Below are 226,849 nucleotides of genomic sequence, written 5' to 3' on the forward strand. Positions count from 1 at the left end.
GCTGCCCGGGTCGACGCGGATGCCGGAGGCGGGATCCGCGGACTTGCGGAGCTCGAAGCCAGGCTCGTTCACGGGGTGCTCCGTCGTCGCGGGCGGCGTCTCGATCGGAGGCACTCCCCCCGGCGGAGTCGCAGAGCCGGAGGCCGAGTTCTCGAGGACGGTGCCACCCGCATCCGCCCCCACGGTCACGGAGTACGTGATCGTGACGGTCTCGCCGACCTGCAGCACACCCGTCCACGACAGGCGGTCCTCGGCCACCGTCGGCGCGGTCGTCGCCGTGCCGCCGATCGTCGCGGTCGCGTCGTCGTTGTAGTCCGCGTGCGCCAGGACGCCGGAGAGGTCGTCGGCGATGGTGACGGGGTCGAGCACCGTCTCGCCCGTGTTCACGCCGGTCACCGTGTAGGTGAGGACGCTGCCGGGATCGACCGCCGTGCCCGCGACCGGATCGGCGCTCTTCGAGACGGAGAACCCTGGTTCGTTGACGGGGTTGATGGTGGTGCCGGGCGGCGGCGTGATGGTCGATCCTCCGGGCGGCGTGGCCGTGGCGGTCGCCGCGTTCTCGATCACGGTGCCGACACCCTCCGCGGTCACGGTCACGGAGTAGGTGACGGTCACGGTCTGGCCGACCGCGAGGGCTCCCGTCCACGACAGCTCCGCGCCGTCCAGGGTCGCCGCGCCGGCGGAGACGCCCGCGATGCTAGCCACCGCGTCCGCGTTGAAGGTCGCGGACGGCAGCACGCCGGACAGGTCGTCGGTGATCGTCACCGGGTCGAGCGCCGTCTGGCCCGTGTTGGCGGCCGTCAGCGTGTACGTGAGCACGTCACCGGCGTCCACCGCGGTGCCCGCAGCCGGGTCGACCGTCTTGGCGAACGTGAAGCCGGGCTCGTTCACGGGGTGCTCCGTGCTCGACGGCGGCGGCGTGATCGGCGTACCCGGGGTCGTGGGACTCTCGGGGTCGCTCGGGTCGGCGGGGATCAGCGGGGTCGCCTCTCCGGTCGCCGTGTTCGCGATGGTCTCGCCGCCGGCGGTGGCGTCGACGGTGACCGAGTAGGTGATCACGACGTCCTGGCCGGGCTGCAGCGCGCCGCTCCACGAGAGGGAGCCGTCGGCCACCCGGACATCGCCGCGGGTCGCGGACACATCGTCGTTGTAGGACGCGTGGGCCAGTGCCGCGCGCAGGTCGTCACCGATCGCGACCGGGTCGAGGACGGTGTCGCCCGTGTTGCGGCCGGTCACGGTGTACGCGATCACGCTGCCGGGGTCGACGCGGGTACCCGTGGTGGGGTCGGCCGTCTTGGTGACGGTGAACCCGGGGGTCGCGACAGGGTGCTCCGTCGTCGCGGGCGGCGGCGTCACCGGAGTGCCGGGCGTGGTCGGGCTGTCCGGGTCGGTCGGATCCGCCGGGATGAGCGGCGTCGCCTCGCCCGTCGCCGTGTTGCGCAGCAGAACGCCGGTCGCGTCCTCGTGCACCGTCACGGTGTAGGTGATGTCGACGCGATCGCCCGGGGCGAGGGTGCCGGTCCAGGCGAGCGTGGTGCCGGAGAGCACGACGGAACCGGTGGAGGCCTCGACGTCGCCGCCGTACTCCGCGTTCGCGAGGACGGCCGAGAGGTCGTCGACGATCGTCGCGGGGTCGAGGACAGTGTTGCCGGTGTTGAGGCCCGAGACCGTGTAGGTCAGGGTGTCGCCCGCGCGGACGGCGGTGCCGGAGGCCGGATCGGCCGTCTTGCTCACTTCGAAGCCCGTGTCGACGACGGGGTGCTCCGTCTCCGCCGCCGGCGGGACGATCGGCGTCCCCGGCGTCTTCGCACCGGAGGGGTCGGACGGATCGACCGGGATCTGCGGAGTCGCCGTTCCGGTGACGACGTTGTGCAGCAGGGCCTTCTCGATACCCGCGTCCACCGTCACCGTGTAGCGGATGGTGACGGACTCGCCGCGGGGGATGCCGCCGGTCCAGGTCAGCGTGCTTCCGGAGACCCGAACCGTGCCGCGGTCGGCCGTGACGTCGTCGTTGTACGCCGCGGAGTCGAGCACGCCGGACAGGTCGTCGACGATCTCGGCCGGGTCGAGGTCGGTGTCACCCGTGTTGGTGCCGGTGATCGTGTAGGTGATCGTGTCGCCCGCGGACACGGCGGTGCCGGAGGCGGGGTCGGCCGACTTCGAGATCGTGAAGCCGGAGCCGATCACGGGGTGCTCGGTGGTGACCGTCGGCGGGACGATCGGCTCGCCCGGAACCTGCGGTCCGGTCGGGTCCCCCGGGTTCGGGGTGGTCGGCGTGCCGGATCCGGAGACGCTGTTGCGCAGGATCTCCCCCGAGGCGTCGTCGCCCACCGTGACGGAGTACGTGATGGTCACGGTCTGGCCGGGCTGGAGGGTGCCTGTCCAGGCGAGGTCGTCGCCGTTCACGGTGGCGCCGCCCGCGGTGAGGGTGGTGCCGTCGATCGTCGTGAGGATGTCATCGTCGTATGCGGCGTGCGCGAGCACCCCGGAGAGATCGTCGGTGATGGAGGCCGGGTTCAGGACGGTCGCGCCGGTGTTGCGGCCGGTGACCGTGTATTCGATGGTCTGGCCGGGCTCCACGACGCTGCCTGCGGCGGGGACGGAGGTCTTCGCGACCTCGAAGCCGGCGACAGGGTGCTCGGTCGTGACGGCCGGCGGGACGATCGGGTCGAGCCCGGGCGGGGTGCCCGAGGCCGTGACGCGGTTGGCGATGCGCTCGCCCTCGACATCGGCATCCACGACGACGGAGTACGTGATCGTGAGCACCTGCCCGGGCTCGAGGGCGCCGGTCCACGCGAGGTCGTCGCCCGTGACGGTGGCGGCGCCGGACGACACCGGGTCGCCGTCGATCGCCGTCGCCACGTCGCCCTGGTACTCGGCGAACGCGCGCACGCCGGACAGGTCGTCGGTCACGGTGACCGGGTTGAGGCGGGTGTTGCCGGTGTTCTCGGCCTGCACCGTGTAGGTGAGGCGCTGACCGGCCTGCACGGCGGTGCCGTTCGCGGGGTCCGACGTCTTGCGCAGCGCGAGGTCCGGCGCGAGCCGGACGTTCGTGAACGTGCAGGTCACGTCGGTGCCGAGCGGGCCGGAGGGCTGGGTCACCTGACCGTCCGCGGTGACGGTCACCGGAGTGGTCGATCCATCCGGGTTCACCTGCACGCAGAGGAGCGACTCGTCATAGCGGGTGGGATCGCTCGTGCCGGTGGCCGTCTCGGAGAGCCGGAAGGTGTCGCCCTGGTTCGTGAAGACCGGTCCCGCGTAGTCGGGCTGCACGCCTGGACGCTCGCCACGCGTGGTCGCGTCGGTCTGCGCGACCTGGTAGCCGGACGGCGACTGCACACGCAGCGCGAACTGGTCGGTCGCGGCGTGGCGGCCCTCCGGGAGGTCCTTCTTCAGCGTCAGCGTGTTCGGGAACGTGCAGCTGGCCATGTCGGTGGGCGCGAAGTTTCCCAGAGAGGTCGTGTTGACCGTCTGACCGCGCGGGAGGTCCACCTCGATGATGCGGTTGCCCCCGCCGGAGACGGAGACGAAGATGTGGCCCAGGTTTCCGAACGCGATGCCGTTCCCCTGCACGCCCGCACCCATGTCGTGCACCTGCTTGGCGTCGATCGTCGCCGTGCTCGGCTCGAGCGCGGTGGGGAGGTCGGCGGAGTAGATGATGTTGTCGGCGACCAGCACGAGCTGTCCCGAGGCGCTGAACGCCATGTCGCCGTTGGCGCCGAACGCGCTGCTCCCGGTCGTCGGGCGGAGTGCTCCCACCTGCACGTAGGTCTGCGGCGTGACGTTCTCGTTCCAGGCGTAGAGGTTGATCGCGCCGCTCGTCGTGCCGCTGGCGAAGTAGTACACGCCCGTGACGGGATGCACGGCGCCACGCAGCACGGACGAGTTCAGCGAGAACGTCGTGCGCGACGTGACGTCGGTCACGCGGTCGTGCTTGGCGAGGGTCTTCGTTCCCGCGGCGTTCGTCACCGTGTAGGCGTAACGCCCGCTGGACGACACACCGAGCGCGTTGTTGGAGTGGTCCGCGCCGAGGTTGATGGAGCTGAGACTGCCTCCGTCGCCCTCCGCTCCGCCCTGCACGTTCACGGCGAACTCGCGCACCTCGGTGGCGCTCTGCACGTAGACGGCTCCCGGCGTGCAGAGGAACGGGTCGGCCGCGGCCGCCGGAGCAGCGGTCAGCGTGCCGCCGATGACGATCATCGACGAGGCGACGAGCGCCGTGCTGACCGCGCCGCCGACCACCTTCCTCGCTCGCTTCCGCCAGCGGTCGCGCCGCTCGAGCGGAGCCGTTTCCTGCACCTGGTGCTTGCGGGCAACACGGAATCCCATGACTGCTCTCCCCATTCATCGCGTCCCGGTGCGCACACGCGCACACGGAAGCCCCGCCCCCTCAGGCGACCGCCGAGCACCCCTCGGGCAGGGTGGACTCGGTCCGGGCCTCCGTCAGCCTGCCGGTCCGAGCCCGAGCGTCCCGGTCGAACCGGGAGAATTCACCCCGCCTTTTCACCCCCCCGCCCCGTCGGCGGGAACTATTCGCGGGAGCCGATCTCCTCGATCGGGCGGCGGCGCAGGGTGGCACCGGTCGCGAGCCGGAGCGCGATCAGGGCCAGCGCGCCCATCCCGCCGATGATCGCGAGCGAGCCCAGCACGGGCATCGCGGGGATCGGCTGCCCGGAGATGCCGTAGCTCATGCCCATGAGGGGAGGGATCGCGACCAGCACGCCGAACACCATCGAGATCGCCGCGATGAGGATCGCCTCGGTGCGCATCGTGGCGCGCACCTGCCCGCGCGAGGCGCCGATCAGCTGCAGCAGGGCGAACTCCCGTGACCGTTCCCCTGTCGCCATCACGAGAGTGTTCACGACCGCGATCGCGATGTACCCGAGGATCACCAGCAGGGCGACGAGGTTCACCCAGCCCTGCTGCGACACCGCATCGGCCCCGGCCGCCTTCTGGCCGGAGGCGGGCGTGACGACGAGTCCCTGCGCCTCCAGGGCGGCCACGGTCGCGGCGACGTCCGGTTCGGTCGACACGAGCGCGAACGAATCGAGTCCGGACGTGGTGTGGGCGCGGACCTGCGCCTCGTCCATGGTGAGCGCGCCGAAGCCGAGGCCGCGCTCGTAGACGGCGACCACGGTGGCGTCGAGCGCGGCGCCGTCGCCGAACACGCCGGTGACCGTGTCGCCCATCCTGATCCCGAGGCTCTGCGCGGCATCCGTGGAGACGGCGACCGTGGCATCGCCGTCGAGGGCGCCCAGCGCCCCTTCCCGGACCTTCAGATCGAGCGGCCCGTCGACGGTGCCGGGATCGATGCCCTGCAGCGCGTATTCCGCGCGCACGGTCTTGCCCTCGATGTCTCGGGAATCGACCACCGCAGCGCTCACGACCACGCCGGAGGCGGCGTCGACACCCGAGACGTCCCGGATTCCCTCGACCACCTCCGGCGAGAGTCCGCTGGGTCCGGAGACCCGCAGCTGCGCCGTGACGCCCGCCCTGGCTTGATCAGCGGCCTCAGCGGAGACGATGGCCGGACCGCCGATCTGCACGAGACCGAGGCCGATGCCGAGCGCGATCGGAAGGATGGCCGCCGCCAGACGACGGCTGCCGACGGCGGTGTTCGCGGCGGCGAGGAACCCCGCGGCGGACAGTCGACGCAACGCGGGACCGACCGCCCGGACACACAGGGAGACGAGCCACGGTCCGAGCACTGCGAGCGCCACGATGAGCATCAGAGCGGCACCGGCCGAAGCACCGACTGCCGCGTCACCCCGCACCACCAGCGGTACCGTCGACACGGAGAGCCCGGCTGCGGCGAAGACGATGCCGGTGATGACGCGGGGCAGACCGATCGGTCCCGGTCCCGTCGACGACTCCCGCAGCGCCTCGATGGGGTCGAGGCGAGCAGGGCGTCGCGCGGCGATCCGTGCCGCACCCCACGCGGCCCCGAGCACCAGCAGCAGAGCACCGGCCGCGGGAAGGGGGCTGACGGCCAGCGCGAAGTCGCCCGGGATCACGCCGCCCGCCACGAAGGCCGACTGCAGGACGGAGGAGAGCAGGTATCCGGGTGCGAGGCCCAGGATCGCGGCGAGCGCCGCGACGGCGAGCACCTCTCGAGCGATCAGCGCATGCACCTGCTGGGGCGTGGCGCCGACCGCACGCAGCAGCGCGTATTCACGGCGGCGCGACTGCACCGACAGGGAGAGCGTGCCGGAGACGATGAACAGGGCCACGAGGATGCAGGTGCCGACGAAGGCGCTGCCGATCGCGATGAGCAGGGTGCGGGCAGCTCCGGAATCGAGGAACTCCACGTCGCCGCGGGCGTCCCCGGTGCGCGCCACCAGTGCGGGGAAGGACTCGCGGATCGCGGTCGCCGCCTGCTCCGGGTCGCCGTCGACGAAGACGCCGAGCGCGTGCGGGATGCCGCCGCGGGGGTCGAGGTCGGCGATGCGATCCTCGGTGAGGAACACCGGGATGCTGCGGTCGGGGGCCACGGGCGCGGCCACCACCCCGACCACGCGGTACGTCGCCGGGGAGCCACCGTGGGCGAGGGTGACGGCCTCACCCACGCCGTGGGCCGAGCCGACCGTGACGGCGATCTCGTCGGCTGCGGCGGGCTCACGCCCTTCCGCCAGCGTGAACCCGGTGAGCGCCGTGGCAGGCCAGGGATGAGCCTCGACGACCGCATCCGGCGCCGCTCCGCCGGGTACGGCGAGCGGGACCGTGACGTCGGCCACGACGGCCTCCACCCCGGGCAGCGCGGCGATCTCGCGCGCAGCGTCGGCGGGGACGAGCGCGCGCTCGCGCAGCGGAACGGGCAGGTCCTCCGGCACGTCGACCTGCTGCGCCGCGCCCACGACGAGGTCGGCGGCGGTGTAGCGCTCCGGGGCGAGACCGCCGCGGATGCCCGACTCGACGAGCACCCCGAGCCCGGTGACGAGCGCACCCGCGACGAAGATGGCGACGAAGACCCCGGCCAGACTGCGGCGATGATGACGGAGGTCGGCGCGGACGATCCGTCCGAGCTCGAGGGCCGCGGCCGACATCACCACTCCCCCAGCGTGCTCATGCGATCGGTGATCTGCTGCGGTGTGCCGCCGTCGAGATGTCCGGCGAACGCCCCGTCGGCGAGGAAGATCACCCGGTCGGCGTGCGAGGCCACCACCGGGTCATGCGTGACGACCACCACGGTCTGGTGCAACTCCTTCGCCGTGTGGGCGAGGAGGTCGAGCACCTGCTTCCCGGTACGGGAGTCCAGGGCTCCGGTGGGCTCGTCGCCGAACACGACGTGCGGCCGCGTGATGAGGGCTCGGGCGATGGCGACGCGCTGCTGCTGTCCGCCGGAGAGTTCGGCGGGGCGGCGGTGCCGGTGGTCGTTCAGCCCCACCGCCTCGAGCAGGGTCTCGAGCCAGCGGTGGTCGAGGGGCTGCCGACCGAGACGCAGCGGGAGGGTGATGTTGTCCTCCACGGTCAAGGCGGGCAGCAGGTTGTACGCCTGGAACACGAAGCCGACATGGTCGCGGCGGAAGGCCGTGAGCTGTCGGGGCTTGAGCGCGGAGATCTCGGTGCCGCCGAGGTGCACGGCCCCGCTGGTCGGGCGATCGAGCCCCGCGGCGCTGTGCAGCAGCGTGCTCTTGCCCGAGCCGGACGGCCCCATGATCGCCGTGAACGAGCCGCGGGCGATGGCGAGGTCGATGCCACGGAGCGCGGTCACCCTGGTGCTGCCGGAACCGTAGGTCTTGACGAGGCCGCTGAGGCGCAGAGCCTCGACGGGGGCCGCTTCGACGAGCGGCGTGGAGGAGAGGGAGGTCATGCTTCGACGTTAGGAACACCGCGCAGCCGCCCCCATCCCGCCCGGTCCCGCATCGATGGTGGAGCTGGCTATACCGCGCGGTGCTCGCCGCTCCGGCAGACTTGCAGGGTGACGGACGGATGGATGCGCGGGTGGCTGCGCGATGCGCGGTTCCTCGGGATCGAACTCGGCGCCTCCGTCGTCTCGCTCGCGCTGTTCTGCGTGATCCTCGTCCTTCTGCCGCTCATGCTCATCACGGGCGGAGTGCTGCTGCTTCCCCAGGTCGTGCAGGTCCTGCATGCCTGGAGCGATCGGGCTCGACGGCGGATCGGACGCCGGCGCGGGGACGACCTGCCTCCGCTGTCGCGCAGGCTGCCCCGCGGAGCCACGATCGACGAACGACTCCGCTTCGCCTTCTCCCGTCCGACCGGCCGTGACGCACTGTGGCTCACGGCGCATGCCTTCCCCGTGATGTGGGCGGCGCTGCTGACCCTGGCCCTGCCGCTCGCGGCGATCAACTCCCTCGCCGTCACCTGGTACTGGCAGTTCGCACCGGCCGATGACCCGGTGGGATCGCCGTATCCGGTCACCTCGTGGGAACTGGCGTGGACCATGCCGCTCGTCGCCCTCGCGTACGCGGTCGCGGCGGTGTTCCTCGTGCCGGCCGTCGCGCGCCTCGTGGCGTTCGTCTGCGCCAAGCTGCTCGCGACGCCGCAGAAGTCCCGCCTCGCCGCCCGGGTCGACGCGCTGACCCTCAGCCGGGCGGCCGCCCTCGACGCGCACGCCGCCGAGCTGCGCCGCATCGAACGCGATCTGCACGACGGCGCGCAGAACCGGCTGGTGAACGTCGTGATGATGCTGGGGATCGCGGAGCGCGCCCAGGAGACCGGGGGCGATGTGCTCGAACCTCTGCGGCGAGCGCAGGACGCCGCCTCCGACGCGCTCGCGGGACTCCGACGCACGGTGCACGACATCTATCCGCCGATCCTCGACGAACTCGGGCTCGAGGGCGCGCTTGCTTCCCTCGCCGGGCGCAGCGTCGTCCCGTGCACGCTCGAAGCCACGGCCATCGGCCGAGTGCCGGCGGCGGTCGAGTCCGCCAGCTACTTCGTGGTCGCGGAGGCCCTGACCAACGTGAACAAGTACAGCGAGGCGACGACCGCGACGGTCCGGGTCGAGCGGGAGGGCGAACTGCTGCTCATCGCGGTGGAGGACGACGGGGTCGGCGGCGCGGTCGAGCGTCTCGGCGGAGGTTTCGCGGGGATCCGGCGCCGGATCGAGGCGTTCGAGGGCACGATGGAGCTGACGAGTCCCGCCGGGGGACCGACCATCCTGCGGACGGAGCTGCCATGCGGATCGTGATCGCGGAGGACGACACCCTGCTGCGGGAGGGGCTGGCTCTGCTGCTGCGCAGCGAGGGCTTCGACGTGATCGGCGCCGTGCCCGACGCCGAGGGCTTCCTCGCCCTCCTCGACGAGGCCGATGCGGCGGTGGTCGACGTGCGGATGCCGCCGACGTTCACCAGCGAGGGACTCAAGGCCGCGGCCGAAGCGCGCGCCCGGCGCCCCGGCTTTCCGGTGCTCGTGCTCTCGGCGTACGTGGAGGATCGCTACGCCGGGGAGCTCCTCGCGGCCGGGGCGAACGGCCTCGGCTACCTGTTGAAGGAGCGCGTGGGCAAGGTCGCCGCGTTCGTCGATGCTCTGCGCCGCGTGGCCGCCGGCGGCACGGTCATGGATCCCGAGGTCATCTCGCAGCTCATGAGCCGGCGTCGCGCCGACGACCCCGTGCAGACCCTCACCCCGCGCGAGCGGGAGGTGCTCGGCCTCATGGCCGAAGGACTCGACAACACCACGATCGCCGAGCGCCTGTTCGTGACGGAGACCGCCGTGAGCAAGCACATCGGCAACATCTTCGCCAAGCTCGGCCTCGCCTCCAGCGACAGCGGCCACCGTCGCGTCCTCGCCGTCCTCGCCTACCTCCGCACCTGACCTCCTCCCTCTCCCCTCCCCTCCCTCCCTCCTCTCCCTCCCCTCCCTCACCTCCCTCCTCCCCGCTGAGACCCCTGGGTGTCGTCGAGACCCCGGGGTCTTTGCGTCGCTACCCGGGGGTCTCGCCGCGTACCCGGGGTCTCGGCGGAAGAAGGAGGAGGAAAAAACTCAGTATTCGGTGTTGCTAAGTACCGGTACTCAGTGTTACTTTGTACCGGTACCCAGCAACACTGAGTACCGAACAACAGACACAGACAACGAGAGGAGGGGACGATGGGCAAGCAGATGACCGAGATGCTCAAGGGCACCCTGGAGGGCATCGTGCTGGCCCTCCTCGCCGAGCAGCCGGCCTACGGATACGAGATCACGACACGGCTGCGCGAGCACGGCTTCACCGACACCGCCGAGGGCACCGTCTACGCCCTGCTGGTCAGGATCGAGCAGAAGAAGCTCGTCGACGTCGAGAAGGTGCCGAGCGAGAAGGGCCCGCCCCGCAAGGTGTACACCCTCAATGCTCAGGGCCGCCAGGAGTTGGAGGAGTTCTGGACCACCTGGAGCTTCCTCCGCACGCACATCGAACGACTGCACACCACGAACACCAGCGACACCACGAACAAGGAGAACTGACATGGCCGCGAAGTGGATCGAAGCGATCACCGGATCACTCGAAGAGAAGAAGCAGTACAAGCAGGCTCAGGCCCGCATCAACGCCCTGCCCGAGCCGTACCGCGAGATGGCGAAGGCCCAGCAGCGCTACAACATGTACTACGGCGGCGTCACCGACGGCGACACCATCGTGAAGATGTTCCTCGACATCGCCGACATCTGGGAGCGTGCCGCACTCGACGGAACCCCGGTGAGCGCCATCGTCGGCGACGACCCGGTCGAGTTCGCTGAGAACTACGCCGCGGCGTACGGCGGTCGCCAGTGGATCGACAAGGAGCGCGCCCGTCTCATCAAGGCGTTCGACGACGCGAAGAAGAAGGAGGAATCATGACGAACTCCGCCATCTCGGTGCGCGGCATCGAGAAGTCGTACAAAGATCTGCACGTGCTGCGCGGCGTCGACTTCGAGGTCGAGAAGGGCAGCATCTTCGCCCTCCTCGGCTCGAACGGCGCCGGCAAGACCACCATGGTGCGCATCCTCTCCACCCTGCTGAAGGCGGATGCCGGCACCGCGACCGTGCAGGGCGCGGACGTCGCCACCGACCCGGTCGGAGTGCGCGAGCGCATCAGCCTCACCGGGCAGTTCGCCGCCGTCGACGAGATCCTCACCGGACGCGAGAACCTGGTGCTGGTCGCGAAGCTGCGGCATCTGCCCGACGCGGGGAAGGTCGCCGACGAGCTCCTGGCCACGTTCCGTCTGACGGATGCGGGCGGGCGCAAGGTCGGCACCTACTCGGGCGGCATGCGTCGCCGGCTGGACATCGCGATGAGCCTGGTCGGCGACCCCGAGGTCATCTACCTCGACGAGCCCACCACCGGCCTCGACCCCGAAGCCCGCATCGAGGTGTGGGGCGTGGTCAAGGAGCTCGCGAACACCGGCACGACCGTGCTGCTCACCACGCAGTACCTCGATGAGGCGGAGCAGCTGGCCGACCGCATCGCGATCCTCCACGAGGGCCGCATCATCGCGAATGACACCCTCGCCGGACTCAAGCGCCTGCTTCCGGCCGCGAAGGTCGAGTACGTCGAGAAGCAGCCCACCCTCGAGGAGATCTTCCTCACCCTCATCGGCCCTTCGACAGGCTCAGGGACCCACCCTTCGACAGGCTCAGAGACCCAGGCAGGGTCAGGGACCCAGGTACAGAAAGGAGATGCAGCATGACCACGCACTTCGCCGCCGACACGGCGACGCTCACCGGCCGCTCCATGCGGCACATCTTCCGCAGCCCCGACACGATCATCACCACGGCGGTCACCCCGATCGCGCTGATGCTCCTGTTCGTGTACGTCTTCGGCGGCGCCCTCCAGCAGAGCACCGGCGTCGACAACTACGTGAACTACCTGCTGCCGGGCATCCTGCTCATCGCGATCGCGTCGGGCATCGCCTACACGGCGTTCCGGCTGTTCACCGACATGCAGAGCGGCATCTTCGAGCGGTTCCACTCCATGCCGATCGCCCGGTCGAGCGTGCTGTGGGCCCACGTGCTCACGTCCCTCACGGCGAACGCCATCACCCTCGCGATCATCTTCGGGGTCGGATTCCTCATGGGCTTCCGCACCGGGGCGAGCTTCTGGGCCTGGCTCGGAGTGATCGGCATCCTGATGCTGTTCACCCTGGCACTCACGTGGCTGGCGATCATCGCGGGCCTGAACGCCAAGACCGTCGACGGCGCGAGTGCCTTCTCGTACCCGCTGATCTTCCTGCCGTTCATCAGTTCGGCGTTCGTGCCGACCGACACCATGCCGGCACCGGTGCAGTGGTTCGCCGACAACCAGCCCGTCACCTCGATCGTGAACACCATCCAGGCGCTGTTCGCGGAGCAGCCCGTGGGCAACGACATCTGGATCGCTCTCGCCTGGTGCGTCGGCATCCTCGTGGTCGCCTACGTCTTCGCGATCATCTCGTACCGGAAGAAGGTCAGCTGATCGACGCCAAGCGAGACGGAACGCTTCGACCGGGGACTCTCCCCGGCCGGGGCGTTTCGCCGCGCTCGGCGCGTGTCCTCCCGGCCGTGTTCCGTCGCGTCGGGTCGCTTCAGGTCGCAGATTCTCTCTGAGGTCGCAGCTTCGCCCGGATTCCGTGCGACCTCGTGCGGATCTCCGACCTCAGCGCAGCCCCACCGGACCGACCTCAGCGTAGCCCCACCGGACCGAGCACGACGCGGCGCCCCGTCCGCACCCACACGGCGCCGTCGACACGGTGCTCGGCGCGGGTCGCGAAGCGGTAGCGGTACGACACGGCGCGCACCCACCGCGGCCGCTCGCCGTGGAAGGGGTCGACGCGCAGCATCCGCAGTGTCGGGGCATCCGCCTCCAGCAGCCGCACGAGGAACACCGAGAACCAGTCGTCCAGGGAGTGCCCGAGCGGCAGGAACCACATCAGCCAGTCCAGCCGCAGGTGATACGGGGCGAACTGCCGCGGGATCCGCCGCACGTCGCCGGGCTTCCCGCGGAACTCGTACTCGCGCCACTGCAACCCCTCCTCATCGTCGGACCCCTCCACGACGATCTCTACCCGCCTCCGTGTCACCGTGCCGAACGCTCCGTACGCGTTGGCGAGCTGCCAGCGGTTGAAGCTCGCGTTCATGAGCTGTCGCCGCGCGAAGAGGTTTCGCGTCGCGGGCACGCTCAGCACGACGAACAGCGCCCCGACCGCCGAGGTCACCACGACCCACCACAGGGGCATCCCCGACACCGTCCACGGCAGCGAGGTCTCCGGTGGCGAGGCCGGCGCACCGATGCCGGGCAGACCGATCGTGGAGAACGCGATCACGATCGTCGCCCCGTTCAGCCAGGCGAAGTTCCCGGTGAGGACGAGCCAGAGCTGCGTCGCGATCACGATGCCGGCAGCGACCGCCCCGACCCATGCGACCCCTTCGACGAGCTCGGGGACCCAGCCGTCGCGATCGGGGATCCACAGCGAGAGGATCGGCGCGAAGAGGAAGAACGGCACGACGAGCTGCGCGACGTGGTTCCCGACGACCTCGAGCTTGTGGAACCACCGCGGCAGCAGGTGCGCCTGCCTGCTCAGCGGGCCCGGCATCGGCTGCGTCTCGTGGTGGAAGGTCATCGCGGTGAGATCGCGCCATTCGCGTCCGCCACGGATCTTGATCATCCCGGCCCCGAACTCCAGCCGGAACAGCAGCCACCAGAACAGCACGATCACGACCGTCGGCGGCGGCTGATCGTTCGAGCCGAGGAACGCTGCGAGGAATCCGGCCTCCAGCAGCAGCATCTCCCACCCGAAGGAGTAGAACGTCTGCCCGATGCTGACGACCGACATGTAGCCGAGCCAGAGGGCGAGGAAGGCCAGCATCGGCACCCACGCCGGCCCGAGCTGCGGCACCCCCGCCACGAGCAGGGCCGCGACCGCGATCCCGGCGCCGGACAACGCGACGAGACGGCGGTCGGTGTAGCGGACGCGGGTGAAGAGCGTGGGGTGCAGCAGCTTCCGTCGCTCCGGCTTCTGTGCCACCCAGTCGAGCAGTGCCGGAGCGGGCAGCAGCCCGTGCTCGCCGAGCAGGGGGCGGAACTGGTTGAGGGTCGAGACGAACGCGACGAGGTACAGCGCCGCGATGCCCCGCTGCAGGACCTCGCGGGCGAACCCGAAGTCGACCGCTGCGAACCCGTCCACGCCCACAGGCTACGCCCGCCCCTACAGGAAAGCTCCCGTCGCACTTTCGGTCGGGATGGCGGAGCCAGAGCGACGGAAAGTGCGACGGGAGCGGAATGGGTCCGCGAGGCGGGTCGGGTCAGCTGGTGACGGTCCAGTCGAACTGGTCGCCGTACTGCTCGAGCCATGCGTCGACCGCGTCGGCTTCCTTGCCCTCGCCGTACTCGTTGACGACGAGGTCTTCGAGCGCGCCGTACTGCTCGTCGTCGAGCTTGATCTTCTTGATCAGCTCGGCCGCCTCAGGGAACTCGTCCGCGAAGCCATCGGTGCCCAGGAAGTGCAGACCCTCGGCCTCACCCATGGCGCCCTTGGGGTCTTCGAGGTCCTTCACCGGGAAGGCGTCGTTGGCCCAGAACGGACGCCACAGCGTCACGACGATGTCCTCCTGCTTGTCGGTCGCGGTCTTCAGCTCGGTGAGCATCGCCGCGGTCGACGAGGTGACGAGCTCGTACTCGCCGTCCAGGCCGTACTCGGGCATCATCTTCTGCGTCTGGGCGGTGAGGCCCGCACCCGGCTCGATGCCGTAGATCTTGCCGTCGAAGTCGCCGCCCTTGCCCGCGAGATCCTCGATCGAGGTCAGGTCGGAGTACTCCGGCACCGCGAGGGTGAGCTTGGCGTTCTCGTAGTATGCGCCGAGGTCCTCGATGTCGTCGCCGTACTTCTTCATGTACTCGGCGTGGGTGAGCTCCGGCCACGCCGACGGGTACATGTCGACATCGCCCTGCGCGAGGCCGGTGTACAGCGGTCCCGCCTCGGTGAGCGTCTTCATCTCGACCGTGTAGCCGATCTTCTCGAGCTGGTCCTGCAGCAGGTAGGCCGTGCTCAGACCGTCGGTCCACGACGGCAGGAAGCCCAGCGTGATCGTGCCCTTGTCGTCGGAGCTGCCGTCGCCGCCGCCCGTTCCGCCCGCGCCGTCGCTGCTGCATCCGGCGAGGGTGAGTGCGCCGGCCACGCCGATCGCTGTGAGTGCGAGGATCTTCTTCTTCATGTGATTTCTCTCTCTTGCGTTCCGTATGGGTGTTGTTCCGTAGGGATGGAACTCAGTGCACGAGTTCCGGTTCCGCGGCGTCCTGCTTCGCGGAGGTCTCAGGGGCAGGGGCGGATGCTGTTCCGCCACCGCCCTTCGGGGTGCGGCGCCGCGCGATCATGCCGAGCAGCGACGAACGGTTCTCGCCGGGTGCTCCCAGCGCTGCGGTGACGCGGTCGAGGAAGACCGCGATCAGCACCACGCCGAGCCCGGCCTCGACGCCCTTGGGGATGTTGATGGTCGAGATCGCCTCGACGACCATCTTCCCGAGGCCGTCCGCTCCCGCCATTCCGGCGATGACCGCCATCGACAAGGCGAGCATAATGACCTGGTTGACGCCGGCCATGATGGTCGGCATCGCGAGCGGGAGCTGGATGCCGCGCAGGATCTGCCCGGGCTTGGCGCCGAAGGCCTGACCTGCTTCGACGGTCTCGGAGTCGACACCGCGGATGCCGAGCTCGGTCAGACGCACGCCAGGCGGCAGCGCGAAGATCACCGTGGCGACGAGGCCGGGCACCACACCGATGCCGAAGAACACGATCGCCGGGATCAGGTACACGAAGGCCGGCATGGTCTGCATGAAGTCGAGCACGGGCTTGAGCACGGCGCGGACGGTGGCGTTGCGCGCCGACCAGATGCCCAGCGGGACCGCGATGAGCACCGCGATGATCGCGGCGACGAGCACGAGCGCCAGGGTCTGCATCGCGGGGACCCACAGGTCCATCCCGACGATCAGTCCGAACGACACGACGGTGCCGATCGCGAGCTGCCACGAGCGCACGACCCAGGCGATGAGCGCGGCGATCACGATGACGACCGCGAAGTGCGGGGCGAGCAGGATGCTCGTGAGGCCGTCGACGAGGAAGCTCATCACGAACGAGATCACGTCGAGCAGACCGTCGAGGTTGTCCTTGACCCAGTCGACGACCGACTCGATCCAGGTTCCTACGGGGATGCGGAAGCCATCCATCAGCGCACCTCCTCCGTCTCGACCCGGGTCCCTGAGCTCGTCGAAGGGGCAGGCTCGGCGGTCCACCCGTCATCCAGCACGGCATCGATCTCGGCCTGCGGCATCGGCATGAGCGGGAGCGTGATCTCCTCGGTCGCACCGGGACCGGGGCCGAGGGCGGCGAGCAGCGTCACGCGCGGGATCACCCCGACCAGGCGGCCGTCGGCATCCGTCACCGCGAGCGGCAGGGGCGACTCGACGGCGGGGACGAACAGGTTCATCAGCACCTCGTCCTCGCGCACGCTCTGCAGCACGGGCTTGATGATCGAGTCGAGGGTGGTCGCGCCGTTGCGCACGAGCTTGACCGCGTCGCGGTCGGTCACGACGCCGACGAGCTGCCGGTCCTTGCCGACGACGTAGGTGGCCGACATGTAGGCGTCGCGCATCTGGCGCAGTGCGGTGCGCGGGCCGGCGGTGTGCGGCACCACGGGGCGCGGACGCTCCATCACGTTCGCGGCGGTGAGCACGCGGGCGCGGTCGACGTCCTGCACGAACTGCTCGACGTAGTCGTTCGCCGGGTCCATCAGGATGTCCTCGGGCGTGCCGATCTGCACGATGCGGCCGTCGCGCATCACGGCGATGCGGTCGCCGAGGAACATGGCCTCGTTCAGGTCGTGCGTGATGAACACGATGGTCTTGTGCAGCTTCTGCTGGAGCTCGAGCAGCTGCTCCTGCATCTCTCGGCGGATCAGCGGATCGAGGGCGCTGAAGGCCTCATCCATCAGCAGGATGTCGCTGTCCGCGGCGAGGGCGCGAGCGATGCCGACGCGCTGCTGCATTCCTCCGGAGAGCTCGGACGGAAGCTTCTCGCCCTGGCCCTCGAGTCCCACCAGCGCGAGGATCTCCTCGGCCTTCGCCAGGCGCTCGGCCTTCGCGACGCCCTTGAGCTCGAGCGGGTAGGCGACGTTCGCGGCGACCGTGCGGTGCGGCAGCAGGGCGAAGTGCTGGAACACCATCGAGATGCGGTCGCGACGGATCTCGCGGAGCCGCGACGACGGGACGCCGGTGATCGGATCGCCGTTCACCGTGACGGTGCCGGAACTCGCATCGTGCAGGCCGTTGAGCATGCGGATGATGGTGGACTTGCCCGATCCGGACAGCCCCATGATGACGAAGATCTCACCGCGGTTGACGGTGAAGCTGGCGTCGATGACCGCGGCCGTGCCGACATCCGCGACCGCGGTGCGACCCTCTCCGGCCTTCAATCGGCGGACGGCGGCGCTCGGATTCTTCCCGAACACCTTGAACAGATTGCGCGCTTCTAGAACGGTTTCGGACACGTTTCCCCTGCGGCTCGCCTTCGGGTGGCTGAGCCTGCTTCGGTTACGCCCGGGTGACGCTCTCGAGGCCGTTCGACATGTCTGCTGTGGCGGCGCGGACGGCGGATTTCGGATCCGCCGCGATAGAGCATCGACCGTACGCCCACGCCTCTTCGCAGCACAGCTCATCGAAAGAAGGACGTGGTCGCGGACTGGTCTTCGGGCCGTCAGGCCCACAGACCAACGTAACGAAATGGCCGATCAGGGGCAAATCCCGGCCGACTGAGCTGAGGGCGTTTCGGCGGCTGACCGGGGGATTGCGCGGGCATTCAACAATCTCCCGCGCGACCGTGAACCGGTCAGGAATCGGTCGATCCGGAGCGGCGGATGCTGCGCGTCACGGTGAACTTCGGGGTGCGGTGCAGCTGGGCGGTCGGGCCGATCAGACGCTCGAGCTGGGCACGATATCCGAGGCTCGAGTTGTAGACGGTGAACAGCTCGCCGCCGGGGCGGAGCACCCGTGCCGCGGCCTCGAACAGGCGGGTCGCCGCGCCGGTGTGCACGCTGGAGCCGAGGTGGAAGGGCGGGTTCAACAGCACCACGTCGACGCTCGCGTCCGCGACTCCCGATGCCGCGTCGTCGTGCGTGACCGTGACCCGGTCGATGACACCGTTCGCCGCGACCGTCGCCCGCGCGGATGCCACCGCGGCGGCCGAGCGATCCGTCGCGGTCACCTGCGCCTCGGGGTGCGCGAGGGCGTACGAGACGGCGAGCGCGCCGGTGCCGCAGCCGAGGTCGAGCACGCGGGGCGGCGCTTCGACTTCAGTGGGTCCCTGAGCCTGCCGAAGGGCCGGAGAACTGGGTCCCTGAGCCTGTCGAAGGGCCGGCGACAGAGCGAGGGCGTCGAGGAGCACCCGGGTGCCGATGTCGAGGCGCGCGCCGGCGAAGGCTCCGCCGTGGGCAACGAGGGTCAGACCGTCGTGCCGGGCGGTGACCGGGAACGGCGGATCGACCGGTGCCTCCCTGGGCTCGGACACCACGATCAGCCGGGACTTCCGCTCGGCGCGCTGCGGCTGCACCTGGGCGAAGCTCCGTGCGAGCACGTCGTTCTGCGTGGGGGTCATGTGCTTCACACGGCCTCCCGCGATGAGCACCACGTCCGGAGCGGACCAGCGGGCGACGGCGTCTGCGATCTCCTCGAGCTCGGCGAGAGACTTCGGCAGCTGCAACAGGACGAGCCGCGCGCCGGCGAGCAGCCCGGCATCCAGCTCGTGCGACGTGAAGCCGTCGACCCCGAGCTCCTCGGCGTTGCGCACGAGAGCCCGCCGACCGGTCGCGAGGTCCTGGTGCACGCGGATGCCCTGCATCCCGGAATCGACCAGCGGCAGGGTGATCGCGCCGTACTCGTCGCCGATCACGACCGTCTCCGCACCCGATGCGTCGAGCGCGAGAGCCCGCTCGACCAGCAGCAGGTCGGTCGCGTCATGCGCCTGCAGATTGTCCGCCTCGACGTCGGGCCAGCGGCGCAGGCGACTGTAGGGGAACTCCGGCACCAGCCCACTGTACGCGGGGGTCGTAAGGATTTCGCATGCGTTGCCTTCACCCGATTCACACTTTTGTGAATCGGGCGTACGCTCCCGCGCATGACCACCGTCATCGCCACCCGAGACCTCACGAAGCACTATGGCCGCGTGCACGCGCTGGACGGCCTGGACCTCACGGTCGAGCACGGTCAGGTGCACGGCTTCCTCGGCCCGAACGGTGCAGGCAAGTCGACGACGATCCGCATCCTGCTCGGCCTCGCCCGCCGCACCGCCGGCGAGGCGACCGTCTTCGGCGAGGACCCCTGGGAGCGTGCGGTCGACCTGCATCGGCGCATCGCATACGTGCCCGGCGATGTGAGCGTGTGGCCGAACCTGTCCGGCGGTGAGGCCGTGGATCTGCTGGCCCGGCTGCGCGGCGCCCGCTCGAAGGACGAGGCGTACCAGCACGAGAAGAAGCGGCTGATGGACGCCTTCCAGTTCGACCCGCGGAAGAAGGGCCGAGCGTATTCGAAGGGCAATCGGCAGAAGGTCGCGCTGATCGCGGCGTTCGCCGTGCCCGCCGATCTCTACATCCTCGACGAACCGACGAGCGGCCTCGATCCGCTCATGGCCGTGATCTTCCAGCGCGAGGTCGCCCGCGCCCACGCGAACGGCGCGACCGTGCTGCTGTCGAGTCACATCATGAGCGAGGTCGAGCAGCTGTGCGATCGGGTGTCGATCATCCGCGCCGGCCGGGTGGTCGAGACCGGGACGCTCACGGAGCTGCGCCACCTCACCCGCAGCGACGTGTCGTTCACGCCCTCCGGCGCGACCCTCGATCAGGTCGCGCGGATCCCCGACGTGCACGATCCGGTGCAGCAGGGCGATCGCATCCGCCTCGCCGTCGACAGCGACCGCACGGCGTCCGTGCTTCCGGCCCTCGCGACGCTCGGCATCAGCGACCTGCGCGTGTCCCCTCCGTCGTTGGAAGAGCTCTTCCTCCGGCACTACGGCGACGACCTCGCGAGCCTCGAAGCCGCCGAGGACGGCGAAGACATCACGTCGCCTGCCGGTCCCGACTCCCGACGCACGCGCCGGGCCCGGAACGGTCGGGCGTGATGACCGCGCTCGGGGTGCTGCTGGGCCAGCGGATCCGGCGCGACCGCGTGCAGGTGCCGCTGTGGATCGTCGGCACCGGCCTGATGGCCTTCGCGGGATACGCGGGCGTGAGCCAGTCCTATGCGACGATCGCCGACCGGCAGAACATCCTGGCCGCAGCCCTCGCGAACCCGGTCATCCTGATGTTCCGCGGCCTGCCCTCGGGCACGTCCGAAGGGGCGTTCCTCGCCTTCGAGGTGCTGCCGTGGCTGGCGCTGCTCGCCGCGCTCATGAGCACCTTCCTGGCGGTGCGGCACACGCGCGGCGATGAGGAGGCCGGCCGCGCCGAACTGGTGTGGGCGACCCCGGCCGGACGCCGGCTGCCCACCGTCGCCACCATCGTCCACGGCGTACTGGCGGACCTCGTGCTGGCCGCGGTCACAGCGGCGGCCCTCATCGCCGCGGGGATGCCCACCGCGGGCTCGCTGCTCTCCGGTGCGGCTGCGGGCTCGTGCGGTATCGCGTTCCTCGGCATCGGTCTGCTCGCCGCGCAGCTCCTGCGCACCTCGCGCGGAGCGAACTCGCTGACGGTGTGGGTTCTCGTGGCGGCGTTCCTGATCCGCGGCATCGGCAACGCGGCCGGCACGCCCAGCGACGACCTCACCGCCATGACGAGCGCCTGGCCGTCGTGGCTCTCGCCGTTCGGCTGGGCCGAGCAGGTGCGCCCCTACGACGCCGACCTCGTCTGGCCGGCACTGCTCGGACCGGGCCTGGGGATCGTGCTCGCCGCCACGTCCCTCGCCCTCCAGTCGCTGCGCGACATCGATGCCGGTTTCGTGGCCGAGCGGCCCGGTCGCGTCTCCGCCCGCCCGGCCCTCGCCTCGCCGCATGCGCTGGTCTGGCGGCTCACCGCGGGCTCGATCATCGGGTGGGCGGTCGGCGGAGCGATCACGGGCATCCTCGCCACGACCCTGAGCGGGCTGGTCGACCGGATCTCGGGCGAGAACCCCGCCGTGGCCGAGATCCTCACCAAGATCGGCGGCGCGACGGGCGGTCTCGACGAGGTCGTGGTGACCGTGTTCTTCACTCTGCTCGGCATCCTCGCCGCGTGCTGCGCGGTGCAGACGGTGGTGCGCGCCCGGCAGGAGGAGGTGCGGGGTACGGCGGAGGCGATACTGGCCGCCCCGGTGGGTCGCGTGCGCTGGCTGGCGGATTTCGTGATCGTCGGCGTCGCCGCGGTGGTGATCGTGGTGGCCGCCGCCGTCGTCGCCGCGTGGGTCGGGGTGTGGACCCGCGCCGGCGATCCGGAGCTCTTCCGCATCGTCGCGGTCGCCGGAGCCGGCCAGGCGGTCGCTGCAGCCGTCTTCGCCGTGCTCACCGCACTGGTGTTCGTCCTGCTCCCCCGCGCGACCGCTGCGGCGGCGTGGGGACTGGTGCTGCTGGCGGCGCTGCTCGGCATGTTCGGGCCGCTGTTCGGACTGCCGGAGTGGACCGCGGATCTCTCGCCGTTCGCCGTGACGCCCGTGGTCGACGGCGGTGGGGTGGATGCGCGGGGCCTGTGGTGGCTGGCGCTCATCCTCGCCGCGGGAGGAGCCGCAGCACTGACCCTGATGCGGCGACGCGAGCTCGCCCCCGGCGCCTAGGAGGAGCGCGATGCCCGACGACGAAGACCTGGACCCCGCCATCGAGCCGGGCGCGTCGCACCGAGGGATGGAGCCCGCCGAACAGGCTGCGGCGATGATGACCGCTGCGGGGATGCCGCGGATGCCCGCCCGGGTGATGATGGCGCTGGTCGCCGCGCCCGAGGGTGGCTACACGGCTGCCCAGCTCGGCGAGCGCCTCGGGGTCTCGGCTGCGGCGGTCTCCGGCGCCGTGCGCTACCTGCAGCAGTTGCACTTCATCCAGCGCCGCTCACGACCCGGTGACCGTCGCGATCGCTACGAGTTCGTGCACGACCCGTTCTATCGCTCGATCGTAGGGAACATGCCGGTGTACTCCCGACTCTCGGAGTACATCGACGACATCGCCGCCGCACACGACGACGACCGGGGCGCCCAGGCCAGGGCCGTCGAGCTCGCCGAGTTCCTCCGCTTCCTCTCCACGCGGATGCTCCAGATCGTCGAGGACTGGCGAGAGCTGCGCCGCACCCCGGACTGATCCACCCACCCCGCCCCGCCCTGCCGCCCCGTCCCTCCCGCCCGCCGCCACTCCCGCCAGCCGCCACTCCCGTCAGCCGGCACAACTTCGGAGACCGCGGATGACACGCCGGGGATGAGCGCCGGGACGCGGCGTGTCGCTTCGGATCTCCGAAGTTGTGCATGGAGGAGGAGTGGACGAGGAGAAGGAGTGGACGAGGGGGACGAGGGGGACGGGAGGAGTGACGGCCCTTGACACGGGGTCGGGTTCCGTGGTTACTTAGTCAAGTAAGTAACCCACCAACCAGTGCGGAGGACCCGTGATCGAAGAAGGAAAGCCCCTCTTCCTCCAGATCGCCGAGCAGATCGAGGACTCGATCCTCGACGGCTCGTTGGCCGAGGAGGCTCAGGCGCCTTCGACGAACGAGCTCGCCGCGTTCTATCGCATCAACCCCGCCACCGCCGCGAAGGGAGTCGCCATGCTCACCGACAAGGGAGTGCTCTACAAGCGCCGCGGCATCGGCATGTTCGTCGCGGGCGGCGCCAGGAACCTGCTCCTGGGCGAACGCCGCGCGGCCTTCGCCGACCGCTACATCGATCCGCTCCTCGCCGAGGCCCGCACGCTCGGGCTCGGCGCGGAAGACCTCGCGGACCTGCTCCGGCAGCGCGCCGCACAGACCCCCACTCCAGAAGGGAAGAACCCCGCATGACCGCTGTCATCGAGGTGCAGAACCTCACCAAGCGCTACAAGGAGAAGAGAGCGCTCGACAACATCTCCCTCGCCGTCGAAGGAGGCGCGATCTACGGCCTGCTGGGCCGCAACGGCGCCGGCAAGACGACGCTCATGTCGATCCTCACGGCGCAGAACTTCGAGTCCTCCGGCTCCGTGAAGGTGTTCGGCGAGCACCCCTACGAGAACGCGCATGTGCTCAGCCGCATCTGCTTCGTCCGGGAGAGCCAGAAGTACCCGGACGACGCCTACCCCAAGCACGCGTTCAAGGCCGCGAGCATGTTCTTCCCGAACTGGGACCAGGCCTTCGCAGATGAGCTGATCGCCGAGTTCCAGCTGCCGATGAAGCAGACGATCAAGAAGCTGTCCCGCGGTCAGCTCTCGGCCGTCGGCGTCATCATCGGACTCGCCTCGCGTGCCGAGATCACCTTCTTCGACGAGCCGTACCTCGGGCTCGACGCGGTCGCCCGGCAGATCTTCTACGACCGCCTCGTGGAGGACTACTCGGAGCACCCGCGCACCGTCATCCTGTCGTCGCATCTGATCGACGAGGTCTCCAACCTCATCGAGAAGGTCATCGTGATCGACGACGGCCGGATCCTCCTGAACGAGGACACCGATGCCGTGCGCGACCGCGCCGTGACGATCGTGGGCGACGCCGCGAAGGTCGAGGCCTGGGCCTCCGGACGCGAGATCCTGCACCGCGAGGCACTGGGTCGCGTCGCATCCATCACGGTCTTCGGCACGCTGTCGGCCGCGGAGCGCGCCGACGTCACCGCCGCGGGCCTCGACCTCACCCCGGTCTCGCTGCAGCAGCTCATCGTCCGGCTCACCCAGAAGGCGGAGGCGCGTTCCGCCGACAGAGCAGACACCCCGAATGAGGAGGTCCGCTGATGCGCACGTTCAACGTCATCCGCCTGCAGCTGATCAACAAGGGCACCTTCGTCTGGTACCCGCTCATCATCCTCGCCGGCGCCGTCGTGGTCTCTGTCCTGATCTACGCCATGATCCCCGTCGACACCCCCAAGTACGGCGGCGGCGGGCAGGCACCGCTGTGGTACTTCTTCGCTGTGGGGATGTCGGCGATGACCCTGACGTTCCCGTTCTCCCAGGCGATGAGCATCACCCGACGGGAGTTCTTCTTCGGCACGATGCTCACCGCGATCCTGGCCAGCGCGCTCATGGGCGTGCTGTTCCTGATCGGCGGCGGCATCGAGGTCGCCACGAACGGGTACGGCGTCAACGGGTACGTCTTCTACCTGCCGTGGCTGTGGGATGCCGGTCCGCTCGGCGCCTTCGTGGTGTACTTCACGCTCGCGCTGTTCTTCTTCGTGCTGGGCTTCACCGGCGCGACGATCTACAAGAGCTGGGGCCAGCTGGTGCTCCTCATCGTGAGCATCGGACTCTCCCTCGTGCTCATCGGACTGCTGTTCGTGGCGGCGCGGATGGATCTGTGGAACGAGATCGGCGCTGCGATCATGGACCTCGGAGCCGTCGGGCTCGCGCTCTGGGGCCTCCTGCTCACGGCGGTCTTCACCGGGGTATCGTTCCTCGCGTTCCGCCGGACCATCCCCTGATCGGCCCCGTCCGCCGGCGGATGCCGCGGCTGCACACCTCGTGCGGTCGCGGCATCCGTCGTGTAGGGCGGGCCTCGACCGCAGGCTCCTAGTCCCGACGCGTCGCGGAATCAACCCGATGCCGGTCACCGGGCGCGACGACTAGGCTCACTGCGCGTGAAGGTCCCCTCTCGTCTCAAGGTGCGCCCGTCGGGTGTCGCCCGCGCGGTGCACGACGCCGTCCGCCCGGCGCGCCTGCTGCTCGTCGTGAAGACGATGCTCGCGGTCGGGCTCGCCTGGGCGATCGCGCCGCACATGCCCGGGGTCACCGACGAGTACCCGTACTACGCCCCGCTCGGCGCTCTGGTGAGCATGTATCCGACGCTCATGGGTTCGGCGAAGTCGAGTCTGCAGACACTGCTCGGCCTCGCGACCGGTATCGCCCTGGCGACACTGATCGTCGTCACCGTCGGCCCGACGTGGTGGTCGATCCCGCTCGTGGTGGGCCTGGGCGTGCTGGTGTCCGGCACCGGATGGTTCGGGGTGGGCCGCGAGTACGTCCCGATGGCGGCGCTGTTCGTCCTGATCATCGGCGGCCAGAACGCCGACGACTACTCCCTCGGCTATCTCACGCAGATGGCGGTCGGCGTGGTGGTCGGACTTCTCGTGAACATGCTGATCGCTCCGGCTCCGCTGACGGCGGCAGCGGCAGCGAGGGTCGACGCGTTCCGCGCACAGCTGGGCGAGCACCTACACGACATCGGCTCGGCCGTCTCGGAGTCCTGGCCACCGGAGCACGAGCAGTGGGCGGACGACGCGGCCTCGCTCGCCGAGACCACCGCTTCGCTGCGGACGGCGCTGGCGGAAGCCGACGAGAGCCGACGGGGCAATCCGCGCGCCCGGGGCCGTCGCGCCGAGACGGGGCATATCCACGAGGATCTCGCGAGCCTCGACCGCATCGCTCACCTCATCCGCGACATCTCCGACGCCACCGCCGACACCATCTGGGACCGGCCCGGCGGCTTGGCGCTGGACCCCGCACTGCCGGAACCGCTGTCCGAGGCCTGCCATGCGGTGGCCGACGTGATCGCCCTGAAGGACCCGTCGGCCCCGGAGTCCCGTCGCCTGCGCGGGGAGGCGACCCGCGCGGTGCGCCTGCTGCTGGAGCGCGTCGACGATCGGACGATCGATGCGCGCCGTTCGATGGGCCCCGGCGTCCTGATCGCCATGCATCTGCGCCGCATCCTCATCCTGAGCGCGCCCCCCTCCAACGCGGAGGAGGACCCGGAGGACTAGTCGCCGGTCAGACGGTGTCGTCCGCGGCGACCAGGTCGATCTGCCAGTAGCGGCCGTCGGGATCGGCGTCGTCGTGCGCGTCGTCGGCGGCGGAGAGGGCGTCGTTGATCGTCCCCATCACGGCTTCGAACTCGGCTTCGGTGAGGCGGATCGTGCGCTGGGTGAAGGCCGCGTGCACCTCGGCCGTGCGGCCGGAGACGTACTCCGGGGTCCAGGCGACCACGCGACGCACGAGGTCCTGATGGTCCTCGACGAGCGCCGACACCACCGCGACGCCGAGCGCCTCGTCGGCGACGGGGTTCTCCGGCCCGCCGAGGTTGAGCGCGCCCTTCCGCCCTGTCCAGACCCGATCCCGCCGATCGCGGGCCTTGTCGGGCGCCTCCTCGATCAGGCCGGCCTCGGCGAGCGCGCGCAGGTGGAAGCTGGCGCTGTTGGCCGGCACGTCGAGCTCGGTCGCGATGTCCGCCGCGCGGAGGAACTCGTGGCGGGAGATCAGGCGCAGGATCCGCCGCCGCAGAGGGTGCGAATAGGCCTTGAGCATGGCCGAGGTCATCCACACCGGATCGTCGCTCGAGTTCCGCTCGGTGTCCTCCGTCATGTGCCGATCCTACTCGCAGCCGCAATTGCGCAATATAACTTGCGCAATTGTTCTTGCGCATTTACTCTCGTCGCATGACCACCGTGACCGAGACCCATCGCCTGTGGCGCAACGCCCGTTACCTCACCTGGCTGGTGAGCGACACGAGCAAGGGCCTCGCGGCCGCCCTGTTCGGCTTCGCGATCCCGCTGCTCGCCCTCATCGTCACGAACGATCCCGCCCAGGCCGGCATCATCGGCGGCGCCGGGATGGTCGCGCGACTGCTGATGACCCTCGCCGGGGGCGTGCTCGCCGACCGTCACCGCCGCATCGCGCTGATGCTTCTCGGCTCGTTGATCGGGATCGTGCTCGCCGGAGGGTTCACGCTGTTGGCGCTCGGCGACGCGCTGACCTTCGCTTCGCTCCTCGTGATCGACGTGCTGCTCGCGGCACGCAGCGGCCTCTTCGACGTCGCCGGCGAGAGCGCGATCAAGGAGATCGTCCCCGACGAGGCGATGGGTCGCGCGCAGGCCGCGAACCAGGGGCGCGACGCGGTGCTTCAGCTCGCGGGCGGCCCCCTGGGCGGCCTGCTGCTCGGCGTCGGCGGATGGCTGGTCGGCGCGGTGATGACGCTCTGCCACGTGATCGCGGCCCTGACCGCGTGGATGCTGGGGCGTCAGGCGTGTCGCACCGGAATGGTCGATGCGGGCGAAAACCCAGACCACCTGCGTGCTGCGCGACGCGTCGAGCCCGAACACGCCGCAGGCACGGCGGATGGTCTGGGTTTCGGCACCTCGACGACCCCGCCCGCGGCGAAGCCCGACGCGTGGAAGGAGCTGCGCGAGGGGTTCGGGTGGCTGCTCTCCCGTCCCGACCTCGGCGGGGTGCTGCTCATCACGACGGTCATCAACCTCGGCTTCAACGCCACGATCACCACCATCATGTACGCCCTCCAGCAGGACGGACATTCGGAGCTTCTGATCGGCACCCTGAGCGCGTCGATCGGCGCCGTGATGCTCGCGGGAGCCGTGGTGGCCCCTCTGCTCATCCCGCGCATCAAGGCCGGAATCCTGGCGATCGCGGGGCTCTCCGTGATCTCGGCAGGTGCCATCGTGCTGTCGATGGTCACCGACCCGCTGATCATCGCCGTGGTGCTCGGCGTCTCGGTGTTGCTGGTCCCGGCGCTCAATGCCGGCATGATGGGCTACTTCATGGTCGCGACCCCGAGCCACCTGCTGGGGCGTGCCAACAGTGCTGCCGGCGTTCTCGGCATGGGCGCGATGCCGCTGGCACCACTCATCGCCGGCTTCGGCCTCGCCTGGATCGGCCGAGAGTGGACCATCCTGGTGTGCGCAGCGCTCTGCCTCGTCGCCGTAGTGATGGCTGTCAGCAATCGGGCGTTGCGCGCTCTGCCCGTCGAGTCCCGCTGGGCCGAGCACGCGAAGCAGTACGAGAAGGGCTGAGCTCCCAGGGGAGTGCGATCGGGCTAGAGCGCTCCGGTCAGTGCGGCGATTCCCGCCAGCAGGGACACGAGGGCGAGCACGAGCGCGACCGCGATGAGGACGGCATGCACCTTGAGGAACGCCGTGGCCTTACCGTTCTCATCCCGCGCCCGCGGGTCCTTGGACACACGCTTGTAGAACTGCGGCCAGACCAGGGCGTTGAAGGCGGCGTTGAGGAACAGCACGACGGGGAAGAGAAGAGGTAGTTTGGAGCAGTAACACTTTAGATGTTAAATGCTCACGAAGGAGTGGCTGTGTCAACATTGGGTTACGCACTGTCAGCGCTCGTCGGGCTCATTCTCGTCTTCACTGGCGTCCTCAAGCTTCGAGAAGGACGCAAGTGTTCTCTGTGCGCTTCGCAGAACTGTCGGAGGTGGACCTATGCGTGCTGCGGATTCTGACCTGGAGAACACTGTGTCGGACGATGACGACGGCCGGACTCAGCGGGCGAAACGGTGGGCACTTCTGTCGTTGACGTTCGCGTTCAACGCTTTCGCGACGTACTACTACCTCGCCAATGCGGAGATAACGCACCCCGCCGTGCTGACCACAGGCCTCGTGGTTCTCTGGGCCGTTTGGGTGGCCTTGCTGGTCGACACTCTGATCGCACGCGGAGCGAAGCGGATGCACCGCGCCGTCGCCAACGTCGCCCCGGTGTGCGTCGTCATCGGTGTGGCTCTGTACTTCCTGGTCTAGCGGGACGCTGCACGAAGCTCGGCCCCCCGCTTCAGCATCGACATACCGAACGCGCGCAATCATCCGCGCGAATTCTTGGACGGCGACATGTATCAGGAAGCTCTTGCCGTGCTCCTGGTAGGTGTGATCACAATGGGCTTCATGATCGACGGTGCCCCCGGCGCCGCTCTCGATCCTGCTTCGGATGACGGGCGCGCACGCTGGGAGCGCGCCGCTGACCTGTTCGGTGCATGGCGAGAGGGCGACAGCCGCGCGATGGACGAGCTCGTCCGCCTGATGACACCCGTGCTGTGGCACGTGGTGCGCGCGTACGGACTCGAGCGCACCCTCGCGGAGGACGTCGTGCAGACCACCTGGCTCCGGCTCGTGCGCGGTCACGGATCCATCAGCGATCCACGGGCCGTGTCGGCCTGGCTCACCACGACCGCGCGCCGAGAGGCCTGGAAGATCGCGAAGGCGCACGGCCGCGTCGACACCACGGACACGGACGACCTCGACACCCTGCTCCCCGAGCAGGCTTCCGCCGAGGAGCACGCGACCCTCGGCGACGAGAACCGACGCCTGTGGGCCGCCGTGCGCCGGCTCACGGACCGCTGCCAGCGGCTCCTGCGCGTGATCGCTTTCGACGACCGCCCCGACTACGCCCGACTCGCCGTGGAGCTGGCGATGCCCGTCGGAAGCATCGGTCCCACGCGGAACCGCTGTCTCGCCAAGCTCCGCACGCTGCTGGAAGCGCCGCAGACACCGCAGACAGGGGGGCTGGCATGACCGAGCAGGAGGATGCCCGGATGTTCGCGCGGCTCCGGTCGCTCTGGAACGACGTCGATCCGGTTCCGGCGGGACTCATCGACCGCATGGTCGCCACGGTCGCCGCCGATGGACTGAACCGCGAGTACGCGCTGCTCACCCTCGTCGAAGGGCAGCTCGGGGCGGTGCGCGGCGAGGCCGATGCGCTCACCCTGCAGTTCAGCGACGGCTCGACCAGCATCCTGCTCCATGTGACGACCACCGCGTCGGGGCGGCGCCGGGTGGACGGCTGGGTCGACACCGCCGCGGCGGAGATCGTGCTGACGCAGGGGGAGCGATCGCGGTCGACCTCGCCGGAGGAGACCGGCCGCTTCGTGTTCGACGATGTGCCGCCCGGCCTCACGCGCGTGCGCCTGACGACCGTGATCGGAGACGAGTCCCGTACTCTCTCAACCCCGCAGTTCGAGCTGTGACCCGCGGGCTCCGCCCGTCGAAGATGATGCCGCGGGGCGACCCGCACGGAGAGGATGACGCATGGACCAGCCCAGGGGATGGACCTGGCAGGACAGAGCCGAAGGCTCGATCCGTCGGGGCACGGCCCTCGACCCGAGCACCGAGCCGGTGGACGGCATCCGCGCTTTCCCGACCGCCTATCTGCCCGAGCGTCTGCTCATCACCAGATCCCTCGCGGACCAGGAGGCCTATGACCGGGAGGTGCGGACCCTTCGCGATGCCGCCGACACCTTCGGATGGCAGCTCGAGATCGAGGACGGCGCCAGAGAGACCGGTGACGGCGAGCTCGTTCCTGGCGTGCCCGGCTTCCTGAGGGCACGGCTGCGCACGCCCGACGAGCCGGTCCGCGGCGAGTCCCCCGTCGCTCCCGATGCCTGGCGTGTGCTGCAGCGCGCCCGGCGCATGTCGCGCTCGCCCATGCCGCGCACGAGCCTCGACCACGTGCTGTCCATCGATCCGGTCGGCCTCAACCCGTTCACGCGGACGAACCCGTTCACCCGCACCAACCCCTTCACCCGCACGAACCCGGTGCGCGGCGAAGGCGGTGCCGGCGGCAGCGACGACTACCTCGAGCCCGGGCGCGGGGCGCGCCAGCCCGTCACCTGGCTGGGTCCGGCCCCGGCGCGCGGCCCCGATCCCGAGCGCGGACGACGGCCCGTGGTCGCGGTGCTCGACACCGGCTGCGGCGAGCACTCCTGGCTGCCGGACGACATCGTCACGCGGAGGATCGACCTCGACGGCGTGCCGGTCGGACTCACGGATGACGCCGATCCGGAGCGGTACCCCGACCTGTACGGGCAGCTGGACGGCGAGATCGATGCGGTGGCAGGACACGGCACCTTCATCGCGGGAGTCGTGCGGCAGGCGGCTCCGGACGCGGACATCCTCTCGATCCGGGTCGCCGGAGCTCTCGGCGTGATCGACGAGAGCACGCTGCTGGAGACCGTGGCCCAGGTGGTGACGCTGTTGAGCCGGCACCGCGAGGACCCGACGACAGGCTTCCCGATCGACGTGCTGAACCTGTCGCTCAGCTACTACCACGAGACCCCGACCGACGGCCTGTTCAGCCTGACGCTGTACCGGCTGCTCGCCAGGGCGCGAGAGCTCGGCTGCGTGGTCGTCTGCTCCGCCGGCAACGACGCGATCGACCGGCCCGCCTTCCCCGCATCCCTGTGGCCGTGGCCGGGCTCGGACAACGGTCTCCCCGCAGACACGGATGCACCGCTCGTATCGGTCGGCGCGCTGAACCCGTCTGCGCAGTCCGTCGCCCTGTTCTCGAACATCGGCCCGTGGGTGCAGACCTTCGCCCCGGGTGCGGCCGTGGTGAGCACGTCCCCTGCGTTCGTGGGCGGCACCCAGGCGATGACCCGGGCGGACGTGGACGGCCTCCGCCGCGAGACGATCGACCCCGACGACTACCGCGGCGGCTTCGCGGTGTGGAGCGGCACCTCGTTCGCGGCGCCGTACGTCGCCGCGCGCATCGCCGCGGAGCTCGGCACCGTGCCGGACGAGGGCGTCGACCCCGCGGCCGCCGCGAAGGCCGTCGCCGCGGTCCTGAAGTCGCTGCCGACCCCGGTCGATCCGACCTGACAAGCCCCCGGGGCGGGCCGTCCGTACCGATGCGGGCGGCCCGCCCTGGGAAACCTCCCTGGCGCGCGGGTGGACGCCTGTCGGACGAATGCTCGGACGTCGGGGCTGCGGCTCGGCCTGGCAGCGGGCGCAGCAACATATTGCCGTGTCGTTTCAAAGGTATTATGTTACATGACGTACGCGACAGACAGAGCAAACAGAGAGAGCTGATCGGCCAAAACGCAAACGTCACGTCAGGCCGGCGGATAGGCAGAATCATGGAAGCAAAGAAGCTGTTCCTCACGTTCACTGGTGTGACGGTCCTCGCCCTAACCGCATTGATGCCCACCGCCTCGTTCGCTTCGGCGACCGACGACTGGTCCAGCGTCAGTCAAACGGAAGTTCTCGAACTTGCCGCGGCACTGAAGGTGCCGGCGAAAACCGAATCTGCGATCGGCCAGGCGTATCTGTCTTTGAGCGATTCAGAGCAGGTTGCAGTGCTCCAGACCCTTCGGGCCGACCCGGGCGCATTGATCGAGTGGGAGGAGTCGACTCCGATCGCTGCGAAAGCGGCCGTCGGCGAACACGCACCCGGGTTGTCCACCCGCGCGGCCCGGGGCACAGCTCTGGTGGCCACAGACAGCAAGACGGCGTATCTGCTCGGTATCCCGATCGGCACGTGGGTCATCGAGTACAAGTACTATGCGACTTCAACGGCTGTCACAGGGAACATTGATTGCCAAGGTTGGTTCAGTGGGATCGGTGTCTCGGACACGGTGAAAGAGTCTTCCTACGTTGTCAACGGGCGAGGGACCTGTAGCGCTCGCCACACGATGAGCTTCGTTTTCAAGGGATCCCCAATCCAGTGGAACAAGCTCCATACCTTCACCACGAACTCCGGGAATCCCCGCTCCCTCAGCGGGTCTATCAAGAGCGTCTAGCATCGGCACATGCCCCAGACGAAGACGCGACCGACGGCAGCATGGATCCTCGGGCTTTCGCTCGCTTCGATCGCACTGGCCGTTGCGACCCCCTGGGCGATCCTCTTCCAGGTGGCGCTGTTCGCGATCGCGGTCTCCCACCTGACACAGAAGCCTGCAAGGAGGGACAGGACACTACTTCTCCTCGCGTGCGGGGCGATCACCGTCTCCCTCATCTGGGTCATTGCGACAGGACTCATGATCTACGCGTTCAGAGGTGACGTGGATGTCACGTCAGTGCCGCTGCCGTCCTGACCGGCATCCATACCGGCTGGGCCCGGCACCGCGCTCTTCCCTGAGACGCCCACGCACGGCATCCTGGACGGATGCCCCTGTCCGCGATCGAGCTGCACCGGCGCGGCGTCGAAGCGGCGAACGCGAGACGGTTCGCGCAGGCTCGGCGCGCCCTCGATGCGGCGGCCTCCCGCACCGATGACCCGGACCTGCGGGCGCGCATCGATGGGACCATCGCATACGTCCTCTCCCAACGTGGGGAACCCGGAGCGGCCGAGCAGCTGTGCCGGGAGGCGCTCGCCCGGAACGGCCTCCGCGACGAGACCATCGCCGTGCTCAGCGGACAGCTCGGCGCCCTTCTGCTCCACGGCGGGCGGCTGAGCGAAGCGGAGATCCTGCTCACGCGCGCGATCGACACCCTCACCGCGATCGGCGAGGAGAGCACCGAGCTCGCGAACTGCCTGATGAACAGGTCGGTCGTGCGGATGCAGCAGCGGGAACTGGAGACCTGCGTCGCGGATCTGCGGCGCGCGGTGGCCGTGTACGAGGTGAACGAAGACGAGGGCTCACTCGCCGAAGCCCGACACAACCTCGGATACGCAGCGCTCCTCGGGGGCGATCTGGTGACCGCGCTCACGCTGATGACCCGCTCCCGCCCGGCCCTCGCCGCGACGAGCGACCTCGCCGCCGCCATCAGCGATCTCGACCGTGCCGAGGTGCTCCGAGACGCCGGCCTCACGACCGAGGCGGAGGCTCTGCTGGGTCGCGTCGCCACGCAGTTCGGCGCCCAGCGCATGCGACAGGCCAGAGGAGAGGCCGAGTTCCACCGGGCGCGCTCCCTCCTGCGACACGATCCGGAGGCCGCCGAGCGCGCCGCACGCACTGCTTCCCGCGTCTTCACGGCTCTCGGGAACCACGGATGGGCGGCGCGCGCCGACGCCGTCCGACTGGAGGCGCAGCAGCGCGCGCGCCCCCACCGGCCGATCGACTCCCTCGCCTTCGCCCGCACCGTGAAAGCCCTGGATCGCGGTGGCTTCCACACCGAGGCATCCGGATTGCGCCTGAGCGCCCGCCGCGACGGCAGCGGGCGGCTGCCGAAGATCGACGACTCCGCACCGACCCCGCTGCGCCTCCGCGCCCAGGAGGTGCGGGCTGCGCGGGCCGCTGCCGCCGGTCGCGACCGGGCGGCCCTGCATGCGGCGGCCGATGGACTCGACCTCCTGACCGCGTGGCAGCAGTCCTTCGGCGCGCTCGACCTGCAGGCGTCCGTGGCGATGCACGGCAGCGACCTGATGTTCACCGGACTCGCCTCCGCCGCCCGGCTGAGGGATCCCGCCGTGCTGTTCGAGTGGTCGGAGCGAGCGCGGCACCTCAGTCAGCAGGTCGCGCCGGTGCGTCCCCCGCACGATGACGCTCTCGCGGAGGATCTGGCCGAGCTCCGGATGCTGCGCGCCGAGCTGGCCGGAGCGGACTGGACCACCGACGCCCGAGTGCGGACGCTGCGTGACCGGGTGCGCGAACGGCAGTGGTCGACGACCGGAGCCGGGAGCACCAGGGAACGTCTCGGACTCGCGGAGGCGATGGCGCTGCTGGATCCCGGCACCGCGGTGCTGTCGTACGTGTTCACCGGTGCCGCGCTGCACGCCGTCGTGGTGACGGAGTCGGGCGCGTCGATCGTCGATCTCTCCTGGGCGCGCGTGCGGAGCGCCCTCGACGGGCTCCGGGCCGACCTCGACATGGCCGCCCTGACGCGGGGTGGCGTGATGGGGGAGGTCACCGCGCGGGCCCTCGGTGCACGGCTCGCCGTCCTCGACTCCGAGCTCCTCGCCCCGGCGTTGCGGGCGGCCCCCTCGATGACACGCCTGGCGCTCACAGTCCCCGGGGCCCTCGGTGGCGTGCCGTGGGCGATGCTGCCCGGCATGAGCGGCATCCCCTTCACGCTCGCCACCTCGGCGTCCCGGCTGCTCGGGGGCGCCCCGCGCTCGCCGGCGGGTCCGCTGCGCATCGGCTTCGCGGCCGGGCCCCGCGTCCCCCGCGCAGCGGACGAGGTCGAGGGCGGCGCGAGCGCCTGGCGCGCAGCGGACCGGACGCCCCGCAGCCTCCTGTCCGCGGACGCGACGGTCGCCGCCGTCACCGCACTCGCCGCCGAGACGGATCTGCTGCACATCGCCGCGCACGGCAGGCACGCGGTGGACAACCCGCTGTTCTCCGGATTCGAGCTCGCCGACGGCATCCTCTTCGGCTACGACGTCGACCTCATCCCGCGCGTTCCGGCGACGGTGATCCTGTCGGCCTGCGAGCTCGGGCGCTCCTCCGTGCGCTGGGGCGAGGAAGCGCTGGGGATGACGCGCGTCTGGCTGCATGCGGGGGCGGAGTGCGTGATCGCCGCGCCCGTCGTGGTTCCCGACGACGTCGCCGGGGAGCTCCTCGCCGCCGTGCACACCGGCCTCGCCGAGGGCGCGGCACCGGCAGCCGCCCTCGCGAAGGCCGCCGCGGACACGGGCCTCAGCGCGCCCTTCCAATGCCACGGCGACGGGCTGTGAACTTTTTCTCCATTCGGTGTATCAGGGAGGATGCCCGGCGCTCCTGTTCTTCGGAAGGTGCCATGCGAAGGGCCTCGAAGGGAGAGGCGCGAGGGAGGCGCAGTCGAAGCTGGGGACGATCGCGTGCTGGGGAGCGCGGATCACGACACGGACACCATCTGCTCGGGGCGGTCGCGGCATGCGCGCGCGACACCCTCACAGGGCCTCGACGATCTGGGGACGTCGGGGCCCTTCGGGGTGTCCGCGTTCAGGCGACGAGCACCTGGTAGCCCGCGCTGCGCAATGCCGTGAGGGCCGTCGGATCGGCGCCGGCGTCCGTGATCACGGTCGGGAAGAGCTCGACGCCGCCGACGGTGGAGAAGGCCTCGACGCCGAGCTTGCTGCCGTCGGTGACGACGACGGCGCGTCGGGCGCGTTCGGCCATCATGCGGTTCACCGCGGCCTCGCGCTCATCCTGGGTGCTGGCACCGGCTGCGGCATCCATCCCGTTCACCCCGATGAACGCGATGTCGAGGCGCACGCCTCGCAGCAGCTGCTCGACGAAGGGGCCCACCAGCTCGTAGCTGCGTGAATGGATGACACCGCCGGTGACGACGACCTTGATGTCGGGGCGCGTGGCGAGCTGTGCGGCGATGTTGACGGCGTTCGTGACGACGGTGATGCCGCCGTTCGCCGCCAGGTCCTCCCGCGCGGCGAGGGCGGCCGCGATGGCCGTGGTGGTGGTGCCGCCGGAGAGCCCGACCACCATCCCTGGCGCCACGAGACCGGCCGCGGTCTGCGCGATGGTGGCCTTCTCGTGGGTGCGGAGGTGGCTCTTGTAGCGGATGGGCAGCTCGTAGGCGACGGTCTGCGCCACCGCTCCGCCGTGCGTGCGTGTGAGGAGGCGCTGTTCGGCGAGGCTGTCGAGGTCACGGCGCGTGGTCGCGGGGGAGGCGCCGAACTGCTCGACCAGCTCCTCGACCGAGACCTCGCCGTTCGCCGCCAGCAGGTCGAGGATGGCGTTGAGTCGTGCCGCGCGCTTCATCGGCGATCTCCTCCGCTGCCGTCGCAGTTTCGCCGCGAGGTCGCAGCCGTGGTCGGGATCCCTGCGACCCGGGTGAGGATCTGCGCGGTCATGAGGCGAGGGCGAAGAGTCGGAGCAGGCGGGCGGCCTCCTGCGCGAGCGCCTCGCGCGCGGGGGCGAGGTACTTGCGCGAATCGACCAGCCCCTCGTCCGCCGCCAGCTTCTCGCGGACGGCGCGTGTGAAGAACCCGTTCAGGTGCGTGGAGACGTTGATCTTCGTCATGCCTGCCCGCACCGCATCCGCAATGACCTCGTCCGCGACGCCGGAGGATCCGTGCAGCACGAGCGGGACGGGCAGGGTCTGGTGCAGCCGCCGGATCAGGTCGAGATCCAGGGAGGCCGTGCGATCGGTCATCGCGTGCGAGGAGCCGACCGCGACGGCCAGCGCGTCGACGCCGGTGGCCGCGACGAACTGCCGCGCCTCGCCGGGGTCCGTGCGCACTCCGGGCGCGTGCGCTCCGTCCTTGCCGCCCACCTCGCCGAGCTCCCCCTCGACATACACCCCTGCCGCATGGGCGCGCTCGACCACCGCAGCCGTCAGGGCGACGTTCTCGTCATAGGGAAGCGCCCCGCCGTCGAACATGACCGACCCGAAGCCCAGCGCGACGGCCTCGTCCACCAGCTCAGGCCGCTCCGCATGATCGAGGTGCACCGCGACGGGGGTCTCCGCACGACGCGCGACGGCCATCGTGGCCAGAGCGATCGGCTCGAGCCCCCCGTGATAGTCGGCGCAGTTCTGCGAGATCTGCAGGATGACCGGCAGCTGCGCGAGGGCCGCAGCGCGCACCAGCCCCTCCGCGGTCTCGAGATGGATCACGTTGAACGCGCCGATCCCGGTGCCGGCGGCGGATGCCGCGGAGACGAGGTCGCGAGCGGAGACGAGGGTCACGAGGGGTCCTTCCGGAATGAAGAGGGATCGGGATGCGAGACGCGGAGCTGCTGCTCGAGCTCGGTCCAGCGGGAGGAGATGTCGCCGGCGAGGGGGGTGAGCACCGCGGCGGCAGACCAGGCGGTGGCCAGGCGAAGGATCGACGCGGGGTCGCGGTCTCCCGCGGCGTACCGCACCGCGCAGGCCGCGACCCCCGCGTCGCCGGCACCGGTGGGGTTGCCGGCGAGCGGCTGATCGAGCCGTGCGTGCACGAGGTCGGCGGCGGTGACGGCGAGCATTCCGTCCGCTCCGAGCGAGAGCAGCACCAGTTCGGCGCCGCGGCCGATCAGGGAGCGGGCGCCCTCGACCGGATCCGCGATGCCGGTCGCCTCGACGAGCTCGGCCATGTTCGGCTTGAGGACCGTCGCTCCGGCATCCGCCGCGCGGAGGAGAGCGGGACCGGAGGTATCCACGATGACGGGGACGCCCGCGTCGCGCCCGACCCTGATCAGCAGGGGCAGCAGCGTCTCCGGCGCCCCGGGCGGGAGGCTGCCGGAGACGACGAGCACGCTCGCCGCGGCCAGCCGTTCCACGACCTCACCGATCAGCGCCGCCCACTCGAGATCGGTCGGGTTCGCCCCGCGCTCGTTGATGATGGTGGTGTCGCCGAGCGTCCGGTCGACGATCGCCACGCTCCGTCGGGTGTCGGCGGCGACCGGCACCAGCGCGTGCGGCACTCCGCTCGCGGCGAGTTCGGCGGCGAACTCCTCGCCCGCCCGACCGCCGGCGGTGGTGACGGCGAGGACGGCGGACCCCTGCGCGTGCGCCACGCGGGCGACGTTGAGGCCCTTGCCGCCGGCTCGGGCCGCTCCGGCATCCGCTCGGTGCGTGCCGCCTTCGATGAGACGGTCGACGTGCCAGGTGAGGTCGAGGGCGGGGTTCGGTGTCACGGTGAGGATCATGTGAGCTCCCTCGCGCGCAGGGCCGCACCGAGCAGGCCCGCGTTGCCGGAGAGCTGCGCCGGGACGAGCACCGGGATGCGGTGGAAGCTGAGCCGGGCGGCGAGCCGTGAGCGCAGCTCGTCGAACAGCGCGCCTCCGGCACGGGACAGTCCCCCGCCGATGACGACGGCCTGCGGCGCCACCACCGCCGTGAGCTGGGCCAGGGACATCGTGAGGGCGTCGAGCGCGGAGTTCCAGATCTCCGCGGCGACCTCGTCACCGGCCGCCGCCCTGGCGATCACGTCCTTCGCCCCTTCCGGGGTGATGCCGGTGGCCTCGCGGTAGCGACGCGCGATGGCTCCGGCCGATGCGACCGCCTCCAGGCAGCCGCGGGCGCCGCACGCGCAGACGGGGCCGTCCGCGATGGGCGAGTGCCCGATCTCACCGGCGTAGCCGCCGGCCGTGTAGGGCACGCCGCCGACGAGGAGGGCGCCGGCGATACCGGTGCCGATCACGAGCACGACCGCGTCCGCGTAATCACGGGCGCCGCCGAGCCGGCGCTCGGCCCAGCTCGCGGCCCGCACGTCGTGGTCGAACGCCACGGGGAGGCCGAGGCGTGCGGACGCGAGGTCGCGGAGCGGAGCGTCGTGCCAGCCGAGGTTGCTCGCGAAGATCCCGATCCCCGCGTCCGCATCCACGATTCCCGGCACGACGAGGCCGACCGCCTGCGGCACGACCTCCGGATGCGTCGTCCGCAGTTCCGCAGCGAGCACGTCGAGGCGCTCGAGCAGCGCCTGCGTGCGATCGCCCTCCACGATCGGGGTGGGTGTGCGGCGCAGACCGAGCGCCGTGCCGTCCGCGTCGAACAGCGCGGACTTGATGTCGGTGCCGCCCACGTCGAAGGCCAGCACGGGGGCACCGGGCCCGAGGGCGCGCACAGCGGCGAGCCGCTCCCCCGCGGCGTCGCGCTCGACGTCGGGGACGCTGCCCGTCCCGTCAGCTCCGGTCATGATCGGCTCCGGCGGGGGTTCGTGTCATGCATCCAGGATGACGGATCGCGTGAGGTTGCGCGGCTGGTCGGGGTCGAGGCCCCGGGCGACGGCGCGGTCGAGGGCCGTGCGGTGCAGGCGCACGAGGTCGGCGAGCGGGTCGATGGCGCGCTGCTCGAACCGGGCGCCGGTGGCCTCGACCTGCGCCGAGAGTCCCTCCGGAGCTTCGCCGAACTGCCAGGTCACCCGACCGGGAGCGGCGATCGCGATCGGGCCGTGGCGGTAGTCCATCGAGGGGTAGGCCTCCGTCCACGACTGCGACGACTCGCGCAGCTTGAGGGCGGCCTCGTGGGCGAGTCCGATCGTCCAGCCGCGACCGAGGAAGGTGTACTGGTCGGCATCGCGCAGCTCCTCGTCACCGGGCTCGACCAGCACGGCCTCGGCGTCGGCGATCGCGGCGTCCAGGTTCTCGCCGAGGGAGGCGCGGAACAGGGCGAGCGCCGTGGTGGCGAAGCGAGTCTGCACCACGGACTTCTCGTCGGCGAAGGGCAGCAGCACGGCTTCGTCCACGAGCGAGACGAGCGGGGACTCGGGGTCGCCGATCACGCCGACGGTCGGGATGCGTCCCTTGATGCGCTCGACGAGCTCGAGGACCTCGGTGGTCGTGCCGGAGCGGGTGAGCGCGACGACGGCGTCGTAGCCGCGATCGATGAAGGCCTCGGATGCGGCGAAAGCGTCGGTCTCGCCCTGACCGGAGGTCTCTCGCAGCGCCGCATACGACTGGGCCATGAACCACGAGGTGCCGCAGCCGACGACCGCGATGCGCGCGCCGGACGCGGGAAGCCGCTTCTGCTCAGCCGTCAGATCGGCGGCCCTGGCCCACATGGCGGGCTGGGAGTGGAGTTCTTCGCGCATGTGCGCGCCGGGCAGCGATTCGGTCATGGAACGGCCTTTCGAGCGATATGTTGCATACTTGTGATCGTTTGATGCCGGTTTCGATCATACTATGGCGCATAAGAACGGCAACCTCAGGATCTTCTTGATTTTGTTTGTTCTCCTGACAAATAATCGGACAAGTTCCACCGCCTCGACGCCGGTCCTGATCGTCGCCGAGAACCCGAGCCTCGGCTTGAACGATCGCGGCTGCCACCCGGCGAAGCGATCACCACGCACCGTCGCGTGATGTGCTTGCGACTGTGCACCACACCCCCCTCCGAAGCGGCCCCGCCGCCGCGGAGTGGTCACTCACAGTGAGGAATGCAATACACATGAAGAAGTCACTGCGGTTCGGTGCCGCCGCCATCGCGGCCGTCGCCACGCTCTCGCTCGCTTCGTGCGGGTTCGGCGGATCGTCCGGCGACAGCGGAGGCGAGGAGGGATCCACCACCCTCGACCTGCTCGTCCCCAGCTACTCCGACGGCACCAAGGCCAACTGGGAGACCGTCATCGACGGGTTCGAGAAGGCCAACCCCGACATCAAGGTCGAGCTCGAGGTGCAGTCCTGGGACAACCTCGAGAAGGTCGTCTCCACCAAGATCCAGGCGAACGAGGCACCGGACATCTACAACGGCGGCCCGTTCGCCGGCTTCGTGGGCGACGAGCTCCTGTACCCGACGAAGGACGTCGTCTCCGAAGACACCTACTCCGACTTCCAGGAGTCGTTTCTGAAGAACGCCGAGGTCGACGGCACCGCCTATGCGCTGCCCCTCATCGCCTCTGCGCGCGCCCTGTTCGTCAACAACGCCCTGCTCAACCAGGCGGGTGTCGAGGCGCCGACCGACTGGGACTCGCTGCTCGACGCCGCGACCAAGGTGTCGGCGCTCGGCGGTGGCGTCGCGGGTTACGGCATGCCGCTCGGCTCCGAAGAGGCGCAGGCCGAGGCAGCCGTCTGGCTGTGGGGCGGGGGCGGCTCCTTCGGCGACGCGTCGGAGATCACGATCGACACCCCGGAGAACCTCGTCGGCGCCGAGCAGATCAAGAAGATGATCGACGCCGGTGCGACGCAGGCAGACCCCGGCTCGACGCAGCGCTCCCCGCTGATGGACATCTTCATCCAGGGCAAGATCGGCATGCAGGTCGGCCTGCCGCCGACGGTCGGACAGATCGCCGACAACAACCCCGACCTGGACTACTCCATCGTCCCGATCCCCACGAAGGACGGCTCGCCCTTCACGCTCGGCGTCATGGACCAGCTGATGGCGTTCCAGAACGACGACGACAAGAAGGAGGCGATCACGAAGTTCTTCGACTACTACTACTCGCCCGACGTGTACGTCCCGTGGGTGCAGGCCGAGGGCTTCCTCCCGGTCACCAAGTCCGGTGCCGAGCAGCTCTCCGGCGAGGAGGCTCTCAAGCCGTTCCTCGACGTGCTGCCCGACGCCCAGTTCTACCCGTCGACGAACCCGAAGTGGTCGGCCGCAGACGGTGCGTTCAAGTCCCTGTTCGGACAGCTGCAGTCGAAGCCGGCACAGGATGTGCTGACCGAGATCCAGTCGCAGGTCGACGCGGGCTGAGCCCGCTGATCGGAGAGGTTCGGGTACCCGAATGAGCCAGAAGACAGAGTCCTCGAACCTCGCGGGGGCGGCGGACAGCCGCCCCCGCACCCCGAAGACCCCGGATGCCACGCGCGGCAGGCCCGGGGGAAAGGATCTGCTCCAGGCGCTGCCCTGGATCGCACCGGCCCTGCTGCTCATCATCGGCGTCGTGCTGTTCCCCGCCGGCGTGATGTTCTTCAACTCGACGCGCGACATCTCGCTGTCGGGCCTCGACAAGGGCTCGGTCGGCTTCGACAACTTCGCCACCGTGTTCGCCTTCGCCGAGTTCTGGCCGATCTTCTTCCGCACGATCGTTTGGGTGGTCTCGGTCGTCGCGCTCACCGTCGTCATCTCGCTCGGGCTGGCGCAGATCCTGAACAAGGCCTTCCCGGGCAGGCAGCTCGTCCGCATGGCCGTGATCGTGCCGTGGGCCGCGTCCGTCGTGATGACGACCATGGTGTTCTACTACAGCCTCGAGCCCTACTTCGGGATCTTCAACAAGTTCCTCTACGACATCGGACTGTCGGATGACGCCGTCGGCTACGGATGGACCAAGAACCCCACCACGGCGTTCATCTGGTCGATCGTGATCGCGATCTTCGTCTCACTTCCGTTCACGACGTACACGATCCTCGCCGGGCTCCAGTCGGTTCCGGCCGACGCGATCGAGGCCGCGAAGATGGATGGCGCCGGCCCCGCCCGCACCTACTGGTCCATCGTGCTGCCGCAGCTGCGGAGCGCCCTGGCGGTGGCGATCCTCATCAACATCATCAACGTCTTCAACTCGCTGCCGATCCTGAAGGTGATGACCGGATCGATCCCCGGCTACGGCGCCGACACGATCATGACCCTGATCTTCAAGTACATCGAGCTGCAGAAGAAGGTGGATGTCGCCAGCGCCCTCTCCGTGGTGGCGTTCCTCATCGTCATCGTGATCGTCGCGGCATACGTGAAGATCGTCAAGCCCATGAAGGAGGTCTGATCATGACCGTGACCGAGACCGAGCTCGTGACCACCACGGGAGGCCGCGGCCGCCGCGCCACACCTCCGGCTCCCGGACGCAAGCGCCGCTACACGGAAGACCAGGTGACGCTGCCTCGCGTGATCCTGCGCACCGTCGCCGGGTTCCTCGTGCTCGCCATCTTCGTGCTGCCGTACCTCATCATGTTCTTCGGCTCCGTGAAGACGAAGTCGCAGATCCGCTCGGTCGACCCGACGTACCTCCCGATCGAGTGGCACTGGGAGAACTACCTCTCGATGTGGTCGACGCCCGAGACGCCGCTGCCGTACAACCTCATCTCGACGATCATCATCGCCGTGTTCGCGACGCTGCTCGTGCTGCTCGTGTCGCTGCCGGCGGCGTACTACACGGCGAGATTCACCTTCCCCGGCCGCATGGTGTTCCTGTTCCTCGTGATCGTCACGCAGATGCTGCAGCCGGCGGTGCTGACGTCCGGCCTGTTCCGACAGTTCACGACGCTCGGCCTCGGCGACACGTGGGCCGCGATGATCTTCATCAACGCCGCGTTCAACCTGTCGTTCGCGGTCTGGATCATGCACTCCTTCTTCGCCGGCATTCCGAAGGAGATCGACGAAGCGGCGCAGATCGACGGCGCCGGACGCTTCACCGTGCTGTTCAAGATCAACCTTCCGCTCGTGTGGCCCGGCATCGTCACCGCGATCGTGTTCACGTTCGTGGCCTGCTGGAACGAGTTCGCAGCCTCGCTCGTGATCCTGTCGACCGACAAGAATCAGCCGCTGTCGGTCGCCCTGACCAAGTTCGTCGGGCAGTACGAGACGAGCTGGCAGTACGTGTTCGGCGTGTCGATCGTCGCGATCCTGCCCGTCGTCATCCTGTTCATGCTCATCGAGAAGCGCCTCGTCGGCGGACTCACGGCAGGCAGCGTCAAGTAGGTTCGGCGCCCGCCGCCGGGGTCCCGCCCGGGTCCCGCCCGTCGGGACACCTGCCGTCGGGACACCTGTCGGACGGATGCACGGATGCCGGGACACCTGTCGGACGGATGGACGGATGCCGGAGGGAAACCCGGCATCCGGCCCGACATCCGTCCGCCCGCCCGACATCCGTCCGCGGACCCGTCCACGGACCCGTCCACGGACCCGTCCGCTGCCGGGACACCTGTCGGACGGATGGACGGATGCCGGAGGGAAACCCGGCATCCCGCCCGACATCCGTCCGCCGGCCCGACATCCGCCCGCCCGACATCCGTCCGCCGGCCCGACATCCGTCCGCGGACCTGCGCGGGCACGCGACGCTCGGGCCTCAGGACGGGGGTGCGGCGCGCAGCTGCTGCGGATTCCAGCGCACACCGAGGGTCGCGGTGAGCGCGGCCTGGGCGGCGCCGGCGGAGAGCGAGACCCGGGGGTCGGCGTAGCGGACGGGGACCTGCGCCGTCCCCCGCGCCGGGTACTCGGTCTCGCGGCGCACCCTCTCGAGGAACCGCGGACCGAGCTGGGCGGCCGGACCGCCGATGACCACCTCGGTGGGATCGAGCAGGGCCGCGATGAGCTTGATGGCACGGGCCAGGGCGCGCGCCCCCTCGTCGATCTGCGCCTGATCCGCCCGCGCGACGAGTTCCGCGATCGCCGCGGGGTCGAGCGCATCGGAGAACTCCTCCCCGAGCATGGCGCCCATCGCGGCGGCGGATTCCAGGCAGCCGCGTTGTCCGCAGCGGCAGGCGCGAGCGGCCTCACCGAAGACGACCTGGACGTGTCCGATCTCGCCGGCGCGGTCCCGCGGACCGGGGGCGAGTTCGCCGTCGAGCGTGACGGCCGCCCCGACGCCCCCGCCCAGGTGGATGAAGAGGCGGTATCCGGACGGCGACTCGTCCATCCCGGCCTCCGCGATGGCCTCCGCGTCGACGTCGTTCACGAGCAGCACCGGGGCGTCGACGATCTGCTCGAGCCGCTCGGCGAGAGGCACGTCCTGCCACCGCAGCTGCACGCTCTCGAGCACCGACCGCCCGTCGGTGGTTCCCGGCAGCTGCACTCCGACCGCGAGCAGGCGTCCGCGGAACTCGGCGGCCACCTCCGCGACGGCCTCGTCGAGGAGGCGGTCGCGCTCCGCAGGGCTGTAGCTCACCTCGCGGGTCTCCACCTCGGAGCCGTCCAGCGCCACCAGGGCGATGTCCGCGTGCAGAGGCTGGATCACCAGCACGAGGATCAGATGGTGACTCGCATCGATGCTGAGTGTCGTGGCCCGTTTCCCTCCGGTGCTCGCGGCCTGCTCTCCCTCGACGACCAGGCGGGTGTCGATCAGCTCCGCGACGAGGGAGGATGCCGTCGCAGCGGTCAGCCCGGTCGAGCGCGCGATGCCGGCCCTGGTCTGTGTGCCGGGGTTTCGGAACACGAGCTGCAGCGCCCGCCGCAGGTTCGCACGCCGAACCGACGCCTGCGTGTCGAGGCCGTCATCCGTGTTGATCATGCGTTCCCGTTCCAGAGCCATCCGTCGCGAGTTGTTGACAGATCGTCAGACGATCCGTAGTCTCTCCCTAAGTTTATTCATTGAACTTAGTTGGCCTTCTCGGCCTCTCACAGCTCCGGACGGGCGAGTGCTGCACACACCGTCGCCCGTCCGGCACCTCTTTCAGCGGCTCTCGGCCGCCTCCGTGTGGTGGCGGATCACCTCAGCCACCACGAAGTTGAACCACTTCTCCGCGAACTCCGGGTCGAGATGCGCCTCCTCAGCGAGTGCGCGGAGCCGCGCGACCTGCTGCTCCTCCCGATTCGGATCGGATGCCGGCATCTGGTGCTCGGCCTTCAGGTGCCCGACCTGCTGGGTCGCGCGGAAGCGCTCGGCCAGCATGAAGATCAGTGCGGCGTCGATGTTGTCGATGGTGGCGCGAAGTCGGAGCAGTTCGGCCTTCGGGTCCTCGGCGGCGGTCATGCCCCCTACTCTAGAGCCGCATCAGACCCTGGTTTCGCTCCGCTTCCCCGCTATCGTGAGCACATGAGCAACGACGAGTCGCCCTCTCCCGCGTCCCACGACGACGCTGCCGCGGAGCCGCACCTCGAGCAGACGCCCGCACCGGGTGGAGAGGCCCCGACGCTCACTGAGACCGTCCCCGCGGCCGCCGAGCCCGTCGATCCGCCGACACCGAGCCGGTCGATCTGGACGCGCATCGACCGTCCCTTCGTGTTCGGCTTCCTCCTGACGCTGGGCGGTCTGGGCGCCATCGTCATCGGCCTCGCGATCTCGAGCCTGTCGACCGTCCTGATCTACATCGCCCTCGCCCTCTTCGGCGCGCTCGGCCTCGACCCCGCCGTGCGGTTCCTGGAGCGCCGCGGCCTGTCCCGGGCGATCGCGGTCGTCATCACGATCCTCGCGCTGATCGTCGTGTTCGCGCTCGTGCTGTGGATGGTCATCCCCATCGTGATCGACCAGATCACCAGCTTCGTGAAGTCGGTTCCCGGCATGATCCAGGACTTCACGAGAACCGATCTCTATGCGACGCTGAACGCCCAGTTCGGCGATCAGTTCCAGGATCTCGTCGGCGAGGTGCAGAAGTTCCTCTCCGACTTCGGCAATCTCGCCACGATCGGAGGCGGCGCCCTCGCTGTCGGCGCCTCGATCGCCACCGGCATCTCGGGCGCGATCGTCGTCCTCGTCCTCACCCTGTACTTCCTCGCGACCCTGCCCGCCATGAAGCAGGGCCTGCTCCGCCTGGCCCCTGCGCGCGACCGGGCTCGGGCCGCCGACATCTCGGAGCAGATCACCGACTCGGTCGGCGGCTACGTGATGGGCATGGTGATCCTGGCGTTCTGCAACGCGACGCTCGCACTCATCCTGTACACGGTCCTCGGGCTGCCGTTCCCGCCCCTCATGGCGACCATCGCGTTCTGCGTGACGCTGATCCCGCTCGTCGGATCCGTGCTGTTCTGGATCATCGGCACCGGCCTCGCCCTGTTCACGGATCCGATCGCGGCCCTCATCTTCGCGGCGATCTACCTGGTGTACATGCAGGTGGAGGCGTACGTGCTGACCCCGCGCGTGATGAACCGTGCGGTGGCGGTGCCCGGATCCCTCGTGGTCATCGGCGCCCTCGCCGGCGGTACCCTGCTCGGACTCCTCGGCGCCCTCGTCGCGGTGCCCGTGACCGCGTCCATCCTGATCATCATCAAGCAGGTCGTCGTTCCCAAGCAGGACGCCCGCCTCTGACGCACGAGCGCCCGGACCCTGAGGGGCCCGGGCGCTCGTGAGGGCGGAAGTCAGCTGAGGTCGTTGTCGGCCAGCCACTGCTCGGCGATGTCGCTCGCCGACTTCTGATCGACCGTGCTCTGCACGTTCAGGGCGACGAGCTCCTCGGCGGTCAGCTTGGCGCTGATCGCGTTGATCACGTCGGACACCTCGTCGGCCACGTCGCTCGAGACGATCGGCACGACGTTGGAGGCGAGGATGATGTTCTCCGGGTCCTCGAGCGCGACGATGTCCTCGGTCTGGAACGCCGGGTCGGCCGAGTAGATGTCGGCGACCTGGATCTCACCGGCCAGCAGCGACTCGAGCGTGGTCGGACCCGTCGCCGAGAAGCCGAGGTCGACGCCGTAGACCTCCTTCGCCTTGGCGGGGCCGTACGGACGCTGCTCGAACTCCGGCGCCGCACCGATCGTGACCGGGGTGGTGACCTTCGAGAGGTCTCCGATCGAGGTGAGGTCGTTCTCCTCGGCGAAGCTCTTCAGCACGGTGTACGTGTCCTGGTCGGAGGCCTCGGCGTAGTCGAGTGCGGTGAGCCCCTCGGGCAGCGCTTCCTTCAGCGCGGCGTAGACATCCTCGGGGCTCGTAGCGGTCGCGTCCTTGTCGAGGTACTCGAGCAGGTTGCCCGTGTACTCCGGGAACACGTCGATCGCGCCCGATTCGACATCCGGCATGTACGCGTCGCGCTGGCCGATGCTGAACTGCTCGTCGACGTCGAAGCCGGCGGCCTCGAGTGCCTGCGAGTAGATCTCGGCGATGATCTCGTTCGAGTAGTACGCCTGCGAGCCGATGACGATCGTGTCGCCGCCGCCGGAGCCCGAGTCCTCGGAGGGAGCGTCGAGCGGGTTGCTGCTGGCGCAGCCGCCGAGCGTGAGCGCCGCGACGAGCGAGACGCCGCCGGCGAGGGCGAGCCGTGACTTGCGTGCTGTGAACATGTGACTTCCTCTTCTCTGGGACAACGGGAGATGCTGTGGGTCGGTGGTCAGGCGGTGGCGGGAGCCGCCGCCTTGAGGGCGGATCGCGATCGACGCTTCTGCGGAGCGCTGCGGACTCCGGCGGAGACCACGGCATGCTGGACGATCGCGAGGAGCAGATCGACGATCAGGGCGAGGACGGCCACCAGGATGGCCCCGCCCAGCACCTGGTCGAACTTGCGCAGCGGAATGCCCTGGATGATCGGCTGGCCGAGACCGCCGAGGTTGATGTAGGCGGCGATGGTGACCGTGGCGATCACCTGGAGGAGCGCCGCACGGATGCCGCCGACGAGCAGCGGGAGCCCCAGCGGCACCTCGACCTTCCAGAACACCTGCCATTCGGTCATCCCCATGGCCCGGGCCGAGTCGAGGATGCGGCGGTCGATCGCCTCGAGTCCGGTGTACGCCCCGGCGAGGAGCGACGGGATGGCCAGGAGCACGAACGTGATGATCGCGGCCTCCGGGATGCGGAGCACGCCGAGCAGCAGCACGAGCAGCACCATGAGTCCGAACGAGGGGATCGCCCTGGCGGCGCCGGCGACCGCGACCGCGACTTCGCGCCCCTTGCCCGTGTGGCCGATGAGCCAGCCCAGCGGCACGGCGATCACCGCGGCGATCACGACCGAGACCAGGGTGAAGTACATGTGCTGGCCGAACAGGATGGGCAGCGCATAGGGCCCCACCCAGCGGTCCGGCGAGAAGAGCCACGCGAGGGCTTCGGTGAACACGTTCATGCGGCAGCCCTCACCGTCGCGGTCTGGCGGGCGGCCGCCGGGACCTTCGCCGCCCTGGTCCACGGCATCAGGGCGCGGCCGAGCAGCAGGAGCAGCAGATCGATCACGAGCGCGATGACCACCACCGCGACGACACCGGAGAAGACCTCTGCCAGGATGCGGCGCTGCAGACCGTTCGTGAACAGGTAGCCGAGGTTGTTGACCCCGACGAGGATTCCGACCGTAGCGAGGGAGATCGTACTGACCGCCGCCACGCGGAGGCCGGCGAGCACGACCGGACCCGCGAGCGGGAAGTCGACCGTCCAGAACCGGCGGAAACCGCCGTAGCCCATGGCGGTCGCCGACTGCCGGATGGCCGGGTCGACGGAGTCCAGCCCATCGGACACGGCCCGCACCAGGATCGCGATCGCGTAGATCGTGAGACCGATGATGAGGTTCGCCGGGCTGCGGGCGGGATAGCCCGCGATGGAGGGCAGCAGGATCAGCAGCGCCAGGGACGGGATCGTGTAGAGCAGACCGGTCAGGACGATGACCGGTCCCTTCACGAGCTGATACCGCCAGGCCACCCAGCCCAGCGGCAGCGAGAGGACGAAGCCGAGGACGATCGCGATCGCGCTCTGCTGCAGGTGGATCGCGGTCAGCTCGAGGATGAGCCCGAGGTTGTCGACGACCCAGTTCACGGAGCGCCCTTCGTCGCGCTCTCCTCGCTCAGGAGCGCGTCGGTCACGGAATCGGGCACGTCGACGATCGCACCCTGAGTGCGCCCCTCGGAGTCGACGACGACGGTTCCGCGCGGCGTCTGCTTCAGGTGCAGGGCACGGCGTCCGCGGTCGGCGCCGATGAACGCCGCCACGAAGTCGTCAGCCGGGTTCTCGATGATCTCGCTCGGGCTGCCCACCTGCACCACGCGGGCGCCCTTGTCGAGGATCACGACCTGGTCGCCGAGCAGGAACGCCTCGTCGATGTCGTGGGTGACGAAGACGACCGTCTTGTCGAGTTCGCGCTGGAGTCGCAGCGTCTCCTGCTGCAGGTCGGCCCGCACGATCGGGTCGACCGCGCCGAACGGCTCGTCCATCAGCAGGATGTTGGGATCCGCGGCGAGCCCGCGGGCCACGCCCACGCGCTGCTGCTGTCCGCCCGACAGCTGACTCGGGTAGCGCTCGGCGAGCGACTGGTCGAGCCCGACCGTGTCGAGCAGCGTGCGGGCGCGCTTGTGGGCCTCTGCCTTCTTCACACCGGTCAGCCGCAGCACCGTCGCGACGTTGTCGAGCACGGTGAAATGCGGCATCAGTCCGGAGTTCTGCATCACGTAGCCGATCCGACGACGCAAGGCGACCGGGTCTCCGCCGAGCACGCTCTCGCCGTCGATCTCGACCTCTCCCGAGGTGGGTTCGACCATGCGGTTGATCATGCGCAGCAGGGTCGTCTTGCCGCAGCCGGACGAGCCGACGAACACGGTGGTCTTGCGCGACGGCAGCACGAGGCTGAAGTCGTCGACGGCGAGGGTGCCGTCCGGGAACCGCTTCGTCACGTTGCGGAACTCGATCATGGGCTGGTCTCCAGTCGGTCGATCGATGCGAGGCGGGGGGTGGCTAGGGGCCGACCTCGACGCGCGGATCGAAGGCCACGTAGCCCGAGAAGTCCTTGCCCACGCGATCGAACGCGGAGGGATACGGATGCGGGTACGACCACGCGTAGTCCTCATGCAGTCCGCTGTCGGTCTGCACGGAGAAGTACTGCGCCTCGCCTTTCCACGGACAGGTGTACGGCGTGGGGCTCTCGACGAGCGTGTCCGGCGCGATGGACGCGGGCGGGAAGTACCAGTTCCCCTCGATGCGGACGAGGTCGCTCTCGTCGGCCTCGGCGATGACGGTTCCTGCGAGTACAGCCTTCATGGTCCTGCCTCCTCGGATGTGGGTAAGAGCGTATAAGACGGGTGCGACATCGGGGTGCGGGTTGCGCGAGAGGTCGTCAATGTGAGAAACAATCCCGATCCTGTTCGGCGCCGCCGCGCGAACGGATTGCCTCGATGATCACGCCGAGTCGCGGCCGTAGCCCTCCAGCAGCCGCAGCCAGATCTCGCTGATGGTCGGGTACGACGGCACCGCGTGCCACAGCCGGGCGATCGGCACCTCGCCGACGATCGCGATGGTCGCGGCCTGGACGAGCTCCGCGACCTCCGGTCCGACGAACGTGGCGCCGATCACGACGTCGCGGTCGGTGTCGACGACCAGGCGCGCCTGTCCGGCGAAGCCGTCCTCGTACAGGCTCGCGCCCGCGACCCAGCCCAGGTCGTAGTCGACCGCCCGCACGGCGGTGCCGGCCCCCCGCGCGGCTGCCTCGGTGAGCCCGACGGATCCGACCTCGGGGATCGAGAACGTGACCTGCGGGACGGCGGCGTGGTCGGCTGTCGCGACGTGACGGCCCCACGGGGCGTCGTCGACGTCCTCGCCCTTCGCGCGTGCCGCGATGACGTCGCCCGCGGCCCGGCCCTGGTACTTGCCCTGGTGCGTCAGCAGCACGCGTCCGTTCACGTCGCCCACCGCGTAGAGCCACTCGGAACCGGGGACGCGGAGGGTGTCATCCGTCTCGATCCAGCGCCCGGGCTCCAGGCCGACGATCTCCAGGCCGATGTCGCCGCTGCGCGGAGAGCGCCCCGTCGCGACCAGCACCTCCGCCGCGACGATCTCGTCTCCGCCGTCGAGGGTGATCGTCACGCCGCTGTCGTCCCGCCGCACGGATGTCGTGCCCGTCGAGGTGCGCACGTCCACGCCGAGCTCCTTCAGCCCCGCGGCGACGCGCTCCCCCGCGAAGGGCTCCATCCCGCCGAGCAGACCGCTGCGGGCGATCACCGTGACCGTCGAGCCGAGGGCGGCGTACGCGGTCGCCATCTCCACGGCCACCACGCCCCCGCCGATCACCGCCAGGCTCTCCGGGAGCTCCTCGGCGCTGGTGGCCTCGCGGCTCGTCCACGGCGCTGCCTCGCGCAGGCCGTCGATGGGCGGGATGACCGCGTCCGACCCGGTGCTGATCGCCACGGCGTGCCGCGCCCGGAGCACGCGCTCCCCGCCGTCGGTATCCGTCACGGTCACCTCGCGCTCGCCCGTGAGCCGACCGTGTCCGCGCGCCAGGTCGATGCCGGCCGAGTCGAGCCACTGCACCTGGCCGTCGTCGGACCAGTTGCTGGTGAAGGAGTCACGACGGTCGAACACCGCTCGCACGTCGAGCTTCCCTGTCACCGCCTGCGATGCTCCGGCGACGTGCTGTGCGGCCCGCAGTGCCTGCGCGGAGCGGAGCAACGCCTTCGAGGGCATGCACGCCCAGTACGAGCATTCCCCTCCGACGAGCTCGCTCTCCACGATGATCGCCGTGAGTCCGCCCTGCACGGCGCGGTCGGCCACGTTCTCCCCGACCGGTCCTCCGCCCAGCACGATCAGGTCGTATTCGTCGGTCTTCTCCGCAGTCATCCGTCGCACCTCTCCGTCGGCCGGTTCCGTCAGCCGGTTCCGTGGCCAGTCTCGCTCATCAGCAACACCGAGTCACGGCCCACTTGTTCCCCGGACACCGAATCCCGTTCCGGCGCACGCCTGTCGGGCGGTTGTACGGATGTCGGGCCGGAGGGCATGATCCGGTCCGACATCCGTAAATCGGTCCGACAAGTGCCCGCACGGAGGGGCGACGGGACGGGGTCAGGCGGGGACGGGGGTCGTCGGGATGCGGCGGTCGGGGAACGCGCGCGGGTAGGCGCGGCGGAGGGCGACGGCGACCAGGGTGGCCGCGGTGACCTTGATGAGGTCTCCGGGCAGGAAGGCGAGGCTCGACAGCGCGGTGAGGTCGATCGGCACGCCCGTCACGAGTGCCTGCACCGGGATGCCGAAGGCGTAGACGACCGCCACCCCGCCGACGAGCGCCGCGAGGGCCGTCCGCCACCAGGTGAAGCGGCCCGTGCGCATGAGGAGTCCGATGACGACGACCCCGACGATCCACCCGATCATGTACCCCACGGTCGGTCCCACGAAGACGCCGAGGCCGCCGCGACCGCCGGCGAGCACCGGAAGCCCCAGCGCCGCCAGGGCCAGCACGAGCGCGATCGACAGCGGCGCGATCCGCGGACCGAGGATCAGACCCGCCAGCATCACGCCGAGCGTCTGACCGGTGATCGGCACTCCCCCGGGGAGCGGGACGACGACGGTCCCGAGCACGATGATGAGGGCGGCGAACACGGCCACCCGGCCGAGTGTCGCAGAGGTGTCTCGGGGCGCAGCGGTCATGAGGATCCTTCCTGAACGATGTTCACCTGAACACCGTTCATCAGCGTAGGGACCGGTTGCCGACCGCGCAAATCCCGCTCAGCGGCCCGCGCCCACGCCGACCCTCGGGGCGAGGACCGCCGCGGCGAGCGCGAGCACCGCCGCGAGGACGAACACACCGAGGAACGGGTCGGCTGCCGCCAGGGCGGTGAACAGCACTCCGGTGACGGCGAGAGCCATCGCGCTGCCGAAGGAGTCGGCGACGGTCATGGCCGCGCTGTTGAAGCCCTGGGTCTCCGGCGTCGAGAGCGCCAGCGTGAGCGCACTGCTGCGCGGGCTCATCAGCCCCATGCCGGCTCCCGCCACGACCCACGCGGCCGCCGCCGTCCACGCCTCCCAGCCGAAGCCCGCGGTCGCGACCGTCAGCGCGATGCCGGCCAGCACGAGGATCGTGCCCCAGCGCACGGCCGCCACGCTCGACAGGCGCGCGCCCATCCGCCCCTGCACCGTCGCCGCGATGGACCAGGCGAGGGCGCCGCCGGTGAGGGACAGCCCGGCGAGGGTGGGCGAGAGGTCGTAGCGATCCGTCAGCAGATACGGCAGGTACACCTGCGCGCCGAAGAACGCGGCAGCACCGAGCCCGCGGACGAGGATGACCGCAGGCAGCCCTCGCCGGGCGCGAAGCGTGCCTCGGGGGACGAGCGGTCGCACCGCGATGAGCGCGACGACCACGGCGACGACGGCCAGCCAGGGGCCGACTCCGGGGATGTCGCCGACCAGGTTCAGCGCGAGCACGGCGACAGCGGCGAGGACCGACCACCCGAGTCGACCGAGCGACCAGGGCGTCGTCGCATCCCCTCCGCCCGCCAATCCGCGGAGGGCCGGGATGACCATCAGCAGCGCCAGCAGCACCAGGACCACCACGCCGAGGAACACCCAGTGCCAACTCCACAGCTCCGTCACCGCTCCGGCGACCGTCGGCCCGATCAGCGAGGGGATGACCCACGCCGCAGCGAAGCCCGCGAAGATCGCCGGATGCAGTTCCTGCGGGTAGACGCGGGCGACGACAACGTAGAGTGCGACCATCAACCCACCGCTGCCGAGGCCCTGCGCGAACCGTCCGGCGACGAGGATCTCCATGCTCGGAGCGAGACCTGCGATCAGCAACCCGACGACGAAGATGCCGACCGCCGTGTACAGCGGAGCGACCGGACCGCGACGATCGGCCCAGTTCCCCGTGACGACCATGCCGATGACCCCGGTCGCGAGCGGTCCGGCGAACGCGAGCGCGTACAGCCGCTCGCCCCCGAGGTCGGCGCTCACGGTCGGCATCACCGTGGTCACCGCGAGGGACTCGAACGCGCCGAGGAACACGAGCGCGCACGCGCCGATGGTGATCCAGACGTACTCGCTGCTGAGGATGCGCGGTGCGGCCGCGCCCGGCATCGATCCCTGCTCGGTCTCCGTGGTCATGGAGACGACGCTAGAACCTCAAGCGAGGTTGAGGTCAAGCGCGGTTCAGCGCACCGGCAGGAAGTGGGTCGGCGTCGGGACCTGCGCCTCGTGCCGGATGCCGAGAGGGGCGCCGGTCCGCTCGTCGAGGTCGAGCAGCGTGATGGTGTCCGAGCGCTGGCCCGCGACCAGCATCTTGCCCTCGTGGACGAGGTGGTGACGCGGCCAGTCGACGCCCGAGTCGGCGAGTGCCACGGATTCCAGGGACTCGCCTCCCCCGCGCACGCGCAGCGCCGCGATCGTGTTGCTCCCGCGCAGGGCCGTGTAGAGGAACTGCCCGTCACGCGAGCGGGCGAGCTCGGCCGGGAAGTCGGTGCCGACCTGGGCGATCGGGCTCGACAGGGTCGACGCCACGACGCTCCAGGTGCCGTCGGCCGCCGCCGCGAGCGTGAAGACCTCGCACGAGTATTCGGTGACCACGTGGAGGTGTCCGCTGGGATGCATGACCATATGCCGCGGACCGGTGCCGAGCGGAAGCACGACCTCGTGATCGAGCGTCAAGCCCGCGGACCCCTGGGTTGCTGAGCCTGTCGAAGCACGCCAGATGCGGACCAGGTCGAACCCGAGGTCGGTCGTGGCGATGCGTCCGTCCGTGAGGAACACCGCGGCATGGGCGTGCGAGGTGCGATCCCCGCCGACCGCATACGGGTCCACTGCCGCCACCCCGTCACCGGGGGGCGTCGCGGGCGGAGCGTCCGGATCCAGGTCGTCGCCGAAGAGAGCAGCGCGCAGTGCCGCAGCGGCATCCGGTCTCGGCGGCAGGATGCGTCCTTCCCCGTCGAGCGCGAACCGCACGACGCGGCCGTCGCCGTAGCAGCTCGCCACCAGGGAAGAGCCGTTCGGGGCGACCGCGACATGGCACACACCGTCTCCGACCGGAACAGGCGCGCCCAGGGGTGCGAGCACCGACTCCCCCGTCCGGGCGAAGGCCTGCACGGCGGCATCCCCCTCCAGCGCGGCGTAGACGACGTCGAGGGAGGGATGCCGGGCCAGCCACGAGGGCGACGGCGCCTGCACCACCGCACCCCGATAGGCGAGCGTCGTCGCCTCACGACCTTCGTCGCCCGCGAGCAGTCCGATCCCGTCGGCCGCACCGTCCATGCCGGGGCCGTAGTCGCCGAGCCAGAATCGCGTCATGGAGCGCCCGGTCAGTCGAGCAGGTCGTGCCGGACGATGACCTGGTCGCGCTCGGGGCCGACGCCGATCACCGAGATGCGCGTGTTGCTCATCCGCTCCAGTGCCAGCACGTAGTCCTGTGCGGTCTGCGGCAGGTCCTCGAAGGTGCGCGCGGTCGAGATGTCCTCGCTCCAGCCGGGGAAGTACTCCAGGATCGGCTTCGCGTGGTGGAAGTCGGTCTGGTTCACCGGCACCTCGTCGAAGCGCTCGCCGTCCACGTCGTACGCCACGCACACCGGGATCTGCTCGAGACCGGTGAGGATGTCGAGCTTGGTGAGCACGAGGTCGGTGATCCCGTTGATGCGGGTGGCGTACCGGGTGATGGGGGCGTCGTACCAGCCGACCCGGCGCGGACGCCCGGTGGTGGTGCCGAACTCGAAGCCCTGCTTGCGCAGCCACTCGCCCTGCTCGTCGAACAGCTCGGTCGGGAAGGGGCCGGACCCGACGCGCGTCGTGTACGCCTTGACGATGCCGACGATGCGATCGAGCGCACCGGGACCGACACCGGAGCCCGTGGCTGCGCCGCCGGCCGTGGCGGACGAGGACGTGACGAAAGGGTACGTGCCGTGGTCGATGTCGAGCATGGTCGCCTGGCCGCCCTCGAACACGACGACCTCGTCGCGATCCAGCGCTTCGGCGATCAGGTAGCCGGTGTCGGCGACCATCGGACGCAGCCGGTCGGCGTACGACAGCAGGTCCTCCACGATCTCGTCGCAGGTGACGGCACGGCGGTTGAAGACCTTCACGAGGAGGTGGTTCTTCTGGTCGAGGGCGCCCTCGACCTTCTGGCGCAGGATGTTCTCGTCGAACAGGTCCTGCACGCGGATGCCGACGCGGTTGATCTTGTCGGCGTAGGCCGGGCCGATGCCGCGGCCCGTGGTGCCGATGTTGCGCTTGCCGAGGAACCGCTCCGTCACCTTGTCGAGCGTGCGGTGATACTGCGTGATGATGTGCGCGTTGGCGCTGACCTTGAGCCGCGAGACGTCGATGCCGCGGGCGGACAGGGCCTCCAGCTCGGAGAAGAGCACTTCGAGGTCGATGACGACGCCGTTGCCGATGACGGGCGTCACCCCGGGCGAGAGGATGCCGGAGGGCAGCAGGTGCAGCGCGTACTTCTCGTCGCCCACGACGACGGTGTGCCCGGCGTTGTTGCCGCCGTTGAACTTCACCACCCAGTCGGTGCGCTCACCGAGAAGATCGGTGGCCTTGCCCTTTCCTTCGTCGCCCCACTGCACGCCGACGATAACGATTCCTGGCATGGGTAACCCCCTGGCTTTCGCCGGGTTTGCACCGGCCGATGAGCTGGCCCTCTGCGGGCGATCCCATCCTATCGGGCGCCCTCCGACACCCCAGGGCCCGCACTCCGTGGCCCCCCGGGGTGCGCTCCCGTCGCGAGAACCGTCGGTCTGGGCGGGGGAAGGCGACAGAAAGTGCGACGGGAGCGGGGTGGGGATCGCTACAGTGTGCGGCGGAGGCGAAATGAAGACCTGGTGGCCCTACGTACGACTCGCGGCATCCGCGCTCGCGGTCGCGGCGATCGTCGCCCAACTGGTGCGGACGCTCGAGATCGCAGCCGCCGCGGACACGGCGTGGGGTGCGCATCTGCCGACCGTCTTCGTGAACTTCTTCAGCTTCTTCACGATCCTGTCGAACGTGCTCGCCGCGGTGGCGCTGGCGACCGGCGGGATCTGGGCGCTCACGCACCGGGACGCACGGCCGGAACCCCGGTGGCTGGCTGTCCTGCTGATGTGCGCGAGCACCTACATGATCGTCACCGGCATCGTGTACAACACCCTGCTGCGGGGCATCGAGCTGCCTCAGGGTGCCACGGTGGCCTGGTCGAACGAGGTGCTGCACGTGGTGATCCCGCTCCTTCTGCTCGCCGACCTGCTCTTCGCGCCGCGCCGCCGCGCGCTCGGGTGGGGTGCGATCGGGATCGCCGCGATCTTCCCGATCGGCTGGGTCGTGTACACGCTCATCCGGGCGAACCTCGTGATCGCCCCCGCCACCGGCAGGGCGGGGTGGTATCCGTACCCGTTCCTCGACCCGCGCCTGAACGGCGGCTACGGCGGCGTCGCCCTCTGGGTGCTGCTGATCGCCGCGATCATCATCGCGACCGCGGCCTTCGCGGTCTGGGTGGGCCGCCGCCGGGGCGACCGCTCCGCCTCCTGACGCTCGACGCCTGGCGGAAAACCGTCGGCGGCTGTCGCTCCGGCCCGTCGCCCCGTGTCGGAGGCCCCTGCCAGGATCGAAGCATGCCGCAGACCACCGGGGGCACCGGCCCCTCCGCCGAGACGAAGCCCCGCGCTCAGGGGCCGCTCGTCCTCGTCGCCGCGCTCGTCACCGTCGTGCTGTGGGCCTCGGCGTTCATCGGCATCCGCGGCGCCGGACCGCACTTCGACCCCGGCGCGCTCGCCCTGCTGCGGATGGCGGTGGGCGCGGTCGTGCTCACCCTCATCGCCCTGCGCCACGGCATCCGCCTGCCCGCGCGGCGCCACTGGCTCCTCGTGGTGGTGTGGGGCGTGGGGTGGTTCTGCGTCTACAACCTCGCCCTGAACAGCGCGGAGCGCACGCTCGATGCCGGCACCGCGGCGATGGTGGTGAATCTCGCTCCGCTGATGGTGGTCGTCTTCAGCGGGCTGTTCCTGCGCGAGGGCTTTCCCCGCCCGCTGATCATCGGCGCGCCGATCGCGTTCCTCGGAGTCGTGCTGATCGGCATGAACTCCTCGACCAGCGCGGGCCCCGACATCACCGGCCTGCTGCTCGCGCTCCTGGCCGCCGTCATGTACGCGGGCTGCACACTGCTGCAGAAGCACCTGCTCACCGCCGGCGCCGACCCGACCACGCTGACCTGGCTCGGCGCGGTCGTCGGCGCGATCGCCCTGCTCCCCTGGATCGGCGCTCTCATCGGCGACCTGCAGTCGGCGCCGCTGGATGCGACCCTGTGGGTCGTCTACCTCGGGGTCTTCCCCACGGCGATCGCTTTCACGACCTGGGCCTACGTCCTGCAGCGCAGCACGGCGGGGCAGACGTCGGCGACCACCTACGTCGTCCCCGCCCTGGCGATCCTGATGTCCTGGGCGATCCTGGGCGAAGTGCCGACGCCGCTGATGTTCGTCGGCGGCGCCCTGTGCCTGCTCGGCGTGCTGATCACGAGGATGCGCTGGCAGCGCGCGCGAGATCGGTCGTAGGAGCCGTCCATCCGCGCGGCGGCGGAGCGGTTGCGATTACGCTGGTCCGCGGAGGGACGGGCGCGACTGCGGTCCCTCGTGCGACACGAGGGAGACCTGAAGAGCGATGACCGAGCCTCACCCGCAGAACCCGCCGACGATCTCCGCGCCGCCGCCCCCGCCCGCACCCTCGGCGGCCGCTTCCGCCACGGCAGCCCCGCCCGCCGCAGCACCCGCGTCCACCGCAGCACCCGCGTCCAGCGCAGCCGCGTCCGCCCCGACGTCCGCGACGCGCGCCCCCTCCGACGCCGAGCTGTCGCGCGCCTCCGAAGTGCTCCGCGTCATCTCCGCCGCGTACTCGGCGAAGATGGTCGGCCAGGAGCGGTTGCGCACCAGCCTGCTCGTCGCGCTCATCGCGGGCGGGCACATCCTGCTCGAGAGCGTGCCGGGACTGGCGAAGACCACCGCGGCCAGCACCCTCGCCGACACGGTGCAGGCGCAGTTCAAGCGCATCCAGTGCACGCCCGACCTGCTGCCGAGCGACATCACCGGCAACCAGATCTACGACGCCGCGACCGGCTCCTTCCGCACGGTGCTCGGTCCCGTGCACGCGAACTTCGTGCTGCTCGACGAGATCAACCGCTCCAGCGCGAAGACCCAGAGCGCCATGCTCGAGGCGATGCAGGAGCACCAGACGACGATCGGCGGCGAGATCCACCACCTGCCCAAGCCGTTCCTCGTGATCGCCACGCAGAACCCGATCGAGCAGGAGGGCACGTACGAGCTGCCCGAGGCGCAGATGGACCGCTTCCTGCTCAAGGAGATCGTGGAGTACCCGAGCCCGGCCGAGGAGCTCGAGGTCCTCAGCCGCATCGACTCCGGCGTCCTCGACCCCGATCGGCACGTGGCCAGCGCCGTCAGCCTCGACGACGTGCACCTGCTGCAGGACGTCGCGAGCCGCATCTACGTCGACCCGGCGATCCGCAACTACATCGTGTCGATCGCCTACGTCACCCGGAATCCCGCGCCCTACATCGGCGAGGACCGCGCGCGCTTCATCAAGTACGGGGCGAGTCCGCGTGCGAGCATCGCGTTCCTGCAGGCGTCCAGAGCACTCGCGCTGCTGAAGGGCCGCTCGCACGTGCTCCCTGAGGACATCCGCGAGCTGCGCCACCTCGTGCTCCGCCACCGCGTGCTCCTGACCTTCGAGGCCGACGCGGAAGGCATCCGCAGCGAGGAGATCATCGACCAGATCTTCGCCTCCGTGCCCACGCCCTGACCTTCGACACCCTTCGACACGCTCAGGGACCCTCAGCCAGATGCCCAGCCTGATCACGCAGGTGAAGAGCAAGCTCTTCATCCACTCGACGCGCAAGTCGCTGCATGCGCTCGACGGCGCCTACGCGTCGCTCCTGCACGGGCGAAGCCTCGACTTCGAAGACCTGCGCAAGTACGAGTACGGCGATCAGGTGCGTGACATCGACTGGCGCGCGACCGCCCGGCTGGGCACCCCGCTGGTCAAGCGCTCCCGCGCGACACGCATGCACACGGTGCTGTTCGTCGTCGACACCGGTCGGTCGATGAACGCCCTCGCCGCCGACGAACGCTCGAAGAAAGAGCTGGCGATCCTGGCGACGGGTGTGCTCGGCGTGCTCACCCTGCGCCACGGCGACGACTTCACGACCGTCTACGGCGACGCCGCGCGCGTCCGCCGCCTCGCCCCCGGACGCAGCGAGGGAGCGCTCGAGCACGCGCTGCGGACGATCGACCGCGCGATCGACGAGAGCGCCGCGCCGAGCGACCGCGACGCCCTGCTCTCCTTCGTGACCCGCACCATCTCGCGGCGCATGATCGTCGTGGTGGTCACCGATGAGGCCCCTGTGACGGAGCAGACGGAGAAGATGCTGCGGCGACTGCGCGTGCAGCACGACGTGCTCTGGCTCACTTTGCGCGACGCCGACCCGGTGCTCGACCACCGCACGGGACGGATGCGCGCCGACGCGGACAGCCGCTGGCAGGTGCCGGACTTCGTGCAGGGCGACCGCGGCATCGTGCAGGAGCTGACGGCACAGCGCGAAGCGGATGCCGCCCGCCTCGCCGAGCTGCTCACCCGCATGGAGATCAGCCACTCCTCCCTCGACGGGCAGGACGACGCCGTCGCGCAGCTGCTGCAGCTGCTGAATCGGAGGTCGAATGCCCGGCTCTGACGAGCTCTATCCCCCGGCGCAGTACAGCTGGGGATGGATGCTGCTCGCGATCGGCATCCTGATTCTCCTCGTGCTCGGGGCGTGGCTGCTGATCGCGCTCACGCGCCCCCGCCGTGTGCTCTCCGTGCCGGACGCGAACGCCGGGCACTCACGGCTCATCATCGATGTGCTCTCCCAGCTGCGGACGGAGTATCTGGGGAGGATCCAGCAGATCGAGACCGACTACCGGGAGCGCCGGCTGTCCGCTCGACAGGCGAACCTCGACCTGAGCCGGGTCGTGCGCACCTTCGTCAACGAGTACAGCGGCCTGGAGGCGCCGGTCCTCGCGCTGGACGACCTCGTCGCCCGCGGTGTCCATCCCGCCCTGATCGACGCGATGAGTCGGCACTACTACCCGAGCATCTTCCGCCAGGGCCCCGCGATCGATCCGATCGCCGGCGCCGAAGCCGCACGGACGGTGGTGCGGGCATGGCACTAGCGAACACCTGGATGCTGATCGTCGCCGGCGCCGTCGTCCTGATCGCCGTCGCGGTCGGGCTGGCCCTCGGCCTCCGGCGCGGCGGGCGATCCTCCGGCGGCGACGCGGCCCGTGTCGCGCGTGCCGAGCGTGTGCGCACTCTGCCGACCTTCCGCCGGGCACTCGCTCAGCGGGCGGTCGCCCTCTCCGGCATCCTCGCGCTGGCCGTGGTGGCGTCGGTCGTCGCCGGGGTGGTGGCGGCCCGCCCGATGTCCGCGCAGACGATCCAGCCTGTCAACACCAGCCGCGACATCATGCTGTGCCTCGACGTGTCGGGATCGATGTCCGAGGTCGACGTCGAGGTGCTCACCGTCTTCGACGAGCTGCTCGACGACTTCGAGGGCGAGCGCATCGGCCTGACCATCTTCAACAGCTCACCCGTGCAGATCTTCCCGCTGACCGACGACTACGACTTCATCCGGGAGCACCTGGAGAGCATGACCCGGAGCTTCGACTTCACCGACCGCGTCCCCGAGCACTGGGTGGGAACGCTGAACGGCGACGGAGCCTCCCTGATCGGCGACGGTCTCGCCTCGTGCGCGATGGGCTTCGACCACCCCGACGACGACCGGTCGCGGTCGGTCATCTTCGCCACGGACAACGAGGTCAACGGCGCCTCGATCGTGACCCTCGAGGAAGCGGCGGCCTATGCCGCATCCCGGAACGTGCGCGTGTTCGCGCTGAATCCGGTGCAGGGCAAGGATGCGGCCGTGAGCGCCGAACTCGCCAGGGCGGCCGAAGCCACCGGGGGCGCCGCCTTCGGGCTGCGGGATACGACGACCGTCTCGGACATCGTCTCCCAGGTGCAGGAGCAGGAGGCGACCGAGCTGCGTGGGGAGGCGCAGGTCGTCTGGACGGACACCCCGAACCTGTGGATCGTCCTGCTGTCGGTGTGCCTCCTGGGGTTCGTCGTCGTGCTGTGGAGGGTGCGCCTGTGATCCTCCAGCCCGTTCTGAATCCGCTGCTCATCGCCCTGCTGTGCGTCCCGGTCGTCGCGCTCGCGATCTGGGTCCTCGTGCGTACGCCGCAGCGCGCCGGTGGGCGCGTGACCGACACGCGGACGCTCGCTGGGCATCGGGCTCTCTGGGCGCTGCGCGTCCTGCTGGTGCTCGCATGCGCCCTGCTGCTGCTGCGTCCCGGCATCCCCGGTGGTGCCACCCAGACGCTCGCCACCGATACCGACATCGTGCTCGTGGTCGACACGACCGCCAGCATCGTCGCCGAGGACTGGGGCGACGGCGAACCGCGGCTCGACGGCATCCGAGAGGACGTGCGGGCCCTCGTCGCGGAGTACCCCGGCGCGCGGTTCGCCCTGATCACGGCCGATGCAGCGGCCGAGCTGCGGATGCCGCTGACCACCGACACCACGGCGCTGATGGGGTCGCTCGAGGTGCTGCGCCCGGAGGTCACGAGTCAGTCCCGCGGCAGTTCCATCGGGGTGGCCGCTCCTCTGCTGGAGGAGACCCTCGCCTCTGCCGCCGAGTCCTCGGGCGACCGCTCGCGAATGGTGTTCTACTTCGGCGACGGGGAGCAGACCGACGGCTCGGCGCCGGCCGCGTTCGGTGCGAGCGAGAGATACACCGACGCCGGGGCGGTGTTCGGCTACGGCACGGCCGAGGGCGGGCGGATGCGCATCACGACCGGCGGCGTCGCCGAGGGCGGCTCCGAGTACATCCAGTACCAGGGTGCTGATGCGCTGTCGGTGATCGACGAGGGGAATCTGAAGATCATCGCCGACCAGCTCGGCATCGTCTACGAGCACCGGACGGCCGACACCGCGCCCACCCTTCCCGAGGCGCCATCGACCACCACCGGCTATGCCGAGGCCGGCGAGGTCGGAAACGTGATGGAGCTCTCCTGGCTCGTGGCTCTCGTGATCCTGGCGATCCTCGGATTCGAGCTCGCGCGCGCCACGCTGCTGATCGCGCGCCTGCGCGGGCTCCGTGCCCCGGTCCGGAGCGACGGCTTCCCGGACGACCGGACGAGGGAGCGAACGTGACCGACCTCTCCACCCGGGCCGACGCGAGCACCGCCGCACCCCTGTCGTCCGAAGCGGCCGCCCAGCTGCTCCGGTCGAACCGCCGCCGACGCCGCATCCGCCGATGGGTCGCGATCGGGACGCTCCCCCTGACGCTCGCCGCCCTGTTCTTCGTCGGGAAGCTGCTCAGCATGTACGCCTTCGCCCATCAGTCGATCACCGCGTATGTGATCGACGACTTCGCCGGTTCCGAGGGCGCGGCCCGCGGCCAGGAGTTCCTGAACTGGTTCGAGCCGTACAAGGCCCCCTTCAACATCGGCACCGCACTCGGGGCGGCGGAGCAGCTCCCTCAGGCGCGCGCGAAGCTCGAGGAGTCCTTGGACCTCGCCACCGGGCTGGAGGTCTGCGGCGTGCGGATCAACCTCGCCCTCGTCGTGGAGCGGATGGGTGACGCCGCGCGCGCCGACGGGGACGGCGCGACGGCAGCACAGCTGTACGGAGAGGCGTTGACCATCACCGTCGAGACTCCCGAGGAGTGCCGCAGCGACGAGGCGCAGCAGCAGTCCTCCGATCCGCAGCGCGACATGTCCGACACCCTCGATGGCAACGAGGACCGCCTGAAGCAGAAGCAGCAGGAACAGGAGCAGCAGCAGCAGCCGGAGGAGCAGCCCACCCCGCCGGAGCAGGAGCAGCCCTCCGAGGACAAGCTGCGCGACCTGCAGGACAAGCTCGAGCAGGGCACGCAGGAGCGCGACCAGCAGCGGGGCGACGAGCCCGGCGGCACGGGGACGGACAAGCCATGGTGATGGATCACGAGAAGCAGCGGTCCCGATACATCGCCGGGACCGAAGGCGCCCCGCCGGTTCCCCCGCCCGGCGGGTATCGCGGTGCACGGAGGCAGACCACCCCTGCTCCCGCTGCTCCCGCTGCCCCCGCGGTCGCGACGGCAGCACTCGCGGAGGGCCCTCGAAAGCCGGCGAACGTCCTCGGCTGGGTGGCCCTCGCTGCCGCCGTCCTGTTCGCCCTGGTGCTGTTCGGCGTGTTCTTCGCCGGCGGCACGGACACCCTGTACGGCATCACCATGCTCGCGCTGCAGCTGGTCGTCGTCGCGACGGTCATCGCGGCCCTCCTCTCTCCGCGCGGCCGCAGGCTCGGCGCGATCGCGCTGATCGTGACGATCCTGTTCAACGTGGCCACGGTCGGCGGGATGAGCGCCCTGCAGACCTCCGCATCGGGCAACTACGAAGGGGCGAAGACCGCCGAGCAGAAGCACGCCGAGGCGTACCCCGGGATCAAGGGCGAGGACCCGCAGGAGGCTCTCTCCCAGCAGTCGTTGGAAGAGGTGCGTGCGCAGTCCGACGCCTTGTTCGCCGACATCCGTGCGCGTCTCACCGCCGAGTTCGGCTACACGTGGACAGAGGTCGGAGACGAGGACCTGCGCCCGGAGCGGAACGGCTACGGCGGGGAGTCGATGCTCATCGAGTACACGTCCACGGCGTGGGCGACGAACGAGCCGGTTCAGGGCTACGACCGCAAGCTCGAGGTGATGGCCGCGATCAGCGAGGAGGTCGTCGCGCACGGGCTCTGGGACCTTTATTCCTTCAACGACCCGACGAACTCCGGCATCGACCCCTCCATGATCGCGAAGCTCTACGGCAGCGACGACCCGCGCACGCAGACGACGTGGGAGTACTACACCGAGAACTTCCCCGATCCGATGCGCTTCTACGCCAACATCTACGACCTGTCGAACGACAGGGACGGCGGCTTCCGGACAGCGCGCGAGGCGCAGAGCGCCCGCACCGGGGAGCCGATCGAGGGGCTGCAGCTGGTGGCCGTCGCCAGCGGCGTGCTCAGCGAGGCCGACCGCGCGGAGTTCGAGGAGAGGCTGCAGGACTACCCCGGGTTCGAGTAGGCCGCGGCGGATCAGGGCGTCAGGATCCGAGGCTCCGCAGCATCCGGGCCAGCACGTACCGGGCATGCCCACGGGATGTCCGGGGGTCGTAGCCGAGGGTCTCCGCGAGCACGGTGAGCCGCTCCTGCACGCTGGAGTGATGTCGTCCGAGTCGCGCGGCCGCCGCCCGAACGCTCCGTTCCTCGGCGACCGCGTCGAGAAGCTCGCGACTGCGATCATCGAGGGCGCCCAGAATCACAGCATCCGGGTGGGTCGGTCCGGATTCCGCGATCTCCGCGACGAGCAGAAGGGCGCCGAGGTCGGCGGCGTCGACGACCGGCTCCGTCGGGCTGGTCAGCCGCACGGCCACCAGGGCCGCAGACCACGATCCCGGGAGCTGTTCGCCCGGGCCGAGCGGCCCGATCCCGAGGCGCAGGTGCTGCTGCTCCGGCTCCGGCCACGCCTGCAGCGCGTCCGTTCCCGCGTCCAGGATCGTCGCCCGCGTCAGCCCGTGGCGGGTGGCGACGACCGCAGACGGGTACTGAGGCAGGGGCGCGGGATCCGGCGGTGACGCGACCACCCGCAGCGGGCCGGTGGAGAGCCGCAGACGAGGGAGAGCTGCCGCGCGCTCATCCGCTCCGGCGTATGAGCTGATGGCGAGTTCCACCGCGCTCTCCGGGCCGATCGAGCGGCGGGCGCGGATGATGCCCAGCGCCAGGCTGAGCCGCTCGAGGATCATGGCGTCGTTCGTGTGGGGCGTGCCCTCCCGTTCGATCCAGACGACCGCCGCCGGACCGCTGTCCCGCATCGGCCACGTCACGGAGGGCTCGGCCGGATCGATGCGCACGCCGTCCGCGCGCACCCGCATGACCTGACCACCGTCGCGCTGGCCGACGGTCGCCCCGCTGAGGACGGCCGCTCCCCGCAGCATGCTCTCGACGCCGACGGATCGGGCGACGAGGGCGTCGAAGTACGTGACGACTTTGAGCGTCTCGCTGGCATCCGGGTCGAGGGCGGTCAGACGCCCCAGCAGATCTTGCATGTCGGGCTCCATCGCACGGGGATTCCACCCTACGGGGTCGCCGCCCACTCCACCCGTCGATGGGACGGGTGGAGTGGAGCGAGGGGCGCGTCAGGAGAGCAGGCGGTTCATCCAGTTGTCGCGGGCCGCGAGCATGGCCTGGGCGACGGCGGTGTGCGGGGCGAACATGTCGAAGCCGTGGAAACCGCCGGCCCACACGTGCAGCTCCGCCTGCACCCCGGCCTCCCAGAGTCTCGAGGCATAGGCGACGTCCTCGTCGCGGAACACCTCGGCGCTGCCGCAGTCGATGAACGCGGGAGGCAGTCCGGGCAGGTCCGTGGCCCGGGCGGGAGCGGCGTAGATCGAGACGTTCTCCGTCCCCCGGCGCTCGCCCAGCAGCGCCGTCCACCCGGTGATGTTCGAGCCTCGGTCCCATACCCCGATCCCGTCAATCTGGCGGGTGGACACCGACTCGTCCCGGTCATCGAGCATCGGATAGATGAGCAGCTGCCCGACGAGCTCCGGGCCACGACGATCGCGAGCCAGCAGGGCGGTGCCCGCCGCGAGCCCGCCCCCGGCACTCGCGCCGCCGATCAGCAGGCGGGAGAGGTCGATGCCCAGCTCATGCGCGTGCTCCGCGGTCCAGACGAGGCCGGCGTAGCAGTCCTCCACCGGGTACGGATCGGGGAACTCCGGTGCGAGCCGGTACTCCACCGTGACGATCACGCCGTTGAAACGCTCAGCCCAGTCCAGGAAGCCGACCACGCCGAGCCAGCGGTTGCCGATGATCATGCCGCCGCCGTGCGTGTGGAAGAACCCCGGGCCCGTCCCCGTGCGCCCTTCTTTCTCGATCACGGTGACGACGATCTCATCGCCGTCGTGGCCGGGGATCGACACGTCGCGGTAGGAGAACCCGCGCTCCTCGAGCGCCGCGAAGATCTCATCCTCTCCCCCGACCGGCGATTGCCGCAGCAGGGGGATCATCTCCGCCGTCAGAGTGGAAGGCATCTGGTCTCCCACGAGGGCCAGGGCGGCCTCCAGCTCGGGGTCGAAGGGCGGGCGGGCCAGGGTCGTGTCAGTCATCGGAACTCCTTTGTCCACGGGTGTCTGGGCCGCCAGCACGGCGGCTTCCCGCCAGCATCCTGCACGCCGCTACCGAGGATAACCCGCCAGTCGCGCCCGATTCCGCGCCTCCCGTCCGCCGAGTGGCGGGCGGTGAGAGGATGACGGGATGCGGCAAGGGGCGGTCGGTCAGGTGCGGTCGGTCGTCCGCGACGGCAGGCGGCTCGTGGAGAAGCGCCTGTCGGATCCGGCGCGGCACGACAACGAGGTGCGGGCGCTGCAGGCGCTGGTCGGCTCCGGTCTTCCGGTGCCCGAACTGGTCGAAGAGCATCCGGGCACCATCCTGATGACGGAGCTTCCGGGGGCGCGCCTCGACGACCAGGATCCGGTCGCTCGGCGCGAGGCTCTGCGGGCCTCGGCGCAGCTGCTCCGCGGCCTGCACGAGGCGGAGCCGCCATCCGGACTGCTGCCGCCACCCGACGACGCGGCGATCATCCGCCGATACCGCGCCGCCGACGCCCCGCCCCTGCCGCTGGTCATCCCGTCCGCTTCGGGACTCGCCTTCTGCCACGGCGACTGGACAGACGGGAACCTGCTGTCGGTGAAGGGTCGCATCACCGGAGTCGTGGACTGGGAGGCCGCGCATGTCGGAGATCCTCTGCGCGAGCTGTCCAGAGCCGCGTGGGGCGCCGGCCGGAAGGACCCGCTCTCCGCCGACGCGCTCATCGACGCCTACGGTGCGGACCCCGTACGGGTTCGCGCCTGGTACCCGATCCATGCGGCCGAGTTGTGGCTCTGGTTCGCGGAAGCCGGACCTCCCGCCTATCTCGCCGAGCTCACGGCCGACCTGCGGGCCGGGCGGATCTGACGACGCACTCCGCGGCGGCGACCCCATCGCCGGACGCCGGTGCGCTGGGTACACTGGCGCCAGAGGGAAGGAGCGCGCGAATGATCCGAGTGCTCGATGAACAGCAGTCCTACGATCTGCTGGCCACGACGACGGTGGGCCGTGTCGGATTCGTCGATGACGGGCGTGTGCAGATCTATCCCGTGAACTTCGCCGTCTCCGGGCACGATCTGCTGTTCCGCACGTCGCACGACGGGCTGCTGGCCACCCTGACGCTCGAACCGATCGACGTCTCGTTCGAGGTGGACTATCACGACCCGCTCGGGAACACGGCGTGGAGCGTGCTCATGCACGGCACCCTGTCGCGCGTCCCCGACGAGTACGCCGGCGATGTCGCGGCCCGCGTGAACCCGTGGGCTGGCGGGGACCGGAACCTGGCCCTGTCGTTCTCGATCCAGAGCATCGAGGGCCGGGCCGTGCGCCGCGAGCCGTTCCGAGGGAAGACCGCCGACCCCGAGGGGTGACCTCGCCCGGCTGAGGTCACGGGGGCTCCGGAGCCGTGTGCTCAGGAGGAGAGCGCCAGTCCCGCGGCGAGCGCGAACCCGAGCACGGTCGCGAGTCCGGTCGACTCCTTCGCCTTCGACTGCGCCTCCGGCACCATCGAGTCGACGAGCATGACCAGCAGCGCCCCGGCCGCGAACCCGCTCGACGCCGAGCGGAAGTCATCTCCGGTCACGCTCGCGAGCGCGAACCCGGCCACAGTGGCCGCCGCGCACAGCACCGCGACCCCGGCCCACAGCATCAACACCCGCGACTTCGCCATGCCGCCGTCGAGCAGGTCGGCCGCCGAGCCGATCGACTCGGGCAGGTTCGACACCAGGATCGCCACCACGAGCGCGATGCTGACGGGTTCGCCGGAGGCGAGGCCGATGCCGAGCACCAGCTGCTCGGGGATGCCGTCGAGCAGCGCGCCCACGGCGAGCTGACCTCCGCCGGCCTGCTCCTTCTCCTTCGCGGCGCGCGCGTCCAGGATCCGGTCGGCGATGTAATAGCTGATCGCTCCGGCGGCGACACCCAGCACGAGCGGGATGGGACCGGCGAGATCCAGCCCCTCCTCCCACAGCTCGAAGGCGATCGAGGCCATGAGCGCGCCCGCGCCGAAGCCCAGGACGATGCCGAGCCACTTCGGCGGCCACTTCCGCAGCAGGGCGAGCACGGCACCGACGAACAGCGGTGCTGCTGCCACCGCGCCCCACAGGATCGCACCGCCCATGTCAGACCTCCGTGCGCCTACTCTCCCACCTCTCACGCCGTTCTCCCGTCGCGACCCCGGCGACGGAGTCGTGTCGTGCATCCCTCGGCGCGTCGCACGTCGACCCGAGCGCGGCCATCGATACGTGCTATACCGTGCCTACCATTCGAATGGTAGGCTCGTGGCATGCGCGCAACCATGGACAAGGCAGGGCGAATCGTCATCCCTGCTTCGCTCCGGGAGCGCGTCGGTCTCATCCCCGGCCCGGTCGACCTGATCCTGGACGGCAACGGCATCCGGATCGAGATCGACGCACCGGACAACCTCATCGAGAAGGATGGGCGCCTCGTCATCGCGTCCTCCGGCGCCGCGCTCACCCCCGACGACATCCGCGAGCTGCGCCTTGCCGACCAGCGCTGACCTCGTCCTGGACACGAGCGCAGCCGTCGCTCTGCTCGTCGAAGACAGCACGGCCCATCTCGCGGTTCGTCGCGCCTGCGCGGGTGCCGTCCTCGGTCTCTCCGGACACGCCTCCGCGGAGACCTACTCGGTGCTGACGCGCCTTCCCGGCGACAATCGCCTGACCCCTTCGGCCGCGGCGCGCGCGATACGAACGGCGTTCCCCCGGTCGATCGCCCTCTCGGACGAAGCGGCACGCGGCGCTGTCGATGTCCTCGCCGAAGCGGGGATCTCCGGCGGCGCTGTCTACGACGGCCTCGTCGCGCTGTGCGCTCGATCCGCTGGAGCGTCCCTCGTCACGTGCGACCGTCGTGCCCTGGGCACGTACGCGGCGCTCGGCGTCGACGTCGTCCTGGTCTGATCCGGCAGAAAGCGACACGCCGCCCGCGGATAGACTGGGAGTCATGTCCAAGGTCCTCCAGTCCCTGCCCGTCGGCGAGCGCGTCGGCATCGCCTTCTCCGGAGGACTCGACACCTCCGTCGCCGTCGCGTGGATGCGCGAGAAGGGCGCCGTGCCCTTCACCTACACCGGCGACCTCGGCCAGTACGACGAAGACGACATCGCCTCGATCCCCGGCCGCGCGCTGGAGTACGGCGCCGAGGCGTCGCGCCTGATCGACTGCAAGACCGCCCTGGTCGAGGAGGGCTTCGTCGCCCTCTCCTGCGGCGCGTTCCACATCCGCTCCGGCGGCAAGACCTACTTCAACACGACGCCCCTCGGCCGCGCGGTCACCGGCACCATGCTCGTGCGCGCCATGAAGGAGGACGGCGTCGACATCTGGGGCGACGGCTCCACCTACAAGGGCAACGACATCGAGCGGTTCTACCGCTACGGTCTGCTCGCCAACCCCCGCCTGCGGATCTACAAGCCGTGGCTCGACGCCGAGTTCGTCACCGAGCTGGGCGGCCGCAAGGAGATGAGCGACTGGCTCGTCGCCCGCGACTTCCCGTACCGCGACTCCGCCGAGAAGGCGTACTCGACCGACGCGAACATCTGGGGCGCGACGCACGAGGCGAAGACGCTCGAGCACCTCGACGTCTCGCTCGAGACCGTCGACCCGATCATGGGCGTCAAGTTCTGGGACCCCTCGGTCGCGATCGAGACCGAAGACGTCAGCGTCACGTTCGAGGGCGGACGCCCGGTCGCGATCAACGGCGTCGAGTACTCCGACCCGGTCGCGCTGGTCATGGAGGCCAACACGATCGGCGGGCGCCACGGCCTGGGCATGAGCGACCAGATCGAGAACCGCATCATCGAGGCGAAGTCGCGCGGCATCTACGAGGCTCCGGCCATGTCGCTGCTGTTCATCGCCTACGAGCGCCTGGTCAACGGCATCCTGAACGAAGACACCCTCGCGACGTACCACGAGCAGGGTCGCCGCCTCGGTCGCCTCATGTACGAGGGACGCTGGCTCGAGCCGCAGTCGCTCATGCTGCGCGAGTCGATCCAGCGCTGGGTCGGCCTCACGATCTCCGGAACCGTCACGATCCGCCTGCGCCGCGGCGATGACTGGACCATCCTCGACACCGTGTCCCCCAACCTGTCGTACGGGCCGGAGAAGCTCTCGATGGAGCGCGTCGGGGATGCCGCCTTCGGTCCGGTCGACCGGATCGGCCAGCTCACGATGCGCAACCTCGACATCGCCGACTCCCGTGCGCGCCTGGAGCAGTACGCGGGCCTCGGCCTCGTCGGCGGCGCGACGGGTGAGCTCGTCGGTCGCGTGACGGCGGGCGAGGCCGCCGAGATCACCGAATCGGTGCACGGCTCGATCTCCGAAGCGGATGAGACCCTCGCGGATGCCGTGGACACGGCCTCCGAGGGCGCGGCGTTCGACTCCGGCACCGACTGATCGGTCGTCCCCCTGGCGACCAGCGGCCGCCTGGGGAGCCGGCTCAGTCGGCGTGATCGATGACCCGGGGAAGCACGTCGTCGACGAGCGTCACGATGGCCGCGCAGGTCAGCGTCTCGTCGCGCTCGCGCACGGCGTCGCCGATGGCATCCGCGCATCTCCGACTGTCGTCCCAGTCGCGGGCGTCGCGTGTGTGCTGCGCGATGCGGCCGATCTGCGGTCCCAGGATGTCGATCACGGCGACGCGCATGACGTTGCCTTCGATGCGCGCGAAGCCCGCCGCGAGCGCGCGCAACGCGAAACAGAAGGCGGAGGCGTCGCGGTCGGCGGCCACGTCGGACAGATCCTCGGCGAGATCGACGAGATACGTGACGTCGTCCGCGGCGAGGAGCGGCATCGCGTGGCGCACCGATCCGATCCACACGTCGCCGAAGAGAGCGACCGCATCCCGGACGCGGTCCAGGTCAGGCGGCCCGCCGGCGAGCTTCGGATGCCGTCCGGGCACGGCGTTGAGACGAGCCAGTTCATACCATTCGACCAAGGCGGTCCCCCCACCACTCCATTCGGTCGACGCTCCCTGACCCCGCCGCTTCTGTCGGCGGATCCGACGTGACCTCGCTGTTGCGCCGTGCGCAACGCGTAACATTACAGCTCGCCTGCTCAAGGAATCCTGTGAGCCCGACGGTTATCTTGCACACACCTGTGCATGATAGGTATCATCGGGACATGACCACTCGCGCACCCCGCCGCGACGCCGTGGAGAACCGCGCCGGCATCCTGTCCGCCGCTCGCGCGACGCTGGCACTCGACCCCTACGCCTCGATCGATGTCATCGCCCGCAGTGCCGGCCTCTCCCGCCGCACCCTCTACGGCCACTTCGATGACCGCGAGGCCCTGATCCGCGAACTCATCTCGAGCGGCGCGCAGCGCTTCAACGCCATCGCCGCCTCGATCGACGACGCCGACTCCCGGCTCGCCCTCGCCCGTCTGGCCGCCCTCCTCTGGCAGGAGGCCGCTCACGTGCAGCTCGCCGCCGCGCTCGCGCTCGACGAGGCACACCTCGAGCACACGGCGACCGCCCTCGCCCCGCTGCGCCGGACGGTGGCGGGGCTTGTCCGACGCGGGCAGGACGACGGCAGCTTCCGCACCGACCTCACCGCACCGACTCTCGCGCGCCTGATCGAGGAGATCGCCCGAACGGTCATCTCCCGGACGGATGCCGCCAGCAGCGGCGCGGCGAACCTCGCCGTGCGCGCGGTACTGAGCATCGCCGGGCTGTCCTGGCGTGAGGCAGACACGCTCCTCGCGGCGCACCCCGATCTCGGCGCGGTCACCGAGACACCCGAACCCACACCGGAGGATCGCGCATGAAGATCGCCCTGCAGGAGGTGAGCAAAGGCCGCAACGGCCAGGCGCTCCCGCTGACATCGCTGGAGTTCCACACCGGATCCGTTCGGTTCGCCCTCGCCGAGACCGAACAGCGACCCACGGTGCTCGGCCTGATCGCCAGTGGTCGGATGCGCCCCGACTCCGGTCGCGTCAGCATCGACGGCAGCACCGACACCAAAGCTCTGCGGCGCCGAGTGGCGCTGGTCGATGCCCCCGACGTGAGCGACCCGCACCCGGACATCGCTCTCGCCGGCGTCGTCGGCGAGGAGCTGATGTTCGCCGGGGTCGGAGCCACTCCGCTGCACGCCCGCCGCTGGCTGGCCCAGCTGGGCTACGCGGAGCTCGCGTCCGTGCCGATCGGCAGCATCGACCCCGCCGCGCGCGTCCGCATCCTGTGCGAGCTCGCCATCCTGCGCGAAGGGGTCGACGGCGTCGTCCTGGTCTCCCCCGACCGCCACGGAGGCAGCCCAGACGGCTGGTGGCGCATCGCCGGCGAGTTCGCCGACCGCGGCTACGCGATGCTCGTGATCGTCGGCGGCTCCGCTGCCGTCGCCCTGGAGCGGATGCACGAGTTCGACGCCGTCAACGCCTCCGGACCCGTGGAGCCGCTGGCCCTCGAGCCCCTTCGACAGGCTCAGGGACCCACCGAGGACTGGGTCGCTGAGCCTGCCGAAGCGCCCGAACCCACCGAGGACTGGGTCGCTGAGCCTGCCGAAGCGCCCGAACCCACCGCCCTTCGACAAGCTCAGGGACCCACCGAAACGGCGGAACCCGAGAACTGGGTCGCTGAGCCTGTCGAAGCGCCGGGACCCACCGACACCAGGGTCGCTGAGCCTGTCGAAGCGCCCCGCACGGACGAGAACAGAGAGGCGCGATGAAGGTTCCCGCCATGATCGCCGCGGAACTGCGGCGCCTCACCGCGAGCAAGATGGGCATCCTCGCGCTCGTCGCGCTGATCTGCGTGCCGATCCTCTACGGCGGTCTCTACCTCTGGGCCAACCAGGACCCGTATGCCAAGTTCCCCGACGTGCCGGTGGCGCTCGTGGTCGACGACGAAGGTGCCCCCGCCCCGACCACGGGCACCGAGCCGGCCAACGGCGACACCGTCAACTACGGCGAGGACGTCGCCGAGAACCTCATCGAGGGCAACGCGTTCGACTGGCAGCGGATGTCGGAGAAGGAAGCCGCCGAGGCCCTGCGCACGGGCTCGGTCGACTTCACCGTGACGATCCCGACCGATTTCTCCGCCGCCCTGACCTCCGCCGCCGGGGACGATCCCCACCAGGCCCGCATCGAGCTGGAGACCAACGACGCGAACAACTACCTCGCCTCCTCGATGGGAACGCAGGCGGTCGAGAAGATCCGCAGCTCCGTGGCCGAGATGGTCGGCAGCGAGGCGGCCGAGCGCCTGCTCACGGGTCTCAGCGACGTGCGCGACAAGCTCATCACCGCGACGGACGGGGCTTCGCAGCTCGCCGACGGCGCCGGATCCGCCGCGTCCGGCAGCTCGACGCTCGCCGACGGCACCGCCCAGCTCGCCGACGGCACCGCGCAGCTCGCCGCCGGTGCGCAGACGCTCGCATCCGGCGCCCAGCAGGTGAGCGCCGGGAACCGGCAGCTCGCGGATGTGGCCGACCGCGCCGGCTCCGCGGTCCAGCAGGCGACGGACGCGCTGCCGCAGGTGCGCACCGACATCGCGAACGCGCTGACCGAACAGGGGCTGACCCCGGAGGAGATCGATCAGGTCCTCGCGAAGCTCGACCCCCTCGGCACCCGTCTGCAGGAAGGCAACGCGCAGGTGCAGGGCACCGTCGGGAAGGTCGATCAGCTGGCCGACGGCGCGGCCTCCCTCGCCGCCGGCGCCTCCGACCTCGCGACCGGCGCGGGAACGGTCGCTTCGGGCGCCTCCGCCGCGAACGACGGCGCCGCGCAGCTGCGGGACGGATTGGCGACCCTCGCCTCCGGCACAGCCGAGCTGCGAGACGGTCTCTCGAACGGCGTCGACGCGATCCCGGCGTCCACGCCCGAGCTGCGCTCGCTGCAGGCCGACACGATCTCCGACCCGGTGAAGGTGTCGAGCGACAAGGTCGCGTCCGCTGAGGACTACGGCGCCGGACTCGCCCCCTTCTTCGCGGCCCTGTCCGCATGGATCGGCATCTACGCGCTGTTCCTCATCGTGAAGCCGATCTCCCGCCGTGCGATCACCGCGCTGCACTCCCCGATCCGGATCACGCTGGCCGGCTGGCTGACGCCCGCGATGCTCGGCGCCGTGCAGATGCTCGGGCTGATGGGCATCCTCGCGATCACCCTCGGCTTCACGTTCGACCACCCGCTCGGCACGCTGGGCGTCATGATGTTCGCCTCGGCCACGTTCGCCGCGATCATCCTCGCCCTCAACGTCTGGCTCGGCTCGGTCGGACAGTTCCTCGGGCTGGTGCTCATGGTGCTGCAGCTGGTCACGGCGGGCGGCACCTTCCCGTGGCAGACGCTGCCCGCACCGCTCGCCGCCCTGCATCACGTGCTCCCCCTCGGATACGTCGTCGACGCGATGCGGCAGCTCATGTACGGCGGAGACTACGCGCGTGCCGGCTGGGACCTCGCGGTGCTCGGAGCCTGGCTCGCGGGCGCACTGCTGCTCGCGATGATCGGGGTGACCAGGATGACCCACCGCCGGACGCTGCGCGACCTGCAGCCGAGCCTGATCGGGTGACGATCCGAGCGCTCGTCGAGGATGAACCCGCGGCGAGCGCTCGGACGGATATGATGCGAGGGCGCGACCCTGAAACGCGCACTGGGGCTCGGTGGGACTGAGTCCCACCTGCTACCCGAAAGAGTTCTCGACGATGATGACCGATTCACCGGAGTCCGCCGCACCCTCGCGCCCCTCACTGGGCGTCCGCATCGGACGCATCGCCTTCCTCGTGGTCGCCGGCCTCGTCGTGATCGCGGTGGCCGCGGCGTTCTTCGTGACCTGGACGATCCAGCGGTCGTTCCCGCAGACGGCGGGCTCCCTGGAACTCGACGGTCTGCAGGCCGCCGTGACGGTGCAGCGCGACGACCGCGGCATCCCGACCATCACCGCCGACTCCACCGACGATCTCTTCTACGCCGAGGGCTTCGTGCACGCGCAGGACCGGTTCTTCGAGATGGACTTCCGTCGTCACGTCACGGCGGGCCGGGTGGCGGAGATGTTCGGCGAGTCGCAGGCCGGGACCGACGCCTTCCTCCGCACGCTCGGCTGGCGCAAGGTCGCCGAGGCCGAGGTCGAGGCGATGGACGAGACGACGCTCAGCTACTACGAGGCCTACGCGGCGGGCGTCAACGCGTACCTCGCGTCGCGATCGGGCGCAGAGCTCTCACTCGAGTACGCCGTGCTCGGTGTGCAGAACCCCGACTACGCCCCCGAGCCCTGGGAACCCGCGGATTCCGTCGCCTGGTTGAAGGCGATGGCATGGGACCTCCGCGGGAACATCGAGAACGAGACCGAGCGGTCGCTCCTGGCCGCCGAGCTGAGCGGGAGCGAGGACTCGGCCGCGACCGCCGACCTGCTCCGCAAGCTCTACCCCGACTACCCGTTCGACGAGAATCCGGTGATCGTGCCGAAGATCTCGACCGTGCCCGCGCTCGGCACGGACGTCGAGCCCGCCGCGTACACTCCCACCGACGCAGAGGGCGAGGTGCAGCAGGCGTCGACCACGATCGAGTGGCAGGAGACCTCGAACGTGATCGAGGCCGCCAGCGCACTCGTGGGAGACGTCGGTGAGGGCATCGGCTCGAACTCGTGGGTCGTCTCGGGAGCCCTGACCGAATCCGGGATGCCCCTGCTGGCGAACGACCCCCACCTGGGCGCCTCCCTCCCCTCCGTCTGGTACCAGGTGCAGCTGAAGTGCTCGACGGTCGACGAGGACTGCCCGTTCGACGTGGGCGGCTTCTCGTTCTCCGGCCTCCCGGGGATCGTGATCGGCCACAACCAGAAGATCGCCTGGGGGTTCACGAACCTCACGACCGACGTCACCGACCTGTATCTCGAGCGGGTCGAGGGCGACTCTTACTGGCGCGACGGCCAGCTGCTCCCCCTCGTGGAGACCACCGAGACGATCAAGGTCGCCGGCGCCGATGACATCGACCTCACCATCCGCTCCACCGTGCACGGGCCCATCATCTCCGGCCTCACCGACGACTTCACGGCGATCGCCGATGATCCGGATCCCGCACTCTCCGCCGAAGACGGGACCCCCGCGCCGACACCGCCGGGGGACGACGACACCGAGTACGCGGTCAGCCTCCGGTGGACGGCGCTCGACCCCGGCACGGCCGCGACGGCGATCTTCGCCCTGTCGACAGCACAGGACTTCGACGACTTCCGCCTCGCTGCGTCGCTCTTCGACGTCCCGGCGCAGAACCTGATCTACGCCGACACCGAGGGCAACATCGGCTACCAGACCCCCGGTCGCCTGCCGATCCGCGGGGCCGGCGACGGGTGGATGCCCCAGCCAGGGTGGGACAGCAGCTACGACTGGACCGGCTTCATCCCGTTCGAGGAGCTCCCGGTGGCGTACAACCCGAGCTCCGGCTACATCGTCACCGCGAACAACGCGATCGTGACCGACGACTACGACCACTTCCTCTCGCGCGACTGGGACTACGGCTACCGCGCGGCGCGCATCGCCGATCTGCTCGAGCGTCGTTCGGCGGCGGCACCGCTCACCGCCCAGGACATGCGCGACATCCAGATGGACGACGAGATGTGGATCGGCAAGCAGCTCGCTTCCGCGATGGCCGACGTCGACGTCTCGGGTGCGGGCCCGAAGGAGGCCGTGGACCTGCTGCTCGCCTGGGATGCGCAGAACACCGCCTCGTCGCCTGCCGCCGCCTACGCGAACGTGCTGTGGTCGAACCTCGTGCAGAATCTGTTCGCCGAACGGGATCAGCCGCTCCCCATCGACGGCCAGGGGCGGTTGTTCACCGTCGTCGGCGACCTGCTGGACGACCCCGCCGATCCGCTGTGGACCAACGCCCAGCTCGATGTCTCCGGCATGGAGGAGGTGCTCGCGCTGTCAGCCGAGGAGGCGTACGACGAGCTCGCCGCGGTGCAGGGCACGACGACGGCCCGGTGGAACTGGGGCGACCTGCACGCGATCACCCTGACCAGTGACACGCTCGGGTCCTCGGGGATCGCCCCGATCGAAGCGCTCTTCAACCGCGGCCCCTTCCCCGTGGGCGGGGGCGCCTCCGTGGTGAACGCCACGGGCTGGCAGCTCGGCACCTCCTACGCCACGACCACGGTCCCGTCGATGCGGATGGTCGTGGACCTCGCCGACCTCGACGCCTCGACCTGGAATCACCTCACCGGAGCCTCCGGACACGCCTTCCACGAGCACTACACCGACCAGACCGCGGACTGGCTGGTCGGCGACCAGAAGTCCTGGGCCTTCTCCGACAAGGCGGTGAAGGCCGCGACCGTCGACACGCTCACGCTGACGCCGGCGGGCTGAACGCAGGTAGGGCTCGCTGAGAGAACGCCGCAGGATGCTCGGCTAGCGTGGAGGCGTGCCATCCAGCTATCTCGCCCCGAAGGGCACCCCGGTCACCCTGTTGGAGTTCGAGCACGGCGGCGCCACGCTGATCGCCGAGACGTTCGGGGACGGCCCGCACACGTACCTGCTGCTGCACGGGATCGGCATGGGACGGAGCGTCTACCTCGACATCGTGCAGCGACTCGAAGGACGGGTGATCGCCCTGGACCTTCCCGGGTTCGGCGAGGCTCCGGAGCCGACGCGCACCCTGACGATGGAGCGGCACGCCGACCTGGTCGCGGCCTACCTGAGGCACGTGGACTCCGGCCCCGTCGTGGTGATCGGCCACTCGATGGGCAGTCAGATCGCGGCTGAGCTCGCCGCCCGGCAACCGTCCCTCGTCGAAGGGGTCGTCCTGGCCGGGCCGACCGTCAACAAGGCCGCCCGCAACATCGGGGCCCAGGCACGGTATCTGCTGATCGACCTCATCGGCGAACGTCCCCTCGTCATCTGGCGCGGTGCACGGGAGTACCTCCGCGGCGGCCCGCATCTGTTCCGCAAGATGCGGGCGACCATCGTGCACGAGCCGGAGGACGCGTTCGTGCGCATCGACTGCCCCGTGCTGGTGCTGCGCGGAGAGGACGACCCGCTCGCCCCCATGAGCTGGTGCCAGGAGATCCTCGATGCGATCCCCGGAGCCGATCTCGAGGTCATCCCCGACCACGGACACGGCACGCTCATCAGCGACTCCGAGCCCGCGGCGCGCCTCATCCACGAGTTCGCCGCCCGGCTCTGATCCGCTCCCGCACCGCGCCAGGTCAGGCAAGCGTGTCGAATCAGGCGCTTCCTTCACAGGATGGCCTGATGCCGCGGGAGCGCCTGATCTCGGCGGGCGGGAGGAGGGGTCAGCCGGCGGCGGGCGGGGTCTGCTTCGACTCGGCCAGCTCGTCGACGACGAGTCCACGCTGCTCGATCGTGCCGTTGCGATACGCCTGACGCCCGACCATGTGCGCGGAGAGCGGCGCGGTCGCGAACTGCATCAGCACCACGGGCGTGACCAGCGCCAGCCCGAACAGGATGCCGCCGACCGAGCGCTGCGACAGTGCGATCGCGATGCAGATGAGCAGCAGGCCGAGGACCTGGGGCTTGGTCGCCGCGTGCAGGCGGGTCGGCACGTCACGGAAGTGCAGCAGACCGACCGACGCCGACAGGCACAGCACCGCCCCGAACAGGATGAGGATGAGCACCGCCGCGTCGATGACGGGGTCGGGGATCATGAGACCGAACACGTTCATGGTGTCGTGTTGTCCCTTCTCGCGACGAAGCGGGCGACGCCGATCGAGCCGAACACCCCGACCGCGGCGATGATGAGCAGCACCGGGATGTTGCGGGTGTGTCCGTTGATCGCCATCTCCGCGCCGAGGACGCACATGACCTCGGTGAGCAGCACGTCGGAGGCGACGGCGCGGTCGAGGATCGACGGGCCGCGCACGATGCGGATCAGGGCGAGGATCGCGGCGATGCCGAACACCACGAGGATCACCAGGAGCAGGATGTTCATCGGGCACCGCCCTTCGTCGCGTGATCGGACCCGGCGCGCTGGTCGGCCTTGAGGGCACGGTACTGCGCCGGGTCGCCGAGCGCACGCACGACGCGGCGCTCCCAGCGCAGGATGCCCTGGCGCTGCTTCTCGACGTCGTCGCGGTTGCGGACGCCGATCACATGCAGGTACAGGATGCGACGGTCGCGGTCCGTCTCGACCACCAGCGATCCCGGGATCAACGACGACACCACGGCGACGTGCGTCATGACCAGGTCGTCGGCGTAGCGGAGGGGGACGGCGATGATCGCGGTACCGGGCTGGCGACGGAAGTCGAACACCTGTCGGGTCACGGCGAGCGCGCCGACCACCATGGCTCCGAGGAACTGGACGACGAAGAGCGCGGCGTACCAGAGGTTGATCCGTCCGGACAGGGCCACGGTCGGCAGCCGGAAGACGCGGGTCACGAAGATCGCCACGACGAGACCGGTGAGGAAGGACAGCACGGTGAACTGCGCCCACAGCAGCATCCACAGCACCACGAGCCAGGCCAGGAAGGGCAGCTGCACCCGGATGTCACGCCACAGGTGGCGACGGGTCTCGCGTCTCATCCGCTCACCTCGTCTTCCAGCTGTACGAGGCTCACCGGCTGCAGAAGACCGGCGCCGATGCGGTCGCAGAGGGCGTAGAGCGGACCCGCGAACACGGTCAGGGCGAGGGTCACCGCGACCATCCCTCCGGTCGCGACGGTCATGATGCGCGGGATGCGTCGCCGCTCCTGCTGCTCGTCCGCTGCCGGTGCGTTGCCGAGGTACGAGATGCGGCCTTCCGTCTCGGCGGAGTCCTCCTCCTCGCGCCAGAACGCCAGGTTCCAGGCGCGCATCAGGGCGTAGAGCGTGAGGAGCGAGGTGATGATGCCGCCGAAGATCAGCACGATCATGAGCGGCGTTCCGACGGAGGCCGCCGCCTCGAACAGAGCGAACTTGCCGATGAAACCGGAGAACGGCGGCAGTCCGCCGAGGTTGATCGCCGGCACGAAGTAGAGGATCGCGATCAGCGGCGCGACCTTCAGCAGCCCCTTCACCCGCAGGATCGAGGTGCTGCCCGCTCGACGTTCGACCAGGCCCACCGCGAGGAAGAGAGTCGTCTGCACGACGATGTGGTGGACGATGTAGTAGACCGTGGCGCCGATCGCCGCAGGAGTCGCGATCGCCAGGCCGAAGATCATGTAGCCGACGTGGCTCACGAGTGTGAACGACAGGATGCGCTTCAGCTCGGCTTGCGCGACGGCGCCGAGGACGCCGACGACCATGGTCGCGAGCGCGATGATGAGCAGCAGCGTGTCGATGCTGTTCGAGGCGAAGAGCTGCGTCTCGGTGCGGATCAGGGCGTACACGCCGACCTTCGTCAGCAGGCCGGCGAACACCGCCGTGACCGGCGCCGGGGCCGTCGGGTAGGAGTCCGGCAGCCAGAACGACACCGGGAAGATGGCGGCCTTGATGCCGAAGGCCACCACGAGCATCAGGTGCAGCACCAGCTGCGTCTCCTGCGGCAGCTCCGACATCCGCTCCGCGATCTGGGCCATGTTGACCGTGCCGAGCGCGCCGTAGATCATCGCGATCGAGGCGAGGAACAGGATCGACGAGACGAGCGAGACGACGATGTAGACGGCGCCGGTGCGGATGCGGGATTCGGTGCTGCCCAGGGTGATGAGCACGTAGGAGGCGACGAGCAGGATCTCGAAGCCGACGTAGAGATTGAACAGGTCGCCCGCGATGAAGGCGTTGAAGATGCCGGCCGCGAGGATCAGGTACGAGGGGTTGAAGATCGAGATGGGCGTCTCGTCGGACCCGTCCGCCGCACCTTGGCCGATCGAGAAGAGCAGGACCGCGAGCAGCACGATGCTCGAGATGAGCACGAGCAGCGCGGCGAGGCGGTCCACGTAGAGCACGATGCCGAACGGCACCGGCCAGCCGCCGACCGAGACGGCGAGGGGCGCTCCGGCGTCCACCGCGACCAGCAGGATCGCGGCGATGACCGAGACCGCAGCAAGGGTGGCCACCGTGACGACGACCTGGAGGCGCGCGTTCCGGCCGAAGACGAGCGTGACGGCCGCGCCGAGCAGCGGCAGGGCGACGAGGAGAGGGATGAGGGCGGTCACGAGCGCTCCTCCCCGTCGTCTCGCGATTCGTCTCCCCAGCCGGTGGGGGCGTCGAACGGCGCGTCGTCGTGGATCGCGGGGTGATCGCGCATGTGCAGCACCGTGATGGGCGCGGTCTGCACACCCACGAAGTCGGTGGTCGCCTCGTCGTCTTCCGTCTCGGACTCGTCGTCCATGAGGTCTTCGTCGGCGTCGGTGCGCTCGCGGAGCGCGATGTCGGCCTCGTCGTCCTCGACCGTGTCGGCCTGGCCGAGCTGCCAGGAACGGTAGATCAGCGCGAGCAGGAAAGCCGATACCGCGAACGTGATCACGATCGCCGTCAGGGTCAGCGCCTGTGGGAGCGGGTCGCTCATCTCGCCTTCCGTGCCGAAGAACGGCGCGTTGCCCGGTACGCCCATGACGATCAGGAGCAGCAGGTTCGTGGCGTTGCCGAGCAGCAGGAAGCCGATCAGCACCCGGGTCAGGCTCCGCTCGAGCATCGCGTACACACCGCAGGCGAACAGGATCGCCATGATGACGATCAGGGTGAGGGACACGTCCATCAGCTGCTCCTCCCGCCCCGCGAGAGGAAGCCTTCCGACCCCGGCGTCGTGCGCAGCGCGGCCTGGCGGTCGACCTCGGCCCCGAGGCTGCGCAGCACGTCGAGGACGAGCCCGATCACGACGAGGTACACGCCGATGTCGAAGATGGTCGAGGTGACGAACTCCATATGCCCGATGCCGGGGATCTCCCACTCCCAGAAGGTGCTGGTCAGGGGCGCGACCCCGAAGAACAGCGGGACCACTGCCGTGCCGACGGCGAGGATGAGACCCGCCCCGAGCAGTCGACCGGCGTCCGTCGGCGCGGCTGCGCCGAGCTCCCAACGACCGCCCGCGATGTAGCGCATGACGAGGGCCATGCCTGCGACGAGTCCCCCGGCGAAGCCGCCGCCGGGGAGGTTGTGCCCCGAGAACAGCAGGAAGATCGACACCACGATGATGGTGTGGAAGAGGACGCGGACGATGACCTCGAGCAGGATCGACCTGTTCTCGGGTTTCATCTTCTGCCCGCCGACGAGCCACGCCCGGGGGCTGCTCTCGTTCTCGGACGTCTGGAAGCGGATGCCGTCGGTGGTCTCCACGAGCGGGCGGCTGCGGGCGGCTTTGCGCGTCGCCCTCGGCAGGTTCTTGGTCGCAGCGAGCAGATCGGCGCGGTGCGTCACGAACACGAGGGACGCCACCCCGGTCGCGGCGAGCACGAGCACCGAGAGCTCTCCCATCGTGTCCCAGCCGCGCAGGTCGACGAGCGCGACGTTGACGACGTTCTTCCCGTGGCCGATCTCGTAGGCGAGCTTCGGGAAGGCCTCGGAGATGGGGTCGGCGATGCGGGACTGCGTCGCGACGACCGCGACGAAGGCCATCGTCACGCCGACGCCGATCGCGAGGAGCGCCCGCGGCACCCGGCCGACGGACGCGTTGTGCTCGCCCATCCGTGCGGGGAGACGGCGCAGCACCAGGGCGAAGGTGACCATCGTGACCGTCTCCACCAGGATCTGCGTCAGAGCGAGGTCGGGGGCGCCGCTCGTCGCGAAGAGCACGACCATCCCGAGTCCGGTGACCGAGACCAGCACGACGCCGGTGTAGCGCTTCCGGGCTCGGACGGCGAAGATGCCGGCCGCGGCCATGATGGGCGCGACCACGATCTGCGCCGGGGTGTGCCAGGCCGACAGGTTGTACCGGTCGATGTCGCTCGCGATGAGGGCCGTGACCTCTGCCGCGACGAACACGACGAAGATGGTGCCGACGTACACCGGCAGCGAACCGCGCTGGGTCAGGGTGGTGCTCAGCACCGACAGGCGGTCGACGCCGCGCATCACCAGGTAGTACGCGTCGGCGGCGGTGAACGGCAGCGCTCTCGCCTTGCGGTCCCAACCGGTTCGGCGGCTGAGGAGGAAGATGCCGATGCCGAGCAGGATCGACGCGATGGAGAGGCCCAGCGCGGGCTCGAGACCGTGCCAGAGTGCGAGGTGACCCGGACCCTCGACCGCTTCGCCCGCGTGGTCCAGTCCCGGTGCGGCCGTGATGGCGTATCCCTGCAGGGCGACGTCGAGCGCCGGGGCCCCGATGCCTGCGGCGAGCGTGACTCCGGCGAGGATGATCGGCGCGGAGAGGAAGCCCACCGGCGGGTCGGGCCACGCCGTGTCGGGCTGACGCTGACCGTTCTCGTCGCGCTTCTTCCAGAACGCACCCCAGAGGAAACGCGCGCCGTATGCCGCAGTGAGCATGGATCCGAGGACGACCCCGATGAGAGCGACCAGGCCCCAGGCCGAGCCACCCATCGCATCGTCCAGGAGTGCGGTGAGCGTGGACTCCTTGGCGACGAAGCCGATGGTCGGAGCGATGCCGGCCATGGACGCGACGGAGATGAAGGCCGCCGTCGCCATGACAGGGGCCTGCCGCCCGACCCCGGAGAGCTCGGTGATGTCACGCGTGGACAGTTGGCGGTCGATGACTCCGACGATCAGGAACAGCGCCGACTTGAACAGCGCATGCCCGATGACCAGGGCGAGACCGGCGAGTGCAGCCGCCTGCGTGCCGTAGCCGACCACCACCGCGAAGAATCCGAGCTGGCTGACGGTGCCGAAGGCGAGGATGCGCTTCAGGTCCGTCTCGCGCAGCGCCTGGATGCCGCCGAGCAGCATCGTGAAGATGCCGAGCGAGATGACGATCGGTCGCCAGGTCGCGCTGAACGCGAAGATCGGGGCGAAGCGGGCGATGAGGTAGATGCCGGCCTTCACCATGGCCGCGGCATGCAGGTAGGCGCTCACCGGGGTCGGCGCCGCCATCGCTCCCGGCAGCCAGAAGTGGAACGGGAACAGCGCCGACTTGCTGATCGCTCCGACCAGCAGCATCACGATCGCCGCGTCGATCAGCGGGCCGGACGGCGCGATCTCGAGGATCTCGCGGATGCTCGACGTTCCGGTGTCGACCACGAGGAGAACGACCCCGACGAACATCACGAGGCCGCCGAGGGTCGTCACCAGCAGCGCCTGCAGCGCCGCACGTCGACTGGCCGCGCGGCGGCGGTAATGACCGATCAGGAGGTACGAGAGGATGCTCGTCACCTCCCAGAACATCACGAGCATCACCAGGTCGTCGGTCAGCACCAGACCGTACATCGCCCCGGCGAAGCCGAGCAGGACACCGGCGAACTGCCCGATCCCCGCGGTCTCGTCGAAGAAGTACCAGCGGCAGTAGAGCAGAACCAGCGCTCCGACACCCGTCACGATCAGCGTCAGCACCCAGCCGAGCACGTCCATGTTCATGGACAGGTTGAGTCCGAGCTGCGGGATCCACGAGACCGAGTCGAAGGGCGTGGGGCCGTCCAGCACCTGCGGCGTCATGACGAGGGCGTGCACGAAGGCCGCGGCGGGAACGAGGGCTGCGATGGCGAATGCCTGGGCTCCCAGCCAGCGCACCAGAACGGGCATCAACAGCGACCCGAGAAGGAACACGGCGAGGAGAGTCAGCATATACGCGGCTCCCTAGGGGCTCGTCGGCCGAGAGGCTCAGGCGGGCGGGTGTCCGACCAGTTTACCGGCGCGAGGGGGTCCGGCGGTCCACGGGTTCTCGATCGTGCGAGAGTGGGCGCATGCGGCGCGTGCGGATGCGAGAGCTTTCCGGCTGGGCGGGGGCGCTCGCCCTGGCACTGATGGCACTCGGCCAGGTCGCGTCCACGCCCCGGGCCGAACTGCTGTTCCGCGATGGCGACTCGCTGATCGTGGCTCTGCTCGCCCGGTCGGTGCTCGCCGATGCACACGGGGACTGGGCGATGTCGAGCGTGCTGTTCCTCCCGGAGTCCGCCGTGTTCACCGGCATCGACGCCCTTCTCCCGTTGGATGCCAACGGGCTGCTCGCGGTCAATGCCGTGCTGAACATGCTGGCCCTCTACGGTGCCCTGCGACTCGCAGCGGGACGCCGCCGCGACGGGATGGCTCCGGTGGCGTGGTCGCTGGTGGCCCTCGCGGCGTTCGCCGTGCTCGCCATGACCGGGATCTCGACCGCCCGGGATGCCCTGGAGCTCGCGTCGCTGCAGTTGACGACGACGTACTACGCGGCGACCGTCGTCGCCGTGGTGGTGTCGGCGGGTCTCGTGCGGCGCGTGCTCGATCGCACGGAGGGTGGCACGGGTTCGCTGGTGGCGCTCGGCGCGACCGCGACGCTCTCGACCCTCACGAATCCGCTGTATGCGGCATGGGCGACCGTCCCGATCGGGATCCTTCTCGTCGTTCTCGCCGCCCGCTCGCTGCGGAGGGGTCGAGTCGTCGGCCCCCTGGCCGCGCTGCTCGGTGGCACCGTGCTGGGCTTCCTCGGTCGTATTCCGTTCGGGGAATGGATCGCCAACACGGGCGCCTCCTACGTGCAGCCGCAGCAGTGGGCACAGTCCCTCGAGTACTACGCCGAGCTGCTCGCCGGACGGCTGTCGAGCCCGCTCGGGGTCGTGGCGTGCGGGATCGTCGTCGCCCTGATCGCGGTGGCGGTGCTCCGGACGGCACGGGCCGTCGACCTCGGCGGGCGCTTCACCGCCGCTGTCGCCTGGTTCCTGCCCGTCCTCGTCGTGGTCGGCGCGATCGCCCTCGGCACCCACGCCGCGCGGTACCTCCAGCCGCTGGCCTTCGCGCCCCTGCTCGGTCTCGTCGCCGCGCCCCGCGCCGTGACGATGCCTCGGCGCGCGGGGTCGGCGGTCGTCGCCGGCACCGCTGCACTGCTCCTGGCCGCCGGTGTGCTCAGCGTCCCGCGCATCGCCGCGGCGGCCTCGATGCCCGACCCCGATCTGCGCTGTGTCACCGACTGGGTGAACGCGTCCGGCCGCACCGGGGCGGGGCAGTTCTGGACGGTCCGGCTGCCCAAACTCCATGTCGACGACCCGGCGAGCCTCGTGCAGGTCGATCACGAGCTCAACGGCTACGCCTGGCTGGTCGACCGGCACGACCTCGACGTGGGCGAGGTCTCGTTCCTCCTGGAGGACGCGCAGACGGTTCCCTGGCACCTTCCCGTGCCGGCCATCCCCGACGAGGTGATCGACTGCGGTCGCTACCGCATCCTCGACTTCGGAGACGCGGGCCTGCCGCTCGGGCCTCCGCGCAGCTGACCTCGGACCGCTCGCTCAGCTCGGGACAGGGCCCGTGGTCGTCCCGGCGCGGAAGACGCACGTGAGGTGCTGTGTGATGCCGGGTTCCCCGCCGAGCATCCGCGCCACCTGCTCCCCTGCGGCCCTGCCCTTCTCCACCGCCGGCTGCACGCTCGTGGTGAGCGTGAGCTCGCCGAGGCCGTCGACCTCGATGCCGTCGAAGCCCGCCACGGAGAGGTCCTCCGGCACGCGGAGACCCAGTTCCTCCGCCGCCCGGATCACGCCGACCGCGAGCAGGTCGCTCTGCGCGAGCACCGCCGTCGGCCGCGTCGCGGGGTCGGCCAGCAGCATGCGTCCGACCAGGACCCCCTCGTCGATGAGGCTGCCCGAGGCCGAGACCGCCGGCGCGTCGGGGAACACCTGCCGCATCCCCTCGAGGCGATGGACGGTGACGTCGACCGTGGCCGCGGCTATCCGCTCCGGCGTGACGAGGGCGCGCTCGCGCTCGCTGTCGAGCGGAAGGGTGACCAGCGCGACATCGCGATGGCCCAGGTCGCGCACGTGACGGGCGACGTCGGCGGATGCGGCGACGTTGTCGAGCGTGATGCGCGGAATCTCCTCGCCCGCATCCCCCTCGATCACGACCACCGGCAGTCCGCGGCCGACGACCACTTCGAGCGAGGCCCTGGTGCGCCCGGAGCATCCGATCAGCACGAAGGCGTCGACCGGGGCGTGGGTGATCGCCGCTCCCTCCTCCCCCGGCTCGTCGCGCATCAGCAGGATGCCCGCGCTGAGGTCCGCGAGTCCGTCGGTGAGGCCGTCCATCATCGCGGTCGTCACGGGGTCGAGGAATGCCGCACGCAGGTGCCCCTCGAGGACCACCGCCACGATGCCGCTGCGGCCGCGGCGCAGGGATGCGGCACGCGGGTCGGGTCCTGCGTAGCCGAGCTCGGCGGCCGCGGCCAGGACGCGCTCCCGTGTCGCCGCGGCCACGTTCGCCTTGCCGCTGAAGACGACCGAGGCGGTGGACGTCGCCACACCCGCCTCGCGTGCGACGTCGGCGATCGTGGGCCGCCGCGACGTCTCCTGACTGGTCATACTTCGAGGATAGCTCCCTTCGCTTCCCCGGGATCGAATCGATTCGATAGGCTGTCCGGCATGGATGCAGCCCTCACTCGTTCGCAGTTCGTCCGCTGGCGTGCGGCGATCTTCGCCATCTTCCTCGCGAGCGGCCTCTCGATCGCGACCTGGGCCTCCCGCGTCCCCGGGATCAAAGAAGCCCTCGGCCTCGACAACGCGCAGGTCGGACTCATCCTGCTCGGCATGGGCGCGTCCTCGATCATCGGCATCTCGACGGGCCCCGCCGTCATGGCCCGCACGGGCGCGCGCCGCGGCATGCTCCTGACGATGCTGACCTTCGCCGTCGGCATCGTCCTCGTCGGCCTCGGAGCGAACGTCTTCGGCTCGGTGCCCGTGGTGATCGTGGGCATGGTGCTCTTCGGCTTCGGGAACGGATCCGTCGACGTGATGATGAACGTCGAGGCGACCGCGATCGAACAGCGGATGGGTCGGACGATCCTGCCTGTCTTCCATGCGTTCTTCAGCTTCGGCACGGTCATCGGCGCCGGCATCGGCGCGCTCGCGGCGCAGCTGGGGATGAACGTGGCCGTGCACACCGCGATCATGGGGAGCCTGATCGCGGTGATCGCGGTCGTCTGCTTCTTCCAGGTGCCCGTGCGGGAGGCCGCACTCGACCCCGCCGCCCACAAGAAGCCGGCCTTCCGTGCGCGCATGCACACCGCGTTCGAGGCCTGGCGCGAGCCGCGCACCTATCTCATCGGCGTGGTGATGCTCGGGATGTCGTTCGCCGAGGGCGGCGCGAACGACTGGATCGCTCTCGGCACCGAGCAGGGTCATGGCTTCGCGGAGGGAACCGGGGCCGTCTCGCTGGCGGTCTTCTCCACCGGCATGACCGTCGTCCGTCTTTTCGGCGGCCCGCTCGTCGACCGCTTCGGACGCGTCGTGGTGCTGCGCATCCTCGCCGTCGCCGCCGCGTCCGGCATCCTGCTGTTCATCCTCGCCCCGACGTTCCCCCTCGTCCTGGTCGGTGCGGCGCTCTGGGGCGTCGGCGCCTCGCTCGGCTTCCCGCTCGGCATGTCGGCTGCAGCCGATGACCCTGTGAAGGCGGCCGCTCGGGTGAGTGCGGCAGCCACGATCGGATACATCTCGTTCCTCGGCGGTCCGCCCGTCCTCGGCCTCATCAGCGAACACATCGGCCTGCTGAACACGCTGTTCATCCTGGTCGGTCTGGTCGTCGTCTCCGGCCTGTTCTCGGGCGCGGCACGCCCGCTGCGGGACGACGAGAAGACCCCGGTCGCGAGCGTGCAGCAGAACTGAGCTCAGCCGTCACGACCGCGCACCAGCGCGGCCGCATGCGAGCGGCTGCGCGCACCGAGCTTGGTGAGGACGTTCGACACGTGCGTCTTCACGGTGGGGACGGAGATCTGCAGTCGCGCAGCCAGCTGCGCATTCGACCATCCCTGCAGGATGCCGTCGAGCACCTCCTGCTCGCGGGACGTCAGATCCACGCGATCCTGCGCGCTCGGGCTCGGCGCTGCGGCGCCCTGAGCCGCCGCGGCGAGCGCGCGCCTGGTCACCCGCGGATCCAGAGCACCCTCGCCGGCCGCGACGGAGCGCACCGCCTGCACCAGCGTGGGCGCGTCGACCGTCTTGAGCAGGAACCCGACCGCGCCCGCCCTGATCGCCCCCAGGACGAGGTCGTCCTCATCGAAGCTCGTGAGCACCAGCACGTCTCCGAGACCGCGGTCGACGATCTCCCTGGTCGCCGACACCCCGTCGCGGCCCGGCATCCGCAGGTCCATCAGGACCACGTCGGGTCGGAGCGCGGCGGCGTTGCGCACCGCCACATCACCGTCGGCGGCCTCCCCCACGACGCGGATCCCCTGTGCTTCGAGCATGATGCGCAGGCCCGCCCTGATCGCGCCGTGGTCGTCGGCGAGCACCACGGACGGCGCCTTCACACCCGCACCTCGGTCGGGAGCGTGCCCTCCACCGCCCACCCGTCGGTGACCGGACCCGCGGCGAAGGACCCGCCCAGAGCGTCGACGCGTTCGCGCAGCATCTGCAGCCCCCACCCCTCGCCGCTGTGTCGGGCGGCTTCACTGGCGACGCCGCCGCGGGACCGCACGCGGACCCGGATCTCCGACCCCAGCTCGTGGATGTCGATGTCGACCTCGGCTCCCCTCGCATGGCGGATGCAGTTGGTGAGGGACTCTCGGACGATGCGCAGGACCGCCTGCTCCGCACCCGCTCCGAGGCCGGGGGCCTGCGGTGCGTCGAGGCGCACGACGAGTCCGGCCCGCTTCGCCTCGCTGACCATGCCGTCGAGGTCGCCCCAGCGCGGTATGGCCGCGAGGTGCTCGCCACCCCGCCGCAGCACGGAGATCATCGATCGCAGACCCGCATGCGCGTCGAGACCGGCATCGCGAACGGCCTGCAGCGCCGCACGGTCCCGCGCCGGATCGGGGTCCGTCGACAGAGCCGCCTCGGCGCGGATGGCCATGGCCATCACATGACCGGCGACCACGTCGTGCAGTTCGCGGGCCATGGACTCGCGCTCCGCCCGCACAGCCTCGACGCGATCGCGTTCGGCGGCCGCCGCGGCATCCTCCGCCCGCTGACGGTGCAGTTCGGCGAGCTCGTGCGCCTGCGACACGGCGACCGCCCACCAGTAGTCGGTGCCGAAGATCGCCCCGAACTGCACGCCGATGAGGATCGCGACCGGCAGCGACACATCGGCGAACATCAGCGCCGCGGCGAACAGCACGACGGTCGCGGCACCGAGGACGGCGAGCAGCACCCGGCGCCCGCGCGCGCCTGCCAGGAAGGCCGCGGTCCACAGCACGTCCAGCAGCACGACGAGCGTGCCGATGCCGCCCACCGTCAGCAGATCGACGACGAACAGCACCGAGACGGCGGCGAGCACGGCCATCGGTCGGCGGCGCTTGCCGAGAGCGAGGGCGCACGCGGGCAGCGCGAGTGCGAGGGCCCACCAGGGCGAGACGGACGCGGGGAGGAGCGAGAACGGCTCCCAGAGCGCCCGGAAGCCGAGAGCCGCCATCACGACGGCCAGGAGCGCCATGGCGAAGGGGTCCGCCCACCAGCGGTGCCGACGGTACCAGGCGCCGAATCCGCCATCGACCTGCTCGTGCATGCCCTCATGCAATCACGGTGGCGGCTGCCGCGCATCCGTCGAAGGGATGAGGAGCACGAGGGGAACGGTACTTTCGCCCGATCCGCCTGCTCGCGCCGCTCCGCCACCGTGGAGACATGGAACTCTTCGGCGGGCTGCCGCTTCCCCTCTCCCTGGCGCTGCTGGCGCTGATCGACGGCCTGAGCGTCGGCACACTCCTGATCCCGGTCTTCCTCCTGCTGCACCCCGGGAGGGTGCGCGCCGGACGCATTCTGCTGTATCTGGCGACGATCGCGGCGTTCTACCTGGTCGTCGGCCTGCTGTTCCTGTGGGGGCTGGTGAACCTCGTCGACGTCGCCTCGGACTTCGTGGCGTCACCTGCCGGACTGATCATCCGACTCCTGGTGGGTGGAGCGCTCCTGATCACCGCGTTCGTGATGCCGACGGGTGGGAAGGCTTCCACCGGCGCTTCCGGGGCCGCCGTACCGCAGACGACGACGCCCGCCGGAGCCTCGCCCGGGACCGGGATGCCGACCGGCGAGGCGAGCCCCTCATCACGGATGACGCCACCACCGGTCGCCGCGGTGGACCCGGCCCCGCGCCCCGGGCGCATCACGCGGTGGAGGGAGCGGCTTCTCGACCCGCGCACTCGGGGAACGGCCGTGATGGCGGTGGCGATCGCGGCGGGACTCGTCGAGGTGGCCACCATGCTGCCCTACATCGTCGCGATGACCATGCTGGCCGACGCGGGGATCGACACGCCGGTCCGGGTGCTGTCGCTCGTCGGGTACTGCGTCCTGATGATCCTGCCGGCCGTCGTGCTGCTGATCCTCCGCCTGGTCGCCGCTCCCCTGGTGCAGCGCCCGCTCGAGCGCTTCGCGGCATGGATGGAACGGACGGGGGCCGAGAACACCGCCTGGATCATCGGCATCATCGGCTTCCTCATCGCCCGCTCCGCAGCGACCGAGCTGGGGCTGTTCCAGGCGGTGGGCGCGTTCCTCGACCGCTGACGCCCGTGCGACGAAGTAGGCTCGACGGGTGCGTCTCGTCATCGCCCGCTGCTCGGTCGACTACTCCGGTCGGCTCAACGCCCATCTCCCGCTCGCCACGCGTCTGCTCGTGCACAAGGGAGACGGGAGTCTGCTCGTGCATTCCGACGGCGGCAGCTACAAACCGCTGAACTGGATGAGTCCGCCCTGCTCGCTGTCGAACGAGGTTCCCGGCGAGGAGGAGGCCAGCGCGGGTGTCGTCGAGGTGTGGCGCGTGACCCACAAGAAGACCGGCGACGCGCTGCGTGTCCAGATCTACGAGATCCTGCACGACTCTAACCACGAACTGGGCATCGATCCCGGTCTGCAGAAAGACGGCGTCGAAGCCGACCTACAGCGGCTGCTGGCCGAGCAGGTGGAGCGCATCTCGGAGGGCGCGACCCTCGTGCGCCGTGAGTACCCGACCGCGATCGGACCCGTCGACCTGCTCGTGCGCGACGCAGACGGCGCCGCGATCGCCGTCGAGATCAAGCGCCGCGGCGACATCGACGGCGTCGAGCAGCTCACTCGCTATCTCGAACTGCTCGGCCGCGACCCCCACCTGTCCCCCGTGCAGGGCGTCTTCGCCGCGCAGGAGATCAAGCCTCAGGCCCGCGTCCTCGCGGAGGACCGCGGCATCCGCTGCCTGGTGCTCGACTACGAGGACATGAAGGGCATCGAGTCGGGCATCCCCCGGCTGTTCTGAGCGGGTCAGCGCACCGTCATCAGGCGCGGAGGCGGTCCCTCGAGCCGCGCGATCGCGACCTTCACCTCCGTCAGCTCGCGTTCGACGCCGCGGACCCGATCGTCGATCCGCACGAGCCGTTGATCGAGGCGATCGAAGCGCTCGTCCATCCGGTCGAAGCGCTCGTCCATCCGCGCGAAGCGCTCGTCGATCTGCGTGAAGCGCGCGTCGATCTGCGTGAAACGCGCGTCTATCTGCGTGAAACGCGCGTCGTACTTCACGTCCTGCGCCTCGAATCGCGCGTCCATACGGTTGATCATCCAGCCGAAACCGCTGATGATCGCCACCAGCAACGTCACTGCCGTCGCCAGCATTGTGATGACTTCCACCGACACGTACATGCCCCCATTCTCACTCGTGTGCCCGCCGTTGTCACGACCTTATATGGGGACGGAACGCAGTTGCATGAGGTGTTAAAAGCCGACTTTGGCGGCAGGTTGGGGAGGAGGACTCGCGACCCTGGCAGGGTCGGCAGTCTCCGGAAACGCATACTGGCATGCTGGCCCGGGTGAGACATGGTGGATGTAACGCGGCGGGACACGGTTCATTCAGGAGAGGTAACTGTCATGAATGTTCACTCACACCTCAAGGGTGTCGCGGTACTGACCATCGTCACCAGTCTGCTCACGCCTGCCGTCGCTCAAGCGTCCACGGGAGACCCGAGTTCAGATGATCTGACGACGCAGCAGCGGGAGGCCATCGCTACTTGGGAAGCGGGTGCCTCAAACACCAGCATCTTCCCGAGCTCGGCTTCCACTAAGTCCGCGGGGGTCCGTGCGTCATCCGGCACGAGCTCCATGAAGCTGTACCGGGGATCTTGGGTGATGTGGGCTGAGGAGCGGGTGAATTTCGGCTGGGGCTCGGGAGGCACCACGGTCACGTGGAGCGAGGCCTATCAGGCGGCGGGTCAGGTTGCGCCGAACTGGGTCAAACGAAACGGCACAAAGAGGGTGTATTCCTCGAGCTCACGTCATGACTGGCGCGGCGGGTACACGGTCGGCGCCGCCGTTCCGACTCCTTGGGGCGGTGTGAATGTCTACAGCGATTCCGCCTTTGCGTTCTCTCGTGTGCTGGGAACCGGCGCTTGGCAGAAGTGGGAGTGAACACGAGCCTTTCGGTCGTCGGGCTCCGTAAGTCATACGGGTCCCGACGCATTCTCGACGTCGACCTCGCGCTGGTTCCGGGAGACTTCTGCGTCGTCCTGGGGGAGAACGGAGTCGGCAAATCGACTCTTCTCCGATGTCTGCTCAACCTCGACGATTACGAAGGCATGGTGCACGTCGGTGGGGACGATGCGCGGGGGCATATCTTGGGCATCCTCGATCACCCGATGATGTATATGCGATGGACCGCGATCGCCAATCTTCGCTACGCGCTCAATGACTCCAGGGCCGAGAAACGACCCGAGGTCCAGGCGCTCCTCAGCAGGAAGCTCCTGCGCAAGCGGTACGGAACGATGTCGACCGGGCAGAGAAAGCTCGTACTGTTGGCCGCGCTCCTCGCGAGTGATGCAGATGTCCTGCTGCTCGACGAGTTCTCCAACGGTCTTGATCAGGGCACGCGACAGAAGTTTCGAGACGTGATCAGCAACGACATCGCCATCCGCGGGCGCACGGTGGTCGCAACGGGACATGATTTCAGCGCCTTTGGGGAACTCCCCACGCGCGTGCTCGCCCTCCGGGACACCACGCTCGCCGATCTCACGCCCGAATACCTCGAGAACAGGGACATCGCAACGACCTATGCAGACTTTGTTTCGCGAAATTCGCCGTGAGTTCCGCTGGATCACAAGCAGCAAGTTGGTACTCGTGCTCGCTGGTGCCGTGCTCGCGATGACCGCGTGGGGCGCCGTCTCCGGCGCGACATCGGCGCTGCAGCTCGTGGGTCAGTTCCGGTCGACGCTCCGTGACTATCAAGAACACGGTGAGGACATCGCCACGGCGTTGGCCGCACCATCAGAAGTCTCCGGGAGCACGCAACAGCAAATCATCGCCAATCCCCTGCGGTACGACCTCGACCAGGCGGTTCAAGGCCTCACACAGATGACCGGCACGGGCGCTGCAGCCTCAGCTCTCAGTCTCAGCGCGCTCGTCTTCTTCCCGGTCGTCGGCTTTGCGCTCGGGCTGTTCATGGGGACACACGACACCCGCTCAGGGTCGATCGCGTTCCGGTGGCCACAAGTCGGACTCCGTGGCGTCGTGATCAGCAAGCCCCTCACCATCGTGCTGACGATGCTGGCGCTCGGGGCTGCAACCGCGGCACTGAGCGCGTTGGCCTCGCTCGCGACCTCCCCGATCGTCATGGGCCGCGTCGATGCTCTTCCTCTTGAGTCGTTTTCCGTCGACGGACCGTCACCTTCGCGACCATTCGCGATCGGTCTTCTGTCCGTTCTCATCGGAACCGCGTTTGCCAGCTTTGGGCTCCTCGTCGGAGTGTCCACCCGAAACAGAACTATCGTCCTGACCGCCTTCGTTATGCTCTACTTTCTCCTACCGATGCTCGGCAGCCTTGACCCCAGAAATCTGATCTCGCTCGCCGGGAACGGCGTCTTCTCCTTCGTGGGCCAGTTCAGGCCCCAGACGATCGGCGACAACGATCCATCATTGGGCATCCTTGCCGTGGTTCTGCTGCTCGTCGTCTCTGCCGCCGCCACCCCACCGGTCTGGCGAATGCGCGCACGTCTCCCATCCGTATGACGCGGCGAGCGAACCTCCGGGGGCGCCACCTCTGCCATTCCCTCGGCCCGCTGCACACCTGTGCAGCAGGAGCGGCCGTCGTGCCAGCTGACCCTAGGCTGGAGAGATGCCTCACTCCCCCTACTCCTGCGTGCTGTGGGACGTCGACGGCACCATCGTCGACGCCTCCGTCGGCATCCTCCGTCGGCTCGACATCGCGCTGACCCACTTCGGTCACCCGGCCCCCACTCGCGAGGAGCTCGTGCACTGGATCGGTCCCCCGATGTTCCAGTCGTTCCAGGACCAGGCCGGGATGACGCCCGAGCAGTCCAGTGAGGCTGTCGCCTTCTACCGCACGCTCGGAAAAGCCGACGGCTACACGACGGATGTCGCCACCTACCCCGGCGTGACGGACCTGATCCACGAGCTGCATGCTGCCGGCATCCCGCAGGCAACGGCCAGCTCGAAGCCGGAGAACCAGGTCGATGCGCTCGTCGACCACTTCGGGCTGCGTCCCGCGTTCCTGACCACGGTCGGAGCGACACCCGATGAAGCCACCCTCGCGTCCAAGACCGACATCGTGGCGGAGGCTCTGCGACGCCTCCGCGAGCTCGGCGCCGACACGTCGCGCCCGGTGCTGGTCGGCGACCGGCATCACGACGTCGAGGGCGGCAACGCCAACGGGGTCCCGGTGATCTTCGTCGAGTGGGGCTTCAGCGATTTCCACGAAGGAGACGACGCGGCATACCGCGTCGCGACCGTCGCGGAGCTGCGTGCGCTGCTGCTGAACTGACGTCGCAACAGCGCCGCCCGGCGGCCGGAAAGCACAGAACTCCCCGCCGGATGGCGCGTCGCGGCGCTATCCGGTCGGGGAGTTCCCGTTCCGCCCGTCTCAGACGGGGCGGATGTTCTCTGCCTGCAGGCCCTTCGGACCCTGCGCCACATCGAACTCGACTCGCTGGTTCTCTTCGAGAGACCGGTAGCCGGATGACTGGATGGCGGAGTAGTGCGCGAAGACGTCAGCGCCTCCGTCGTCGGGGGAGATGAAGCCGAAGCCCTTCTCCGAGTTGAACCACTTGACCGTGCCCTGGGTGCTCATGTACTGCCTGTTCTGCTGATCCAAAAAGCCGACGCAGGTATGCCCCGACATCGCTAACGCTAGTGGAGGAGGGTCCGTCGGCAATAGACGGGTCAAGAAGGTAATCCAAATGTTGCACGAGCGGCATCCGCCCGTGATCTGCCGGGGACCACGGCGCTCGGGGCCGAAGGCTCCCGGAAAATGGTGTGGCCCTCACCGCGGGGGGAGCGATGAGGGCCGAAGACGACCGGAGGGTGCGTCAAGAACAGCCTAACCCCTTTTCGAGGTTCTTGTCCCCCTTTTGGGGGACAAATCTGAACTCGGGTGCGAGAATGACGAGAGCGGCCCCCTCGAGTAGCCCATTGGGGACTGAACTACTCGAGAGGGCCCAATCGCATGCACGGATCGTCTGCCCCTGGGGAGGGCCGCCGTCTCGTGGGGAGAGACGGAGACGATCGATCCCCTGTGCATGCACCTTCACCATAGGGGAGGCCGCACGATCACGCCACAGGCCTGGACGGCGCGGCGGAGGTGAGGGAAGAGAAGGTGATCCCCCCGGGGATCGCAGGTTTCGGGAGGAGCCAGGACGTACAGCTCGGAGGCACCTCCGTCGTCCTGCTCCCCCGGATCCGCGAGCTCGCCGAGTAGCCTGATCCGGTGACGCTGCTCAACAAGGACATGACCCTGTGCATCTCGCTGTCGGCACGGCCGAGCAACAACGGGACCCGCTTCCACAACCACCTCTACGAGGCGCTCGGACTCAACTGGATCTACAAGGCGTTCGCCCCGACCGACCTCGCTCAGGCCATCGCGGGCGTGCGTGGCCTCGGCATCCGCGGCTGCGCGATCTCCATGCCGTACAAGGAGGACGTGATCGCCCTCGTCGACCGGATGGATGCCTCGGCGAGCGCGATCGACTCGGTCAACACGATCGTGAACGACGCCGGCGTGCTCACCGCATACAACACCGACTACTCCGCGATCGCGCAGCTGATCGAGCACGCGGGTCTCGATCCGGCGGCATCGGTGCTGCTGCGCGGCTCGGGGGGCATGGCGAAGGCGACCGCCGCCGCCTTCCGCGACGCCGGTTTCGCGCGAGTGACGATCGTCGCGCGGAACGAGGAGAGGGGACGCGCCCTCGCCGACCTCTACGGGTTCGCATGGCGTCCCGAGGTCGGCGAGGCGACCGCGGACGTGCTCGTGAACGTCACACCGATCGGGATGTCCGGGGGACCGGACGAGCATGCTCTGGCCTTCACCGCGGAGGCGATCGCCGCCGCCTCGGTCGTCTTCGACGTCGTCGCCCTCCCCGCCGAGACGCCGCTCATCTCCGCGGGACGCGCGGCCGGCAAGACGGTGATCACGGGAGCGGAGGTCGCGACGCTGCAGGCGCTGGAGCAGTTCGTGCTCTACACGGGCATCCGCCCGTCCGCCGAGCAGGTGCGCGAGGCGGAGGAGTTCATGCGCGCAGGAACCGCGTGATCGCGAGCCCGATACCTGGGTAGCCTAGGCGCATGAGCGCGCGTCGCACCGCATCCAGGCCCCTGTTCCGGCGTACATCGGCGGTGGTGGCGACGGCAGCCATCGCGGCCCTCGTCCTCTCGGCCTGCACAGGCGGGGGAGAGCAGCCGGAGCCCGACGCCGGGCAGGGCTTCCCCGATGACGGCTGCACCCACATCACGGTGGCGACCTCGTCCGAGAAGGTCAACATGCTCGACGAGCTCGCCGCGGCGTTCAAGGAGTCCCCCGAGCACGACGGGCTCGAGACGTGCGCCACGGTGCGTCCGACCAACGTCTCCTCCGGCAACGCGGCGCGCTACCTCACCTCGGGCGACGACTGGCCGAGCGACGACCGTGCGCTGTGGCCGACCCTGTGGTCCCCCGCCTCCACGGTCTGGACGGAGCGGGTCGCGGCTGCCGCCTCACCCACGCTCGTCGGCGAGCCCGCATCGTTCACGCGTACCCCGGTCGTGTTCGGCATGCCGGAGCCGATGGCCAAGGCGCTGGGCTGGCCCGACAAGCCGATCAGCATCACCGACCTCGAGGGCCTGTGCCAGAACCCCGAAGGCTGGGGGAGCGTCGGCAAGGACATCTGGGGCGCGTTCAAGATCTCCAAGACGAACCCGAACACCTCGACCACGGGGCTGTCGACCATCCTGATGCAGTCCTACGAGGCGTCGGGCAAGGCGGAGGGCCTCACCGCGGCGGACGTGGATGCCGCCGCGGACTTCTCCCGCGTGTTCGAGGAGTGCGTGATCCACTACGGAGACACGACGGGCAACGTGCTCTCCACTCTGTACGACGAGACGCAGAACGGCGCCAACGGCTCGGCCTACGTCTCGGCCGTCGCGCTGGAGGAGACCTCGCTGCTCAACTACAACAAGGGCAACCCCGACTCGCACACCGTGCAGCCCGGCGAGACCCTGACCCCGCCGAAGACGAAGCTCGTGGCCGTGTACCCGGCCGGCGGGTCGATGTGGTCGGATAATCCGATCACCGTCCTCGGCGCCGACTGGGTCTCGGCGGAGCAGCGCACGGCGGGTGAGGCGTTCGCGGCGTTCCTGCAGACCACGCCGGCGCAGGAGATCCTCCCCGAATACGGATTCCGTCCTCTGGACGAGGCCGTGCCGCTCGGCGACCTGTTCACCGCGAACTTCGGCGTCGACCCGGCGCAGCCCACGGTGACCCTGCCGAAGCCGGAGGTGGACGTCATCTCCACCGCGATCGATCAGTGGACGCAGGTGCGCAAGCCGTCGTCCGTGCTCGAGCTCATCGACATCTCGGGGTCGATGGACGAACCCATCGGCGACGGACGCTCCCGGCTGGACGGAGCGATCGAGGGAGCGCAGACCACTCTCGACCACTTCCGCTCCACCGACGAGGTCGGGGTTTGGGCGTTCACGACCGGCGTCTCCTCCGACCAGGGCGAGGGTCTCCAGGTGCTGCGCGACGTGTCGGCGCTGGGGGCGGACGGCGAGAAGCTCGACTCGTCGCTCGACGACCTCCGGTACGCGCAGCGCAACGGCACCCCGCTGTACGACGCGATCCTCACCGCGTACGAGGCGATGGGCGAGCGCGCGGAGCCGGGACGCATCAACGCCATCGTGGTGCTGTCCGACGGCGAGGACACCGACTCGACCACCTCGCTCGACTCGCTGATCGCGAAGATCGGTACCCAGTCGGGGGAGGGCGGAACGGATGCACCGGTGCGCATCTTCCCCATCGCGTACGGCGAAGGGGCCGACACGTCGGCGCTGCAGCGCATCGCCGACGCCACGGGCGGCCAGATGTTCGACGCCTCGGACGCGGAGCGGATCGACCTCGTCTTCGCCTCCGTGATCAACAACTTCTGAGGTGGGCATGATCATCGTCGCGGCATCCGACCTGAGCGGGGTCACCGACGCGGTCACCGGCGCCCTGCAGTCGGGGGACATCTACATCGCTCCCGGCGTGAAGAGCGCGGACGCCCTGACGAACGCCCTGACGGACGTCGTCCCCGCGGACGGGTCGATCGCGGTGGTGGTGCTGCCGGCTGACGCCGATCTGGGAGCGGCATTCGATCTCGAGCTGCTGGATCGGATCACCAGGGAGGTTCCGCAGAAGACCGTGGTGCTCGCCCTCGGTGACGACCTGCAGGCCGCCTCATCGGCCATCGACACCAAGGAAGCGCTGTTCATCGCGAACACGAACGAGACGGCAGCCGGGGGTGACACGCAGGCCGCGCTCGTGGAGACGGTGCAGCAGATCGTCGAGGCGACGCCCTCCGCACCGGGCGGGAGCGGCGCGGGCGGGGGAGCGGACTGGCTGCTCCCCGTCGTGATCGGCGGGGTCGTCCTCCTCGCTGCAGCCGGCACGGCGATCGGCCTCCTCGCCCGGCGGCGCCGCACGCCCGCGAGCGTCACCGCATCGGATCCCGTGCCCGCCGGCATCCGCCTCCGGGTGGACCGCCTCCGAGAGCTGCAGGTCGACTACGCCAGGGTGCCGGGCGACGCCGTCGCCGCGCAGACCGCCGCAGGCATCGACGCACTCGCGTCCCACGTCGAGCAGCTGTTCCTGCGCCTGGATGCGAAAGCGGATGCCGACCAGATCGCACTCGCGGAGGCGGAGTACTCCGACAAGCTCGCCCGGCTCGTCGCCGCCCTCGAGCCGGACTACCTGCTCGACCTGCTCACCCGTCCCGACCTGTGGGACGCGCCGGACGAGCGCATCGGCGAGGTGCGCGAGGCGCTGGACGGTCTGACGACGCAGATCGTGGACAACATCAAGCAGGTCAACGCGCGCAACGGGCTGCTCTTCCAGGTGTCGCTGGACTCGCTGATCGGACGTTCCGAGCTGCGCGACTGGGAGCGCCAGTTCAACCAGGGCTCGAAGGAGTGACGTCGCGGTGAAGACCATCGGAGTGCTCGGCGGCATGAGCTGGGAGTCCTCGCTGGAGTGGTACCGCCTCGCCAACGAGCGGGTGCACGCGCAGCTCGGCGGTCATCATTCCGCTCGCCTGCTGCTGGACTCCCTCGACTTCGCCGAGATCGAGGCGATGCAGGCGCGCGGGGACTGGGCGGCGGCGGGCGACCTCCTCGCCGGCAGGGCGGCAGCGCTCGAAGGGGCCGGAGCCGAGCTGCTCGTGCTCGCCACGAACACGATGCACCTCGTCGCGGATCGGCTCGAAGCCGCCGTGAGCATCCCGTTCCTGCACATCGCCGACCCCGCGGCAGAGGCCATCCGCACCGCCGGCCTGACGACGGTGGGGCTGCTCGGGACCGCTTTCACGATGGAGCAGCCGTTCTATGCCGAACGGCTCGCCCGGCACGGCATCCGCACTCTCGTGCCCGACACCGACGACCGCGCCACGGTGCACCGGGTGATCTACGACGAGCTCGTGCACGGCATCATCCGCGATGAGTCCCGTCGGGACTATGTCGCGGTGATCGAGCGCCTGGTGGCGCAGGGGGCCGAAGGGGTCATCCTCGGGTGCACCGAGATCGAACTGCTCATCTCGTCCGTCGACGCGCCGGTGCCGGTGTTCCCGACGACCGCGCTCCACGTGGAGTCCGCGGTCGCACTGGCCCTCGCACCCGCCGACCGCTGATCGGGGGTTCTGCTCAGACCGCGTGCCCCTCGGCCAGGTACCCGAGACGGTGGAGGGTCTCGGCATTGCGCCAGCGGAGCATGGGCGTGGTGAGAATGCGGGGGATGAGAGCCGCCGGCCCCTTCACGGGCTCCTCGTCGATGCGGACCTGGCAGCCGGTGGGTGTGGTCCTGGCGCGCAGGGTGACCTGCGCCTCACCCATCGGCCACCCGCGAGCCCGCAGCACGACCCGGCGCGGCGGATCCCATGCCAGGACCTCCGTCGTGTCGTCGAGGAGGGCGGGCCACACTCCCACCGAATGGTGCAGTTGGGATCCGACCTGCGGCCAGGATGCGTCGACGTCGCGCATGCGCGAGGCTCCGACCACCCACGAGGGGTAGAGCCAGCCATTGGCCAGCACGCGGAACACATCCTCCGTGGTGCACGACAGATCGCGGGTGTTGCTCGCCATGTCTCCTCCGTTCACCGCCATCCTCACCGCCGCGGTCCGTCCGCGGCAGGTGCTTGACAACCGGGGCGCCGACCCGGATATCACATCACGCTCGCGAACGCTCCCCCCTGGAACGCACCCGCGGACGCTGGCACCGTCGAAGCATGTTCCAGAGACTGACCTCCCGGGTGTCGCACGCGGTCGACGCGGTCGTGCACGACGATTCCCCGACCCTGCTCACCCGCGGCTACGACTTCGGCGAGCGCATCTGGCGGCGCGTTCAGCCGGGCGCACGCTCGGCGCCGATGCGCCTGCTCGGGGACGAGACGGCCTTCGTGCGGGGCGCAGAGGGCGTCGATCTGTTCTACGACGAGAGCCGCATCGCCCGCCATGGCGCCATGCCCGGCATCGTGCAGGAGACGCTCTTCGGCCACGGCTCGGTGCACAGCCTGGACGGCGATGCCCACCGGCACCGCAAGGCCACGTTCGTCGAGGTGGCGTACGAGGACGCCCAGGTCGAGCGGCTCACGCCCTGGCTCGAGCGCGAATGGGCGATCGAGCGTGACGACTGGCTCGACGGAGGCACGCGCAGCGCGTACGAGGCGGCCGTCGGCGCCCTCGGCCGCGCGATCATGGGGTGGGCGGGTCTGCCCGGCACCCCGGCGGCGAAGACCCGGTGGTCGGCGCGGTTGGCGCAGATCGTCGACGGCTTCGGCGTGCCCTACTCGCCGGAGTACGTCGCGGCGGCCGTGAACCGACTGTGGTCCGATCGACACGCCCAGCGCCTCATCGAAGCCGTCCGCGGAGGTTCGCTGGCAGCCCCCGAAGGCACGGCGCTCGCCCTGTGGGCCGCGCACCGCGCTCCGGACGGCGAGCTCCTGCCGTCCCGTCTCGCCGGCATCGAGCTGCAGAACAGCATCCGTCCCATGATCGCCGCCGCCCGATTCGTCGCCTTCGCCGCCAAGGAGCTGCACGACCGCCCGGAATGGCGCGCGCGCATCACTGCGGAGACCGAGGAACGCGGCGCCCTGGTGGGCGGCACGCTCGCGACGATGTTCGCGCAGGAGGTCCGGCGCACGGGCCTGTTCGTGCCGATGCTGCCGGGGCGCGCGCTCGTCGACATCGAGATCGGCGACGTGCACGTTCCGGCCGGTGGACGCGTCGTCCTCGACATCCTCGGCACGAACACCGACGAGCAGTCCTGGGCGCATCCGCACCGGTTCGCCCCCGAGCGCTTCACCGATGTCGGCGACTACGAGTCCGTGCGCACCTTCATCCCGCAGGGCGGCGCCGAGGTCGCGACCGGTCACCGCTGCCCCGGCGAGAAGCTGGTGATCGCCGGGTTGTCCGGCGCGATCGCCGTGCTGAGCGATCCCCGCCTGGACATCCTCGACAAGGGCCTCGCCGTCAACCGGCGCCGCCTTCCCACCAAGCCCGCCTCGGGTGGACGCGTGCGGGCGAGCGGTTCGGGGCGAAGCTGCCCGTTCCACTGAGCGGGTCGCACGGCAGGGAGCACCTGTCAACCGGGTGGGCGCGCGTCGCGGGAGCGAGGACCGTGGAGGATCCACGACACGAGCGGAGGACATCATGAAGGCACTGACCTGGCAGGGCAAGCGCACGGTGACGGTCGAGGAGGTCCCGGACCCGGTGATCCAGCAGCCCGAGGACGCGATCATCCGCATCACTTCCTCGGCGATCTGCGGTTCGGACCTGCACCTGTACGAGCTGCTCGGGCCGTTCCTGGACCGCGGCGACATCCTCGGCCACGAGCCGATGGGCGTCGTGGTGGAGGTGGGCGCGAACGTGACGAAGCTCGCGGTGGGGGACCGCGTCGTGATCCCGTTCAACATCGCGTGCGGCGAGTGCTTCCTCTGCCGCCGCGGATTCCAGTCGCAGTGCGAGACGACACAGGTGCGCGAGTACGGCAGCGGCGCCGCACTGTTCGGTTACACCAAGCTGTACGGCCAGGTCCCCGGCGGGCAGGCGGAGTATCTGCGCGTGCCGCTCGCGGACTACAACCACATCCCCGTGGGTCCCGATCTGCCCGACGAGCGCTACCTCTTCCTCAGCGACATCCTCCCCACGGCTTGGCAGGGCGTCGAGTACGCCCAGGTGCCGGAGGGCGGCACGCTCGCGGTGATGGGCCTCGGTCCGGTCGGGCAATTCGTCTCCCGCGTCGGACGGCATCGCGGCTATCGGGTGCTGGCGGTCGACCCCGTGCCGGAGCGCCGCGCGATGGCCGAGCGCCACGGCATCGAGACGTTCGACCTCACCGACACGATCGTCGACGAGCTGCGCGACCTGACCGAAGGGCGCGGAGCCGATTCCGTGGTGGATGCCGTCGGCCTTGAGGCGCACGGCAACTCCGGGGTCGAGTTCATGCAGAAGGCCGTCGGCCTGCTGCCCGACCCTGCCGCGCGGCAGGTGCTGGACAAGGCCGGCGTGGACCGGCTCGCAGCCGTGTACGCGTCGATCGACGTCGTCCGCCGCGGCGGAACCGTCTCGCTGAGCGGCGTCTATGCGGGTGACGCCGACATCATGCCGATGAAAACCCTCTTCGACAAGCAGATCACGATGCGGATGGGGCAGTGCAATGTGAAGAACTGGGTCGACGACCTGGTGCCGCTGGTCGAGGACATCGCCGACCCGCTCGGCGTGATGGACCTGACGACCCACAACGCCCCGCTCGACGATGCCCCCGAGCTCTACCGCACGTTCCAGCAGAAGGAGGACGGCTGCATCAAGGTGGTGCTGCACCCCTCGACGGTGTGACCGTCGCCGAGGGCGACCTCAGGCGCTCGCGCCGGGGTCGCCCTCATCGCGGTCGGCCTCGTCGACATCGGGACGTCGTGTGCCGATGCCGGGTTCGTCGTTGTGGGTCGACTCGTCGGGCACGGACGACCGCGAACCGGGTTCCACCCCCACAGCTGCGGCGGCTCCCGAATCCGCCCCTGCACCTCCGGCGGGTACGTCCCCGGAGGCCGGGGTGTCTTCGCCACCGCGCTCCGCGAGGTGCTCGGCGATCCGCGCCTCCGCATCGCCATCCGCCGGCGATGTCACGTTCTCGGGGCGGAGTCCCTGATCCTCGATGCCGCTCATTCGCTGCCGTCCCGCAGATCCGTCGGCGCGTCGCCGCTGTGGCCGCTGCCCTCGTCCTCGGGCGCGAGATCGCCCTGGCCGTCTTCGCCGAGTTCCGCCTCGACAGGGTCGTCCCCCTGCGTCTCGGGCTGCTCGGCATCGCTGGGGTACACGTCGGGATTCGACATCCTGAACTCCTCTCGTCGGAAGACTCCAGCGTCGTCCCGAAGGCACCATGATGCAGGACCGTTGACACCCGGAGCACCGGGCGGTAGCCGGGACCGGTCCGCACTCCGGCTGATGCGCACCCAGGAGTGAAGCGCACCAGCCGGAAGGAGTTCGATCAGCCCTTCGCGCCCTTGCGAGGCTTCAGGAACTCGTCTGGTGCGTTCTTCTCGCGCTTCGCCGCGCGCTTCTCCTTGAGCGTCAGCTGCGGTGCCTTCTTGCTGGCTCGACCCTGGATGGACTTTCCGGACATGGTTACTCGCTTCCCCTTTGGTGGCTGGCGTAACCTCCGACCATAGCCCGGACCGCAGGGAAGTCAAATTTCCCTCTGACCGGGAAGAAAATCGTCGCGGATGCGGCCTGACATCCCGAGGATTTGCTACCCTGGAGTGTTCAGTGACCGCGGAGGACGACCTCCGGCAGGAGACGCAGACCGGGGACGGCCCCGCCTCGAGGAGTCCGGCCATGTCGCGCACGGAACCGAAGCACCTGATCGGCGTCATGGACGTCGTCCGCATCGTTCTCGGATGGGGAGCCTTCCTGGCGCTCCTGATCCTGCACCCCCTGCTGGAGCCGCCTGTTCCGGCTCCGGTCCTCGTGGTCGCCCTCGCCGGGATCGTCGCGGTGATCCTGGTGTGCGCGTTCGGGGTGGTCAAGCAGGCGGAGGCCCTCGCGCACCGACTCGGCGATCCCTACGGCTCTCTGGTCCTCACGCTCTCCATCGTGCTGATCGAGGTCATCCTGATCTCGGCGGTGATGCTCGGACCGGGGGAGCACGCGACCATCGCCCGCGACTCGGTCATGGCCGTCGCAATGATCATCCTCAACCTCGTCATCGGTCTCGCGCTGCTCCTCGGGGGTGTCCGCCACCGCGGCATGGCGCACAACCGAACCGGAACCTCCGCCTACCTGTCGATGCTCGTGGTGCTCGTCGCCCTGGCGTTCGGTCTTCCGGCCCTGATCGGCACGGACGGGTCGTACACGACGGCGCAGGAGATTCCGATCATCCTCCTCACGCTCGCGCTCTACGCCTTCTTCCTCTTCCGCCAGATGGGCGCGCAGGCGAGCGACTTCACCGAGGTGGACCCCCGCCTGCTGCGGGACCGACCGCGCGAGGCGTCAGCGAGCGACGGCGGGATCCGTCAGGTCCTGGGCGAGCACCGCACCGAGATCCTGATCCGACTCGGGCTCCTCGTGGTCACCGTCGTCCCGATCGTGCTGCTGTCGCACGACATGGCGGCGCTGCTCGACGACGGCCTCGGTCGCCTGGGCGCCCCGGTCGCCCTCGCCGGCGTGCTCATCGCGGGGATCGTGTTCCTGCCGGAGTCGATCACCGCGGTGCGTGCGGCGTTGCGCGGCGAGGCACAGCGCGTGGTCAACCTCTGCCATGGAGCACTCGTCTCCACCGTCGGTCTCACCATCCCCGCCGTGCTGGTCATCGGCATGCTCACCGGTCAGACCGTCGTCCTGGCGGAGTCGCCGGCGAACCTGCTGATGCTCGGCGTCACGCTGCTGCTCTCGGTGACCACCTTCGCGGCGAAGCGTGTGACCGCGATGCACGGGGCGGCCCACCTGGTGACGTTCGCCGTGTACGTCCTGGTGCTCTTCAGCTGACCCGACAGCGGTCGTGGCGATGCAGTTCGTCGCAGATCCGCACCAGGTCGCAGGGATTCCCCGCAGGGATGCGAGCTCGGTGCGAAACTGCGACCTCGTGCACACGGGCCGACAGTTGCCTGAGGCAACTTTAGGCGTAGACTGGTGGCATGACAGCCGGTGAAGGTGTCGCTGACATCCACGTCGCCCTGGTCCGGGTGGTCTCGGAGTGGACCGAGAGCGACCTGCAGACCCATGTCGCCGAGAGCGTCGGAGTCGCCCTCGATCCCACGGCGATCCGCGCGGTGTATCTGGTCGGCCTCAACGGCGGCGCGATGGGATCGACGGAGCTCGCCGAACACGGCTCGATGACGCGGCCGACCACCTCGAAGCTGGTGTCGCGCCTCGCCGCGCAGGGCGTCGTCGAACGCATCCGCTCCGGCCGCACGGTCGAGGTGCGCCTCACGGAGGCCGGACGCCAGGTGTACGCCCGCCTCGTGGATGCCGGTCACCGGATGGTCGACGCCGCGCTCCAGGGCTGGGCGCCGAGCGAAGTCACGCAGTTCAGCGCTCAGCTCGCCCGTTTCGTGACCGCACTCTCCCGTACGAACCCCGCACCACTCAACGACGCCGCAACGGGCGCCACACCCCCCGAGGAGGAACCATCATGACCCGTACCTATGTCGTCACCGGCGCCGCGTCCGGCATCGGCGCCGCGACCGCCGAACTGCTCCGCGCGCAGGGCCACTCCGTGGTCGGCGTCGATCTCGCCGACACGGAGGTCACCGGCGACCTGTCAACGCACGACGGGCGCATCGCCGCCGCCGAGGCCGCGGTGGAGGCCGCGGACGGCAGCATCGACGCGGTCATCGCCTGCGCGGGCATCGCCGCACCGATCGCCAAGACCATGGCGATCAACTTCTTCGGCGTGACGGAGTTCCTCACCGCGCTCCTGCCGACGCTGAGCCTCGCCGACCAGCCGCGTGCTGCCGTCGTCTCGTCGATGGCCTCGCTGCAGCCGGTATCGCCCGAGCTCGTCGACGCGGCTCTCGCCGGGGATGAGGCGAAGGCGCTGCAGATCGGCGACCAGCTCGCCGCGACCCCCGAGGCCGGATTCCTCAACTACTCGTCGAGCAAGCGCGCGGTGTCGCGCTGGGTTCGTCGCGAGTCGGTGACCGAGGCGTGGGCGGGAGCGGGCATCCCGCTCAACGCCGTGGCTCCCGGTACGGTCACCACGGCCATGACCGCCGGCCTGCTCGCCTCGCCCGAGGGCCTGGCGCAGGTCGACGCCGCCGTTCCGATGCCGCTCAACTACCACCAGCCCGCATCCTCCATCGCGGAGCTGCTGGTGTGGCTGACGAGCCCCGCGAACACGCACATGGCCGGACAGACCATCTACTGCGACGGCGGTGCCGACGCCGTGCTCCGCGGCGACGACATCTGGTCGTGGAACGACGCCCCACGCAGCTGACCCCCTCCGCGAAGGCCCGGTTCGAGAGAACCGGGCCTTCGCCGTGAACGCCTCCGACCACCCGCGAGGCGGCTTATTTTGAATGACTCAAAATAACGTGCTAGATTTGCTGTACCGGCCGACCATCCCGTGCCCTCGCCCCGCCGCCTTCACGCGGCGCTGGTGCGGGGGAGACCTGGTCAGCAGATCGCACGCGCCCGCAGGGACACCCGGCCCCACGGCGTGCCTTCGCGCGCCCTGCGCGAGGGATCGCATGCACCCCGCATCCGACTGCGCCGGCGAGAGAGAGGAACCCTGATGGACGAGACCCGCTCCGGCTGGACGCCGAGTCCTGTGTTCAGTTCGATGCCGCACGCGATGGGACGCGGCTCGCGCGAGGACATCGTGTGGGAGGCGCTCGAGCGCGTGAACGGCAAGCCTGCGCCGTCGATGGGCGTCATGCAGGCCGCGATGGGCAACGAGGCGCAGATCCGCATCGTGCACGACACCATCCGCGCCTACCTCGACGCTCACGGGATGCGCGACCTCCGCGAGCTGGGCGCTCGTGCGGGGGAATCCGCATGAGCCGCGAAGCGGGACGGCCCCACGTCACCATGCGCATCCGCCCGAGCGACCTCTGCCGCACGCCACCTGTAGGAGCGACGGAAAATCGCTTCATCGCCCAGCTCGGCTCGGTCGGCCTCGGCAGCTCTTCGTACGTCGTCGCTCCGCGCGAGTCGCAGACTCCGGAATGGATCGTGCTCGACTACGCGACCGGAGAGCACGAACGCGTGTGGCGCCGGTCGCGGAAGCACACGGGCGGAGTGCTCGCGTACCGCCTGGTCGAGGACGACTCCTCGAGCGGGTACGTCTCCGTCGCCTGAGGGACGGTCCGCTCTCGCGCGGCCCCAGGGGGCGCCTCCGGGCAGGGGCACCGCCCACGTGACAGGCTGAGCGGTGCCCATACCCGTGGACGAACACCGAAAGCGCCATGACCCCGTGAGCCTCCGAGTCTCGACCGTCGACCCGCAGCAGGTCGCCCAGCTGCGGCGATGGAACGGCCTCCTGCGCGACGGCTACGCGGTCGGACGGCAGAGGGTCTGGGCTCGCAGCGACGACGCGGCGATCGCGCAGTTTCAGAATCCGCATCCGACCCGGAGGTCGGTGCTGCTGCTCGCCGAGATCGACGGGGTGTCCGTCGGAGCCGCAGAGGCTCACGCGAATCCGGAAGAGCCGGCGGACGTGGAGATCGCCGTGCTCGACGGGTTCCGGCGGCAGGGTGTAGGTCGAGTGCTGCTCGGCGCCGTTCGGGGAACGTTCCGCACCGTCGCCTCGACGATACGGGCCGAGACGTACTCGGAGGCGGGAGTCGCTTTCGCGCTCTCCGAAGGTCTGGATGTCGGCGTCCGCGAAAGCAGGCAGGTGCTCGACCTTCCGATCGCCCTCGCTGTCGGCTACACCGAGATCCTGCTCTCGCGCCACGATCCCGAGATCGTCCATCAGGACGACACCTTCGTCGAGGAGAGGATGCGGGGTCGCGGGATCGGCCGCGCTCTGAAGGCGGCCAACCTCCGTCAGCTCATGAGCCTGCCGGAGAGCGCATCCTCCCGGTTCCTGTAGACCTACACCGCGTTGTCGAACGCGCCGATGCTCGCTCTGAACAGGGCCATCGGGTTCGAGGAAGCGGACATCCTCACCGTTCTCGAGGGGCCGCTCGGCTGAGATCGGGCGCGATGGAGCCGCTCACGACCTCAGCTCCGCGTTCACCGGTTTCGGGATGAACAGCGAGAACACGAGCGCCCCGACGAGCACGACGGCGCCGGTGATCAGTGCGGCCACGTAGCCGGAGGCCGGACTTCCCGCCTCCGCGGTGAACGAGGTCTGTGCCGCGTAGATCAGGACGAAGCTGAGGCCGGCGCCGAGGTTGATCGCTCCGGTGTTGAGGCCGGGCAGGGACCCGGGACGCTCCTTCGGCGAGAGGACCACGCCCAAGCCGTTGAGCATGATGTTGCCGATTCCGGCGTAGGTGATGCCGGCAGCGATCGACAGCAGCAGCAGAACGAGACGAGAGCTGGTCTCGACGTTGACGACCATGAGCGCGAGCACCGCGATGGTCCCGCCGAGGCCGACGCGCAGCATGGTGCGGTAGCCGACGGTGGCGGCGAGCCTGCCGCTGAGCGGGCCCATCAGCAGTCCGGCGAGCGCATACGGCATCAGGATCCACAGCGACACTTCCTCCGCGCTCATCTCCAACCCCAACGAGGTGTCCTGCGCCAGGGCAGGTACGACGCCGTTCATGATCGCGAAGATCCCGCCGAGGGTGAGCAACGAGGTGGCCGCGAGAGCCCAGGTCGAGCGTTGCTTCAGTTGCGTCGTCGAGACCAGCGGGTCGGAGATGGCACCTTCGAGCTTCCAGAAGGCGAGGAAGGAGGCGACGGCCACGGCGGCGAGCACGACGACGAGGAGAACGTCGGCTTCGGCCAGCTTTCCCAGTTCGTTGACGGCCACGAGCATCGAGCCGACCGAGACGACGAGCAGGAGCGCACCCCACCAGTCCATCCGCGGGCGATCGTCGGCCATCGTCTCCGGGGCAAGGAGCCGCACGACCAGAGCCGCCGCGATGGCCACACCGGCCATGGTCCAGAAGATCGACGCGAAGCCGTGGTTGGTCGCCAGGTATCCGCCGAGCAAAGCGTCGCCGCCCGCGATCCCACCATTCACCGCGGTCACGACGCCGAGCAGGGTGCCATACGCTTTGGGATCCTTGACCGCTGCGCGGAGCATGATCAGGCACAGCGGAACCACCGGTCCCGACACGCCCTGGATGAGGCGGCCGATGAACAACATCGGCACATTCGTGGCGAGCGCGGCGACCACACAGCCGACCGCCATCACGAGGAGCATGCCGACCAGGACGCGGCGGCGTCCGATCAGGTCACCCAGTCGCGGCAGGAACAGAGTGAACAGCGCGGCCGCCGTGAAGAACACGGTCTGGGTCGACGCGATCTCGGTGGCGGTGGCGTGGAGCTCGCGCTCCATGGTGACCAGTGCGGGGCTCAGCATGCTGGCATTCAGTTGGAACGCCAGGCACGCGGCGAGGAGGGCGATCATCAGGGGCACCACACCGGTGCCGGTGCGAACCGCTTCTTGCTGGTTGGTCATATCTCACTTCTTCGTGTGGGGGCTGGGGTCTGTGCGTGCGTAATCCTTTACGCCCGCCGTATCTTTGGAGTCAGGGTGTCGACGACGGCACAAGGGTGAGGTCGAGGATTCGGTGAAGAGAGCATCCGTCACGCTGCACGAAGTCGCCGCTGCTGCGGGAGTGTCGATCGCGACCGCTTCTCGCGCCTTGACCGGCAAGGACCGGGTCTCGGCGCAGACGGCCGAGCACGTGGCAGCGGTGGCCGAGCGGCTGGGCTACCGCGTCAATCTCATCGGACGAGGACTGCGCGCGGGTACGGGCGCCACGATCGGCGTGGTCGTCCCCGTGATCAGCAATCCGTTCTACGGTGAGCTCATCCATCGTCTCGAAGACCACCTGCAGCAACGGGGCTTCGATCTCGTCATCGCCGATTCGCACGGCGACGTCGAGCGCGAACGCGACCGGCTTCGCATGCTCGTCGAGCGCCGGGTCGAGGGCGTTTTCGTCGTTCCCTCGGACGCCGAGCTGTCTTTCGATGCAGTGGCCGACACCGCGACGCGGGTGCCGCTGGTACAGCTGGACCGTCGGGTGATCGACCTTCCGGCGGACTTCGTCGGTGTGGACAATCACCGAGGCATCGAACTCGCCATCGCGCATCTGACCGCCGCCGGGGCGACGCGACTCGTGCTGGTCTCCGGAAACGACGTCACCTCGGTGGGGCGCGAGCGGCGCGAGGCCTTCGAGAACACGGTGCGCGCGCGAGCACTCCCCCGGAAGGAGAACATCTTCGGGGAGTACCTGCTGCGGTTCGGCGAGGAGGCGGCGCGCACGCTGCTGTCGCGCGGTCCGCTCCCGGACGCGATCGTGGCCGGTGACGACCTGGTCGCCGCCGGAGTCATCGCCGCGTTGAAGCGCGCGCTGGTTCATGTGCCCTCCGACGTGCAGGTCACGGGCTTCGACGGCACGATGCTCGCCGACGTGTGCGAACCCCGTCTGACGACCGTCGTGCAGCCGTTCGACGAGCTCGCGCGCGAAGCCGTGGAGGCGCTGACCCGCCGCATGGACCAACCCGACGCCCCGTACGTGCTGAGCCGGGTCGCCCCCAGCCTGCGCGTCGCCGAGTCCACGTCTGCCGACCACTGAGCGTCAGGCCAGCGCGGCGACGGCATCCGTCACGAGGTCCCAGAACTTCGGAACATCGAGCGTGATCGCGACGTCGGCGTTGGGCTCCTTGCCGAGCATGTCGTGCAGATCGACGCAGGTCGCTCCTGCGGTGAACTCGCCCGTCGTCTCGATGTCGACGTGGCAGCGCTGAACGGAGGCGACGGCGCGATCGATCGCGATGGCCACCGTGATCGGGTCGTGAAGCGGGCCTTCGGGCATCCCTTCGGCCTTCTCGTAGGTGCTGCAGAAGAAGCGCATCAGCTCGACGCCGAACGCGGAGGTCGCATTGCCGACCGCACCGATGCGCTGGATCACGTCTTCGGTGATCAGCGCCTGGTGCGAGATGTTCAGTCCGACCATCGTCAGGGGCAGCCCGGAGGCGAAGACGACCGCTGCGGCCTCGGGGTCGGCCCAGGCGTTGAACTCCGGGTAGGCGCCGACGTTGCCGCGGCCGGTGGAACCGCCCATCCAGATGATCTCCTGGATCTTCGGTGCGACCTCGGGATGCTGCTGCAGCAGGAGGGCGATGTTGGTCAGGGGACCCGTGGGGATGACGGTGAGGGGCTCCGTGGAAGCTGCGAGCGTGTCGGCAAGGAACTGCACGGCGTGGCGCTGATCGAGCGGGACCGTCGGCTCCGGGAGCACGGGACCACCCAGGGCGTTGTCTCCGTGGATCCACGCGCCGGGGGTGAGTTCTCGCTTGAGCGGCTTATCGGCTCCGGCCGCCACAGGCACGTCGGTCACACCGGCGACCGTGAGCGCGATCCGCGCATTGCGGGTGGTGTGCTCCAGGTAACCATTGCCGCCGACGGTGGTGACACCACGGAGATCGATGGCGTCGTTTCCGGCCGCGAGCCAGATGGCGAAGACGTCGTCGTGGCCAGGATCGCAGTCGAGAAGGACGGGAATGCTCATGGTGCTCCTTTGCAGATGTCGTTGCGTAAACGTTTACACTGTTTGGCGGGAACGTCAAGTCGGCACCGATCGCCGCACTGTCCGTACGCCTCCGATCCGATCAGAAAGCAGCCCCCATGACCTCTGCTCCTCTTCCGTCCCTCGTTGTGGTCGGCAGCGCCAACGTCGACGTCACCGCCTTCGTCGAGCGTCTTCCGACTGCGGGCGAGACCGTAGCCGGCGGGCGCCTCGCCCGCGACCTCGGCGGCAAAGGCGCCAACCAGGCCGTCGCCGCTGCGAAGCTCGGTGCGCGCGTGCGGATGGTGGGAGCAGTGGGGGATGACGCCGACGGGGCGTGGACCAGATCGGAGATGGAGAAGGCCGGTGTGGACACGACGGACCTCCGCACCGTGGATGCGGCCACGGGCACGGCCTTGATCGTCGTCGACGCCACTGCGGAGAATCAGATCGCCGTCTGCCAGGGCGCGAACGATCACGTCCGCCTCGACGGCGTCGACTTCGGGGACGACGACGCGGTGCTCCTGCAGTTGGAGATCGCACTGTCTGTCGTCGAAGAGGTCGCCGCCACGGCGGCGGGCTTCATCGCCGTCAACGCCGCCCCCGCCCGGCGGCTGCCCGAGAAGCTGCTTCGGCGGGTGGACCTGTTCATCGTCAACGAGACGGAACGCGACCTCCTGCCCGAGCTCGCCGATGCCCGGATGGTCGCGGTGACCTACGGAGCCGCGGGCGCGGCCCTGTTCCGTCGCGGTGAGGAGATCGCCCGCGCCGACGGCGTCCCTGCCGAAGCGGTGAACACCGTCGGTGCGGGAGACGCCTTCTGCGCCGCGCTCGTCCTCGCACTTCGCGCGGGCCATTCTCCGTTCGACGCGCTTGCGGCCGCATGCGCGGTCGGATCCGCGGCGGTGTCGCACGTCTCTTCCCAGCCGCCGTTCGAGCACCTGAGCCGGTATCTGCCCGAGGGGTGACCAGGAGAAGCGCTCAGTCGGGCGAGGAGTCACCAGGCGCCGTGGAGCAGCCGTGTCCAGAACGCTCAGAAGTCTGTACGCGCCTCCTCATCGATGTCGAGTACGGTCCTGCGCCCAGGAGACTAGGGCAGCGTCGAGTTGGCGCCGAAGCCATTCCGTTGTCTGTTCCTCGACCGGGGTCGAGGCGAGCTGCCGGGTGCGTTCATCGACGGTGCCGGTGAGGTCAGGGGGAGTGCTCATCATCCTTCTTTCGTAAGTGGTGGGAACGTGGTGCCGTCACAGGAGTGGGAGACCTTCGCCGAGGGCGATGCCGTACCGCGCGATATTCCGAGCGATGGGCAATCGCGTGCTGTTGTACGCCCGCAAGGTGTCCTCGACGGAGAAGTCCTGAAGGAGGGAAGCGAGATCGAGCGCATCGCCCGCAGCCTTCGCGGCGCCCATCGCGGTGTGCGGTCGCACCACGGCCGCGGCGTCACCGAGAAGGAGTGCGCGGCCATGAGCGAGGCTCGGTGCGACGTAGTCGAGCACTCCTTGCAGGAATGGACGACCTTCAAGTGCCACCACTGACGCGAGCTGCGGAGGGAGGCGGTCTTGTGCCTGCTCGACGAGCACGTCGACGACCCCCTGCGGAGTCTGTCCCGGGGCGAGTGACATGGCCTGCGGTGGTCGCCCCGCGGCCGTCATCAGAGTTGACATCCGCCCCGAGTCCAGCCCGCGATACCACACCCAGTTATAGCGTCGGGACCCAGGCATCGTCTCACCATTCGGCCCGGGAACGAGATAACCGAGCGCATGCTCACCGGGGCCCGTGTAGAACGTCATCCGCTGGAAGAGTGTGGACGCCGCCTGCGGCGGGACGGCCGCCTCCGGGACGATGCCGCGCCAGATCGAGTACCCGACATATCGGGGTCGGGCGACCCCGGGCACGATCTCGCTGCGTACCTGGGATTGAGCGCCGTCGGCGGCGACCAGAAGGTCGGCGTCGTGCGCGCCCGCCGATGTACGAAAGGTCACTCGACTGCGGTCCGCGTGCACGTCACGGACGGCTGCGTCGAGATGGTAGCGGTCGTCGGGCACCGCCGACCTCAGCGCATCGTAGAGGCGATCCCAGGACAACTGCGTCTGAGTCGCCCGTTCGCGATGCCGCACCGCGCCGGCGCGGTCCAGACTTATGCGCTCCGTTGAGGTCACGCCGGGAACGGCCGAGCGTGGAAGCCCGATGGCATCGAGCGTCGTGAAGATCTGGTCCTGCGCGACGAGTCCTGCACCGCGCGCGCGGAGACCGCTCATCGATTTCTCGAAGACCTGAACCTGATGACCGGTTCTGTGCAGCAGAGCCGCAGTGAAGAGCCCTCCGAGCGACCCGCCTGCGATGGCGATGTCGTACGTCGTTCGGCTCATTGGGCTCATGCCCTCACGCTATTCGCGATGTTCGCCGTGCCCGTCAGACGAATGTCGCGCATGATCACGACTGCCGTACAGGATGCACGGACACGGCGCCAGCGATGGCCAGTCCTGGCTGAGTCAACGCGCCGAGAGAGGCGGGGCGAACCCGTCCGCCGAGCGAGCGCCGGTGCGGGTGAGCCGCGACAGACGCTCGCTGGGCGAAGGATGTGCACGCCCGTTCTCGGAGTGCCGGGAGACCGGGAGATCAACGAAGTGCTCCACGAGCGGCTCTCGAGTGCTCAGCGCAGCAGCACGCCGAAGCAGGTCGGCATCCCACTCGGTGTGACGGCTGCGCAGCTGCGCGATGTGCTCGCGCCAGCTTCCCAGCGTGTACATCTCCACGATCTCGTCCGGCCGCTCGGTCGTCTCGTACATGTGCCAGGTTCGCGCGCCCGTGCGATAGCGAGTCTGCGCGACCATTCCCATCACAGAGCGGAACTCCTCCCTGTTCTCGAGAGGCACGAGGTAGCTCACCGTGACGAGGGCAGCCCGCTCATCCGCAGACCTTTCCGGGCCGGGGCTCTCCTCAATGCTCACGATGCCCCGTCCGATCCCCACTGGCACTCGAACGGGAAGCAGCAGCTGAGCAGTCGCCAGCGCAAGGATGATGAAACCGGCGGACACAACCACCGTTTCAGCTCCTACCGCGCCAGCTATGGCTCCCGCTACCGCCGACCCGACAGCCGTGCCACCGAAGAGCACGAGCTGATAGATGGACAGACCGCGAGTGCGTACCCACGCAGGCAGGAAACCCTGCACCACGCCGTTCACCGTGGCGATGACGCCGATCCATCCCATGCCCGCGCCGACCATCGCGAATCCCACGACCCACAGGCTGTTCGTCAGCAGCAGCGCGCACAGAGCGACCCCGAAACCGGCCATCGACGCCAGGAGCACGCCGTTGACACCCAAGCGTGAGCGCGCGGCCCGCAACAGCAACGCACCGGCGATGGATCCGCCACCGAGAGCGGCGAGAAGAAGGCCGTATCCAGCGGCGCCCAGCCCGAAGGTCTTCTGCGCGAGCACCGGCAGTAGCGCCCACAGGGCGTTCGCCGGGAGGAGGAACAGGACGAGCCTGACATACAAGGATCTGATGAGCCGTGCGTGGAGGACGTAGCGAAGCCCCGCGCGAGTGGCATCGAGGAACGGCTCCGGTCGCGACAGCGGCGCGACGTATGTGCGCCAGGCCAGCAGAGCCACGAGATACAGGACGAACGACGCCGCGTTCGCGATGAACACGGCGGTGACGCCGAGCTGCGCGATGAGCAGCCCTGCAGCCGCAGGCCCCACGGCACGGGCGACATTGACGCTGATCGAGCTGAGCGATGCCGCGTCCGGGATCAGACGTGCTGGCACCACGTCTGAGGTGATGGCCTGCGCGGCAGGCATCTGTACCGCCGCTGCCGCCCCCAAGACGAAGGTCAACGTCAGCAGCGCCGCCGGCGTCAGACCCCCGCCGCCGGAGAGCAAGGCGAGTGCAAGGGAAGCGCCCAATTGGACGACCTGAGTGACGATGAGGACACGACGCCGATTGAGGAACTCTCCGAGAACACCGGAAGGCAACGCCAGAAGAAGCACAGGCGCGGCCGATGCTGTCTGCACGAGCGCCACGACGGCAGCGCTGCTGCCGTCGTCGACAAGCTGCCACTGGGCTCCGACGCTCTGCATCCAGGTGCCGATGTTGCTGATCAGCCCGGCGATCCAGAGGAGGCGGAACGCGGGCACGCTGAGGGCGGCGAACGAGTGGTCACGGGCATCAGCCCGAGATCGCCGTGATGCTGAGCGTGAGAGGGAAGGTGCCGTCGTCATGGTGATGCTCCGGGATCGCCTACGAGAGCGTGGAGCGCGCGGCGTCGAGAATCAGTCGGGCCACGTCGCCCGGGTGCGTGTGAGTGACCAGGTGCGGTGCAGGGATCTCCACGATCTCGCGTGCGTTCGCTCGTTCGAGCCCGAAGCGCACAGCGTCGGGATTGACGACGCGGTCGGCGCTCGCGACGACGCCCCAGGTCGGAAGAGTCTTCCAGGCTGCGGCGTTCGCGCGCTCGGCGAGCACGGCTGCGGCGAGCGGCCGCTGCGTCACGGCGAGCACAGCAGCCTCGTCGGACGGGATGCCGAGGGCTGCGAGAAACGGGAACTCGTCGATTGCGATGCTGACCTCCCGGTGCGTCTCGCCCTCTGCGGGGTAGGTGTCGTACTGGAGGAACGGCACCGCATCCGCGTCAGGGAATCTCCGATGTAATTCGTCAGCGCTTTCGCCCTCCTCGAGCACGTATCCCGCGACAAGAACGAGACCGCGGACGTTGGCGGCGGTCCCGGCAACGCTCGCGACTGTCGCGCCATACGAGTGACCCACGAGCAGCACCGGTCCGTCGACGCGTTCGACGAACGAGCGCACGTAGGCTGCGTCGTCGCACAGGCTTCGGTTGGAGATCGCGGGGACCCGCACGTCCGCTCCGCTCCCCAGCAGCCTCATCACCACCGGGGACCAGCTCATTCCATCGGAGAACGCGCCGTGCACAAGCACGACGGTGGGGTTCACAGACATTCCACGCTTCCTTCCACCGGTGTATCCGGCCCTGCTTCGAAGCTAGGCCGAGCGATGTTTCAGACGATCCGACGGACTGTCGTCACTTCACTGGACGGATGTCGCACGCGCGAGAATCGACCGACCGCAGGAACTCAGCGACCACGTCGTTGAAGGCTGCCGGATTCTGGAGGAACGGAAAGTGGGAGCTCGCGACGTCGCGAGGGAAGATGTGAACGACCGATCCAGGGATGCGGGAGGCGACGTCGCGCTGCGAGTCGGGAGACACGTGGCTGCCATCGCATCCCAAGACGAGGGTGGGTATCCGGATACGGGGCAACAGGCTGCGCCAATCCTGAGCGCCGTGGTCGAAGAGCAACGGAGCCGCGATCTGGCGGGGCGTCTTCCCTACTTCCTGGGTTATGAACTCCCACAGATCGTGATCCACCGGCCCGGTGAACATGCCTCTGACGAACGCACGCACCGCGCTTTCGCCGTCGTCGGACGCGATGGCCGCGGCGAGGGCGGAAAGTCCGTCGACGGGGAGGATGCTGCCCGCGGACGCGGTCTCGGCCGATGACATCCACGCCTGGGCGACCACAGCAGATGGTTGGTCGACAAGTGTGAGTGAGCGAACGAGGCCGGACCCGAACAATTCAAGGTAGGACCAGATGACCGACGCCCCCATGGACCACCCGAGAACGTCAAACTGCGGCTGCGAGAGGTCAGCCAGAACATCACGGAGATCGGCGGCCAGTCGCGCGATGCGGAGGCCGTACAGCGGCTTCTCGGAATCGCCATGGCCACGCATGTCGTAGGTGATGACGCGCCGGGGAGCGAGTCCCTCAAGCTGTCCGCGGAACATCGCCTGGGACTGTGACCAGCCGTGCAGGAGGACGAGCGGCACTCCGTCGCCGCCGGTGTCGCGAACGACAAGTGCGACACCATCGGTGGTGCGAACCGTGCGCTCCTCGTACTTCATCGGATGTGACCGGCATTCTCCCAATACGCGGCAAGCTTCAAGCCGAGGTGCAGTGCACTGCGCTTCATTCCGTCGTCGAGCGCGTCGCGCACGACGTCAGGCATGTTCTCCAACCGGTAGTACAACGTGGTCCGGTGGATGTGCAGCACGTCGCAGACCTTCCGGACCTGGTGAGCGTTGTCAAGCAGCGCCTCGACGGTGTGGCGTCGGAGCTGGTCGGAGTCGTGGATCAGAGCGTAGGCGGCAGGGGAGTACCACTGCAGCCGATTCGGGTCGGTGACCACATCCGCTATCAGCAGCCACGGACCGATCTCCTCGGCGCGCAGACTGGTCCCGAGTTGTGGAAGCATCTCCGCCACAGCCGCCGTCGCCAACGCTCGATCGACGACGGGGCGAAGGTCATGATCCGTCTCCGAGAGGGAAGCCGAGCCGATGGCCCGAAGGAGCACTCCGGCACGTTCGGCTTCCGCGGCGACCATCGTGCTCACCTGCTCGACGCTGTCCGCGCGACCGAGAAAGATCAGCGCCGCGCCGACCTCGCCGATGAACGTCAACGTTGCTCTCGCGACGCTCTCCAGTGCACGCCCGAGCGACGCCCGTTGGACGACTCCCGTGTCATGACCGATGGCGACCGCCTGAACGACGGTCTCCTCCCCGCGCGTCACGCCATGTGCTCGGACAGCAACGCTCAGTGCGTCTCTCCGGACAACAGGGTCGCTCGCCAACAGAGAACGCATGACGGTTTCGCGCGCGGACAGGGCATGGTTGTGCGCGCGAGCCGAAAGCGAGTCCCGCACCACATCGACCGCCGCGTCGATAGCGCGGAAGTGCTCCTCCCGCAGCGGCGGGAGTCCTCCTGTGATGAGCCACAGGAACCCGAGCAGCTCGTCGTCGGATCGAATCGGGACAGCTAACCGCTCGTGAGCGTTGAACTGCCGTAGATCCACAGTCTGGGGCCTTCGAGCAAGCGGGAGGTGGAGGCTCTCGAGGTACTCGCGCTCTCGTGCGGGAGTACCTCGACGAAGAAGGGCTCGGGCCCGAAGGTCGTCGATCTCGTCGCCCTGGACGCTGGAGACGACCGGTCGGTACGCGTTGTCGTTTATGACGACCGACCGGCCGAGGGTCTCGGCCAGCTCGTCGACGAGGTCCTGCAGGTCCAGACTGCGCCCCAGCAGTCGCGTCTCGGAATCGTGCATCTGGTGGTCATCCCATCGGTCGTTCTTGTCCCCGAGGATTGACGCTACGGTCGAGGATGCGAACCCTGGGAGGCCGAGTTCGTACCCCTTTCGCAGAGCCGTCATTGCTCTGCGCCGGCGAGCGATGAGGGCGCGCCGCCGGGCAATCCTGCGGCGAGCGAAGCGAAGACTGATTCCGTGATCGTGCCCGACGGCGCGGACAGCACGGTGAGCTGATACCCCTGCATGCTACGGATCGCGAAGTTCTGAGCGTCCACGGGAATCGTCCCGACACCATCGATGTCGACGCGAAACAGGGCATCCTCAGGGCCTGAGACATCATGCCGCGCCCAGATCCTCGAGAAATCCGGGTCGCTCGAGAGCTCGTCGACGATCTCTCGAAGCCGAGGCGCGTCAGGATGTGCATCACGACGCAGCGTCGCGACCGCCGACCGAGTCATCTCCTCCCACTCGACGAGCGTGCGTTTCATGCGGGCATTGAAGAGGTTGATGACCTGATTTCCGCCCACGGAGAGACCACCCAAGCCGAACACCGTCGCCAACGGATTCGACGCCACGATGTCACGGTACGGGTCGGAGATATACGCCGGCGTGTGCGTCCAGCGACCCAGAGTCCGAGTGATCCTGTCCGCGGAGTCCGCTGGTGGCTCGCTCGGCGCGAACGGACGGTCAGACGAGATCTGCATCATGTAGGCGAACGAGGTCGCACCCAGGCGAAGCGCGCCGGCCAATGCGGTAAGAACCTGCTCGGAAGGGCGGGGCACGCGACCCTGTTCGATCCTCAGGTAGTACTCGGCACTGATTCCCGCGAGTTCAGCGACCTCGCGTCTGCGCAGTCCCGGGACTCGTCGCCCGGTTTGCCGGTCCAGCCCCACCTCCTCCGGCTGCACCACGGCGCGGCGAGCGCGAAGGTAGTGACCGAGATTGAGGGAGGAAGCGTTCATCAGGGTCCTTCGGGGCAGATTCGGGGGATCGTCAGTCACCGTATGGTCCCGCGCTCCTCGTCCACATCACCTGCGCAGGGCATCCATATCCCCACATCCTGTCGATCGCGAGTCGAACCAGGCTGACCCGGAGCCAGATGGCGGTCGTGGCTTTGCCATAATCGGTCTATGCAGGATCGCCCCTCCGGCCCGACCCCAGTGTCAGATCGGATGTATCTTGCAGGCGCTACGGAGACACCGGCGAGCCCTCTGCGTGGACGTGCGAGCGAAGTCGGGGCGATGCTCGATGCCATGACCGCGTCGATGAGCGGACGCGGACGTCCCGTGCTCCTTCGTGGGCGCCCGGGTATGGGCAAGACGCGGATACTTGCCGAACTCATCGCGGCAGCCGAGTCCCGTGGCTGGCGGACGTTCACCATCACGCCCGACGTCGACTCGAGCGCTGTTCCGCTCGGAGCGCTCCTCGAGGCCGGCCGCCGCTCCGAGCCTGCGCTGATCCGTGACACCGACCTTCGCGCTGCACTCGCCGGTTCCGAGCCGCAGTACTGGGTGACCAGGCTTCTCGCGGACGGCCTGGAAAGCGCTGCGACCGACGGCGAGGGTGTCGTGGTCGTCGTCGACGACCTGCAGTGGCTTGACGCGTCCTCGCTGACTGTCCTGGTCTCCCTTGTACGTGAGCTGGGCGACCAACCCATCGCCTGGGTACTCGCCAGCCGAACGGGACGCGCACGTGCAGCGCATTCTCAGTCTCTTCATTTCTTGGAAGCGAACGGGGTGATCCTTGATCTGTCTCCCGTGGCGGCGACGGCAGCTCGCGCCATCGCTGCGGACCTCGCTGGTGGTAAGCCTGGACCGAAGCTGGTGGATGCTCTCCAACGCACGGCGAGCGTACCGCTCCTCATCGTCGAGATGATGCGGGGTCTGCGGGAAGAGAATCTCCTCGTGGAGGAGGATGGGGTTGTCGACGCGGTGACCGATGCGATTCCCGCGCGATTCGGTGCCTCATCGCGTGTCCGCATCGAACAGCTCTCCCCGGAGGCGCTGCACTTCGCTCAGGTCGCAAGCCTTTTCGGTCGCACGTTCACCCTCGGCAATGTGCTGGCTGCGACAGGTCAGACCGCCATAAGCTCCGCTCCCGCGATACAGCAACTTCTGGCCGGCGATTTTCTCGTCGAAGATGATGACAGGATGTCGTTCCTCCACGACACGATTCGCGAAGCAGCGGAGGCAACCATCCCGTCTGCACTTCGCCGGGCCATGCTCCGCGAGGTCGTTCGACTGAGAATCGCCTCGGGTGAACCAGCGTCGGCTGTGGCCGCGGCATTGGTGGAGACCGCGTACCCGGGCGACCGCGACTCCTTCGACCTGATCCGTCGCGCAGCTCACCAGCTCGCATCATCAGACTCCGCCCAGGCGGCGGACCTCGCTGAGGCAGCTCTCCAGCTGGCCCGCCATGTGCCGCAATTCGCGGAAGACGCGGCAGAGATGCTGCCGTACCTGTGGGCCGATGGACGCCATGTGACCGCGGACGCAGCGGCTCACGACCTCACTCCCTACCTCTCCCCACAATCACGAGCGCGGTCGATGCTGGCAGTGGCTCGCAGGCAGACAGAGACATCCTTCGACCAGGCCATCGCGACGTGCGATCTGGCGCTGGCGCTCCCCGATATCGCCCGACAGACCCGTGCGGAGCTTCTCGCAGTGCGCGCGTTGAACTGCGCCAACAAGGCCGACTTCGTCGGGCTCACAGAGACTCTCGCACGAGCTCGCGAGACAGCTGACCCCGCGACCGACCACCTCGCTCTGGCGACTGTCGACGCCACGGAGTCTGTGTACGCGCTCAACAGTGGTCGCTTCGACGAGGCGGTCCGTCTCATCGAGGCCGCAACATCGCGCGTCTCCGAGGCAGGGCTGGATCCTGCTCGGTGGCTTCCCGAAGGGTTGTGGGCTGCTTTCCTGCACAATTCCCTCGGCGATCCGGATCGCGCGCTCGCGATGGTGGATGCCGGGCTCGCAGACTCGCGTCGTGCGCACGCCGTCGTTGCGGAGGCGTACTGGATGATGATCCGAGCCCGTGTCCTGTACGAACTCGGGCGACTGGAAGACGCGCGCGTCCAAGCCGAATCGGTCCTGTCGCTGTCCGAAGAACTGAATCTCGGAGACTTCGCTCACGCCACCGCTGGCGTCGTGCTTTTCCGCATCGCCCTGCACACAGGGGACGTGCAGGCCCGCGCGCAGGCAGGACCCATCATGACGGCCCTGGCCGAAGGGCCGGGCGTCACCAGAGCCGGACGATGGATGCTCACTCTCTCTGCCATCGACCGGGGCCAGTGGGCGGAGGCCGTGCAGTTGGCAGATCTCGCCGTGCAGTCGCTGGATCAGCCCATCCCCGCGATGACGACACCCGTCGACTTCGCCGACGATCTCGTCCTCCTCGATCTCGCCCTCAGCACAGGCGACTCCTCCATGGCGGCCGCGGTGGCCGCGCGGGCAGAGAGACGTCATCGGCACAACCCGAGGAATCCGCTGGCCGCAGCGATAGCGGCGGCCGTGCAGAGCAGAGTCTCCGGCGAGTTCGCGCCAGCGAGCCAGGCGGTGTCCGTGCTCCGCGAGCTGTCGCGCCCCCTCGTGCTCGCGCGCGTCCTCGAGCAGTGCGACGCCGTGGATCACGAAGCCGACCGTGCCGTCGCTTCGCTCAGTGAAGCGCTCGCCATCTACGAGTCTCTAGGGGCGGTGCGCGATGCGAGTCGCGTCTTGCAGGCGTTGCGTGGCCGCGGGATCCTCCGCAGGCCTCGTCAGCTGCAGAAGCCCCAGCTTCTCTCGGCACGGGAGCAGCAGGTCCTCGACCTCGTGTCCGACGGCGCGACGACGCAGCAGATCGCGGATGCCCTGTTCATGTCGCCCCACACGGTCATCTCCCACATTCGTCATATGTACGCCAAGACCGGTGTGAATTCCCGGGCCGAGCTTCGTGGCTGGGAGGCAAAGCGTCGGCAGCGCCGTCATGCAGGTTAGACCGCTCACGCATGGACCTGATGCCACGCACAGATCTGGAACCCTTGCAGCCGGAAGCTGGAGAATCCCATCACCTCGACGGCGGCGGAGCCTGCGAGACGGAGCCGCAGCCGCTGCTCGGTCAGGACGGTATCGCCCCGCACCGCGACGGAAACCATGGTCGTCGACCACTCATCGAAGCTCGCGTGCATGTCCGCGAGCATGCGAGTCACGGCACTCCGTCCTTCGATGATTCGAGCCGGTGATGGGCGGTACAGCACGTCATCGGTGAGGAACGGGTAGAGCTCCCTGTGCGCCCCGTCGTTCAGGAGGGATACGAAGTCGCGAACGATGAGCTCGCGCTCCAACTGCTGTATGCCACCGAGCGCTTCGCGGTGAACGTCGTCCACGGTGCACCTCCGTTCTTGTCGGTGATCTCACGCTAAGGCGGCATCCGCGTGCGTCCTTCCGACGTCCGTCCAGTCCCTCATCGACACGCTGTGCATGCCTGCACGCGCGATGTACCGAGGTTCGTCATTCGTCGGAAGCGCGGCCTGCCCTCGCTTCGTAGCGTGGGCGGTGCCGTGGATGGGCTACGGCATGCAGTGGATCGGAGATCTCATGCCTGACGACACCCCGTCGATACTTCCCGCTGGGACACCGGCTCCCGACTTCGCATTGAGAGTCACCGCAGACCAGGTCCTGAACCTCAGCGAGCTGCGCGGTGCGCCCGTCGTCCTCGCCTTCTACCCTGCCGACTGGAGCCCCGTCTGCGGGGATGAGCTCTCCGTCGTCAACGCCGCCCTGCCGCTGCTGCACGAACGCCACGCGCAGGTGCTTGCGGTGTCCGTCGACAACGTCTGGTCGCACGAGGCGTTCGCCCAGGCTCACGGGCTGCACTTTCCGCTGCTCAGCGACTTCGAGCCGAAAGGCGAAGTCTCTCGCCGGTACGGCGCGTACGACGAGGTGACCGGCGAAAGCCGCCGAGCACTGTTCGTCATCGACGCTGCCGGAACCATCGCCTGGAGCTATCTCTCGCCCGTCGCTCTCAACCCCGGTGTGGACGGCGTGCTCGACGCACTCGGCGCGCTGCCCCCGGCACCCAACACAACCGCTCAGTGAAAGGAGAGGCCATGTCCTCGCTTCGTATCCCCGTCACCGCCCAGGACCACAGCACCGGGCCGGAAGTCGCGAAGGTCGTCCTCGTGGAGTACGGCGACTACCAGTGCCCGTACTGCGGTGCGGCCTACCCCGTCGTGAAGGAGCTGCTGGCCGAGCACGGAAACCAGATCCGTTTCATCTTCCGCAACTTTCCCCTCGCCGATGTGCACGCCGAGGCCGTGGATGCGGCATTCGTGGCGGAGTTCGCCGGCGAGCACGGGAAGTACTGGGAGGCCCACGATCTGCTGTTCGAGAACCAGGGACGTCTGGGTCGAACGCTCTACGAAGAAATCTGCACGACGCTCGGACTCTCCCTGGTGGAACTGCGGACGGCCGCGGAAAGCCGGCAGTACCTCGCCCGGATTCAGGCAGATGAGGAGGGCGGCATCCGCAGTGGCGTGAATGGAACCCCGACCTTCTTCCTCAACGGACAGCGCCTCGACGGCGGAACCGCTGAACTTCCCTCAGCCATCTCCGCTGCTCTCGGACACGATCGCTGAGCACACGAGTGAGGGAGGTCCGGTGCGGCTGCACGGACCTCCCTCACTCGTGTTCAGCGGGCGATTCGCCGCATGCGCAGAGCCGCCACGACGGTGACTGCGGCGACAGCTGCCACGAAGACCAGCAGCACCACGATCTGCGGGATCACCGTCAGTGCAGCGCCGATGGCGAGCACCGGGATGGCCAAGCCGCAGTACGCGACGAGGAAGATCGCCGCGAGCGTCTCGCCCCGCCGCCCGGGCTCTGCCACTTCCGACGCAGTCGCGAGGGCGCACTTGAACAAGGCGCCGACGCCGGCACCAGCGACGAGCCCTCCCACCAGGAACAGCCAGAACGACGGAGCGAGAGCACCGACGGCGATGGCCACCAGTCCGCTACCGCATGCGAGGGCAGCGAACAGCAACTGCGTGCGGCGAGCGACGCGCGCAAGGAGCACCTGAGCCGCTGCTGCAGACCCGAACACGATGAAGACCGTCATGCCGGCGGTGAGGTGACCGCGCTCGTCGAACGTCCCGACCAGGATGGTCGGTGCGAGGGAGGTGAACAGACCGAACAACGCGAACCCGGCGAAGGCAGCGAATCCCGCTGCGACGAACGCACCGCGGGCGGACGCCGGCACCGCGATCTTCTGCGGACGGTACCGCCGTCGCTCAGGTGTGACGGTCTCGGGAACCAGGGCAACGGCGATGGCGAGCGCGATGAGTACGAGCGCGAACACGGTGTGCGGGAGGTGGAGCGGATCGGGAAGGTAGTCGGCGAACAGGCCTCCGATGAGCGGTCCGAGCGCCAGACCACCGAGGTTCGCGCCACCGGCGACGGAGGCGGCGACGATCGCGTTCTCGTCCGGTCGTGCGTTTGCGCGCAACTCGCCGAGATGAGCGGTCGCGGTGGCGGTGAGGACGCCGATACTCACGCCGTTGATGACGCGAGCGACGAGAAGGCCTGCCACATCGGTGAAGATCATGAACAGGACCGCGGAGAACGCAGATACCAGGATGGCGATGACCAGCATGCGCCGCCGACCCATCCAGTCGCTGACGTGCCCGAGCAGGAACAGGCTCGCGACGACCCCGACTGCGTACGCGGCGAAGACGACGGTCACCACTGACACGGGGAACCCGTCGAGCTCCTGGTAGAGCGGGTACAGCGGTGTGGGGACCGTCGAGTACGCCATCACGAGGAGGAAGGCGATGGCGACGACCCAGAACGGGGCAGTGCGCTGTCGTCGAGTGGCCATGAGTTCGGAAGTAGCTGTCATCGCATCCTCATTCGCGTCCGGCGCGGAGGTTCACCGCAGCCTTCGCCGACGCTACGCCTCAGCCGCGCCACTCACCCGCATCCGGTGTCGTCATCGCATTCGACGGATGTCGAGAGCCGCGCGCTCGAACGGTCGGAGCGGAATTCAACAGGTGTCGCATGACGAGTCCACGACCGCTCGAGACACTGGAACCCTCAGCCACGGGAAGGATGTCACGATGAGCACGGTGATCAGCGGTCCCACGCAAGCAGCCGGAGCGCCGCTCACCTCCAACGCTGTCTTCCTCATCGTGAACGTGACTCCCTCAGGCGTTGACACGGTGCGGGAGACGCTCACCGGACTCGCCGACACGATGAAGGCGATCACGTTCCGCTTCCCCGACGCCGGCCTCACCTGCACGGTCGGCATCGGCACCCGAGTCTGGACTTCTCTGGTCGGCACTGCACGGCCGAAAGAGCTTCGCGAGTTCACACCGGTCGCGGGTGCGACGCACAGTGCACCTGCAACCGACGGAGACCTTCTGTTCCATATCCGCGCGGAACGGGCTGACGTCTGCTTCTTCTTCGAGACTCGGCTGTTGGACGCGCTCGGAGACGCCGTGACCGTCGTCGATGAGACGGTCGGCTTTCGCTCCTTCGACCGACGTGACCTGCTGGGATTCGTCGACGGGACCGCGAACCCCGTGGGGCCGGAGGTGGACGAGGCCGTCCTCGTCGGCGATGAGGACCCGGCCCACCGGGGCGGGACCTACGTCGTGACGCAGAAGTACGTGCACGCGATGTCCGCGTGGAACGCGCTGCCGGCGGACACGCAGGAGATGATCCTCGGCCGCTCGAAGGTCGACAACATCGAGCTGGACGATGCCGCTGAAGGACACCAGCAGTCGCACAAGAGCCTCGCCACCATTGAGGACGACGACGGGACCGAGCACGACATCATCAGGGACAACATGCCGTTCGGGAGCCCCGGTGCCGGTGAATTCGGCACGTACTTCCTCGGCTACTCCCGCCATCTGTGGGTGATCCAGCGGATGCTCGAGCGCATGTTCATCGGAGAGCCGGCGGGCATGCACGACCGGCTGCTCGACTTCTCCACCGCTCTCACCGGGTCGGTCTTCTTCGCGCCGTCCGCCGGCGAACTCGCCTCGGCGCACGCGCCGGAGGCGAGTCGCACCGCGTCGTGAGCGAGAGCACCCGGCACATCGCGGCGACGAGCTGAGCAGAGGACGGCGCCGAGGCGATGAGCCTCGACGCCGTCTCACTGAGCCGATTCAGTGCAGCGGCGTGATGCCCTGCGCTCCGCGCGGGAAGGTCGCGAGCACCGCTGGGTCGATGTTCAGGTGCGCCGTCACGAGCTGCGGCGGCACGTGCGCCAACCAGTTCGCCAGTGAGATCTCCTCGTACTTGTCGGTGCGGAACACCTCGAGAAACTGCAGGACATCGTCACCCGTGTTCTCGATGTAGTGACCGAGGTTCTTCCGCACGACGCCCACGTCACCGGCACGGAAGTCCGTGGTGTTGGCGTGCGGTCCGGTGTTGAACACCGTCATCCGCGCGGAACCACGCAGGTAGTACTGCCACTCGTCGGCGTTCGGGTGCCAGTGCAGCTCGCGCATAGACCCGGGCTCGACGGTCACGAGAGCCGCGGCGACGGTGCTCGAGTACTCGTAGTTGGTGGAGTCGGCGATCTGGATCGACCCGCCAGAGTTCTCGTAGAGCGGCTTCGACCGCGACAGGCGGAAGATGACCGGTTCCATGCCCCACTCCACACCGGCTGCTGCCTGGTCGACCTCGAGTGCGGGCGGCTCGTCGCCGGGGAAGATCCAGAGGTTGTGCAGCGGGATGTCGGAGAACACCTCTTGGGCGACGCCGAAGTTCTTCGCGAGGATCTCGGGCGGCGTGTGTGCGAACCAGTCGGTCAGCAGCAGTGTGTTCGACTCGGACTGGTCGCCGTCATCGAAGGCGAGGACGAACTCCGCGCCGTCGGGGCCGAGCCCCTGCAGGGAGTGCGGGGTGCCGGCGGGGAAGAACCACAGATCGCCCTCCTCCACGTCCTCGACGGCCGGCAGCCCGGAACGACTGAGGGTGGTGACGCGCGCCTTCCCGCGGGTCATGACCGCCCACTCCGCGGTCTGATGCCAGTGCAGCTCACGGATGCCGCCGGGCTCGAGGTACATGTTCACCCCGGCGATCTCGTCGGAGATGTGGAAGTCCTGCTTCGTGAGCTCGCGGGCCCAGCCGCCGCGCTGCACACGCCGCGGAGAGATGTTGAACGAGGACCAGAAGAACGGCTGCGTGCTGATGTCCGTCGCAGGCGCGTGCATCTGGTTCGGGAACTGGGATTCGATGGCCCCGTTCTGCGGGCCCGTCATCTTGTTGCTCTGCGGGCGATCGGCGATGTTCACCTCGCCTTCCTGCGGCAGGTCGGGGTTTCCGAGTGTGGGGACCTCGTGCCCGATGTGGGCGTTCTCGGACGTGGGCATGCGCTGCTCCTTCATGGGATTCCGAACGGTACCGGGGAGTCTGCCTCCCGCGCTCGCGCATCGATACGGCTTCCTGACGGAACCAGGCTCGACTCTCGTCGGATCGTCGCTCCTGCCGGCGCGAGTGTGATGGAACGGCATCGTTCAGGAGGTCCTATGTCATTGACGCCGCGCATCGCCGCGCATGCCTACCCGCTGCTGGAATCAGTTCCCGCGTCCGCAGGGCTTGCTCTCACGTCCTCGCTGCTCGATGCCTGGACGTTCGGTCAGGTCGGCACGTTCGCGACTGTTCAGTCCGGCAACCTGCTGTCTGTCGGCTACTTCGCCGCCGACGGTGACGCTCCCCGCGTGGTGACCGCCATGGCGAGCATCCTCGCCTTCGTTCTGGGCGCGTTCGTATGCAGCCTGTACGTGCTGTGGTGCTCTCGGAGAGAGGAGCAGTATTCACGAGGCGTTCTCCTCTTCGAAGTCAGCGCCATCGGAATCCTCGTACTCCTTTCCTCGATGACACCCCTCAGTTCGTTCGCGCTCGCGTGCGCCATCAGCTTCGTGGCCGGTGTGCAGGGGAACGCGTTCCACAGAGAGACGGGGATGCTCTACGGCAACATCGCCGTCACATCCGTCGTCCAGATGGCCGCGAGCCTGCTCGGGCGCGCGGTCGGCCGCGGCATCTTCGATGACGGTGAGAGGCATCTGACACCAGCGAGCGCGTACCTCGTCGTACTCATGGCCTTCCTTCTCGGCGCCGGCGTCGGATTCGCGCTGGACAGGATCTGGGCGAGCGGCTCCCTTGTCGCCGCGGCCGCAACTCTTGTCGTGATATGGCTGCGCGCTGGGAAGGCGGGCCTTGTCGACCCGTCGCAGAACAACCCCACACCGTGAGGGGTCGACGCGTCCATGGCGGTGTCCGACAAGGGCATCGACGCTGTCCTCGGCGCCCTCCGCGGGGCCGAAGCGGATGTGAACCAGGTTCCGACAATCGTCTGACCTCCCGGTGCCGGCCCTTCACTACTTTTGAGTAGTCCCGCCGACCCGTGCGGGGCAAACCCTCGCCGAATTCGGGCATTACCCGACTCAACAACCTGGAGTTCTCATGTCCTTCGTGACCACTGAAGACGGAACCGACATCTACTTCAAGGACTGGGGTCCCCGCGACGCTCAGCCCATCATGTTCCACCACGGCTGGCCCCTCTCGTCAGACGACTGGGATGCCCAGATGCTCTACTTCCTCGGCAAGGGCTTCCGCGTCGTCGCCAGCGACCGCCGCGGCCACGGCCGTTCCTCGCAGACCGCCGTGGGCCACGACATGGACCACTACGCCAGCGACGTGAATGCCGTCGTCGAGCACCTCGACCTGCAGAACGCCGTCCACATCGGCCACTCGACCGGCGGTGGACAGGTCGCCCGCTACGTCGCGAAGTACGGCCAGCCCCAGGGCCGTGTCGCGAAGGCCGTCCTCGTCTCCGCCGTCCCGCCGCTGATGCTCCAGACCGAAGCGAATCCCGAGGGCACTCCCCTCTCCGTCTTCGACGGCTTCCGCGAGGCGCTGGCGGCCAACCGCGCGGAGTTCTTCCAGGCGGTCGCGTCGGGTCCGTTCTACGGCTTCAACCGTGATGGTGCGGAGCTCTCCGAGCCCGTGATCGCCAACTGGTGGCGCCAGGGCATGACCGGCAGCGCTCTCGCCCACTACGAGGGCATCAAGGCGTTCTCCGAGACCGACCAGACCGAGGACCTCAAGGCCATCACGGTGCCGGTTCTCGTCCTCCAGGGCGACGACGACCAGGTCGTCCCGTACAAGGATGCCGCTCTCAAGCAGCACGAGCTCCTCGCGAACTCGGAGCTCAAGATCTACGAGGGCTTCCCGCACGGCATGCTGACCACCCACGCGGAGGTCATCAACCCCGACATCCTCGCCTTCATCCAGAAGTAGACTCCGTCGCAGTCCACAGCGGTCCGCTCGACGATCTCGAACGGGCCGCTGTGCTGTGCGGCGATCAGCCCCAACAGATAGAGCCGGTCAGACTACTGGTCTGACCGGCTCTTCCATTACACGAACACATTGGCCTGAAAAGAACAGGGCCATACTGTGCGCGAGGGGGGACTTGAACCCCCACGTCCTTACGGACACTGGCACCTGAAGCCAGCGCGTCTACCATTCCGCCACTCGCGCGAGTCGTCTCGTTCCGAGGAACTCAACTTCCCAAAGATATCATGCGTTTTCGGCCTCGTTGCACACGCGACGGGGGTCATCGGCGGCGTTCCCCCAGGACACCTGGCTACGATGTCCCTACCAGCCGGCATGCCAGAGGAGCCCAGTGGGACTACTTGACAGCTTTGAGAAGGGTCTCGAGCGCGCAGTCAACAGCGCGTTCGCCAAGACCTTCCGCAGCGGCATCCAGCCTGTGGAGATCGCTTCGGCGCTGCGGCGCGAGGCCGACACGAAGGCGGCCGTGGTCAGCCGTGACCGCATCATCGCCCCCAACAGCTACGTCGTGCGCCTCAGTGCCGACGACTCGGAGCGGATGCGCGGCCTGGGCGGTGCGCTGACCGACGAACTGCACGCGCTCCTCACCAAGCACGCCAAGGCGCAGGGCTACAGCTTCGCGGGACCGCTGTCGATCACGCTCGAAGCCGACGAGAAGATCGCCACCGGCACCGTGCGGGTGAACTCGGGCACGGTCGAGGGCCGGGTCAGCTGGCAGGCCGTGGTCGACGTCGACGGCCGCCGTCACTCCATCTCGCGAGCGCGAACGGTGATCGGGCGCGGGTCCGACGCCGACATCACGATCGCGGACGCGGGGTCGAGCCGCAAGCACGTCGAGATCCTCTGGGACGGCGAGCGCGCCATGATGCGCGACCTCGGATCGACCAACGGCACGAAGGTCAACGGGCAGAAGCTCCGCGAAGCCGCCCTCCCCAACGACACGACCATCACGATCGGGCGCACCGATCTGGTCTTCCGGATCGTCCCCGTCGCGACGCCGTCCCGCCCTGCCTCGCGCGGCGACGACGCCACCCGAGCGTTCGGAGCCCTCGGTTGAGTGAACTGATCCTCCTCCTGCTGCGCGTCGGGTTCCTCATCCTGATGTGGTTCTTCGTGTTCGGGGTCGTCTACTCGCTGCGCGCCGACCTGTTCGGCGTCCGCGTGCGCAAGCTCCCGGCAGAGGCCACCGCGGGCGCTCCGGCTCCCGCTCCCACCGCGGCTCCGGCGGCGAAGCCGTCGCCTTCCCGTCCGTCCAGCGGCCCGGCCACCGTCGCCACCGCCAGGCGCCTCGTGATCACCTCGGGCCCGAAGGCCGGTCTCGAGCTGCCGCTCAGCGCCGACTCCCTCACGATCGGACGCTCCAGCGAGTCGGCCCTGGTGATCCGCGACGACTACACCTCCAGCCACCACGCCCGACTGATGCTGCGCGGCGACAGCTGGGCGATCCAGGACCTCGACTCCACGAACGGCACCTTCGTCGCGGGGCAGCGCGTCGGCTCCTCGCCCGTGACGCTCTCGCTCGGAACCCCCATCAAGGTGGGCGCCACGACCTTCGAGCTGCGAGCCTGACACCGGCATGGTCTTCGAGGGCTCGAGCGTCGCGATCTCCCACACCGGGAAGGTCCGCTCCAACAATCAGGACTCCGGGTACTCCGGAGCGAACCTGTTCGTCGTCGCCGACGGCATGGGCGGCCACGCGGGAGGCGACGTCGCCTCGAGCATCGCGATCCAGCGGCTGGAGCCGCTCGACCAGGCCTACTCCTCGACCGAGGACGCGCAGGCGGCCCTGCAGGCCGCGGCGACGACCGCGGCCGGCGACCTCATCCGCGCCGCCAAGGACCGCCCGGAGCTGGCCGGCCTCGGCACCACCCTCAGCGCGATCATCATGGTGGACGAGTACGCGGTCATCGGCCACATCGGCGACTCGCGCATCTACCTGTACCGCGACGACGCGCTGACCCAGATCACCGCCGACCACACGTTCGTGCAGCGTCTGGTCGACTCCGGCCGCATCACCCCGGAGGAAGCGCGCTACCACCCTCGCCGCTCCGTGCTGATGCGGGTGCTCAGCGACATGGACTCGGACCCCGAGCTCGACATGTTCGTCATGCACACGCAGCCCGGCGACCGCTGGCTGCTGTGCTCCGACGGCCTGTCCGGTGTGGTCGATGAGCCCCACATCCTCAAGGCCATGCAGCTCGGCCTCGCCCCTGGTCGCACGGCCGACAACCTGCTCAAGCAGGCCCTCGACGGCGGCGCCCCCGACAACGTCACGATCGTCCTGGTCGACGTCGGCGGGCAGCACCCGATCCACTCGGGCACCCCGACCATCGTCGGCTCGGCCTCGAACCCCGACGGCGTCTACGTGCCTCCCGTGCGGCCGCCGCGCTCCAGCTGGCTGCACCCGGTGCGGCAGGCAGCGAACGAACCCAGCCACTTCGAGCCGGCGCCGGAGTACCTCGAGGAGCTCATCGAAGAAGACCGCCGCCGCGCCAAGCGCCGCCGGCTGGGCTGGATCGCCGGAGCGCTCGTGGTCGTCGCCATGCTCGCCTTCGCGGCATTCGCCGCCTACAGCTGGACGCAGACGCGCTACTTCATCGGCGCGGATGAGGACAGCGTGGTGATCTTCCAGGGCGTGCAGCAGAACATCGGCCCGATCACCCTGTCCACGCCGGTGGAGGACACCGAGATCCTCCTCGCGAACCTGCCGCCGTATCAGCGGGCCTCGGTCGAGCGCACCATCACCGCGCGCTCGCTGTCCGACGCGATGGCGATCGTGGACCGACTCCGCGCCGGTGCCGACGCGAACGTGATCGAGCAGACCCCGCTGCCGACCCCGGTGCCCACTCCGAGCGAGACGCCCGCCGGAGGTGAGGGATGAGCACCGACGTGCAGGCCGACACCACCGTCATCAAGGCGCTCCGACGCCTTCGCATGCCGCAGACCCAGCGCAACCGCGAGTTCTGGCTCCTCCTGTTCGCCTGCGCGATCAGCGGTGCGGCCCTGACCCTCGTGCAGCTCGGCGCCCTCGGCGTGATCGACCCGATGATCCTCGCGATCGGCGGCGGTCTCGCAGCCCTCGCCTTCGCCCTGCACATCGTGCTGCGCTTCGTGGCCTCAGACGCCGACCCGTTCGTGGTGCCGATCGCGACGCTGCTCACGGGCCTCGGCATCGCGATGATCTACCGGATCGACATCGCGTTCAAGAACACGGGCTGGAACGCGTACTCGACCAAGCAGCTGGCCTGGACCGCGATCTCCCTCGCCGGCGCGATCATCGTCGTGATCCTGCTGCGCAACTACCGCGTGCTGTTCCGGTACACGTACATCTTCGGCCTCGCCGGAATCCTGCTCCTGCTGCTCCCGTTCATCCCCGGACTGCGGATCCCCGACGCGAACGCCGCGGTCTGGGTCTCGCTGGGCGGCGTGTTCGCGTTCCAGCCCGGCGAACTCGCCAAGATCTGCCTCGCGATCTTCTTCGCCGGGTACCTGGTCCGCACGCGCGAGAGCCTCACCTCCGTCGGCAAGAAGGTCCTCGGGATCACGTGGCCGCGCATGCGGGAGCTCGGGCCCGTGCTCGTCGTCTGGATCATCTCGCTCGGCATCATCGTCTTCCAGCGCGACCTCGGCACCGGAACGCTCATCTTCGGGATGTTCGTCGCGATGCTCTACGTCGCCACCGGCAAGACGAGCTGGGTGCTCATCGGTCTGACCCTCGTGGTCGCCGGCGTCGCGGTCGCGACGCAGATCCTCAGCTACGTGCACGGCCGCTTCATCAACTGGCTCTTCCTCTTCGACGCGAACCAGGTGGATCCGGACGGCGCGGGCTACCAACCCATGCAGGGTCTGTTCGGCCTGGCCCGCGGTGGACTCATCGGGACCGGCTGGGGACAGGGCCGCCCCGAGGTGACCCCGCTCGCGCACAGCGACTACATCATCACGAGCCTGGGCGAGGAGCTCGGCCTGATCGGGCTGTTCGCCATCCTCTGCCTGTACATGGTGTTCGTCAGCCGCGGCATGCGCATCGGCCTCGCCGGTCAGGACGACTTCGGCAAGCTGCTCGCGACCGGCCTGTCGTTCACGATCGCGCTGCAGGTGTTCATCATGGTCGGCGGCGTGACCCGTGTGATCCCGCTGACGGGTCTGACCACGCCGTTCCTCGCGGCCGGTGGCTCCTCCCTCGTGGCCAACTGGCTCATCGTGGCGCTGCTGCTGCGCATCTCCGACGGCGTCCGCCGCCAACCGCGGGTGGTGATCGGCTGACATGACGAACTCTCCGACTCGTCGCTTCGCTCCTCGCTCAGTGACCGCCGCGCACTCCGCCCGAGGGGGCGTCGCATGACGAAAGAGCTCCGCCGCCTCAGCATCGTGATGCTGTTCATGTTCCTCGCGCTGTTCGCCGCGACCAGCTGGATCCAGGTCGTCGAGGCCGACAGCCTGGCGCAGAACACCCACAACAAGCGCACCCGGCTCGACAGCTACGAGATCCAGCGCGGTTCGATCATCGTCGACGGTGTGGCCATCGCGAACTCGGTCCCCAGCGACGACCAGTACCAGTTCCAGCGCGTGTACGCCGACGCCCCGATGTGGGAGCCCGTGACGGGCTACTTCAACCCGGCGCTCGACTCCCGCACCGGCATCGAGAAGGCGATGAACGCCGACCTGTCCGGCACCGGGGCGAACGCGTTCCTCGGCGAGGTGGAGCGCATCCTCTCGGGCCAGCCCCAGCGCGGCTTCAGCGTCGAGCTCTCGCTCGACACCGCCGCTCAGAAGGCCGCGTACGAGGCGCTCGGCGGTCTGCAGGGCGCCGTCGTCGCGATGGACCCCAAGACCGGACGCATCCTGGCGATGGTGTCGACGCCCGGCTTCGACACGAACACCATGGCGACCCACGACGCCGACGCCGCCAACGCGACCTACGATCAGCTCGTCGCCGACCCGGGCAAGCCGCTGTCGAACCGCGCGATCGCCGGCGACCTCAACCCTCCCGGGTCCACGTTCAAGGTGGTCGTCGCCGCTGCGGCCTACGCCACCGGCGACTGGAACCCGCAGTCCACGCTGCCGAACCCCGTGTCGTACACGCTTCCGGGCTCGTCGAACCGTGTCTCCAACGCGTGGGGCGGCACCTGCGGTCCCGGCGAGACCGTCACGATCGCGGAGGCCATCCGCCTCAGCTGCAACATCCCGATGGCCGAGCTGGCCGTCGCGCTCGGCGACGACACGATCCGCGAGATGGCGGAGAAGATGGGTTTCAACAAGTCCTTCGAGACTCCTCTCACCTCGACGCCGTCGAGCTACCCGCGCGCCCTCGACGACGCGCAGACCGCGCTGACGGGCTTCGGACAGGGTCAGGTGACCGCGACGCCGCTGCAGATGGCGATGGTCTCGGCCGGCCTCGCGAACGACGGCGTGGTGATGAATCCCCGCATGGTGGACGCGGTGATCGGCAACGATCTGTCGGTCATCAAGGCGTTCGAGAACAGCGAGTTCGGCCGCGCGATGGAGCCGGATGTGGCGAACGACGTCACCGCCGCGATGGTCGCGAGCGTCGCAACGGGCGCAGCCCAGGGTGCAAGAATAGACGGGATCGACGTGGCCGGTAAGACGGGCACCGCAGAGAACGGAAACAGGCCGCACACGTTGTGGTTCACCGGCTTCGCGCCGGCGAACGACCCCGCGGTCGCAGTAGCGGTCGTCGTCGAAGACGGCGGCGGACAGGGACAATCAGGCAGCGGCGACACCATCGCCGCTCCGATTGCGAAGAAGGTCATAGAGGCGGTGCTGGGCAGATGAGGCCGACGCAGGGTGTGTCGTTCGGTGGTCGTTACGAGCTGCAGTCGCGTATCGCGATCGGTGGCATGGGCGAGGTGTGGGAGGCGACGGATCACGTCATCGGACGTACCGTCGCCATCAAGATCCTCAAGGACGAGTACATGGGGGACCCCGGGTTCCTCGAGCGCTTCCGCGCCGAGGCTCGGCACGCCGCTCTCGTCAACCATGAGGGCATCGCCAGTGTCTTCGACTACGGCGAGGAGAACGGCAGCGCCTACCTCGTCATGGAGCTCGTCCCCGGCGAGGCTCTGTCGACCGTGCTCGAGCGTGACGGTGCGCTGAGCGCCGACAAGACGCTGGACATCGTCGCCCAGACGGCATCCGCCCTGCAGGCCGCGCACGCCGCCGGTCTCGTGCACCGCGACATCAAGCCGGGAAACCTGCTGATCACGCCCGACGGGCGCGTGAAGATCACCGACTTCGGCATCGCCCGCATCGCCGACCAGGTACCGCTGACCGCGACCGGCCAGGTCATGGGCACCGTGCAGTACCTCTCGCCCGAGCAGGCGTCAGGCCACCCGGCATCTCCCGCCACCGACACCTACTCGCTCGGCATCGTCGCGTACGAGTGCCTCGCGGGCAAGCGCCCCTTCACCGGCGAGTCCCAGGTGGCCATCGCGATGGCGCAGATCAACGAGCAGCCGCCGCCGCTGCCGCCGACGGTGCCGATCCCGGTGCAGAACCTCGTGATGGCGATGATCGCGAAGAAGCCGGGCGACCGTCCGTCCTCCTCCGCGACCGTCGCGCGCGCCGCACAGGCCCTGCGCCGCGGCGACCTGAACTCCGCCGCGATCGCCGTGCCCGCCATCGCGACCGGCGGCATCGCCGGCGACGACGACGCGACCCGCATGCTCACGTCCTCCGGCGCGGACGGCACGACGCGCATCCTCCCCACCACGGCGCAGCTCCCGGCCGGTGAGGCCGCCCTCGCCGAGGAGGAGAAGAAGAAGAAGAAGCGCAGCCCCTGGACGTGGCCGCTGATCGCTCTGATCGTGCTGCTCGTGATCGTGCTCGGTGGGGCGCTCTTGGCGCTCCTGAACCAGGGTGGCAACGACGACGAGCCCACGGCCACGCCGCCGGCGACGACCGCGAGCCGGACTCCCTCGAACACCCCGACCCCGGAGCCGACCCCTGAGGTCACCAGGGTCAACGTGAGCGCCCTGAACCTCGTGGGCATGGACTGCGGGACGGCCACGACCACGCTCCAGAACGCCGGCTTCGTCAACAGCGAGATCACCTGCCCCGAGGGCGACCCCGCGCCTTCGGACGCCGAGGTGGGCACGGTCTACAACGTCGTACCGCAGGGCAACGTGGAGACGACGACGCCGATCACCCTCACGATCTACGCCGCACGCGCCGCCATCCCGACGCCGACCGACGCCCCCACCATCACGGGTGACCCGGTCGCGGGCAGCACGGTCACGATCTCCTGGGGCACCGGTTTCACGTGCCCCAGCGGAACGACGCTCTCCGGATACGTCGTGTCGGTCCAGAACGGGACGTTCGTGTCGGGCGGTCCGAACTTCCAGCCGACCCAGCGCAACACGCAGATCAAGGTCGCGGACGCTCCGGGACAGCAGCTGCTCGTCACCTACCAGGGCATGTGCTCGGGCGGCGACCAGCGCACCTCCGCCGCCTCGCCGGCGCTCTCGGTCCCGATCACCGCCGCACCCGACCCCGGTGACGGCGAGGCCGACACCGAAGGGTAACCTTTAGATCCAGTCATTCACCGCAGTTCCAGGGGGGTCGTACGTGTCCACAGAGCCACGAGTCATCGCGGGGCGATACCGCGTCGACGAGCTCATCGGGCACGGCGGGATGGCGAAGGTGTATCGCGGATACGACTTGACCCTAGGGCGTGAGGTCGCGATCAAGATCCTCGACCGGGAGCTGGCGCGGGACACGGCCTTCCGCACACGCTTCCGGTTGGAGGCGCAGGCGGCTTCCCGCATGTCGCATCCGTCGATCGTGCGCGTGTACGACGCCGGGGACCCCTCCGCGATCGACAGCTCCTCCGACGAGCCGCCGTACATCGTGATGGAGCTGGTCAAGGGCACCCTGCTCAAGGACATCATCGCCGCTGGGCCGGTGCCGGTCGCCGATGCCGTCCGCTACGTCGACGGCATCCTCGAGGCGCTCGACTACTCGCACCGCGCGGGCGTCGTGCACCGCGACATCAAGCCGGGCAACGTGATGGTGACCGACAAGGGTCAGGTCAAGGTGATGGACTTCGGCATCGCCCGCGCCGTCTCCGACTCCTCCTCGACCGTCGCGGAGACCACGCAGATCATCGGCACCGCCGCGTACTTCTCGCCCGAGCAGGCCAAGGGCGAGCCCGTCGACGCCCGCGCCGACCTGTACTCCACCGGTGTGGTCCTCTACGAGCTGCTCACCGGTCGTCAGCCGTTCCGCGGCGAGTCCCCCGTCGCCGTCGCCTACCAGCACGTCAGTGAGACGCCGGTCCCGCCGACCGAGGTGAACGAGGATGCGCCGGGTGCCCTCGACCCGATCGTGCTGCGCGCGCTCGCGAAGGACCCCTACCAGCGCTACCCGGATGCCGCGCACTTCCGCGCGGCCCTGGACGCCGCCGTCACCGGGAACGCGCCGACTCGCAAGCAGCTGGGCGCGCTCACGAGCGAGCTGTACGGCCCGAGCCCGCGCCAGGCGCAGGAGACCGCGCGCTCGCTGCGTCAGCTCAGCACCGACACGACCATGACGCGGACGCAGTCGGGCCCGCCCGTCGCCTGGATCTGGGCCGGCGTCGCACTGCTCGCCGTGCTTCTGGCGTCCGTGGTGTTCTGGGTGTTCACGATCAGCATGCGGCCGCCCGAGGTTCCGAACTCCGCGCGGATCATGCCGGACCTCGTGAACGTCTCCTCCGAGCGTGCGCTGGACGACCTGGCGAAGCTCGACATGACCGCGAAGGTCGTGATCGAGTCGAGCACGGATATCGCCGAAGGCAATGTCATCAGCACCGACCCCGAAGCCGGTGTCTCCGTCGAAGAGGGTTCGACGGTCACACTGCATGTCTCCTCGGGCGAGGAGACGGTGGTGATGCCGAAGATCGAGGGAATGTCCCTGGATGCCGCGACGAATGCGCTGAAGTCGGCCGGGCTCTCGCTCGGCACCGTCATCCCCCGCAACGACAAGGGTCTGGCCGCGAACACCGTGATCTCCGCGAGCGAGGACGCCGACGCCGAACTCGCACCCGGAACGGTGGTCAACCTGGTGGTCGCCAGCGGCAAGGTGACTCTCACGAACCTCGTGGGGTGGACCGTCGATGCGGCGTCGACCAACCTCTCGGATCTCGGACTGACACCGGTCCCCGTCGAGCAGGGCGACTGCCCCGCCACCGAGCCGCCGACCGTCCACTCGATGTCGTCGGCGCCCGGTGACGTGCCCGTCGGCACGTCCGTCGAGCTGCGTTACTGCACGGGGGAGTAGTCGCGCGGCCGGTGCTCGGCGGTCACTGCGACAGCGGGTGCAGATTCCGGGCGCGCGCCACCGCGTCCTCGTCGCCGACCAGCCGCAGCCAGTTGGCCAGCAGGCGGTAGCCGCCTTCGGTGAGCACGCTCTCGGGGTGGAACTGCACGCCGAGCAGAGGCAGCTCCCGGTGGGCGAGGGCCATCACCGTGCCGTCCTCGGTCCGGGCCGTGACGACGACCTCCGACGGCAGGTCCTCTTCCGCGAGGGCCAGCGAGTGATAGCGCCCCGCCGCGAACGGGGTGGGGATGCCGTCGAACAGGGCGGAGCCGTCGTGGGTGACACGGGAGACCATGCCGTGCATGAGCTCGGACGCCGCCGTCACCGGGGTGCCGAGCGCTGCGCCGATGGTCTGGTGCCCCAGGCACACCCCGAGCGTCGGCGTGCGCAGCCGTGCGGCGATGCGCACCGCGTCGAGAGAGGCGCCCGCATCGACCGGTGCGCCCGGTCCGGGGGAGAGCAGGAGCGCGTCGTATCCGGCCAGCATGCGCTCGAGCTCGGCGGCGTCGGTGGCATCGGCCTCGACGATCGTGGTCTCGGCGCCGAGTTCGTGGAGGTAGCCGACGAGCGTGTGCACGAAGCTGTCGTGGTTGTCGACCACGAGGACTCGTGTCATTCGACGTCGACCTCGCCGGGGGCGATGATCGGGCTCAGCCACGGGAAGACGTACCAGAACAGGCCGTACAGCACGGCAGCGATGACGATCACGAGGATGAGGACGCGTACCCACCACGGTCCGGGCAGCAGGCGCCAGAGTGCGGCGTACATCAGACTTCTCCCTTGTCGGCGTGCACGGTCATACGGAGGGCGCTGCCGGCGGAGGCGGCGTCTCGGTCAGGGCGGTGGGCGGTCCTTCGGCCCGGGGCTGAAAGCTCTCGAACACCCCGTAGGCGACGATGCGCTCGGCGAGGGAGTACAGCGGCGAGCAGGCGGTGAGCGTGATGAACTGCTCGCCGGTCTGCTGCGTGGGCATCTGCGGCACGTCGGCCAGCACGTCCGTCTGCGTCGGTTTCACGTACTCGAGCGTGCGGAACCGATACGTGTACCAGCCGTCCGGAGTCTCCACGACGATCGCGTCGCCGATCTGCAGCTTGTCGAGCTGGTTGAACGGCTTGCCCCAGGTGGTGCGATGACCCGCCATCGAGAAGTTGCCGACCTCGCCGGGCATCTTCGAGTTGGTGTAGACCCCGATCCCCTTCTGGTCGAGCGTGCGCGCACGGCTCGTGCCGCCGTAGATCCCGAAGTTGTAGTCCGCGCCGAAGCGGGGGATGTGCATCTGTCCGAACCACTCGCCATCCGCCGGTGCGGCCGGCACCGGCGGCACATATGCGGTCGTGCCATCGTCGCCCTCGACCACCGGTGGCAGCGCGGGCGGCTCGGCCTGTGCGAGCTGCTGCGAGATCGCCGCGCCCTCGTCGTTCTTCTGAGCGGCGATGATGATGTCGCCGATCCACATCTGCCAGGCGACGAACAGCAGCACCAGCACGCCCGCGGTGAGAAGGAGCTCGCCGAGAACGCTCGCGAACGTGGCGCGTGAGCGGGGCCGCTCTCGCCGCCGACGTCGCCCCCCAGGCACGACGGATGCAGTCATGCGGCGATCATATCCGGGAACGCTGAGCGGATGGCGAAGTGCCAGGGCGCAGCGCGGCACCGGGACCTCGGCGAGGGACAGGTGTCATGGGTACAATGACGGAATGGCACGTGACCGCAACAGTGAAGAACCCGTCGTCGAGCGCGCCGAAGGCGAGGCAGCTCCCAACGCCGTGTGGTTCAAGCCGGTGATGATCGGATTCATGCTCCTCGGGCTGGCCTGGATCCTCGTCTTCTACATCTCGGGCATGCAGTTCCCGATCCCGGGTCTCGACAACTGGAACCTGGCCATCGGTCTCGGCATCGCCCTGATCGGCTTCCTGATGACCACCCGCTGGCGCTGACCACCTCTCTTCCCGAAAGGCCCCTCGCGTCGCGAGGGGCCTTTCGCATTCCCACAGCGAGGGTACGCACGCCAAGGCAGCGGGTTCACACGCACGCAAGGGAGCGGGGTTGTTCCCGGCGCGAGCATCGGGAGGGGCCCGCGAAGCGGGAGGGAACCCGCTCTGCGAGCGAAGGGAAGTCGTCTGCGTCCGTTCCCGACGAACTTATCCACAGATCTATCCCCAGCCTGGGGAGAATTACACCGGTGTTATTCACAGGGGTTAACAACCCTGTTAACAACTCGGGATCAGGACAAAAGAAGCAGCGGCGGCACGAATGCGACGATGACGATCAACAGGACCACCACTGCGGCGAGAAGCACGATCTGCCAGGTGCGCTGATCTCGTCGCTTCGTGCGCGTGTAGATGAGCGCGACCAGGGCGCCGACGATCGCCCCGCCGAGGTGCGCCTGCCACGCGATGTTCCCGATGAAGAAGCCCAGGGCGAAGTTGATGCCGAGGATCACCAGAAGACCGGAGACGTTCGCTCCGATGTGACGCCCGATGATCAGCAGAGCCGCCATCAGGCCGAAGATCGCCCCCGAGGCGCCCACCGTCGCGGTGGTCGGGGCGAGGCAGGCGACCATCACCGAACCACCCAGGCCGCTGATGAGGTAGATCGCGAGGAAGCGGGCCCGACCGAGGAGCGGCTCGAGGCTCTGCCCGAGCATCCACAGGGCGAGCATGTTCAGCGCGAGGTGGATGAACCCGCCGTGCACGAACATCGCGGTGAGCAGTCGCCACGGCTCGAACGGGAGGATGGAGAGGTTCGGGTAGAGATACGGAGCGGCGAACAGCAGCTGCGAGGTGATCTCCTGACCGATGCCGGGGATCAGCTGCACCAGTCCGATGAAGGACGTGATGGCGAGCAGCGCATACGTGACGACCGGTTTGCCGCTGCGGACGGCGGTCATCGTCGTGCCGCTACGAGAGCCCCAACGGCGCGCGGCCTTCTTCTGGGCCGGCGTGCGGTTCTTGCGCTCGGCGTTCATGCACTCCGGGCAGATGACGCCGACTGCTGCCTGCGTCTGGCACTCGGGGCAGATGGTGCGCATGCACCGCTGGCAGAGCACGAAGCTCTGCCGATCCGGATGCCGGTAGCAGAAGTTGTCGCGATTGCTCGTGAACTCAGGCGTGGTCATCCGGATCGGCCGCAGCTGTCGTCAGGCCGCGACGATGTCGATCGACTGCAGCACGACCGGCTCCACCGGGCGGTCGCCGGGGCCCGTCTCGACGGCGCCGATCGCGTCGACGACGGCCTTGGAGGCGTCATCGGCGACCTCGCCGAAGATCGTGTGCTTGCCCTGCAGCCACGGCGTCGGGTCGGTGGTGATGAAGAACTGCGAGCCGTTGGTGCCCTCGGGCTTGCCCGTGATGGCGTTGCGGCGGAGGCCGGCGTTGGCCATCGCGAGGATGTACGGCTTGTTGAAGTCGAGCTCCATGTTGATCTCGTCGTCGAAGTTGTAGCCGGGGCCGCCGACGCCCTGTCCGAGCGGGTCGCCGCCCTGGATCATGAAGTTCGGGATGATGCGGTGGAAGATGACGTCCTTGTAGAGGGGTCCCTCGCCGGGCTTGCCCGTGGCGGGGTCTGTCCACTCCTGGGTGCCGTCGGCGAGGCCGACGAAGTTCTTGACCGTCTTCGGGGCGTGGTCTCCGAAGAGGTTGATGACGATGTCACCGTGGTTGGTGTGCAGGGTTGCGACGTGAGAAGCGTGAGCCATGCCCTCATTCTCGCAGAGCTTCCGGTGAGTTGGCCCGGTGCGTACATCCGATCGCACGATGGCGCAAGGGTCGAGCGATTCCCTCCCGCCATGCAGCCTGCCGTGGCAAGATGGGGAACCCAGTACTCCAACGGACAGGAGAGCATCGTGAGCCTCAGCCGAAAGCGGAAGAAGCAACTTCGTCGTCTGCAGAAGGACGCGAACCGGCTCTGGGAGGACCAGCAGGTTGTCGTCGGACATGCCGCTGATGTCGCCCGCGAGGCAGGTCGTCAGCTCGGCAACTTCAACCGCGAGCAGGTGGTTCCGGTCGTTCAGGACACGTACAACCGCCGTGTCGCCCCGGTCGTCGACCGCGGGGTGAAGATGGGCAAGCACGTCGTGGACGACAAGGTCGTCCCGATCGTCGGCGGCGTGGTCGGAACCGCCCTGACCGCGTGGGACGTCGCGAACGCCAAGCGCTACGGCGTCGCGGCACCCGCACCGCGGGGAGCCTTCGGCAAGAAGCAGAAGAAGGGCCCGGGCCTCGGCTCGATCGTCGCCATCGTTCTCGGTGCTGCGGCCGCCGTCGGCGTGCTGTACGCCGCTTGGCAGGCCCTGCGTGCCGACGACGAGCTCTGGGTTGCGGACGACCCGCTCGCCGCGCCCGACGCGTGACCCCGTCTGACCTCGCCTCCGTCGCCTCGAGCGGCGGAGGCGATCAGCATGCCAGGGTGCGGGATGCCGCCGCGGCGCGTGGGCTCGACATCGAGATCCGCGAGCGTCCTGCGGCCCGCAGCCTGTTCGAGGCCGCGGAGCTGCTCGGCATCGACCCGTCCGGGATCGTGAAGACGCTCGTCGTGAAGCGTTCCGACGACACCTACCTGTTCGCTCTCGTACCGGGTGGGCGTTCGATTTCCTGGCCGAAGCTCCGCGCCGTGGTCGGCGTCAACAAACTGCGCCTCCCGGAGCCGGAGCTGGCCCTGGCCGCGACGGGGTATGAGCGCGGCACGATCGTGCCGATCGGCAGCACCACGGACTGGCCCGTCTACGCGGACGAGACCATCGTGGGGCAGCGCATCGCGATGGGCGCCGGCGCACACGGGTACAGCCTGTTCGTGGACGCGGACGATCTGATCGCCGCGTACGGCGCCACCGTCGCCGACATCTCGGTCCCCGAAGAGCGCTGACCTCTTCGCCCTTCGACAAGCTCAGGGACCCACGGGGGCCTCGGAGGGCTAAGGGACCCACGGGGGTCGGCGGGCTCGGGACCCAGGGGGCGGGCCCTTCGACAAGCTCAGGGACCCACGGGGGTCTCGGAGGGCTCAGGGACCCACGGGGATGAGCGTCAGAGGAGGCCGGCCATCCTCATCGCGATGTCCACGAGCTTGACCCGCTGCAACTCGGCGACGGCCTTCCGGGGGAACCACTCCGCCATGTCCGTCGAGCCGTCGGTCTCGAAGCGGAGCCTGCCACCCGTCACCTCGGCTCGGTAGACGATGCGAAGCGTGTGCAGCGGCGCGGCCGCCTTCTGCACGCGCTGTCCCGCAGGGATGACGCGCGAATGGATCCCCAGGAGTTCGCCGACCTTAACCGTGTAGCCGGTCTCCTCGCGGAGCTCGCGACGCACCGCATCCTCCGGCGCCTCCCCGGGCTCGAGTCCTCCGCCCGGCATCGTCCAGGCCACCCGTCGGCCCTCCGTCCAGCGTGCCAGCAGCAGCCGTCCGTCGTCATCGGTGACGACCGCATACGCCGCGACACGCAGGTCCATGGCTCACACCCTATCCGTGCTCGACACCCCTGGATGACCGCGTGTCAGAGGGCCCGACTCCGACACGCACGGCACGCCGCGGCGTCCCGCACGACATCGATCACGAATCGAGAAGCGCACGGACGCGCCCCCTCGTAATGTGATTCCCACACCGGCAGCACGTCGAGAGGAAACACCGTCATGGCCGAGAAAGAGAAGAACTTCACCGACGAGGAACGCGAGGCGATGCAGGCCGCCGCCAAGGAGGCACGCACGCGGCGCTCGCGAGCGAAGAAGTCGCCCGAGGAGCTGCGCGCGGCAGGGGAGGCCGACATCAAGGAGGCCATCGGCAAGCTCCCCGACGACGACAGGACGCTCGCGGAGAAGCTGCACGCGCTCGTCTCCGACGTCGCGCCGGACCTGGTGCCCCGCACCTACTACGGCATGCCCGCCTGGGGCCGCGACGGGAAGGTGCTGTGCTTCTTCCAGCCCGCCAGCAAGTTCAAGGTCCGCTACGGCACGTTCGGCTTCGAACCCCTCTCGAATCTCGACGACGGCACCGTCTGGCCCACCGCCTACGCCGTGACCGACCTGACGAAGAAGGACCTGGACTTCCTCGCCGAGCGCCTCCGCCGCGCGATCAGCTGAGATCGGCAGGTGCCTCGGGGGCGGTCGCGCAGTAGCGTGGATCCCGTGAGCACACTGCCCTTCCCCGCCTCCGTGTACGCCGCCCGTCTCGCCCGAGCCGCGTCCCTCGCCGCGGAGTCCGGACTCGACGCCATCATCGTCGGTCCCGGCCCCGACCTGCAGTATCTGCTGGGCGTGGAAGGGGACACCATCGAGCGACTCACGGCGCTGATCCTGGGTCCGGCCCTGACGCCCACGGTCGTCGTCCCGCGGATGGAGCTCGCGAAGGTGCGCAAGACCGCGGTGGGCGAGCTCGGCCTCGCGGTCGCGGACTGGGTCGACGGCGAGGATCCCTACGCTCTGGTCGCGGAAGCCGCCGGCGCGGTGTCGCGCGTCGGCGTCTCCGATGCGCTTCCCGCCCTGCACGTGATCCCCCTCGGGGGACGCCTCGGCGTGAACCTCGAGCTGGCCACCCCGGTGCTGCGCGAGGGCCGGATGATCAAGGATGCGGAGGAGATCGCGGAGCTCCGTAAGGCCGGCGAGGCCATCGACGCCGTGCACCGCCGTGTGCCGACGTGGCTCCGCGCCGGACGCACCGAGCGCGAGATCGCGGCCGACATCGCCGAGGCCATCGTCGCCGAGGGTCACCGCACGGTCGAGTTCGTGATCGTGGGGTCGGGGCCGAACGGCGCCGACCCGCACCACGAGGTCTCCGATCGTCTGATCGAAGAGGGCGACGTCGTCGTGGTCGACATCGGCGGCGCGGTGCCCAGCGGCTACAACTCCGACAGCACCAGAACTTACGTCGTGGGCACTCCCGACCCGGCAGCGGCCGAACGCATCGCCGTGCTCGTGCGGGCGCAGCAGGCAGCGGTGGACGCCGTGCGCCCGGGAGCGACCGCGGCCGAAGTCGACGCCGCGGCGCGCTCCGTCCTCGCCGATGCGGGTCTGGGGGAGGCGTTCCTGCACCGGACGGGCCATGGCATCGGCGTCTCCGTGCACGAGGAGCCCTACATCGCGCCGGGCAACGACCTGGTCCTCCGGGAGGGGATAGCGTTCAGTATCGAGCCCGGCATCTACTTCGACGGCGCCTGGGGTGCCCGCATCGAGGACATCGTCGTCGTCACGGCGGACGGCGGCGAGCGCCTGAATGTCGCCCCGCACGAGCTCGTGTCGGTGGGTGACCGCTGAGTCGCGCGCGCCTTCTGCATCCGGGATGGCCCGACCCGGCGTGCCCGGCGTCCGGGACGAGACGACAGGAGCGCTCCGGACGGAAGAAGCCCCCGGCAGCGGCCAGGGGCTTCTCGATCCTGTGGAGCCTAGGAGATTCGAACTCCTGACATCCTGCTTGCAAAGCAGGCGCTCTACCAACTGAGCTAAGGCCCCGTAAGGGATTTCTTGAGTTAAGGAGTGGGGCTACCAGGACTTGAACCTGGGACCTCTTCATTATCAGTGAAGCGCTCTAACCGCCTGAGCTATAGCCCCGTCAACCTCCAAGACTTTACCGGAGAATCACGGAAAATCCGAATCGAGGGCGAGGACCCCGAAGAGCCCTCGCCCTCGACCGTCCTCAGCGCCCCGGTCGGAGGGTCGCAGTGCCCGCGGCGAGGGTGACGTCGATCATCCTCGTGGAGCCGGCGTCCTCCTGGACCTTGGTGTTCAGGGTGCCCGCGCTGACGTCCTGGTCGATCGCGTACCCGACGTCCGGCAGGGTCAGATCCAACGACCCGGCGCTCACGTCGATGGTCGTCTGCGTCGGCGGAGTGCCGGTCAGCTCGATGGTGAGATTACCCGCGGACACCCCCAGGTCGGCGGTGCCGACGCCGTCCAGCAGGAGGTCGGCCCGCCCCGCGCTCATCTGCACGTCGAGCTCGTCCGCCGCGCCTTCCACGTCGAGCGCTCCGGCGTTCACCGTGAGCTCCAGCACCCCGTAGTCGCCCACGACGTCCAGGCTGCCGGCGTCCAGCTTCAGATCCGCATCGAGCCCGGCGTCCCGCAGGTTCTCCGGGAGCGTGAGCACGGCGATCTCCTCGTCGCCGAACCAGTTGCCGAACCACCACCCGAACGCCCCTCGGGGGCTTCGCACGACGAGCTCATCGCCGTCGCGTTCGAAGGTCCACGCGGTGCCGCGGCCGTTGGTGACCGACAGCTCCGCCTCGTCCACATCCCCGAACTCGACCCGCATGCTGCTGGCATCCGCGTCGAGGTCGATCGCTTCGATGCCGTCGACCGCTGCCGTCTGCACCGAATCGGCTCGGCTCGACGACAGGAGATTCCCGGTCGCGGCGACCGCGGCGGTTCCCCCGGCGCCGAGCAGGGCGATCCCGCCGACCACGGCGGTCACGACCATGATGGCGGTGGCGCCGGACGAACGCCCGCCCTGGCTGGGGGGAGGCACCTGAGGGCCGTGCGGTGCCGACATGTGGGGTGGGCCGGCCGGCGGCGGAGTGGCGGGCGGTGGGGTGAGCGGGGTGTGCTCGCCCTGGACGCTGTTGTCTTCGGTGGTCATCGTGCCACTCCTGTCTGGCCGGTCGGCGGCGTCGGGCCGCCGTTGTTCTCGATGTGGGCGAGGGCCGCGAGCACACGCCGGTTGCCCGACTCGTCCTGCTCGAAGCCCAGCTTCTGGAAGATGGACGTGATGTGCTTCTCGACGCTGGCCTCCGAGAGGAACAGCAGCGCGGCGATCGCCTGATTCGACTTGCCCTCGGCGATCAGCGCGAGCACGGTGCGCTCCCTCTCGGTGAGGCTCAGCATCCGGTCGTCCCGGTTGCGGCGCGTGAGCAGCTGCGCCACCACCTCGGGATCGAGCACGGTCGCCCCCTCCGAGATCCGCTGCACCGAGGCGAGGAACTCGGAGACGTCGGCGACGCGATCCTTCAGCAGATAGCCGAGAGGTCCGCCCTGCGCGGCGATCAGATCGGATGCGTACCGCTCCTCCACGTATTGCGAGAGCACGAGGATCGCGAGCGAAGGATGGGTCGACCGCAGACGGAGCGCGGCGCGGATGCCTTCGTCAGTGAACGTCGGCGGGAGGCGCACGTCGAGGATGCAGAGATCCGGCGCCGTTTCGACGACCGCGGTGTCGAGTCCGTGGGTGTCGGGGAGAGCGGCGACCACCGTGTGGCCGGCGTCCTCGAGCAGACGGACGAGACCTTCGCGGAGGAGGACCGAGTCCTCGCAGATCAGGATGCGCATGGGACGTTCACCTCCAGGCTGGTCGGTCCGCCTTGCGGGCTGTCGAGCCGGAAGGTCCCACCGGCGGCGAGGATGCGGTTGGCGATGCCGTCGAGACCGCCGCCGGGCTGCACCTGAGCGCCGCCGATCCCGTTGTCCTCCACCCGGGCCCAGAGGATGTTCCCCTCGCGGAGCCGCACCGTGACACGGACCTCACTGGCGCGCGAGTGCTTCGCGGCGTTGGTCAGGGATTCTGCGATCGAGAAGTACACGGCCGCCTCGGCCTCCCGTCCCGGGCGAGTCGGAGCATGGGCCCCTGAGCCTGTCGAAGCATGGGTCCCTGAGCCTGTCGAAGGGTCCATCCGCACGTCGAGATGCACGGGGATGTGCGAGCGCCCGGCGAGCGCCGACAATGCAGCGTCCAAACCGCGGTCATCGAGCACGGACGCGTGGATCCCCCGGGCGAGCTGGCGCAGCTCGGTGATCGCCGCCTTGGTGGAGGTGTGCGCTTCGTTGATGAGCTCCTTCGCGGCATCCGGGTCGTTGTCGATCTTCTGCTGAGCGAGACCGAGCGTCATCCCGACGGAGACCAGCCGCGGCTGCACGCCGTCGTGCAGGTCGCGCTCGATGCGGGTGCGCTCCACGTCGGCGGCGCGGACCGCTCCCTCGCGCTGGGCGGTGGACGTGCGGACGCGCTCCGTGAGTTCCGTCTCCTTGCTGCGGATCACGATGGCCAGCGACAGCGTCCGGTGCAGCAGCGCGAGCCCCAGCATGCCGGCGAGGCAGGCGGCGATGCCGAGGATGCCGACCAGGGGCGCCCACGCCACGGCGATGCCGCCACCGCCGAACGGCCCGATCACCGCGTCTGCGTCGGTCAGCGGCGCGAACGAGATGAAGATCGACCACACAAGCCCCCAGAAGAGGCGCAGGACGATGAAGCCGAGCAGTGCGGAGATGGCGAAGTTGGCGACGGCGCGCCACATGCGTCCGTCGATCGCCTGGCGTCCGAGTGAGCGGAGCCATCCGCCGAACCCCGGGCGGTCGCGGGGCTGCGGCCGCAGCGGGGCGATCGGCGTGCGATACAGCGCGCCGACGCGGGCGATCTCGAACCAGCCCAGCCCGTACAGCGCGTAGACGAGGCCCACGAGGAGGACCAGGCCGATCCCCGCGACGAAGAGGAGGCCGAGCCCGGTACCGAGGAGTCCGCCGAGCATGCCGAAGATGGCACCACCGAGGATGCCGACGCCCGCCAGATGCAGGATCGTGAGGAAGATGCGCAACGGCGGCTTCACCGCCGTGACGGGAGCCGGGGTCGCAGTCTGAGTGGTCATGCCTCCACGGTACGGGCGCGCGGGTCCGCCGGACACCGAGCCAACCGGACACTCCGCTTCGGGTTTTCCGTAACGACTCGTGGGTACTTCCCGCCGCGGAGACCTCCGTCTGCTTCACTGAGGGCATGACAGCCCATGCAGATGAACCTCATGGCGCGGGACTCGGCCAGCGTCTCAACTGGCTGCGAGCGGGAGTGCTCGGGGCGAACGACGGCATCGTCTCCGTCGCCTCCCTGGTCGTGGGTGTCGCCGGCGCCACGACGGACAGTGCCGCCCTGCTCACTGCGGGCATCGCGGGACTCGTCGGCGGTGCGATATCCATGTCCCTCGGCGAATATGTGTCGGTGAGCAGTCAGCGTGACAGCGAACGCGCCCTCATCGCGAAGGAGCGGGAGGAGCTGCGGACGATGCCCGAGGTCGAGCTCGCCGAACTCGCGCAGCTGTACCGTGACCGCGGACTCTCCGAGGAGACCGCGCGGCGCGTCGCGGAGGAGCTGACCTCTCACGACGCCCTGGCGGCGCACCTGGAGGTCGAGCTCGGCATCGATCAGGACGATCTCGTCAATCCGTGGCATGCCGCCGTGTCCTCCGCGGTGGCCTTCACGCTCGGCGCGCTGCTGCCGCTTCTCGCGATCCTGCTTCCGCCGCCGGACTGGCGCGTGCCGGTGACCTTCGTCGCGGTGCTCATCGCCCTCGCCGTGACCGGGGCGGTGTCGGCGCGGATCGGAGGGTCTGCGCCGGTGCGCGCATCGATCCGTCTGGTCGTCGGCGGCGCCCTCGCGTTGGCCGCGACCTGGCTCATCGGCACCCTGCTCGGCACCACAGGAGTCGTGTAGTCCCGGTGCCGCGGCGGGGACGACGAAGGGCGGGTGCCGCAGCACCCGCCCTTCGTGAATCCGCTCCGGAGATCGCCGCCGGATCAGTTCGACATGAAGCCGACGAGCAGGCCGCCGGTCACCTTCACCGCGAGGTTGTAGATGCCCGCGACCACGGCACCGAGCACCGTGAAGACGATCAGGTTCAGGATCGCCACCACCGCGGCGAACGCCATCACCTGCGGCAGACCCACGACCTCGGAGAGGACGAAGGCGTTGTCGGTGATCCCGAGCAGGAAGCTCTCCGCCGTGGTCATGATGTTCGTCGCCTGGAACACCAGGAAGATGAGGAAGAACGACACCATGGTGACGACGGCGAGAGCGACGGCTCCGAGGAACGAGAGCTTCACGGCCGACCAGAAGTCCACGTAGACCAGACGGAGTCGGACCTGCTTGCCCCCGGTCTTCCGTGTCGACTTCTTCGCCAGCTTGTCGGCAACTGTACTCATGCGTCTGTGTCCTCAGGGGTCTCTGTCGTCTGGGGGGCCTCGGATTCCGCGTCCGCCTCAGCCTCGTCTTCAGCGAGACCGCGCTCACCGTTGCGGGCGATGGCGAGGATGCGATCGGCCTCCGTCGTGCGGGCGAACACCACTCCCATGGTGTCGCGACCCTTGGCGGGGACCTCGGCCACGGCAGAGCGTACCACCTTGCCGCTGGACAGAACCACCAAGACCTCGTCGTCCTCGGAGACGATCAGACCCCCCGCGAGAGTGCCCCGATCGTCGTTCAGCTTGGCGACCTTGATGCCTGTTCCACCGCGACCCTGGACACGGTATTCCTCGACCGCGGTGCGCTTGGCGTAGCCGCCGTCGGTGACGACGAACACGAACTTGCCTGGCGCCGCGACCGACGCCGAGAGCAGGCAGTCCTCGTCGATCTTGAACTTCATGCCGCGCACACCGGCCGTCGCGCGACCCATCGGGCGCAGAGCCTCATCCGTCGCCTCGAAGCGCACCGACATGCCGCGGCGGCTGATGAGCAGGATGTCGTCCTCGGCGTTGACCAGGAGCGCACTGACCAGCTCGTCGTCCTCGTTCAGACGGATCGCGATCACGCCGCCCTGACGGTTCGTGTCGTAGTTGTCCAGACGGGTCTTCTTCACCAGGCCTTCGCGGGTGGCCAGCACCAGGTAGTCCGCCACCGCGTAGTCGCGGATGTCGAGGACCTGCGCGATGCTCTCGTCCGGCTGCAGAGCGAGGAGGTTCGCGACGTGCGTGCCCTTCGCGTCCCGTCCGGCCTCCGGCACCTCGTAGGTCTTCGCGCGGTACACGCGGCCCTTGTCGGTGAAGAACAGCAGCCAGTGGTGCGTGGTCGTGACGAAGAAGTGCTCGACGATGTCGTCGGCACGCAGCTGCGCGCCCTTCACTCCCTTGCCGCCGCGGTGCTGGGAACGGTAGTTGTCGCTGCGCGTGCGCTTGATGTAGCCCTCACGCGTGACGGTGACGACCATCTCCTCCTCGGCGATGAGGTCTTCCATCGACACGTCGCCGTCGAAGCCGTGCAGGATGTGCGTGCGCCGCTCGTCGCCGAACTTGTCGACGATGCCCGTCAGCTCCTCGCGGATGATCGTGCGCTGACGACCCTCGTCGGCGAGGATCGCCTTGTAGTCGGTGATGAGCGCTTCGAGCTCGTTCGCCTGATCGATGATCCGCTGGCGCTCGAGGGCGGCCAGTCGACGCAGCTGCATCTGCAGGATGGCATCGGCCTGGATCTCGTCGATGTCGAGGAGCTTCTGCAGTCCTTCGTTCGCATCCGCTGTGGTCTGCGAGCGCCGGATCAGGGCGATGACCTCGTCGAGCGCGTCGAGCGCCTTCAGGTAGCCGCGCAGGATGTGCATCCGCTTCTCGGCCTCGGCCAGGCGGAACTGCGTGCGCCGGACGATCACGTCGATCTGGTGCGCGATCCAGTGCGAGATGAAGCCGTCGATCGCGAGCGTGCGCGGAACGCCGTCGACGATCGCGAGCATGTTCGCGCCGAAGTTCTCCTGCAGCTGCGTGTGCTTGTACAGGTTGTTCAGCACGACCTTCGCGACCGCGTCGCGCTTGAGCACGACGACCAGGCGCTGACCCGTGCGGTCGGACGACTCGTCACGGATGTCCGCGATCCCGGTGATCTTGCCGTCACGGGCGAGGTCGCCGATCTTCACGGCGACGTTGTCCGGGTTCACCTGGTACGGCAGCTCCGTGATGACCAGGCAGGTCCGGCCCTGGATCTCCTCGACGTTCACGACGGCGCGCATCGTGATCGAGCCGCGGCCCGTCCGGTACGCCTCGTGGATGCCCTTGGTGCCGAGGATCTGCGCGCCCGTCGGGAAGTCCGGACCGGGGATGCGCTGGATCAGTCCGTCGAGCAGCTCCTCGCGGGAGATCTCCGGGTTGTCGAGGGCCCAGAGCGCGGCGTCGGAGACTTCGCGGAGGTTGTGCGGGGGGATGTTCGTGGCCATGCCGACCGCGATGCCGACCGATCCGTTGACGAGCAGGTTCGGGAAGCGGGCCGGGAGGACCGTCGGCTCCTGCGTCTGACCGTCGTAGTTGTCGGTGAAGTCGACCGTGTCCTCTTCGATGTCGCGCACCATCTCGAGCGCGAGCGGGGCCATCTTGGTCTCGGTGTATCGCGGGGCGGCCGCACCCATGTTGCCGGGGGAGCCGAAGTTGCCCTGACCGAGAGCCAGCGGATACCGCAGCGACCACGGCTGCACCAGACGGACGAGGGCGTCGTAGATCGCCGAGTCGCCGTGCGGGTGGTACTGGCCCATGACCTCGCCGACCACGCGGGCGCACTTCGAGAACGACTTGTCGGGACGGAACCCGCCGTCGTACATGCCGTAGATCACACGGCGGTGCACCGGCTTCAGGCCATCGCGGACGTCGGGGAGCGCGCGACCGACGATGACGGCCATCGCGTAGTCGAGGTAGCTGCGCTGCATCTCCGACTGCAGGTCGACCTGATCGATCTTGCCGTGATCGTGTTCCAGCTCGGGGCGTTCTTCGTCAGTCATGTCTTTTCGATTCCGGTCGTTCAGTTCTGGGTCGCTGAGCTTGTCGAAGCGTCTGGGTGCCCTTCGACAAGCTCAGGGACCCAATAATGGATCAGATGTCGAGGAAGCGGACGTCCTTGGCGTTGCGCTGGATGAAGCTGCGTCGCGACTCGACGTCCTCACCCATCAGCACGCTGAAGATCTCGTCGGCCGCGGCCGCGTCCTCGATGGTGATCTGCTGGAGCGTGCGCGTGGTGTGATCCATCGTCGTCTCCCACAGCTCCTTCGGGTTCATCTCGCCGAGACCCTTGTAGCGCTGGATGCCGGCATCCTTCGGGATCCGCTTGCCGTTCTCCAGACCGTGCTTGAGCAGCGCGTCGCGCTCGGCGTCGCTGAACACGTACTCGTGTGCCGAGTTCGACCACTTCAGCCGGTACAGCGGCGGCATCGCCAGGTAGACGAAGCCGGCCTCGATCAGGCCGCGCATGTAGCGGAACAGCAGCGTCAGCAGCAGCGTGGTGATGTGCTGGCCGTCGACGTCGGCATCCGCCATCAGCACGATCTTGTGATAGCGCGCCTTCTCGATGTCGAACTCTTCGCCGATGCCCGTGCCGAAGGCCTGGATCATCGCCTGGACTTCCTTGTTGCCCAGCGCCTTGTCGAGACGTGCACGCTCCACGTTGAGGATCTTGCCGCGCAGCGCGAGGATCGCCTGGGTGTGCGGGTCGCGCCCCTGCACGGCCGAACCGCCGGCGGAGTCACCCTCCACCAGGAAGATCTCACTGATCGACGGATCCTTGCTCGTGCAGTCCTTGAGCTTGTCCGGCATGGCCGCCGACTCGAAGACGCTCTTGCGCCGCGCGGTCTCCCGGGCCTTGCGCGCGGCGAGACGGGCGGTGGCCGCGTCGATCGCCTTGCGGATGATGTTCTTCGCCTGATTCGGGTTGCGATCGAACCAGTCGCCGAGCTGATCGCCGACGACCTTCTGCACGAACGCCTTCGCCTCGGTGTTGCCGAGCTTCGTCTTGGTCTGCCCCTCGAACTGGGGCTCGCCGAGCTTGATCGAGATGACGGCCGTCAGTCCCTCGCGCACATCGTCGCCGGAGAGGTTGTCGTCCTTCTCCTTGAGCAGGTTGTTCGCGCGGGCGTACTTGTTCACGAGAGTGGTCAGCGCCGCACGGAAGCCCTCCTCGTGGGTGCCTCCCTCGTGCGTGTTGATCGTGTTGGCGTAGGTGAACACGTTCTCGGTGTACGAGGTGGTCCACTGCATCGCGACCTCGAGCGAAATCTTCCGCTCGGTGTCCTCGGACTCGAACGCGATGATCTCGTCGTTCACGACCTCGGCATGGCGGACCTTGTTGAGGTACTCGACGTAGTCGACGAGGCCGCGCTCGTAGAAGAACACGTCGCTCGGCTGGCGGGTGACGGTCGCGCCGTCCTCCTCCACCTCGTAGGCCGAGGACTCCCGCTCGTCCTTCAGCTCGATGCGCAGCCCCTTGTTGAGGAACGCCATCTGCTGGAAGCGGGTGCGCAGCGTGTCGTAGTCGAACTCGATGGTCTCGGTGAAGATCTGCGCGTCCGGCCAGAACGTGATGCTCGTTCCGGTCTCGTCGGTCGCCTCGCCCTTCTCGAGCTTCTGCTGCGGGATGCCGCCGTCGGCGAAGCTGTGCCGCCAGACGAAGCCCTTCTGCTTGACCTCGACGTCGAAACGTGTGGAGAGCGCGTTCACGACCGACGAGCCGACACCGTGCAGACCGCCGGAGACCGCGTAGGCGCCGCCGCCGAACTTGCCGCCGGCGTGCAGGATCGTCAGCACGACCTCGACCGTCGACTTGTTCGGGTCGGAGGAGTGCGGATCGACGGGGATGCCACGGCCGTTGTCCACCACGCGGACCCCGCCGTCGGCGAGCATCGTCACCAGGATCGTGTCGGCGTACCCCGCGAGGGCCTCGTCGACCGAGTTGTCGACGATCTCGTACACCAGGTGGTGCAGACCGCGCGGACCCGTGGAGCCGATGTACATGCCGGGCCGCTTGCGAACCGCCTCGAGTCCTTCGAGGATCTGGATCGAGTCCGCACCGTACTCACCGGGCTGCTTCTTCTTCGCCGGCGCCTGTGGAGTCTCGGTCCCTGCGTCCGTCGAAGGGTCGGGGGTGCCCCCGGTGGTCGATTCCGTCTCGTCAGCAGGGAATTCAGGCGTCATCAGAGGGCATTCTCCACATCGATATCACGAACTCCCATTCTAGCGGGGTTTCGTCGTGAAATGCCGCTCAACGGCCGCGTGTGGCCCTCTGAGCCTTCGGGACCCCTTGCATGGTGCCCTACCCGTAGGTATCGCGCGGGCCCCGTCCTGGAACGGCTCTGGGGCCCCATTTCCACGAGGGGACGTCCGGTCCGATGAAGCGGAGGTTCTCCACACCCGCGTCCGGATAACGCCGACCGATCTCCGTCAGGATGGTCCCGCGCATGAACTGGAGGTTCTTCGCCCAGGCCGTCGAATCGCACTTCACGGTGAGCAATCCCCGCTCCAGGGAGACCGGCTCGGAGTGCTTCGCGGTGTCGGCGCCCGCGAGATCCGCCCACTGGCGCACGAGGTCCTCGCGGGCGAGGGTGGTCTGCCAGCCGGAATCCCGACTGAGCCGATCGAGGACGTCGCCCAGCGTTCCGGGGTCGCGGCCCGGCGTGAACGGAGCGTTGTCGTCATCGACCGTGATGCGCCGCTTGCGCTTCCAGCTCGTGGAGCTCGGCTTCAGGCCGCGAAGCCGCAGATAGGTGGCGACGGTCTCCGGAACCTCCGCCGCCGGAGCGAGGACGGTGTCACTCATCGTCATCCTCCCCCTCCGTCGCTGATCCCTGCGTTTCCGCCCTGGCTCCCTGAGCCTCCGCCCTAGGTCCCTGCGCTTCCGCCCTGGGTCCCTGAGCCTGTCGAAGGGCTCGGTCGTCACTGATCGTGCCGGCACTGATGTGCACCACGTGCGCATGCAGCACCGCGGGGATATCCTCCTCCACCGCTGCCGTCACCACCACCTGCTCATAACCGGCCGTCAGTGCGGCCAGGCGCTGACGCCGATCCGCATCCAGCTCCGCGAACACGTCGTCGAGGATCAGCACCGGGTCTCCCGCCGGCGACTCGCTGCGCAACAGCTCGGCCGAAGCCAGCCGCAGCGCGAGCGCCACCGACCACGACTCTCCGTGCGACGCATACCCCTTCACAGGGAGGTCGCGCACGCGGAGCACCAGGTCGTCGCGGTGCGGTCCGGTGAGCGTGAGTCCGCGGTCGAGTTCGTTCGACCGCTTCGCCGCGAGAGACGCTCGGAACATCTCCGCGATCCGTGCCGTGTCACCCAACGGCGCACCCGCGATCTCCTCGGTATCGCCGCCGTCCTCCTCTTCCGGATCACCGCCGTCGACCGACAGCGCCCACTCGAGCCTCGGCCGGTGGTCGGCGCCGGCGATCGCCTCGTACGCATCGGCGACCGGCTGCTGCAGATCCGCCGCGAGCCGCTGCCGGGCGGTGATGATCTCCGAACCGAGTGCGACGAGCTTGTCGTCCCAGACATCGAGAGTGCTCAGAGCCTCGCCGCGGATGCCGCGAGCACGGGCCGACTTCAGCAGCGCGTTGCGCTGCTTCAGCACACGGTCGTAATCGGCGAGCACCGACGCCATCCGCGGGGTGCGCTGGATGAGGAGCTGGTCCGCGAAACGACGGCGAGCGGACGGATCCCCCCGCACGATCTGCAGATCCTCGGGCGCGAACAACACCACGTGGGCATAACGCGGCAGCTCATTCGGCTTCGACGGCGAACCGTTGATGCGCGCCTTGTTCGACCCCTGCCTGTTCACCTGCACCTCGGCCAGGACCCGACGCTCGCCGTGCGAGAGACGCGCGCGGATCACCGCGAACTCCTGCCCGTCGCGCACCATGGGCGCATCCGAGGAGACACGATGCGACCCGAGGGTCGCGAGGAAGACGACCGCCTCCGCGAGATTGGTCTTGCCCTGACCGTTGCGACCGACGAGAACGTTGGGACCGCGGTGCAGGGCGAGCTCGGCGGTCGCGTAATTGCGGAAATCGACCAGACTCAGGTGCTCCACAATCACGGAGTCAGCCTACCTTCGGGGTCTGACAGTTGATTCTGTTCGTGGGCTGCGTGGTTTCGGGAGATGTGGTGCCCCCTTCCTTCGCAGAGCGGGTTCCCTCCCGCTTCGCGGGTCCCTCCCGATGCTCAGTCCGGGAGCACCACATCTCCCGAAGGTTTCTCCATCAGAGTCGGCGTGCCGGCTGATCCGGGAACGTTTCGGGTAGGGAAGGGGCGCGGATCAGCGGAGGAGGAGGTTCGGCTGCAGCAGGTACTTGAACGAGTCGAGGCCGGCCTGATCGACCGAGGTCTGGCTCGTAATCAGGACCGGGCTCAGCTTGTTGGCGTTGTCGCTCGACGTGAACGTCACCCGCACGAACTCGCTCCGCACCGCACCGAGAGCCTCGATGAGATACTGCGGGTTCAGACCGAGAGTCACCTCGTCACCGCCCGACAGGATCGCGTCGACCGACTCGGATGCACGAGCGTGGTCTCCACCGGAGGCGTCCATCGTGACGCTGTCGCTCGAGAACGTGAAACGCAGCGGAGCGGCACGATCGAGAACCAGGGACACGCGTCGCACGGCCTCGACCAGATCGGCGGTGTTGACGACCGCGTAGTGGTCGGTCTGCTCGGGGAACAGCCGGCGCACCGGCGGGAAGTTGCCCTTGATCAGCAGCGACGTCACCGTCTTGTTGCCCGCGGTGAACGCGATGATCTCGCGGTCACCCGCTCCGGAGAACGCGACCTGGATCGTGCCCGCGTGTCCGAAGGTCTTGCCGACCTCGAGCAGAGTGCGCGCCGGCACGAGGGCGGTGGCCTCGACAGCCTCGCCGTCCCACGGCACATCGCGCAGCGAGACACGGTAGCGGTCGGTGGCGACCAGGCTCAGCGTGTGACCGGAGACCTCGAGCTGCACACCGGTCAGCACCGGGGTCACGTCATCGCGGGAGGCGGCGAAGCCCACCTGGGCGATCGCGGTGCCGAAGTCGTCGGCGGGAACGACGCCGGAGGAGCCAGTGACCTCGGGGATCGACGGGTATTCCTCGACCGGCATGGCCGCGAGAGTGAATCGGGCGGAGCCGCAGGTGACCGCGATCCCGCCGTCGTCCTCGACGGCGATCTCGATCGGTGCGTTCGGAAGCCGGCTCGCGATGTCGGAGAGAAGGCGGCCGTGGACCAGGATCGTGCCCGGTGTCTCGACGGTCGCCTCGATGGTGGTGCGTGCCGAAGCCTCGTAGTCGAACGCCGACAGGGTGAGTCCGGAACCATCCGCCTCGATCAGGACTCCGGCGAGGATCGGCTGCGGATTGCGCTGCGGGAGGAGCTTGACGACGAAGGACACTGCCTCGCTGAAGACATCGCGGTTGACCTGAAACCTCACGGGTGCTCCCTTGTCGTCGAACTGTGACGCGTTGTCGTCGGCCCTGCCGGTGCAGGGCTTCCCATGCTAGCCCCACAGTCCGCGGTATCCCTACGCCGAGGTTCCTGTCATCCGTCCCGCCGTTCTCCCCACCGTCTGGTGATCGGATCGCGCCTTGAATGACTTAACTCCTTAACGGTGTTAACACCTGTGGATACTGTGGATAAGTCGGTGGATAGCAAGAGCGAGTAAGGAACTACACGCTTGTCAGTTGTGGAATCCCTGAGGAATCCGCGGGTGGGGCGTCTTCGCCGCCACGCGGGTCTCCCCGTAGTTATCCACAGGTTTGGCCCCTGAGCTCACATTCGTCCCGACCTGATCCGGCGTCATCCACAAGTTATCCACATGTGCATAGAGGCATTTATCGCACGCGGAAACCGCGTGTCAAGCACGGAGAAGGGGCACGGTTTCCTCGCGGATACCGTGCCCCTGTCGGCCGAACGCCGCTGATCAGCGGCGGCCGAGCTGCGTCGTGATCTCGGTGACCTGGTTGTAGATCGAGCGACGCTCCTTCATGAGCTCGCTGATCTTCTTGTACGCGTACATCACGGTGGTGTGGTCGCGATTGCCGAACAGCTGGCCGATCTTCGGCAGCGACAGGCTGGTCCGCTCGCGGCACAGATACATCGCGATCTGTCGTGCGGTGGCGATCTGCTGCGAACGGCTGGATCCGTAGAGGTCGTCGACCGTCAGCTTGAAGTACTGCGCCGTCGCCGTGATGATGTCGGTCGGCGAGATGATGTTGTCCTCGGCCGTGTCGACGATGTCACGCAGCACCGTCTGGGCGAGGGAGATGTCGAGCGCCGATCGGTTCAGACTCGCGAAGGCGGAGACGCGGATCAGCGCGCCTTCCAGCTCGCGGATGTTGGACGAGACGACCGTGGCGATGTACTCGAGCACCTCGTCCGGGATGTGCAGCGCCTCGCTCTGCGCCTTCTTACGCAGGATCGCGATACGCGTCTCGAGGTCGGGCGCCTGCACGTCGGTGATCAGACCCCATTCGAAGCGGCTGCGCATCCGGTCCTCGAAACCGGTCAGATGCTTCGGCGCCACGTCGCTGGTGATGACCACCTGCTTGTTGTGGTCGTGCAGGGTGTTGAACGTGTGGAAGAAGGCCTCCTGCGTCTCCGCCCGCCCCTGCAGGAACTGGATGTCGTCGATCAGGAGGATGTCGACATCGCGGTATCGGGCCTGGAACGCGGCGCCGCGGTTGTTGGCGATCGAGTTGATGAAGTCGTTCGTGAACTCCTCGCTCGAGACGTAGCGCACCTTGACCCCGGCATACAAGGACTGGGCGTAGTCGCCGATGGCGTGGAGGAGGTGGGTCTTGCCCAGTCCGGAGTCGCCGTAGATGAAGAGCGGGTTGTAGGCCTTGGCCGGCGCCTCGGCCACAGCCACCGCCGCGGCGTGCGCGAAACGGTTGGACTGGCCGATGACGAAGTTGTCGAACGTGTACTTGGGGTTGAGTCGCGATTCATGGCGCAGCTGGGTGGGCTGCTCCATCGGGGACTCGACGCGCGGCTGCTCGGTTCGTCCGAAGTCGCCGACGGCGATCGGCGCGGTCTGCTGCTCGGCGAGCTCGTGATTCACCACGACCCGGTACGAGGTGACCTCGTCGCCGACATGCGCCAGCGCCTCCATGATCGGCAGCCGCAGGCGCTTGTTGATCTGCGCGGCGGTCAGATCGTTGGGAACCTCGAGATACAGCGTGGCGGACATGACGCCGGCCGGAACGGCGAGACTCAGGAAGCCCTGGAGCTGGGGCGTGACGCGGTCGTCGTCGACCAGAAGCTCCTGCACCGTGGTCCAGATGGGGACGTCGGGCTGGGCAGGTGATGACATGACGCTCCGGACGAGGGATCGAGGCGGGGTCGACGTGCCGTGCCCCTGTGGATAACTTCGGATGCCACGGTAGTCACCCCGGCTGTGAACGGCAACCTGCCCTTGAAAACACACGCGCGTGTTGCGCGCGCCGGGCATGCCGCGGTTGTGGATAATGGCTGTGCGGTTCGTGTCGGACGTCGACCACCGAAGCGCGCAGATTTGCTCTGCGCGCCAGTAAGACGTACCCTAAGTCGGTTGACTTATGCCTTTTCGGCAGTTCCCCATGTCTCCGGTCGAAGTGAATCCGGTGGCAGCATTCCCGGAGTGATTCCATGAGCAAGCGCACCTTCCAGCCCAACAACCGTCGTCGCGCCAAGAAGCACGGCTTCCGCGCCCGCATGCGTACGCGTGCCGGTCGCGGCATCCTCGCTGCCCGCCGCGCGAAGGGCCGCACCGAGCTCTCTGCGTAGTCCGCTGTGCTCGCCCGCCCCTCTCGGTTGACCCGCGGGAGCGACTATCGCCTGGTCGTTCGACGCGGTTCCCGTTGTGGCGGAGCGCGCGTCATCACGTCGATGCTGTCGACGGGCGAGAGCAGAGCCGCGAGGTTCGGATTCATCATCAGCAAGCAGGTGGGCACCGCGGTGGTGCGCAACACCGTGCGCCGGCGACTCAAAGCCGTGTGCGCGGAAGCACTGCCGCGCGTCCCCGAGGGCACGGATGTCGTCATCCGTGCCCTTCCTGCGTCCGCGAAGGCGTCCTTCGCGGAACTCGAGGCGGACGTCCACCGTTGCCTCGGCAGACTCTCCGCCTCCGCGCCGGCGGGCTCGTCATGACCGCGCTGCCGGCGTCGTCCATCGGCACGGCGCGGATGCAGGGTCGCGATGTGCTCCGCAGCATCCCGCTGATCCCGCGGAACCTCGTTCTCGGGTTCCTCGCCGCGTACCGCAAGGTGATCTCGCCAATGTACGGGGATGTGTGTGCGTACTACCCCAGCTGCTCCGCCTACGCTGTAGGTGCGGTGCAGCAGCACGGTGCTGTGAAGGGAGCAGTGCTCTCCGCATGGCGCATCCTTCGCTGCAACCCCTGGACCAGCGGTGGCGTCGACGACGTCCGTCCGCATGACCACTTCCGTTACGACCTGACCGCGCACGGTTTCGTCGTCCCTTCCCGAAAGGACTGATCGGTGGGTCTTGACCTTCTGCTCGCCAGCGCCACCCCCAGCCAAGAACCGGCTGCGGGTGGATTCGACCTGATCGGCACCATCCTCTGGCCACTGAAGTGGGTGGTCGAGCTGATCCTCGTCGCCTGGCACTGGCTCTTCACCACCGTCGGACTCCCCGCCGCATCCGGCATCACCTGGGTGCTGTCGATCGTCGGTCTCGTCATCGTCGTGCGCGCCGCGCTGATCCCGCTCTTCGTGAAGCAGATCAAGAGCCAGCGGAAGATGATGGAAATCGCTCCTGAACTGCGAAAAGTTCAGGAGAAGTATCGCGGCAAGAAGGATCAGCTCTCTCGCGAGGCGATGAGCCGCGAGACCATGGCGCTGTACAAGAAGCACGGCACGACGCCGATGTCGAGCTGTCTGCCGCTGCTCGTGCAGATGCCGATCTTCTTCTCGCTGTACAGCGTGCTGAGCGACGTCAGCAAGCACGCGCGAGACAACATCGGTGGTGTCGGTCTTCTCAGCCCGGAGCTGACGAAGGAGTTCTACGACGCGAAGCTGTTCGGTGTGGCCTCGCTGCACGAGACGCTCGGCAACGCGGTGGACGCCCAGAACACGACGGCCATCATCATCCTGGTCACGCTCGTCGTCCTCATGATCGCGTCGCAGTTCTTCACGCAGCTGCAGATCATCTCCAAGAACCTGTCGCCCGAGGCCAAGACCGGCCAGGCGTACCAGATGCAGAAGATCATGCTGTACGTGCTGCCGCTCGGCTTCATCTTCTCGGGTGTCTTCTTCCCGCTCGGCGTCGTCGTGTACTGGTTCATCTCGAACCTCTGGACCATGGGTCAGCAGTTCCTCGTCATCCGCGAGATGCCGACGCCGGGTTCCGAGGCGGCCAAGGCCCGCGAGGAGCGCTTGGCTCGCAAGGGCAAGGCGATCGATTCGTCCGGCAAGGTCGTGCCGATGGCAGCGTACGAGGCGGAGCAGCAGCGCCTGCTCGAGGAGGCGGAGAAGGCGAAGGCCGCCGCCCCCAAGCGTCAGCAGCCTGTCGGCAAGAAGCGTGCGAAGAAGAAGGGGAGCGGTTCATGAGCGAGGTCGTGACCGAGAACGACGTGCCCACGGTGGCACAGCTGGAGCACGAGGGCGACGTCGCCGCCGACTACCTCGAGGAGCTGCTCGACATCGCCGACATCGATGGCGACCTGAACCTCGACGTTCGTCAGGGCCGCGCCTACGTCTCCGTGGAGGCAGAGGGTGACGCGCTTGCGCTGCTCTCCGCTCCCGAGACGGTGCAGGCGCTGCAGGAGCTGACGCGCCTGGCTGTGCAGAGCAAGACCGGTTCCTTCTCGCGCCTCATCCTCGACATCGCCGGCTCGCGCGACACGCGCCGCCGTCAGCTGGAGACCCTGGTGGACGCCGCTGCCGCGAAGCTCGACGAGGGATCCTCGCAGGCGTCGCTGCCCTCGATGTCGAGCTACGAGCGCAAGCTGGTGCACGACATCGCTGCGGAGCGTGGCCTGGTGTCCGAGTCCTACGGCGAGGGCGCCGACCGTCACACGGTCCTGCGTCGTCGTTGATGGCTCAGAACCCTGCTTCCACGCGATGACCGGCGAAGATCTCGTTCTGGAGGAGGAGCCCGCGGTCGCCGCGCAGCTCTTCGCGGACCGAATCGATGCCGCCCGCGCCTTCACCGCAGCACTTGCGCGTGAGGGGGAGGAGCGCGGTCTCATCGGTCCCCTGGAACTCCCGCGCCTGTGGACTCGTCACATCCTGAACAGTGCGATCGCGGCACCACTCTTCCACGGTTCTGTCGCGGACATCGGCTCTGGAGCCGGACTCCCGGGTATCGTGCTCGCCATCGCCCGTCCTGACGTCACCTGGACGCTCGTCGAGCCGATGGAGCGTCGCATCACCTGGCTCACCGAGCAGGTACAGGCCCTCGGGCTGGAGAATGTCACCGTACTCCGTGCTCGTGCGGAGGATGTCCGGCCGGTGGGCGGGTTCGATGTGGTGACCGCCCGCGCGGTGAGTGCACTGCGGACCTTGATCCCGATCACCGCCCCGCTCGTCCGCGACGGCGGGGAGCTGACACTCCTCAAGGGAATGAACGCTGCGAACGAGATCGAGGCCGCTCAGAAGCAGATCAAGAAGTTCCGGCTGAGTGATGTCCGCGTAGAGGTTCTGGGCGAGGGAGTGCTCCCGGAGACCACTCGTGTCGTCCGGGCCCGGGTTCGGTAGCCGTCTCGTCGTCTGAGCGGGGTGTTTCACGTGAAACACCCCGCTTTCGCGTTCGGTGCCGTCGTGATGACGCGCGTGCTCGTCGACGTTTCACGTGAAACGGTCGCGTTCGGCCAGGATGCGCTCTGTGGCTGTGATTGGTTGATGTGCGGGCGGCAACTCCTTCGCGTCGCCGAAGCGTGAGCTACGCCTGCGCAGCGGCAGTCCCCTACGGCGCAGGGACGTCTAGGAGGAGTCGGGACAGAGCGATGTTTCACGTGAAACGTGTGCATCAGGAGACGCTTGCCGGCGAGATGACGTGGGTGCTCACTTGATAGGCCGTGTGCGGAACGCAGGTCTCGCTCTCCCGGAGGATCCGGTCGGCACACTCTCGCTGGTGATGATGTCCGGCCAGGCGCGGACGCCCGCCCGCGGCGCGTACCGACCGAAGTGGAGGTCTCGCACCTCCTTGGTAATGGGTGTTTCACGTGAAACATCAGAGCGCGGTCGGTGGCTCCACGCGGAAGGTGCTCGGCGCCATCGATTTCCGCTTGTAGGCCGAGTCGGTGGTGTTGGCTCACGTAGTTCGGTTGGTGGCTCAAGGTTCAGCGAGGGAACCCGACGACTGCGGCTCGGTGTTTCACGTGAAACACAGTCGCTTCTCGGCGGCCGATCGTCGCTGTGACTGGGTATCACCGACGTGGAGTGGACGCGGGAGCCAGAAGTGCGTCCTGGGGGAGAGGGCGACGCTTGGAGCACGGGCCTGGAACCGGCGCGATCCTTCGTGGCCTGCGCATCCTGCAGCTGCTTGTTCTCGTCCGCCCGGCGCATCGCAGGGGCAGATGGTGGGCCGGTCATGTCCCGCTGGAACGCTCGGCGTGCACGGGTCCGCGCTCTCGCAGGAGTGTGCCCTGCAAGACCGGCTCGCCCACTTGATGCGGAACAGCTACGGGGCGTGGGCAGACGGGACACAGGCACGCACCGTTTCACGTGAAACGGACGGTCGGTAACCCCGCAGGCCACTTCGGGATTGTCCGCGGGAGCGCCGCCTCGGCGGAGCGGGGGCCGCTTTGTCGGGATTTCACTATGCCGCAGCGAAAGGCCAACGGGCATTACTCCGGCGGAACGATGACAGTTGGGCGTGTGTCAGCGATCCGCAGGCCCCCATCCCGCACCCAAAGCGTCCGTCCCAGACCCCAACCGTGTGAGGCGGCCCCTGTTTCACGTGAAACAAGGGACGCTTCTCCCGCAGCTCCGCGATGAGATGTAGAGGTGCGGTACCGCTCATTCCGCGCCGCTACCGGGCCACTGGCGAGGGAACGTGGGCGCAAGCGATTAGAGTGGAACGCGGCCCCGAAAGGAGTGGATGTTTCACGTGAAACAGTCCGAAAAGGCTTCCTCGAACGAATCGTTCGGGATGGATACACCGCTCGCGCGGGAACTCGCCGACCTGTCCGCCCGGAGACGCGCGCTGGAGAGCACCACGGTGCAGTTCACGGGGGAGACCCGAGTGCTGACGGTGTCGAACCAGAAGGGTGGCGTCGGCAAGACGACCACCGCGGTCAACATCGGATCAGCACTGGCCGCGTTGGGCGCGAAAGTCCTGGTGATCGACCTCGATCCGCAGGGGAACGCCTCCACGGCACTCGGGGTGCCGCACAGTGCAGAGGTCCCCAGCGTCTATGACGTACTGATCGATGAGATGCCTCTCGCCGACGTCGTGCAGCCGAGTCCGGAGAACCCGAACCTCTTCTGTGCGCCGAGTACCATCCACCTCGCAGGCGCCGAGATCGAGCTCGTCGCCCAGGTGGCACGAGAGCACCGCCTGCGACGTGCTCTGGATGTCTACCTCGCTGACCACCCGATGGACTTCGTCATCATCGACTGCCCGCCGTCGCTCGGTCTGCTCACGATCAACGCCTTCACCGCTGCGTCTGAGGTCTTCATCCCGATCCAGTGCGAGTACTACGCGCTGGAGGGGCTGAGCCAGTTGCTCGGGAGCATCCAGATGATCCAGAAGCACCTGAATCCGCCGCTGCACCTCTCCACGATCCTGCTGACCATGTTCGACGGGCGCACGCGCCTCGCGCAGCAGGTCGCCGAAGAGGTTCGCACGCATTTCCCGGAGCAGGTGCTGGAGACCGTGATCCCGCGTTCGGTCCGGGTGTCCGAGGCTCCGAGCTTCGGGCAGACCGTGATCGCCTACGACGGACAGTCCGCCGGAGCGATCGCCTATCGGGAAGCGGCTGTCGAGATCGCGTCGCGCACCGCGACACAGAGCAAGGAGAAATGATGGCCAAGCGCACTGGACTGGGTCGGGGTATCGGCGCCCTCATTCCGACCGCCGATCAGGCGGAACGTCCTGTCGACGTCTTCTTCCCCGGAGCGAGCCTGCGGCAGACCGCGGTGGACGAGGCCGCCCCGGCGGAGGAGTCGCAGCCGGACACCGAGGTCGACACCCCCGATCTGGAAGCCGTGCCGGGAATCCACCTGATCCAGGTCGACCCGCATGCGATCGTCGCGAATCCGCGTCAGCCCCGAACTCACTTCGATCCGGAGGACCTGGCGGAGCTGGTGCACAGCGTTCGCGAGTTCGGCGTCCTCCAGCCGGTGGTCGTGCGCAAGAACGCCGACGGCGACTACGAGCTGATCATGGGGGAGCGACGTACCAGGGCCGCCCGCGAGGCAGGGCTCGACGCCATCCCGGCGATCGTCCGCGAGACGGCGGACGAAGATCTGCTCCGTGACGCCCTGCTCGAGAACCTGCACCGTTCGGAGCTGAACCCTCTGGAAGAGGCCTCCGCGTATCAGCAGCTGCTGGAGGACTTCGGCATCACACAGGAGGAGCTGGCCACCCGCATCGGCCGCTCCCGCCCGCAGATCAGCAACACGATCCGCCTCCTCAAGCTTCCGGTGCCGGTGCAGCAGCGGGTCGCGGCCGGCGTGCTCACCGCGGGTCACGCACGCGCCATCCTCAGCCTCGAGACGCCGGAATCGATGCAGCGTCTCGCCGACAAGGTCGTGAACGAAGACCTGTCGGTGCGGGCGACGGAGCAGGCCGCGAAGTCGCTGCCGTCGGCCGGTAAGACCGTGAAGCCGACGCCCGGTGCGCGGCGCGCCTACCTCGATGAGGTCGCCGGCAAGCTCGGTGACCGCCTCAACACCCGGGTGAAGATCGCCCTGGGTGCTCGAAAAGGCCAGGTCACGATCGATTTCGCTTCGATCCAGGATCTGAACCGCATCCTCGAGGAACTGGGCGAGAGCAGCTACGGCGCCGGGCGATAGCCGGGTGGCACGCGGTCCTCTAGACTCGCGTGATCGATGACGATGAGGGGGATGTCATGTCCAGACCAGTGGATGCAGCAGGTATCCGACGCCGCGTGATCGCGGTCAGCATCGCGGCGGCGTTGGGAGGGTTCCTCTTCGGGTTCGACACCGCCGTCATCAACGGCGCCGTCGACGCTCTCGCCGGCGACGTCTCGGGCTTCGACCTCGGCACCGGATTGAAGGGCTTCGCGGTCTCGTCCGCTCTCATCGGCTGCGCCGTCGGAGCATGGTTCGCCGGTCCGGTGTCCAACAGGTTCGGACGCATCCCGGTCATGGTGGTCGCGGCCGGCATGTTCTTCATCTCCGCGATCGGCTCCGGACTCGCGTTCAGCGTCGTCGACCTCATCATCTGGCGCGTGATCGGTGGCCTCGGCGTCGGAGCAGCCTCCGTCATCGCGCCCGCGTACATCGCCGAAGTCTCCCCCGCCGCCATCCGAGGTCGTCTCGGCTCGCTGCAGCAGCTGGCGATCGTGACCGGTATCTTCGCTGCTCTCCTGTCCGATGCGCTGCTCGCCGGAATCGCGGGAGAGGCCGATCAGCCCCTGTGGGGCCTCACCGCGTGGCGGTGGATGTTCATGGTCGCGGCGATCCCCGCCCTCGTCTACGGCCTGGTGTCGCTCCGACTCCCGGAATCGCCGCGCTATCTCGTCCGCAAGGGGGAGATGAAGCGCGCGGCAGACGTGCTCGAGACGGTGACGGGCACGATCGACGTCGACGCCAAGATCAAGGAGATCACGGGCACGATCGACACGGAGCGTTCGGAGTCGCTGCGCGACCTGCGCGGTAACCGTCTGGGCCTGAAGCCGATCGTGTGGATCGGCATCCTGCTGTCGGTGTTCCAGCAGTTCGTGGGCATCAACGTGATCTTCTACTACTCCACGACCCTGTGGCAGTCCGTGGGCTTCGATGAATCCAGCGCCCTCCTCACTTCCGTGATCACATCGGTCACGAACATCGTCGTCACGATCGTCGCTATCCTGCTCGTCGACAAGATCGGCCGGCGCATCATGCTGCTGGTGGGTTCGGTGGGGATGACCGTGACTTTGGGGCTCATGGCCGTCGCGTTCTCGTTCGGCACGCTCGACGCGCAGGGCACCGCGACGCTCCCCGATCCCTGGGCGACGATCGCCCTGATCTGCGCCAACGGGTTCGTGGTGTTCTTCGGCGCGAGCTGGGGTCCGCTGGTCTGGGTCCTGCTGGGCGAGATCTTCCCGAACTCGATCCGCGCCGGTGCCCTCGCGGTGGCCGCCGCGGCGCAGTGGGTCGCGAACTTCTTCATCTCCACGACGTTCCCGGCGTTCGCCGAGATCGGACTCACCTTCGCGTACGGGTTCTACGCCTTCTTCGCACTCCTGTCGTTCTTCTTCGTGTTTTTCAAGGTTCCCGAGACCAAGGGCAAGGAGCTCGAGGAGATGAGCGAGAACATGAAGGTGGAGCGCCGGAGGGGCCCGCAGCCGACGTAGGCTGGATGCATGAGCGAGTCCGTCGAACGTCGCGCGAGCCTGGAAGTGCTGCGCGCCGAAGCAGCTGACGAACTCGCTGTGCTCATTCAGGAGCGGCTCCTCGGCGGGGAAGATCCCTGGGAGTTCATGGAGGAGCTGCCGAGCGTCGACGAGCTGGTGGTCTACCTGCTGCGCGCCGACAACATCAACGCGAATGACGGGGTGCGACCCAATGCTGCCCGCCACTACCGCGTGCTCCGCCAGATCGCACTGGAGTATCCGGAGCTGACGTCGGCGGTGTGGGGACTCCTGGACGAGAAGCAGCGCCACCGCCGGTGGGACCCGACCGTCGCAGACGCCTCCTGAGATGACCGTCGCGCTGGTCCCCTACGACCCGGCGTGGCCATCCCTCTTCCAGCAGACGGTCGTGGAGCTGCGTGCTCACGGCAACCCGGGATGGGTGATCGAGCACATCGGCTCGACCGCGATCCGGGGGATGAGCGCGAAGCCGGTGATCGACGTCGCCGTCCGCATCGCGGATGACTCCGACTTCGCTGCGCACCGCGCGGGGCTGGAGGCTGCGGGGTGGCGGGTCGGCAGCGCCGTCCGCGCCCACCGGGTGATGATCTTCGTCGAGGACGGAGAGCGGACGCGCATCGCGCACTTCTTCGAAACCGCGTCCTGGGACCGGGTGAACCAGCGGATCCTGCGCGACTGGCTGCGGACGCACCCCGAGGATGCCGAGCTGTACGAGCGCGCGAAGCACGCCGCAGCCATGGCCGCTCAGCGAGGGACGGCGTCGTACAACGACGGGAAGACGGTGACGATCCAGGCGATCATCGACCGGGCTCGTGCGGAGCGCGGACTGCCCCCGGTCCCGGTCTCCGACAAGCGCTGACCGGGCGACGCCGTACGACGGCTGCGGACACAGGAAGGGCCGCACCTCCGAGGAGGTACGGCCCTTCGAGTCTGTGGGGATCAGCCGATGAACGCGGCCAGGTCCTTCTCCAGCGCGAACTTCGGCTTCGCGCCGATGATGGTCGTCTTGACCTCACCACCGCTGAAGACCTTCATCGCCGGGATCGACGTGATCTGGTACTTCATCGCCAGCTCCGGGTTCTCGTCCACGTTGAGCTTGAGGATGGTGATCTTGTCGGGGTTGTCGGCCTGGATCTCATCCAGCACCGGCGCGACCATGCGACACGGACCGCACCACTCGGCCCAGAAGTCCACCAGCACGGGACCGTCGGCCTGCAGAACGTCCTGCTCCCAGGTCGCCTGGCTCGTAGCCTTTGCACTCATCAGAGTTTCTCCTTGTTCGAGGTTCGCCTGCTACAACAACGGGCGAGGGGAAAGTGTTCCCGGCCCTGATCAGGCCGTGATGATCTCGGCGGCTTCCGCGGCGGGCACCTCGACGGACGCATCCTCGAGGTCAGCGAGGAAGTGCTCCGCGTCGAGAGCGGCGACCGTACCGGAGCCGGCAGCCGTGATGGCCTGACGGTAGGTGGGGTCGATGACGTCGCCCGCGGCGAACACACCGGGAACGGAGGTGCGCGAGGAGCGACCGTCGACCCAGATGGTGCCCTCCGGCGTGAGCTCGAGCTTGTCGTGCACGAGGTGGGTCCGCGGGTCGTTGCCGATCGCGATGAACAGCCCGTCGAGGGGAAGGTCGCGCAGGGTGCCGTCGACCGTGGAGCGCAGCTGCACGCCCTTCACCGCGTCGCCACCGAGCACCTCGGCGACCTCGCTGTTCCACACGAACTCGATCTTCTCGTTCGCGAAGGCGCGCTCCTGCATGATCTTGGAGGCTCGCAGGGAGTCCTTGCGGTGGATGACGTAGACCTTGTCGGCGAAGCGGGTGAGGAACGTGGCCTCCTCCATCGCGGAGTCACCGCCGCCGACCACCGCGATCGTCTTCTCGCGGAAGAAGAAGCCGTCGCAGGTCGCGCACCAGGACACGCCGTAGCCGGAGAGACGCTCTTCGCCCTCGATGTTCAGCTTGCGGTAGGCGGATCCGGTCGCGTAGATGAGCGTCTGCGTCTCGTGCACCGTCCCGGAACCGAGCGTGACGGTCTTGACGGGGCCCGCAAGGTCGAGCTCGGTGACGTCGTCGTAGACGACCTCGGTGCCGAACCGCTCGGCCTGCTCCTGGAACTTCGCCATCAGTTCAGGACCCTGGATGCCTTCGGGGAAGCCGGGGTAGTTCTCGACCTCGGTGGTGTTCATCAGCTCGCCGCCGACCTCGACCGAGCTCGCGATGAGCAGCGGCTTGAGGTTCGCTCGGGCCGCATAGATGGCAGCCGTGAATCCGGCGGGGCCGGAGCCGATGATGATGACCTGACGCATGTGCTCTCCGTCTTAGAAACTGCAGTCGAATGACCTTCGAGTGGTTCAACCCATGGTAACCGCGGGGCATTCCCCGGACAGTCTGCGCCGCGGTGCTGGGAGAACGCTCCGCCCGGGGCCGACCTCCGGCTCAGCGACCGGGGAGGAAGCGGCGCACCAGCCCGCTGGCGGCCTTGAGCTCGGGCGCGCGCAGCACAGCCAGGATCGCGACGTACACGGCCACGACGACGAGCCCGATGATCGCGGTGCCGAGTGCGCCCTGGATCTTGTCGTCCATCGTCCACCCGTCGGTGCCGCCCAGCAGGGCGAACACCGCCCAGCCGGCGAGACCGGCCGGAATCCCGGCGACGGCGAAGCGTGCGATGGCGGACATCCAGGAGCGGATGCGCAGGCCACCGAGCTTGCGGTGCAGCAGCCAGGTGGCCACGACGGTCTGCAGGATGCTCGCGATCGACTGCCCGAGGGCGACCGCCGCGGCGAGGGAGGTAAGGGGGATGATCCCGGCTTCCCGGAGACCGAGCGCGGCGAGGGCCGTGACCACGATGAGCACGCACTGGAAGATCGTGAACCAGAACGGGGTGCGGGTGTCGTCGTACGCGTAGAAGGTGCGCTGCACGATGAACAGGATCGTCAGGGGGATCAGACCGAAGAGGTAGGCGATCAGCACCAGCGCGGCCGCCTGGGCGTCGTCGGCGGAGTCGGTGAAGACCCGTGACGCGGGGATGGCCGCCGCGGCGACGGCGGCGGTGGCGGCCACGATGAAGAAGAGCAGCGTCCGGATGCTCTGCGCGATGTCGGCGCGCACCTCATCATCGCGGCCGGCGGCGGCATGCCCGCTGATCTGCGTGAAGTACGGGGTGCCGATCGAGAGCACGATCACCGAATACGGGAGCATGAAGATCAGCCAGGCGTTGGCGGTGACCGTGGCCGATGCACCGAGACCGGCCACCTCGCTGACGATGTACCCCTGGAGGATCCCCGCGGACAGGCTCGCGAAGGCCATGAGGAACGTCCAGCCGGCGAGACGGCCGACATTGCCGAGGCCCACGCCGCGCCAGTGGAAGTCGGGCTTCAGCGCGAGGCCCGTGCGACGCCAGAAGACGAGCAGGACGACCGCCTGGAGGGCGATTCCGAGCGTTGCGGTGGCGCCGAGCAGGGTGATCATCTCCGGCGTCCAGGCTGCCGCCTTCGTGGGTACCGGACCGAAGAGGGCGCCGAGAGCGAGGAACCCCGCGATCGACACGATGTTGTTGACGACGGGCGCCCAGGTGAACGGTCCGAAGATCTTGCGTGCGTTCAGCGCCTCGCCGAGCATCGCGTAGAGGCCGTACAGGAGGATCTGGGGCAGGCACCAGTAGGCGAGCGCCGTGGCGAGGGCGAGGGTGGCCTCGTTCGCCTTTCCGGCCACCAGGTGCACGAGCCACGGGGCTGCGGCGGTGGCGATCCCCGCCACCACGACCAGGACGACGGTTCCGAGGGTGAACAGCTTGGAGATGAAGGCGTTGCCCCCGTCCGCGTCCGCCGTCGCCTTGACGATCTGGGGGACGATGACGGCCGTCAGGATGCCGACCGAGATGAGCGAGAAGACGCTGTTCGGCAGCTGATTCGCATACGTGAACGCGTCTGCTGCCTCGGAGGCCACGGAGCCGAGGACGCCGACGAGCACGATGCTGCGGAGCAGCCCGGTGACGCGGGAGACGAGAGTGCCGGCGCCGATGATGGCGCTCGCGCGCCCGAGGCTACTCACGCGGTGCTCCGGGTTCGTCGAGCATGGCCTGCGTCTCCTCCAGCGATTCGATCTGCGCCTCGACGGCCGCCTCCTCAGCGGATTCGCGTCGCTTCCGTCGGACCGTGCGGATGACGCCGAGAGCGATCAACAGGACCGTGAGACCGCCGAAGATCACGAGTCCGATGGCCTCCCACTCCGCGCGCACGGCGACCCTGACCGACTGATCGCCCTGGATGAGGACGCCGGTGGGACTGTAGAGATTGAGCCGGAGGGTGACCTCGCCGCTGCCGACGCGGGCCGACACCGGCACCTTCACGCGGGTCGTCGAGTTCGCCTGCACCTCGGTCTCGATCATGGGCTTGACCTCGAGGCGGGGGTCGGTCGGCGAGGCGAAGAGCTGCACCGTCACCGGCCACGGCAGGTCGTTGCGCACGGCGATCGGGAGGTCGGCGTTGGCCGTGAGGAGCTGGATCGTGCTCGACGGCGGGATGCTGACAGCCGCGAGAGTGCCCTGCGTCCGCGCCTGGTGCTCGGCCACGTCCTCGGCGAACGCGCTTTCCGAGGTGCCGACGGCGAGTGTGCGCATGATCCGGATCCGCTCCGGGCTCAGCAGCACCTGAGGGTCGCTGAGGATGGAGGAGAAGGCCGTGAGGGCTCCCTCGTCGGCGAGCAGACTCGTCACGGCGGCGGCGCGAGCGGGGTCGGGCGCATCCGTGAGAGTAGCCGCGGCGGCAGGCGTCGCACGGAGGGCGGCGAGTTCGAATCCGATCGAGTCCGCCGTGGAGATCGCGTCACGCAGCGCGTCGGACGACCGATTCTCGTCTCGATCCAGCCCGATGAGCAGGGGAGCACCCGGAGCGCGGCCCTGCGCGAGCTGGAGGAGAGCGGTCGCTTCGGCGAGCAGCCGCTGCCGCTTCACGGCATCCGCGGTGCCGGCCACCTGGGACAGCGCCTGCGAGATCGCGGCATCCGTCACCAGCAGATCCTGGCCGTCCACGGTCGCGTGCGCGACGCTCTGCCCGCCGACGGCCGTCGACGAGACGATCGTGGTGGTCCCGTTCCCGAGATAGCCGGCGAAGGCACGCAGATCGCCTTGCGTGAGGCTGTCGTCCGGCCAGAGGATCCGCGGGAGGGCCCCCTCGACGGCGGTGAGCTCCGCGTCGGTCGGCAGCACGGGTGCGTCCGTGGGCTGCGGGGTCGGCACGGATGCCGCCCCGGGAGTCGCCGTCGGAGTGGGGGTGGCTGTGGCCGCATCGCGCGGGAAGTTCACGGGGTCGAGGTACGGAGCCAAAGTCGTCGGCTGCAGCAGCTCGGGCAGCCCCGCCTGCGCCTGGGCGGCGGCATCCGCGTCGGCGAACTGGAGAGCGAATCGCGTGTTCGGAAGCTCGTCGAGCCGTGTGAGCCATTCGCGGGCCGTCTCCGGAGCCGACGTGCCGAGCACCCGGATCGCGGCGGGGATCGCCGGGTCGAGGGCGATCACGGCCGTGGTCCCTGCGACGCCGTCGAGTTGTGCCGTCAGATCGCCGTCCGGGGCGGTGAGCGTCGAGAGCTCCTCGGCGGTCAGCAGCGCACCGTCGGCGGGGGTGGCGGTCACGGGGACGAGGACCCCGATCTGCGTGGTCTCGGAGGCGGCCACCACGAGCACGCTGGTCGCGGTCGTCTCGACTCGGACCCGCGAATCCTCGCCGAGCCGTGCGCCGGTCAGCTCCGCACGGAGCGGGTACACCCCCGGGGGGAGGTCGCCGATGGTGCTCTCCGGAACGAAGATCGTGCTGGTCGCGTCAGCGCCGGCGTTCACGGCAGGAGTCTGGTCGCTGCCGATCGAGAGGAAGTCGCCGGCGGCCTCCCCGTCATCGAGCCACGTCGACACGGCTGCGTCATCGGTCAGCGGAGTCCTGTTGAGCTCGACGTCCACCTGAGCGGCCGAGAGCCGCGACTCGCTGTCGTTCTCGACCGTGACCATCGCGGTGGCCGACGATCCCGGCGCGATGAGACCCCGCAGCCCGGCGGAGACATGCAGCGTGACGCTCTGCTCATCGCTCGACGGAGTCGGATCGGCGGCACTCGCCGAGGCCGGTGCCACGACAGCGAGGCCGCCGACGGCGATCGCGAGAACAGCGGTCCTGGCGGCGAGCCGTCGTAGGCGCGCGCGGAGGCCGTGTTCGGGGGTGGTCGCGGTCATGGAGGTCTTCCTCGAACGCCCGGGAAAGGGCTGATCGTGAGTACTGACCTTGCGATTCTAGGAGGCTCGGGGAAGGAGAACCCTGAAGACGCGTAGAGTGACGGCCGTGTCCGACACCCCCGCACCCTTCCCTGACCCGCTCCTGACCGCCGCGCTCGCCGCGGATCTGGACAGCGCCGATCTCCGTTCGGAGCCTCTTCGGCGACTGTGGGGGGAGGAAGCGGACGATGCCCTCGCCCGCGGCATGCGGGAGCCGATCCTGCGTGCGATCGCGGACGACCGCGGGGTGCTCGCGACACTCGGACGACTGCTGGTGCTGGGAATGGCTCAGCCGACGCGTGCGGTGGCCGACGCGCTGCCCCGCCTGGGCGTGGACGGCCTCGTCGCCCTCGGGCTCGCGACGCGTAAGGGCGACGACGTGATCCCGACCGCGCTCCTGCGCCCCCAGTCGTTCGTCGACGCGGACGGCGTCGGGGAGTGGTGGATCGCCAGCGACCTCGACGAGGTGGCTCTCGACGGCCCGCTGCCCGCCGATCACGTGCTCGGCGTGGGGGGCGCGTCACGGACTCTGGCCGAGACGGTCGTGCCCGTGCAGGTCGACCGCGCGCTCGACCTGGGCACGGGGTGCGGCATCCAGGCGCTTCTCGTATCCCGCAGAGCCCGATCGGTCGTCGCGACGGACATCTCCGCTCGCGCTCTGGCGTTCGCCGAGCTCAACGCCCGCCTCAACGGGGTGACGAACATCGAGTTCCGGCTCGGGAGCATGTTCGAGCCGGTGGCGGGGGAGGCGTTCGACCTGATCGTCTCCAATCCCCCCTTCGTGATCACCCCGCGCGTGGATGGGGTGCCGGCGTACGAGTACCGCGACGGCGGCCTGGTGGGTGACGCGCTGGTGGAGCAGTTCGTGCGGACCGCCCCGCGGTTCCTGACGCCGAACGGCATCGCGCAGCTGCTCGGCAACTGGGAGTCGAAGGCGGGCGTCGCCGGTCTCGTCCGGCTCGAGGCCTGGGTACCGACGGACCTCGACCTCTGGGTCATCCAGCGAGAGGAGCTCTCCCCGCTGGCATACGCGGAACTGTGGATCCGTGACGGAGGAACGACACCGCGCGACTCCGCTTTCACTCCGCTGCTCACCGCGTGGCTCGACGACTTCGCAGCGCGAGGGGTGACGGCGATCGGGTTCGGCTACGTGCTGCTCCGGCGGCCCGCCGCGGGCGACGACGCAGAACCTCTCCGGCGCACCGAGCGGATCGCCCAGCCCGTGTCGAACGTCGGAGCCGCCCTGGGTGCCGGACTCGCGGCCCACGACGCGCTGGCACACGGGGTCCCCGCGACGCTGGTGACGGCGCCGGATGTCACCGAGGCGCGGCACTTCCTGCCCGGCAACGACGATCCGAGCGTCATCGAGTTGCGGCAGGGCGGGGGATTCGCCCGCACCGTCAACGTGGATCCCGCGCTCGCCGGGTTCGTCGGCGCCTGCGACGGAGAGCTGACCGTGATGCAGATCGCCGCTGCTCTGGCAGACCTGTTCGAGGTGCCCCTCGACGAGCTGTGGGCCGAACTGGAGCCGCGCATCCGCTCGCTCGTCCGCGACGGTCTGCTCGTGCCGGGGGAATAGAAGCGCCTTCCATGCGTTCGAATACATCATGAAGGCTTTCGGATTCCTCTCCTTCGGGCACTACGCGGATGTGCCCGGTTCGGCGACCCGCACGGCGGGCGACATGCTGAAGCAGACCATCGAGATCGCCGAGGGCGCAGACGAGATCGGCGTCAACGGCGCCTCGGTGCGCGTGCACCACTGGGCGCGTCAGGCCGCGTCGCCGATGCCTCTGCTCTCCGCCATGGCGGCCCGCACGAAGCGCATCGAGGTCGGCACCGGCGTGATCGACATGCGCTACGAGAACCCTTTCCAGTTCGCGGAGGAGGCCGCCGCCCTGGACCTGATCGCCGACGGACGCATCGCGCTCGGCGTCAGCCGCGGTTCACCCGAGACGGCCCTGCGCGGCTACGAGACCTTCGGGTTCCACGACGAGGAGGACCCCGAGCGCGGCAGCGTGCTCGCTCGCGAGAAGTTCGACCTGTTCCTGCGTGCGATCGACGGCGAAGGACTCGCACCCGGCGACCCGCGCATGGTGGGCGCCGGCCGGTACCTGGCGATCGAGCCGCAGTCGCCCACACTCCGCGATCACATCTGGTGGGGATCGGGATCCCGCGCGACCGCGGAGGAGACCGGACGCAAGGGCCTCAACATGATGAGCTCGACCCTCGTGACCGAGGCGACGGGTCAGCCGTTCCACGAGCTGCAGCGCGAGCAGATCGACCTCTTCCGCGCGGCGTACAAGGAGGCCGGCCACACCGGCACCCCGCGTGTCTCGGTGAGCCGCAGCGTCTTCCCCCTGGTGTCCGACATGGACCGCGCGTACTTCGGCCTCCGCAGCGAGGAGAACGCCGACCAGGTCGGCATCATCGACGGATTCCGCTCCACGTTCGGCAAGACCTACGCCGCGGAGCCCGACGTGCTGATCGAGCAGCTCCGCCAGGACGAGGCCGTGATGGCCGCAGACACCCTGATGCTCACGATCCCGAACCAGCTCGGACCGGACTACAACCTGCACGTGCTGGAGTCGTTCGCGAAGCACGTCGCTCCCGCGCTCGGCTGGAAGCCGAACACGGAGGGCCCGGTCCAGGGGTACCCGATCGCCTGAGAGCGAACCGTCTCTTGACACGGGGCGGGCGAGCACGGACGCTGGGGGACGGCGCGTCGAACGGACGCGGCGTCCCCCTTCTCCTCCGGAGGCCCCGATGACCCGTGTCCGCGTCGATCTCAACATCTCGCTCGACGGCTTCGCCACCACGACCGACCAGACGCCGGAGAACCCCTTCGGCGAGGATTGGGGTCGCCTGACCGCCGCCTACACCGCCACGCGCACCTTCCAGGAGCGCGTGTTCCACGACACGAGCGGAGCCGGGACCACGGGCGTCGACGAGAAATACGCCGCACAGTACTTCGAGAACATCGGGGCGGAGATCATGGGGGCCGGGATGTTCGGTCTCCACGCGAATCCGGACGACCCCGACTGGCGCGGCTGGTGGGGCGAGGAGCCCCCCTTCCACGCCCCGGTCTTCGTGCTGACGCACGCTCCGCGTCCGTCGGTCGAGTTCGACAACGGCACCAGCTTCCACTTCCTCTCGGCATCCCCGGAGGAGGCGCTGCAGAAGGCCGTCGAGGCCGCGGACGGACGCGACGTGCGCGTCGGCGGGGGCGCGACGACCGTGCGCGAGTTCCTGCGCGCCGGTCTGATCGACGACCTGCACGTCGGGATCACCCCGATCCTGACCGGCAGCGGCATCCGGCTGTGGGAGGACCTCCGCGGACTGGAGTCCGGTCACCGCGTGACCTCCGAGGTCGCGGAGTCCGGCGTCGTGCACGTCACGTTCTCGCGCGAGGGCTGATCCTCAGCCGCTCTCGCCGCGCCGTCGGAGGCTCCGCGCGACCAGCAGGCCGGCGGCGGCCGCGAGCAGGCCCGCTGCGGCGAGCAGCGCTGTCGGGCCGGAGAGGCCTGTGGTGGCGAGGTCACCCGCCCCCGGATCAGCCGTGGGGGCGGGAGCCGGGGTGCTCGGGCTCGGGTTCGGGCTCGGTGCGGGGTCCGGCGTGTCCGCCGTGTAGGAGTTGTCGATCGTGACGGTCGTGTCCGTCCCCGCAGCGACCGGGAACCAGCTGTCGAACGGCTCGAGAGGAACCGCGGGGCCATCGTCGGTGCGCACGGTCGCCGAGGTCACCACGGAGGCGCCCGCCGCGGCTCCCGTCGCCGTCTCGACGACTCGGCATCGCTGATCGTCGAGCACAGGGGCCTCGCCGGTGTCGAACGCCGCGCTTCCCCGCGGGACGGTGAACGCGTAGTCGGTGTCCGGAGTGCACTGCACCTCCAACTCGGCATCGCCGTCGCGCAGTCGGACGTCGGTCGTGGCGTTCTTGATCACGCGCAGGCGCCCCGCCGGCCGGAACACGTTCGTGAAGTCGCAGACGGCGTCCGGGTTCTCGGTCGTGAGGGTCACGTCGACGCTGGCCGCCGCGAGATCCACGTCGGCGTCGTTGGGTCCGCAGTCCACGGATTCGAGAGCCCACGAGCCCGCGGCGCTCGGTGCGGGCAGGAGTTCGACGATCCCGTACCGGGAGGCGGGATCGACCACCAGCTCACTCGGCGCTGCGCCGTCCCACTCCACTTCCTCGAACCGATCGGCGTCGGTGGTCGTGACGGTCGCGCGATACGCCTCCCCGGCGTCGGCGGCGATGCGCTCGCCATCCCGCTGGGTGACCACGAACCCCGCGGTGCCGGGCGTGGGCGAGGTGGCCTTGCGGATCGTGATCGAGCCGCCGGGAGTGAACTCGTTCGTGACGAGGCAGTCGAACTCCTCGCCCTCGCCGATGCGGATACTGCCTGTGCGCTGCCGACCGTCCGTCGTGACCGGCACGGTGCTGCCGTTGCACTGCGCGTCCACGAGATCCCAGCTGCCCGCACCGGTGGACGCAGGCAGGGTCTCCGTCACGGTGTAGGTGCCGGGGATCGACCCGACGGCGTCCGCGACGAGAGCCTGATCGCCGTCTCCCTCCGTGGTGACGGTGGCGGTGCGGTCGACGCCGGGGTCGGGGACATCGATCGTGAACGGGAACGTCCCCCCGCCGCCGAGCGTGAGCTTCGAGAGCGAGCCCGGCCCCGTGAGCACCCGCTCGTTCGTGAACGTGCAGGTGACGGTGTCCCCGGCGAGCAGGCCGATCTGCGCCGTCTGCCCCGAGATGGACACCGGCGTCCCTCGGGCGCTGGTGCACGCCGGCGGTCCTGCGGGCTGCCAGCCGTCGCCGACCGACGCCTCCGATACCTGCCAGGCGGGGTCGCCCGCACCGACGGCGCCGCGGACGAAGGTCTGCGACGCGGGTGCTGTCGCGGTCGGGGCGAGGAGGAAGTCGTTCACGCCGTCGGCGTTCGTGTCGGCGAACGAGAGGTTGCCGTCGAAGCGGAACGTGCCCTGCCCGAGCGAGCCGGGAGCGAGCTGCTTCCGGATGACGATCGTCCCGGACTCCGGTGGCGGTGAGACGGCGTAGTAGTAGCAGAACACGTGCGTCTGGTTCTTGGGGAAGGAGACGAACTCCACGTTGTCTCCGTTGACGGCGTCCTGTGCGCAACGCAGGGCCGCGTAACCGTAGGTGGTCTGCTGTCCGTTCAGCGGCGCTGTCGGTGTGCCGCCCTGGACCCACAGGGTGCGACCGGAGCGGACGATGGCCGCCTGAGCGCTGTCGAGGGGCACGGTCACGGCACCGTCGATCGTGCGACCGGTGTCGGCGCCGTTCGCGTCGAGTTCGGGGATCTCGGGACGCGTGACGATCGCCGTGCCGAACGGCTGCGTCACCGTGGACAGGTCGAGCGTCGCGGGTGACTTGCCCTGGTACGACTGCCCCAGCGTCAGGCGCCAGTCCGAGAGCGGTCGGCAGTTCGGCGACCCGGCGGCCTCATCCGCGACGGTCACGACCCCGTTCCCCGGATACGTGCTGTCGGGGCCGAGGTCCCGGAGCGACTCCATGAGGTTGTTGCGCGCCTTGTTCGCCATCACATCGGTGTACTCGTCGCACACTCGGGCGACATAGGTCACCAACAGCGGGACATCCGCGGCGGTGGGCGGCAGCACGACCGCCGAGGCGCCGCCCGGCGCGAGGAGCGAACCCAGCAGGATCGTGCCCGCCAGCAGGGACGCTATCCGCCCGCGTCGTCGATCCGTCGTCTTCCTCATTCGTCGCGCCCTCCTCGCAGCTGCGCGGCAGAACACCCCCCGGTGTCGACACAGCACTGCCGACAGTACGACGCGGGCGCGACGAGACCCCCATCCAGCTCCACCCGCATTCCGGTCTTCCGATATACGTTGGCGCGATGCGGTGGGGGCACGTCTCGCGCGGTCGCACATTCACACCCAGGTCGCACGGATCCGCGCTTTTCCCTGCGACCGCGCGAGGATCTGCGACCGCGCGAGGAACTGCGACCGCGCGAGGAACTGCGACCGCGTGAGGAAACTGCGACTGCGGGAGGAAATTGCGACGGCGTGAGGAAACTGCGACCGCGCGAGGAAACTGCGACCGCGCGAGGAACTGCGACCGCGTGAGGAACTGCGACCGCGTGAGGAAACTGCGACGGCGGGAGGAAACTGCGACGGCGTGAGGAAACTGCCTAGCTGGCGGAAGGGGGCCCGAACAGCTCCTCACCGTGCTCGTGAAGCAGCCTGTACGCGTCGGCGAAGGTCTCCGGCTCCGGCTCCCCTGGTCTCCCGTAGCGGGCGAGGAGGAGACCGAGCAGACCGCGCGCCGGAGGAGTGAGCGGCTTGAGGTGGTCGTCCTCGTTCGGCTGCGGCGTCGTGTCCTCGGGGTTCGGCGGGGTGTAGGCGGGAGTGGTCACCGGCCAGTCCGCGGGGTGCCGGGGCTTGTCGAGGTTCACCACGTTCAGCAGGGTGTTCGCGGACTGGTCGCGGTCGTTGAGCGGCTTGAGCCCATGCAGACGGGAGAGCGTCGCGGTCACCGAACCGTGGTGCATCTCGTCGTGGATGATCGTCCCGCGCTTCGTGTACGCCGACACCGCGATCGCCGGGACGCGGCAGCCGAGCCGGTCGAAGGTGAAGCCCATCTCGCCGGCGCCCGTGTCGGGGGTGGGCTTGGTCGCGGCGGGCGGTGGCACGTGGTCGTAGCATCCGCCGTGCTCGTCGAACGTGATCAGCAGCAGGGTGTTGACGGCGTTCGAGCCCTTCGGCGAGGCGCTCGTGCGCACGGCCTCGTAGATGTCATGGATGAGCCGGTCTCCGGCGCGCACGTCGGAGATCGCGCTGTCGAACACGGGCTCGCCGTCGACCTCGCTCTCGCGCGGCTTTCCGAACGGCGGATGGAAGTCGTTGTGGTCGTAGACCATGCGCGGCTCGATGAACGCGTATGCGGGGAGGGTGCCGTTCTTCGCGTCGGCGTAGAAGTCCTCCATCGTGCCGAAGTGCTCCGTGCGCCAGTACTTCTCCAGCACCGCCGCATGAAGCATCCCCGTGAAGGAGACGAGCTGGAGCTTGTCGATGTAGACCTTCCAGCTGAGCTTCTCGTCCTCGAGGCGATTGAACACCGTCGGTGCTGCGGGAGCATCGATCCACTTGCGGTAGCCGCCGCCGGCCTGGTTCGTCACGAAACCGTGCGAGGTCGAGGCGTGGAAGAAGGACCGGTTGCAGAAGGTCTGCGACGGCACTCCCGCGTACCAGTGATCGAACACCGCGAACTCGGCGGCGAGGGTCGACAGCACCGGAAGCATCTCGGGCGAGAACGAGCCCATGATGTGCCTGGCCTCGTCGACGCTCGGCTCCTTGCCCTGGCGGAGCCGCCGGAAGTTGATGATGTAGTCCTGGAGGAAGCCGGACATCGCCGCCTTCTCGCCGTGCGTCGGCGCGTTGAAGGGCGCGCTCATCTGATCGACGAACAGATCGGCGTTGGGCTTGGGGTCGACCGTGCCGAAGATCTGCGTGTTGACGTGCGGATACTCCTCACCGGGGTCCGGATCGGGAAGGCTCATGATCCGGTCGGTGTCGCCGGTGTAGACATGGGCATCGACCACCGTGCCGTCCGAGGCGGTGTTGCTGTACGAACCGAAGTTCAGACCCTCGAACTTCTCGCCGTCCGGCAGGTTCTGCGACGAGTACAGATAGCCGAGGAGGTTGTCGAAGGAGCGGTTCTCGCCCATCACGACGACGAGGTGATCGAACCCCGGCTCGCTCCGCGGCGTGAGCGCGGCGAAGGGGTCCGGGTCGTCGGCGAAGCCGTTCCGACCGTTGCCGCCCGCGACGGAGGCGCCGATCGCCGCGCCTCCTGCTCCCCCGACGACGGCGCCGGCGATCGCTGCGCCGCCCACCTTGAAGAACCCGCGACGAGACGTGTCGCGGGGAGCGGATGCGGGGGTGGGGGTGTCGTCTTCGGCCACGAGGCGATCCTAAGCGCGGACATCGCCCGACCACAGGTGTCTCAGAATATTGGTGTTCCAGGAGGAGGATCGGCGCCTCTGGGAGGATCGACGGATGCAGCCCGCCATCCTCACCACGGATCCCGCCCGGCCCTGGGCCCGACCCTCGGTGGTGTTCGCCGCCTTCCTCGCGGCTCTGCTCGGCGCGGTCCTGCTCTTCAGCGGGGACAGCGGACCCGTCTTGCTTCTCTGCCTCGTGGCGGTCGCGCCCGCAGCGGTCGTGACGATGTTCGCGGCGCGGTGGCTGGCACCACGGGGGTTGCGGGCCTGGACTCCGACCCTGCTCGCGGTGATGTGGGGCGCGGGCGGTGCCGCCCTCCTCGCGGCCTGGGGAGGCGCCTGGGTCTCCGACGTGGTGGTCTACGTCGACGACCAGAACGTGCTGCGCGAGGCGATCCCGAGCTCGTGGGTGCTGACTCCGCTCGTCGAGGAGCTCGCCAAGGGGGTGGGTGTGCTCGCCGTGCTGCTGCTCGCTCGACGCGCGGGACTCCGGGGTGTGCTGTTCGGGGCGATGGTCGGCGCGCTCGTCGGCGTCGGTTTCGGGTGGATCGAGGACGCAGCCGCGATCGCTTCCGACATCGCGGCGAACGACCTCGGCTACGGCATCGGCACCTGGATCGTGCGCACGGCGACCGCGCCGACCCATGCCGCGTTCACGATCTGGACCGGGGCGGCGTGCGGACTGGCGATGGCGAAGCGCCGACGCTGGGCGCGACCGCTGATCGCGCTCGCCGGATTCGCGGTCGCCTGTGTGGCGCACGGTGCGGTCAATCACGCCAACCTCACCGGCTTCGGCGTCGCGCTGCTCACGGCCTTCGGCTGGGTCGCCCTCACCGCCGCCGCGGCCGTCACCGCCCGCTTGCTCCTCACCCGCCCCCACCCCTGACGCCCGCCCGCCTCGCGCCCGTCCGTCCGTCCGCCTCGGTCTCGGACGCGTCCGTCCGTCCGCCCGTCTGCCTCGCGTCCGTTCGTCCGTCCGCCTGCACAACTTCGGAGATCTGAGACGACACGCCGGCCGGAACCGGCGGCGCCGCGGTGTGTCGCGACCGATCTCCGAAGTTGTGCGGGGGGAAGAGTGGGGGAAGCGCGTGGGGACCCCACGGGGAGGAGGGAGGGGGAGGGGGAGGGGCGGGGCGCCGCCGGGGGACCCGACGGCGCCCAGGGCGTGCGAGGGACTAGTCCGCGGGGGGAGCCTCGGCGACGGCGTGCTGCCGACGGCGACGCAGGGCGAACAGGCCCAGGCCGGCGGCGAGCAGCACCACAGCCGCGATCACATACGGCATGCTGTCGGCTCCGGTCGCGGCGAGGTCTCCGTCCGAAGATCCGGTGGATGCGCCGCCGGAGCCGCCCTGACCGGGGGCGACGGCACCGCCGCCCGCCGCAGCGGTGACCGTGACCGGCGTCGTGACCTCCGTGCCGTCGGGGAGGATCACGGCCAGCGTATGCGTCCCCGCCGGGGTCTCCGCCGGAATCGTGACCGTGCGGGAGAACGTGCCGTCCGTCGCCGCGGTGACCGTGCCCAGCGACACCGGGTCGGAGCGGAGTTCGAGCTTCAGCTCGGCCCCTGGCGTGAAGCCGTCACCCGACACCGAGAGCGTGCCGCCGGCGACGACCGTGGCGGCCCCGAGCGAAACCGTCGCGGGCGTCTCGGGTTCCGGCTCCTCGATGACCGGCGGGGTCACGCCGGCCTCTGTGACCCACTTCTCGCCGGCGTCGGACTTCGTCACGGTGAAGGTGTCGTACACCGCGCCGACGGGAAGGTCGGTCGAAGCGGACGCGGTCTTCTCCGCGAGGTAGGAGCGGTACACGAGCTGATCCTTCGAGACGTCGATGACCTGGTACGTCGTGACACCCTCGCCGCGCAGCACCTGGGTGGCGCCGTTGTTGGTCCAGACGTTCTTCTCGGCGGTCTCCAGGTCGTAGTGCTTCGCGCCGGAGTTCGACACGACGTAGACCGGTCCCGTCGTGAGACCGGGGGTCTCCGTCGCATCCGTGTTCACGTATCCGCGGGCGTAGGTGTGGTCGTGTCCCATGAGCACGAGGTCGATGTCGTTGCGCTGGAAGACGGGCAGCCACTCGGCGCGGAGTACCGGCTCATCGCGGCCGGCCGAGGCCGAGAACACCGGCTGGTGGAACGTGACGACGTTCCACTTGGACGGACTGTTCTGCAGCAGCAGATCGAGCCAGGCGGCCTGGAAGCGTGTCCAGAGGACGGCGATCTGACTCGACGGGCACTCCTCGCCCGTGCACGAGGGAAGCCCCGCCGGAGTGAGGAAGGTCGTGTCGCGGGTCGCGTTCAGCGTGATGAAGCGCACGCCCTGGTAGTCGGTGTAGTACGCCGTCTCGGCGGCGAACGAGCTCCAGTGGTCGAAGAACGCGCGGTACTGCTGCGCGACCTCCGAATCGCCCTTGGCGAGGTCGGCCAGCTCGCCGATCGTGCTCGTCGACGGGTTGTTGTGCGGGTACTCGAACGCGGCCTTCCAGGCCGTGAGCAGCTTGTCGCCGGAGTACTCGTGGTTGCCGGGGGCGGCCATCACGTTGGTGCGGACGGCCGAGTCCTTCATGCCCTTGAACCAGTTGACCCACTCGTTCTCGTTGCTCGACGTGTTGATCAGGTCGCCCGCATGCACGGAGCCGATGGAGCGCGGCGCGTTGGCTTCCGCCTGCTTGACGACGCTCGGCCACGTGGTGTCGAGTCCGATCTGGGCGTCGCCGTAGTAGATGAACTGGAAGTCGGTCGCATTCGGGTCTGCGGTGCGGAACGTGAACCAGTCGCTCCAGCTGCCGGGCAGACCGACGCGGTACCGGTACTCGGTGGCGGGGGTGAGGGCGGTCACCGTGGCGGAGAAGTGCTTGTTGAGGTTGCCGTTGACGACGCCGGCGTCATAGGCGTCGATCGTGCGGGTCTCCCCGCCGGCCGCGGGCGCGATCTCGACCTGGCCGACGGCGTGCGAGGCATCGCCGGCGAGCCACGAGAAGGACTGCGAGACGGTGGGCTGCTCGGTCGGGGTGAGGATCACCCGGGTGGGCGGGGCGACGACCGGGCTGCCGGGCTCGGATGCCTTGACCAGGGTGAGCGACGACATGTCGAAGTAGATGTCTGAGCTGGTCGCGCGGTCCTGGAACAGCGACACCGCGATCGTGTTCGTGCCGTCGCGCAGCAGGTCGCCCTCGGCGCTGAACGTGCTGGTGAGCGGGTCGCCGTTGGAGTCACCGGCGTACTCGACGTTGGCGGTGTCGGTGATGCGTCCGTCGACGTAACGGGCGACCTCTTCGCCGTTGATCCAGACGATGAGCGCGTCGTCGTAGGTGACGGTGCTCTGCAGCGCAGCGACCTGCTCGGCGACGCCCGCCTCCAGCTCGAAGGTCGTGCGGAAGAAGTAGGTCGGGACCGTCGGGGCCGCCGTCCCGTCGAGGTAGTGGTTCAGGAGGGTCTTCGGCGTCTGAGGGCCGACCGGGGCGAGCTTCCCGCCCTTCGCGCCGAACGATCCCGGGGCGGTCTTCCACGCGCTGTCGTCGTAGGCGGGGAGGGTCCAGTCGCGCAGAGCCGCCGGTGCGGGCGACGGGTCGGATCCGTCGTCGAGGTAGTGCCACGCGGTGTTGCCGGTGATCAGAGAGCCGGTCGGCACGTCGGGGTCGGGGGCGGCGAGGGCCGCGGGGGCGACGACGGCGCCGCCGAGCACGGCGAGGAGAGCGACGGATGTCAGTCCGCGACGCCGCCACCGCACCGCAGGGGAGGGGGAGGTCATGTCAGTCCTTCGGAGTGGGTTCTCGTGCGGAGCCGCACGGGCGCATCCAGCCCATCGAAGCCGGATGACGAGGACCTGACCCCGAGGCGAAGGCCGGGTGAACTCCTCGACGGGAGGGGAGTGAGGGCGCGGGTACGCTGGAAACCATGCTCAATATGGCTGACGGCCTCGCTCGTCTCGGTGCGCTCGCCGAGAACCCGGTCGTCCGCACTCTCGCGGCGGCGTTCGAGCAGGCGGGCTTCGATCTGGCTGTCGTGGGCGGGCCGGTGCGGGATGCGCTGCTCGGGCGCGACACGCACGACCTCGACTTCACCACGAACGCCTCGCCCGACGACATCCTGCGCATCGTCACCCCGGTCTCGACGGCGCAGTGGGACATCGGCCGTGCGTTCGGCACGATCGGCGCGCGCGTGCAGCGGGAGCAGGTCGAGATCACCACGTACCGCGCCGACAGCTACGACGGCGTGACCCGCAAGCCGACCGTCGAGTTCGGCGACACGATCGACGGCGACCTCGTCCGCCGCGACTTCACGGTCAACTCCATGGCCCTGCAGGTTCCCGCTGTGAAGCTCGTCGACCCGACCGGCGGGGTCGAAGACCTCATCGCCGGCGTGTTGCGCACCCCCGCCGATCCCCGGGTCTCGTTCGGCGACGACCCGCTGCGGATGCTGCGGGCGGCGCGTTTCAGCGCCCAGCTCGGCTTCCGCGTCGAGGAGGCGACGGCCGAGGCGATCGCCGAGCTCCGCGAGACCCTGAAGATCGTGAGTCCCGAGCGCATCCAGTCCGAGCTCGTACGCCTCATGCAGACGGACGACCCCGTGCGCGGCATCCGCGTGCTGGTCGACACCGGCCTGATCGACGAGTTCCTGCCCGAGATCACCGAGCTGCGCCTCGAAGTCGACGAGCACCACCACCACAAGGACGTGTACGAGCACTCCCTCACCGTCCTCAGCCAGGCGATCGAGCTCGAGCACTCCCGGCACCCCGGGGCCGCGCCCGACGTTCCGCTGCGCATCGCCGCGCTGCTGCACGACATCGGCAAACCCCGCACCCGGAAGCTGGAAGCGGGCGGCGTCGTGACGTTCCACCACCACGACGTGGTCGGTGCGCGTATGGCCCGCAAGCGCCTGCAGGCCCTGCGCTTCGACACCGAGACGACGAACGCGGTCGCCACGCTCATCGAGCTGCACCTGCGCTTCTTCGGATACGCGGAAGGGGCGTGGACGGATGCCGCGGTGCGCCGCTACGTCCGCGACGCCGGTGACCTCCTCGAGCGGCTGCACATCCTCACCCGCGCGGATGTGACGACGCGGAACAAGCGCAAGGCCGGCCGACTGGCCGCCGCCTACGACGACATCGAATCGCGCATCGCGGCTCTGCGGGAGCAGGAAGAGCTCGACTCGATCCGTCCCGAGCTCGACGGCAACCGTATCCAGCAGGTGCTCGGCATCAGCCCGGGCCGCGAGGTCGGCGAGGCCTACAAGTTCTTGCTCGACCTGCGCCTCGACGAGGGCGTGCTCGGTGAGGATGTGGCCGAGCAGCGCCTGCGTGAGTGGTGGGCCGCGCGCGGCTGAATCCGTCGGATCAGCGCCATTCCGGCGTGACGATCTCCACCTCTTCCGCCACGAGCTCGAAGTCTTTTGCGTTGAAGGTGAGGAGCTTCGCTCCCAGCGCTCGAGCATGCCCGGCCAGCATGATGTCTGTGCTCCGCGCGTGGGCTGGGCGTTGCTTCACGACGCTCGCGGCGAGGTGCGCGTAGGACTCCGCCGCGGCCGTGTCGAACGGCAGCCAGGCGGAGGAGAAGATGCTGCGGAGCTGAGCGACGTCGCCCTGACGCATCCGGCGCGTGTCGGCGTCGGTCGCACGTTCGATGCCGAAGCATAGCTCGGCGTAGGAAAGCGCGCTGACGACGACCCGGTCCTCGGGAAGGCGCACCTGCCTGATGCGGATCAGGACATTCGTGTCAAGCAGGAGCATCGTCTTCCCAGGGGTCTCGGATGCTCTCGTCGCACAGAGGGTCTCGTCGCTCGGCCCGCCGCTCGATCGCCCACTCCTCGCGGATTCTCTCCTCTTCGGATGTCTCCGGGTTCGCCTCGACCCATGCCACGACATCGCTTGCGGGAAGTGACCACCGGTGGACTCGCGCCACCTGTTCCGCGAGCACGGCTTCCAATGCGCTCGGAGCCTCCTGGGCTACGCGCGTGAGGAGATCGCGCACCTCGGCCTCCATCGAACGAGAGTTGCGTCGCGCGCGCTCCTTCAGTGCGACGACGATATCGTCACTGAGATTCCGGATGGTCACAGTTGCCATGGCGTCCTCCTGATAGCAGAACGCTAGCACCGCGCAGGCGGCATATCAGGATGGAGTCGGGGCCACGATCGCCGCACTGTCGGGGGGCAGGGTCAGAGTCCCACCGTCGCGTGTGAGTGCCGCGGTCGAGAGCAGCACGTCCGCTTCCGGTTCCACGTCGAAAGAGGTCGACTGCGCCGAGAGGTTCACCAGCACCGACAGGCCCCCGCGGCGGAAGCGATACACCCGCCGTTCGGGGCTTCCGTCCGTGTCGCGGACCTCGGCGGTGGTGTGCGCCGCAACCGGATCGGTGAGTTCGGGTCGCTCCCGCCGCAGTCGGGCGAGGTCGCGGTACAGCGCCAGCAGCCGGGCATGGCCTGGTGCGCCGACCTCCTCCCAGTCGAGGTGCGACCGCGCGAAGGTGTCCGGGTCCTGCGGGTCGGGCACGGCATCCCGGTCCCACCCCATGCGGGCGAACTCCGCGGCCCGCCCCTCGGCGACGGCGCGACCGAGCTCCGGTTCCGGGTGTGACGTGAAGAACTGCCAGGGCGTGGAGGCGCCCCACTCCTCCCCCATGAAGAGCATCGGAGTGCCGGGTGCCGTCAGGGTCAGGACCGCGGCGACGGCCAGCCGGTCGGGGGAGAGGGAGGCCGAGAGCCGGTCGCCGGCGGCACGGTTGCCGACCTGGTCGTGGTCCTGCGCGAAGGTGACGAGACGCCAGGTCGGCACCTCCGCCGGGATCGGCGCTCCGTGCGCGCGTCCGCGGAACGAGGAGAACGTCCCATCATGGAAGAACCCGCGCTCCGTGACCTTGCTCAGGGCGTCCTCCGCGGCGAAGTCCGAGTAATAGCCGCTCGTCTCTCCGGTGAGGGCGACGTGGACGGCGTGATGCCAGTCGTCCGACCACTGCGCGGTGAGCCCGTATCCTCCGGCCTCGCGCGGGAGGATGAGCGTCGGATCGTTCAGGTCCGACTCCGCGATGAGAGTGAGGGGCCGGTCCTGCTGGGCGGCCAGTGCATCGACGCGCTCGGCGAGCTCCTCCAGGATGTGCGGCGGTCGCCGGTCGTGCAGCGCGTGCACGGCATCCAGGCGCAGTCCGTCGACGTGGAAGTCGCGCAGCCACAGCAGGGCGTTGTCGAGGATGTACTCCCGCACGGCGGGCTCGTCGAGGTTGACGGAATCACCCCAGGTGGTGCTCTCGCCCTCACGCAGGTAGGGGCCGAACGACGGCAGGTGGTTGCCGCTCGGCCCGAAGTGGTTGTAGACGACGTCCTGCACGACGGCCAGTCCCCGCGCGTGGGCGGCGTCGACGAAGCGCTGATACGCCTCCGGACCGCCGTACGGCTCGTGCACCGCGTACCAGAGCACCCCGTCATAGCCCCAGTTCCAGGGTCCGTTGAAGGCATTGACCGGAAGGAGCTCCACGTGGGTCACACCCAGGGCGGCCAGATGGTCGAGGCGGGTGACGGCCGCGTCGAGCGTTCCCTCGGGGGTGAACGTGCCGAGGTGCAGCTCGTAGATCAGGCCGCCGGCGAGCGGACGTCCGGTCCAGGTCGCGTCCGTCCAGGCGAAGAGCCCGGGGTCGAACGCCGCGGAGGCTTCATGCACGCCGTCGGGCTGGCGGCGCGATCGTGGGTCTGGACGCAGCTGCGGGTCGTCGTCGAGGAGGAATCCGTAGCGCTCGCCCTGGCCGAGGACGACGTCCGCGCGCCACCATCCTTCCGCCGCGCGCTCCAGCTCCGTCTCGCTCGCTGTGCCGTCGCCCGCGATCCGGCGCAGTCGCACCCGCCCGGCGCGGGGCGCCCACACCTCGATCGGCGGGATGCCCCCGGTCATCGAGCCAGCTCGATCAGCGCCACCGGATACGTGTCCAGCAGCTCGGCGAGCCGGACCGGACCCGGAGCGATCCGACGACCGGTGAGCAGATCCGTCCCGGGGATGTCGGGGCGCATCATCACGGTGTCGCCCCATCCGCCCGTGCGGGCCAATCCGACCGGGAGTCGCGTCGCCACCGACGTCACCCCTCCGCGATGGGCGGCGACGGCGTGATCGGCGGCGGCTCCCTCGATGACGGCGGGGCGGTAGAAGCGGAACAGCTCGGGGTTCTCGCGGCGCACCCGCAGTGCTCTCGACGTGACGAGCAGCTTCGCACGCCCGGAGTCGTCGATCGGCGGCAGGACGCCTCGCGCCACGTCGGCGTCGAGCTCGCGCAGCATCTGCGACCGGAGGCGGAAGTCGACGGGGCGGCGGTTGTCCGGATCGACGAGGGAGAGGTCCCACAGCTCGCTGCCCTGGTACACGTCCGGCACTCCGGGCGCGGTCAGCTGCACCAGTTTGGCGGACAGGGAGTTGGAGCGACCGGCATCCTGGATCTCGGCCACGAAGCGGTCGAGGATCGGTGCGGCATCGCCCTCGACGGCTCGCGCGATGGCCGCGAGACCCTCCTCGAAGCGGGCGTCCGGATGCTGCCAGGTCGTGCCCTCCGCCGCTTCCCGCGCGGCCTTCGTGGCGTACGCGAGGAGACGGTCCGACGGGATCGGCCACGCCCCGATCGCAGCCTGCCAGAGCAGAGCGTCGAGCGGACCATGCCCGGTGGTCGCGATCTCCCGCAGCCCGTCCAGCACCTCGGCCCAGCGATCGGGGATCTCGGCGAGCACCGCCAGTCGGGCCCGGACGTCTTCGGAACGCTTGGTGTCGTGCGTCGAGAGCGTCGTCATCGAATGGGGCCACGCGGCGAGCCTGGCATGCTGCGCGCGGTGGAATTCCTCGACGCTCACGGCGGAGATGGAGGGGTCGGCGCCGACCTCGGTGAGCGTTCCGAGCCGGGTGAACCGGTAGAACGCGGTGTCCTCGACGCCCTTCGCCATCACCGCCCCGCTCACCTGCGGGAAGCGCTGGGTGACCTCGAGACGCGGATCGAACAGCAGCGGCTCCAGCTCGGCGAACGCGGTCGCCAGGTCGGGGCGACGCCGGCGCGCTTCCGTGAACGCGGAGCGCAGGTGCTCGCGACCCTCGGGCAGATACGAGCGGTAGACGGGGAAGCACGCCAGCAGCTCGGCCAGCGCGTCATCGGCGTCCACGATGCCGTGCGGGAGGGTGCGGACCAGCCTGCGCACCTCGGCCCGCAACAGGCCGTCCGCGATCATCCGCTTCGTGTCGTGGATCAGGTCGTGCCATGACGGAGCGGCAGGCAGGCCGGTCTCGGCGCGCAGCCGCTCGTCGAGACGGTCGAGCTGCCCGACACCGCTGCCGTCCACGAAGAGGCGGTCGATCTCAGCGAGGGCGTCGTACCCGGTCGTGCCGTCCGTACGCCACCATGCGGGCAGGGCCTCGCCGGGCTCCAGGATCTTCTCGACCAGCGTGTACGCCCGACCCGTGGCGTCCGCCAGCCGCTCCAGGTAGGCGCCGGGGTCGACCAGCCCGTCGGGGTGATCCACCCGGAGACCGTCGGCGAGACCCTCGCGGATCCATCGGATGATCTCCCGGTGCGACTCGGCGAAGACATCCGGCAGCTCCACCCGGATGCCGGCGAGCTCGGACACCGCGAAGAACCGGCGGTAGGTGAGGTCGGTGTTCTGGTCCTCCCAGAACCGCAGCTCGTAGTGCTGAGCCGCCAGCAGGGCGGGCAGGTCGTCGGCGAGGTGCGCGGTACCCGGAGCGAGGGGCAGCACATGGTCGAAGTACGTCAGCACGCCGTCCGGAGCATCGGGTGCCGCGGTCGTGTCGACCGTGAGCTCACCGTTCGCGATGGCCTCCGCCGGCGCCGAACCGAGGATCGGCAGGGGCAGGCGCCCTCCACCGGCGGCCCAGTCGATGTCGAAGGCGGCGGCACGGCGGGTCTGTCGGCCCAGCCGCAGCACGTCCCACCACCACGCGTTCTGTCGCGGCACGGCGACGCCGACATGGTTCGGCACGATGTCGGCCAGGATGCCGAGCCCTGCGGCGCGGGCGGCCGCGACGAAGCGCTCCAGGCCCTCCTCGCCGCCGCGGTCGGGGTCGATGCGTCCGTGATCGACGACGTCGTAGCCGTGGTTCGAGCCGCGGACGGCCGCGAGCAGCGGGGAGAGGTACGCCCACGAGACGCCGAGTTCCGCGAGGTACGCCGTGACCTCCGCTGCCGCGTCGAGCGGGAAGTCCTCGGTGATCTGCAGTCGGTAGGTGGAGAGCGGGCGGGCGGTCACGACGCCGCCTGCCCGGTCTGGGCGCGGAGCGAGGCGTCGACCGAGTCGTCGGTCTCGACCGGCATTCCGTCGATCTCCTGGAGCACGAGGGTCGCCCTGCCGTCCAGCGGCACGCTCGCACCCGGCGCCAGCGGCCGTTCGTGGGCGAGCTCTCCGGTCGTGTCGACCGCGATCCGCCACTGCGCGCCGTGGCGCTCATCGGGGATGACGAGGTCGACCGGTTCGTCGCCGCTGTTGAAGTAGACGAGGAAGTTCACGTCGGTGACCGGCCGCCCCCGCGAATCGTTCTCGCGGATGCCCTGCCCGTTGAGGAACATCCCGATCGACCGCCCGAAGCCCGAATCCCAATCCTCCGGCGCCATCGGACCGCCGTCCGGACGCAGCCACAGCACGTCCGGGATCCTGTCGTCGTCGGCATGCCCGGGGCGGCCGTCGAAGAACCGGCTGCGGCGGAACGTCGGATGCTCTCTGCGCAGACGGGAGACGGCCGCCGTGAACTCGACCAGCGGCAGGTCCGCCGACTCCCAGTCGATCCAGGTGATCTCGTTGTCCTGCGCATAGCCGTTGTTGTTGCCGTGCTGCGTGCGCCCGAGCTCATCGCCGTGAGAGAGCATCGGCACGCCCTGGGACAGCAGGAGGGTGGTCAGGAAGTTGCGCTGCTGCCGCGCCCGCCGCCGGTTGATCTCGACGTCGTCGGTCGGTCCCTCCGCGCCCAGGTTGTCGGAGCGGTTGTGCGATTCGCCGTCGTTGTTGTCCTCGCCGTTGGCCTCGTTGTGCTTCTCGTTGTACGAGACGAGGTCCCGCAGGGTGAAGCCGTCGTGCGCAGTGACGAAGTTGATCGACGCGACGGGCCGGCGCCCGGAGTGCTCGTACAGGTCGGCCGAGCCGGTGAGGCGGGAGGCGAACTCGCCGAGCGCCTGCGGCTCGCCGCGCCAGAAGTCGCGCACCGTGTCACGGTACTTGCCGTTCCACTCCGACCACTGCGGCGGGAAGTTGCCCACCTGGTAGCCGCCGGGCCCGACGTCCCACGGCTCGGCGATGAGCTTCACCTGCGAGACCACCGGGTCCTGCTGCACGAGCTCGAAGAACGCGGCGAGGCGGTCGACGTCGTAGAACTCGCGCGCCAGGGTGGAGGCGAGATCGAAGCGGAAGCCGTCGACGTGCATCTCCGTCACCCAGTAGCGCAGCGAGTCCATCAGCAGCTGCAGGGCGTGCGGGTTCCCGGCGTTCAAACTGTTGCCCGTGCCGGTGTAGTCCGTGTAGTACCGCTTGTCCTCCTCCAGCCGGTAGTACGCCTCGTTGTCGATGCCGCGCATCGAGAGGGTCGGGCCGAGGTGATTGCCCTCCGCCGTGTGGTTGTACACCACGTCGAGGATGACCTCGATCCCGGCCTCGTGCAGGGTGCGGACCATCGCGCGGAACTCCTGCACCTGCTGGCCGTGCTCTCCGGTGGCGGAGTAGGCGTTGTGCGGGGCGAAGAAGCCGAGCGTGTTGTAGCCCCAGTAGTTGGACAGGCCCTTGTCCTGCAGGACCGAGTCGTTGACGAACTGGTGCACCGGCATGAGCTCGAGGGCGGTGATGCCGAGGCGCTGGAGGTGCTCGACGACGGCCGGGTGGGCGATGCCGGCGTAGGTGCCGCGCAGCTCCTCGGGGATGTCGGGGTGCCGCTCCGTGAGTCCCTTCACATGGGCTTCGTAGATCACGGTCTCGGCGTACGGCGTCTTGAGCGGGCGGTCGCCCGCCCACTCGAAGAACGGGTTGATGACGACGCTCTTCGCCATCGCGGCCGCGGAGTCGTCGTCGTTGCGGGAGTCCGGATCACCGAAGTCGTAGCCGAAGAGGGACTGCCCCCAGTCGATCTCGCCGGCGACGGCCTTGGCGTAGGGGTCCAGGAGCAGCTTGTTCGCGTTGAAGCGCTGTCCCTGCGTCGGGTCATAGGGACCGTGCACACGGTAGCCGTAGAGCTGTCCCGGCTGCACCGTCGGGAGGTAGCCGTGCCAGACGAAGGCGTCGACCTCGGTCAGCGGCACGCGCGTCTCGGCGCCGTTGTCATCGAAGAGGCAGAGCTCGACGCGCTCGGCACCCTCGCTGAAGAGGGCGAAGTTGGTGCCCTGACCGTCGAAGGTCGCTCCGAGCGGGTAGGCGGTTCCCGGCCAGATCTCGCCGCTCATCCGGCGAGGGCGTGGTTGCGGGAGCCGGTGGCCATGGCACTGACGATACCCACAGCGCGGTCGAAATCGTAGACCTGCGCGATTTCGACGGCACGCGGGTAGGGGTGGCCCAGGTAGCAGACGAACAGCGGCGGCACGACGTCGACGTATCCGACGGGGACGTCATGGTTCACGACGTAGCGATCGAAGCCGACGCGCTCGCAGGCGATCTCGACGGCGGGTCGTTCTGCCGTCGTCTCGGTGTGCTGCGAGGAGCCAGTGGGGATGGGGACTCGGACGTTCATGGCGTCTCCTGACTCGGGGGATGACCTCACGATAGGAAAGGACACCGGATCCGGAAACGGCATTGCCAGGGCGGCGCGGAGAGGGTATGGATGCTCGTCCGCGCCGCCGTGCGATCACGTCGCGGCGCGGCGGCGCTGCAGCTCCGTGACCACGACGCCGGACCCGTAGGCCACGGTCTCGACCGCGTCGAAGCGCTCCGGGCGGTACGGCCGGTCGCCGAACAGGGGGATGCCCGCGCCGAAGAGCAGCGGCTGCCGCTTGAGCACCAGGCGGTCGATCTCGTCGGCGAGGACCGCGGCGAGAGCGCCCCCTCCGCACAACCAGATCCCCGCGCCCTCCTCCTGCTTCAGGCGCCGGACGACGGAGACGGGATCCTCGGCGGTGACCTCGAGGTTCTCGGCGTCGGCGGTCCTGGTGCGGCTGAACACGATCTGCCTGAGGTGCCGATACGGGCTGTCCAGGCCGCCCACCGTGTAGGTGTTCCATCCCATCAGCACCGTGTCGAACACCTCGCGACGCTGATCGATGCCGAGAGCTTCGGCCGCGACGGTCGGGAGGGTGTCGGCGAAGCGGGCGTTGATCCCCTCCATGTGGTCGCCTTCGACGAGGAAGGCGTCGAACTCGCCGTCCGGGCCGGCGATGAAGCCGTCGAGGGTGACGGCGGCGTAGTACACGAGCTCTCGCATGATTCTCCAATCACTACAGCTGTCGCGGTTGACTGTACAACAGCTGTAGTGATTGCGCTAGTGTCATCCCATGGTCAAGAACGAGGCGCGCCGCCGGACGATCGCGGATGCCGGACTCGCGGTCCTCGCCCGCGATGGATCGCGCGGCCTGACGCATCGGGCGATCGACGCCCTCGCGGAGGTGCCGACCGGCACGACGTCGAATTACTTCCGCACGCGGGATGCGCTCATCGAGGGACTCGTCGACCGCATCGGCGAACGCCTCGCACCCCCTCCTGAGGATCTCCGCCGCCGTGCGGCCGGCACGCCCGGTCCCGCTCTCTTCGCCGACTACGTGCGCGACATCGTCCGTCGCCTCTCCGCCGACCGGGACGTGACGCTCGCCCTGTTCGAACTGCGGCTGGAGAGTGCACGGCGCCCCGAGGTGGCCGCCGTCCTCGGGGCGTGGCAGCGCGCGGGCTTCGACGCCGACGTGGCGTTCAACAGCGCCGCGGGACTCCCGGGTGGCCGGCGAGAGATCGCCCTGTTCCACTACGCGATCGACGGCCTGCTCCTGGACCGGTTGACGACACCGATCGATCCGGACACGGACACTGACGCCGTGATCGACGACCTGGTGGCCGGACTCCTGCGCTGACGCGTCCGTGCTCGGGAGAACGCTGTTCCCCCGGCGGCGGCGTGCTCGTACACTGAGGGCACGCTCCACCGCTGATGATCGGAGAACGCGTGTCCGGGTCCTGGCGCGATTCCCGGGAGGCCCTGCCGACGGCCTCGCGACTGCTGGTCGAGCGTGCGCACGAGGAGCTGATCGCCGGCAATCTCGACGACCGCCGGCTGCAGCAGGTGCGGCCGCTCGTGCGCGCCTCGTGGGAGCGGTCCTGGCGCGGGCGGGTCGGGCCGGAGGGGCTGCCTCCGCTCGACCTGCACACCGCGGAGCTGGAGGCATACCGCCTCGCGCATCCGCTCGCCTCGGCCATGGACATGATCCGCGCGCTGCTCCTGCCCGGCGCCTCCGAGGACGCCGGAGTGATCATCGCGGTCGGCGACCAGGCCGGACGCCTGCTGTGGATCGAAGGGGACAGTCAGCTGCGCTCCCTGACCGATGGCATGGGCTTCGTGGCGGGAGCCAACTGGTCGGAGGAGGCGGTCGGCACGAGTGCGCCGGGGACGGCGTTGGCACTCGGGGAGTCGGTGCAGATCCGCGGCGCCGAGCACTACAACCGTCTCGTGCACCCGTGGTCGTGCTCGGCGGCGCCCGTGCGTGATCCGGAGACCCAGCGTGTCCTCGGGGTCATCGACATCACCGGCGGCACCGAGGTCGTCAGTCCCCAGGCGCGCCTGCTCATCGATGCGACCGCGCGGGCGGTGGAGTCGGAGCTGCTGGTGGCGCGGCTCCGCGCACGCGCCGAGGCGCCGCGCAGCGACCCCGCACCCGGACGGACGCGGACCACGCCGACGGCGAGGGCGCGACTGCACGTGCTCGGACGCGACCGCGCACGGCTGGAGACCGAATCCGCGCACGGCGAGTCCGTCATCGAGCTCAGCGCGCGGCACGCGGCGATCCTGCTCATGCTCGCGGTGCACCGCCAGGGCCTGTCGGCCGAGCGGCTGTGCGAGCTGGTCTACGGACCCGGTGTGTCGCCGGACACGCTGCGCCCCGAGATGGTGCGGCTGCGCAAGGTGCTCGAGCGCACGACGCCCGACCTGGTGCCCGAATCCCGTCCCTACCGACTGCCCCTCCCGCTGGAGACCGACGCACACGACCTGCTGTCGCTGCTCGACCGCGGGGCCCATCGGGTCGCGCTCACCGCCTACCGCGGGCCGGTGCTGCCCGAGTCGGCCTCACCCGGAGTGGAGGAGTTCCGCGAGTCGGTGCGCGCCGCGCTGCGCGAGGTGATGCTGTCGGAGGCCAGCCTCGATGTTCTCCTCGCCTATGCGGACATCCCGGAGGGCCAGGGCGATGTCGAAGCACTGCGGCTCGCCCTCGAGATGCTCCCCGCACGGTCGCCGAAGCGCGCGGGGCTGGTCGCCCGGATCGAGCGTCTGGAGAGCGAGTGAGCCTGGCGCCGTCTCGAGGAGGCCGTGTCGGAGGGGGCGGGTAGCGTCCTGGCATGACCGAGATCCGTCCGTTCCGGCTCCACGTCCCCGACAGCGTCCTCGCCGACCTGCGCGACCGTCTGCGACGGGCGAGGATCCTCGACGACTCGCCGCGCCGCATGCCCTCCGGCATGAATGCGGTCTGGCTGCGTGCGCTCGTCGGCACATGGGCGGAGTGGGACTGGCGGGCGCGCGAGGAATGGCTGGCGCAGTTCCCGCAGTTCCTCGCCGATGTCGACGGCACCGACATCCATTTCGCCCACCTGCGCTCGCGGCGGGCCGATGCGCCGGCGCTGCTGATCATGCACGGCTGGCCGCACACGTTCGCGCTGCAGCTCGACGCCGCAGCGCTCCTCACCGACTTCCATGTCGTCGTGGCCAGCCTGCCCGGGTTCGCGTTCTCCGCCCCGTACGCCGACGGTCCGGCCGACGAGCGACGATTCGCGGCGACGATGCACCGGCTGATGACAGACGTGCTCGGCTACGTGTCGTACCTCACGTACGGCGAAGATGTCTCGGCCAACGTGAGCGACCTCATCGCCGGAACCCATCCCGAGCAGGTCGCCGGCATCGTCGCCACCCACGCACATTTCGGCACGCCCGAGGAGCGGGCGGCAAGCGACGATCCCGAGGTGCGCGCGTTCTTCGCGCGTCTCGACGCCGAGCACGGACCGAACGGCTCCTACGGCCATGTGCAGTGGGCGCGTCCCGACACGCTGGCCGTCGCTCTCAACGACTCGCCGGCCGGACTCCTCGCCTGGATCGCCGAGAAGCTCTCGGAATGGGCCGACACGGCAGGCGACGATCCGGCGGCCGTGGAAGCCGTGATCTCCCGCGAGCGCATCCTGACCGAGGCGATGATCTACTGGGTCACGCAGAGCATCGCATCGTCCTTCCGCCCGTACTACGAGGGCGCGGACACCCCGGACGCCATGCCCGCCGTCACGGTGCCGGCAGCGGTCTTCGTGCAGCGGCATGAGCACGATTACCCGGAGGTGCTGGCGCGCGGCTTCTACCGCGACCTCCGGGTCTTCGAGCGGCTCGAGCAGGGCGGGCACTTCACGATCGCCGAGGTGCCGGAGGCGATGGCCGAGCGCATCCGCGCCTTCGCGGCGTCGCTCGCCTGAGGCCCGCAACTTCTCGCAACGTTGCGCATCGGGGTGCAACGTCGCGCGACCTACTTTCGAGGGAACGCCGCGGCATCGAGGCTGCGGCGCACCCGTCGAAGGAGACCCCATGACCATCGTCGAAGAAGACGTGTCGCTCGCCTACACCGCTCCGGGTCAGCCCGGGGCCCTCGCCACCTATCGGCCGCGGTACGGCCACTACATCGGCGGCGAGTTCGTCGAACCCGTGAAGGGCCAGTACTTCGAGAACATCAGTCCCGTCAACGGCAAACCCTTCACCGAGGTCGGACGCGGAACCGCCGAAGACATCGATCGAGCGGTCGATGTCGCCTGGAAGGCGTTCGCCGCCTGGGGCAAGACGAGCCCCGCCGAGCGCTCCGTGATCCTCAACCGCATCGCCGACCGGATGGAACAGCACCTCGAAGAGATCGCTGTCGCCGAGACCTGGGAGAACGGCAAGCCCGTGCGGGAGACCCTCGCCGCCGACATCCCGCTCGCGATCGACCACTTCCGCTACTTCGCCGGGGTGCTGCGCGCGCAGGAGGGCGGGATCAGCCAGCTCGACGAGAACACGGTCGCGTACCACTTCCACGAGCCGCTCGGGGTGGTCGGTCAGATCATCCCGTGGAACTTCCCGATCCTCATGGCCGTGTGGAAGCTGGCGCCGGCGCTCGCCGCAGGCAACTGCGTCGTCATCAAGCCGGCGGAGCAGACCCCCGCGTCGATCCTGTTCCTGTTCGACATCATCGGCGACCTGCTGCCTGCCGGGGTCGTGAACATCGTGAACGGCTTCGGGATCGAGGCCGGCGCCCCGCTCGCGCAGCACAAGCGGATCCGCAAGGTCGCCTTCACGGGGGAGACCACGACCGGCCGCCTCATCATGCAGTACGCCTCGCAGAACCTCATCCCCGTCACCCTGGAGCTCGGCGGCAAGAGCCCGAACGTCTTCTTCGAGGACGTCGCCCGCTCCACCGCTGATCCGTTCTACGACAAGGCGCTCGAGGGGTTCACGATGTTCGCGCTCAACCAGGGCGAGGTCTGCACCTGCCCGTCGCGCGCCCTCATCCAGCGCTCGATCTACGACGGCTTCCTGGCTGACGGACTGGAGCGCGTGAAGAAGGTCGTGCAGGGCAATCCGCTCGACCCCGCGACGATGATCGGCGCGCAGGCCTCGAACGATCAGCTGGAGAAGATCCTCAGCTACATCGACATCGGGAAGCAGGGCGGGGCACGGCTGCTCATGGGAGGGGAGCGCGCCGACCTCGGCGGCGACCTCAGCGAGGGCTTCTACGTGCAGCCGACCGTGTTCGAGGGGACCAACGACATGCGGATCTTCCAGGAGGAGATCTTCGGGCCTGTCCTCTCGGTGACGTCGTTCGACGACTTCGACGACGCGATCTCGATCGCGAACGACACCCTGTACGGCCTGGGCGCCGGTGTCTGGAGTCGCAGCGGCGACACCGCCTATCGGGCGGGTCGTGCGATCGAGGCCGGTCGAGTCTGGACCAACACGTATCACCAGTACCCGGCGCACGCCGCGTTCGGCGGGTACAAGCAGTCCGGCGTGGGTCGTGAGAACCACAAGATGATGCTCGACCACTACCAGCAGACGAAGAACCTCCTCGTCTCGTATGCGGAAGGCCCGATGGGCTTCTTCTGAAAACCCGCCCGGGTGTCGAGCGAGCAGGCCGCGGTCTCTCGCCCGACGCCCGGGCGCTCCGGAAGGGATGTCATGGCCGAGACGACCACACCCACCCGCGTCGCCGTGACGGACGCCGCGGCCGCGCTCGTCCGCGAGCTGACGGCGCAGCACGGTCCGCTCATGTTCCATCAGTCGGGCGGCTGCTGCGACGGCTCCGCGCCCATGTGCTATCCGGTCGGGATGTTCCTCACCGGCGCGGGAGACGTCCTCCTCGGAGCTCTCGACGTGGGGCTCGACGAGCCCGTTGAGGTGTTCATGTCGGTGTCGCAGTTCGAGTACTGGAAGTACACGCACCTCACGATCGACGTCGTGCCGGGGCGCGGGGCGGGGTTCAGCGTCGAGGGTCCGACGGGGATGCGGTTCCTCATCCGGTCGCGAATGCTCGGGGAGGACGAGCTGGCGGCTCTCGGCGACCGGTGAGACGGCGGTGCTAGCTTTTTCTCGTGCCGCACACCCCGTCCGTTCTCTTCGTCTGCGTCCACAATGCCGGCCGCTCGCAGATGGCCGCCGGCTTCCTCCGCGAGATCGCGGGTGATCGCATCGAGGTCCGCTCCGCCGGATCGATGCCCGCCGAGCAGATCAACCCCGTCGCCGTGGCGGCGATGGGGGAGGTGGGCATCGACATCACGGCCGAGCAGCCGAAGGTGCTCACGACCGAGGCCGTGCAGGCGTCGGACGTCGTCATCACGATGGGCTGCGGCGACGCCTGCCCGTTCTTCCCCGGCAAACGCTACGAGGACTGGGAGCTGGATGACCCGGCCGGTCAGGGGCTCGAGGCCGTCCGCCCGATCCGCGACGACATCCGCCGCCGCATCGAGACCCTCGTCTCCGAAATCCTCTAGTTGCTGTACGGCAGGCCGCCGTACACTGGAGGACATGACGACCTCCACTGCCAAGAGCGCGCGCCTGGATTTCCGCGTCACCGCCGAGCAGAAGGCGACGATCGAAGAAGCCGCGGCGATCGAAGGACGTTCGCTCACCGACTTCTCCGCCTCGACGCTCGTGGAGCGTGCGCAGGAAGTCATCCAGCGCGATCGCCGACTGCGGGTCGATGCCCTCCGATTCGATGCCTTCGTCGAGGTCATGGATCGACCGCCGCGCAGTGTCGCGGAGCTGCGCGACCTGCTGACCCGCGAGACAGTCTTCGTTGACTGAGTTCCTCACGCCGCGTCCGCTTTCGGTGGGTGATCGACTCTCCGAGTTCCGCTGCGGCGAGGAGAGTCTGGACCTCTGGCTGCGGGGGCGCGCACGGCGGAACGAGCGGACCGGCGCCTCGAGGACGATGGTCTCGGTGACGCGGGAGGGGAGGGTCGCCGGCTACTACTGCCTCTCTTCGAGTGCGGTGGACCGGGACGACGGGCCGCCTCCACTCACCGGCGGGATGCCGGCCTCCGTCCCGATCGTCCTGCTCGGCCGGCTCGCCGTCGACCAGGAGTTCGCGGGCCGGGGCCTCGGCGTCTCCCTGCTGCAGCATGCGACAGTGCGTGCGCTCGAGGCGGCAGACGCCCTCGGTGTGCGGGCCATCCTCGTCCACGCGATCAACGACGACGTCGTGGCGTTCTACGCACGCTTCGGCTTCACGGTCTTCCCGGACGCCCGCCGCACGCTGTATCTGCTGACGAAGGATGCCCGCGCGACGCTGACCCGGTAGGCGACCTCGTCTTCAGCCGACGCCGTCGAGCATCGCCTTGGCGGCCCTGGTGCGGGAGCGCAGCGCGTCGGCGAGAGCCGCGACGGCGGGGAGCCGCAGCGACTCCGGCCGCGCGACCATGTAGTACGGCAGCTTCTCGGCGAAGGTCTCCGGCAGCAGGCGCACCAGATCCGGATGCCGGTCGGCGGCGAAGCACGGCAGCAGGCCAATCCCGGCGCCCGCCCGCGTGGCCTCGACGTGGACGAAGACGTTGGTGGAGGTCAGCCCGTCCTGCATGCCGGGCACCAGGCGCCGGGGCAGGTCGAGCGCGTCGACCTGGAGCATCGAGTCGACGAAGTACACGAGACGGTGCCGTTCCAGCTCTTCCCGCGACCGCGGTGTACCCGTGCGCTCGAGATAGTCCTGCGAGGCGTACATGCCGAGCGTGTAGGTGCCGAGCTTCACGGCGTGCGCCCGTCGGGTCTGGGGTGCGCCCACGACCACCTCCAGATCCAGTCCGGCGCGGTGCTCGGCCGCTCTCCGCGTCGCGGCGACGATCTCGACGGTCAGGCGAGGGTGCGCCAGACGGAGCTCGGCGATCGCGGGGGCGGCGATGTACGCGCTGAACCCATCGGTGGCGGACATCCGCACCACCCCCGCGATCGGATCGGGTGCCTCCCCGGCGCCGGGGTCGAGCTGCGACAGCGCGGCCTCGATGCGTCCGCCGGTCTCGGCGGCGGTGCGTCCGAGGTCGGTGAGCTCCCACCCGGCCGCGGACTGGGCGACCACCCGACCTCCGAGTGTGTCCTCCAGGGCGGCGATGCGTCGCGCGACGGTCGTGTGGTCGAGCCCCAGATGCGCGGCGGCGCTGGTGTAGCGGCCGGTGCGGGCCACCGCGAGCAGCACGAGCAGGTCATCGGCCCGTGGCCTCTTCGCCGCATCCATTCTGCAATTATGCACAGCGGCTGCGCGCCACTGGGCATTGCTGCAAGCGCCCGGCCTGTCGACACTGGAACGGATGTGTCACCGTCGACACCGAAGGAGAGAAATGACCGCCCCCACCCGCGCCTCCGGTCAGCCCGCCCCCGCCGCAGCCCCCCATTCGAAGCTCAAGCGCGTCGTCGCGGCCTCCATGGCCGGCACCGTCGTCGAATGGTACGAGTTCTTCCTCTACGCGACCGCCGCGAGCCTGGTCTTCGGCACGTATTTCTTCCCCGCCACGGGATCGCCGCTCGACGGCATCATCGCGGCCTTCGTCACCTACGCGATCGGGTTCATCGCCCGACCGCTGGGCGGCATCGTCTTCGGTCAGATCGGCGATCGGTTCGGCCGCAAGCCCACACTGCAGGCCACGATCATCATCGTCGGCGCAGCGACCTTCCTGATGGGCTGCCTCCCGGGCTTCCAGAGCATCGGCTACTGGGCGCCGGCGCTGCTGGTGGCGCTCCGGTTCCTCCAGGGGTTCGCCGTGGGAGGGGAGTGGGGCGGCGCGGTTCTCCTCGTCGCCGAGCAGAGCCCCGATCGCTCTCGCTCCTTCTGGTCGAGCTGGCCCCAGGCGGCTGTGCCGATCGGCAACCTCCTCGCCACGCTCGTGCTCCTCGTCAGCTCCTGGGTGATGAGCTCGGAGGCGTTCCTCGAGTGGGGCTGGCGCATCGCGTTCTGGCTCTCGGCCGTGATCGTGCTGGTCGGCTTCTACATCCGCCGTCACGTCGAGGAGGCGCCGATCTTCCTCGAGGCCAAGGCGCAGGTCGAGGCGGAGAAGGCCACGTCCTACGGCGTCGTCGAGGTGCTGCGTCGCTACCCGAAGGGCATCCTGCAGGCGATGGGCATCCGCTTCGCCGAGAACATCGTCTACTACATCGTCGTGAGCTTCACGATCGTGTACCTGAAGACCGTGCATGAATACGACACGAGTCAGCTCCTCCTCGCGCTGCTCATCGCCCACGTCGTGCACTTCGCGATCATCCCGCAGCTGGGCCGGCTCGCCGACCGCTGGGGCCGCAAGCCCGTCTACCTCACCGGCGCGATCCTCAGCGCGACCTGGGCCTTCTTCGCCTTCCCACTGTTCGACACGCTCAACCCCGTGCTGATCGTGCTGGCCGTGACGATCGGACTCTGCTTCCACGCCTTCATGTACGCTCCGCAGCCCGCGGTGATGGCAGAGCTCTTCCCGACGCGCATGCGGTACTCGGGTGTCTCGCTCGGATCTCAGGTCACGGCGATCCTCGCCGGATCCCTGGCCCCGATCCTCGCCATCCAGTGGCTGCGAGACTTCGGGTCGTGGCTCCCGATCGCGATCTACATCGTCGTGGCGTGCGGCGTGACGGCGATCGCCGTGCTGTCGCTGCGCGAGACGAAGGGCATCTCGCTGCAGGCGATCGACGACGCGGATGCGGCGCGCACGGCTGCCGTCTGAACCACCGAGGAGAACCACATGAGCGAATCGCGCGGGCGCAGGGCCCTCGTTACCGGAGGAGCCAGCGGGATCGGGGCCGCCTGCGCCCGCGCTTTCGCCGCGGCAGGATTCCACGTCACGGTCGCCGACATCGATCGCGGGGCCGCCGAGGATCTGGCGTCTGAGATCGGGGGAGCGGCCTGGCACGTCGACCTCGCCGACAGCGCCGCGCTCGCCGGGGCGAGCCTGGATGTCGACGTCCTCGTCAACAACGCCGGCGTCCAGCACGTGAGCCCGATCGAGGACTTCGCGCCGGAGCGCTTCTCCTTCATCCTGCGGCTCATGCTCGAAGCGCCGTTCCTGCTGATCCGTGCGGCGCTCCCCGGGATGTACGAGCGCGGATTCGGGCGGATCATCAACGTCTCCAGCGTGCACGGCCTGCGGGCCTCCCCGTACAAGTCGGCCTACGTCGCGGCCAAGCACGGGCTCGAGGGACTGTCCAAGGTGACGGCACTGGAGGGCGGCCCCCGCGGCGTGACGAGCAATTGCATCGATCCGGGGTACGTGCGCACCGCGCTGGTGGAGAAGCAGATCGCGGACCAGGCGCGGGTGCACGGCATCCCCGAGAGCGAGGTCCTCGAGAACGTGCTCCTCACGGAGGCCGCGATCAAGCGACTGGTCGAACCGGCGGAGGTCGCCTCCCTCGCCGTCTGGCTCGCCGGCGATTCGGCAGGCATGGTGACCGGGGCGAGCTACACGATGGACGGCGGCTGGTCCGCCCGCTGAGGTCGCCTTCAGCCGGGCGAGGTCACCTCGGCCAGCACCGCGGCGCGGAGCCAGCCGGCGTAACGCTCCGGGGTCCAGCCCGATTGCGCGACGAGCTGCTGGTAGCTCTCGGGTGAGAGCAGGAAGGACAGGGTGATCGCGGCGGCGGACTCGTCGATGCCCGGGGTGGCGATCCCGCGTCGGAGGAGTTCGGAGACCAGCAGCCGATAGTCGGCGGCGCGGTGTTCGAGGATGCGGCGCAGCGCGTCGTCGACCACGGGGTCGGACAGGGCGGCGCCCAGCAGGACCGTCCACAGTCCGTGCCCGCGGGCGTTGGCCGTGCTGATGGTCTCGAGCACCGCATCGAGGAACACCTCGTCCGGGAGGTCGATCACTCCGGCCGCCACGTCGGTGTCGGCCAGGGTCTCGGCGGCCTCCGAGCCGGAGAACGTCACCTCGAAGGCGGCGATCAGCAGTTCCGCCTTCGCGGCGGTCGTCTTGACGGTCTCGGCGGACACCCCCGCCTCGCGTGCGATCGCGGCGATCGTCGTCGCCTGGTACCCCTGTGTGGCGAAGAGGCGGGCGGCGGCCGCGACGATGCGGGAGCGGGTCTCCTGCGCCTGGCGGGCACGGAGTTCGGATCGGTAGGCGCGGGGAGCGCTCTCCACCATTGACTTTCCTATCGGGGTGATGAATACTTCGACGGTACAACCGATTCTAGGGAAAGAACCCGCCATGTCCAGTTACCTCATCACGTGCACGCCCGCCCATGGTCACGTCGTGCCGCTGCTGCAGATCGCGCGACACCTCCTCTCGCAGGGTCATGAGGTGAGCTTCCTCACCAGCCGCCGCTATGCCGACCGCGTCGCGAACGCGGGTGCTCGGTTCCTGCCGTTGCCGGGGGAGGCCGAGATCGACCTCGACGATGCCGACGGCGCATTCCCCGAGCGCGTCGGACTGACCGGCCCCGCCGCGCTCCGCTTCGACATGAGCAACCTGTTCGTGCGACCGGGTGCCGCCCAGCTCTCCGCCGTCCGAGCGGAACTGGCGGCCAGGCCCGTCGACGCCGTCCTCACCGAGCCCCTCTTCGTCGGCGGTGCGCTGCTCCAGCTCCTGCCCGAGCAGGATCGGCCCCCTGTCGTCGTGCTCGGCATCTTCCCTCTCGGTGCCCGCAGCAAGGACACGGCGCCGTTCGGACTGGGTGTGACCCCGTCACCGGGGCCGATCGGACGTCTGCGCAACGCGGCCCTGCGCACGGTCGCCGAGAAGGTGATCTTCGGCGGCGTCCAGAAGGAAGCGGACGCGATGGCGCGCCGCGAGGTCGGCCGCGATCTCGGCGGCTTCGTGCTCGACTGGGCCGGGCGCTCCGACGCCTACGTGCAGTTCACGGTGCCCGAGTTCGAGTATCCGCGCGCCGACCTCCCCGCCAGCGTGCACTTCGCGGGGCCCCTGCCGGCCTCCGCCTCCGACGCGCCTCTGCCGTCGTGGTGGGCGGACCTCGACGGCTCACGTCCCGTGGTGCACGTCACCCAGGGCACGATCGCCAACTCCGACTTCGGCCAGCTCGTGCTCCCGACGATCACCGCGCTCGCCGCAGCCGACGTCCTGGTGGTCGTCTCGACGGGAGGCCGTCCGCTCGACGCTCTCGCCGGACGGCTGCCCGACAACGTGCGGGTCGCCGAATACCTGCCGTACGACCGACTGCTGCCGTTGACCGACGTCGTGGTGACGAACGGAGGATACGGCGGCGTGCAGCAGAGTCTGGCCCACGGGATCCCGCTCGTCGTCGCCGGGCAGACCGAGGACAAGGTCGAGGTCTGCGCTCGTGTCGGCTGGTCCGGCGCCGGGGTGAACCTGCGCACGAGCACCGCTTCCCCGAGGCAGGTCGGCGACGCGGTCACCCGCGTGCTCACCGACCCGTCCTTCCGTGCGAACGCCGAGCGCATCGGCGCGGCCATGCGCGATTCCGATGCATGGGCTGCGCTCGACTCGGTGCTGAGCGGAACGGTCGAGAGCTGGCCCCACATGTCGATCGCACCCGGCGCCTGAGACCCGGGGGGAGGTGGTGACCGGCCACCGGGGGATCGGGCCCGATGGCCGGCCCGCACGCTGACGCGGCCGCATCAGCCCGTGTGCGTCACGATGGCTTCTTGAAACCCCAGTCAAGCCGGCCGGCCCCTCCCGTCCGGTGCATCGTTCACCGGTTCAATTCTTCGCGTGACGCGCGCACAGGTGAAACCATGCTGACCTCTGCGTCGGATCGGGACGTTTTGCCAGCGGATCCGACAAAACCGTGCTCCGCGCCGCCGGTTCCCCATGGTCATCGCGCGCCGTCGCCGGTCGGGCGCGGTGTCTCTCCCTATCGTGGACGCGACGATTCCGAACGAGAGGAGCGCCGGATGCCGACCGCCACGGTCACGGGTGCGTCGCCACGGTGAGGCTCTCGATGCCTCAGGAACGGCGCGGGGATTCGCTCAGCGAGCAGACCTACCATGCGCTCCGCGGGGCGCTCCTCGGCGGGCAGCTCTCGCCGGGAGCGCGGGTGAACATCGAGCGGCTGGCGCGCGAGCTGCACGTCTCGACGAGTCCCGTGCGGAACGCCCTGCTGCGGTTGCAGAGGGAGGGGTTCGTCGTCGCCACCCCGAACCGGGGTTTCACGACGACCTGGCTCATCGATCAGGACAGCGTGCTGAACGTCTACAGCTATCGGCAGATCGTGGAGCCCGCGGCGGCAGCGCTCGCAGCCAGACGCTCTCCGTCCACGCACTCCCGGGAGCTGCTCGCTCTGTGCGAGCGCGCGCTCGATCATCGCCCGTCCTCGTCCCGGCTGCGTGTCGAACCGCTGCACCGGAACCGGAGTTTCCACGAGACCCTCGCCGCTGCTTCCGGCAACCCGCTGCTGCTGAGGTCGCTGTCCGAGGCGCTGGCCTCCATCCACGTCAGTCCCGTGTGCGTCGAGAGGTCGGCATGGGAGGAGTCGTGGGCCGAGCACCGCGTGATCGCCGAGGCGATCCATGAGAGCGACCCGGAGGCGGCGGCCATGGCGATGCGCACCCACCTCCAGAACGGCCTGGACAGGATCAAATTCTGTGCGGACAAAGCCCCGGACGGTGCGGAGTGAGAATCTCTGCAACCTCCTGCAACCTCGCCCGGTATACCATTCCTGTATACGCCCAGCAGCGTCAGTCCCCAGCTGACCGTGGGCGGGGCGGCACAGCCGCCATGCGGAGGGAGAGTCGATCTCTTTTCGATCCCGAGGGGGGATGGGGTGGGAGTTCGGTCCCCAGCCGGCACCCACCCCCACACTCGGACTCCGCCTCGCTTCCGCTCAGTTCAGTCGACTCACGATCCAGAACGCGATGAGTCCGAAGACGACCACGATCGGCACCCAGGAACCGCCCCGCTTCAGTCGTCGCCCCTGAGGGGCGACACCCGGCGGCGGCGTCAGCATCCCGGCCGGAGGGGCGAACGGCAGAGCAGGGCTCGGTGCGGAGAGGCCATCGTGCGCGGTGCCGTCGACCAGTCGTTCATCGCGCCAGCGTGCCCACTGCTCGAACTTCGTCAGCAGGGCGCCGACGGCGCCGAACAGCCAGGCCCAGGTCGCCGGATCGAGCGTCGATGCCTTGCGCTGCGTGTAGAGGAAGAGCCAGTCGTCGACGATCTCGACATCGAGCTCGGCGGCGTTGTCGATGAACCGCGCCATGATGTCGGGCGTGAACAGGTACAGGGCGTCGCGCTCGTACCCGGCAGGGCAGTAAAGCGTGAAATTCTCATCGAAGTCGCCCTCGAGAGACAGGCGCTGGGCCTTTTGGAACGAAGCCGGCAGGTTCGACCCGAAACCGTTGTTGCCCTTCGCGTCGAGCACGATGTTCGGCAGCGGCACGTCGAGCTTCACCGCCACGTAGCCCCAGCGGTAGGTCGTCGAATTCTTCCCGGACTGCACCGTGTACTGGTAATTCCCGAACTCCACGAAGCGCGGGCGCGTCCCGCGGATCAGGTCGGTGGACTGCCGAGAACGCCCGATGCTGAAGATCATGCCGGGCAGCGGCGGGTCGATCACCTTCGGCTCGTAGGTCATGCCGTTGGCCTGAGCGAAACGGTGCAGTCGGTAGCGGGTGATGCGCGCTCCGCGCACCCCGAACCAGATCAGCACGCCGGCACCCGCGAGCAGGAGGAGGAACAGCACGAGGGGGATCGCCGCCGACGCGGGGGAGCCGCCCATCGCCGCGAGGTTCAGGATGACGCTCACGAAGATCGGCACCATCACCAGCGCGGCGATCGCCGCCACGACGATGCCGACCACGGTGGCCGCGTTCACACCTGCGCTCTGCCGCGAGCGCAGTTCCGCCGCGAACGCACGGACAGCGGCCGGGTCGACGGGCTCGGTGAGGGGTCGGGCGTCGAACGTCGAGGTGGGCGCGGGCTGGCTCACCGGTTGACCTCGTCCGCGTCCCAGGTGAGGTCGGCGCCCTCTGGCAGCGGCAGGGCCTCGAGGCGCTCATCGGCGCAGATCGCCCGGACCAGATCGGGCGAGCCGGCCACGATCGTCGAGTCGAAGTCGATCTCCGACACCATGACCCACGCACGATCGTCCGGCCAGAGCAGGTTCGGACTCTGCGCTGAGGGAGGAAAGCCGTGTGCCTCGGCGGGAAGGTCGCGCCACGGCGCGGGAAGCGCCCAGTCGGGGGAGGTGAAGTCCCGAGCGCCTGCGGAGAACAGCACGTAGTCGCGATCCGGCAGCTGCAGTCGAGGACCTTCCGAGATCTCGCGCGACAGGATGCCCTCCTGCCACGTGGGTTTGCGGAAGACGTTGTTGAACGGATCGTGCGTGCTGCGGTCGAGCATCGCCTGGTGGTTCGGATCGTCGGTGAACGTGAGGAACGCACGGGAGGGCGTCTCGCCGTAGAAGCCGACGAGACCACCGAAGCCTTCCCAGAGCGCGGCCACCCCGGCATCCGGCGTCGTGGTGTGCGCAGCCAGGTGCTCGGCGAGCGCGTTCAGGGAGGCGTCGTCGAGTTCGCCCTCCATCGGTGCGGTGAACTCGCGCCCGTCCGGCGCGATCCGCGTGCGCCAATCGCCGTCGACCGGGGTGCGCACGATCCGCTGCCACTGTGCCTGGGCGTGCATGGTGGTGGCGAACGCGGCCGCGGTCTGCGCCCACGAGACGCGCTCGTCGACGAACCCGGCTACGAGTGCGTGCTGTTCGTGCTCGGGCATCCGCATCAACTCGTCCGACGTCGGCACTGCGCGGCCGGGCAGGGATCTGGCGATCGCGGGATGGAAGACCCGCGCATACGCGGGAAATCCGCGAGGCACCACTGCGTGCATAGTCTCGTAGCCTGCGTCGAGCCGCTCACGCAGCCACGCCCCCGCCGAGGGATCGGACATCCACTCCATGCGACCACGCTACCCGGCCACGATGCTGGTCCTCGCCCTCCTCGACGAGGAATGGCGGGAGCACGCCCGCGCGACCGGCCGGTGAGCGCATCCTCCATAATCGAGGATGTGACTGCGACTGCAACCCTCCCCTCCCTCGACGGCCGCCGCTTCCGGATGGTGTCGTCCACGACCTCGGCGGTCGACCCGGAATCCCCGAGCATCTTCGAGTACTTCGAGCGCGACGGCGCGATCTGGGGCGGGTACGAAGGCGACACGGTCACCTTCGGGAAGTTCGTCGGCACCCGCACCGGCGACACGATCTGGGTGTCGTTCGTCCATGTACTCAAGAGCGACGGCACGGTCGTGACCGGCGACGGCGAGAGCGAACTGGAGCTGACCGACGACGGCGGCATCCGTCTCGTGGAGCACTACGAGATGCACGGTCTGCCGCAGCTGAGCGTGTGCGAGGAGATCTCGGCCTGACGCGGGTCAGCGCGGCGGAAGCGTGTCCCGGCCAGGCGAGGCGGGCGTCCACCGCGTCATGCCCAGTGGCGCGTCGACGCTGCTGCGCTCCGGCAGATCGCCCGGCAGCAGGTAGGGGCGACGGATCACCTCGTCGAGCACGACGACGCTGACCACCGTACGCACCTCGGGCAGCTGGGCGATCACCCCGGTGGAGAACTCGTGCACGCCGCTGACATCGACGGCCCGGATGAGCAGCATCGCATCGTGCTCGCCCGTCGTGATGGCGCACCACTCGACATCGGGCATCTCGGTCACGCGCTCGCGGAACGAGGCCCAGGCCTGCGGCATCACCGTGACGAACACGAGCGCCCCGATCGACAGCCCGGCCTTCGCCTGATCCACGCGGGCACTGAAGCCGGTGATCACCCCGTCGTGCACGAGCGACTCGACGCGGGTGTAGGCGTTCGCGCGAGAGATGCCGACCTTGTCGGCGAGGGCGGCGATCGAGACCCGACCGTTATCACGGAGCACTTCGAGGATTCTGTACGCCGTCTCGTCCAAGGGTGCGGCACTTCGTCCAGAATGCTTCGACTCTTCCGCATTCTTGCTGGACATATTGTTACCCACAATCGAGGTTCTGGACAGAGCGTGCCGAGGTGACCCGCTCTTGCTGGACACATCGTCGCATATGATGCGAATCTGATCCACGGTCGTCCACATCGGTGGCGGCTCACCCGAATGTACTCCTCGCCCTTGGAGGCCCTCATGTCGTCACGCCGTATCACGCCGGTCATCGCGCTCGGAGCCGTCGCGCTCCTCGCGCTCGCAGGTTGCTCGGGAGGGAACTCGGCGAACAACGGCGACTCCTCGCAGGGCTCCGACTCCCTCGTCATCGACACCGCGTTCTCGATCGAGACGACCGACCCGGGTCACACCTACGACCCGACCGGCAACATGATCGCCAAGGCGCTCTACGAGACCCTCGTCGACTTCGAGGGCTCCGACGTCTCCACCCCGGTTCCGGGCCTCGCGTCGTGGGAGCAGAACGACGAGGCGACCGAGTTCACCTTCACCCTCGAGGGAGACCGCGTCTTCTCCGACGGTTCGCCCATCGAGGCGAAGGACGTCGTGTTCTCGCTGCAGCGCATCCAGGGCATGGAAGACGCCAAGCCGAACTTCCTCCTCGGCGGCCTGACCATCACCGAGGTCGACGACAAGACGATCCAGTTCACGTCCGAGACCCCGCTGCTGCAGCTGCCGGCGATCCTCGCGAACCCGGCGCTCGGCATCGTCAACTCCGACGTCGTGATCGAGAACGGCGGCGCCACCGACGGCACCGATTCGGCGCAGAAGTTCCTCGACGGCGAGTCGGCGGGCTCCGGTCCGTTCGTGCTCGACACCCTCGACCTCAGCTCGCAGGTCGTGCTGACGAAGAACGACGAGTACAACGGCGACGAGGCGTCGGACTACAAGCGCGTGGTCGTGCGCAACGTCTCCGAGAGCGCGACGCAGCTCGCAAACCTCAAGGGCGGCGACTCGATGGTCGCGATGGACCTCAACGGCGACCAGGTCGCCGGTCTCGGCGATGACATCACCGTCGACTCCGTTCCTTCCGGTCAGACCATCTTCCTGCTGCTGAACCAGGGCGCCGCCGGCGGCGACCTGGCGAACGTGAAGATCGCCGAGGCCATCCGCTACGCGCTCGACTACGACGCGCTGCTGGAGCTCGCCGGCGCCGGCGCCGTCCAGGCGACGGGCGTCATCCCGCCCGGATTCGAGGGTGCCCTCGACAGCGGCGTGGAGCAGGACCTCGACAAGGCGAAGGCCGCCCTCGCGGAAGCCGGCTACACCGGTCAGACGCTCAAGCTGCAGTTCCCGAACGACTACCCGGTCGGCGGCGTGGAGTTCACCCCGCTCGCCGAGCGCGTGCAGGCGCAGCTCGAAGACGCCGGCATCACGGTCGACCTCGCCCCCGCGCCGTTCGCGACCGAGCTCGACGCCTACGTCAACGGCACCGAGGGCTTCGGCCTGTGGTTCTGGGGCCCGGACTACGCCGACTCGGCGAACTTCCTGCCCTTCGCTCCCGGTCTGAAGGTCGGTCTCCGCGCCGGCTGGGCGGCCGAGGCCAACCCGGAGATCGCCGGCATCGCCGCGGGTGCCGCGGCAGCGACCGACCCCGAGCAGCGCACGGCCGCGTTCACCGCGTTCGCTGAGGCGATGCAGGCCGAGGGTCCCTTCGTCCCGCTCATCGTTCCCGGCCGCAACATCTCCTCCGCCGACAGCGTGAAGGGCGCCGTGTACAACTCCGTGTGGGAGATGGACATCGCCGAGATCACGCCCGCCGGCTGATCGGACGACTCATGACGACAGTGGCCGTGCAGAGGCAGGCGCAGCGGCGCCGCTCGCCTCTGATCGGATACCTGCTGCGGCGGGCCGGGACTTCCCTGCTCCTGTTGGTGGGCGTGACCATCGTCACGTTCGCGCTCACCAACCTGGTGCCGGGAGACCCGGTCTCGGCCGCGCTCGGTGAGGGCGCGTCGCAGAACCCCGCGACGCGCGAGGCGTTCATCAAGGCGAACGGACTCGACCAGCCACTGTTCGTGCAGTACTTCATCTATATGGGGAACCTGCTCCGCGGGGACCTCGGCACGTCGCTGGTGACCGGACGCCCGGTCACCAGCGACCTCGCCACCGCCGTGCCCGCGACGATCGAGATCGCGATCGGCGCGATCATCGTCAGCCTCGCGGTCAGCATCGTGCTCGGCACGCTTGCGGCCTATCGCCGCGGACTCGTCACCGACCAGGTCATCCGCGTCGTGACGCTCGTCGGCCTCAGCGTCCCGACCTTCTGGCTGGCGCTGGTCAGCTTCTACGTGTTCTTCCTGGAGCTGCGCATCGCTCCGGGTTCCGGCCGCATCTCGCCGTCGATCACCCCGCCGCCCCGCGTGACCGGGCTCTACACCGTCGACTACCTCCTCAACGGAGACGCGGTCGGCTTCTTCGACGCCCTCGCGCACCTCGCTCTTCCGGTCATGGTGCTCTCGCTCGTGACCATCGGACTGCTGACCCGCTTCATCCGCACCTCGGTGCTCGAGGTGCTCGGCAGCGACTATGTGCGAGCGGCCCGCGCCAAGGGACTCCCGGCCATGCGTGTGATCCTCGACTACGTGCTGCGCGGCGCCTCGCTGCCGATCCTCACCGTCGTGGGTGTCGCGTTCGGGGCCCTGCTCTCCGGCACGGTGCTCGTCGAGTCGGTGTTCGCCTGGCCGGGACTGGGTACGTACGCCTACAACTCCGCCGCGAACCTCGACCTGCCCGGCATCATGGGCGTCGGCCTCGTGGTCGGAGTCATCTACCTCCTCATCAACTTCATCGTCGACCTGCTGTACGGCGTGCTCGACCCGAGAGTGAGGATCGCATGAGCCGCATCGCCGCAGCGACCCCCGCCGGACGCTTCCGTTTCCGCTGGCCGCGTGCCTGGCGCACCCCGCTCGGCATCATAGGCACAGTGATCGCCGGTGCGTGGATCATCGTCGCCTTCACCGCGCAGTGGTGGGTGCCGTACCCGCCGAACGCGCAGGTGCTCCCGCGACTGCAGGCGCCGGGCATCGACACGCTCCTCGGCACCGACGGCAACGGGCGCGACATCTTCTCTCGTCTGATGACCGGCGCCACCGTGAGCCTGCCGCTCGCGCTCATGCTCGTGATCGCCGCCATGATCATCGGCACGCTCATCGGTGCGCTCGCCGGATACTTCGGCGGCTGGGTCGACGAGACCCTCATGCGCATCACCGACCTGTTCATGGCGTTCCCGACCGTGATCCTCGCGATGGTGGTCGCCGCCTCGCTCGGGCCGTCGCTGTTCAACGCGGTGATCGCGGCGATCGTGGTCTCGTGGCCGCAGTACTCCCGCGTCACGCGCAGCATCGTGCTCGGCCTGCGCGGACAGAACTACGTGATCGCCGGTCGCCTGCTCGGGCACTCGCCGGCGCGCACGCTGTTCGTCGACATCCTCCCGAACATCGCCGGCCCGGTCCTGGTGCTCGCGACGCTCGACATCGGCGCGGCGATCCTGCTCCTCTCGGGACTCTCCTTCCTCGGTCTGGGCGCGCAGCCCCCGACGGCCGAGTGGGGGTCGATGATCTCCGGCGCGATGCAGAACTTCGATGCCTGGTGGCTCGGAGTCTTCCCCGGTCTCGCGATCCTCACGGTGGTGCTCGCGTTCAACTTCCTCGGAGATGCGATGCGCGACGTGCTCGACCCGACGGCCGAGATCACGCACGAGAAGGCCGCAGAGCACAAGGCATCGGCGACGGGAGTGGCCGCATGAGCGCCTCGACCCTCAGCATCCGCGACCTGACCATCGACATCGGCCGTCCGCTCGTGAAGGGAGTCTCGCTCGAGCTCGAGGCCGGCCGCATCCACGGCCTCGCCGGGGAATCCGGATCGGGAAAGACTCTCACCTCGCTCGCCGTGCTCGGGCTGCTGCCGCGTCAGGCGCGCGTCGGCGGGTCGATCTTGCTCGGCGGGGAGGAGCTGGTGGGCCTGAAGCGCCGCTCCCTCAACACGGTGCGCGGCAAGCGGATCGCCATGGTGTTCCAGGATCCGTCGGCGTCGCTGCACCCGCAGCTGCCCGTCGGACGGCAGCTCACCGATCACATGCGCGTGCATCTCGGGCTTAAGGGTGCCGCGGCACGGGCCCGAGCCGTCGAACTGCTCGAGACCGTGCAGGTGCCCAATCCGACGGAGGCGCTGAAGCGCTACCCGCACCAGTTCTCGGGCGGACAGCGCCAGCGCATCGCGATCGCCTGTGCCCTCGCCTGCGACCCCGAGGTGCTGCTGGCGGATGAGCCGACCACCGCGCTCGACGTGACGGTGCAGGCGGGGATCCTTCAGCTGCTGCGAGACCTCGCCGTGGAGCGGAACCTCGCCGTGCTGCTCGTGACCCACGACCTGGGCGTGATGAGCGCGATCGCCGACACGGTGGCCGTGATGAAGGACGGCCGGATCGTGGAGCTCGCCGACCGCGAGACGCTGTTCCGCGATCCGCAGCACGAGTACACGCGTATGCTGCTCGCGGCCCTGCCGGGTTCGCGCATCGATGAGGCACCGGAAGGGCAGGCGGCAGATGAGTGAGGTCGCAGTCCTCGACGCGCAGGACGTGGTGGTCCGGTACCCGGGCAACCCGCCGGTGATCGCCGTGAACGGCGTGTCCATCCGTGTGGCTGCGGGGGAGACCGTCGCCCTCGTCGGCGAGTCCGGCAGTGGCAAGTCCAGCCTGGCACGTGCCGTGGTCGGCATCGAGAAGATCGCCGGCGGCACCGTGCGGTTCCGTGATGCCCCGGTGTCGCCGCTCGGCATCCGCCGTCGCTCGATCGCGCTGACCGGCATCCAGATGGTGTTCCAGGACCCGGCGACCTCGCTGAATCCCCGGCGCCGGGTCGGTGACCAGATCGCTGACGGCATCGCCACCGCCAGAGCGCGGGGTGCCGAAGGGTCGACGGTCGAGGAGTGGCTCGAGCGCGTCGGGCTGCCGACGACCGTGAGCACCCGCTTCCCGCACCAGTTCTCGGGCGGGCAGAAGCAGCGCATCGCGATCGCCAGGGCGCTGGCAGCTCGACCGTCGCTGCTCGTGGCCGACGAGCCGATCTCGGCGCTCGACGCGTCGACCCAGACGAGTGTCGCCGGCCTGATGCGCGACCTGGTGGCCGAGTCGGGTGCGGGCATGCTGTTCATCTCGCACGACCTCGCCGTGGTGCGCCGCATCGCCGACCGCACCTTCGTGATGTTCGGCGGTCGCGTGCTGGAGTCGGGTCCGACGGATCAGCTCTGGGCCGCTCCGCAGCATCCCTACACGCAGGCGCTCCTGGCGGCGATCCCGGAGCCCGACGGCGCGGGCCGCATCCCCGCCGCTCCGTCGACCGACGACCGCATCGTCTGGGCCGAGGTCCCGCCCGTCGCCTACTGACGCGCTGAACCCGGCATCCCGCTCACTCGGAGTGTCGGCGGGGCCGGGCCTACGTGTGCCGCCGCAGCGACGTCACGACTCCGAAGACGAACACGAGGCGCCGGGCACAGCTCAGCTCATCATCGGATGGACGCTTCTCGCGGCTCCGGTGCTCTTCTGGACGGGGCTGACCCGCACACGAGGGGCCGGCGCGCAATGCGCCGGCCCCTCGGCGTCACTCGCGGATCAGAGCGGTGCGACGATGTCCTGCTTCACGTCCCACTCGGTGATCTCCATCGCGACCTCCAGCGACTGCCCCTCGATCGAGGCGGTGCTGGTGGAGGCGAGGTTGACGTAGTCGTCGGTCACTTCGAAGAGGACCTCGACCTCCGTGCCCTGCTGTTCGATCGTGCCGGTGAGGAGGTGGACCTTCTCACCCAGTCGCTCACCGGTGCCGGTCACGGTGAACTCGCCGGTGAGGGCCTGTGCGGCCGTCGCCGGGTCGAGGGACGTGATGTTGGCGGCGCTGGAGCTGAGGGCGGCGATCACGGGGTCGCTCGACGACGGGTCGGCGGGCTGCCAGTCGGTCTGGGGGGACTTCACCCAGACGTCGTCGCCGATCGCGATCAGCGATCCAGCAGGCGAGATCGACTCGATGGCCTTCTCGGACGGGTTGAAGCGCGCAGTCGACTCCACGCCCATCACGCTGGTCTTCCCCGCGTAGCCCGCCGTGTCCGACATCGCGTCGGCGATGCACGCGCCGAGCTCCGTGCCGTCGATCGTGGCGCCCTCCGTCAGTTCGGGGCAGTCCGTGCTCGGTGCTTCGGTCTCCTGTGTCGCGCCGCTGGCAGGCGTCGATGCGGCCGGCTCGTCCGATCCGCCGGCGGTGCATCCGGTGAGTACGACGGCGGCGGCGAGGATGACGCCGACCCCCCATTTGTTGACGCGCATCGCGTCCCCCCTCTGGTCGCGTGCGTCGGTGACGGTCACCGGGCACGCGTCCCAGCATGCCAAAATCTCGTGTTCCTGTCGGCCCCTCGGGTGGCGAGACGGTGGCCGTTCGCGGCGACGGCCCGCTTCCGCTAGACTGTCGAGGTTGTCTGCCTTCCGGCATCCATTCGGGATACCTCGGGCGGGCACGTGCACACACCCTCCTGCTTCCGGGAAATCCTCGGAAGCCGTTCTAGTCCGAAGGAGGTGGGTAAGTGACGCACCAGTACGAACTCATGGTCATTCTGACCCCCGAGATCGACGAGCGCCAGGTCGCTCCCACGCTCGACAAGTTCCTGAAGGTCATCACCAACGATGGTGGCTCGATCGACAACGTCGACATCTGGGGCAAGCGCCGTCTGGCCTACGAGATCCAGAAGAAGACCGAGGGCATCTACGCCGTCGTCAACTTCACCGCGACCAGCGAGGCCACGCAGGAGCTCGACCGTCAGCTCAAGCTGAACGAGCAGATCATGCGCACCAAGGTCCTCCGCTCGGAAGAGGCTCAGGCGATGGTCGCTTCGGAGGCCAAGCGCACCGAAGAGAAGGCTGCCCGCAAGGCCGCCAAGGCTGCGAAGGCCTAAGTCCCATGGCAGGCGAAACCGTCATCACCGTGGTGGGCAACCTCACGGCCGATCCCGAGCTGCGCTACACGCAGAACGGGCTGCCGGTGGCGAACTTCACCATCGCATCGACGCCTCGGAACTTCGACCGTGCCGCGAACGAGTGGAAGGACGGCGAAGCGCTGTTCCTCCGTGCGTCCGTGTGGCGCGAGTTCGCCGAGCACGTGGCGGGTTCTCTGACGAAGGGCATGCGCGTCATCGCGCAGGGCCGTCTGCGTCAGCGCTCCTACCAGGACCGCGAGGGCAACCAGCGCACCGCGATCGAGCTGGAGGTCGACGAGATCGGCCCCTCGCTCCGGTACGCGACCGCGCAGGTCACCCGTGCGGCCTCGACCGGCGGTGGCGGCGGCGGACAGTCTCGCCCCGCACAGCAGCAGCAGGTGTCGGAGGAGCCGTGGTCCACTCCCGGCTCGTCGACCAGCGCCGATGCCTGGAGCACTCCGGGCAGCTTCGGCGACGACACCCCCTTCTGAAAACACTTCTCTGGCCCTGAGCTGGACCCCTGGGTCCCTGAGCTCGTCGAAGGGCCCGCTCATCACTAAGGAAAAACAATGGCTGGAAAGTCGAGCGGCGACCGCCGCAAGCCGCGGAAGGGCGCGAAGAACGCCGCTCCCGCGAAGTCCATCCGGGTCGGTGTCATCGATTACAAGGATGTCGCCACCCTCCGCAAGTTCGTCTCGGAGCGCGGCAAGATCCGCGCCCGTCGTATCACCGGTGTCTCGGTGCAGGAGCAGCGTCTGATCGCCACGGCGATCAAGAACGCGCGCGAAATGGCGCTCCTGCCCTACGCTGGCGCCGGCCGGTAAGGGGTATCGAGATGGCAAAGCTGATTCTCACGAACGAGGTCGCCGGGCTGGGTAGCGCCGGTGACGTGGTCGAGGTCAAGAACGGGTACGCCCGCAACTTCCTCATCCCGCAGGGTTTCGCCACGGCGTGGACCCGCGGAGGCGAAAAGCAGGTCGCATCGATCCAGGCCGCGCGTCAGGCACGCGCGATCCACGACCGCGACGAGGCTGTGGCCCTGAAGAACACGCTCGAGGGCACCAAGGTGCGCCTCGCGGTGAAGGCCGGCAAGGAAGGCCGTCTCTTCGGCTCGGTGAAGACCGCCGATGTCGCAGAGGCCGTCTCGGCTGCGGGCCTCGGCTCGATCGACAAGCGCAAGGTGCACATCACCTCGCCGATCAAGGCGACCGGTGAGCACGAGGCGACCGTGCGTCTGCATGAAGACGTCACCGCAGTCATCACGCTGCAGGTCGTCGCCGCCAAGTAAGCACACGCGGCAACGCCCCCTGTCCCTCGGGACAGGGGGCGTTCGTCATCCCCGCCCCTCATCCCCGCCCGCCATCCCCGCCCGGCGCCACGTCCCGTTCCTTTCCCGGACGGATGTCGGACGACGGGACGGATGTCGGACGAACAGGGCCGTCCCGGCCCGACATCCGTCCATCGGCCCGACATCCGTACCTCCTCCGGATCTGCGCGACCGCCGCACCGGTCATCATGGCGACGCCCACGCCCAGGCACGTTCCGCCGAGGAGAAGCGGGGCGCTGAGTGGCGCCGAACCGTTCGCGAAGGCGGTCAGGGTGAGGGCGTGCGACATCATGGGCCCACCCTAGAGACCCGGATGTTGCGGGAGCGTATGCAGAACTTCGTACGCTCCGGCAACATCGCACGCCGTTGAATCGGTCTCATGATCACTCGACGTCTCGCCGGCTCCGCACGACGACGAAGCGACGCGTCAGCGTGAGCGAGGGCTCTCCCGCCCCCGTTTCGCGTGTCGCCTGGGGGGACGCGGCGAAGGGGCTCCTCATCGTGCTCGTGGTCTTCTGGCATGTGGTGCTGAAGACCTACCTGCAGGTCGACTGGCGGATCGGCATCCCCATCCCCGGCGTGTGGGGACTCGCGAGCGACATGATCTGGCCGTTCCTGATGCCGCTGTTCCTGTTCCTGTCGGGATACTTCGCCGCCGACGCACTCCAGCGCCCGTGGGCAGCCGTGCTGCGTCCGCGCGTCCTCCGCTTCCTGTACCTCTATCTGCTGTGGACGCTCATCCACATGGCCGCGATGTGGGCGTTCCCCGACTTCCCGACGCTCGTGCCGCGCAGCGTCTCGGAGTTCGTGGAGGCGCTCACGATCAGTCCGCCGAACACCTGGTACCTCTACGCGCTCGCCCTGTACTTCCTGGTGGCGAAGGGCCTCGATCGTGTGCCGCGGTGGCTGCTCATCGCGGTCGCCGGGGCGGCATCCGTCGCGGTGGCGGCAGGGCTCGTGGACGTGGTGAGCAACCGCGGCTCGCTCCTGTACAACCTGGTGTTCTTCCTGGTCGGCGCCTACCTCGCCCCACGCATCCGCAGCTTCACGGCTCGCCCGCGCCGACTCGTCGCGGCGGTGCTGATCGCGGGTTACCTGATGGCGTACGCCCTGATGCGGGTGACCGGCACGGAGCTTATGCCGGGGGTCTGGCCCGCGGTCTCGGTGCTGGGGGTGGCGATGGGGCTCGCTGTGGCGCCGCTGCTGCCCGGCGTGCGGCTGCTGGGACCGGTGCTGACCTGGCTCGGCGCCCGGACGCTTCCGATCTACCTGATCCACATGCCGCTTCTCGTCCTCGTCGACGCAGCCCTGGTCGGACCGCTCTCGGACTCGGGAAACGCGGTCCAGCTCGTGGCGGCGGTGCTGCTCCCCGTCGTCCTGACCGGGGGGCTCGTCGCCGCCTGCGTCCTCCTTGCGCGTCTCACGGACCGCGACGGTGCGGCCTGGCTGTGGGACCTGCCGCACCGTCGCTCCGTCGCCGTCTCCACCGGGGCGTCAGCGCTGCGCGGACGGGGTCCGTGGCGGACGCCCGTCGCCGTGCTCGTCCTCGGGGCGCTGGGTGCGGGTCTGGCTGCCGCAGCGGCGGTACCCGCTCGACCGGCGGAGATCCCTGATGCGGCGGGAGCGCGTGCCGGGGAGGTGAGCATCGGCGCGACCGGCGACATCCTGCTGTACGACGTGGGGCATGGCATCCCGGACGACCGTGGCCGAACGTACTTCGACGACGTGCGATCCTGGTTCACCCAAGACCTCGTCACGGGCAACCTCGAGCAGGCGATCACCGACGACACCGGCTACGACAAGTGCGGAGGGAGCGACAGCTGCCTGGCGTTCCGCAGCGAACCGGACGCGGCCGGCCACCTGCGCGGCTTCGACATCCTGAACCAGGCGAACAACCACAGCCATGACTACGGCCGCGAGGGTTTCGACGAGACGCGGGACCTGCTGCGAGACGTCGGCATCGACGCGGTGGGTGAGCGGAACGAGATCGTGACGACGCGGATCGGAGGTGTCACGGTCGCGATGGTCGGGTTCGCGCCGTACGGAGGGTTCAACCGCGTCACGGATCTCCGCCACGTGCGGCAGGTCGTGCGAGCCGCCGCGGCGCAGGCCGACATCGTCATCGTCCACGCTCACATGGGAGCCGAGGGACCGGACGCGGATGCCGTGACGCCGGGCACGGAAGTCATGTTTGGCGAGAACCGCGGAGACCCGATCGCCTTCGCGCACGTGGCCGTCGACGCGGGGGCGGACCTCGTGATCGGACACGGTCCCCACGTCCTGCGCGGAGCGGAGCTCTACCGCGGACGTCTCATCGCCTACAGCCTCGGGAACTTCGGCGGGGGCGGCGTCTTCGGTGCGGAGGAGGAGACCCGCTACGGCGCGTATCTCTCGGTCACCCTTCGCGCGGATGGCACTCTCGTGGACGGCGGGCTGCGGTCTGTGCGCTTCGACTTCGCGGGCGGAGCGCCGCAACCCGACCCCACTGGCCGGGCGGCCGAACTCATGAACGAGCGGGGCCGGCGGGACTTCCCGACCACTGCCGCGATCGTCGACGGCGACGGTTCGCTCATCCTGCCCTCGAGTCGCGGGGGCTGAATCGCAGAATCGCACGCTGTCGCACGTTCTGAAGCCATCCCTGCGACTCCGACGCGAATCTGCGACGGCGCGACGGATGCCCCGTGGCGGGGTTTCCACGGGGCATCCAGCGCCGGCGTCGACCGACGGGGAGCTGGGGGCTCCTATCCCGTCGGCGTGGGGAACGACGCAGCGGCGCACCGGCGGCGCGGGGTCTCCTCCCCCGAGGACGACCGCACCGCCGGCGCCTGTCGCTACGCCGCCAGACGGCGTCGCAGGAGTCCGGCACCTCCGAGGAGGAGCAGCATCGTCGCCAGGGCGACCAGGCCGACGGAGGATTCTCCGCCCGTCATGGCCAGGCCGGCGACGGCGCCGGTGACCGCAGAGCCCGAGGCGGTGACGGCAGCTCCG

Annotated in this window: 219 protein-coding genes and 3 tRNA genes (2 of these 222 cut by a window edge); 125 read left to right on the forward strand and 97 right to left on the reverse strand. The window is 69.0% G+C overall.

Translation table 11 applies throughout. The annotated features are described in order from the left end of the window. The 3 genes from F6A08_RS00525 to F6A08_RS00535 all read right to left on the reverse strand — a co-directional run. Positions 1–4,329: the 5' portion of an isopeptide-forming domain-containing fimbrial protein gene (locus F6A08_RS00525; RefSeq protein ID WP_151458309.1), read on the reverse strand. It extends 867 nt beyond the left edge of the window; only the first 4,329 of its 5,196 coding nucleotides appear in the window; the start codon lies at positions 4,327–4,329; the stop codon falls past the left edge of the window. Positions 4,330–4,529: 200 nt separating this feature from the next. Continuing rightward, positions 4,530–7,043, reverse strand: coding sequence for an ABC transporter permease (locus F6A08_RS00530; protein ID WP_151458310.1), 2,514 nt, complete (start codon positions 7,041–7,043; stop codon positions 4,530–4,532). Next, a complete protein-coding gene (locus F6A08_RS00535) occupies positions 7,043–7,810 on the reverse strand; it encodes an ABC transporter ATP-binding protein (RefSeq protein ID WP_151458311.1) in 768 nt (255 codons plus the stop codon). The genes F6A08_RS00530 and F6A08_RS00535 overlap by 1 nt, the downstream gene beginning before the upstream one ends. Before the next feature lie 108 nt (positions 7,811–7,918). Between F6A08_RS00535 and F6A08_RS00540 the strand changes: the two genes are divergently transcribed. The 6 genes from F6A08_RS00540 to F6A08_RS00565 all read left to right on the forward strand — a co-directional run bounded on the left by F6A08_RS00540 (position 7,919) and on the right by F6A08_RS00565 (position 12,368). Continuing rightward, positions 7,919–9,151 (forward strand): sensor histidine kinase, encoded by a 1,233-nt coding sequence (locus tag F6A08_RS00540; RefSeq protein ID WP_225855682.1) that lies wholly within the window; start codon positions 7,919–7,921, stop codon positions 9,149–9,151. Beyond that, entirely contained in the window at positions 9,139–9,777 is a 639-nt protein-coding gene (locus tag F6A08_RS00545) for a response regulator transcription factor (protein WP_017203033.1), read from the forward strand. Before F6A08_RS00540 ends, F6A08_RS00545 begins: the two co-directional genes overlap by 13 nt. 273 nt (positions 9,778–10,050) lie before the next feature. Beyond that, positions 10,051–10,404 (forward strand): PadR family transcriptional regulator, encoded by a 354-nt coding sequence (locus tag F6A08_RS00550; RefSeq protein ID WP_151458312.1) that lies wholly within the window; start codon positions 10,051–10,053, stop codon positions 10,402–10,404. Position 10,405: 1 nt separating this feature from the next. Next, entirely contained in the window at positions 10,406–10,774 is a 369-nt protein-coding gene (locus F6A08_RS00555) for a DUF1048 domain-containing protein (protein WP_017203035.1), read from the forward strand. Continuing rightward, a complete protein-coding gene (locus tag F6A08_RS00560) occupies positions 10,771–11,604 on the forward strand; it encodes an ABC transporter ATP-binding protein (RefSeq protein ID WP_151458313.1) in 834 nt (277 codons plus the stop codon). Before F6A08_RS00555 ends, F6A08_RS00560 begins: the two co-directional genes overlap by 4 nt. Continuing rightward, complete coding sequence (locus F6A08_RS00565) at positions 11,601–12,368, forward strand: ABC transporter permease (RefSeq protein WP_124894509.1); 768 nt, start codon at positions 11,601–11,603, stop codon at positions 12,366–12,368. The genes F6A08_RS00560 and F6A08_RS00565 overlap by 4 nt, the downstream gene beginning before the upstream one ends. A 205-nt stretch (positions 12,369–12,573) precedes the next feature. Here F6A08_RS00565 and F6A08_RS00570 read toward each other — a convergent pair whose 3' ends face one another. The 5 genes from F6A08_RS00570 to F6A08_RS00590 all read right to left on the reverse strand — a co-directional run bounded on the left by F6A08_RS00570 (position 12,574) and on the right by F6A08_RS00590 (position 18,963). Further along, positions 12,574–14,076 (reverse strand): lipase maturation factor family protein, encoded by a 1,503-nt coding sequence (locus F6A08_RS00570; protein WP_151458314.1) that lies wholly within the window; start codon positions 14,074–14,076, stop codon positions 12,574–12,576. A 118-nt stretch (positions 14,077–14,194) separates the two neighbouring features. Beyond that, positions 14,195–15,103: a glycine betaine ABC transporter substrate-binding protein gene (locus tag F6A08_RS00575; protein ID WP_017203039.1), complete on the reverse strand. Its 909-nt coding sequence runs from the start codon at positions 15,101–15,103 to the stop codon at positions 14,195–14,197. Positions 15,104–15,155: 52 nt separating this feature from the next. Beyond that, on the reverse strand, positions 15,156–16,112 hold the full coding sequence (locus tag F6A08_RS00580) for an ABC transporter permease (protein WP_151458315.1): 957 nt from the start codon (positions 16,110–16,112) through the stop codon (positions 15,156–15,158). After that, positions 16,112–17,431 (reverse strand): quaternary amine ABC transporter ATP-binding protein, encoded by a 1,320-nt coding sequence (locus F6A08_RS00585; protein WP_151458316.1) that lies wholly within the window; start codon positions 17,429–17,431, stop codon positions 16,112–16,114. Before F6A08_RS00585 ends, F6A08_RS00580 begins: the two co-directional genes overlap by 1 nt. A 338-nt stretch (positions 17,432–17,769) precedes the next feature. Beyond that, on the reverse strand, positions 17,770–18,963 hold the full coding sequence (locus F6A08_RS00590; protein ID WP_151458317.1) for a class I SAM-dependent methyltransferase: 1,194 nt from the start codon (positions 18,961–18,963) through the stop codon (positions 17,770–17,772). Positions 18,964–19,053: 90 nt separating this feature from the next. On the opposite strand from F6A08_RS00590, the gene F6A08_RS00595 reads away from it, so the two are divergent. The 7 genes from F6A08_RS00595 (at position 19,054) to F6A08_RS00625 (ending at position 25,748) form a co-directional block, all read left to right on the forward strand. Next, a complete protein-coding gene (locus tag F6A08_RS00595) occupies positions 19,054–20,052 on the forward strand; it encodes an ABC transporter ATP-binding protein (RefSeq protein ID WP_151458318.1) in 999 nt (332 codons plus the stop codon). Next, complete coding sequence (locus F6A08_RS00600; protein WP_151458319.1) at positions 20,052–21,674, forward strand: ABC transporter permease; 1,623 nt, start codon at positions 20,052–20,054, stop codon at positions 21,672–21,674. Before F6A08_RS00595 ends, F6A08_RS00600 begins: the two co-directional genes overlap by 1 nt. 10 nt (positions 21,675–21,684) lie before the next feature. After that, positions 21,685–22,188, forward strand: a complete 504-nt coding sequence (locus F6A08_RS00605; protein WP_124894504.1) for a GbsR/MarR family transcriptional regulator — start codon at positions 21,685–21,687, stop codon at positions 22,186–22,188. Between the two features lie 298 nt (positions 22,189–22,486). Then, on the forward strand, positions 22,487–22,876 hold the full coding sequence (locus tag F6A08_RS00610; protein ID WP_151458320.1) for a GntR family transcriptional regulator: 390 nt from the start codon (positions 22,487–22,489) through the stop codon (positions 22,874–22,876). Further along, positions 22,873–23,790, forward strand: a complete 918-nt coding sequence (locus F6A08_RS00615) for an ABC transporter ATP-binding protein (RefSeq protein WP_151458321.1) — start codon at positions 22,873–22,875, stop codon at positions 23,788–23,790. The genes F6A08_RS00610 and F6A08_RS00615 overlap by 4 nt, the downstream gene beginning before the upstream one ends. Continuing rightward, complete coding sequence (locus F6A08_RS00620; RefSeq protein WP_017203048.1) at positions 23,790–24,473, forward strand: hypothetical protein; 684 nt, start codon at positions 23,790–23,792, stop codon at positions 24,471–24,473. The genes F6A08_RS00615 and F6A08_RS00620 overlap by 1 nt, the downstream gene beginning before the upstream one ends. Positions 24,474–24,629: 156 nt before the next feature. Continuing rightward, positions 24,630–25,748, forward strand: a complete 1,119-nt coding sequence (locus F6A08_RS00625) for an FUSC family protein (protein WP_151458322.1) — start codon at positions 24,630–24,632, stop codon at positions 25,746–25,748. 7 nt (positions 25,749–25,755) lie between these two features. Here F6A08_RS00625 and F6A08_RS00630 read toward each other — a convergent pair whose 3' ends face one another. Continuing rightward, on the reverse strand, positions 25,756–26,346 hold the full coding sequence (locus F6A08_RS00630; protein ID WP_017203050.1) for a winged helix-turn-helix domain-containing protein: 591 nt from the start codon (positions 26,344–26,346) through the stop codon (positions 25,756–25,758). 74 nt (positions 26,347–26,420) lie between these two features. On the opposite strand from F6A08_RS00630, the gene F6A08_RS00635 reads away from it, so the two are divergent. Further along, positions 26,421–27,788: an MFS transporter gene (locus F6A08_RS00635; protein WP_040568591.1), complete on the forward strand. Its 1,368-nt coding sequence runs from the start codon at positions 26,421–26,423 to the stop codon at positions 27,786–27,788. A 23-nt stretch (positions 27,789–27,811) separates the two neighbouring features. Here the strand turns inward: F6A08_RS00635 and F6A08_RS00640 are convergent, their stop codons facing one another. After that, on the reverse strand, positions 27,812–28,012 hold the full coding sequence (locus F6A08_RS00640; protein ID WP_151458323.1) for an SCO4848 family membrane protein: 201 nt from the start codon (positions 28,010–28,012) through the stop codon (positions 27,812–27,814). A gap of 229 nt (positions 28,013–28,241) precedes the next feature. On the opposite strand from F6A08_RS00640, the gene F6A08_RS00645 reads away from it, so the two are divergent. From F6A08_RS00645 to F6A08_RS00675, 7 genes are all read left to right on the forward strand, one after another. Further along, positions 28,242–28,523: a hypothetical protein gene (locus F6A08_RS00645; protein WP_151458324.1), complete on the forward strand. Its 282-nt coding sequence runs from the start codon at positions 28,242–28,244 to the stop codon at positions 28,521–28,523. Positions 28,524–28,664: 141 nt separating this feature from the next. After that, entirely contained in the window at positions 28,665–29,291 is a 627-nt protein-coding gene (locus F6A08_RS00650; RefSeq protein WP_225855683.1) for an RNA polymerase sigma factor, read from the forward strand. Next, complete coding sequence (locus tag F6A08_RS00655; RefSeq protein WP_017203055.1) at positions 29,288–29,743, forward strand: hypothetical protein; 456 nt, start codon at positions 29,288–29,290, stop codon at positions 29,741–29,743. Before F6A08_RS00650 ends, F6A08_RS00655 begins: the two co-directional genes overlap by 4 nt. Positions 29,744–29,804: 61 nt before the next feature. Further along, positions 29,805–31,373 (forward strand): S8 family peptidase, encoded by a 1,569-nt coding sequence (locus F6A08_RS00660; RefSeq protein WP_151458325.1) that lies wholly within the window; start codon positions 29,805–29,807, stop codon positions 31,371–31,373. Between the two features lie 257 nt (positions 31,374–31,630). Beyond that, on the forward strand, positions 31,631–32,293 hold the full coding sequence (locus F6A08_RS00665; RefSeq protein WP_151458326.1) for a hypothetical protein: 663 nt from the start codon (positions 31,631–31,633) through the stop codon (positions 32,291–32,293). A 9-nt stretch (positions 32,294–32,302) separates the two neighbouring features. Next, complete coding sequence (locus tag F6A08_RS00670; RefSeq protein ID WP_151458327.1) at positions 32,303–32,587, forward strand: hypothetical protein; 285 nt, start codon at positions 32,303–32,305, stop codon at positions 32,585–32,587. A gap of 71 nt (positions 32,588–32,658) precedes the next feature. Beyond that, a complete protein-coding gene (locus tag F6A08_RS00675) occupies positions 32,659–35,109 on the forward strand; it encodes a CHAT domain-containing protein (protein ID WP_151458328.1) in 2,451 nt (816 codons plus the stop codon). A gap of 247 nt (positions 35,110–35,356) precedes the next feature. Here F6A08_RS00675 and F6A08_RS00680 read toward each other — a convergent pair whose 3' ends face one another. From F6A08_RS00680 to F6A08_RS00700, 5 genes are all read right to left on the reverse strand, one after another. Next, positions 35,357–36,133: a DeoR/GlpR family DNA-binding transcription regulator gene (locus F6A08_RS00680; RefSeq protein WP_017201314.1), complete on the reverse strand. Its 777-nt coding sequence runs from the start codon at positions 36,131–36,133 to the stop codon at positions 35,357–35,359. An 88-nt stretch (positions 36,134–36,221) separates the two neighbouring features. Further along, positions 36,222–37,061 carry a class II fructose-bisphosphate aldolase gene (locus F6A08_RS00685; protein ID WP_151458329.1) on the reverse strand — a complete coding sequence of 280 codons (840 nt, stop codon included), beginning with the start codon at positions 37,059–37,061 and terminating at the stop codon, positions 36,222–36,224. After that, positions 37,058–38,002 carry a 1-phosphofructokinase family hexose kinase gene (locus tag F6A08_RS00690; protein WP_124894495.1) on the reverse strand — a complete coding sequence of 315 codons (945 nt, stop codon included), beginning with the start codon at positions 38,000–38,002 and terminating at the stop codon, positions 37,058–37,060. The genes F6A08_RS00685 and F6A08_RS00690 overlap by 4 nt, the downstream gene beginning before the upstream one ends. After that, complete coding sequence (locus F6A08_RS00695) at positions 37,999–38,991, reverse strand: ROK family protein (RefSeq protein ID WP_225855684.1); 993 nt, start codon at positions 38,989–38,991, stop codon at positions 37,999–38,001. Before F6A08_RS00695 ends, F6A08_RS00690 begins: the two co-directional genes overlap by 4 nt. Before the next feature lie 24 nt (positions 38,992–39,015). Next, on the reverse strand, positions 39,016–39,912 hold the full coding sequence (locus F6A08_RS00700) for an SIS domain-containing protein (protein WP_151458330.1): 897 nt from the start codon (positions 39,910–39,912) through the stop codon (positions 39,016–39,018). A gap of 64 nt (positions 39,913–39,976) precedes the next feature. Here F6A08_RS00700 and F6A08_RS17565 point away from each other — a divergent pair, with 64 nt between their 5' ends. From F6A08_RS17565 to F6A08_RS00715, 4 genes are all read left to right on the forward strand, one after another. Beyond that, positions 39,977–40,153, forward strand: a complete 177-nt coding sequence (locus F6A08_RS17565) for a hypothetical protein (RefSeq protein ID WP_157797264.1) — start codon at positions 39,977–39,979, stop codon at positions 40,151–40,153. Positions 40,154–40,238: 85 nt separating this feature from the next. After that, positions 40,239–41,483, forward strand: a complete 1,245-nt coding sequence (locus tag F6A08_RS00705; RefSeq protein WP_151458331.1) for an extracellular solute-binding protein — start codon at positions 40,239–40,241, stop codon at positions 41,481–41,483. A gap of 31 nt (positions 41,484–41,514) precedes the next feature. Next, entirely contained in the window at positions 41,515–42,486 is a 972-nt protein-coding gene (locus tag F6A08_RS00710) for a carbohydrate ABC transporter permease (RefSeq protein WP_017201321.1), read from the forward strand. 2 nt (positions 42,487–42,488) lie between these two features. Then, positions 42,489–43,418 carry a carbohydrate ABC transporter permease gene (locus tag F6A08_RS00715; RefSeq protein ID WP_192576653.1) on the forward strand — a complete coding sequence of 310 codons (930 nt, stop codon included), beginning with the start codon at positions 42,489–42,491 and terminating at the stop codon, positions 43,416–43,418. A gap of 367 nt (positions 43,419–43,785) precedes the next feature. Here the strand turns inward: F6A08_RS00715 and F6A08_RS00720 are convergent, their stop codons facing one another. Both F6A08_RS00720 and F6A08_RS00725 read right to left on the reverse strand, forming a co-directional pair. Then, positions 43,786–44,946, reverse strand: a complete 1,161-nt coding sequence (locus tag F6A08_RS00720; RefSeq protein ID WP_225855685.1) for an ROK family protein — start codon at positions 44,944–44,946, stop codon at positions 43,786–43,788. A gap of 162 nt (positions 44,947–45,108) precedes the next feature. Further along, positions 45,109–45,408 carry a chorismate mutase gene (locus tag F6A08_RS00725; RefSeq protein WP_124894490.1) on the reverse strand — a complete coding sequence of 100 codons (300 nt, stop codon included), beginning with the start codon at positions 45,406–45,408 and terminating at the stop codon, positions 45,109–45,111. Between the two features lie 63 nt (positions 45,409–45,471). Between F6A08_RS00725 and F6A08_RS00730 the strand changes: the two genes are divergently transcribed. Then, positions 45,472–46,680, forward strand: coding sequence for an AI-2E family transporter (locus tag F6A08_RS00730; protein WP_017201325.1), 1,209 nt, complete (start codon positions 45,472–45,474; stop codon positions 46,678–46,680). 50 nt (positions 46,681–46,730) lie between these two features. Here F6A08_RS00730 and F6A08_RS00735 read toward each other — a convergent pair whose 3' ends face one another. The 10 genes from F6A08_RS00735 to F6A08_RS00780 form a co-directional block, all read right to left on the reverse strand. Next, positions 46,731–47,648, reverse strand: a complete 918-nt coding sequence (locus F6A08_RS00735) for an ABC transporter substrate-binding protein (RefSeq protein WP_124894489.1) — start codon at positions 47,646–47,648, stop codon at positions 46,731–46,733. A 47-nt stretch (positions 47,649–47,695) separates the two neighbouring features. Further along, positions 47,696–48,421: an ABC transporter permease gene (locus F6A08_RS00740; protein WP_124894488.1), complete on the reverse strand. Its 726-nt coding sequence runs from the start codon at positions 48,419–48,421 to the stop codon at positions 47,696–47,698. Further along, entirely contained in the window at positions 48,418–49,101 is a 684-nt protein-coding gene (locus tag F6A08_RS00745; protein ID WP_017201328.1) for an ABC transporter permease, read from the reverse strand. The genes F6A08_RS00740 and F6A08_RS00745 overlap by 4 nt, the downstream gene beginning before the upstream one ends. Further along, positions 49,098–49,970, reverse strand: coding sequence for an ABC transporter ATP-binding protein (locus F6A08_RS00750; RefSeq protein WP_017201329.1), 873 nt, complete (start codon positions 49,968–49,970; stop codon positions 49,098–49,100). The genes F6A08_RS00745 and F6A08_RS00750 overlap by 4 nt, the downstream gene beginning before the upstream one ends. A 43-nt stretch (positions 49,971–50,013) precedes the next feature. Next, entirely contained in the window at positions 50,014–50,316 is a 303-nt protein-coding gene (locus tag F6A08_RS00755) for a DUF427 domain-containing protein (protein WP_017201330.1), read from the reverse strand. Positions 50,317–50,454: 138 nt separating this feature from the next. Further along, a complete protein-coding gene (locus F6A08_RS00760) occupies positions 50,455–51,888 on the reverse strand; it encodes a dihydrolipoyl dehydrogenase family protein (RefSeq protein WP_151458333.1) in 1,434 nt (477 codons plus the stop codon). Positions 51,889–52,110: 222 nt separating this feature from the next. After that, entirely contained in the window at positions 52,111–52,692 is a 582-nt protein-coding gene (locus F6A08_RS00765) for a biotin transporter BioY (RefSeq protein WP_151458334.1), read from the reverse strand. A 78-nt stretch (positions 52,693–52,770) separates the two neighbouring features. Then, positions 52,771–54,144: an MFS transporter gene (locus F6A08_RS00770; RefSeq protein WP_420846029.1), complete on the reverse strand. Its 1,374-nt coding sequence runs from the start codon at positions 54,142–54,144 to the stop codon at positions 52,771–52,773. Positions 54,145–54,189: 45 nt separating this feature from the next. Next, a complete protein-coding gene (locus F6A08_RS00775; RefSeq protein ID WP_151458335.1) occupies positions 54,190–55,320 on the reverse strand; it encodes a lactonase family protein in 1,131 nt (376 codons plus the stop codon). A gap of 11 nt (positions 55,321–55,331) precedes the next feature. After that, complete coding sequence (locus tag F6A08_RS00780; protein WP_026049610.1) at positions 55,332–56,618, reverse strand: adenylosuccinate synthase; 1,287 nt, start codon at positions 56,616–56,618, stop codon at positions 55,332–55,334. 220 nt (positions 56,619–56,838) lie between these two features. Between F6A08_RS00780 and F6A08_RS00785 the strand changes: the two genes are divergently transcribed. From F6A08_RS00785 to F6A08_RS00825, 9 genes are all read left to right on the forward strand, one after another. Then, entirely contained in the window at positions 56,839–57,531 is a 693-nt protein-coding gene (locus F6A08_RS00785) for a Pr6Pr family membrane protein (protein ID WP_151458336.1), read from the forward strand. A gap of 83 nt (positions 57,532–57,614) precedes the next feature. Beyond that, positions 57,615–58,550, forward strand: a complete 936-nt coding sequence (locus F6A08_RS00790; RefSeq protein ID WP_017201338.1) for a DMT family transporter — start codon at positions 57,615–57,617, stop codon at positions 58,548–58,550. A 106-nt stretch (positions 58,551–58,656) separates the two neighbouring features. After that, complete coding sequence (locus F6A08_RS00795; protein ID WP_225855686.1) at positions 58,657–59,808, forward strand: AAA family ATPase; 1,152 nt, start codon at positions 58,657–58,659, stop codon at positions 59,806–59,808. Positions 59,809–59,848: 40 nt separating this feature from the next. Continuing rightward, positions 59,849–60,736 (forward strand): DUF58 domain-containing protein, encoded by an 888-nt coding sequence (locus tag F6A08_RS00800; protein ID WP_017201340.1) that lies wholly within the window; start codon positions 59,849–59,851, stop codon positions 60,734–60,736. Further along, positions 60,723–61,214, forward strand: a complete 492-nt coding sequence (locus F6A08_RS00805) for a hypothetical protein (RefSeq protein WP_151458337.1) — start codon at positions 60,723–60,725, stop codon at positions 61,212–61,214. The genes F6A08_RS00800 and F6A08_RS00805 overlap by 14 nt, the downstream gene beginning before the upstream one ends. Next, positions 61,205–62,191 (forward strand): VWA domain-containing protein, encoded by a 987-nt coding sequence (locus F6A08_RS00810; protein ID WP_225855687.1) that lies wholly within the window; start codon positions 61,205–61,207, stop codon positions 62,189–62,191. The genes F6A08_RS00805 and F6A08_RS00810 overlap by 10 nt, the downstream gene beginning before the upstream one ends. After that, positions 62,188–63,252, forward strand: a complete 1,065-nt coding sequence (locus F6A08_RS00815; protein ID WP_151458338.1) for a VWA domain-containing protein — start codon at positions 62,188–62,190, stop codon at positions 63,250–63,252. Before F6A08_RS00810 ends, F6A08_RS00815 begins: the two co-directional genes overlap by 4 nt. Then, entirely contained in the window at positions 63,249–64,037 is a 789-nt protein-coding gene (locus F6A08_RS00820; protein ID WP_151458339.1) for a hypothetical protein, read from the forward strand. Before F6A08_RS00815 ends, F6A08_RS00820 begins: the two co-directional genes overlap by 4 nt. Next, the gene (locus tag F6A08_RS00825; protein ID WP_151458340.1) at positions 64,037–65,146 is read left to right on the forward strand and encodes a hypothetical protein; all 1,110 of its coding nucleotides are present in this window, start codon (positions 64,037–64,039) and stop codon (positions 65,144–65,146) included. The genes F6A08_RS00820 and F6A08_RS00825 overlap by 1 nt, the downstream gene beginning before the upstream one ends. Before the next feature lie 19 nt (positions 65,147–65,165). On the opposite strand, the gene F6A08_RS00830 is transcribed toward F6A08_RS00825, so the two are convergent. Next, on the reverse strand, positions 65,166–66,167 hold the full coding sequence (locus tag F6A08_RS00830; protein ID WP_225855688.1) for a helix-turn-helix domain-containing protein: 1,002 nt from the start codon (positions 66,165–66,167) through the stop codon (positions 65,166–65,168). Between the two features lie 90 nt (positions 66,168–66,257). Further along, positions 66,258–67,229, reverse strand: a complete 972-nt coding sequence (locus tag F6A08_RS00835) for an alpha/beta hydrolase (RefSeq protein ID WP_151458341.1) — start codon at positions 67,227–67,229, stop codon at positions 66,258–66,260. A 148-nt stretch (positions 67,230–67,377) separates the two neighbouring features. Here F6A08_RS00835 and F6A08_RS00840 point away from each other — a divergent pair, with 148 nt between their 5' ends. Both F6A08_RS00840 and F6A08_RS00845 read left to right on the forward strand, forming a co-directional pair. Next, complete coding sequence (locus F6A08_RS00840; protein WP_151458342.1) at positions 67,378–68,076, forward strand: phosphotransferase family protein; 699 nt, start codon at positions 67,378–67,380, stop codon at positions 68,074–68,076. 80 nt (positions 68,077–68,156) lie between these two features. Further along, entirely contained in the window at positions 68,157–68,579 is a 423-nt protein-coding gene (locus F6A08_RS00845) for a pyridoxamine 5'-phosphate oxidase family protein (protein WP_017201349.1), read from the forward strand. 41 nt (positions 68,580–68,620) lie between these two features. On the opposite strand, the gene F6A08_RS00850 is transcribed toward F6A08_RS00845, so the two are convergent. Continuing rightward, positions 68,621–69,328, reverse strand: coding sequence for a ZIP family metal transporter (locus tag F6A08_RS00850; RefSeq protein ID WP_151458343.1), 708 nt, complete (start codon positions 69,326–69,328; stop codon positions 68,621–68,623). Positions 69,329–69,493: 165 nt separating this feature from the next. Here F6A08_RS00850 and F6A08_RS00855 point away from each other — a divergent pair, with 165 nt between their 5' ends. The 3 genes from F6A08_RS00855 to argG are packed head-to-tail and all read left to right on the forward strand — an operon-like array spanning position 69,494 to position 71,616. Further along, entirely contained in the window at positions 69,494–69,727 is a 234-nt protein-coding gene (locus F6A08_RS00855; RefSeq protein ID WP_026049612.1) for an AbrB/MazE/SpoVT family DNA-binding domain-containing protein, read from the forward strand. After that, positions 69,711–70,127: a PIN domain-containing protein gene (locus tag F6A08_RS00860; RefSeq protein ID WP_151458344.1), complete on the forward strand. Its 417-nt coding sequence runs from the start codon at positions 69,711–69,713 to the stop codon at positions 70,125–70,127. The genes F6A08_RS00855 and F6A08_RS00860 overlap by 17 nt, the downstream gene beginning before the upstream one ends. A gap of 43 nt (positions 70,128–70,170) precedes the next feature. Next, a complete protein-coding gene (argG, locus tag F6A08_RS00865; RefSeq protein ID WP_017201354.1) occupies positions 70,171–71,616 on the forward strand; it encodes an argininosuccinate synthase in 1,446 nt (481 codons plus the stop codon). 43 nt (positions 71,617–71,659) lie between these two features. Here the strand turns inward: argG and F6A08_RS00870 are convergent, their stop codons facing one another. Beyond that, positions 71,660–72,157 (reverse strand): FCD domain-containing protein, encoded by a 498-nt coding sequence (locus tag F6A08_RS00870; RefSeq protein ID WP_017201355.1) that lies wholly within the window; start codon positions 72,155–72,157, stop codon positions 71,660–71,662. Between the two features lie 185 nt (positions 72,158–72,342). On the opposite strand from F6A08_RS00870, the gene F6A08_RS00875 reads away from it, so the two are divergent. The 5 genes from F6A08_RS00875 (at position 72,343) to F6A08_RS00895 (ending at position 79,317) form a co-directional block, all read left to right on the forward strand. Continuing rightward, entirely contained in the window at positions 72,343–72,987 is a 645-nt protein-coding gene (locus F6A08_RS00875) for a TetR/AcrR family transcriptional regulator (protein ID WP_151458346.1), read from the forward strand. Further along, positions 72,984–73,883: a hypothetical protein gene (locus F6A08_RS17570; protein ID WP_192576654.1), complete on the forward strand. Its 900-nt coding sequence runs from the start codon at positions 72,984–72,986 to the stop codon at positions 73,881–73,883. Before F6A08_RS00875 ends, F6A08_RS17570 begins: the two co-directional genes overlap by 4 nt. Further along, positions 73,880–75,715: a YhgE/Pip family protein gene (locus tag F6A08_RS00885; RefSeq protein ID WP_151458347.1), complete on the forward strand. Its 1,836-nt coding sequence runs from the start codon at positions 73,880–73,882 to the stop codon at positions 75,713–75,715. Before F6A08_RS17570 ends, F6A08_RS00885 begins: the two co-directional genes overlap by 4 nt. Positions 75,716–75,848: 133 nt before the next feature. Continuing rightward, on the forward strand, positions 75,849–78,500 hold the full coding sequence (locus F6A08_RS00890; RefSeq protein ID WP_151458348.1) for a penicillin acylase family protein: 2,652 nt from the start codon (positions 75,849–75,851) through the stop codon (positions 78,498–78,500). Between the two features lie 55 nt (positions 78,501–78,555). Further along, a complete protein-coding gene (locus tag F6A08_RS00895; RefSeq protein WP_151458349.1) occupies positions 78,556–79,317 on the forward strand; it encodes an alpha/beta fold hydrolase in 762 nt (253 codons plus the stop codon). A 109-nt stretch (positions 79,318–79,426) separates the two neighbouring features. Here the strand turns inward: F6A08_RS00895 and mnhG are convergent, their stop codons facing one another. From mnhG to F6A08_RS00925, 6 genes are read right to left on the reverse strand one after another with little or no spacing between them, the layout of a single operon-like run. Continuing rightward, positions 79,427–79,816 (reverse strand): monovalent cation/H(+) antiporter subunit G, encoded by a 390-nt coding sequence (gene mnhG / locus F6A08_RS00900; RefSeq protein WP_151458350.1) that lies wholly within the window; start codon positions 79,814–79,816, stop codon positions 79,427–79,429. Further along, positions 79,813–80,082, reverse strand: coding sequence for an MrpF/PhaF family protein (locus F6A08_RS00905; RefSeq protein WP_017201361.1), 270 nt, complete (start codon positions 80,080–80,082; stop codon positions 79,813–79,815). Before F6A08_RS00905 ends, mnhG begins: the two co-directional genes overlap by 4 nt. Then, a complete protein-coding gene (locus tag F6A08_RS00910; protein WP_017201362.1) occupies positions 80,079–80,672 on the reverse strand; it encodes a Na+/H+ antiporter subunit E in 594 nt (197 codons plus the stop codon). The genes F6A08_RS00905 and F6A08_RS00910 overlap by 4 nt, the downstream gene beginning before the upstream one ends. Then, complete coding sequence (locus F6A08_RS00915) at positions 80,669–82,222, reverse strand: Na+/H+ antiporter subunit D (RefSeq protein ID WP_017201363.1); 1,554 nt, start codon at positions 82,220–82,222, stop codon at positions 80,669–80,671. Before F6A08_RS00915 ends, F6A08_RS00910 begins: the two co-directional genes overlap by 4 nt. Then, positions 82,219–82,764 carry a Na(+)/H(+) antiporter subunit C gene (locus F6A08_RS00920; RefSeq protein ID WP_124894472.1) on the reverse strand — a complete coding sequence of 182 codons (546 nt, stop codon included), beginning with the start codon at positions 82,762–82,764 and terminating at the stop codon, positions 82,219–82,221. The genes F6A08_RS00915 and F6A08_RS00920 overlap by 4 nt, the downstream gene beginning before the upstream one ends. Beyond that, entirely contained in the window at positions 82,764–85,733 is a 2,970-nt protein-coding gene (locus F6A08_RS00925; RefSeq protein ID WP_151458351.1) for a Na+/H+ antiporter subunit A, read from the reverse strand. Before F6A08_RS00925 ends, F6A08_RS00920 begins: the two co-directional genes overlap by 1 nt. A 119-nt stretch (positions 85,734–85,852) precedes the next feature. Between F6A08_RS00925 and F6A08_RS00930 the strand changes: the two genes are divergently transcribed. Then, positions 85,853–87,352: a hypothetical protein gene (locus F6A08_RS00930; protein ID WP_151458352.1), complete on the forward strand. Its 1,500-nt coding sequence runs from the start codon at positions 85,853–85,855 to the stop codon at positions 87,350–87,352. A gap of 15 nt (positions 87,353–87,367) precedes the next feature. On the opposite strand, the gene F6A08_RS00935 is transcribed toward F6A08_RS00930, so the two are convergent. Then, complete coding sequence (locus F6A08_RS00935) at positions 87,368–88,429, reverse strand: LacI family DNA-binding transcriptional regulator (protein WP_124894469.1); 1,062 nt, start codon at positions 88,427–88,429, stop codon at positions 87,368–87,370. A 60-nt stretch (positions 88,430–88,489) separates the two neighbouring features. Between F6A08_RS00935 and F6A08_RS00940 the strand changes: the two genes are divergently transcribed. Further along, positions 88,490–89,728 (forward strand): MFS transporter, encoded by a 1,239-nt coding sequence (locus F6A08_RS00940; RefSeq protein ID WP_151458353.1) that lies wholly within the window; start codon positions 88,490–88,492, stop codon positions 89,726–89,728. Between the two features lie 2 nt (positions 89,729–89,730). On the opposite strand, the gene F6A08_RS00945 is transcribed toward F6A08_RS00940, so the two are convergent. Beyond that, entirely contained in the window at positions 89,731–90,372 is a 642-nt protein-coding gene (locus tag F6A08_RS00945; protein ID WP_017203907.1) for a response regulator, read from the reverse strand. After that, the gene (locus tag F6A08_RS00950) at positions 90,369–91,565 is read right to left on the reverse strand and encodes a sensor histidine kinase (protein ID WP_017203906.1); all 1,197 of its coding nucleotides are present in this window, start codon (positions 91,563–91,565) and stop codon (positions 90,369–90,371) included. Before F6A08_RS00950 ends, F6A08_RS00945 begins: the two co-directional genes overlap by 4 nt. A 116-nt stretch (positions 91,566–91,681) precedes the next feature. Between F6A08_RS00950 and F6A08_RS00955 the strand changes: the two genes are divergently transcribed. Both F6A08_RS00955 and nucS read left to right on the forward strand, forming a co-directional pair. Then, positions 91,682–92,554 carry a GAP family protein gene (locus tag F6A08_RS00955; protein ID WP_124894467.1) on the forward strand — a complete coding sequence of 291 codons (873 nt, stop codon included), beginning with the start codon at positions 91,682–91,684 and terminating at the stop codon, positions 92,552–92,554. A 28-nt stretch (positions 92,555–92,582) separates the two neighbouring features. Beyond that, entirely contained in the window at positions 92,583–93,278 is a 696-nt protein-coding gene (gene nucS, locus F6A08_RS00960) for an endonuclease NucS (RefSeq protein WP_017203904.1), read from the forward strand. Positions 93,279–93,283: 5 nt separating this feature from the next. Here the strand turns inward: nucS and F6A08_RS00965 are convergent, their stop codons facing one another. Further along, positions 93,284–93,658, reverse strand: coding sequence for a response regulator (locus F6A08_RS00965; RefSeq protein ID WP_124894466.1), 375 nt, complete (start codon positions 93,656–93,658; stop codon positions 93,284–93,286). Positions 93,659–93,883: 225 nt separating this feature from the next. On the opposite strand from F6A08_RS00965, the gene F6A08_RS17575 reads away from it, so the two are divergent. The 4 genes from F6A08_RS17575 (at position 93,884) to F6A08_RS00980 (ending at position 96,785) form a co-directional block, all read left to right on the forward strand. Continuing rightward, positions 93,884–94,420, forward strand: coding sequence for a hypothetical protein (locus F6A08_RS17575; protein WP_157797331.1), 537 nt, complete (start codon positions 93,884–93,886; stop codon positions 94,418–94,420). Then, complete coding sequence (locus tag F6A08_RS00970) at positions 94,417–95,091, forward strand: ATP-binding cassette domain-containing protein (RefSeq protein ID WP_017203902.1); 675 nt, start codon at positions 94,417–94,419, stop codon at positions 95,089–95,091. The genes F6A08_RS17575 and F6A08_RS00970 overlap by 4 nt, the downstream gene beginning before the upstream one ends. After that, entirely contained in the window at positions 95,060–96,013 is a 954-nt protein-coding gene (locus F6A08_RS00975) for a hypothetical protein (protein ID WP_151458354.1), read from the forward strand. The genes F6A08_RS00970 and F6A08_RS00975 overlap by 32 nt, the downstream gene beginning before the upstream one ends. Positions 96,014–96,119: 106 nt before the next feature. After that, the gene (locus F6A08_RS00980; RefSeq protein WP_017203900.1) at positions 96,120–96,785 is read left to right on the forward strand and encodes an HAD hydrolase-like protein; all 666 of its coding nucleotides are present in this window, start codon (positions 96,120–96,122) and stop codon (positions 96,783–96,785) included. Positions 96,786–96,884: 99 nt separating this feature from the next. Here the strand turns inward: F6A08_RS00980 and F6A08_RS00985 are convergent, their stop codons facing one another. After that, a complete protein-coding gene (locus tag F6A08_RS00985) occupies positions 96,885–97,091 on the reverse strand; it encodes a cold-shock protein (protein ID WP_017203899.1) in 207 nt (68 codons plus the stop codon). 636 nt (positions 97,092–97,727) lie between these two features. Here F6A08_RS00985 and F6A08_RS00990 point away from each other — a divergent pair. Genes F6A08_RS00990 through F6A08_RS01005 form a run of 4 tightly spaced genes read left to right on the forward strand, consistent with a single transcriptional unit; the run spans position 97,728 to position 102,156 of the window. Continuing rightward, the gene (locus F6A08_RS00990) at positions 97,728–98,552 is read left to right on the forward strand and encodes a shikimate 5-dehydrogenase (protein ID WP_017203897.1); all 825 of its coding nucleotides are present in this window, start codon (positions 97,728–97,730) and stop codon (positions 98,550–98,552) included. Positions 98,553–98,584: 32 nt separating this feature from the next. After that, entirely contained in the window at positions 98,585–100,423 is a 1,839-nt protein-coding gene (locus tag F6A08_RS00995; protein WP_151458355.1) for a substrate-binding and vWA domain-containing protein, read from the forward strand. Positions 100,424–100,430: 7 nt separating this feature from the next. Beyond that, positions 100,431–101,447, forward strand: a complete 1,017-nt coding sequence (locus F6A08_RS01000; RefSeq protein WP_151458356.1) for a hypothetical protein — start codon at positions 100,431–100,433, stop codon at positions 101,445–101,447. Between the two features lie 7 nt (positions 101,448–101,454). Next, complete coding sequence (locus F6A08_RS01005) at positions 101,455–102,156, forward strand: aspartate/glutamate racemase family protein (RefSeq protein WP_151458357.1); 702 nt, start codon at positions 101,455–101,457, stop codon at positions 102,154–102,156. Between the two features lie 13 nt (positions 102,157–102,169). Here the strand turns inward: F6A08_RS01005 and F6A08_RS01010 are convergent, their stop codons facing one another. Further along, positions 102,170–102,622, reverse strand: coding sequence for an SRPBCC family protein (locus tag F6A08_RS01010; RefSeq protein ID WP_338100830.1), 453 nt, complete (start codon positions 102,620–102,622; stop codon positions 102,170–102,172). A gap of 128 nt (positions 102,623–102,750) precedes the next feature. Here F6A08_RS01010 and F6A08_RS01015 point away from each other — a divergent pair, with 128 nt between their 5' ends. Together F6A08_RS01015 and F6A08_RS01020 are read left to right on the forward strand one after the other, a co-directional pair. After that, positions 102,751–104,079 (forward strand): cytochrome P450, encoded by a 1,329-nt coding sequence (locus F6A08_RS01015; protein ID WP_124894461.1) that lies wholly within the window; start codon positions 102,751–102,753, stop codon positions 104,077–104,079. A 94-nt stretch (positions 104,080–104,173) separates the two neighbouring features. Continuing rightward, complete coding sequence (locus tag F6A08_RS01020; RefSeq protein WP_124894460.1) at positions 104,174–105,358, forward strand: zinc-dependent alcohol dehydrogenase; 1,185 nt, start codon at positions 104,174–104,176, stop codon at positions 105,356–105,358. Between the two features lie 18 nt (positions 105,359–105,376). On the opposite strand, the gene F6A08_RS01025 is transcribed toward F6A08_RS01020, so the two are convergent. From F6A08_RS01025 to F6A08_RS17825, 3 genes are all read right to left on the reverse strand, one after another. Then, positions 105,377–105,685, reverse strand: coding sequence for a hypothetical protein (locus tag F6A08_RS01025; protein ID WP_124894459.1), 309 nt, complete (start codon positions 105,683–105,685; stop codon positions 105,377–105,379). Continuing rightward, positions 105,682–105,852, reverse strand: coding sequence for a hypothetical protein (locus F6A08_RS17580; RefSeq protein ID WP_017203889.1), 171 nt, complete (start codon positions 105,850–105,852; stop codon positions 105,682–105,684). The genes F6A08_RS01025 and F6A08_RS17580 overlap by 4 nt, the downstream gene beginning before the upstream one ends. A 155-nt stretch (positions 105,853–106,007) precedes the next feature. Continuing rightward, positions 106,008–106,142 carry a hypothetical protein gene (locus F6A08_RS17825; protein ID WP_017203888.1) on the reverse strand — a complete coding sequence of 45 codons (135 nt, stop codon included), beginning with the start codon at positions 106,140–106,142 and terminating at the stop codon, positions 106,008–106,010. A gap of 212 nt (positions 106,143–106,354) precedes the next feature. On the opposite strand from F6A08_RS17825, the gene F6A08_RS01030 reads away from it, so the two are divergent. From F6A08_RS01030 to F6A08_RS01055, 6 genes are all read left to right on the forward strand, one after another. Continuing rightward, a complete protein-coding gene (locus F6A08_RS01030; protein ID WP_124894458.1) occupies positions 106,355–107,503 on the forward strand; it encodes a calcium:cation antiporter in 1,149 nt (382 codons plus the stop codon). A gap of 149 nt (positions 107,504–107,652) precedes the next feature. Further along, on the forward strand, positions 107,653–108,153 hold the full coding sequence (locus tag F6A08_RS01035) for a MarR family winged helix-turn-helix transcriptional regulator (protein WP_017203886.1): 501 nt from the start codon (positions 107,653–107,655) through the stop codon (positions 108,151–108,153). Next, positions 108,150–108,953, forward strand: coding sequence for an SDR family oxidoreductase (locus F6A08_RS01040; RefSeq protein WP_017203885.1), 804 nt, complete (start codon positions 108,150–108,152; stop codon positions 108,951–108,953). The genes F6A08_RS01035 and F6A08_RS01040 overlap by 4 nt, the downstream gene beginning before the upstream one ends. A gap of 297 nt (positions 108,954–109,250) precedes the next feature. Next, complete coding sequence (locus tag F6A08_RS01045) at positions 109,251–109,517, forward strand: hypothetical protein (protein ID WP_017203884.1); 267 nt, start codon at positions 109,251–109,253, stop codon at positions 109,515–109,517. Then, positions 109,514–109,816, forward strand: coding sequence for a hypothetical protein (locus F6A08_RS01050; protein WP_151458358.1), 303 nt, complete (start codon positions 109,514–109,516; stop codon positions 109,814–109,816). Before F6A08_RS01045 ends, F6A08_RS01050 begins: the two co-directional genes overlap by 4 nt. Positions 109,817–109,931: 115 nt before the next feature. Beyond that, positions 109,932–110,552, forward strand: a complete 621-nt coding sequence (locus F6A08_RS01055; protein WP_225855689.1) for a GNAT family N-acetyltransferase — start codon at positions 109,932–109,934, stop codon at positions 110,550–110,552. Positions 110,553–110,675: 123 nt separating this feature from the next. Here F6A08_RS01055 and uriT read toward each other — a convergent pair whose 3' ends face one another. Continuing rightward, the gene (uriT, locus tag F6A08_RS01060) at positions 110,676–112,094 is read right to left on the reverse strand and encodes a uridine transporter UriT (protein ID WP_151458359.1); all 1,419 of its coding nucleotides are present in this window, start codon (positions 112,092–112,094) and stop codon (positions 110,676–110,678) included. A gap of 112 nt (positions 112,095–112,206) precedes the next feature. Here uriT and F6A08_RS01065 point away from each other — a divergent pair, with 112 nt between their 5' ends. Continuing rightward, the gene (locus tag F6A08_RS01065; protein ID WP_192576655.1) at positions 112,207–113,217 is read left to right on the forward strand and encodes a LacI family DNA-binding transcriptional regulator; all 1,011 of its coding nucleotides are present in this window, start codon (positions 112,207–112,209) and stop codon (positions 113,215–113,217) included. 3 nt (positions 113,218–113,220) lie between these two features. Here F6A08_RS01065 and F6A08_RS01070 read toward each other — a convergent pair whose 3' ends face one another. Continuing rightward, positions 113,221–114,153, reverse strand: coding sequence for a nucleoside hydrolase (locus tag F6A08_RS01070; protein WP_124894453.1), 933 nt, complete (start codon positions 114,151–114,153; stop codon positions 113,221–113,223). A gap of 116 nt (positions 114,154–114,269) precedes the next feature. Here F6A08_RS01070 and F6A08_RS01075 point away from each other — a divergent pair, with 116 nt between their 5' ends. Further along, complete coding sequence (locus F6A08_RS01075; RefSeq protein ID WP_151458361.1) at positions 114,270–115,118, forward strand: ribokinase; 849 nt, start codon at positions 114,270–114,272, stop codon at positions 115,116–115,118. 276 nt (positions 115,119–115,394) lie between these two features. On the opposite strand, the gene F6A08_RS01080 is transcribed toward F6A08_RS01075, so the two are convergent. The 6 genes from F6A08_RS01080 to F6A08_RS01105 all read right to left on the reverse strand — a co-directional run bounded on the left by F6A08_RS01080 (position 115,395) and on the right by F6A08_RS01105 (position 122,210). Next, the gene (locus tag F6A08_RS01080) at positions 115,395–116,528 is read right to left on the reverse strand and encodes an FAD binding domain-containing protein (protein ID WP_151458362.1); all 1,134 of its coding nucleotides are present in this window, start codon (positions 116,526–116,528) and stop codon (positions 115,395–115,397) included. A 114-nt stretch (positions 116,529–116,642) separates the two neighbouring features. Next, positions 116,643–118,373, reverse strand: coding sequence for an MFS transporter (locus F6A08_RS01085; protein WP_151458363.1), 1,731 nt, complete (start codon positions 118,371–118,373; stop codon positions 116,643–116,645). A 19-nt stretch (positions 118,374–118,392) separates the two neighbouring features. Then, on the reverse strand, positions 118,393–119,109 hold the full coding sequence (locus tag F6A08_RS01090; RefSeq protein WP_124894448.1) for an alpha/beta fold hydrolase: 717 nt from the start codon (positions 119,107–119,109) through the stop codon (positions 118,393–118,395). 82 nt (positions 119,110–119,191) lie between these two features. Beyond that, positions 119,192–120,070 carry an alpha/beta fold hydrolase gene (locus tag F6A08_RS01095; RefSeq protein ID WP_124894447.1) on the reverse strand — a complete coding sequence of 293 codons (879 nt, stop codon included), beginning with the start codon at positions 120,068–120,070 and terminating at the stop codon, positions 119,192–119,194. Beyond that, complete coding sequence (locus tag F6A08_RS01100; RefSeq protein WP_124894446.1) at positions 120,067–121,371, reverse strand: helix-turn-helix domain-containing protein; 1,305 nt, start codon at positions 121,369–121,371, stop codon at positions 120,067–120,069. The genes F6A08_RS01095 and F6A08_RS01100 overlap by 4 nt, the downstream gene beginning before the upstream one ends. Continuing rightward, entirely contained in the window at positions 121,368–122,210 is an 843-nt protein-coding gene (locus tag F6A08_RS01105; protein ID WP_151458364.1) for a helix-turn-helix domain-containing protein, read from the reverse strand. The genes F6A08_RS01100 and F6A08_RS01105 overlap by 4 nt, the downstream gene beginning before the upstream one ends. 168 nt (positions 122,211–122,378) lie before the next feature. Here F6A08_RS01105 and F6A08_RS01110 point away from each other — a divergent pair, with 168 nt between their 5' ends. Continuing rightward, on the forward strand, positions 122,379–125,225 hold the full coding sequence (locus F6A08_RS01110) for a helix-turn-helix transcriptional regulator (protein WP_151458365.1): 2,847 nt from the start codon (positions 122,379–122,381) through the stop codon (positions 125,223–125,225). A gap of 5 nt (positions 125,226–125,230) precedes the next feature. Here F6A08_RS01110 and F6A08_RS01115 read toward each other — a convergent pair whose 3' ends face one another. After that, the gene (locus tag F6A08_RS01115) at positions 125,231–125,614 is read right to left on the reverse strand and encodes a nuclear transport factor 2 family protein (RefSeq protein ID WP_124894443.1); all 384 of its coding nucleotides are present in this window, start codon (positions 125,612–125,614) and stop codon (positions 125,231–125,233) included. A gap of 211 nt (positions 125,615–125,825) precedes the next feature. On the opposite strand from F6A08_RS01115, the gene F6A08_RS01120 reads away from it, so the two are divergent. Continuing rightward, a complete protein-coding gene (locus tag F6A08_RS01120) occupies positions 125,826–126,326 on the forward strand; it encodes a redoxin domain-containing protein (protein WP_124894442.1) in 501 nt (166 codons plus the stop codon). 11 nt (positions 126,327–126,337) lie between these two features. Then, the gene (locus F6A08_RS01125) at positions 126,338–126,865 is read left to right on the forward strand and encodes a DsbA family protein (RefSeq protein WP_151458366.1); all 528 of its coding nucleotides are present in this window, start codon (positions 126,338–126,340) and stop codon (positions 126,863–126,865) included. Between the two features lie 53 nt (positions 126,866–126,918). Here F6A08_RS01125 and F6A08_RS01130 read toward each other — a convergent pair whose 3' ends face one another. Then, positions 126,919–128,124 (reverse strand): MFS transporter, encoded by a 1,206-nt coding sequence (locus tag F6A08_RS01130; protein WP_124894440.1) that lies wholly within the window; start codon positions 128,122–128,124, stop codon positions 126,919–126,921. 217 nt (positions 128,125–128,341) lie between these two features. Here F6A08_RS01130 and F6A08_RS01135 point away from each other — a divergent pair, with 217 nt between their 5' ends. After that, on the forward strand, positions 128,342–129,307 hold the full coding sequence (locus F6A08_RS01135; protein WP_151458367.1) for a Dyp-type peroxidase: 966 nt from the start codon (positions 128,342–128,344) through the stop codon (positions 129,305–129,307). Positions 129,308–129,394: 87 nt separating this feature from the next. Here F6A08_RS01135 and F6A08_RS01140 read toward each other — a convergent pair whose 3' ends face one another. Continuing rightward, entirely contained in the window at positions 129,395–130,606 is a 1,212-nt protein-coding gene (locus F6A08_RS01140) for a cupin domain-containing protein (RefSeq protein WP_124894438.1), read from the reverse strand. 162 nt (positions 130,607–130,768) lie between these two features. Here F6A08_RS01140 and F6A08_RS01145 point away from each other — a divergent pair, with 162 nt between their 5' ends. Together F6A08_RS01145 and F6A08_RS01150 are read left to right on the forward strand one after the other, a co-directional pair. Then, positions 130,769–131,488 (forward strand): YoaK family protein, encoded by a 720-nt coding sequence (locus F6A08_RS01145; RefSeq protein ID WP_192576656.1) that lies wholly within the window; start codon positions 130,769–130,771, stop codon positions 131,486–131,488. A 211-nt stretch (positions 131,489–131,699) separates the two neighbouring features. After that, positions 131,700–132,536, forward strand: a complete 837-nt coding sequence (locus tag F6A08_RS01150; RefSeq protein WP_151458369.1) for an alpha/beta fold hydrolase — start codon at positions 131,700–131,702, stop codon at positions 132,534–132,536. Positions 132,537–132,693: 157 nt separating this feature from the next. On the opposite strand, the gene F6A08_RS01155 is transcribed toward F6A08_RS01150, so the two are convergent. Next, positions 132,694–132,776 (reverse strand) — tRNA-Leu (locus tag F6A08_RS01155). A 145-nt stretch (positions 132,777–132,921) separates the two neighbouring features. Between F6A08_RS01155 and F6A08_RS01160 the strand changes: the two genes are divergently transcribed. From F6A08_RS01160 to pknB, 7 genes are all read left to right on the forward strand, one after another. Beyond that, positions 132,922–133,647, forward strand: coding sequence for an FhaA domain-containing protein (locus tag F6A08_RS01160; protein WP_151458370.1), 726 nt, complete (start codon positions 132,922–132,924; stop codon positions 133,645–133,647). Continuing rightward, positions 133,644–134,159: an FHA domain-containing protein FhaB/FipA gene (locus F6A08_RS01165; protein WP_151458371.1), complete on the forward strand. Its 516-nt coding sequence runs from the start codon at positions 133,644–133,646 to the stop codon at positions 134,157–134,159. The genes F6A08_RS01160 and F6A08_RS01165 overlap by 4 nt, the downstream gene beginning before the upstream one ends. Before the next feature lie 7 nt (positions 134,160–134,166). Then, entirely contained in the window at positions 134,167–135,471 is a 1,305-nt protein-coding gene (locus tag F6A08_RS01170) for a PP2C family protein-serine/threonine phosphatase (protein ID WP_017203879.1), read from the forward strand. After that, on the forward strand, positions 135,468–136,853 hold the full coding sequence (locus F6A08_RS01175; protein ID WP_151458372.1) for an FtsW/RodA/SpoVE family cell cycle protein: 1,386 nt from the start codon (positions 135,468–135,470) through the stop codon (positions 136,851–136,853). Before F6A08_RS01170 ends, F6A08_RS01175 begins: the two co-directional genes overlap by 4 nt. 75 nt (positions 136,854–136,928) lie before the next feature. Then, positions 136,929–138,383 carry a peptidoglycan D,D-transpeptidase FtsI family protein gene (locus F6A08_RS01180; protein WP_151458373.1) on the forward strand — a complete coding sequence of 485 codons (1,455 nt, stop codon included), beginning with the start codon at positions 136,929–136,931 and terminating at the stop codon, positions 138,381–138,383. Beyond that, positions 138,380–140,131 (forward strand): serine/threonine-protein kinase, encoded by a 1,752-nt coding sequence (locus tag F6A08_RS01185; RefSeq protein WP_225855690.1) that lies wholly within the window; start codon positions 138,380–138,382, stop codon positions 140,129–140,131. The genes F6A08_RS01180 and F6A08_RS01185 overlap by 4 nt, the downstream gene beginning before the upstream one ends. A 43-nt stretch (positions 140,132–140,174) precedes the next feature. After that, positions 140,175–141,866, forward strand: a complete 1,692-nt coding sequence (gene pknB / locus F6A08_RS01190; RefSeq protein WP_124894432.1) for a Stk1 family PASTA domain-containing Ser/Thr kinase — start codon at positions 140,175–140,177, stop codon at positions 141,864–141,866. Positions 141,867–141,888: 22 nt separating this feature from the next. Here pknB and F6A08_RS01195 read toward each other — a convergent pair whose 3' ends face one another. Genes F6A08_RS01195 through F6A08_RS01200 form a run of 3 tightly spaced genes read right to left on the reverse strand, consistent with a single transcriptional unit; the run spans position 141,889 to position 143,496 of the window. After that, positions 141,889–142,521: an anthranilate synthase component II gene (locus tag F6A08_RS01195; protein ID WP_026049931.1), complete on the reverse strand. Its 633-nt coding sequence runs from the start codon at positions 142,519–142,521 to the stop codon at positions 141,889–141,891. Then, positions 142,518–142,673 (reverse strand): hypothetical protein, encoded by a 156-nt coding sequence (locus F6A08_RS17585; RefSeq protein ID WP_017203873.1) that lies wholly within the window; start codon positions 142,671–142,673, stop codon positions 142,518–142,520. The genes F6A08_RS01195 and F6A08_RS17585 overlap by 4 nt, the downstream gene beginning before the upstream one ends. Positions 142,674–142,701: 28 nt before the next feature. After that, a complete protein-coding gene (locus F6A08_RS01200; RefSeq protein ID WP_017203872.1) occupies positions 142,702–143,496 on the reverse strand; it encodes a class E sortase in 795 nt (264 codons plus the stop codon). A 103-nt stretch (positions 143,497–143,599) separates the two neighbouring features. Here F6A08_RS01200 and F6A08_RS01205 point away from each other — a divergent pair, with 103 nt between their 5' ends. Further along, complete coding sequence (locus tag F6A08_RS01205; protein ID WP_017203871.1) at positions 143,600–143,839, forward strand: cell division protein CrgA; 240 nt, start codon at positions 143,600–143,602, stop codon at positions 143,837–143,839. Positions 143,840–144,126: 287 nt separating this feature from the next. On the opposite strand, the gene F6A08_RS01210 is transcribed toward F6A08_RS01205, so the two are convergent. Both F6A08_RS01210 and F6A08_RS01215 read right to left on the reverse strand, forming a co-directional pair. After that, the gene (locus F6A08_RS01210; RefSeq protein ID WP_017203870.1) at positions 144,127–145,020 is read right to left on the reverse strand and encodes a rhomboid family intramembrane serine protease; all 894 of its coding nucleotides are present in this window, start codon (positions 145,018–145,020) and stop codon (positions 144,127–144,129) included. 21 nt (positions 145,021–145,041) lie between these two features. Further along, on the reverse strand, positions 145,042–145,599 hold the full coding sequence (locus F6A08_RS01215; RefSeq protein ID WP_151458374.1) for a peptidylprolyl isomerase: 558 nt from the start codon (positions 145,597–145,599) through the stop codon (positions 145,042–145,044). A gap of 147 nt (positions 145,600–145,746) precedes the next feature. Between F6A08_RS01215 and F6A08_RS01220 the strand changes: the two genes are divergently transcribed. Together F6A08_RS01220 and F6A08_RS01225 are read left to right on the forward strand one after the other, a co-directional pair. Beyond that, positions 145,747–146,253 (forward strand): hypothetical protein, encoded by a 507-nt coding sequence (locus tag F6A08_RS01220; protein WP_017203868.1) that lies wholly within the window; start codon positions 145,747–145,749, stop codon positions 146,251–146,253. 56 nt (positions 146,254–146,309) lie between these two features. After that, complete coding sequence (locus F6A08_RS01225) at positions 146,310–146,765, forward strand: aminoacyl-tRNA deacylase (protein WP_026049930.1); 456 nt, start codon at positions 146,310–146,312, stop codon at positions 146,763–146,765. Between the two features lie 158 nt (positions 146,766–146,923). Here F6A08_RS01225 and F6A08_RS01230 read toward each other — a convergent pair whose 3' ends face one another. Then, positions 146,924–147,346 carry an NUDIX hydrolase gene (locus F6A08_RS01230; RefSeq protein ID WP_017203866.1) on the reverse strand — a complete coding sequence of 141 codons (423 nt, stop codon included), beginning with the start codon at positions 147,344–147,346 and terminating at the stop codon, positions 146,924–146,926. Positions 147,347–147,526: 180 nt separating this feature from the next. On the opposite strand from F6A08_RS01230, the gene F6A08_RS01235 reads away from it, so the two are divergent. Further along, positions 147,527–147,973: an iron chaperone gene (locus F6A08_RS01235; protein ID WP_151458375.1), complete on the forward strand. Its 447-nt coding sequence runs from the start codon at positions 147,527–147,529 to the stop codon at positions 147,971–147,973. A gap of 45 nt (positions 147,974–148,018) precedes the next feature. Then, entirely contained in the window at positions 148,019–149,143 is a 1,125-nt protein-coding gene (locus F6A08_RS01240; protein WP_151458376.1) for a M24 family metallopeptidase, read from the forward strand. 122 nt (positions 149,144–149,265) lie between these two features. On the opposite strand, the gene F6A08_RS01245 is transcribed toward F6A08_RS01240, so the two are convergent. The 5 genes from F6A08_RS01245 to F6A08_RS01265 form a co-directional block, all read right to left on the reverse strand. Then, positions 149,266–149,338, reverse strand: a tRNA-Ala gene (locus tag F6A08_RS01245). Positions 149,339–149,363: 25 nt separating this feature from the next. Further along, positions 149,364–149,437: transfer RNA gene (locus F6A08_RS01250), tRNA-Ile, on the reverse strand. A gap of 85 nt (positions 149,438–149,522) precedes the next feature. After that, complete coding sequence (locus F6A08_RS01255) at positions 149,523–150,461, reverse strand: DUF4097 domain-containing protein (protein WP_225855691.1); 939 nt, start codon at positions 150,459–150,461, stop codon at positions 149,523–149,525. Next, complete coding sequence (locus F6A08_RS01260; protein ID WP_151458377.1) at positions 150,458–151,147, reverse strand: LuxR C-terminal-related transcriptional regulator; 690 nt, start codon at positions 151,145–151,147, stop codon at positions 150,458–150,460. The genes F6A08_RS01255 and F6A08_RS01260 overlap by 4 nt, the downstream gene beginning before the upstream one ends. Then, on the reverse strand, positions 151,135–152,457 hold the full coding sequence (locus F6A08_RS01265) for a sensor histidine kinase (RefSeq protein ID WP_151458378.1): 1,323 nt from the start codon (positions 152,455–152,457) through the stop codon (positions 151,135–151,137). Before F6A08_RS01265 ends, F6A08_RS01260 begins: the two co-directional genes overlap by 13 nt. Before the next feature lie 125 nt (positions 152,458–152,582). Here F6A08_RS01265 and F6A08_RS01270 point away from each other — a divergent pair, with 125 nt between their 5' ends. Further along, on the forward strand, positions 152,583–153,293 hold the full coding sequence (locus tag F6A08_RS01270) for a VIT1/CCC1 transporter family protein (protein WP_151458379.1): 711 nt from the start codon (positions 152,583–152,585) through the stop codon (positions 153,291–153,293). A gap of 83 nt (positions 153,294–153,376) precedes the next feature. On the opposite strand, the gene F6A08_RS01275 is transcribed toward F6A08_RS01270, so the two are convergent. From F6A08_RS01275 to dnaA, 7 genes are all read right to left on the reverse strand, one after another. Next, positions 153,377–153,781, reverse strand: coding sequence for a DUF3566 domain-containing protein (locus F6A08_RS01275; RefSeq protein WP_017203859.1), 405 nt, complete (start codon positions 153,779–153,781; stop codon positions 153,377–153,379). Continuing rightward, entirely contained in the window at positions 153,778–156,330 is a 2,553-nt protein-coding gene (gene gyrA / locus F6A08_RS01280) for a DNA gyrase subunit A (protein ID WP_017203858.1), read from the reverse strand. Before gyrA ends, F6A08_RS01275 begins: the two co-directional genes overlap by 4 nt. Before the next feature lie 91 nt (positions 156,331–156,421). Then, complete coding sequence (gene gyrB / locus F6A08_RS01285) at positions 156,422–158,512, reverse strand: DNA topoisomerase (ATP-hydrolyzing) subunit B (protein ID WP_151458380.1); 2,091 nt, start codon at positions 158,510–158,512, stop codon at positions 156,422–156,424. 118 nt (positions 158,513–158,630) lie between these two features. Then, positions 158,631–159,134: a DciA family protein gene (locus tag F6A08_RS01290; RefSeq protein ID WP_151458381.1), complete on the reverse strand. Its 504-nt coding sequence runs from the start codon at positions 159,132–159,134 to the stop codon at positions 158,631–158,633. Further along, positions 159,127–160,410 carry a DNA replication/repair protein RecF gene (gene recF / locus F6A08_RS01295; RefSeq protein ID WP_225855692.1) on the reverse strand — a complete coding sequence of 428 codons (1,284 nt, stop codon included), beginning with the start codon at positions 160,408–160,410 and terminating at the stop codon, positions 159,127–159,129. Before recF ends, F6A08_RS01290 begins: the two co-directional genes overlap by 8 nt. Before the next feature lie 219 nt (positions 160,411–160,629). Next, complete coding sequence (gene dnaN / locus F6A08_RS01300; RefSeq protein ID WP_017203854.1) at positions 160,630–161,772, reverse strand: DNA polymerase III subunit beta; 1,143 nt, start codon at positions 161,770–161,772, stop codon at positions 160,630–160,632. 489 nt (positions 161,773–162,261) lie between these two features. Beyond that, positions 162,262–163,791 (reverse strand): chromosomal replication initiator protein DnaA, encoded by a 1,530-nt coding sequence (gene dnaA, locus F6A08_RS01305; protein WP_404810421.1) that lies wholly within the window; start codon positions 163,789–163,791, stop codon positions 162,262–162,264. A 176-nt stretch (positions 163,792–163,967) separates the two neighbouring features. Here dnaA and rpmH point away from each other — a divergent pair, with 176 nt between their 5' ends. The 11 genes from rpmH (at position 163,968) to F6A08_RS01360 (ending at position 172,684) form a co-directional block, all read left to right on the forward strand. Beyond that, positions 163,968–164,105 (forward strand): 50S ribosomal protein L34, encoded by a 138-nt coding sequence (gene rpmH / locus F6A08_RS01310; protein ID WP_013584598.1) that lies wholly within the window; start codon positions 163,968–163,970, stop codon positions 164,103–164,105. A gap of 6 nt (positions 164,106–164,111) precedes the next feature. Then, positions 164,112–164,468, forward strand: a complete 357-nt coding sequence (gene rnpA / locus F6A08_RS01315; protein WP_124896759.1) for a ribonuclease P protein component — start codon at positions 164,112–164,114, stop codon at positions 164,466–164,468. Then, complete coding sequence (gene yidD / locus F6A08_RS01320; RefSeq protein WP_151458382.1) at positions 164,465–164,815, forward strand: membrane protein insertion efficiency factor YidD; 351 nt, start codon at positions 164,465–164,467, stop codon at positions 164,813–164,815. The genes rnpA and yidD overlap by 4 nt, the downstream gene beginning before the upstream one ends. A 3-nt stretch (positions 164,816–164,818) precedes the next feature. Further along, the gene (yidC, locus tag F6A08_RS01325) at positions 164,819–165,889 is read left to right on the forward strand and encodes a membrane protein insertase YidC (RefSeq protein WP_017203850.1); all 1,071 of its coding nucleotides are present in this window, start codon (positions 164,819–164,821) and stop codon (positions 165,887–165,889) included. Continuing rightward, complete coding sequence (locus F6A08_RS01330) at positions 165,886–166,377, forward strand: Jag family protein (protein WP_017203849.1); 492 nt, start codon at positions 165,886–165,888, stop codon at positions 166,375–166,377. Before yidC ends, F6A08_RS01330 begins: the two co-directional genes overlap by 4 nt. A 25-nt stretch (positions 166,378–166,402) precedes the next feature. After that, complete coding sequence (gene rsmG, locus F6A08_RS01335; RefSeq protein WP_017203848.1) at positions 166,403–167,038, forward strand: 16S rRNA (guanine(527)-N(7))-methyltransferase RsmG; 636 nt, start codon at positions 166,403–166,405, stop codon at positions 167,036–167,038. A 1,396-nt stretch (positions 167,039–168,434) separates the two neighbouring features. Then, entirely contained in the window at positions 168,435–169,310 is an 876-nt protein-coding gene (locus F6A08_RS01340) for a ParA family protein (RefSeq protein WP_017203847.1), read from the forward strand. Beyond that, positions 169,310–170,302: a ParB/RepB/Spo0J family partition protein gene (locus F6A08_RS01345; protein WP_151458383.1), complete on the forward strand. Its 993-nt coding sequence runs from the start codon at positions 169,310–169,312 to the stop codon at positions 170,300–170,302. Before F6A08_RS01340 ends, F6A08_RS01345 begins: the two co-directional genes overlap by 1 nt. A 56-nt stretch (positions 170,303–170,358) precedes the next feature. Continuing rightward, positions 170,359–171,807, forward strand: coding sequence for a sugar porter family MFS transporter (locus tag F6A08_RS01350; RefSeq protein WP_206427111.1), 1,449 nt, complete (start codon positions 170,359–170,361; stop codon positions 171,805–171,807). A 9-nt stretch (positions 171,808–171,816) separates the two neighbouring features. Then, a complete protein-coding gene (locus F6A08_RS01355) occupies positions 171,817–172,152 on the forward strand; it encodes a hypothetical protein (RefSeq protein ID WP_017203844.1) in 336 nt (111 codons plus the stop codon). A 1-nt stretch (position 172,153) separates the two neighbouring features. Beyond that, positions 172,154–172,684, forward strand: coding sequence for a GrpB family protein (locus tag F6A08_RS01360; RefSeq protein WP_151458384.1), 531 nt, complete (start codon positions 172,154–172,156; stop codon positions 172,682–172,684). A gap of 80 nt (positions 172,685–172,764) precedes the next feature. Here F6A08_RS01360 and trxA read toward each other — a convergent pair whose 3' ends face one another. The 4 genes from trxA to F6A08_RS01380 form a co-directional block, all read right to left on the reverse strand. Continuing rightward, positions 172,765–173,088, reverse strand: a complete 324-nt coding sequence (trxA, locus tag F6A08_RS01365) for a thioredoxin (RefSeq protein WP_017203843.1) — start codon at positions 173,086–173,088, stop codon at positions 172,765–172,767. Positions 173,089–173,157: 69 nt separating this feature from the next. Next, positions 173,158–174,132 (reverse strand): thioredoxin-disulfide reductase, encoded by a 975-nt coding sequence (gene trxB, locus F6A08_RS01370; protein WP_017203842.1) that lies wholly within the window; start codon positions 174,130–174,132, stop codon positions 173,158–173,160. A 130-nt stretch (positions 174,133–174,262) separates the two neighbouring features. Beyond that, positions 174,263–175,879 (reverse strand): murein biosynthesis integral membrane protein MurJ, encoded by a 1,617-nt coding sequence (gene murJ / locus F6A08_RS01375; protein WP_151458385.1) that lies wholly within the window; start codon positions 175,877–175,879, stop codon positions 174,263–174,265. Then, positions 175,872–178,043: a DUF6049 family protein gene (locus F6A08_RS01380; RefSeq protein ID WP_151458386.1), complete on the reverse strand. Its 2,172-nt coding sequence runs from the start codon at positions 178,041–178,043 to the stop codon at positions 175,872–175,874. The genes murJ and F6A08_RS01380 overlap by 8 nt, the downstream gene beginning before the upstream one ends. Positions 178,044–178,140: 97 nt before the next feature. On the opposite strand from F6A08_RS01380, the gene F6A08_RS01385 reads away from it, so the two are divergent. The 3 genes from F6A08_RS01385 (at position 178,141) to F6A08_RS01395 (ending at position 181,496) form a co-directional block, all read left to right on the forward strand. Then, on the forward strand, positions 178,141–179,661 hold the full coding sequence (locus F6A08_RS01385) for a DUF7059 domain-containing protein (RefSeq protein WP_151458387.1): 1,521 nt from the start codon (positions 178,141–178,143) through the stop codon (positions 179,659–179,661). A gap of 28 nt (positions 179,662–179,689) precedes the next feature. Then, on the forward strand, positions 179,690–180,748 hold the full coding sequence (locus tag F6A08_RS01390) for an LLM class flavin-dependent oxidoreductase (protein WP_017203838.1): 1,059 nt from the start codon (positions 179,690–179,692) through the stop codon (positions 180,746–180,748). A gap of 97 nt (positions 180,749–180,845) precedes the next feature. After that, on the forward strand, positions 180,846–181,496 hold the full coding sequence (locus F6A08_RS01395) for a dihydrofolate reductase family protein (RefSeq protein ID WP_151458388.1): 651 nt from the start codon (positions 180,846–180,848) through the stop codon (positions 181,494–181,496). Positions 181,497–181,499: 3 nt separating this feature from the next. Here F6A08_RS01395 and F6A08_RS01400 read toward each other — a convergent pair whose 3' ends face one another. After that, positions 181,500–183,827: a prealbumin-like fold domain-containing protein gene (locus F6A08_RS01400; RefSeq protein WP_151458389.1), complete on the reverse strand. Its 2,328-nt coding sequence runs from the start codon at positions 183,825–183,827 to the stop codon at positions 181,500–181,502. A gap of 431 nt (positions 183,828–184,258) precedes the next feature. After that, the gene (locus tag F6A08_RS01405; RefSeq protein WP_151458390.1) at positions 184,259–186,031 is read right to left on the reverse strand and encodes an alkaline phosphatase family protein; all 1,773 of its coding nucleotides are present in this window, start codon (positions 186,029–186,031) and stop codon (positions 184,259–184,261) included. Between the two features lie 94 nt (positions 186,032–186,125). Here F6A08_RS01405 and F6A08_RS01410 point away from each other — a divergent pair, with 94 nt between their 5' ends. Then, a complete protein-coding gene (locus tag F6A08_RS01410) occupies positions 186,126–186,956 on the forward strand; it encodes a PrsW family glutamic-type intramembrane protease (RefSeq protein WP_151458391.1) in 831 nt (276 codons plus the stop codon). A 289-nt stretch (positions 186,957–187,245) separates the two neighbouring features. Here F6A08_RS01410 and F6A08_RS01415 read toward each other — a convergent pair whose 3' ends face one another. Beyond that, entirely contained in the window at positions 187,246–189,819 is a 2,574-nt protein-coding gene (locus F6A08_RS01415) for a fibronectin type III domain-containing protein (protein ID WP_151458392.1), read from the reverse strand. 146 nt (positions 189,820–189,965) lie between these two features. Here F6A08_RS01415 and F6A08_RS01420 point away from each other — a divergent pair, with 146 nt between their 5' ends. Then, entirely contained in the window at positions 189,966–191,393 is a 1,428-nt protein-coding gene (locus F6A08_RS01420) for a CCA tRNA nucleotidyltransferase (protein WP_124896747.1), read from the forward strand. A gap of 10 nt (positions 191,394–191,403) precedes the next feature. On the opposite strand, the gene F6A08_RS01425 is transcribed toward F6A08_RS01420, so the two are convergent. From F6A08_RS01425 to F6A08_RS01450, 7 genes are all read right to left on the reverse strand, one after another. Next, on the reverse strand, positions 191,404–191,796 hold the full coding sequence (locus tag F6A08_RS01425; RefSeq protein ID WP_164479606.1) for a type II toxin-antitoxin system VapC family toxin: 393 nt from the start codon (positions 191,794–191,796) through the stop codon (positions 191,404–191,406). Further along, complete coding sequence (locus tag F6A08_RS17590) at positions 191,783–192,130, reverse strand: FitA-like ribbon-helix-helix domain-containing protein (RefSeq protein ID WP_017203831.1); 348 nt, start codon at positions 192,128–192,130, stop codon at positions 191,783–191,785. Before F6A08_RS17590 ends, F6A08_RS01425 begins: the two co-directional genes overlap by 14 nt. Positions 192,131–192,175: 45 nt before the next feature. Then, positions 192,176–193,945 (reverse strand): malto-oligosyltrehalose trehalohydrolase, encoded by a 1,770-nt coding sequence (gene treZ, locus F6A08_RS01430; protein WP_151458393.1) that lies wholly within the window; start codon positions 193,943–193,945, stop codon positions 192,176–192,178. Further along, positions 193,942–196,290: a malto-oligosyltrehalose synthase gene (gene treY / locus F6A08_RS01435; RefSeq protein ID WP_151458394.1), complete on the reverse strand. Its 2,349-nt coding sequence runs from the start codon at positions 196,288–196,290 to the stop codon at positions 193,942–193,944. The genes treZ and treY overlap by 4 nt, the downstream gene beginning before the upstream one ends. After that, entirely contained in the window at positions 196,287–198,461 is a 2,175-nt protein-coding gene (gene glgX / locus F6A08_RS01440; RefSeq protein ID WP_151458395.1) for a glycogen debranching protein GlgX, read from the reverse strand. The genes treY and glgX overlap by 4 nt, the downstream gene beginning before the upstream one ends. Then, positions 198,458–198,745 carry a hypothetical protein gene (locus F6A08_RS01445; RefSeq protein ID WP_017203827.1) on the reverse strand — a complete coding sequence of 96 codons (288 nt, stop codon included), beginning with the start codon at positions 198,743–198,745 and terminating at the stop codon, positions 198,458–198,460. Before F6A08_RS01445 ends, glgX begins: the two co-directional genes overlap by 4 nt. Before the next feature lie 114 nt (positions 198,746–198,859). Further along, complete coding sequence (locus tag F6A08_RS01450) at positions 198,860–199,432, reverse strand: dihydrofolate reductase family protein (RefSeq protein ID WP_017203826.1); 573 nt, start codon at positions 199,430–199,432, stop codon at positions 198,860–198,862. A 70-nt stretch (positions 199,433–199,502) separates the two neighbouring features. Here F6A08_RS01450 and F6A08_RS01455 point away from each other — a divergent pair, with 70 nt between their 5' ends. From F6A08_RS01455 to F6A08_RS01490, 8 genes are all read left to right on the forward strand, one after another. Continuing rightward, positions 199,503–200,069 (forward strand): TetR/AcrR family transcriptional regulator, encoded by a 567-nt coding sequence (locus F6A08_RS01455; protein ID WP_151458396.1) that lies wholly within the window; start codon positions 199,503–199,505, stop codon positions 200,067–200,069. A gap of 74 nt (positions 200,070–200,143) precedes the next feature. After that, positions 200,144–201,490, forward strand: coding sequence for a GAF domain-containing protein (locus F6A08_RS01460; RefSeq protein WP_017203824.1), 1,347 nt, complete (start codon positions 200,144–200,146; stop codon positions 201,488–201,490). Between the two features lie 53 nt (positions 201,491–201,543). Next, the gene (locus F6A08_RS01465; RefSeq protein ID WP_151458397.1) at positions 201,544–202,656 is read left to right on the forward strand and encodes an epoxide hydrolase family protein; all 1,113 of its coding nucleotides are present in this window, start codon (positions 201,544–201,546) and stop codon (positions 202,654–202,656) included. Between the two features lie 109 nt (positions 202,657–202,765). After that, the gene (exaC, locus tag F6A08_RS01470) at positions 202,766–204,316 is read left to right on the forward strand and encodes an acetaldehyde dehydrogenase ExaC (RefSeq protein ID WP_151458398.1); all 1,551 of its coding nucleotides are present in this window, start codon (positions 202,766–202,768) and stop codon (positions 204,314–204,316) included. Between the two features lie 72 nt (positions 204,317–204,388). Further along, positions 204,389–204,778, forward strand: a complete 390-nt coding sequence (locus tag F6A08_RS01475; RefSeq protein ID WP_151458399.1) for a DUF779 domain-containing protein — start codon at positions 204,389–204,391, stop codon at positions 204,776–204,778. A gap of 23 nt (positions 204,779–204,801) precedes the next feature. Next, positions 204,802–205,200, forward strand: coding sequence for an arsenate reductase ArsC (locus tag F6A08_RS01480; protein ID WP_151458400.1), 399 nt, complete (start codon positions 204,802–204,804; stop codon positions 205,198–205,200). A 34-nt stretch (positions 205,201–205,234) separates the two neighbouring features. After that, a complete protein-coding gene (locus F6A08_RS01485) occupies positions 205,235–205,513 on the forward strand; it encodes a type II toxin-antitoxin system TacA family antitoxin (protein WP_151458401.1) in 279 nt (92 codons plus the stop codon). Continuing rightward, a complete protein-coding gene (locus F6A08_RS01490; protein WP_192576657.1) occupies positions 205,506–206,009 on the forward strand; it encodes a GNAT family N-acetyltransferase in 504 nt (167 codons plus the stop codon). The genes F6A08_RS01485 and F6A08_RS01490 overlap by 8 nt, the downstream gene beginning before the upstream one ends. A 12-nt stretch (positions 206,010–206,021) precedes the next feature. On the opposite strand, the gene F6A08_RS01495 is transcribed toward F6A08_RS01490, so the two are convergent. Next, positions 206,022–206,933 (reverse strand): LysR family transcriptional regulator, encoded by a 912-nt coding sequence (locus F6A08_RS01495; protein WP_040568756.1) that lies wholly within the window; start codon positions 206,931–206,933, stop codon positions 206,022–206,024. Positions 206,934–207,036: 103 nt separating this feature from the next. Between F6A08_RS01495 and F6A08_RS01500 the strand changes: the two genes are divergently transcribed. After that, positions 207,037–208,404 (forward strand): MFS transporter, encoded by a 1,368-nt coding sequence (locus tag F6A08_RS01500; protein WP_017203816.1) that lies wholly within the window; start codon positions 207,037–207,039, stop codon positions 208,402–208,404. A gap of 18 nt (positions 208,405–208,422) precedes the next feature. Continuing rightward, positions 208,423–209,169: a 3-hydroxybutyrate dehydrogenase gene (locus F6A08_RS01505; protein WP_151458402.1), complete on the forward strand. Its 747-nt coding sequence runs from the start codon at positions 208,423–208,425 to the stop codon at positions 209,167–209,169. 8 nt (positions 209,170–209,177) lie between these two features. Here F6A08_RS01505 and F6A08_RS01510 read toward each other — a convergent pair whose 3' ends face one another. Continuing rightward, positions 209,178–209,819, reverse strand: coding sequence for a TetR/AcrR family transcriptional regulator (locus tag F6A08_RS01510; RefSeq protein ID WP_151458403.1), 642 nt, complete (start codon positions 209,817–209,819; stop codon positions 209,178–209,180). A gap of 64 nt (positions 209,820–209,883) precedes the next feature. Here F6A08_RS01510 and F6A08_RS01515 point away from each other — a divergent pair, with 64 nt between their 5' ends. Both F6A08_RS01515 and F6A08_RS01520 read left to right on the forward strand, forming a co-directional pair. Then, positions 209,884–211,197 (forward strand): glycosyltransferase, encoded by a 1,314-nt coding sequence (locus tag F6A08_RS01515; RefSeq protein WP_151458404.1) that lies wholly within the window; start codon positions 209,884–209,886, stop codon positions 211,195–211,197. 397 nt (positions 211,198–211,594) lie between these two features. Further along, on the forward strand, positions 211,595–212,269 hold the full coding sequence (locus F6A08_RS01520) for a GntR family transcriptional regulator (protein ID WP_151458405.1): 675 nt from the start codon (positions 211,595–211,597) through the stop codon (positions 212,267–212,269). 207 nt (positions 212,270–212,476) lie between these two features. On the opposite strand, the gene F6A08_RS01525 is transcribed toward F6A08_RS01520, so the two are convergent. Both F6A08_RS01525 and F6A08_RS01530 read right to left on the reverse strand, forming a co-directional pair. Next, positions 212,477–213,580 (reverse strand): hypothetical protein, encoded by a 1,104-nt coding sequence (locus F6A08_RS01525; RefSeq protein WP_151458406.1) that lies wholly within the window; start codon positions 213,578–213,580, stop codon positions 212,477–212,479. Further along, a complete protein-coding gene (locus F6A08_RS01530; protein WP_225855693.1) occupies positions 213,577–214,365 on the reverse strand; it encodes a hypothetical protein in 789 nt (262 codons plus the stop codon). Before F6A08_RS01530 ends, F6A08_RS01525 begins: the two co-directional genes overlap by 4 nt. A 288-nt stretch (positions 214,366–214,653) precedes the next feature. Here F6A08_RS01530 and F6A08_RS01535 point away from each other — a divergent pair, with 288 nt between their 5' ends. Next, positions 214,654–215,010 (forward strand): avidin-fold protein, encoded by a 357-nt coding sequence (locus F6A08_RS01535; protein ID WP_225855694.1) that lies wholly within the window; start codon positions 214,654–214,656, stop codon positions 215,008–215,010. A gap of 6 nt (positions 215,011–215,016) precedes the next feature. Here F6A08_RS01535 and F6A08_RS01540 read toward each other — a convergent pair whose 3' ends face one another. After that, positions 215,017–215,607 (reverse strand): Lrp/AsnC family transcriptional regulator, encoded by a 591-nt coding sequence (locus F6A08_RS01540; protein WP_225855773.1) that lies wholly within the window; start codon positions 215,605–215,607, stop codon positions 215,017–215,019. A 150-nt stretch (positions 215,608–215,757) separates the two neighbouring features. Between F6A08_RS01540 and F6A08_RS01545 the strand changes: the two genes are divergently transcribed. Genes F6A08_RS01545 through F6A08_RS01565 form a run of 5 tightly spaced genes read left to right on the forward strand, consistent with a single transcriptional unit; the run spans position 215,758 to position 220,960 of the window. After that, positions 215,758–217,341: an ABC transporter substrate-binding protein gene (locus F6A08_RS01545; protein WP_151458408.1), complete on the forward strand. Its 1,584-nt coding sequence runs from the start codon at positions 215,758–215,760 to the stop codon at positions 217,339–217,341. A gap of 11 nt (positions 217,342–217,352) precedes the next feature. Further along, positions 217,353–218,414, forward strand: coding sequence for an ABC transporter permease (locus F6A08_RS01550; RefSeq protein ID WP_151458409.1), 1,062 nt, complete (start codon positions 217,353–217,355; stop codon positions 218,412–218,414). After that, on the forward strand, positions 218,411–219,322 hold the full coding sequence (locus F6A08_RS01555; RefSeq protein ID WP_017203805.1) for an ABC transporter permease: 912 nt from the start codon (positions 218,411–218,413) through the stop codon (positions 219,320–219,322). The genes F6A08_RS01550 and F6A08_RS01555 overlap by 4 nt, the downstream gene beginning before the upstream one ends. Then, the gene (locus F6A08_RS01560) at positions 219,319–220,128 is read left to right on the forward strand and encodes an ABC transporter ATP-binding protein (protein WP_151458410.1); all 810 of its coding nucleotides are present in this window, start codon (positions 219,319–219,321) and stop codon (positions 220,126–220,128) included. Before F6A08_RS01555 ends, F6A08_RS01560 begins: the two co-directional genes overlap by 4 nt. Then, positions 220,121–220,960, forward strand: coding sequence for an ABC transporter ATP-binding protein (locus F6A08_RS01565; protein ID WP_151458411.1), 840 nt, complete (start codon positions 220,121–220,123; stop codon positions 220,958–220,960). Before F6A08_RS01560 ends, F6A08_RS01565 begins: the two co-directional genes overlap by 8 nt. 225 nt (positions 220,961–221,185) lie before the next feature. Here the strand turns inward: F6A08_RS01565 and F6A08_RS01570 are convergent, their stop codons facing one another. Then, positions 221,186–221,890, reverse strand: a complete 705-nt coding sequence (locus tag F6A08_RS01570; protein WP_225855695.1) for a hypothetical protein — start codon at positions 221,888–221,890, stop codon at positions 221,186–221,188. Positions 221,891–222,144: 254 nt separating this feature from the next. On the opposite strand from F6A08_RS01570, the gene rpsF reads away from it, so the two are divergent. From rpsF to F6A08_RS01595, 5 genes are all read left to right on the forward strand, one after another. Continuing rightward, positions 222,145–222,513, forward strand: coding sequence for a 30S ribosomal protein S6 (rpsF, locus tag F6A08_RS01575; RefSeq protein ID WP_017203801.1), 369 nt, complete (start codon positions 222,145–222,147; stop codon positions 222,511–222,513). Positions 222,514–222,518: 5 nt separating this feature from the next. Then, positions 222,519–223,025: a single-stranded DNA-binding protein gene (locus F6A08_RS01580; RefSeq protein WP_017203800.1), complete on the forward strand. Its 507-nt coding sequence runs from the start codon at positions 222,519–222,521 to the stop codon at positions 223,023–223,025. 78 nt (positions 223,026–223,103) lie between these two features. Next, positions 223,104–223,358 carry a 30S ribosomal protein S18 gene (gene rpsR, locus F6A08_RS01585; protein WP_017203799.1) on the forward strand — a complete coding sequence of 85 codons (255 nt, stop codon included), beginning with the start codon at positions 223,104–223,106 and terminating at the stop codon, positions 223,356–223,358. A gap of 11 nt (positions 223,359–223,369) precedes the next feature. Continuing rightward, positions 223,370–223,822, forward strand: coding sequence for a 50S ribosomal protein L9 (rplI, locus tag F6A08_RS01590; protein WP_017203798.1), 453 nt, complete (start codon positions 223,370–223,372; stop codon positions 223,820–223,822). 471 nt (positions 223,823–224,293) lie between these two features. Further along, positions 224,294–226,459 (forward strand): CapA family protein, encoded by a 2,166-nt coding sequence (locus F6A08_RS01595; RefSeq protein ID WP_192576658.1) that lies wholly within the window; start codon positions 224,294–224,296, stop codon positions 226,457–226,459. A 233-nt stretch (positions 226,460–226,692) separates the two neighbouring features. Here the strand turns inward: F6A08_RS01595 and F6A08_RS17830 are convergent, their stop codons facing one another. Continuing rightward, positions 226,693–226,849, reverse strand: partial view of a chaplin family protein gene (locus F6A08_RS17830; protein ID WP_192576659.1) — the 3' end only. 1,550 nt of this gene lie beyond the right edge of the window; only the last 157 of its 1,707 coding nucleotides appear in the window; its start codon lies off the right edge, out of view — the gene reads right to left on this strand; it ends in the stop codon at positions 226,693–226,695.

It is taken from the genome of Microbacterium algeriense, assembly GCF_008868005.1.
GTDB lineage: Bacteria > Actinomycetota > Actinomycetes > Actinomycetales > Microbacteriaceae > Microbacterium > Microbacterium algeriense.

Coding starts and splice junctions, on each gene's coding strand:
- F6A08_RS00700 (WP_151458330.1), bottom strand. CDS start 39,912: ATGACCGAATCGCTGCCCGGCGCGCACATGCGCGAAGAACTCCACTCC.
- F6A08_RS01455 (WP_151458396.1), top strand. CDS start 199,503: ATGGTCAAGAACGAGGCGCGCCGCCGGACGATCGCGGATGCCGGACTC.
- F6A08_RS01090 (WP_124894448.1), bottom strand. CDS start 119,109: ATGTCTGTGAACCCCACCGTCGTGCTTGTGCACGGCGCGTTCTCCGAT.
- F6A08_RS01580 (WP_017203800.1), top strand. CDS start 222,519: ATGGCAGGCGAAACCGTCATCACCGTGGTGGGCAACCTCACGGCCGAT.
- F6A08_RS00750 (WP_017201329.1), bottom strand. CDS start 49,970: ATGATCGAGTTCCGCAACGTGACGAAGCGGTTCCCGGACGGCACCCTC.
- F6A08_RS01215 (WP_151458374.1), bottom strand. CDS start 145,599: ATGGCTCACGCTTCTCACGTCGCAACCCTGCACACCAACCACGGTGAC.
- F6A08_RS01235 (WP_151458375.1), top strand. CDS start 147,527: ATGGCCGAGAAAGAGAAGAACTTCACCGACGAGGAACGCGAGGCGATG.
- F6A08_RS00835 (WP_151458341.1), bottom strand. CDS start 67,229: ATGACTGACACGACCCTGGCCCGCCCGCCCTTCGACCCCGAGCTGGAG.
- F6A08_RS01130 (WP_124894440.1), bottom strand. CDS start 128,124: ATGACAGCTACTTCCGAACTCATGGCCACTCGACGACAGCGCACTGCC.
- F6A08_RS00730 (WP_017201325.1), top strand. CDS start 45,472: ATGAGCAACGACGAGTCGCCCTCTCCCGCGTCCCACGACGACGCTGCC.
- F6A08_RS01020 (WP_124894460.1), top strand. CDS start 104,174: ATGAAGGCACTGACCTGGCAGGGCAAGCGCACGGTGACGGTCGAGGAG.
- F6A08_RS01515 (WP_151458404.1), top strand. CDS start 209,884: ATGTCCAGTTACCTCATCACGTGCACGCCCGCCCATGGTCACGTCGTG.
- F6A08_RS00850 (WP_151458343.1), bottom strand. CDS start 69,328: ATGGGCGGTGCGATCCTGTGGGGCGCGGTGGCAGCAGCACCGCTGTTC.
- F6A08_RS00635 (WP_040568591.1), top strand. CDS start 26,421: ATGACCACCGTGACCGAGACCCATCGCCTGTGGCGCAACGCCCGTTAC.
- F6A08_RS00620 (WP_017203048.1), top strand. CDS start 23,790: ATGCGCACGTTCAACGTCATCCGCCTGCAGCTGATCAACAAGGGCACC.
- F6A08_RS00790 (WP_017201338.1), top strand. CDS start 57,615: ATGCCGCAGACCACCGGGGGCACCGGCCCCTCCGCCGAGACGAAGCCC.
- F6A08_RS00680 (WP_017201314.1), bottom strand. CDS start 36,133: ATGAAGCGCGCGGCACGACTCAACGCCATCCTCGACCTGCTGGCGGCG.
- F6A08_RS00805 (WP_151458337.1), top strand. CDS start 60,723: ATGCCCGGCTCTGACGAGCTCTATCCCCCGGCGCAGTACAGCTGGGGA.
- F6A08_RS00785 (WP_151458336.1), top strand. CDS start 56,839: ATGAAGACCTGGTGGCCCTACGTACGACTCGCGGCATCCGCGCTCGCG.
- F6A08_RS01545 (WP_151458408.1), top strand. CDS start 215,758: ATGTCGTCACGCCGTATCACGCCGGTCATCGCGCTCGGAGCCGTCGCG.
- F6A08_RS01200 (WP_017203872.1), bottom strand. CDS start 143,496: ATGACTGCATCCGTCGTGCCTGGGGGGCGACGTCGGCGGCGAGAGCGG.
- F6A08_RS00695 (WP_225855684.1), bottom strand. CDS start 38,991: ATGACCGGAGCTGACGGGACGGGCAGCGTCCCCGACGTCGAGCGCGAC.
- F6A08_RS01230 (WP_017203866.1), bottom strand. CDS start 147,346: ATGGACCTGCGTGTCGCGGCGTATGCGGTCGTCACCGATGACGACGGA.
- F6A08_RS01205 (WP_017203871.1), top strand. CDS start 143,600: ATGGCACGTGACCGCAACAGTGAAGAACCCGTCGTCGAGCGCGCCGAA.
- F6A08_RS00595 (WP_151458318.1), top strand. CDS start 19,054: ATGACCACCGTCATCGCCACCCGAGACCTCACGAAGCACTATGGCCGC.
- F6A08_RS01390 (WP_017203838.1), top strand. CDS start 179,690: ATGAAGGCTTTCGGATTCCTCTCCTTCGGGCACTACGCGGATGTGCCC.
- F6A08_RS01360 (WP_151458384.1), top strand. CDS start 172,154: ATGACCGTCGCGCTGGTCCCCTACGACCCGGCGTGGCCATCCCTCTTC.
- F6A08_RS00905 (WP_017201361.1), bottom strand. CDS start 80,082: ATGAACATCCTGCTCCTGGTGATCCTCGTGGTGTTCGGCATCGCCGCG.
- F6A08_RS17585 (WP_017203873.1), bottom strand. CDS start 142,673: ATGTACGCCGCACTCTGGCGCCTGCTGCCCGGACCGTGGTGGGTACGC.
- F6A08_RS01125 (WP_151458366.1), top strand. CDS start 126,338: ATGTCCTCGCTTCGTATCCCCGTCACCGCCCAGGACCACAGCACCGGG.
- F6A08_RS01025 (WP_124894459.1), bottom strand. CDS start 105,685: ATGAGCGGCATCGAGGATCAGGGACTCCGCCCCGAGAACGTGACATCG.
- F6A08_RS00975 (WP_151458354.1), top strand. CDS start 95,060: ATGCAGACTTTGTTTCGCGAAATTCGCCGTGAGTTCCGCTGGATCACA.
- F6A08_RS00765 (WP_151458334.1), bottom strand. CDS start 52,692: ATGACCGCTGCGCCCCGAGACACCTCTGCGACACTCGGCCGGGTGGCC.
- F6A08_RS01565 (WP_151458411.1), top strand. CDS start 220,121: ATGAGTGAGGTCGCAGTCCTCGACGCGCAGGACGTGGTGGTCCGGTAC.
- F6A08_RS01180 (WP_151458373.1), top strand. CDS start 136,929: ATGACGAAAGAGCTCCGCCGCCTCAGCATCGTGATGCTGTTCATGTTC.
- F6A08_RS01275 (WP_017203859.1), bottom strand. CDS start 153,781: ATGAGTACAGTTGCCGACAAGCTGGCGAAGAAGTCGACACGGAAGACC.
- F6A08_RS00760 (WP_151458333.1), bottom strand. CDS start 51,888: ATGACTGCGGAGAAGACCGACGAATACGACCTGATCGTGCTGGGCGGA.
- F6A08_RS00855 (WP_026049612.1), top strand. CDS start 69,494: ATGCGCGCAACCATGGACAAGGCAGGGCGAATCGTCATCCCTGCTTCG.
- F6A08_RS17570 (WP_192576654.1), top strand. CDS start 72,984: ATGAAGATCGCCCTGCAGGAGGTGAGCAAAGGCCGCAACGGCCAGGCG.
- yidD (WP_151458382.1), top strand. CDS start 164,465: ATGACCGCGCTGCCGGCGTCGTCCATCGGCACGGCGCGGATGCAGGGT.
- trxA (WP_017203843.1), bottom strand. CDS start 173,088: ATGAGTGCAAAGGCTACGAGCCAGGCGACCTGGGAGCAGGACGTTCTG.
- glgX (WP_151458395.1), bottom strand. CDS start 198,461: ATGAGCGGCGAGATCTGGCCGGGAACCGCCTACCCGCTCGGAGCGACC.
- exaC (WP_151458398.1), top strand. CDS start 202,766: ATGACCATCGTCGAAGAAGACGTGTCGCTCGCCTACACCGCTCCGGGT.
- F6A08_RS01520 (WP_151458405.1), top strand. CDS start 211,595: ATGCCTCAGGAACGGCGCGGGGATTCGCTCAGCGAGCAGACCTACCAT.
- F6A08_RS00560 (WP_151458313.1), top strand. CDS start 10,771: ATGACGAACTCCGCCATCTCGGTGCGCGGCATCGAGAAGTCGTACAAA.
- F6A08_RS00940 (WP_151458353.1), top strand. CDS start 88,490: ATGGATGCAGCCCTCACTCGTTCGCAGTTCGTCCGCTGGCGTGCGGCG.
- rpmH (WP_013584598.1), top strand. CDS start 163,968: ATGAGCAAGCGCACCTTCCAGCCCAACAACCGTCGTCGCGCCAAGAAG.
- F6A08_RS17565 (WP_157797264.1), top strand. CDS start 39,977: ATGGCGCATAAGAACGGCAACCTCAGGATCTTCTTGATTTTGTTTGTT.
- F6A08_RS01355 (WP_017203844.1), top strand. CDS start 171,817: ATGAGCGAGTCCGTCGAACGTCGCGCGAGCCTGGAAGTGCTGCGCGCC.
- F6A08_RS01380 (WP_151458386.1), bottom strand. CDS start 178,043: ATGACCGCGACCACCCCCGAACACGGCCTCCGCGCGCGCCTACGACGG.
- gyrB (WP_151458380.1), bottom strand. CDS start 158,512: ATGACGCCTGAATTCCCTGCTGACGAGACGGAATCGACCACCGGGGGC.
- F6A08_RS01195 (WP_026049931.1), bottom strand. CDS start 142,521: ATGACACGAGTCCTCGTGGTCGACAACCACGACAGCTTCGTGCACACG.
- F6A08_RS01510 (WP_151458403.1), bottom strand. CDS start 209,819: ATGGTGGAGAGCGCTCCCCGCGCCTACCGATCCGAACTCCGTGCCCGC.
- F6A08_RS01085 (WP_151458363.1), bottom strand. CDS start 118,373: ATGACGACGGCACCTTCCCTCTCACGCTCAGCATCACGGCGATCTCGG.
- F6A08_RS00675 (WP_151458328.1), top strand. CDS start 32,659: ATGCCCCTGTCCGCGATCGAGCTGCACCGGCGCGGCGTCGAAGCGGCG.
- F6A08_RS00830 (WP_225855688.1), bottom strand. CDS start 66,167: ATGCAAGATCTGCTGGGGCGTCTGACCGCCCTCGACCCGGATGCCAGC.
- F6A08_RS01555 (WP_017203805.1), top strand. CDS start 218,411: ATGAGCCGCATCGCCGCAGCGACCCCCGCCGGACGCTTCCGTTTCCGC.
- rpsR (WP_017203799.1), top strand. CDS start 223,104: ATGGCTGGAAAGTCGAGCGGCGACCGCCGCAAGCCGCGGAAGGGCGCG.
- F6A08_RS01500 (WP_017203816.1), top strand. CDS start 207,037: ATGACCGCCCCCACCCGCGCCTCCGGTCAGCCCGCCCCCGCCGCAGCC.
- F6A08_RS01445 (WP_017203827.1), bottom strand. CDS start 198,745: ATGAACGTCCGAGTCCCCATCCCCACTGGCTCCTCGCAGCACACCGAG.
- F6A08_RS00845 (WP_017201349.1), top strand. CDS start 68,157: ATGATCCGAGTGCTCGATGAACAGCAGTCCTACGATCTGCTGGCCACG.
- F6A08_RS00935 (WP_124894469.1), bottom strand. CDS start 88,429: ATGACCAGTCAGGAGACGTCGCGGCGGCCCACGATCGCCGACGTCGCA.
- F6A08_RS01175 (WP_151458372.1), top strand. CDS start 135,468: ATGAGCACCGACGTGCAGGCCGACACCACCGTCATCAAGGCGCTCCGA.
- F6A08_RS00705 (WP_151458331.1), top strand. CDS start 40,239: ATGAAGAAGTCACTGCGGTTCGGTGCCGCCGCCATCGCGGCCGTCGCC.
- F6A08_RS01050 (WP_151458358.1), top strand. CDS start 109,514: ATGAGCCGCGAAGCGGGACGGCCCCACGTCACCATGCGCATCCGCCCG.
- F6A08_RS00535 (WP_151458311.1), bottom strand. CDS start 7,810: ATGACCTCCCTCTCCTCCACGCCGCTCGTCGAAGCGGCCCCCGTCGAG.
- F6A08_RS17590 (WP_017203831.1), bottom strand. CDS start 192,130: ATGGCAACTGTGACCATCCGGAATCTCAGTGACGATATCGTCGTCGCA.
- F6A08_RS01465 (WP_151458397.1), top strand. CDS start 201,544: ATGACCGAGATCCGTCCGTTCCGGCTCCACGTCCCCGACAGCGTCCTC.
- argG (WP_017201354.1), top strand. CDS start 70,171: ATGTCCAAGGTCCTCCAGTCCCTGCCCGTCGGCGAGCGCGTCGGCATC.
- F6A08_RS17825 (WP_017203888.1), bottom strand. CDS start 106,142: ATGTCCGGAAAGTCCATCCAGGGTCGAGCCAGCAAGAAGGCACCGCAG.
- F6A08_RS00655 (WP_017203055.1), top strand. CDS start 29,288: ATGACCGAGCAGGAGGATGCCCGGATGTTCGCGCGGCTCCGGTCGCTC.
- F6A08_RS00795 (WP_225855686.1), top strand. CDS start 58,657: ATGACCGAGCCTCACCCGCAGAACCCGCCGACGATCTCCGCGCCGCCG.
- F6A08_RS00810 (WP_225855687.1), top strand. CDS start 61,205: ATGGCACTAGCGAACACCTGGATGCTGATCGTCGCCGGCGCCGTCGTC.
- F6A08_RS00825 (WP_151458340.1), top strand. CDS start 64,037: ATGGATCACGAGAAGCAGCGGTCCCGATACATCGCCGGGACCGAAGGC.
- F6A08_RS01415 (WP_151458392.1), bottom strand. CDS start 189,819: ATGACCTCCCCCTCCCCTGCGGTGCGGTGGCGGCGTCGCGGACTGACA.
- F6A08_RS01040 (WP_017203885.1), top strand. CDS start 108,150: ATGACCCGTACCTATGTCGTCACCGGCGCCGCGTCCGGCATCGGCGCC.
- F6A08_RS00995 (WP_151458355.1), top strand. CDS start 98,585: ATGAGCGCGCGTCGCACCGCATCCAGGCCCCTGTTCCGGCGTACATCG.
- F6A08_RS01495 (WP_040568756.1), bottom strand. CDS start 206,933: ATGGATGCGGCGAAGAGGCCACGGGCCGATGACCTGCTCGTGCTGCTC.
- F6A08_RS01015 (WP_124894461.1), top strand. CDS start 102,751: ATGTTCCAGAGACTGACCTCCCGGGTGTCGCACGCGGTCGACGCGGTC.
- F6A08_RS01420 (WP_124896747.1), top strand. CDS start 189,966: ATGCTCAATATGGCTGACGGCCTCGCTCGTCTCGGTGCGCTCGCCGAG.
- F6A08_RS01070 (WP_124894453.1), bottom strand. CDS start 114,153: ATGAGCATTCCCGTCCTTCTCGACTGCGATCCTGGCCACGACGACGTC.
- F6A08_RS00575 (WP_017203039.1), bottom strand. CDS start 15,103: ATGAAGAAGAAGATCCTCGCACTCACAGCGATCGGCGTGGCCGGCGCA.
- F6A08_RS01505 (WP_151458402.1), top strand. CDS start 208,423: ATGAGCGAATCGCGCGGGCGCAGGGCCCTCGTTACCGGAGGAGCCAGC.
- F6A08_RS01265 (WP_151458378.1), bottom strand. CDS start 152,457: ATGACCACTCAGACTGCGACCCCGGCTCCCGTCACGGCGGTGAAGCCG.
- F6A08_RS01540 (WP_225855773.1), bottom strand. CDS start 215,607: ATGTCCAGCAAGAATGCGGAAGAGTCGAAGCATTCTGGACGAAGTGCC.
- F6A08_RS00615 (WP_151458321.1), top strand. CDS start 22,873: ATGACCGCTGTCATCGAGGTGCAGAACCTCACCAAGCGCTACAAGGAG.
- F6A08_RS00670 (WP_151458327.1), top strand. CDS start 32,303: ATGCCCCAGACGAAGACGCGACCGACGGCAGCATGGATCCTCGGGCTT.
- F6A08_RS01350 (WP_206427111.1), top strand. CDS start 170,359: ATGTCCAGACCAGTGGATGCAGCAGGTATCCGACGCCGCGTGATCGCG.
- rplI (WP_017203798.1), top strand. CDS start 223,370: ATGGCAAAGCTGATTCTCACGAACGAGGTCGCCGGGCTGGGTAGCGCC.
- F6A08_RS01150 (WP_151458369.1), top strand. CDS start 131,700: ATGTCCTTCGTGACCACTGAAGACGGAACCGACATCTACTTCAAGGAC.
- F6A08_RS00775 (WP_151458335.1), bottom strand. CDS start 55,320: ATGACGCGATTCTGGCTCGGCGACTACGGCCCCGGCATGGACGGTGCG.
- F6A08_RS00755 (WP_017201330.1), bottom strand. CDS start 50,316: ATGAAGGCTGTACTCGCAGGAACCGTCATCGCCGAGGCCGACGAGAGC.
- F6A08_RS00955 (WP_124894467.1), top strand. CDS start 91,682: ATGGAACTCTTCGGCGGGCTGCCGCTTCCCCTCTCCCTGGCGCTGCTG.
- F6A08_RS01550 (WP_151458409.1), top strand. CDS start 217,353: ATGACGACAGTGGCCGTGCAGAGGCAGGCGCAGCGGCGCCGCTCGCCT.
- F6A08_RS00930 (WP_151458352.1), top strand. CDS start 85,853: ATGCGGCGCGTGCGGATGCGAGAGCTTTCCGGCTGGGCGGGGGCGCTC.
- F6A08_RS00545 (WP_017203033.1), top strand. CDS start 9,139: ATGCGGATCGTGATCGCGGAGGACGACACCCTGCTGCGGGAGGGGCTG.
- F6A08_RS01425 (WP_164479606.1), bottom strand. CDS start 191,796: ATGCTCCTGCTTGACACGAATGTCCTGATCCGCATCAGGCAGGTGCGC.
- F6A08_RS00630 (WP_017203050.1), bottom strand. CDS start 26,346: ATGACGGAGGACACCGAGCGGAACTCGAGCGACGATCCGGTGTGGATG.
- treZ (WP_151458393.1), bottom strand. CDS start 193,945: ATGACCGGGGGCATCCCGCCGATCGAGGTGTGGGCGCCCCGCGCCGGG.
- F6A08_RS00950 (WP_017203906.1), bottom strand. CDS start 91,565: ATGCACGAGCAGGTCGATGGCGGATTCGGCGCCTGGTACCGTCGGCAC.
- mnhG (WP_151458350.1), bottom strand. CDS start 79,816: ATGAACGTGTTCGGTCTCATGATCCCCGACCCCGTCATCGACGCGGCG.
- F6A08_RS01410 (WP_151458391.1), top strand. CDS start 186,126: ATGCAGCCCGCCATCCTCACCACGGATCCCGCCCGGCCCTGGGCCCGA.
- F6A08_RS01290 (WP_151458381.1), bottom strand. CDS start 159,134: ATGAGTGACACCGTCCTCGCTCCGGCGGCGGAGGTTCCGGAGACCGTC.
- F6A08_RS00770 (WP_420846029.1), bottom strand. CDS start 54,144: ATGACCACGGAGACCGAGCAGGGATCGATGCCGGGCGCGGCCGCACCG.
- F6A08_RS00710 (WP_017201321.1), top strand. CDS start 41,515: ATGAGCCAGAAGACAGAGTCCTCGAACCTCGCGGGGGCGGCGGACAGC.
- F6A08_RS00780 (WP_026049610.1), bottom strand. CDS start 56,618: ATGCCAGGAATCGTTATCGTCGGCGTGCAGTGGGGCGACGAAGGAAAG.
- F6A08_RS00925 (WP_151458351.1), bottom strand. CDS start 85,733: ATGCTGACTCTCCTCGCCGTGTTCCTTCTCGGGTCGCTGTTGATGCCC.
- F6A08_RS00800 (WP_017201340.1), top strand. CDS start 59,849: ATGCCCAGCCTGATCACGCAGGTGAAGAGCAAGCTCTTCATCCACTCG.
- F6A08_RS01395 (WP_151458388.1), top strand. CDS start 180,846: ATGACCCGTGTCCGCGTCGATCTCAACATCTCGCTCGACGGCTTCGCC.
- F6A08_RS01255 (WP_225855691.1), bottom strand. CDS start 150,461: ATGACCACCGAAGACAACAGCGTCCAGGGCGAGCACACCCCGCTCACC.
- F6A08_RS01045 (WP_017203884.1), top strand. CDS start 109,251: ATGGACGAGACCCGCTCCGGCTGGACGCCGAGTCCTGTGTTCAGTTCG.
- F6A08_RS00885 (WP_151458347.1), top strand. CDS start 73,880: ATGAAGGTTCCCGCCATGATCGCCGCGGAACTGCGGCGCCTCACCGCG.
- F6A08_RS01210 (WP_017203870.1), bottom strand. CDS start 145,020: ATGACCACGCCTGAGTTCACGAGCAATCGCGACAACTTCTGCTACCGG.
- F6A08_RS00725 (WP_124894490.1), bottom strand. CDS start 45,408: ATGACCGCCGCCGAGGACCCGAAGGCCGAACTGCTCCGACTTCGCGCC.
- F6A08_RS00840 (WP_151458342.1), top strand. CDS start 67,378: ATGCGGCAAGGGGCGGTCGGTCAGGTGCGGTCGGTCGTCCGCGACGGC.
- F6A08_RS01270 (WP_151458379.1), top strand. CDS start 152,583: ATGACAGCCCATGCAGATGAACCTCATGGCGCGGGACTCGGCCAGCGT.
- F6A08_RS00875 (WP_151458346.1), top strand. CDS start 72,343: ATGACCACTCGCGCACCCCGCCGCGACGCCGTGGAGAACCGCGCCGGC.
- F6A08_RS17580 (WP_017203889.1), bottom strand. CDS start 105,852: ATGTCGAATCCCGACGTGTACCCCAGCGATGCCGAGCAGCCCGAGACG.
- F6A08_RS01140 (WP_124894438.1), bottom strand. CDS start 130,606: ATGCCCACGTCCGAGAACGCCCACATCGGGCACGAGGTCCCCACACTC.
- F6A08_RS00715 (WP_192576653.1), top strand. CDS start 42,489: ATGACCGTGACCGAGACCGAGCTCGTGACCACCACGGGAGGCCGCGGC.
- F6A08_RS00650 (WP_225855683.1), top strand. CDS start 28,665: ATGATCGACGGTGCCCCCGGCGCCGCTCTCGATCCTGCTTCGGATGAC.
- F6A08_RS01105 (WP_151458364.1), bottom strand. CDS start 122,210: ATGAACGCTTCCTCCCTCAATCTCGGTCACTACCTTCGCGCTCGCCGC.
- F6A08_RS01340 (WP_017203847.1), top strand. CDS start 168,435: ATGGATACACCGCTCGCGCGGGAACTCGCCGACCTGTCCGCCCGGAGA.
- F6A08_RS00550 (WP_151458312.1), top strand. CDS start 10,051: ATGGGCAAGCAGATGACCGAGATGCTCAAGGGCACCCTGGAGGGCATC.
- F6A08_RS00660 (WP_151458325.1), top strand. CDS start 29,805: ATGGACCAGCCCAGGGGATGGACCTGGCAGGACAGAGCCGAAGGCTCG.
- F6A08_RS01110 (WP_151458365.1), top strand. CDS start 122,379: ATGCAGGATCGCCCCTCCGGCCCGACCCCAGTGTCAGATCGGATGTAT.
- F6A08_RS00985 (WP_017203899.1), bottom strand. CDS start 97,091: ATGAGCACCCAGGGCACGGTCAAGTGGTTCAACTCGGAGAAGGGCTTC.
- F6A08_RS00605 (WP_124894504.1), top strand. CDS start 21,685: ATGCCCGACGACGAAGACCTGGACCCCGCCATCGAGCCGGGCGCGTCG.
- F6A08_RS00980 (WP_017203900.1), top strand. CDS start 96,120: ATGCCTCACTCCCCCTACTCCTGCGTGCTGTGGGACGTCGACGGCACC.
- F6A08_RS01345 (WP_151458383.1), top strand. CDS start 169,310: ATGGCCAAGCGCACTGGACTGGGTCGGGGTATCGGCGCCCTCATTCCG.
- F6A08_RS00580 (WP_151458315.1), bottom strand. CDS start 16,112: ATGGATGGCTTCCGCATCCCCGTAGGAACCTGGATCGAGTCGGTCGTC.
- F6A08_RS01475 (WP_151458399.1), top strand. CDS start 204,389: ATGGCCGAGACGACCACACCCACCCGCGTCGCCGTGACGGACGCCGCG.
- F6A08_RS01100 (WP_124894446.1), bottom strand. CDS start 121,371: ATGACGGCTCTGCGAAAGGGGTACGAACTCGGCCTCCCAGGGTTCGCA.
- F6A08_RS01560 (WP_151458410.1), top strand. CDS start 219,319: ATGAGCGCCTCGACCCTCAGCATCCGCGACCTGACCATCGACATCGGC.
- F6A08_RS01080 (WP_151458362.1), bottom strand. CDS start 116,528: ATGAGCCCAATGAGCCGAACGACGTACGACATCGCCATCGCAGGCGGG.
- rsmG (WP_017203848.1), top strand. CDS start 166,403: ATGACCGGCGAAGATCTCGTTCTGGAGGAGGAGCCCGCGGTCGCCGCG.
- F6A08_RS00530 (WP_151458310.1), bottom strand. CDS start 7,043: ATGTCGGCCGCGGCCCTCGAGCTCGGACGGATCGTCCGCGCCGACCTC.
- F6A08_RS00735 (WP_124894489.1), bottom strand. CDS start 47,648: ATGTTCACAGCACGCAAGTCACGGCTCGCCCTCGCCGGCGGCGTCTCG.
- F6A08_RS00890 (WP_151458348.1), top strand. CDS start 75,849: ATGATGACCGATTCACCGGAGTCCGCCGCACCCTCGCGCCCCTCACTG.
- F6A08_RS01170 (WP_017203879.1), top strand. CDS start 134,167: ATGGTCTTCGAGGGCTCGAGCGTCGCGATCTCCCACACCGGGAAGGTC.
- F6A08_RS01450 (WP_017203826.1), bottom strand. CDS start 199,432: ATGCGAGAGCTCGTGTACTACGCCGCCGTCACCCTCGACGGCTTCATC.
- F6A08_RS01530 (WP_225855693.1), bottom strand. CDS start 214,365: ATGCCCGAGCACGAACAGCACGCACTCGTAGCCGGGTTCGTCGACGAG.
- F6A08_RS00600 (WP_151458319.1), top strand. CDS start 20,052: ATGACCGCGCTCGGGGTGCTGCTGGGCCAGCGGATCCGGCGCGACCGC.
- F6A08_RS00740 (WP_124894488.1), bottom strand. CDS start 48,421: ATGAACGTGTTCACCGAAGCCCTCGCGTGGCTCTTCTCGCCGGACCGC.
- F6A08_RS01400 (WP_151458389.1), bottom strand. CDS start 183,827: ATGAGGAAGACGACGGATCGACGACGCGGGCGGATAGCGTCCCTGCTG.
- F6A08_RS00920 (WP_124894472.1), bottom strand. CDS start 82,764: ATGGACGTGTCCCTCACCCTGATCGTCATCATGGCGATCCTGTTCGCC.
- uriT (WP_151458359.1), bottom strand. CDS start 112,094: ATGACCAACCAGCAAGAAGCGGTTCGCACCGGCACCGGTGTGGTGCCC.
- F6A08_RS01330 (WP_017203849.1), top strand. CDS start 165,886: ATGAGCGAGGTCGTGACCGAGAACGACGTGCCCACGGTGGCACAGCTG.
- F6A08_RS00690 (WP_124894495.1), bottom strand. CDS start 38,002: ATGATCCTCACCGTGACACCGAACCCCGCCCTCGACCTCACCTGGCAC.
- F6A08_RS00720 (WP_225855685.1), bottom strand. CDS start 44,946: ATGATCAACACGGATGACGGCCTCGACACGCAGGCGTCGGTTCGGCGT.
- F6A08_RS17575 (WP_157797331.1), top strand. CDS start 93,884: ATGAATGTTCACTCACACCTCAAGGGTGTCGCGGTACTGACCATCGTC.
- F6A08_RS00965 (WP_124894466.1), bottom strand. CDS start 93,658: ATGTACGTGTCGGTGGAAGTCATCACAATGCTGGCGACGGCAGTGACG.
- F6A08_RS01185 (WP_225855690.1), top strand. CDS start 138,380: ATGAGGCCGACGCAGGGTGTGTCGTTCGGTGGTCGTTACGAGCTGCAG.
- F6A08_RS01570 (WP_225855695.1), bottom strand. CDS start 221,890: ATGCGCGTCAACAAATGGGGGGTCGGCGTCATCCTCGCCGCCGCCGTC.
- F6A08_RS01485 (WP_151458401.1), top strand. CDS start 205,235: ATGACGACCTCCACTGCCAAGAGCGCGCGCCTGGATTTCCGCGTCACC.
- F6A08_RS01075 (WP_151458361.1), top strand. CDS start 114,270: ATGACCTCTGCTCCTCTTCCGTCCCTCGTTGTGGTCGGCAGCGCCAAC.
- F6A08_RS01000 (WP_151458356.1), top strand. CDS start 100,431: ATGATCATCGTCGCGGCATCCGACCTGAGCGGGGTCACCGACGCGGTC.
- gyrA (WP_017203858.1), bottom strand. CDS start 156,330: ATGACTGACGAAGAACGCCCCGAGCTGGAACACGATCACGGCAAGATC.
- F6A08_RS01460 (WP_017203824.1), top strand. CDS start 200,144: ATGATCGGAGAACGCGTGTCCGGGTCCTGGCGCGATTCCCGGGAGGCC.
- dnaA (WP_404810421.1), bottom strand. CDS start 163,791: ATGCCCGGCGCGCGCAACACGCGCGTGTGTTTTCAAGGGCAGGTTGCC.
- F6A08_RS00565 (WP_124894509.1), top strand. CDS start 11,601: ATGACCACGCACTTCGCCGCCGACACGGCGACGCTCACCGGCCGCTCC.
- F6A08_RS01120 (WP_124894442.1), top strand. CDS start 125,826: ATGCCTGACGACACCCCGTCGATACTTCCCGCTGGGACACCGGCTCCC.
- F6A08_RS01135 (WP_151458367.1), top strand. CDS start 128,342: ATGAGCACGGTGATCAGCGGTCCCACGCAAGCAGCCGGAGCGCCGCTC.
- F6A08_RS01095 (WP_124894447.1), bottom strand. CDS start 120,070: ATGAAGTACGAGGAGCGCACGGTTCGCACCACCGATGGTGTCGCACTT.
- F6A08_RS00555 (WP_017203035.1), top strand. CDS start 10,406: ATGGCCGCGAAGTGGATCGAAGCGATCACCGGATCACTCGAAGAGAAG.
- trxB (WP_017203842.1), bottom strand. CDS start 174,132: ATGCGTCAGGTCATCATCATCGGCTCCGGCCCCGCCGGATTCACGGCT.
- F6A08_RS00665 (WP_151458326.1), top strand. CDS start 31,631: ATGGAAGCAAAGAAGCTGTTCCTCACGTTCACTGGTGTGACGGTCCTC.
- F6A08_RS01030 (WP_124894458.1), top strand. CDS start 106,355: ATGTCGCGCACGGAACCGAAGCACCTGATCGGCGTCATGGACGTCGTC.
- F6A08_RS01035 (WP_017203886.1), top strand. CDS start 107,653: ATGACAGCCGGTGAAGGTGTCGCTGACATCCACGTCGCCCTGGTCCGG.
- F6A08_RS00910 (WP_017201362.1), bottom strand. CDS start 80,672: ATGAGACGCGAGACCCGTCGCCACCTGTGGCGTGACATCCGGGTGCAG.
- F6A08_RS01260 (WP_151458377.1), bottom strand. CDS start 151,147: ATGCGCATCCTGATCTGCGAGGACTCGGTCCTCCTCCGCGAAGGTCTC.